This is a genomic window from Flavobacterium suncheonense GH29-5 = DSM 17707 (assembly GCF_000430025.1).
GTDB classification, from domain to species: Bacteria; Bacteroidota; Bacteroidia; order Flavobacteriales; family Flavobacteriaceae; genus Flavobacterium; species Flavobacterium suncheonense.
Genome location: NZ_AUCZ01000004.1, coordinates 113,870 through 332,779, shown reverse-complemented (window position 1 = coordinate 332,779; position 218,910 = coordinate 113,870). Strand labels below are relative to the sequence as shown.

Here is a 218,910-nt window from a genome sequence, read left to right as displayed (position 1 = left end):
ACTCATCTTGGGAAAGAGGAACCAACGAGAACACAAACGGTTTAATTAGGCGATTTTTCCCAAAAGGAACCGATTTTAATAACATAACAATACAGCAAATAAAAGAAGCTGAATACAGCCTGAATAATCGCCCAAGAAAGGTATTGGGCTACAAAACTCCTGCCGAAAAACTCAATGAAGAAATACCATTTTCGGAAATAACTTTTGGCTCATTAAAAAGCCTAAAAAGTTATTCTGAAAAAAGAGTCAATATCTAAGAAAAATACTAAATTTGAAAAACTGAAAACTAAATGACCTTGTTGCATTAAGGTCTTGAATCCACCTACACTAAACCGTCTGCATTAATTTTAGACTTTCTTAAACAGAATTGTACTTTGATTTGTGTGTTCATAATGGTAACCTTTAAATTGATTAATAATTTAATTCGATAACCAATTCTTTGCAAGATGTTCATTTTCTGAACAGCTTATTCTACAAGGCTTGAACAAAAATTTAGTGCACTTTTAAGGCTAAAAATCCAGTGCACTAAATAGTGCACTAATTATTTGAAAATAATTGACTGTTTTGTGTTTTGACTGAAAACACAAAACCCTGTAAACTCAATGTTTACAGGGTTTTAGTTCGTTTTGTTTTTCAACTGGCGGAGAAAGAGGGATTCGAACCCCCGGACCTGTTACAGTCAACAGTTTTCAAGACTGCCGCAATCGACCACTCTGCCATTTCTCCAGTAAATATCGCCTTACTTCCGTATTGCGAGTGCAAATATAGAAAGCTTTTTTTTATCTGCAAACCTTTTTTTTACAAAAAACAGAAATAAATTCTATTATATTTTTAACTATTTCATTTCGTACGGATTAGCATACGAAATATTTTCTAAAAATTTACGTACTCTACAATTTCTAAGCCATACCCAATCATTCCTACGCGTTTGGTTTGATCGGTGTTAGTTACTAAACGGATTTTTGAAATGTCTAAATCGTGTAAAATTTGTGCCCCAATTCCAAAATCCTTACTGTCAATAACTATTTTTGGCGCTTTCATGATGCCTTCTGCCTGCAACGCTTTTAACTCCGATATTCTGTTAAGCAAATTAACCGACTGCATATCCTGATTGATAAAAATAACCGCTCCTCTGCCCTGTTCGTTAATAACTTTAAACATATCGTCCAGCTGTTTATCGGCATTATTGGTAAGGGTTCCCAATAAATCATTATTTACCTGGGAGGAATTAATTCTTGTTAAAACCGGTTCGCCCAGATTCCAGGTTCCTTTTGTTAAGGCTATGTGAACCTGCTTGTTTGTAGTCTGTTCGTATGCCCGAAGTCTGAAAGTTCCGAAACGCGTTTCGATGTCGAAGTCTTCTTTTTTCACGATTAAACTGTCGTGCTGCATTCTGTATGCCACCAAATCTTCAATGGAAACCAGCTTCAGGTCGAATTTTTTGGCTACTTCCACCAATTGAGGCAAACGGGCCATTGAACCGTCATCATTCATGATTTCACAAATTACGCCTGCCGGTTTAAACCCTGCCAGACGGGCAAAATCAATCGCAGCTTCTGTGTGACCGGTTCTTCTGAGCACTCCGCCTTGTTTGGCTATCAAAGGGAAAATATGTCCCGGTCTTGCCAGATCAAACGGCTTGGTGTTAGGATCTATTAATGCCTGAACGGTTTTGGCTCTGTCGGATGCAGAAATACCGGTTGTAACCCCATGCCCTTTCAAATCTACCGAAACGGTAAAAGCGGTTTCCATATGGTCTGTATTGTTTACAACCATTGCTTTAAGTTCGAGTTCTTTGCATCGGCTTTCTGTTAAGGGCGTGCAAATCAAACCTTTCCCGTGTGTTGCCATGAAATTGATCATTTCCGGCGTTACTTTTTCGGCTGCGGCTAAAAAATCTCCTTCATTTTCACGGTCTTCATCATCTACCACGATGATTACTTTACCTTGACGGATGTCTTCAATCGCTTCCTCAATCGTATTCAGTTGTATTTTGTTGTCTGTAGTCAGCATTATTAATGGGTATTATCGTTGTTTTCTTCGTCGGTGCTGTTGTTGTCAAAAAAACGCTTGTATAGTTTTTGGAATGGCGCTGTAATCCAGTCAAAATTCACCATTACCCCAATATCATTGGTCGCTCTGTACGTTAATACGAGCGCTAAAGGCGTCAGAATTATGGAAGATAACCACGTTCCCAAAAAAGCCGGCATACCATCTTCCTGAGCTACTTTTTTACCAAAGGTATTGGCAAAGTGGAACGTAATGAAAATTAAAACCGCAAATACAATCGGCAATCCTAAACCACCTTTTCTGATAATTGCTCCCAACGGTGCTCCGATAAAAAACATCAGCAAACAGGAAAATGCAATTACAAATTTTTCGTGTAAGGCAATCCAGTGCTTGTTTATGTTTTTCTTTTTGTTAAACAAATCGTCTTTATTAGTCTGTATCGAGAAATCTGTACTGGACAGGGAATTTTTGGCAAATTCCAAAATTCTGGCCTGCTCATTAATCGGAAAAATATTCAGGATTTCATCCGTACTTTTAAACTCTTTCGGATTGGCAATCTCCTTAGGTTTTAATGTAAACTCTATTCCCTGTGAAATATTATCCGAAAAAAACACAACATCTTTTTTATACGAATTTTGAAGAGAATCGATGGTGTAACTCAGTTCACTGATACTCAACATTGAATTTGTGTTCACAATTTCACCGTTATCTTCAGATTTGTTCAGATTGGTTAAATCGATATTGATGGTGTATTTCTGAAAGAACGCTTTTGCAAACGGCACTCTGTTCTGTTCTTCATACTTCTTTGGCGTAATATCTTCGTAATAATACCCATCCAACAAATCCAGCTTTAGAATATTTGAGTTTTCATCACTTTTCAATACACCTCTTTTGGATTTAATAACCGTTTTATTACCCGTTCCAAGATTAGATTTAACGTGCATGGTAACCCCTTCCAACAATTCCCCGTTATCTCCGGATTTCTTATCGACCTTAATATTAGAGTTTCCGATGGTATTGAACTGCCCTTCCGCGATGGCCATAGCAGGTTTCGTCTGAAGAATTTCCTTTCGGAGGTTTACAAACTTATATTCGGCTTTGGGAATTACATTGTTCGCAAAGAAAAAAGAGACGATACTTAATCCGAAAATAAAAATCATTAGGCTCTGCATAGCACGCTGTAACGAAATTCCGGATGATTTCATGGCTGCAAACTCATAATTTTCTGCAAAACTTCCGAACGTCATGATAGAAGCCAATAATATCGAAAGCGGCAATACCAGTGGAATCAGTCTCGGCATGGAGAAAATCAGGAATTTTACAATTGTTATAAAGTCGAGATTTTTCCCGGCCAGTTCTGAAATAAAAAGCCAGACGGTCTGTAATATGAAGATAAAAAAAAGGATTACGAATACCGAAGTAAACGTAATCAGAAAAGATTTTAAAATATAACGGTCAAGTATTTTCACCCGAAAACTTAGTCTAAATTATTGATGTAGTAATTTGGATATTTACTCTGGGTAAAGGTAAAATGATTTTTTGAAATAGGCTGATTCGTTTTAAAAGAATTAACAGTGATGGTTGTTTTCGAACCGTTCTTATTCATTTCCATCATGGTATAGATGTGTTTGGTCTGCGCATCGATACCGATTAAGACTTCCTTGCGGTAATCTTTGGCATTGGTCGGAACCAGTTTCACATATTGAATCTTTCTGCCTTTCACATTTTGCACAATGTCCCACGAGTATTTGAAACCGGAAGTAAAAAAGGTAAGCATTTTAGCCGGACTCATGCCGTCAACCGCGTTGTCATCCTGATTGGAAATGGTGATTTCTTCATCTTCGGGTACAATCGTGTAGTTCTTCTTTCCGTCGAAAATCTTGGTAATTCCCATAAAATTAAGAAGATACTGATTACCTTGCAGCGTAAGATTGCCTTTGCTTTCCTGATTAATATTCTGCTTGAGGTTCTGCATCGAATACGTGAAGCCAATCTGAATGTTGTCATAACTCTTCACTTTTGCCGAAACCTGGTCCAGCAATTCCTTCGCCTTTTGCGAATTTTGGGCTGTAACGGTGATACCTGCAAAAAACAAGATTACCGCCAATCCTAATGTTTTATAACTTTTATGAAATAGTTTCATTTTACAAATTGTTTTGTTCGTTAGCGAAAAATTGTTCCAGCGATGCCAAATCAGGAATATTCACGCTTCTCGCTTTACTGCCTTCAAACGGTCCAACAATTCCCGCGGCTTCCAGTTGGTCTATCAGACGACCGGCGCGGTTGTAGCCCAGTTTTAATTTACGCTGCAGTAAAGAAGCCGAACCTTGTTGCGCTGTTACGATAATTTCGGCAGCTTCCCTGAACATGGAATCTCTTTCCGAGATATCTATATCAAGACTTATGCCACTTTCTTCACCAACATACTCCGGCAACATATACGCATTAGGATACGCCTTTTGCGAACCAATATATTCGGTAATTTTTTCTACTTCCGGTGTGTCTACAAAAGCACACTGCACACGAACCAGATCATTTCCTTGTGTGTACAATAAATCTCCGCGACCAATCAGCTGATCGGCGCCACCGGTATCTAAAATTGTGCGGGAATCAATTTTTGAGGTTACACGAAACGCGATTCGGGCAGGGAAATTCGCCTTAATCATCCCGGTGATTACGTTTACCGAAGGACGCTGCGTCGCAATAATCAAATGGATTCCGATGGCACGTGCTAATTGTGCCAAACGGGCAATCGGTGTTTCCACTTCTTTACCGGCGGTCATGATTAAATCGGCAAACTCATCTACCACTAAAACGATATACGGTAAAAAGCGGTGTCCGTTTTCCGGATTCAGCCTGCGTTGTCTGAACTTCTCGTTGTATTCTTTGATGTTGCGGACCATAGCGTCTTTCAGTAACGAATAACGATTGTCCATTTCAATACAAAGCGAATTCAATGTATTGATTACCTTAGTATTATCAGTAATGATCGCATCGCCTCCATCGGGAAGTTTTGCTAAATAATGTCTTTCAATTTTGTTGAAAAGGGTTAATTCCACTTTCTTCGGATCGACTAATACGAATTTCACCTCAGCCGGGTGTTTTTTGTACAACAACGAAGTCAGCACAGCGTTCAGTCCTACCGATTTACCCTGTCCGGTTGCTCCTGCCATCAGTAAGTGCGGCATTTTGGCCAAATCAACCACGAATGTTTCATTGGAAATGGTTTTTCCTAAAGCAATAGGAAGTTCCATTTCGGCCGTCTGGAATTTCGGAGAACTGATAACGCTCTTCATCGAAACCATCGTCGGATTGTTGTTCGGCACTTCGATACCGATGGTTCCTTTCCCCGGAATTGGCGCGATGATACGGATTCCCAAAGCCGACAACGACAAGGCAATATCGTCTTCTAAGTTTTTGATTTTTGAAATACGGATTCCCGCTTCCGGAACGATTTCGTATAAAGTTACCGTCGGACCAACTGTCGCTTTAATCTGGGAAATTCCGATGTTGTAGTTTTTCAGGGTGTCTACAATACGGTTTTTGTTTTCCTCCAACTCCGTTTGATTGATGGTAATCCCGCCGGATGAATATTCTTTAAGCAATTCGATGGACGGAAACTGATAGTTCGACAACTCAAGCGTCGGGTCAAATTCCCCGAAATCCTGTACTAATCTTGCAGCTAAATTTTCTTCCACCGCAGCTTCTTCTTCAATTTTTTCGATGGTGAAGCTGTCGTCATCCGTGTGAATGATTTCCGATTTCGGCGTTTCAGGCACAGGCGGCACATCAACCGGAATGGCAACCGGTGGCGTCACAACCGGAGGAACCGTTTTCAGCGCTATTTCAGAAGGATTGCTGATGGTCGGTTTTAAAGCTTCCTTGTTTATCTCGAAAGTTGACGGATTAGTCTTCAGCTCGATATTGGAAAGGATTTCTTCATCTTCGGCATCGTTAAAATCCAGAGAAGGATTGGAATTGATGATTTCTTCCGCTTCCACTTCCATATCATTCACAACTGAAACAGGTGTAATTACATCATTACCAGCAATTTCATTACCTTCATTTAATTCTTCGGTAAAAGCTCTGTTTCTGCTTTCAAAGAAGTTTTTGATGCCTTCAGTTGATACTTTAATTTTAAGAATCAGGTAAACAATCAGACCGAAAAGCAATACTAAAAACGTTCCCACTTTACCGATATAATCCTGAACGAAAAGGTTCATTTCATAGCCAATCACACCTCCCAATTGCGGAATGTAATCCCAGAAAAAGCCCATCAGAACGGAAAGCAGTACCATAGCGAACAAATCCCAGAAAATGGTGTTTTTCAGTTTTCCCAAAGAAACATCCACAAGCAGATAAGCACCTGCCAAAAAGAACAATCGGACAAATAAAAAGGACGCGGCGCCAAAACCTTTGTACAAAAAGAAATCCGACAGCAAGGCCCCTACTTTTCCCAACCAGTTATAAGTTTTCTCACTCCGGTCTGCAAAGGACGTAAGCGAGCTTTGGTCGTAATCACCGTAAATGTAATAGGAAATAAACGACAGCAGTAAGGCTACCGAAAATAAAACAAGTAAAGCCCCGAAAAGGACTTTATGACGGCGCGTAAAAAACGGCTGTTTCTCGCCCGGTTTCTTGTTTTCCTTGGTTTCCGAAGTTTCTTTTTTGGTTGTTTTTGCCATTAAGTAATTTGTTCTTTATACAAAAATAACAATCTGAATGAAATTAGATAATCCTCGGCAGATAAATTACAGCCCCAATTGCAATGGCAGACAAAGCCGCAAAGAAAACCGCTCCTGCCGCAATATCCTTAATAAAACCGATGCGCTCGTGATAATCCGGATGAATGAAATCGGCGATTTTTTCTACAGCAGTGTTTAAACCTTCAATACTCAGCACCAAACCGAATATCAAAATCTGGAACATCCACTCAGTTGCGGTAATATTGAAATAAAAACCGGCAATCGTCATCAAAACTGCGATGGAAGACTGTACCATCACGCTGTGTTCGGTGGTTACCAATTTAATAGCGCCTTTAACGGCAAATCCGATGCTTTTCAGCCTTCCGGTGAAAAAGGTGTTATCTTTATTTACTTCTTTTTTTACTTCCATTAAAGTGCTGCTAATGCGTTGTCGTAATTAGGTTCGTCTACAATATCGGCCACTAATTCCGTATGCTGGATTACTCCGTTTTCATCTAAAACAATAACGGCTCTGGAATGTAAGCCTTTTAACGGGCCATCTGTAATGGTCAATCCGTATTCATTTCCGAAAGAAGCATCTCTGAAATCGGAAAGATTAACAACATTATCCAAACCTTCGGCACCGCAAAAACGATTCATGGCAAAAGGTAAATCGCGGGAAATGCACAATACTTTGGTGTTCTCCAAGGCACTGGCTTTTTCGTTGAATTTTCGAACCGAAGTCGCACAAGTACTGGTATCAATACTCGGAAAAATATTTAAAACCAGTTTGCTTCCGGCGAAATCTGCCAGTGAAACGGTGGATAAATCTGTTTTTACCAATGAAAAATCTTTGGCTTTTGAACCTATTTGAGGCAACTCGCCTACTGTGTTTACAGGATTTCCTTTTAATGCAATCTTTGCCATTTTTCTGTTGTTTTTAGAGTTCCAAAAGTAAGGAATTTAATTGAGATTTAATTTTTAAGAGAAAATCCTTTTTTATTTAATTGTTATATCGTAATATTGCAATATAATAATAAAAAATTATGGGAGCTTCAAAAGCAGATTTTTTTTCAGAAGAACAAAACGAAATCGCTTCATTATTTAAAGCCATTTCACATCCGGCACGCGTGGCCATTATTGAATATTTACTGAAAGTGGATTCCTGTATCTGCGGCGACATCGTTAACGAATTGCCACTTGCCCAGCCTACCGTTTCCCAGCATTTAAAGGAACTGAAAAACGCAAATATCATTAAGGGAAACATCGAAGGAACCGCTATTTGCTACTGTCTGAATCCGGATACTATGCAAAAATTGGAAAACTATTTCTCAGGGATTTCCAAAGAATTAAAAACTAAATGTTGCTAACACTTAAAAACATACACTTATGAAATTATCAGAAATTAAAGAAGTATTAAAAACCGTGGAAACCGTTAGCTTCCAGTTGCCGGACGAAACTTTTGTTCCCGAACATTTTCACGTAACCGAAATAGGCGAAATCAGCAAAAACTTCATCGATTGCGGCGGAACGGTAAGAAAAGAAACGGTTGTAAACTTTCAGTTGTGGGACGCCAACGATTACGAACATCGCCTGAAACCACAGAAACTGAACAATATTATCGAATTATCCGAAAAAATCTTAAACATTAAGGATAACGAAATTGAAGTGGAATACCAGTCCGACACCATCGGAAAATATGATCTGGATTTTGACGGGAAGAATTTCAAACTCGTTTCCAAAAAGACGGCTTGTTTAGCGAAAGACAACTGTGGAGTTCCAAAAGAAAAGAAAAACTTGAATGAATTACAAACTACCGGCGGTTGCTGCACACCTAATTCCGGTTGTTGTTAAGGATGAAAGATTTTATTATTAAGTACAAAAAACCAATAATCATTACAGTATCCGTTATTACTTTACAGGTTATTTTCGGCTTTGATCCTAAATTTTGCATCATTAACATGATTTGATTACTTGTTTAAAACATGGAAAAAAACATATTGGTTCTTTGTACCGGAAACAGCTGCAGAAGCCAAATTGCAGAAGGATATTTACGTCATTTCGTTAAAGAGAAAGCCAATGTATATAGTGCAGGTATAGAAACACATGGTGTGAATCCGAGAGCTATTGCAATAATGAAAGAAGACAACATTGATATTTCCAATCACACCTCTAACAATGTGGATGAATATTATGATATCCCTTTTGATTTTGTGATAACCGTTTGTGATAACGCTAAAGAAAGATGCCCGTTTTTCTCAACTAAAGCGACAAAATTCCACTATAATTTTCCGGATCCTGCAAAAACGACCGGAACTGAAGATGAAATCATGACCGCATTCCAAAACGTTAGGAACGAAATAAAAGCATACTGCAAAAAGTTTGTTGCGGACAATCTGTAAAAAAAGCTCCCAATAATGAGAGCTTTTTATTTGGGGCATGAAAACGGTTTATTCTTTAATCACTTTGACAGTTTGTTCCCTGTTACCGTTTTGAAGTTTAATCAGGTAAATTCCGTTGGCATATCCGGACATATCTATTGTATTGGAAGTTGTTGTGGCAGTAAATTCCATCTCATCAATTAACTGTCCTACTATTGAGTAAACGGAGGCTTTTGTAATCGTCAGATTATCCAAATGCAAAATGTCTTTTACCGGGTTCGGATAGAATCTGAAATCCGCGATCAGATTATCCGCAGCTGATAATGTGCTGGTTATACTAAACTGATACGGCGTCTGGTAATTCGTATTGGTTGGATTGGTACTTGTTATTTTCAGAAAGTAGTTTCCGGGCTCCAGTGTTCTGGTAAAACTAAGAGTTGAACCGGTATTGTTCTGTGCGCTACCTATTGCAGTTCCCGAGCTGTTTAAGATTGAAGCATTCATGGAACTGGTAACAATACTACTCATTAACACGGTTGCATTTACATTATCGGCTACGTTAAATTTAAAATAATCGTTATCCGGATTGGAAGAATTTGCCTGAACGGTGGTGAATCCGATATAATTTTTATTGGTACTGATTTCATAAGCCAATTCTTTGAAATTCGGCTCGTCCAGCCCTTGCATGATCTGATAGTAATAGCCCGGTAATTCTGTATGATTTTCGATTAAGTCGTAACCGGAATTGAAGTAAAAAATTTTAGCCGGATAGGTAAGTGTCGGAAAATACGTATTCATATTAGAAGACGGCTCTTCCACTACGCCATCGGTGGTTACATTAGTTCCGATAAAGTTGGTAATTCTTCCGATAACGTTGGAGAAATCAATTAAATTGTCAATCGGTTTCTGATTTAAACCCTGAATGGCATCTCCGGCAACTCCGTTACAATTCACATCCAAATTGTAGAAATCCGGTGAATAGGAATTGTCATTCATACTTGATGAATTCAGGACTTCAGTTCCGCCAAACAAAAATTTTCCGGCATCTCCACTGTAATAATAGGTTGTCTTTAAATCTCTTACCGCTTCCGACTGACGGTCTACACTGGTGAAAACGGCAATCGGATTGTCACTGGCATTACTTCCGCCGTGCGGTGTTCCAACTGTTAAGAGTTTTGCAACATGATGATAATTATCGGCCTGCCAGTTAAAACTGTTCTGAATGTACTCTCTGGAGCACAATCCGCCCATACTGTGTCCTACTAAAACCACTTTATCTTTTCCGGTTAACTGAAGAACCCGTTCCACTGCTTTTTTCAGAGCCGCTCCCTGTTTGGCGATGGCAGACTGATTGCTCAATACATTGGTTTCCCAGGAACCATCCACTTTTACATTAAAATTCACATAATAATAATCTCCGTTGGTTACGGAAGATTCAAAAGCTGCAATGTCTGCTCCCGGTGTCGGGTAAAAGTTTTTGTTGGCCGTAGTGTTGTTTCCGTCTGCATTTAAACAGAAGTCGAAACGGCCGCCGTATGTGAAAGCATATTGGGAATCAAAATAATTGGTTGTGGCATTCCAGGTTTCCGAACTTGAATTTAAACCATGTATAAAAATAATCGGATAAGGCAATTTGCTTTCAAAAGTCAGCGCAGCATTATTTGGAATTTGTTTGAGTTGTATAAGGGAATCGTTTTGGTATCCGTAAAGCTCAAACTCTTGAGGTCTCGGCTTAAATTTGAAGGTACTGTCAGCCTGAGCCGCCACAGCATTACAAAACAAAAACGATAAAAATAAAGCATTAATAGTAGTTTTATACATAAGCGTAATTTTAAAATTGGGTTATGCTAATATATAAAGAAATTGTTAAAATACTATGCAATCATACTAAATTATGATGTAAAATTTAAAAAACAGCAATAAAAAAGCCTTTCTTATCACAAAAGAAAGGCTCTCCCATTATTTAATTTTCTTCAGTTTATTTGTCAATCGACCCCAGAACACGTTTCATAAAAGCATTCAAGGCTTCTTTCTTATCGGTTCCCTGTTGTACCATTTTCTGTACTTCCAAAGCGCCGTACATGTTGGAGATTAATTCGCCGATAACGTCAAGTTCTTCATCTTTTAAGGAAGGAACTTCTGTTAAGGCTTCCAATACTTCGATGGCTTCAACGATATAATCCTGATCGTTTTCTTCGATAAACTGGGTCAGGTGTTTTATTACGGGTAACTTCATGTTTACGTTGTTGGTTGCTGGATTGTTAGATTTTTGAATTGCTGGGTTTTTAGATTATCTGTATAAAAAACAACTAACGCTTTTCTAACAATCTAAACGTCTAATTATTAAATCGTCTAATCATCTAATTATCAATTTCATTCACCAAATCCGTTAATACTTCGGCTTTGTTGGTTTGGGTTTCGTTTACCAGTTTTCCGTTTACGAAAGTGGCGAAAGTTGGTAAGTTGGATACGTTAGCCAGTTTTCTGGATTCCGGAGCATTTTCCGCATCTACGATAACGAACGTAAGGTTTTCTTTTTCAGAAGCTAACTTTTTGAATTTCGGCTTCATAATGCGGCAGTTTCCACACCAGGATGCGGAAAACTGCACCACAACTTTATCGTTAGCTGCTACGATGTTCTGAAGCGTATCTTCGGTTAATTCTATCAACATAACTTAACTGTTTTAAAGGTTAAAAAAAATCCAAACTTCAGGCACGTAAAGAACGAATCCTGTCATTTGGAATTTTATAGCTGTTTATCAATTAGTTTTTGCTTAAGTAAGCTGCTGTGCTTAAACGGTCTGCATGCATAGCTTCTTTACCGCTTTCCCAGTTGGCAGGACAAACTTCACCTTTAGTCTGAACGTGAGTGTATGCATCGATTAAACGCAAATATTCGTTTACGTTTCTTCCTAACGGCATATCGTTTACACTTTCGTGGAAAATTTTACCGGTTTCGTCAATTAGGTAAGTAGCTCTGTACGTTACGTTAGAACCTTCTACCAAATAATCTCCGGTTTCTTCGTTGAATACTTCTTCTGCATCTAAAATTCCAAGAGCAGTAGACAAGTTTCTTGTGGTATCAGCCAATAACGGATATGTTACTCCTTCGATACCACCGTTGTTTTTTGGCGTATTTAACCAAGCGAAGTGTACTTCGTTAGTGTCACAAGACGCACCGATTACGATAGTGTTTCTGTTGTTGAATTCCGGTAAAGCTGCCTGGAAAGCATGTAATTCTGTAGGACAAACAAATGTGAAATCTTTTGGATACCAGAACAATAACACTTTTTTGTTGTTTTTTACGGCTTCTTCCAAAATGTTGATTCTTAAGTTATCACCCATTTCAGAAATAGCATCTACGGTAATGTTCGGGAATTTTTTTCCAACTAATGACATAATGTATAAGATTTAAAGATTATTAATTTTTAACGAGGCAAAAATAATGAGAACTCATCAACCTTTCTCATTATGTCTGATTATAATTTTTTATCCAACCATAAATTTCTATTATAGCACACAATAACTGTATTGAATATCAGCAAATTTCACAGCGCTGTTTTGTAAATAAAATAATATATTTTGTAATTTTAAGTCGCTGAAAATAAAGTATATGAGCAAAAATACAATCCGGGAAGACAAAACCTGTTTAAACTGCGGTACTTTTGTGGAAGACCGCTTCTGCCCGCAATGTGGTCAGGAAAATACCGAAACCCGAAAATCGTTTCACTATCTTTTCACCCATTTTGTGGAGGATTTGGTACATTACGACAGCGGGTTCTGGAAAACCATGAAATACCTGCTCTTCTACCCTGCCAAACTTACCAGAGAATACCTGTCCGGAAGGAGAAAAGCCTTTATGGTTCCGGTAAAACTCTACATCTTCATAAGTTTCATTACTTTTTTTCTGGCCGGATTCTTTTTTGATCCTCACACCATTGGAAAAGAGGATTCATCCTTTACAGTAAGTCAAGCCAAAAACAAAGACAACATTAAAACCTGGATCAATAATGACACGATAGAAAAAAAGAAAATCACGGTAGAAGAAAAATACGGCTGGTACGGCAATTACAAAAACGTTCGTCAATTGGATTCCATAGAAAATTCGCTTCCGGCTGCTAAAAAAATGAGCAAAACCCAATACTGGATTACCCGGAGAATGGTTTCCATAGCCGAAAACAATACCCCAAAAGAAGCCTTTGTAAAAGCCCTGCAGTCGTTCAAGCAGAATTTATCAAAAGTATTGTTTCTCTACATGCCGGTTTTCACTTTCTGGTTATGGCTTTTTCACGAAAAAAAACGTTGGTATTACTTCGATCACGGGATTTTCACGCTGCATTACTTTTCCTTTTTGCTTTTAACCAGCAGTTTGTTCATCATCCTGGAATGGCTGTTAAGCTTTTCAGATTTCATTCTGTTTGTCATCTTAAAAATTGCATTGGGCATTACCTTTTTCGTTTGGCCGATAATCTATTTTTTTAAAGCGCACAAGAGAATGTATGGTGAAACGGCTTTTGTTTCCTTTTTAAAATGTTCGCTGATGTTCTGGATCAATTTTATGCTGGTTATCCTGTTTTTGAGTTTATACAGTGTTTATAGTTTTATCAGCGTAAAATAAATCGGAGCCGGACTGAAACAAAATCGTTATTTTTACTACTAATACGTAAATCAAAAACTGTTCCTTATGAAAAGAATACTGTTGAGTTGCGCAACACTACTGCTTTTTGTCAGTTGCACATCGCAAAAAAGTACTGCCGTTGCCGATAAACCCACTGCAAGTATTGATAATTATATTACTGCTGTTGAGGAAAATAATCTTAAAACCAACCTTTATGTAATCGCTTCCGATGAAATGCAGGGCCGAAACACCGGAGAACCGGGACAGAAAAAAGCAGGCGAGTACATCATCAGCCAATACAAAAAATTAGGTATTCCTTTTCCGAAAGGCGCTGACAGTTACTACCAGAAAGTGCCGTCTGATTTCATGAAAAGAGGTTTCAGTCCTAAATTAAACGATTCTGAAAACATCTGGGCTTATATCGAAGGTTCTGAAAAACCGGACGAAGTTTTGGTTATTTCCGCGCATTATGATCATGTGGGAATGAAAAACGGGGAAATTTACAATGGTGCCGATGACGACGGCTCCGGAACGGTTGCGGTTATGGAAATCGCTAAAGCCTTTATGAAAGCCAAAAAAGAAGGTAACGGACCAAAGCGTTCCATTCTGTTTCTTCATGTTACGGGCGAAGAACACGGTTTGCATGGTTCGAGATATTATTCTGAAAATCCTTTATTTCCGATTAAGAACACCATTGCAGATATTAACATCGATATGATTGGCCGTCGTGACAACCTGAATCCTAACGACAACAATTATATTTATGTAATTGGTTCCGACCGATTAAGTTCGGAATTGCACACAATTAACGAAACGGTGAACAACAAATACACTAAACTCCGTTTAGATTATAAATACAACGACCGAAATGATCCTGAACAGATTTATTATCGTTCCGACCATTATAACTTTGCTAAAAAAGGAATTCCGGCCATTTTCTTCTTTAATGGTATCCATGACGATTACCACAAACCTACCGACGAAGTGGAAAAAATCGAGTTTGATTTGTTAACCAAAAGAGCACGTCTTGCTTTCGCACTGGCATGGGAATTAGCTAACCGGGACAAGCGAATTGTAGTTGACCGCGACGGAAAATAAACCTGTAAAAAAAAGCTCTCATTTCTGAGAGCTTTTTCATTTGTCTTTCGATACTTCCTATAAATTTTCTTTTACATCAGCATCCGGAGCATTTTTCTTAACCGATTCGATTCCGTTTTCACGGGCGGCAACCGATTCGTACATTTCGCTGTTTCCGATGATTTGTCCGTTGGTTGCTTTTAAATTGAAATAGGGTTTTCCGTTTTTCGATTCCAAGCGGTCAAAACGGGCATCGTCCTGTGAATTTTTTCTAACCGATTCGATTCCGTTTTCGCAGGCTGCTTTGGTCGTATAGCCTTCACTCGCTAAAATTACCTGTCCGTTTCCTGCTTTTAAAACAAACTGAAATTCACCATTTGCTCTTTTTGTAATTAAGAATGATCCCATGAATTTAATTTTTATTGATTAATACTGTTTCAAAATGATTTTTACTAAAATAGTAAGATTATTCTATTAATCCAATAAAAAATAAAAAGAGTTTGGTTTATGAAAGCCGAAGAAATGAAAAGAAGTCTATACTTAAAAATCTGATAAACATTTCAGATAAAAAAAGCGAGAATCTGATACGCATTTTTATTTTGATTCTCGCCCTGATAACTTAAGTGTAGCTTTGTCATAATTTGAAACAACTTGTTTTAACTGACTTACGGCTTCTTCCGTAAGCCTGCCTTTTGCTCCTTCTGCCACCCAACGCGCTGACGAAATTAAAGTTGCCAGTTCGTAGCCGCTAAGTGTAATGTGAAAAACCAGATTATTTTTTTTCTCAATGTGCATGTTGCGCCATATTTTCTTTTACATAATTGCCTATCTGTTTTAGTTCGCCTGCAAACTCGTCATAATCCGCTTGCATTCCGTTAAGATAGGCACTCCAGCCAAGCGACATTTTTGCATAATGCACTGCTTCCTGTATTTCTGCATCTGTTGCTCCAAAAAGTTTTGCGGTTTCTTTATGGAACAAAGTGCAATATCTACACTTGGTTTCCGAATGTAATGCAATACCCATTAACTCTTTATATTTATTGGGTATGAGAGTTTCTCCCAATTGAAGACTTTTGAATAATTCCCATTCAAAATCTAAGTACTCCTCAGGTATGCCCTTCATAAACCCCGGGATGATGCCTAAATGTTCTATAATTTCGGCTTCTACTTCTTTACGATTTCTTGCTATTGCCATTTTTCGTTTATTTTAAAAGGTTATCTAATAATCTGGCTTCTGCTAAATATTCATACCCCAAAATTACAAAAAAACGAACGAAAAACAGATTTTAATTAACTGATTTACAGATAATTACAATTAAAAAACAATAAATAAAAACGCAATTAGTACAAAACGAAGCAAAACAAAAAAAGCTCCGAGTTTCCTCGAAGCTTTCAGGGTGAATGAGGGGTCTCGAACCCCCGACCTTCGGAACCACAATCCGACGCTCTAACCAACTGAGCTACAATCACCATTTTATCTTTAAAACCGGGCCGTGACCCAGTTTGCGAGTGCAAATATAGCGCATTTCTTAGCTTTCACAAATATTTTTTTAAAAAAATTACATCAAATCTCCTAAACTATTGACAGCCACATATCTTTCTACCGTAAATCCTTCGCCAAAATCGGTTCCTATTAAACGGCCCAAGTCCTGTGAGCGGTAATGCAGGCTGTCTAAAAAGTTTTTGGTGGCAATCGGCGTTATGGGTTCGGAGGAATTCGGCTCATAAAATTGTGACGAATATGCCATAATGGCTTCGACTTTTTTATCTACAAATCCGGTTACATCCACCACAAAATCCGGTTCGATGTTTTTCCATTGGATGTAATGGTACACCAATTTCGGACGCCAGGCTTCCTGTTTCACGCTGTCCAATTCGGTTTCAATACGGCGCAATCCGGAAAGAAAACAGGCATCGGAAACCAATTTGCTTCCTTTTCCGTGGTCGATATGACGATCGTCTATGGCATTACACAACACGATTTCAGGGCGATATTTTCGGATCATTTTTATGATTTCCAGCTGATGTTTTTCGTCATTCACAAAAAAACCGTCGCGGAATCTGAGGTTTTCGCGAACTGACACACCTAAAATTTCAGCAGCCGCAGCCGCTTCTTTATCCCTGATTTCTGCCGAACCACGCGTTCCTAATTCCCCACGGGTCAAATCTACAATTCCGATTTTCTTTCCCAGCGAAATTTCTTTAGCTATGGTGGCGCCGCAGCCTAATTCCACATCATCCGGATGCGCTCCGAAAGCAAGTATATCTAATTTCATATTAATTCAGTATTTTTTTCATAGTCATGGATTTGTTGACAGTTTCCAGAAATTCTTTTTCCGGCACACTGTCTTCGGTAATGCCGCAACCGATAAATAAGTTCGCTTTTCGGTTTTCTATTTTCATACAGCGCAAATTCACGTAAATATCGGAATAATCGCTTTTGCCGGTTACAAAATTAATGTTGAATTCGCCTAAAAAACCCGCATAAAATTCCCGGTCGTATCCTTCATTCTTAAGAATAAAATCTTTGGCTGCCGCTTTTGGATAACCACAAACAGCCGGTGTCGGATGCAAAATTTTCAGTACGGATTTCAAATCGGCTTTGTCGTTGAGTTTTGCGGAAATATCCGTTTTGATGTGCAGCAAACTACCCGCCTGAACGGTGTAAGGACTCGACACCACTTCTTCCGAAACATAATTTTTCAGATTCTCCAATATGAAATCGGTAACAAATTGCTGCTCTTTCAGCTCCTTGCTTTTCCAGACTACGTTCTCTTTTCCTTTATCGACCTTGGTACCGGCTAACGCCACGGTTTGCATCTCAAAATCTCTTACTTTCAGCAATTGTTCCGGGGTTGCGCCCATCCACATCCCCACTTTAGGATGAAAAAAACAATATTTGAAGGCAGACGGATACGAATTAAGCATTCGGGTGAAAATTGTTTCCATATCAAAATGCTCTAAATCAACCGTTTCTTTTCTCGAAAGCACCACTTTCTGAAAATGCCCGGTTTTAATATCGTCTATCCCCTCTTGAACCAATTGTTCGAAATCTGATTTTACTTGGGCTTCAACTTCATAAAAAAAATTCGGTTTAGGTATTTCTTTTTCGAGTTGAAACATTTCGATAATAATCTGCTGGTGTTCTTCGGGAAAAAGAATGTAGTCATCTCCGTCAAACGGGGCAAAAACAAAGCCTTTTTCGCGGAAATTTTCCACAAAATACAAATGGTCATTTTGCTGAAACAATCCGGTTACATAGCGCTTTCCGGGTTTGGAAAACAGCACAAACGGAAGATTTTGCTCCAGATGGGTTTTCAGTTTTAGGAATAAATCGGTCATGTTTATCTCTTTCTCGATAATACCATATTGGTGAGTTTACAAAGCGAAATCAGTCTGTCTTCTTCATCCGTAATCCGGATTTCCCAAAGATGGATGCTTGCTCCTTTATGAATGATTTTAGCGGTGCCGTAAACGATGCCTTCTCTTTTACTTTTCAGGTGATTGGCGGAAATTTCAATACCCCTAACCTCTTGTTTTTCAGGATTTACAAACATTAATGACGCGGCACTGCCAACACTTTCGGCTAAAGCTACCGTTGCGCCGCCGTGCAGTAAACCCATCGGCTGGTGAACTCTCGGATTCACAGGCATTCTGGCCTTTAACATGCCTTCTTCGGCATCGATATATTCTATTTCAAGGGTTCCCATCAGGGTATTTTTAGACCAGTTGTTACACAGTGCTAATACTTTTTCTTTATCAAAAGACATACAAATTATTTTATTAGGTAAAATTAAGAAATGTATTGTCAGAAATTATGCTGTTAAACAAACTAATTTATTTAAAAAAACGTTAATTTAGTGCGCTGGGAAGACGAAACCCAAACATATTTTCACAAAAGCAAACCAAACTTATGCGTCATTATATTTCCTTTCTCCTGATTGTACTTACCACAACGTTGATTTCTTGTCGTCAGGATTTTGAATTCGAAGACAGTACCGGAAATTTGGAATTTTCCAAAGAAACTGTTTATCTCGATACTGTTTTTACCAATATCGGTTCGAGTACTTACACCCTGAAAGTTTACAACAGAAGTAATAAAGACATCAAAATCCCTAAAATCCAATTGGGACAAGGCAACAATTCCAAATACCGCATTACGGTGGACGGAATGATGGGCCAAGACAATGACGGAAACGGTTTAGGCGACGGAAAAATTTTCGACAACGTAGAATTACTGGCCAAAGACAGCATGTACATTTTCATCGAAACCACGATTGATTATGCCGAATTTGCCAATCCAGAAGCGCAATATTTGTATACCGACGAAATTCAGTTTTTCAACATAAGCGGTGCGCCGCAAACGGTTGATTTGATTACTTTGGTTAAAGACGCTTACTTCTTATTTCCTAAACGTGACAGTAATGGATCTTATGAAAACATTCCGATTGGCGACGATGAAATTTACGGTTTCTATTTAGACCATGCCGATCCAAACAACGGAGACGAGTACCATTGGACCAACGACAAACCTTATGTAATTTATGGTTATGCAGCAGTTCCGACAGGAGAGACTTTGACAATCGACCCCGGGGCTAAAATTCATTTTCATGCTAATTCCGGATTGATTGTCGGAAACGGAGCCACTATAAGTGCTATTGGTGCGCTTTCCACTTATGACACGGACGGTACCATTTTAGTCGATAACGAAATTACTTTTGAAAGCGACCGTCTTGAGCCTGATTTCTCCGATATCGCCGGTCAATGGGGCACCATTTGGATGAGTGAAGGAAGCACAGGAAATTTCGACCATAACACTATAAAAAATGCTACGGTTGGCTTGTTGATTGAACACAATGCAGGAACTATCAATATCGATAATACGCAAATTTATAATTGTACCAACTACGGTATTTTAGCTAAAACAGGAACCATTAACGGTCAGAATATTGTAATTAACAACTGTGGTCAGGCTGGTTTAGCTTGCTCATTAGGAGGAGATTACAATTTCACACATTGTACGTTTGCGAATTATTGGCCGAGACCCAACCAGACGCCGGTATATATCGACAACGGTACTACTGATTTTCCGGTAAATCTTACCGCAGCAAATTTTACCAATTGCATCATTTACGGCAGCAGCAGTTACGGAATCTCCTTAAAAAAACTCAATAACTCTGGTATTACCTTTAATTATAATTTCAGAAATTGTCTGATCAAATTTTTCGATTTCGGACAGTTCCAGAACAATCCATTATATCCGATAGCCAATACCGCTGATTATCCGGGTTGCATCATTGCTAAAACTTCCATGACAAACAAACCGGACTTTTTAAATCCGCAAAACAATAAATTACAGATTGGCGAAGATTCTGCCGCAAAAGGAACCGCAGACCCGGCAACAGCAGCAGGAACTAAAGATATTTTAGGCAATGACAGAACTGCAACTTCCTGGGACATGGGCGCTTATAATTTTATTATCTTTGAATAAACCAAAAATCAATAAATTATGAACAAAACAATTCTTACTCTGGCAATTGCTTCGTTAAGTTTAGTTGCCTGTAAAAAAGACGGAGAAAAGGCAGATTCTCAGTCTGCTGTTGATTCAACCGCTGTAAAAACAGAAGACACTGCGGCTGCAGTTATGCCGGATTCAGCAACCATCAACAAAGCCTGGATGGATTATGCAACGCCGGGAGAAGCCCACAAAATGATGATGGCAGAAAACGGAATCTGGAACGGTGAAATGACCATGTGGATGCATGCTGGTGCCGAACCAATGAAACAAACTGTATCTGCCGAATACAAAACCGTAATGGGAGGCCGTTATCAGGAAGGAATTCACAAAGGAAATTTTATGGGAGCGCCTTTTGAAGGAAAAAGTACCTTGGCGTACGACAATGCAACACAGGAATACACTTCCACCTGGATTGATAACATGGGAACCGGAATCATGATTATGAAAGGAAAATACGATCCGGCAACGAAACAATTCCGCATGGAAGGAGATTGTGTTGACCCGGTTACCAAAAAGACAAAAAAAATGAGAGAAGTGGTTACCGTTGTTGACGACAACACCCGCAAAATGGAAATGTTCGATACCGGATACGACGGAAAAGAATTCAAAAACATGGAAATTATCTCAACCAGAAAGAAATAATTTTCTGAACAAATCCTACAAAAAGCACAGGTTAAATCTTGTGCTTTTTTTATGATTATACACTTTGTTAACTGACTTTTTTAGAATAAATTTGCACTTTCAAAACAACAACACACACCCGAGGCACGCCGAATTGTTTGGAGCGCAGCGGAATAAAAACAACCACAACAATGATTCATTTCTTCGGAAACCAAACGAACACTGTTTTTGCAGTTCAATCGCAAAACGAATTATCGACTGAAGACATCAACAAATTAAACTGGCTTTTTGGCAACGCCCATAAAATAGAGAAATCCGCACTGTCGGATTTTTTTGTTGGTCCCCGTGCCGCCATGGTTACCCCTTGGAGTACCAATGCCGTTGAAATTACTCAGAATATGGGAATTTCCGGAATCATCCGAATTGAGGAATTTGAAAAATCCACTGCCGATTTCACGGCTTTCGACCCGATGATTTCCCAGAAATACGCCGAATTAAATCAGGACATTTTCACCATTAACATCAAACCGGAACCCATTCTGGAAATTGAAAATATCGCTGCCTATAACAAACAGGAAGGTTTAGCTTTAAGTGACGAAGAAGTAGATTATTTAAATAATCTGGCTGTTAAAATCGGAAGAAAATTAACCGATTCTGAAGTTTTTGCTTTCTCACAAGCGAATTCGGAACACTGCCGTCACAAAATTTTCAACGGAACTTTTGTTGTGGATGGTGAAGAAAAACCGACTTCGTTATTCAAATTAATCAAGAAAACATCCGAGACAAATCCTAACGATATTGTTTCGGCTTATAAAGACAACGTTGCTTTCATCAAAGGACCAAAAGTGACGCAATTTGCACCAAAAAGTGCGGACAAACCGGATTTTTACGAAGAAAAAGAATTCGATTCAGTTCTTTCGTTAAAAGCAGAAACACACAACTTCCCTACTACGGTGGAACCTTTTAGTGGTGCTGCAACCGGTTCAGGAGGAGAAATTCGTGACCGTTTAGCCGGTGGACAAGGTTCATTACCATTAGCTGGAACTGCAGTTTACATGACTTCTTACTCAAGATTAGAAGAAAACAGAACTTGGGAAGAAGCCATGAACGAAAGACCGTGGTTGTACCAAACGCCAATGGACATTTTAATCAAAGCGTCCAACGGAGCTTCGGATTTCGGTAACAAATTCGGTCAACCGCTTATTACAGGTTCAATTCTAACTTTCGAGCATGAAGAGAACAACCGCAAAATCGGTTACGACAAAGTAATCATGCAAGCGGGTGGAATCGGATACGGAAAATTAGATCAGGCCATTAAAAAGAAACCACAGGAAGGCGATAAAATCGTAATCTTAGGTGGTGAAAATTACAGAATCGGAATGGGTGGTGCTGCGGTTTCTTCTGCAGACACAGGAGCTTTCGGTTCAGGAATCGAATTGAATGCCATTCAGCGTTCGAATCCGGAAATGCAAAAACGTGCTGCCAATGCCATTCGCGGTTTGGTGGAAAGCGATAACAACCCGATCGTTTCGATTCACGATCACGGGGCTGGTGGTCACTTGAACTGTCTTTCGGAATTAGTGGAAGATACAGGAGGTCTAATCGATTTGGATAAATTACCGGTGGGCGACCCTACACTTTCCGCTAAAGAAATCATCGGAAACGAATCTCAGGAACGAATGGGATTGGTAATCGGTGAAAAAGACATCGATATTTTACAGAAAATTGCAGACCGTGAGCGTTCGCCAATGTACCAAGTTGGTGATGTAACTGCGGATCACCGTTTTACGTTTGAATCGAAAACAACTGGTGCAAAACCAATGGATTACGCTTTGGAAGATTTCTTCGGAAGTTCGCCAAAAACCATCATGACCGACAAAACGGTTGCGGTAAATTATGCAGATTTAAACTATTCAACAGAAAATATTCCAACCTATTTAAACCAAGTACTTCAATTAGAAGCGGTTGCGTGTAAAGACTGGTTAACCAACAAAGTAGACCGTTGTGTGGGCGGACGCGTAGCCAAACAACAATGTGCCGGCCCCTTACAATTACCCTTGAACAACGTTGGGGTTATGGCGCTGGATTTCAAAGGAAAAGAAGGAATTGCCACAACTATCGGCCACTCGCCTGTTTCGGCTTTGGTGGATCCGGTGGCAGGTTCCAGAAATTCAATCGGAGAAGCATTATCCAACATCGTTTGGGCACCGTTAAAAGACGGTTTGAAATCGGTTTCTTTATCCGCTAACTGGATGTGGGCCTGTAAAAATGAAGGCGAAGACGCAAGATTATACGAAGCCGTAAAAGGCTGTTCGGATTTTGCTATCGAATTGGGCATCAATATCCCAACCGGAAAGGATTCGCTTTCCATGAAACAGAAATATCCGAATGACGAAGTAATCGCACCGGGAACGGTTATTATTTCAGCAGCCGGAAACTGTTCCAACATTACTAAGGTGGTGGAACCTGTTTTGAAACGAAACGGCGGAAACATCTACTATATCAATTTATCGCAGGATAACTTCAAATTGGGCGGTTCTTCCTTTGCTCAGATTTTAAACAAAATCGGTTCGGAAGTGCCAACGATAAAAAATGCGGAGTATTTCAAAAAAGCGTTCAACATTTTACAGGATTTGATTAAAGAACGTAAAATTAAAGCCGGGCACGACATCGGAAGTGGTGGTTTGATTACTACTTTATTAGAAATGTGTTTTGCAGATGTGAATTTAGGCGCTTCGTTTGATTTGACTTCCTTAGGCGAAAAAGACACCGTAAAAGCTTTATTCAACGAAAACATTGGAGTAGTTTTCCAGGCGGATGCTGAAGTGAAAGCGGTTTTTGCCCAAAACAATATCGAAATTTTCAACATCGGCTCTGTAGTGGAAGGCGATGTGGTAACGTTCATCAATAATGACGATGCGTTCACGTTAAGTGTTTCTAAATTAAGAGATACCTGGTTCAAAACATCTTTCCTTTTAGATTCCAAACAATCGAAAAACGGAACGGCAAAAGAACGTTACGACAACTATAAAAACCAACCTTTAACCTATACTTTCCCTTCCCATTTTGACGGAAAAGCACCGGTTATCGACAATTCCAAACCAAGACCGAAAGCGGCCATCATCCGTGAAAAAGGAAGTAATTCCGAGCGCGAAATGGCAAATGCTATGTACTTAGCAGGATTTGATGTAAAAGACGTTCACATGACGGATTTGATTTCCGGTCGTGAAACATTGGAAGATATTCAGTTCATCGGCGCAGTTGGCGGTTTCTCGAATTCAGACGTTTTAGGTTCGGCTAAAGGTTGGGCCGGAGCGTTCTTGTACAACGAAAAGGCAAAAACTGCCTTGGAGAATTTCTTCAAACGTGAAGATACGTTATCGGTAGGAATCTGTAACGGTTGCCAGTTGTTTATGGAATTGGAACTGATCAATCCAGAGCATGAAGTTCACGGAAAAATGCTGCACAACAATTCGCATAAACACGAAAGCGGTTTTACATCGGTTACCATTCAGAAAAACAACTCGGTGATGCTTTCTTCTTTGGAAGGGGCAACTCTAGGAGTTTGGATTTCGCATGGGGAAGGTAAATTCAACTTACCGTATGCCGAAGACCAATACAATATTGTTGGGAAATACGGCTACGAAAGTTATCCGGCCAATCCGAACGGCTCTGCCTTCAATACAGCTATGATGTGTGACAAAACCGGTCGTCACTTAGTTACGATGCCGCATATCGAACGTTCAACTTTCCCTTGGAATTGGGCGCATTACCCGGATAACGGTCACAAAGACGAAGTAACGCCTTGGCACGAAGCATTTGTGAATGCCCGCAAATGGATTGAAGCGAGGAATAAATAATGACTTAACACCATAAAAAAAGCACTCTAAACGGAGTGCTTTTTTATTTGATTTATTTAATAGAATCTTTTCTCGGTTTATAATTATGAAGATAATCGCCTTTTGGTTTTCCTAAATCAAACGAACTCCATTTGGTTAGGAAACGGGTACTGGTTCGGGCTTCATCTCTGTCCATGTTTTCATACTCAATCCGGTATAATGCTGAATACATTTCCGCTCTCCCAACGCCGTGATAACAGTGAATCAAAACCGGATAATTGTCGGGATTGTCCATGATTTTAAAGAACGAATCAAGATTTTCCTGTTTTGGTACCTGATCGGAACCGTTATTAAAATAATTAACCCCCGGAATTTTGGCAATGGCTTCTTTTTCGGCGGTTAACTCGGCAGGAATTTCAGGATTGTTCACTAAATCTCCTGTTCCGGGGAAACGCAAATCGACTATACTTTTAATATTGTATTTCTTTACGTATTCTTCGATTTCATCCGGCGGAATGACTCCACTTTTATATACTTTCCCTTCAGTAATGGTTTCAAAATTGTGATTGATGTGCATATCATACACATATTTGGCTCCAAATGCAGCACCCACAACTAAAGCCAATAGTAAAATTTTCTTTTTCATATTATTTTGAATAATACAGTTTCTGATCTATAATCCGTTCGAAATAATCCTGAATAAAAGCTTTACAAGCCTCACCCGTTTCAATCATTTCCTTGTTTTTCTTTCCGATTAGGTTATGCTCCAGCCCTTTATCATTACTATCATAAAATCCGGTAATGTTTTTTCCGTCGAAAGTACAAATATAGCTGCCTCGCTGAAACTGATACTGATTTGCGTTAAAATTTACCACATAAGGCAGTGTTTTTTTATCTCCTACCAAACTTCTTCCCCAGCTTCGGAAAGGCTTATTGTAACCAATCATATCCAAAACAGTCGGATAGATGTCGATTTGCTGGGCTAAATCTTTAACTTCTCCTTTCAAACTGCCATCGGGTTTGTAAAACAGAATCGGTACCGCCTGACGATTGATGATTTTATTGTATTCATCATAAGCCGTTAAGTTACTGTGATCGGCCGTAATAATGAAAATGGTATTTTTAAACCACGGCTCTTTTTTGGCGGCTTCGAAAAATTTCCTAAACGCGTAATCCGTGTAGCCTACACATTGATGCATGGCATTGGTTCCCTTTGGAAACTTCCCTTCGTATTGTTTCGGAACCACATAAGGTTCGTGAGAAGAAACCGTGAAAATTGTCCCGAAAAAAGGCTTTTGCTTTTTATCCAGCGTTTGTTTCATGAACTGCATAAACGGCTCGTCCCAGATTCCCCAGGAACCGTCGTGGTCTGCGTCGTTATTGTATTCGGTTTTGCCGTAATAATGGTCAAATCCTAAAATATTTGAAAATCCCAAGAATCCCATTGAACCGTTTGGTGCGCCATGAAAAAAGGACGTATCATATCCCATTTCTTTAAGCGTCGAAACCAAAGACTGTATTTTTTGTTTCGGATACGGCGAAGACGTAAAAGCGTCTTTAAACGACGGAATTCCCGCCAAAACAGACGACATTCCGTGAATTGACTTACTTCCGTTGGCAAAAGCGTTTGAATAAATCAGACTTTCATTGGCCAAAGAATCCAAAAACGGAGTATAACTTACGAAATCTTTAATTGCTGTCCCTTTGTTGAACGCACCCCAATATTCACGACCGTAACTTTCCGTAATAAAAAGCACAATGTTTGGCTTGGTCTGCGGATTGTTATTGTATTGTTTAATCGGATGAAAATTAGCTTCCACAACACTTTTATCAACCAGATTCACTTTCTTAAAACTGGTTTTCCCGATGGTTCGGATGATGGAAAACGGTGTATTCAGTACGATGTCTGCATGCTGTGCTTTTTTTACATGGCGATTGGCGTCAATCATGTTTAACGGGCGGGTACTTTTCTTAAAATCACCGCGAATTCCGCCAACTGCCATAGTCGCAATGACAATTACGCCTAATAAGGAAGTTGAAAAATAGGCTAAATGCTTTTCAGGTTGTTTGTATTCCACCCTTACTTTCTTGTAGAGATAAATCCACAGAGCGGACAAGGCAAAGAAAAGCAGGTACACATGCCAGTAACTTATCATAAAACGGAAAAACATGTTTCCTTTATTGGTCTCGTGCTCCAAAACATCAAATACGGCTATCGTTGTTCTCGAATAGATATACTTATAATAAATGAAGTCTATGAAATTCGTTGCATACGCTAATAAGTTGCAAATGAAGTACACGTAAAACAAAAAACGCTGGTAACCCCGCTTGGAATTATGCCAGAAAGGCAGTATGGAAAGTAAAATAAAAAGTCCGTTCGCATACAAAATTGCAGTGGTATCAAAAGCCATCCCGTGGTATTGCAACCATAAAAAATCGGTTACGGAATCAACTTTTAAGAGCTTATAGTTATAGGCGAAAAACAGCAATCTTGCCAGAAAGTAGAAAAAATAAACTAAAAAGAGTCTATAAAGCAGCGCTTTATATTCTTCCGTACGAAAAAATTTATTCATGTTAATTTAATGGAAATCAGTAAAATTACGTAGCCAAAAATACAAAATAACTCTGCCTTTTTTCACGCATTATTAAAACTTTAAGCAAAATTTATTATTTTTTTTATAATTTGCATCAGCTAAAAACCTCATAATTATGATTAACGTTACCCGCCTTTTTGATTTTCCATACTATCAGCTGGAAAAATACAATCTTTCCGATGCATTAGTTACCAAATACGACGGAAAATGGGTTAAAACATCAACTAAAGAATACATAGATAAAGCCAACGCTGTTTCCAGAGGCTTACTTCGTTTGGGAGTTCAGAAACATGATAAAATAGCCATTATTTCATCGAACAACCGAACCGAATGGAACATTACAGACATAGGTGCCTTACAAACCGGAGCGCAAACCGTTCCGATCTATCCGACCATTTCAGCTGAAGATTACGAATATATCTTAAACCATTCCGAATCCAAATATTGCTTTATTTCCGATCAGGATGTTTTCGACAAAATAAGTTCGGTAAAAAACAGAGTGGCTTCTCTCATTGAAATCTATTCCTTTAACGATATTCCGGGTTGTAAAAGCTGGAAAGAAATTCTGGAATTGGGAGAAGACGAAAGCAACCAGAGCGAAGTTGAAGCACGAAAAGACAGCATCGTTACCACAGATTTAGCAACAATAATCTACACCTCAGGAACAACCGGAAGACCAAAAGGCGTAATGCTTACCCATCAGAACATTGTTTCCAACGTTTTGATGAGTGCGCCCCGCGTTCCGTTACGAGCAGGCGACACCAGAGGCTTGAGCTTCTTACCGGTTTGCCACATCTTCGAACGAATGATTTTGTATTTGTACCAATATTATGGCATCTCCATCTATTTTGCGGAAAGCATCGAAAAAATGAGCGACAACTTAAAAGAAGTGAAACCTCATGTAATGACTGCCGTTCCGCGTTTATTGGAAAAAGTTTATGATAAAATCTACGCCAAAGGAACCGATTTAACCGGAATAAAGAAAAAATTATTCTTCTGGGCCATCGAACTTGGCTTAAAATACGAACCATACGGAGCTAACGGCTGGTGGTACGAATTCCAGCTGAAAATCGCCCGCAAACTGATTTTCTCCAAATGGCAGGAAGGGTTGGGCGGCCAATTAGAACTGATGGTTTCCGGAAGTGCCGCTTTACAGCCAAGATTAACCAGAGTGTTTGCCGCAGCCGGAATACCTATTATGGAAGGTTATGGTTTAACGGAAACATCTCCGGTAATTGCCGTAAACGATCAGCGCAACCGCGGATTCAAAATCGGAACTGTAGGTAAAGTACTGGAAGGTGTTGAAGTAAAAATAGCCGAAGACGGTGAAATCTTGTGCAAAGGACCAAACGTGATGATTGGTTATTACAAAGATCAGGAAAAAACAGACGAAGCTTTGCAAAACGGTTATTTCCACACTGGCGACATCGGAGAAATTGACAGCGAAGGCTTCCTGAAAATCACAGACCGCAAAAAAGAAATGTTCAAAACATCCGGCGGAAAATATGTTGCACCACAGATTCTGGAAAACACATTTAAACAATCCCGTTTCATCGAACAGATTATGGTAATTGGCGACGGTGAAAAAATGCCGGCTGCTTTTGTACAACCCAATTTTGATTTCGTGAAAGAATGGGCCAAAATTAAAGGCATCAACATCGGAACGACAGAAGCCGAAATTTCAGCACATCCGGAAGTAAAACAACGAATTGAAGAAGAAATAGAAGAATTGAACAAAAGATTCGGAAAATGGGAACAGGTTAAAAAGATAGAACTTACTCCGGATATCTGGTCTATCGATGCCGGTCACCTGACTCCGACTATGAAACTGAAACGAAAAATCATAAAAGAAAAATATCAGTATCTTTACGATAAAATTTATAATAATGCCTAAAAATCAAGCAACTCCTCTTAATTGAGGAGTTTTTTTTTAATTAACATAAAAATAATTTAAATTTATTATGCATGCATAGTATTTTTTTGTATATTTGAAATCACGAAAAGTTTATGAAAGATAAAACCATAGATTACGTTTTAAGAGCCACTTGGCAGGCCGTAGCCAGAATGTACAACGAAGAAGCTACGAAATATGGCGCAACAATGGCCACAGGATTTGCTTTGCTGAGCATCGACCGGGAGAAAGGAACACCTTCCACCGCTATCAGTCAGCGAATGGGAATGGAAGCCACAAGCTTAACCCGAACCCTAAAATCGATGGAAGAAAAAGGTCTGATTATCCGGAAGAAAAATCCGGTTGACGGTCGGGGCGTTTTAATACATCTAACCAAATTGGGGAAAGAAAAACGGGAATTGTCTAAATCGACGGTATTGAAATTCAACGAAACAGTTAGGCAGCATGTTTCGGAAGAACAGTTAAATCATTTCATGGAGGTTGCGGAAATCATCAATGAACTGATTGTAGACAAAAGCATTTTCGGAGACGAGAATCCGGACAAATAAAACGAACAAATTAAAAATAGAAGTATACAATTAAAATGAACGAGGCAACGAGTTCCATTTTGACCATTAAAAACACTATTAACAACAAATGAAACGACTAATTAAAAAAGTAGCAGTAATCGGTTCGGGAATTATGGGTTCAGGGATTGCCTGCCATTTCGCGAATATCGGTGTGGAAGTTTTGCTTCTGGACATCGTACCGCGCGAGTTAACCGAAGCTGAACAGAAAAAAGGTCTTACACTAGACAGTAAGGCTGTGCGTAACAGATTGGTAAACGATCATTTAGCAAATGCTTTAAAATCAAAACCCTCTCCTATTTACGATCAGAAATTCTCCAGCCGGATTACCACGGGAAACACCACCGACGATTTAGAAAAAATCAAAGACTGCGACTGGATTATCGAAGTAGTTGTTGAACGTTTAGACATCAAAAAAGCGGTTTTCGAACAGATTGAAAAATACAGAAAACCGGGCACTTTAATCACTTCCAACACATCCGGTATTCCGATTCATTTTATGAGCGAAGGAAGAAGCGAAGATTTCCAGAAACACTTCTGCGGAACGCACTTCTTTAACCCGGCGCGTTACTTAAAATTATTCGAAATCATTCCTGGACCGCAAACATCGAAAGAAGTATTGGATTTCCTAAATGAATACGGGGAGAAATTCTTAGGAAAAACTTCGGTAGTTGCCAAAGATACGCCTGCTTTCATCGGAAACCGAATCGGAATCTTCGGCATCATGAGTTTGTTCCACTTGGTAAAAGACATGGGCTTAACCATTGAAGAAGTCGATAAATTAACCGGACCGGTAATCGGAAGACCAAAATCTGCTACGTTCAGAACAGTTGACGTAGTTGGATTAGATACTTTAGTTCACGTTGCCAACGGCTTATACGAAAACTGTCCGAACGACGAAGCGCACGACCTGTTCAAACTTCCGGATTTCATCAATACGATGATGACCAACAATTGGTTAGGAAGCAAAACCGGACAAGGTTTCTACAAAAAAGTAGACAAAGACATCTTATCGTTAGATTTAGATACTTTAGAATACAGAGCTTCCAAAAAAGCCTCATTTGCTACTTTGGAAATGACCAAAACGATCGACAAACCGATCGACCGTTTCAAAGTATTGGTAAAAGGAACCGACAAAGCAGGTGAATTCTACAGAAAAAATTTCTCGGCGATGTTCGCTTACGTTTCCAACCGCGTTCCTGAAATCACCGACGATTTTTACAAAATTGACGACGCCATGAAAGCCGGTTTCGGATGGGAAAACGGTCCGTTCGAAATCTGGGATGCCATCGGCGTGGAAAAAGGAATCGAATTAATGAAAGCGGAAGGCCTTGCTCCCGCTGCCTGGGTTACTGAAATGATTGCTTCAGGTAACACTTCTTTCTACACTGTAATAGAAGGCACTACACATTATTACAATATTGCTTCAAAAGCTCAGGTTAAAATTCCGGGACAAGATGCGTTCATTATCTTAAACAACATCCGCGAAACCAAAAAAGTATGGAGCAACAGTGAAGCTATCGTTCAGGATTTGGGCGACGGAATCTTAAACCTGGAATTCCAATCGAAAATGAATTCTATTGGTGGTGGCGTAATTCAGGGAATCAACAAAGCTATTGATTTAGCCGAAAAAGACTTCCGCGGATTAGTAATCGGAAACCAAGCACCGAATTTCTCTGTTGGAGCTAACCTGGCCATGATTTTCATGATGGCCGTAGAACAGGAATACGATGAATTGAACTTAGCTATTAAAATGTTCCAGGACACGATGATGAAAGTTCGTTATTCCGGAATCCCTGTAATTGCAGCGCCTCACGGCATGACATTAGGTGGCGGTTGTGAATTGACTATGCACGCAGACAGAGCCGTAGCCGCTGCTGAAACCTATATTGGTTTAGTAGAATTCGGTGTGGGTGTAATTCCTGGCGGTGGTGGTTCTAAAGAAATGGCGTTAAGAGCTTCCGATACGTTCCGTAAAAACGATGTGGAACTGAACGTTTTACAAGAATATTTCCTAACTGTTGGTATGGCTAAAGTGGCAACTTCTGCTTACGAAGGTTTTGACATTGGCGTACTACAAAAAGGAAAAGACATCGTTGTGGTAAACAAAGACCGTCAAATTGCCGAAGCCAAAAAACACGCCATTTTAATGGCGGAAGCAGGTTATACACAACCGGTTAAACGCAAGGACATCAAAGTTTTAGGAAAACAGGCTTTAGGAATGTTCTTGGTAGGAACCGATCAGATGGTGGCCGGACAGTACATTTCGGAACACGATCAGAAAATTGCCAACAAATTAGCCTATGTAATGGCCGGTGGTGATTTATCCGAACCAACTTTAGTAAGCGAACAATACTTATTGGATTTGGAAAGAGAAGCCTTCTTATCCCTTTGTACCGAAAGAAAAACTTTGGAAAGAATCCAGTTCATGTTAACCAAAGGAAAACCTTTAAGAAACTAAAACAATGAAAACAGCATATATAGTTAAAGCATACCGAACCGCAGTGGGTAAAGCCCCAAAAGGCGTGTTCCGTTTTAAAAGACCGGACGAATTAGCAGCCGAAACCATCGAATACCTGATGAACGAACTGCCAAATTTCGACAAAACCCGAATCGACGACGTAATGGTTGGAAACGCCATGCCGGAAGCCGAACAAGGCTTAAACGTAGGTCGTTTGATTTCTTTAATGGGACTGAAAATTGACGATGTTCCGGGCGTTACCGTAAACCGTTACTGTGCCTCAGGACTGGAAACAATCGGAATGGCGACAGCTAAAATCCAGGCCGGAATGGCACATTGCATCATCGCCGGTGGAGCGGAAAGCATGAGTTATATCCCGATGGGCGGTTACAAACCAACTCCGGATTATAAAGCGGCCGCAGCAGGTCACGAGGATTATTACTGGGGAATGGGCTTAACAGCCGAAGCGGTTGCCAAACAATTCAACGTTTCCCGTGAAGATCAGGATGAGTTTGCCTACAATTCCCACGTGAAAGCTTTGAAAGCTCAGGCGGAAGGTAAATTCGACAAACAAATCGTTCCGATTACCGTTGAGCACACATTCATCAACGAAAACGGCAAAAAAGAAACCAAATCCTATACCGTAACCAAAGACGAAGGCCCAAGAGCAGATACCAACGTTGCAGCTTTAAATAAACTTCGCCCGGTATTCGCAGCGGATGGTTCCGTAACTGCCGGTAACTCCTCTCAAATGAGTGACGGTGCGGCATTCGTAATGGTAATGTCGGAAGAAATGGTAAAAGAATTAAATCTGGAGCCCATTGCCCGTCTGGTAAACTTCGCTTCGGCCGGAGTGGAACCGAGAATTATGGGAATCGGACCGGTTAAAGCAATTCCGAAAGCCGTAAAACAAGCCGGTTTACAACTGAAAGACATCGAATTAATCGAATTGAATGAGGCTTTTGCATCGCAATCGTTAGCTGTAATTCGTGAATTGGGATTGAACCCTGATATCATAAACGTAAACGGAGGTGCTATTGCATTGGGTCACCCGCTGGGCTGTACCGGAGCAAAACTTTCCGTGCAGTTATTCGACGAAATGAAACGTCGCGGCAGCAAATACGGAATGGTTACCATGTGTGTGGGAACCGGACAGGGAACCGCAGGAATCTATGAATTACTATAATTAAGTCAGTCAAAGAACAAAATATTTTAAGTTATGGAAGATATTACAAGAGGTGGACAGTTTTTGGTTAAGGAAACAAAATGCGAAAACGTTTTCACACCTGAAGATTTCAACGAAGAGCAAATCATGATGCGCGATTCTGTTAAAGAATTCGTAGACAAAGAATTATGGGCTCACAAAGATAAATTTGAGAAAAAAGATTACGCTTACACCGAAGAGTGTATGAAAAAAGCCGGAGAACTTGGTTTCTTAGGCGTAGCCGTTCCGGAAGAATACGGCGGTTTGGGCATGGGCTTCGTAAACACGATGTTAACCTGCGACTACATTTCCGGCGCAACAGGTTCGTTTTCAACAGCTTTCGGTGCGCATACCGGAATTGGAACCATGCCAATCACTTTGTACGGTACGGAAGAACAAAAGAAAAAATACGTTCCGAAATTGGCTTCGGGAGAATGGTTCGGTTCGTACTGTTTAACGGAACCTGGCGCTGGTTCTGATGCTAATTCAGGAAAAACCAAAGCGGAACTTTCTGCAGACGGTAAAACCTACAAAATCAACGGACAGAAAATGTGGATTTCCAACGCAGGTTTCTGTCACTTAATGATTGTTTTCGCCAGAATTGAAGACGATAAAAACATCACCGGTTTCATCGTGGAATACGATCCGGCCAATCCAAACGGAATCACGCTTGGTGAGGAAGAACACAAATTGGGAATCCGCTCCTCTTCTACCCGTCAGGTTTTCTTCAACGACACCATTGTTCCGGTAGAAAACATGTTAGCGGGTCGCGGTGAAGGTTTCAAAATCGCTATGAACGCTTTGAATGTGGGCCGTATCAAATTAGCGGCTGCTTGTCTGGACGCTCAGAGAAGAACCATTTCCGGAGCCGTGAAATATGCTAACGAGAGAATGCAGTTCAACACGCCTATTGCCAATTTCGGTGCCATCCGTGCTAAATTAGCTGAAATGGCAGCTTCAGCATATGCAGGTGAAAGTGCTTCGTACCGTGCCGGAGGAAGTATTGAGGAAAGAATCAACGCCCGTGTTGCGGAAGGAAATTCGCATCAGGAAGCGGAATTAAAAGGAGTTGAAGAATTCGCCATCGAATGTTCTATCTTAAAAGTAGCGGTTTCTGAAGACATCCAAAACTGTTCCGACGAAGGTATCCAAATCTTCGGTGGTATGGGATTCTCGGAAGATACCCCGATGGAATCCGCCTGGAGAGATGCCCGTATTGCCCGTATTTACGAAGGCACGAATGAAATTAACCGTATGCTTTCCGTAGGAATGTTAATCAAAAAAGCCATGAAAGGCCATGTGGATTTATTAGGTCCTGCGATGAAAGTTGCAGAAGAATTAATGGGAATTCCGTCTTTCGACACTCCGGATTATTCCGAATTATTTGCAGAAGAAAAAGAATTAATCGGAAAACTGAAAAAAGCCTTCTTAATGGTTGCCGGTTCGGCTGTACAGAAATACGGTCCGGATTTAGAAGCACATCAACAGTTGTTAATGGCAGCTGCCGATATGTTAATCGAAATCTACATGGCGGAATCTGCAATTTTAAGAACTGAAAAATTAGCTAAATCCAAAGGAGAAGCTAATGTAAAAGAACAAATCGCAATGGCGCAATTGTACTTATACCACGCCGTTGACATCATCGCACAGAAAGGAAAAGAAGGAATCGTTTCTTTTGCCGAAGGCGACGAACAACGCATGATGTTAATGGGATTGCGCCGTTTTACAAAATACACAAATATGCCTAATGTAGTAGCGTTACGTGAAACCATCGCTGCCAAATTAGTAGCAGAGAACGCTTATTGCTTTTAACAGATGCAATAAAATTTTGGTTTAGTTTGTTTAAAAGCCGCTCTTGCAGTAAAATGTGGGGGCGGTTTTTTATGTTTTTTTAACAGACAAATTGTGTAAAATTTCTGTAAATTTGAAAGAAAAAGGAATCATGAAAAAAACCATCTTATTTGCATGCGGAATAATCGCCTTAACAACGGTTGGTTGTAAAACAAAAACCGAAAACAAACCAAATGAATTAAAAATAGCCTTAGAACCAAAAAGCGGAACCACAACTTCCGGAACGGTTGTGTTTTCAGAAAAAGGCGGCAAAGTGACTTTTACAGCTAACATTTCAGGGTTAACTCCGGGAGTTCACGCCATCCACATCCATGAAAAATCAGATTGTTCTGCAGCAGATGCGACTTCAGCAGGCGGGCATTGGAATCCCACATTCAAAAAACACGGCAAATGGGGTTCTGATGAATATCATAAAGGCGATATCGGAAACTTCACGGCAGATGCCAACGGAAACGGAAAAATCACTTTAACCACAGACGAATGGTGCATTGGCTGTGGGGATGAAACCAAAGACGTTTTAGGAAAAGCCATTATTGTCCATCAAGGGCAAGACGATTTTACAACGCAACCTACCGGAAATGCGGGTGGTCGTGTAGCCTGTACGGCGATTATCAAATAAATATTGTAACTGTGCAATGGTAACCAAAGAAGAACTTGAAAAACGATATGCTGAATTATCCAACAAGGAACTGTTAGACATAATAGAAAACAAATTCAGCTATACCGAATTGGCAATTGCTGTCGCTTTAGAAGAAATTTCAAAAAGAAAACTTGATGAAGATGACATTAAAGCCTATAAAAACACGAAAATAAAAGAATTCAATACTTTTATTCAGAAGAATATAGTTAATGACCTGTCTTTCTTTCAGAAATTAATCTTTTTCTTTATATGGTTACCGTTCCTGAATTTTCCGTTACGACGAAATTTTTATGAGGATGGCTATGTTTTAAAACTAAAACAAGCTTGTTATTATTCCTGGACGGGCTTTATCTTTTGTATACTTGCTTCAATTATCGACTCTAATTTCTTTGACAAAGAAAAAATTATATTGTTGATTATATGGATGTTAAGTTTTATTATCGCCTACTTTTTTGATGAGCGTTTTAACAGACAAAATCAGATTGCTAAACTGCAACGATATTATTCAAATCCGGAAAGCGATGAAGAAATTATGGATGATGAGGAAAATCAAACACTTCCATGAAAATAAAGTATTTTGAAAGAAAAAGAACTTCATTATTTCAAAAATGCTGAAGAATGGCGCAACTGGTTACATGAAAACCACAACACTTCAAAAGGAATCGAACTGATTTTTTATAAAGTCGGAAGTGAATCCGAAAGCATGCGGTGGGAAGAAGCTGTTCAGGTAGCACTTTGCTACGGCTGGATTGATTCTACCGTCCGAAAAATTGATGAAGAACGCCGTAAACAAGTTTTCGGTCCCAGAAAAGACAAAAGTGTCTGGAGCAAAGTCAACAAAAACTACATCGAAAAACTGATTGCCGAAAATCTGATGCACGAAAGCGGTTTGAAAAAAATTGAAATAGCCAAACAAAACGGCTCCTGGAATTCCCTGGATCATGTGGAAGATTTGGTTATTCCGGAAGATTTGCAGAAAGCGTTCAATAAGAATAAAAAAGCCTTTGAGAACTTTTTAAACTTCAGTTTTTCCTATCGCAAAAGCTATTTGTATTGGCTGAATCATGCCAAACGCGAAGAAACCCGTAAAACGCGCATAGCCGAAATCGTAAAACTTTGTGCGGCCAACCTGAAATCCCGCCAATAATTACCGAAAACTTACCGCTAAACTTGTATCTGAAACGGAAAATAATTTAGCTTTGCAGTATAATTGAGCGAGATGATTAACCCTTCAACAAACGGATGGATTGACAAATTCTTTTTGCAGCAACAACCTCTGCCGTTGCCTGTTGTTATCTATTCGAAGGAGTTTTATCTGAACGTTCGCCACACCGGTTTTATTTACGGACACACGGTCGAATTCGACACAGACAAACCCATCAATACCAAAGGCTGGACAACGCAGGAAATCACCAAAGTTGCTTTGCTTAATACGCTTTACGGCGTTTTTGGTCTGATTACACACGACGGCAATCCGAAAGATTTTATCGAAAAAGCCAACGGATTTTACAAACAGATGAACCCGGAAGGTTTTAACCTACTGAAGAAAATGTTGCCGGAAGCCTCAGCCAGTCATCGCCTGGAAGAAATGATTGACGAACGCGTGCAGACAAACGACAACATCATTAGCAAGAACTTTTCACATATCCTGACCAATGCCCTGCTTTTTATGGATGTTCTGGCATTTCGACAATATCTTTTGCACAAGGAAATTCCGGTCAATTATCTGAAAAAACTGGAAGAGACGATTATCAGTATTGTTTCGTTGGCGCTGAAAACCAAAACGGTAAAATCCAATTACGACGATTTGCTCATTAAATTGTTTGAATCATCAGTTCGGTATTCCAAATTCTCTAAAATTAATGTTGAGAATATTGAAATGCTTGAATTAGAGTATTTTGCCTCAAATCTGGAGAAAAATTACCTTTTGGATATGGCCGGTATGGCAATGTGGAGTGACGGTATTCTGGAACAGAAAGAAAGCGATTTCCTTTTCAAACTATCTGATTTACTGGAAATTGACAGAGGTTACGCCATCCAAAGCATTGAATCGATTGACGATTTCATCCACAAATACAAACAGGAAATCCCGTATTTCAAATATTCGAATCCGGTAAAACATTTTTACGATCAGACGACGCAGAACGTCCAGATTTTGCTTACCCGGAACAAAAACCGTCTGGTAAAAGAAATCATGGAAAGCGGTGAACTGATGAAACTTATCGCCTACTCCACCCAACGCGATTTGTCGGATAAGGAGAAAAAGAAAATGAAAAAACAGTTGCTGGACATCTGCAAAAGCATTCCGTCGTTAACCATTTTCCTGTTACCCGGAGGCGGCTTGCTGTTACCGATTCTGATAAAATTCATCCCGCAGCTTTTACCGTCTGCTTTTAATGAAAATTTAGATATTGATACAGAATAAAAAAATCCGCTGAAAAAGCGGATTTTTTTATTTAAAACTTTAGAATTTCAATTGGTACACTTCGTCAAGCTGATCATTGGAATTGATGTTTACATTCAGATCGGTTACGTAGCCGGAATTCAATCCGTAAACCCAACCGTGCAGGCTTAACTCCTGACCTAATCTCCAGGCATTCTGAACAATGGAAGTTTTGGCTAAATCGAAAACCTGTTCTTTTACGTTCAGCTCCACAAACTTGTTAAAGCGTTCTTTCTCATCCAGAATAGAATCCAGATACAATTTATGATGTCTGTAAACATCTTTAATATGACGGATCCAGTTGTCGATAATACCGATAGAATCATTCCCCATAGCGGCTTTCACACCACCACAACCGTAATGTCCGCAAACGATAATATGTTTGATTTTCAAGGCATTTACGGCATAATCCAGCACACTCAGCATATTCATGTCTGTGTGAATTACCATGTTGGCAATGTTGCGGTGCACAAAAACTTCGCCCGGTGCTGCTCCGATAATTTCGTTAGCCGGTACACGACTGTCAGAACAGCCAATCCACAAAAGCGGCGGTTCCTGACCTTTGGCCAAATCCTTAAAATAGTCCTTATCAATGGCCAGTTTTTCTTCTACCCACTTTTTATTGTTGTCTAATATTTTTTTATAAAAATCACTCATTACCATAATTTTACTTGTTGTATTGTCAGTCAATTTAACAATCCCAACAAGTGGCGAATTTACGTTAAATTGACGAATGTTACTATTTAATTTGCTGTTAGTTCCTCAATAGCTTCTTTATGTGAGGAAATCGAATTAGTTCTGTACTTAATCAGGGCATCGTGTTCCAGAAATACGTGGTTGTTTTCATAGTTCGTATTGTCCAGTTCATAAGCTTCCTTGAAACCGATTAACGTCACATCGATATGCTTCTCGACGGCATTAATCTGTTTGAATTCTTTAATTAAATCGATGACGTCGTGCGCAATGTACACAGTATCCGAAGCATTGATAATCACATTGGAATTTTCCGGAAGATTGTTCAGCGTCAATTTGATAGCGGCTTTATTTAAGAACGAAACTTCCTGAGCCAAATCGATGTGGATGATGTCGCCGTCCTCGTACTCTTCTTTGCGGAAATAGTAAGCGCGTTTCAGATTTCCTCTTAAAACGAAAATAATACTGATGATCATTCCTAACGCCACGCCTTTTAACAAATCGAGGAAAACCACTGCTAAAAGTGTTGCCGCAAAAGGAATAAACTGATATTTTCCTTTGTGCCAGAAGTGCATAATTGTTGACGGTTTGGCCAATTTGTATCCGACCAGCAACAATACTGCGGCTAAAGTTGCCAACGGTATTTTGTTCAGAATGACAGGAATAACCAATACACTAACCAAAAGTAATGCCCCATGAACAATGGCCGACATTTTTGTTTTGGCTCCGGCATTTACATTCGCTGAGGTACGCACCACAACCGAAGTCATTGGCAAACCGCCTAAAAGCGAACTTACAATGTTACCGATTCCCTGTGCACGTAATTCGTTATTGGTGTCGGTGAAGCGTTTCTGCGGATCCAAACGGTCGGCGGCTTCAATACACAACAAACTTTCAATCGAAGCTACAATCGCAATCGTTAACCCCACTATCCAAACCTTAGGATTGGTTATGGCGGTAAAATCCGGAAGTACTAAAATGTTCTGAAAATCTTCTAACGAGGTCGGAACCGGTAAAGCAACCAAATGTTCCTTTGCAATGGCTAACGGACTTCCGCTTGCAATAAATAATTCATTCAGAATTACGCCCACTGTTACAGCCACCAAAGCACCCGGAATCAGTTTTAATTTTTTCAGGAAAGGAACTTTATCCCAGGCAATTAAAATGGCTAGCGAAATAAGCGTGATGATGATTGCTCCCAACTGAACGTAATCCAAAGCACCTAATAAAGTGGAAAAAGTATTGCTGCCATCAGCTTGCGCAAAAGCTATATCTCCTTCATAATCTGCATCATAGCCAACGGCGTGGGGCAACTGTTTCAGGATGATAATGACTCCGATACCGGCTAACATTCCTTCAATTACATTGTTGGGAAAATAATTCGAAATGCTTCCCGCTTTAACAAAACCTAAAATAAGCTGAAGAATCCCGGCCAGCAATACAGCTGTCAGAAAAATATTAAAAGCGCCAAATTCTGTAATGGCGGTTAATACGATGGCTGTTAAACCCGCGGCAGGACCGGAAACACTTACGTGGGATTTACTCAGATATCCCACAACAATTCCGCCAACGACACCTGCGATAATTCCGGAAAATAAAGGCGCTCCGGAAGCCATGGCAATACCTAAACACAAAGGCAATGCCACAAGGAAGACCACCAAACCCGATGCAAAATCCGATTTGAGGTGACCAAAAATATTTGTTTTTTTTGTCATAATCCGATAAAATATAATACAATAAACCTGTTGAAACTCCAGGAATTTCAACGCAATTAAAGTCTTGATGTATTATACCAGTTCGGGAGGCGGGGAGAAAATCTCTTCAGAAACGTTGTCGTGTTTCTGTTCGTTTTCTGTATTAATAACTGTAGATTTTTGAAGAGAAGGCACCATCGGAATTTGAAGTATTTCTCCGATGTTCATGGGAATTTCTTTCACTTCTTTGTGAATTTCCTCTTCCGAATATGTGTAAACAACAGAAGTATCTACACTTTCTTCCAAAACACTGATAATCGTTGGTGTTGCCAGGAAAGTGATAAAAAGAAACAATACTATGTTTACCAGAAATTTCATGTTGCGAAAATAGACATTTAAAAAACAGCCTGAAAACTTATTATGATTATTTTAATAGCTCTCAGGCCATTTTTATCAGTTTTATATTTCTTCTTCCATCCAGGCTTTCATCATCCACATGGTTTTTTCCTGCTCGGAGATAAAGTCGCTCATCATGGAATTGGTTCCTTCGTCTTCAATATCAGCCGCTTGCTTCAAAATTACGCGTTCGATTTTTAGCAATTCTGTTAAGGAAGCGATGATAAGCTGAATGGCTTCTTCATCGTTAGAAATGTTTTTCCCGACTTTAATCTTTTTGTTTTTGATGTAATCCTCGAATGTATGCAACGGTGTTCCGCCAAGCGTCAGGATTCGTTCGGCCACTAAATCTATTTTCAGCTGACTGTCGTTGTACAATTCCTCGAATTTCAGATGCAAATCGAAGAAACGTCTTCCTCTGATATTCCAATGTAATCCTCTGAGGTTCTGATAATATACCTGAAAATTGGCTAAAAGTATATTCAATTCGGCAGCTAAAACCTGTGCTTGTTTAACCGGTAATCCTAAACTGTTTGTTTTCATCTGAGTAGCATTTAATCGTTAATGTTTTACAAAATTATTGATTTTTAAACCGCAAGAGTATAATTATAATCGATTGATTTTATATTTTTATCGAAAATTCCTATACAATGACCATTACACAATTATATTACGTTTTAGCGGTGGCTGAACATAAAAATTTCACTTTAGCAGCCGAAAAGTGTTTTGTTACCCAACCTACGTTAAGCATGCAGATTCAAAAGCTGGAGGAAGAACTTGATATTCAGATTTTTGACCGCAGCAAGAAACCGATTCAGCTAACCGAAATCGGCGAAAAAATTGTGGAACAGGCCCGGAGCATCGTTAACGAATCCGACCGGATAAAAGATATTGTGGATCAGCAGAAAGGGTATTTTGGCGGTGATTTCAAAATAGGCATCATTCCGACAGTCATGCCGACATTGCTCCCGATGTTTCTGAATAACTTCGTAAAAAAGTACCCGAAAATCAATTTGATTATTGAAGAACTTACGACGGACGAAATCATCAAACGACTAAAAAACGGCCAGTTGGATGCGGCTATTGCAGCTACGCCTTTGGAGGAAGATTCCATTAAAGAAGTGGTTTTGTATTATGAGCCGTTTGTTGGTTATTTTCCTGAAAATCATCCCAATTACCATAAAACCGAAATTGAAATTGATGATCTGGATCTGGAAAATGTGCTGTTACTGCAGGACGGACATTGCTTCAGAGACGGAATTCTGAACCTGTGCAAAAACGCCAACCAAATTCGCAGCAATCACTTTCAGATAGAAAGCGGCAGTTTTGAAACATTGGTAAAACTTGCCGATGAAGGATTGGGCTTTACCTTACTGCCCTACCTGCACACTTTAGATTTAAAAGAGAAAGACAAACTGAAACTAAGACATTTTAAAGAACCGAGGCCGGCAAGAGAAGTCAGCCTAATTTTTCCGAAAAAAGAACTCAAACTGCACATTATTGATGCATTGAGAAGTACCATATCAGGCGTTGTAAAAGGTGCCATTGCTTTTCACAACGTTCAGATTATCAGTCCGCTGCAAAAAAAATAAAGGAACCGGTTGGTTCCTTTATTTTTGGTTGGTTAGTTAGTTAATACTTACTTTGGTTAAGCTTCACTCAAGACTGATAAACAGGGCTTTAATTGTGGTTTCTCCGCTGTAAAATAGAACAACCATTTTGTTAATTGCTCTATTTCATAGGGTAATAAACTCTTAACAGCTTTTTTCAATTCTTTCATGAACAATAAGGGGTCAAAACTCACTCTTTCCAAAACGGATTTCGTGTAATCATAAATCATTCGAGGCATAGTCAATCCAAATTTTAGTTAACTCATTGTAAGAACGTTGAGTAAAATTAAATAAATGATTGTGATAATACAAACAATTTATAACTTTTTTTATCGTTTAACTACTTTTTTAATCGATTAACTGCTAAAAACACCGAAATAATAACGATTTTATTTACATAAATCAAAGTTGTTAAAATAAAAAAAGGAGCGCTTGGCTCCTAATAAATTATTGATTGATGTAAATTAAACATTGTCTTAACTCAGGTTTTTCTTTTGTAAAACTTAAAAGCCATTCCGTTAATTGTTCCAATTCATAAGGAAGAAGAATCTTAACTGCTTTTTCCAACTCTTTACAAAATAGTTTTGGGTCGAAACTTACTCTTTCTAAAATAGACTTAGTGTAAGCATACATAACTCTTGGCATAGTTGTTAACTTTATTTTGAATGATTAATCTAGTGGAGAACGTGTGATAAATTTATAAAAAAAATATCAGATTACACAATTATGTTTACAGAATTTAAGATAAAAAAATACTTGTCAAACTTTTTTAACACATTATGTTATTATTTTTTCAGCCCTGAGCATTTCGCGTTTCCCGGGAGGCCCGGCCAATTTTCTGGTTGTGAAACCTGCTTCCTGCATCGCTCTTTTAATAGGACCTCTGCAGGCATAAGTAACCAATATGCCGTTAGGTTTTAACGCTACAAACATTTTCCTGAAAATTTCCACCGACCAGAGTTCCGGCTGATACTGAAAACCGAATGCGTCAAAGTAAATCAAATCAAAGCGGTTTTCATCGCTTATTTCGTTAAAGTATTGTTGTCTTTTTGTTAAACTGAAATGGTCCGAAATAGTTGTACTCACACCCCATTCCGAAGTATGCATCAATTCAAACTGAGCAACATACTGATTTGCTTCGAGTTGCGTTACATAATTGAGTTTTTCGGCTTCTTCTTTTAAAATAGGATACGCTTCAACACCGACATAATCAATTTTAAGCTGTCGTTTTTCCGCTTCCAAAAAGGTTATGAAAGCATTTAAACCGGTTCCGAAGCCAATCTCTAAAACAGCAACGGACTGTTCTTTGAAAAGTGACAGTCCGTTTTGTATGAATACGTGTTTGGCTTCCTGAATGGCACCGTGACGGGAATGATAGGTTTCCCCCCAGTCTTCCACTATCAAAGAAGAAGAACCGTCTGCCGTTTGGATAATCTTGCGTTTCACGATTTTTTATTCAATATAAAGTTTTTTAATTCTCGGAATGGGTCCGCCGCATTTTACTTCGTGACATTTGATACAGGCATCCACGCCGTTATTAAAATGTTTCTTTGCATTTGCGGGATCTTTATAAATCAGTTCCTGAGCTTTGATAAAATTAGCCGCCTGTTCTTTGAAAAAAGCGTCGTTTTCCTGCTTGTCCGTCATCACGGCACTGTGTATTCTCATGAAATGTGACGGAAACTGCCCAATGGTATCACCGGCTTTAATGCGCTCTTTCAGACGTTGATTGTCTACATACATCTGTTCCATCAAAGCGGCCATTTCAGACATTTCATACATCTCAAACTGCTTTTCTTCTTTGACAGCAGTGGTCTCTTCTCCTTTATTTTCTTCCTTCTTACCGCAAGAAAAAGTCAGGACAGCAGTGACCAAAAAAACGAATACCTTTTTCATTACTTTTCATTATTTACTGATTAACACACCGTCAGCCATGAAAGAATACGTGATTTTCGGTTCCGTGATACTGTCAATGGTCGCCTGCGATTTACCGGCATCTTTTGCATAATGCTTTTGTTCTTCAACCGATTCAACGCTTACGAACGCTTTTCCGCTGATAACCGCATCCTGATTGGCAGCATTCATCGGTACAAAAAAAGCATAGTCTTTAAATTTCACAAAGGCTTCTTTTTCTTCTCCTAAATCCATTGTCATCCAGCAACCTTTCTTTTGACAAACCCCGTTAATTTTCGATTTGAATTTCACATTTAGCGTATCTTCTTCCTTCATTTCTTTAAACTTCGCCATCATTTCTGCGCTGGTTAACGCTTCTGTATCGGTAATACTGTCTCCGAAAACGGCGTAGTTTGTTTTTTCGGCAACAGCTTCATTTTTAACTTCTTCCTGCTTTTTGTTACAGCTAAATAAGGCAAGTGTTAAGCCCAAAAGTACAATTCTTTTCATTTTGGTATAGGTTTTACTTTTTTAAAAATGGATTTTCAAAGAAACAAATTTAATTTGAATGTAAATCCGACTTTATACTTTTTTTAATTCGCATAACAAAATCGGAACAAAACAAATTATTTATTGAGAATTCGGAAACAAATTAATAGATATGTAAGTAAATCTGTTATTTTTTCAAAGCGGCACAAATAGGTTGGATTTTTTATTAGATTTGCAATGACACAACTGGTTTTTTATTTAGGTTAAAATAGATTTTTTAAACTGATAATCAACACGTTAATGTTACAGCACATTAATTATTGAATTTAAATGGAATTAACCACATCAAGTAACATTAAAGTAGTTACTGCAAAAGAAAGTAAAATCAATTCAGTTGATTTTGAAAATCTTACGTTCGGAAATGTTTTTACAGACCATATGCTGGTTTGCGACTATCATGACGGCGCCTGGGATCAACCCGTAATCATGCCGTATGAATCTTTCACCATGGATCCTTCATCGCGCGTTTTCCATTACGGACAGGCCATTTTTGAAGGTATGAAAGCTTACAAAGATGACAACGATGATGTATGGTTGTTCCGTCCGGACCAGAATTTTGAACGCTTTAACAAATCGGCGGTTCGTTTGGCAATGCCTGAAGTTCCGGAAGAAGTTTTCTTAGGTGGTTTGCACAAACTACTGGAAGTTGAAAAAGACTGGGTTAAAAAAGGAAAAGGAAACACTTTATATATCCGTCCGTTCATGATAGCTACAGGTCAAGGCGTAATCGCTTCGCCTTCAAACGAATACCGCTTTTGCGTGATTTTATCACCTGCCAAAGCATATTATTCAGGTGAGGTGAAAGTGGTAATTGCAGACCATTACAGCCGTGCAGCCAACGGAGGTATCGGAGCGGCAAAAGCAGCAGGAAACTACTCAGGACAATTTTATCCAACCAAATTAGCCAATGAAAAAGGGTTTCAGCAGGTAATCTGGACCGATGACGCCACTCATACAAAACTGGAGGAAGCAGGAACCATGAACGTTTTCTTCCGCATCAACGATACACTTTACACCGCTCCTACCAGTGAAAGAATTCTGGATGGTGTTACCCGTAAAAGTATCGTAGAATTGGCACCAACCCTAGGCATCAACGTTGAAGTACGTCCGGTTTTGGTTTCAGAAATCGTGGAAGCCGCTAAAAACGGAACTTTAAAAGAAATTTTCGGAGCCGGAACCGCAGCTGTAGTGAACCCGATTGCAGGTTTCTCCTATCAGGACACCTATTATGAATTGCCTAAGCTTGAGAACTCATTCGCCGCAATCATCAAGGAGAAATTAACGAATATCCAACACAAACTGGACACTGATACTTTCGGCTGGACCGTAAAAGTTTAGTTTTCAGTCACAGTTTACAATACAAAAAACTCCTAAAGAAATTTAGGAGTTTTTTTATTAAATTAAAGTGTGATAACACATCCTATCACTTCTCACTTCTCACTTCTACCCCAAAATCGCCTCAAAATTCGGCTTAAAATAATTTGGCCCTTTCATGACTTTACCGTCTTCACGGTAAATCGGTTTCCCGTCTTCGCCTAATTTACTCATGTTGCTGCGCTGAATTTCGTCGAAAACTTCTTCTATTTTATGTTGCAGACCGTGTTCTAAAATAGTTCCGCACAAGATATACAGCATATCGCCCAAAGCATCGGCTATTTCAACGATATCGTCGTTTTGAACCGCTTCCAGGTATTCTTCGTTTTCCTCCTTCATCAGGTTAAAACGCAACATGTTTTTCTGTTCTCCTAAATGTCCTTTGGGTGAAAAACTCACGCCTAAACCAAAGGCTTCGTGGAATTCTTTTACCGAATTGAGTTGTTTTTGCATAGTCTGAAATTTTGTGAGGAAATTAATTAAAAAGAAAATTCAAAAAACTAATTTTGTATAAATTTTCAAACCATGTTTTCAACAGGCCAATTGTATTTTGCCCTTTTTTTCGTAATCGCTTTTGTGAGCGTTATGATTTATGTTTACCGTAAAGATTTGTCGTTACACAGGATTCACTACAAAGGAAGTTTGTGGATTTTGTTCTTCTTTTTGCTTTTTATAGGAATTTTATTCATAATTAAGGCCTATCTCAAGGAATAATATTGTATTTTTGAGAACTTATCATAATTAGTAAAATTATGCGTATCGTAAAATATATATTTCTTTTAATTCTTTTGGCTGCCGTTGCGGTTTCCGTATACATTGCAACGCAGAGCAGTGATTTTGATATTCAGCGAAGTAAAGTAATTGCCATCGACCAGCAGGTTGTATTTAACTATATTGACGAATACCGAAACTGGGAAGACTGGGGACCTTGGGCCGAAGAAGATAAAACCATTCAATACACCTATCCGGGAAAAACTAAAGGAGCCGGCGCATCTTTTTCATGGGTCGGAAAAGAAGGTACCGGAAAAATGAATACCGTTCAGACCACTCAAAACGACAGTATTTTCCAGAAAATTTATTTTGAAGACAGCGATGCCTCCGATATCATCTGGGGATTCCAGAAAGTAAACAGCGGTACCAAAGTAACCTGGCGTATGAAAGGTAAAATGGATTTCATGATGAAAGCCTTCGCCATGTTTAGCGGAGGTGTGGAAAACATGATGGCGCCAATGTTCGAAAAAGGACTGGACAACATCGATAATATTCTCGTTCAAGAACTTAAAAATTACTCCGTAACCGTTAACGGATTAGTTCGCAAATCGGGGGAAAATTACATCAAACAGTCTATCACCTGTAAAATAACTTCCCTGTCAAACAACATGGGAGTACTGATGCGAAACATTACAAAATTCGCCGACGATAATAAAATAACCGTTACAGGATCGCCTTTTGCGATTTATGACACTTATGACGAAGTCCGCGGAATCGTTTCATTCTCCGTTTGCTTACCGATTGAACAGGAAATTTACACTTCGGAAGGCAGCGACATTTCCGGCGGAAGATTTAATTCGTATTTAGCCCTGAAAACCACTCTCAAAGGCGACTACTCACACAGCAAGAAAGCCTGGGATAAAGCATACGCGGAAATTGCCAAAAATCACTGGAAAGAAAACGCATACGGCAAATACATCGAAGTTTACAAAGTCGGAACCAAACAAACGCGCAAACCTTCAGAATGGATTACGGAAATTTATATTCCTATAGTGGAAAAGGCTAAACCCGTTCAGCCGGCAGCCGTAACGTCAAGCGATTCAACAAAAGTTCAACCATAAAAAAAGTCCCGAAAACGGGACTTTTTTGTTTCTGTTATTTTTAGCAATCCATTAATCGTTTTTCAGCAATTGCTTGATTACGGTTTCTGCTGCGTGCAAGCCAAATAAAGCCGGCATCCAGCTGTTTGTTCCGAAGAACGATTTTTTGAAGTTGCTTCCGTCGGTCATTTTTAAACTGCTCTGATCAGGTTTCTCTACTGAAAATACCGCTTTTACGCCACTTGAAATGCCTTCTTTTTTCAATCGTTTACGGATTACTTTCGCCAACGGACAAACATCGGTTTTACTGATATCCCGAACCACCACTTTACTGGCCAGCATCTTCCCGCCGGCACCCATATTGCTTATAATACGCACTCTTTTACGCTTTGCGGCCAAAATCAAATTCAACTTTGGCGTGATGCTGTCAATGCAATCCAAAACGTAATCGAACTCTGGAGTTACCAGTTCGAAAGCTCTTTCCGGCGATAAAAACTCCTGAACGCGTGTTAATTGCAATTCCGGATTAATGTCCATTAAACGGTCACCCACAATTTTCACTTTCGGCTGTCCCACTGTGGAATGCAAAGCCGGCAATTGTCGGTTGATGTTGGTAATATCTACCGTGTCTCCGTCCACAATCGTCATTTTTCCAACGCCTGCACGTGCGATGAATTCCGCTGCAAACGAGCCTACACCGCCCATTCCCACAACCAGAACATTGGAATTCTTTAATTTTTCTAATCCTTCTTTTTTAAATAATAATTCGGCTCTTTCGGTCCATTCTGCCATTTTAAAACATTTTTTGCAGTGCGCTTCCGGTCGAAAAACCGGTCTGACCACTACGGGTTAAAAACTAACTTAAAATTATCTTCGATAATCTGTTCCACATCTTTTTTCTTTATGGATGCGGCTTTTATGTAAACATCTTGGATGCTTTCTTCAATTGTATCGGTTTCCAGAAAAAAACGGTTGTCCGGAACCTGTTCAAAAACCGACGCTAATTCAGGATTTCGCAACAAATACTTCCCAAACGACAGGTAAAAACCATTGTCCAGCAACGATTTGGCCACCTGCCCGTTTTTGGAAAAGCCATGAATTACCATCGGAACTTCAATTTTCAGGCGTTTTTTGATTTCGATGACTTCCTGATACGCGGAAACGCAGTGCAAAATTACAGGTTTTTGGTATTGTATCGCCAAGTGCAATTGTTTTTCGAAAACTTCCGTCTGGATGTCCAAAGGTGTTTCGATTCGTTTGTCTAATCCGCATTCACCTAAAGCCAGGCAGTTCTTCAATTGTAGCTTTTCTTCAATTGTATGCATATGTTCTTCCAAATTATCCAAATCGATGTACCAAGGATGAATTCCAATGGAAAAGAATTTTACATCCTTATCAAATTCATTAGGATACTGATTGACAATTTCCAAGACATTTTCCTGATGGGTACTTTTATGGGTGTGGAGGTTGAATTTCATTATTGATTATTTTTCACCATCTGTTCGGGAACTTATCGGTATCCACATCGTCCAGACATCTTTCATTTTTTTATAAATAGCTAAATCGGAATGCCCATAGGTTGTATTGGTATTGTACGTTCCAAACAAGACTACGGTAATTTCATTATTGCGAAGAAAAATCGGATGTGTTAGCAACAAACGGGTAATACGCTTGTGAATTAAATAGCCGTCTTTATTGGTTCCTGCCAACGGATAATGAAAATCGTTCGGTTTCCAAAATAATTTCAGTTCTCTCCGCAAAGCACTTATTATTGAATCCCGTTCCTTCTCTGTTAGTTTTATAGATGCCTTTTTTCCTTCATCATTATTAACAAATACCCTGTCTTTTGTATGAATAATTTTGGCTAAATGATAATCGATAATTTTAGCAACCGGCTTTTCTATAATTTCAATTTCTCCCCCTGCATTCGCCCGTTTGGCAATAATATGGTCCAGCACATTGCCTGATGAATTAACTCTGTTTTCCTGACCAAGTAGTACTAAGCCCCGGAAAATTACTATCAATATCAAAATATTCCTCATACTATGAGTCCATTTCTTGCCTTTACTCAACGCAAACCCTAATCATGAAACTTCTTCACTCCGGCTCTAACTTCCACCAGTAAATCATTTTCTTTTGGCGGAATCGGGCAAGAATACCCCTCATTATAAGCACAATACGGGTTATATGCCTGATTGAAATCGATTATCACGGTGTCTTTGTCGGTAGCTTCCAAATCGATGTAGCGACCGCCGCCGTAACTTTCCACGCCGCTGGTTAAATCGGTAAACGGTAAAAACAGATGGTTTTTGAATTTTTCCATTTTGGAAAGCTCGATGTTTCGGTAAACGTTCAGATTGCACTTTTTACCCTGCAACATAAACTCCAGTTCGCCGTACTTCACATATAACGGTTTTCTTGTTCCCGATGTAGGCATCACAAACGGCTTTTCTTTCGGTGTGCGTGTGAGTCTGGCTTCCACGCAAAATTCACCGTTGATGTCGTAAAAATCAAGGCCTGAGAAATGCACCAAATCTTCCTTTTTTAAAGGACTTTCCTTTTCATCGGCATATTCTTTATTTAACTGATTCTGAAACGCTTTCGAAATTTCTACGGAACATTGTGCCGAAACCGCTACCGGTAACAAAAGCATCAAAAGGATCTTTTTCATACAAACTGATTTTATGCAAAAGTAGTTAAAATTCAGGCTAAAAAAATTCACAACAATTTAACAGCTAACAACGCAAATCGTTACCTTTAAACCACGGCTTAGTTTGTACCTTTGCACTTTAATTTTCCTCCCGATGCTTGTCAATGCCTTTAACCGATACGTCAACAACTTTCGCGGTTTTTCCCGTGAGATTTGGATTCTTACCCTGATTACGTTCATTAATCGTGCCGGTACGATGGTGTTGCCTTTTCTTTCCAAATACCTGAAAGAAGACCTGCATTTTTCCTATGAACAAGTGGGTTGGGTGATGGTTTGTTTTGGCTTCGGATCGATGATTGGCTCCTGGTTAGGAGGTAAACTATCAGATAAAATAGGATTCTATAAAATAATGATATTCAGCTTGTTTACCAGCGGTCTATTGTTTTTTGTGATACAGTTCATCAAAACATTTGAAGGACTTTGTCTGGCGATGTTTTCCATTATGATTATTGCGGATATGTTCCGACCGGCGATGTTCGTTTCGTTAGGTGTCTACGCCAAACCGGAGAACAGAACCCGCGCTTTGACCTTAGTTCGTTTGGCCGTAAATTTAGGCTTTGCAGCCGGTCCGGCGATGGGCGGTCTTATTATTATGAGCATTGGCTACAAAGGATTGTTTTGGGTTGACGGCACGAGCTGCATTGTTTCCATTCTGATTTTTGCTTTGTTGGTGAAAGAAAAGAAAAAAGAAACAGTACATCTTGATGCGATTGGAGATACCAAGCGCAAATCCGTGTTTCAGGATAAACCGTTTTGGATTTTCCTGTTTATCAGTTTTACTACTGCGATGGTTTTCTTCCAGCTGTTTACCACTTTACCGCTGTATCATCACGAGCAGTTTGCCCTGACGGAATTCCAGACCGGACTACTGATGTCGTTCAACGGACTAATGATTTTCTTTTTGGAAATGCCGATTGTAAGCTACTTCGAACGTAAAAAAACCGACAAAGTAAAAATTGTAATGTATGGCGCTTTGTTTATGGCCATCAGTTATTATTTGCTGCTTATTGATTTTTGGGTCGGGATTTTAATTGTAAGCATACTGTTTGTGACTTTTGGGGAAATGTTCGCGTTCCCGTTCTCGAATTCCTTTGCGATGAGCCGCGCGCCAAAAGGCCACGAAGGAAGATACATGGCACTTTACACCATGAGTTTCAGTCTGGCGCACATCATGAGTTCCAAAACCGGTATGGGAATTATTGCTCAATTCGGGTATACCGTAAATTGGTTTTTTATGGCGACTTTGGCAGTATTTGCCGTAGGCTGCGCCGTTTGGTTACAACGCATTTTACTTAAAGAAAACATCTAATTTCAATATCCTTTCACTTTTCCCTTTTCCCTTCTCCCTTCTCACCAATTATGTTAATAAAACTATAAATTTCGTTATTCAACTAAAAAAATAGTTGTGTAACTAAAAATATAGTTGTACGTTTGTTTTGTGCTTGAATGAAAGCCGAATTTGCGTTAGGGATAGCAGCGGCATCCTTTTGTGAAACGAAGTGCAGCAAAAGATACAGCGGATAGCCCGACCCTTGTGGTAACGCCCAAAAAATAAGTAAAGAACAGATCATGCAAAAGTTAACCAACAAAGAAGAAGAAGTAATGCACATTTTATGGAAGCTGCAAAAAGCGTTCGTAAAAGAGGTTTTGGCTGAAATCACGGAAGATCAGCCGCATTACAACACGCTTTCTACGATTATCCGCAACTTGGAAGAAAAAGGCTATGTGGGGCACAATGCCTTCGGGAACACGCACCAGTACTACCCTATTGTATCGAAGGAAGATTACCGTAAAGGTTTTATGAATACTGCCATTGAAAATTATTTCAATAACTCCTATAAAAGCATGGTTTCCTTTTTTGCGAAAGAAGAAAAAATCAGCGCTAAAGAATTACGCGAAATTTTAGAAATGATTGAACAGAAAAAATAAAGCCTATGGAAGCTTTTGGAATTTATCTGCTTAAAGTAAGTGCCCTGATGGGAGTTTTCTATCTCGCTTACTTTGTATTTCTTCGAAAAGAAACGTTTTTCAATTCGAACCGTTGGTTTTTGCTGGCCGGGTTAGTCACCTCGATGGTTTTGCCGTTCATTACGTACACGAAAGTGATTTGGGTAGATCCGGCGTCGGTTTATGAGTATTCGGATATTCCGCTTACTGCTTACGTTCCGGCGGAAGAATCGGGTTTTGAGATTAACTGGCTTATGGTGGCTGCGGTGTTGTACGGCATCGGAATTGCGGTTTTCCTGCTGAAGTTCTTGGTGGACTGTTTTGCCGTTAAACAATTGCTGAAAAATCCAAAAGCCATCAAACGCAATGATTTCTATTTCGTGGATACGGATAAAGTACAATCACCGTTCTCTTTCTTTAATTACATCGTGTACAATTCTTCGGTTTTAAAAGAAGACGAACTGGAGAATATTTTACAGCACGAACAGGTTCACAGCGCCCAGAAACATTCCTGGGACATGATGATCGCCCAGATTTTCTGCATCGCATTCTGGTTCAACCCGATTGTATGGCTGTACAAAAAAGCCATTGCGCAAAACCTTGAATTCATTGCCGATGCGGAAGCTACCAAAAACATCGAAGACGTAAAAAGTTATCAGAAAACTTTATTAAAAGTAACAATGCAGTCGCAGTGCATTGCAATCACCAATCCTTTTTATCAATCATTAATCAAAAAACGAATTGTTATGTTAAACAGAAATCAATCCGACAAGAAAAACTCGTGGAAGTATTTCGCAGTATTGCCTTTACTGGCCTTATTCATGTTCCAGTTTCAGACTAAAGTGCTGGCTCAGGAAAAATCTGCTCCGAAAGTGGAAAGCAGAACGCAAAACAAAAAAGTTGTTTCCGTGGTTATCGACAAAAATTCATCGGATGCAGCCATTAAAAAAAACATCGAAATGCTTAAAAACGAATTCGGTGTTACCTTGAAAGTTTCCAAAATCAAACGAAACAGCAAAGGAGAAATTACCGCTGTTAAAGTGGATTTTAAAGACAAAGACGGCCAAAAAGGAACAACTCAGGTCTCCGGTGATGCTCCAATCCAGCCGATTCGTTTCTTCAAAGAAATGGACGAAAACGGCAAGGGAGCCATTGGTTTTGGCGCTCCGAAAGAAAGAGGACCGAGAGAAGGTTTGGCAAAAATCAAAGCCTTCAAACACTTAAACGACGACAGTGAAGAGATGAGTGTTATCATAGATGGTGACGATGATGCTTTCGTTTGGGCCGACGATTTTGACTTCGACTTTGATGTTCCCGAAGTTCCGGAAACACCCGAAACAGAAGGCGTTCCAGGTGCGCCAAAACCTCCAAAAACTCCAAGAACAATGAAAAAAAGTATCGTTGTAAAAGAGAAAGACGGTAAAAAAGAAGTTTGGATTAACGGCGAAAAAGTAAGCGAAGATATGTTGGGCGACATGGATTTTAAAGACATGGAAAAAGCTTTTACGTTCTCCTTCGACACTAAAGGACCAAAAGGCGAAAAAGGTCCAAAAGATTTCATTTTAAAAGATGAAGACGGCAACATGGTGATTTCGAGAAAAGAAATCGAAAAAATCAGAAAAGAGGCAATGGATGGAGCAAAAATCCACATGGAAAAAGCAAGAAAGCATAGGGAAGAAATGCGTCCGGAAATGGAAAGAGCTAAGATTCGAATGAGAGAAGCACAACCGGAAATGGAAAGTGCGCGAGAAGAAATGATGAAGGCAAAAGAAGAAATGATGAAAGCCAAAGCCGAAATGGAAAAAGCCAAAGCCGAACTCGAAAAAGCAAAAGCTGATTTAAAAAACAAAAAAGCCTAAATACAAAGACCGCTACTGAAAGCGGTCTTTTTTTATACCTTTGCGGCAAATAAGTGATTTATGTTCAAAATATTAGCTAAAATAAACAAACTGATTTTACCGAGTTTCACCAAACAACGTCTGGATTTAGCCAAAGCCAAAAACTGGCAGAAAGCCATAATCGCCTGGCGCTATTACATTACCACAAGAGCATTGGACTAAATTGTTATGAAGGAAAAATAACTTGTAACCCCAACTGTTTACTAAACACTGTCGACTAATAAGTCATTGCCGCAAAAATTTCTTTATTCTCAAGTTTTTCTCTTCCGTTAAGAAACGATAATTCCATCAGAAAGTTACACTGTACGATTTCGCCTCCGAGTTTTTCAACCAATTCGCAAACGGCTTTAGCGGTTCCGCCGGTTGCTAAAACATCATCGTGAATTAAAACTCTGTCGCCTTTTTGGATGGCGTCGGTATGAATTTCCAGTGTATCGGTACCGTATTCTAATGCATAAGAAGCGGAAATCGTTGAAAATGGTAATTTTTTAGGTTTCCGCACCGGTATAAAACCCGCATTCAATTCGTGTGCCAACAGTGTGGCAAAGAAAAAGCCGCGGCTCTCCACTCCTACTACTTTATCAATCTTTTTTTCGCCTAAACTACTGATTAATAATGCCAAACATTCTCTGGTGGCTTCGGGACTCAATAAAAGGGGCGTAATATCTTTAAAAACAATTCCTGTTTTCGGAAAATCCTGAATATCACGGATGTACTGCTGTAACGACATTTTTTTCTAATTTTTATTTGATTTTGATTTGCAAGTTACGCATTTCTTCCTATATTTGCACCCGATTAAACAACGGCCTCGTGGCGCAACTGAATAGCGCATCTGATTACGGCTCAGAAGGTTACAGGTTTGAATCCTGTCGAGGTCACAAAAAGCTCTGTTCTGCAGGGCTTTTTTTATTTTATTCCTCATCCTGTTTCTTAAACTGTTAATTGCTGCTTTTCTATCTTAATTTTAATTATATTTACTTCTGATTGGACTGATTTCATCCTGTAAATGAGTATTGAAAAAAAAATAACATCTCTTAGCAGTTGGTTTGTTTCTCGACCTAAAACTTCCGGGATACTTGTTTTTATCTTGGTTTTGTTTGTTTTGAATCTGACTTTGTTTTTCAGGTATCAGGTTGTCAAGAAAAACAGACAGTTTGAAATGGAAAATCTGCTTACCATTGTTCATCAGAATATCGAACAAACCCTCAAAAACAGCTATGCCACCACAACAGGAATGGCCCTCACCATAGACGACAACGGAATTCCCAAAAACTTTGAAGAAGCCGGAAAGCAACTTTTAAGCTACAATACTTCCATAGACGCCGTACAATTGGTCCCAGACGGAATCATTAAATATACCTACCCGGAAAAAGGGAATGAAGCAGCTGCCAATTTCAACATTTTAACAAGCCCTCTGCATAAAGATGCTGCCATGAAAGCCATTGAAACGCGTAAAATGTATTACGTAGGGCCGGTAGAATTAAAACAAGGCGGAATGGGAATTGTAGGACGCTTACCCGTTTTTAAAAAAGGAAAATTCTGGGGTTTTTCGGCTGTAGTCATCCGGTTTTCAACCTTTATGAGAGCTGCAGGAATCAGTTCTCTGCACGATGACCGTTTTTATTTTCAATTGTCTAAAACAGATCTGAAAACCAAAACCGAACAGTTTTTTCTTAACGAAAGTTCCGATTTCAAAGACAAAAATTTCAAAAGTGTCTCCATTCCCGAAGGCGACTGGAAATTATACATTATCGAAAAAAGCGATACGGCTTTAATTAAAGAATTCATTCCTGTACTGTTCCTTACTTTTATCTTGTCCATCATAAGCGGAATGCTTGTAAACATAGTACTTCGAAGACCGTACGAACTGGAAAATCTGGTAAAAATCCAGACCGAAAAAATCATTAAAAACGAGCTGCTTTTCAAATCGTTGTTCGAGCATGCCGGTCTTGGAATTACCCACACCAACTCGGTTAACGGAACCTTCATTGATGCCAATGACAAATTTTGCGAGCAAATCGGCTATACTCAGGAGGAAATCAAAACCATGGATTTCATGATGATTACCCATCTGGACGATCTGGAAGCCGATTTAAAACAAATGGAACGTCTCAGAAACGGCGAAATTGACGGTTTTTCTCTCGAAAAAAGGTATTTCCATAAAAATGGCAGTATCATTTGGGTTAATATTACGGTTTCACCTTTATGGACCAAAAATGAAAAACCCTCAAGTCATATGACTATTGTGGAAGACATCACAAAGCGTAAACAGGTGGAACAGGATTTATTGCTATCCAAACAAAACATTCAGTCGCTCATCAATACTGTTGACGGGATTGTGTGGGAAGGTTATCCGGATAAGCCCGGTGTTACTTTTGTTAGTGAAAAATCCAAAGATATTTTAGGTTATACTGCAGAAGAATGGATAAGCGATGATAATTTCTGGTACGATCATCTGTATCCCGAAGACCGGGAATGGGTTACAAAATTTTCAAAAGAATGTGCGGAAAAGAAACAACCGCATACCTGGGAATATCGCATGATTAACAAAGCCGGCAATGTCGTTTGGGTAAGAGACATCGTGAGCATTTTTATTGAAAATGACGAATCGTTTAAATTTAGAGGTATCTTAATCGATATTTCAAAAACAAAACAATTTGAACTGGATCTGAATCATTCGGTACAATTGCTCACAGAACAAAATAAAAGGTTGCTAGATTTCTCGCATATCGTTTCTCACAATCTCCGGTCGCATACCAGCAATATTGAATCGCTTACCAATTTAATTGAAGAAAGCCAAGATGAAAACGAAAAAAAGGAGCTGCTCGGCCTGTTGAAAAAAGTTTCAGAAGCGCTTACTGAAACCATGGACAACCTCAACGATGTGGTTTCCGTTCAGACCGATATAAACCGTTCTATCGAATTGCTGAACCTCAACGAATACATCCGTAAAACGGAAAATATTCTGAGCAATCAGATTATGAAGAAAAACGCAACGATACTCAATACTATTTCAGACGACTGCAACGTTAAATATAATGCGGCTTATCTTGAAAGCATATTGCTCAATCTGATTTCGAACAGTATTCGTTATTCGCATCCGGAAAGAAATCCGGTTATTGAACTGAAAACTTATGAGGAAAATGATTATCTTGTAATGTGTGTGAAAGACAACGGAATAGGAATTGATTTAAAGAAAAACGGCCATAAACTTTTCGGAATGTACAAAACATTTACAGACAATCCAGAATCGAAAGGTATTGGGCTTTTTATCACTAAAAATCAAATCGATACGATGCAGGGAAAAATTGAAGTGGAAAGCGAACCGGGAACCGGAACGGTTATAAAAGTGTATTTTAAACGATGAGCAAAGCAACCATTTGTATTATCGATGACGACCCAATTTATCAGTTAGTTACCAAAAAAATAATTGAGAAAAGCTTTTTTTTCCCGATTGTCAGTTCTTTTACTAATGGTTTGGAAGCAATATCCTATTTTCAGCAATCCGCAGCCTTGCCCGATGTTATTCTTTTAGATATTGAAATGCCTGTTATGGACGGTTGGGATTTCCTCGATGAAATTGTTTCCATCCGGAACCGGTTTAATGCAGACACCAGCATCTATATTGTAAGTTCCTCCATTGCCAAAGAAGACAAAGAAAAAGCATTAACGTATGGCTGCATAAAGGGTTTTATCAGCAAACCGGTAACCTTATCCAAAATTGAGAAAATTGCCAACCCGGATTAATGTATATTTGCCGGAAATAAGACAAAATGACTTCGGATTTCATCTACGACAAAGAATACAAAAACACGATTTTCGGTGCCTACGAAATTCAACGGAAAGAATTCGAGAACTGTACGTTTCTCAATTGCGATTTCACGCAGGCCAACTTTTCCGGAACGCTTTTTATCGACTGTACGTTTTACGACTGCAATTTTAAAGAGGCTAAAATCGGTCATGTCGGATTTCGCAATGCGCTTTTTAACCACTGTAATTTCACTTCCGTAAATTTTGCGATGACCGATCAGGTGATTCACGAATTTCACTTTAACACCTGTTTGCTGGATTACGCTCAGTTTTATGCGCTGAAACTGAAGAAAATTACCTTCACCAATTGCAGCATGGTAAGCGTCGATTTTATGCAAACCGATTTATCGGAAGCACTTTTCGACAATTGCAATTTACGCTTAGCCGTTTTCACCGATGCCAATTGCGAAAAAGCCGATTTTTACACGAGCTTCGATTTCACCATCGACCCTGAAAAAACCAGACTGAAACGCGCCATTTTCTCCTCAGAAGGCATCAAAGGGCTGCTGATAAAGTACAATTTAATTATAAAAGATTAGACGATAATTTTGCCGTCTTCCATGGTGATGATACGATTGGTTCGCGCGGCAAAATCCGGATCGTGGGTAACAACCAAAAGCGTCTGATTGTATTCCTGCGTAAGTTCCTTAAAAATATCAAACACCAGATCACTGTTTCTTTTGTCGAGATTGCCCGTCGGTTCATCACCCATAATAATCAAGGGGTTATTGATTAAAGCCCGGGCAATGGCAACGCGCTGTTTCTGTCCGCCGCTAAGCTGATTGGGCATTTTAAGCGCCTGATCTTCCATGCCGAGCGTTTTTAAATGCTCCATGGCGCGGTGTTCTATTTCGGCTTCGGAATACTGCTGTAATTTCAGTCCGGGCAGCATGACGTTTTTCAGGACGTTGTATTCGGAAAGCAAATAATGAAACTGGAACACAAAACCGATTTTACCGTTGCGGATGCGCGCCAAATCATTGTCGGACTGTCCGGTAACCAATTCTTCATGAATGAGAATTTCCCCTTCGTAATCGGTGTCCATCGTTGATAAAAGGTACAACAGCGTCGATTTTCCGCATCCGGATTTCCCGACGATAGACACAAATTCACCGTGATTGACACTCATGGTGATATTGTCCAACACTTTAAACTTTGTCGGTTCGTAAAAATACTTGGTTAGTCCTTTGGTTTCCAGTACGATATCACTCATGACTATTTTCCTCTAATAATTTCAACAGGATCTATTTTACTGGCTTTCAGGGCGGGCAACAGTCCTGCAATGACCGTTGTAACCAATGCGAATGTAATTCCTATTATATAATACAGCATATTGTAATTAATCGGATACGTTTTAATGGTTGGCAAGGAAGCGGTTTCAAACGGAATGGTATCGATTATACCGGAAAACAGCAAACCGAAAATCAGGCCTAAAATTCCTCCTGCGATACCGATAATCATCGAAAGCGAAAGAAAAATCCACTTGACATCATTGCCTGAAAATCCGGTGGCTTTTAAAATGGCAATGCTGTCCATTTTTTCATAAATCATCATGTTCAGAATGTTGTAAATTCCGAAACCGGCCACAATCAGCAAAACAATTCCAACCGCATAGGAAATGATGCTCCGAACCGTGCTGCCGGTTTCAAATTGGGAATTGGCCGTTTGGTAATCGATGGTATCCACTCCAAATTGAGTACTGAACTCTTTAGCCAATTGCGGAGCCAGACTGATATCGTGCAATTTCAACTGAATATCCGTAATATAATTGGTCGATTCTCCAAGGATTTTTTGCGACGTGCTTAAAGACGTGGTACTCATCACATCATCAATTTCAGCAATCCCTATTTGCGAAATTCCGACGATTTTTAACGATGCCAAATTGCCTTTCGGGGTGGTGACTTTTATAATATCACCTCTTTCGAGCATCATTTTCTTCGCCAGTCCGGAACCGATGATGATACTGTTGTTTTGCTCCAGATCAGCAATATTTCCGTCTGTTATGTAATCGCTGAATTTAAAGAGTTCTTCTTCCGCCGTCACAGAAATCCCATTGATAATACCCGAAATTTCAATCGTTCCGGAATTGAAGAAAACCGGCGTGGATACTTTGGGTGCCACATCCACGATTCGCTTGTCTTCTTTCAGGACTTTAATAATGGTTTTACTGTTGTAGATGGCTTTTCCTCTGTCTTTAGGTTTGATGGAAGTGATGAAATTCGTAGCATTTTTATACTTTTCCGACAAATTAACCGGCTGATTTTCCACAGGTTTTATTTCGTTATATAGGCGTACGTGCGGGGTTCGGTTCAGCATCAGCCCGTCCAGCAAATCGTTTAAACCGTTCATAAAACCCAAAAGCGTAATGAACATCGCAATTCCGAACGTTACGCCCGCAGCGGCCACAATTGTTTGTTTCAGTCGGGCCCGAAGTAAGTGAACGGCAATATTCAGAATCAGTCTGTAATTCATTCTTCTGCGGGATAAATCGTTTCACCGGCTTTTAAGCCTTCAAGAATTTCAACGTACTGATAATCGGAAAGGCCGGTTTTTACTTTTCGTTTTTCGTCGCCGTTTACCAAAACATATTCCTTATCAATCAGGTAGTTTTTCGGAATGGTGACGGCTTGTTTTTTGGTTTGGATGATGATGTTCGCTTCGGCCGTTAAATTCGGATATAGCTTTTTGGGAATTTCCGTGAACAGCGCTTCAATTTTAAAGGTTCGGGAGCGTTCGTCCATAATCGGATAGATTTTGTGTACTTCGGCTTCAAAAACCTGATTTTTGTAACTGTCGAGTGTTACCAGTACTTTTTGTCCGGTGGTTACCTGAACCATATCGTTTTCATCGACTTCCAACTCTAACAGAAAAGCATTTGCCTTACCAATTACGGCCAAAGGTGTTTGCGGAGAAACCAGCGTTCCTTCTTTTGCCAAAATATCGAACAACAGCCCTGAAAAAGCACTTTTTACCGTAAAATCACTTTGCGACTTTTCGCTTAAACGAAGATTCACATTGCTTCGGGATTGTTCGTTTTTGGCCTGTATTCGGAATTGGTTTAACCGGTTTTGTGCCGTTTCGTAAGCCAGTTTGGAACTTTTATAGGCTAACTCCACCCTTTCAAAATCGACTTCTGAAATGCCGCCCTGATCTTTTACTCTTACATTTCTGTTGTAAAGGGATTCGTCAAGTTTCAGTTTGTCTTTTGCGTTTTGTACGGCTAATTCGAGTTCGGTAATTTTATCCTGAATATACCGGCTGTTTTCATTGCTTAACTGATAGGCCAAACGGGCACTTTCGGTGGATAATGCTGCTTTATCGTTGTCAAGTTCAAACAACGGTTGATCTTTTACGATGGTATCGCCTACTGTTACATTGATTTTTTTCAGTACTCCGCTGGCATTCGGATAAACAATATATTGTCCGTCTGCTTTTATAACCCCGGAAGCATAAACACTCTGCGTAATGGCGCCAACCGTTGGCTGAATGCCCGAACTTTTATCTTTGCAGGCTGTTAACCACAGTAAAACGCCAACAGAAACAACTACTTTTAACCTTATCATAAGCTGATTGGATTGAAATGCAAACAATTAACCTATTCACTCCACACTACCAAATTTACTGGAATTTTATGAAGGAATTACTGATAAAGGTCATAAAAAAACTCCAAACTGAAATTTGGAGTTCTTTTGTTGTTATTCTTTGATAATCATTACGGAACCTTTAAACCCCGTCGCCAAGTCCCATTGATTTGCGGTGATTAACTGATTTTTATCGTCAAAAATGTGGAATTCTGCCGTATTTGGCCCGGAAGTTCCCTGATTCAAGGCTTCAAATTCAATTTTATTAAAGCCCGGGGTTAAACCGACTTCGATGGTTTTAAAGCCGTTCGTAAGAAATAAGCGGGCATTCACCACCATATTATTGATCATTACTTTTACGATATCGCCATCTTCCGCCATATGATCTCTGCACAAAATTTTAACCATGTTCGATTTGGTTCTGAATTCTCCAAAAGATTGGTTTCTGCGGAAAACTTTTGTGTTCTCATCACCTTGAAATTTCGGCACGGCATTTTTCGGGATTTCCCTCGGATTGGCAAACTGTTCCGGTTTCTTTTCTGCTGTTTCTCCAATCTGGAAAGGTTTGTTTCCTTCTTTTGGGAACGTTAACGGTTTGTCTTTGTCCAATACCGATTCGGCAAACTCCATAGCTTTGAAACGGGGTTCAGCAATGGTTGCTGGTGTAGTATTTGCTTTTACTTCCGGATCTTTCACACGCGGAATTACAACGGTTTTCTTTCCGTTATCGGGTTGGGCAAAAGCGGCCGCAGAAAAAAATAAGGCCAGAAGTAATGCGTATAAATAGTTCACGTTTTTGGTATTTGAATTCAAAAATAGTAAATCAAAAACTATTCCATTCTTAAATTTTTCACAGAAAGCGTTAAAAAGGGTTAAATTTATTTCCGGATGCCTAAAATGCATTTGTTCCGGAGCTGATTCAGAAATTTTTCTAATATATGTTTTAGGAAGGTTTTTGATTAGCTTTGTAGTACAACTGATCCCTTATCAAAATACAGTAGTAATGTCGTACAATATTCCAGACCATTTAAAAGGGCTTACAGACGAAGAAGTAAAAAAATCCCAAAAGGAATTTGGTTACAATCAGATTGACGGCCAACAAAAATCTTCATGGTACTATTTGCTCTTCAATATTCTCAAAGAACCGATGTTACTGCTGCTGATTGCCGTTTCAATAATCTACGTCATTGTAGGCAATTATACCGAAGCACTGTTTATGTTTGGCGCCATTGTGGCGGTTTCTGCCATTTCTTTCTATCAGGACAACCGCAGCAGAATTGCGTTGGAAGCGCTTGAAAAACTCAACGAACCTTTAAGTATCGTCATCAGAAACAGCAAAGTAGTTCAGGTTCCCACTCATGAAATTACAGTTGGCGATTTGTGCATCATAGAAGAAGGAAAAATGATTAATGCCGATGGGAAAATCGTCCACAGCAATGATTTTTCAGTGAACGAAGCCTCGCTTACAGGCGAAAGCTTTTCCGTTTTTAAAAGCAGCGACACTACCGATGCGAATGTGTACAGCGGCACCTTGGTTGTTTCGGGTTTGGCCGTGATTAAAGTAACGGCAATCGGGAAAAATACACGGCTGGGAAAAATAGGCCAATCAATTAAGGAAATCAAGGAAGAAGTTTCTCCGTTACAAAAGCAGATTACCCGTTTTGTCAAAAACATGGCTTATATCGGGATTGCAGTATTTCTGATGGTCTGGATTTATAGTTTTTACCAAACCGGAAGCATCATTGAGAGTTTACTGACCGGTCTTACGCTGGCCATGTCGGTCTTACCGGAAGAAATCCCCGTTGCCTTTACCACTTTTATGGCCTTAGGCGCATGGAAACTGATGCGGGAAGGCATTATTATCAAACAAAGCAGCGTGGTGGAAACACTCGGCAGTACTACCGTAATTTGTACCGACAAAACCGGAACAATTACCGAAAACACTATGCATTTGAAGCAGTTGTACGATTTCAAGACCGACAAAACTTATAATCACGACGAGTTTAAAGAGACAGATTTATCACAACTGATAACCTACGCCATGTGGAGCAGCGAACCGGTGCCGTTTGATCCGATGGAAAAAACAATCCACAACATCTACGAACAAACTCAGCAAACCGACAGACGAAATGAGTTCCGGATGATACACGAATATCCGCTGGACGGCAAACCACCCATGATGACGCATCTTTTCGAGAACCATTCGGGAGAGCGAATCATTGCAGCCAAAGGAGCGCCGGAAGCTATTCTTGCCGTTTCAGATTTAACCGAACAGCAGAAAGAAGTGCTTCGGAAAAAAATCCAGACTTTCGGACAAGAAGGGTATCGCGTTTTGGGTGTCGCCAAATCAACGTTTACCGGAAACCATTTCCCGGAAAAGCAACAAGATTTTTCTTTTGAATTTTTAGGCTTTACCGTATTTTACGATCCGCCGAAACAAGGCATTCAGGATGTTTTTCAAAAAATATACGACGCCGGCATCAAAGTAAAAGTAATTACAGGCGATAATGCCGATACCACCAAAGCCATTGCTTTGCAGGCGGGAATCCGTAATTCCACATCGGCGGTAAATGGTGCGGAAATCACCAACAACACACCCTCAGAACTGATAGCATTGACTAAGAAAACCACCTTGTTTACCCGTATGTTTCCGGAAGTAAAATTAGCGATGGTTAAGGCTTTAAAACAAGACGATGAAGTGGTGGCCATGCTGGGCGACGGCGTAAATGATGCTCCGGCTTTGAAAGCGGCTCACATCGGGGTTGCCATGGGAAATAAAGGTACGGAAATTGCCAAAGCAGCCGCATCCTTAGTAATCGTAGACGACAATCTGGACAAACTGATTACCGGAATTGCCGCCGGGCGCAGGATTTATGCGAACATCAAAAAAGCGGTGCAATACATCATTTCGATTCATATCCCGATCATCCTGACAGTTTCCCTTCCTTTATTTTTAGGATGGAAATACCCAACTATTTTTACGCCCGTCCATGTAATTTTTCTTGAACTGATTATGGGACCAACCTGCTCCATCGTGTACGAAAACGAACCCATGGAAAAAAACACCATGCGGCAGAAACCCAGAAAAATGACCGAAACCTTCCTGAACTGGAAAGAACTGATTATGAGCATCATTCAGGGTTTGGTAATTACAGCAGGCGTGTTATTTGCTTATCAGTATACCGTACAAAACGGAGGCAGCGAAGAAAAAACAAGAGCCATCGTTTTTACGACACTTATTTTTAGCAATATATTGTTGAGTTATACCAACCGATCTTTCTATTACAGCATTTTTGAAAGCCTCAAAAACAGAAATTTGTTATTGTTGGGCATCACACTTGCTACACTTACATTGCTTTTTTCAATTCTTTTCATTACACCGGTTTCCCGATTTTTTCAGGTCGCCACCCTTACTTTTAATGAAATTATGTTTGCGCTTACCGTAGCAGGCATTTCGGTCTTGTGGTTTGAAATTTATAAGTTGATTAAAAGAATCCGACACAAGAATTAAGACCAATTGCTTCAAAAAAAGTCCCTCAATAATTTGAAGGACTTTCTTTTTATAATATAACGCTGTTTAGAAAACAAACATCGCTCTTTCGCTCATCATGTCGTTTACCTCATCGGCAACTTGTTCCAGCACTTCTTCGTTGGTGTGGTTCATGATTACTCTGTCGATTAAATCTACAACCGTTTCCATATCGGCTTCCACTAAACCACGAGTGGTGATGGCTGGCGTTCCTACACGAATACCGGAAGTAACGAATGGCGATTTATCATCAAAAGGCACCATGTTTTTGTTTACGGTAATTTCTGCTTTTACTAACGCATTTTCTGCTTCTTTACCGGAGATTCCCTTGTTTCTTAAATCGATTAACATCATATGGTTATCTGTTCCCCCTGAGATGATGTTGTAGCCTCTTTTTACGAAAGCTTCCGCCATTGCTTTAGCATTTTTCTGTACTTGCATTGCATAGTGGAAGAACTCGTCTGTCAAAGCTTCACCAAAAGCTACAGCTTTAGCCGCGATAATGTGTTCTAACGGACCGCCTTGATTTCCAGGGAAAACCGACATATCCAATACATGCGACATCATACGGATTTCTCCTTTTGGCGTAGTTAAACCCCAAGGATTTTCAAAATCTTTCCCCATCATGATCATACCTCCACGAGGCCCACGCAATGTTTTGTGCGTAGTCGTAGTTACAATATGACAATGCGGAATCGGATCGTTCATCAACCCTTTTGCAATTAAACCTGCCGGGTGAGCAATATCCGCCATTAAAATAGCACCAACCGAATCCGCAATTTCACGGAAACGTTTGAAATCCATATCACGGGAATATGCCGAAGCTCCGGCGATGATTAATTTCGGTTGTTCTTTAGTGGCAATTTCCTGAATTTTATCGTAGTTCAGACGGCCTGTCTCCTGCTCTACACCGTAAAACACCGGATTGTATAATTTACCCGAGAAGTTTACCGGAGAACCGTGCGTTAAGTGTCCGCCATGCGATAAATCGAAACCTAAAAATTTATCACCGGGTTTTAAACAAGCTGCCAAAACCGCTGTATTGGCCTGGGAACCTGAGTGTGGCTGTACGTTTACATATTCCGCACCAAATAGGGCTTTGGCTCTGTCGATAGCAATTTGCTCGATAACATCCACTACCTCACAACCACCGTAATATCTTTTTCCCGGATAACCTTCTGCATATTTATTGGTTAAAACTGAACCCGCAGCTTCCATCACCTGGTCGCTAACGAAGTTTTCAGAGGCAATAAGTTCTAATCCGTGGATTTGTCTCTCTTGTTCTTCAAGAATTAAGTCGAAAATTTGTTCGTCGCGTTGCATTTTCAAATATTTTGTTAAATCGAGCTCAAAAATACGAAAAGTGTTTGGTAAAATCCCAATTGAAAGTATATTTGATAACTGAAAATACATTTTTTAATAAATACACAACATTATGCCTATAACAGCAAATGATCCAAATAGAACCTCTTGGTTACCAGTTCCCGAAAACAGTGATTTCCCTATCCAGAATATTCCTTTCGGGGTTTTCATAACGAAAGAAGATGTGGTAACCATTGGCACGAGAATCGGAGATTATGCCATCGATATGGGAGCCTTACAACAACTGGGCTACTTTGAAGGTATTGATCTGACCGACGATATGTTCATGCAGGATACGTTGAACGACTTCATTTCAGACGGTAAAAAAACCTGGAGGCTCGTTCGCAACCGTTTAGCAGACATTTTTGACAACAACAATTCCGAACTGAGAGACAATCAGGCACACCGCGACGCAGTGATTTTCAATATTGCCGATGTGGAAATGCAGTTACCAGTTCATATTGGTGATTACACGGATTTTTATTCCAGCAGAGAACACGCTACCAATGTGGGTAAAATGTTCCGCGATCCTGAGAATGCGTTATTGCCGAACTGGTTGCACATCCCGGTAGGTTACCACGGAAGAAGTTCTACAATTGTTCCTTCCGGGATTCCGGTACACCGTCCAATGGGACAAACCATGCCGGCTGATGCAACTGCTCCGGTATTCGGTCCTTCCCGGTTGGTGGATTTCGAATTGGAAACCGCTTTCATCACTACCGATGCCAACATCATGGGCGAAAACATCCCGGTTGGAGAAGCAGAAGATTACATCTTCGGAATGGTATTGTTAAACGACTGGTCAGCGCGTGATATCCAGAAATGGGAATACGTGCCGCTTGGGCCGTTCTTGGCCAAAAACTTTGCTTCGTCCATTTCTCCCTGGATTGTAACGATGGATGCTTTGGAACCTTTCCGTTGTTCATCGCCTAAACAGGAGCCTACGCCACTTCCTTATTTACAGCAAACCGGCGACCACGCTTTTGATATTAATTTAGAAGTGTCGATTGCGCCGGAAAACAGTGAAGAAACTGTCGTAAGCAAATCGAATTTAAAATACATGTACTGGACCATGAGCCAGCAATTGGCGCACCACACCATCAACGGCTGTCGAATCAATTCCGGTGACATGATGGGCTCCGGTACGATTTCAGGACCAACGGAAGATTCTTTTGGTTCGATGCTCGAGTTAACTTGGGGAGGTAAAAATCCAATCAAAATGAATGACGGTTCCGAGCGTAAATTCATCAACGACGGTGATACCGTTATTATGAGAGGATATTGTAAAAACAATGAGGTGCGAATCGGGTTTGGAGAAGTTTCGAGCAAGTTACTTCCTCCGCTTCCAATTAAATAATACTCAAAAATATTAAGAAAACTCTGAAAATCAACTTCAGAGTTTTTTTATGGCCTGAAATTTGTACTAAACTTTTATATTTGCTAAAATTAACCGTTTATGAAAAAAATTACTTCACTGTTTTTATTGCTGATTTTCGTTTATTCCTGCGGGGTGAAACAAACCCAAAGCATGCTGAGTGACGGCGATTACGACGGTGCCATTTATCGTGCCGCCGAAGCCTTACGCACCAACAAAACTTCCAAAGGAAAACAGGATTACATTTATTTGATGGAAGAAGCCTTTGCCAAAGCCAAAGAACGCGATTTGCGAACTGTTGAAATGTTGTCCAAAGATGCCAATCCCGCCAATCTGGAAAAGATTTACAATACATATTTACAATTGAATGCCCGTCAGGAGAAAATCCGTCCGTTGTTGCCTTTGCGATTAATCAAAGAAGGCCGTAATGCGATTTTCCCTTTTGACGATTATTCCGATGAGATTGTAAACAGCAAAAATGCACTGTCAAAATACTTGTATGATAACTCTAAACTACTGTTGAAAACCAACGACAAAATGAGTTACCGTCGTGCGTATGATGATTTCGCTTATCTGGAAAGCATCAATCCCGGTTATAAAGATGTGAAACAACTGATGGACGAGGCGCAATTCAAAGGAACGGATTTCGTAAACGTGTATACCAAAAACGAAACCAACATGGTTATTCCGGCACGTCTGCAAAGCGATTTACTTGATTTCAGTACTTTCGGATTAAATGACAAATGGACGGTTTACCACAGCAACAAACAAAAAGGCATCAACTATGATTACGGTTTGATTGTGAATTTCCGTCAGATTAACATTTCTCCGGAACAGGTTAAAGAGAAAGAATTCATCAAAGAAAAACAAATTAAAGACGGCACCAAAACCTTGTTGGATGCCAACGGAAATGTCGTGAAAGACAGTTTAGGCAATCCGATTAAAGTGGATAATTTCAAAACGATTCGCGCCAATGTTTATGAATTCCGCCAGTTTAAGGCTTGTAATGTTACGGCCAAAGTAGATTATATTGATTTCAGAACAAACCAGTTAATTGATACTTTTCCACTAACCAGCGAGTTTGTATTTGAATACATTTACGCCAATTACAACGGAGACAGAAATGCCTGTGACACGGATTATCTTCCCTATTTTGACCGCAGAGCCGTTCCGTTCCCAAGTAACGAGCAAATGGTTTACGATAGCGGGGAAGATTTAAAAGCGAAACTGAAAGCCATCATCACACGGAATAAGTTCCGACGATAATCTTTTAAACCTTATACTAATAAACACCTTAAAATCAAGGTGTTTTTTTTGTTTTAAAATTATTTTGTAGTACATTTACTACTAATTCAAAACAATTTTTTATGAAAACAAAATTTTTACTCGTTGCCACATTGTTTCTGGGGATAGCGTTGCAGGCGCAGGAATTCTCCAAACCAAAGGAAATTAAACTTAAGGATTCCTTTACCAATCCCGTTGCTTCACCAGACGGAAAATATGTTTTACTGACCAAAGAACACAATCGCGGAGTGTATCTGTTAGACATGACGACCAAAAAAGTTACGCCCGTAGCTCCGGAAGAAGGAATCGGTTATGGTTATGCCTGGAATTCCGACAGTAAAACGTTCTATTTTAAAACAAAAAGTGAAAAAGAATATTTCTCCGATGCCAAAGTAAAAGCTTATACCATCGGTCAGAAAAAATCGAAAGACCTGGATTTAAATCATAATTTCCTTCCGGCTTACAAGGGTAAAACGGAAATCGTGGTACATACGAATCCGTCCACATTAAAAATTGAAGCAACCGATTTGAAAACTTCGAAAAGCTGGACCGTAACCAATGACGAAGGCCAATTCTACAACGCAATTCTTTCCAATAACGGAACAAAAGTAGCCGTTCATAAAGGCGCGGATATTTGGGTTTATGATGTTAACGGAACCGATAAAGGAAAATACGTCGGTACCGGATTAGTGACCGGATGGTCTAAAGACGACCGCTATCTTATCGGATTTTTAGACGAAAGCCATGACGGCCATTCCGTGGACAATTCCGAACTGTTACTGTTTGATGTTGAAAATTCACGAACTGTCAAACTTACGTCTACGGAAAATCAGATTGAAATGTTCCCGTCGCTGTACGGCAACAATCAGGTATTTTTTACGGATGAAAAAACCGGAAAACTCTATGTTTCAACTTTAAAATTCTAAGCCATGAAAAAAATTATCACACTGCTTTTTGCCCTTTTAGCCATGTTTACAGTAAATGCACAAATTGTAGTACTTGATCCGGGACACGGTTACGGTGCTACCACAAGCGATAATCCCGACGGAAGAACCGCCACCGAAATAGAAACCTCGTTAGAAGTAGGCTTAAGAACCCGAGCCTTAATCCAAAATTCCTGCGCTGCCTGGACCGTCCACATGACGCGGACCACCAATTTGAACAGTTGGATTTCCGTAACACAACGGGCCACCATGGCCAACAACTGGAACGCCGACCGATTATTGAGCATTCACTGTAACGCAGGCGGCGGAACCGGAACCGAAACATTCTATTGCACTGCTGATGACACCAACACAGCGCCGGATATTGCTTTCGCACAGAAAATCCAAAACGATATGACAACCAACGGAGCCTTGAACAACCGAAGATGCGTGGAAGACAACAGTTATTTGGGTTATCATTTGGGCGTTTTAAGATATTCGACTGCAACCGGATGCCTGAACGAACTTGGTTTTGTGGATTCTGCGGATGCTGCCAAACTGACGAGTTCTGCGTGGCGCGATACGTTTGCCCTTTCCTACTTCAACTCTTTAAAATCTAATTTAGGCGTTACCTGTTCGTCTCCGCTTCCGGGAGCTTTTACGTTCACCGCAACTCCGGAATGCAGCGGAACAACCAGCCAAATCCGACTGAACTGGACGGCTTCGGCCAACGCCACAGTCTATGATATTTACCGGAACGGTTCGCTTTATGCAAGCAATATCACCGGAACCCAATTCCTGAATACTTACATTACCGTCGGGACCAGTTACACCTACTCCATCAAAGCCAAAAATGCGACCGGAACCACGAATAATTCCAACGGAACTTTATCGGCTACCGCCATAACCTGTGCTCCGGGAGCCTTCACCCTAACAGCCACAGCAACGTGCAGCGGAAGTACCAGCGCCGTTAACCTGACCTGGACGGCTTCGGCTAATGCCACAAGCTACGATATTTACCGCAACGGCAATTTATACGCTTCCGATGTAACCGGAACCAGTTTTTTAAACACCTATCTGATTACGGCCGGAACGACGTACACCTATTCCATGAAAGCTAAAAACAGCGCCGGAACCTTGAATAATTCCAACGGAACACGATCGGTTACAGCGATTGGTTGTGCGGCTAAAATTTCAGAGGAAAATACAGCATCCGAAAACTTCACATTTACGGTTTATCCTAATCCGGCCCGTGATTTTGTATCGCTGGCTTTTAAAGGAATCATAGCCGAACATTTTGATATAACAGTAATGGATATAAACGGAAAAACGATTTTCACGGAAAAAATAACGACGGACAATCAAAACAAGACGATTGACATCAGCCGGTTTGCGAAAGGCATTTACCTTTTGAAAGCAACAATTGACGGTAAGGAATATTTCAGGAGAATCGTAAAACAATAAATAAAAAAATCCGGAGTTTAGGCTTCGGATTTTTCTATTGCATTCTTTTGAAAAGCCAAAACTTTTTCGGCCTGAAGCACATGTCTTTGGTTATGATAAATCACAAACCGGAAGGTATCGCCCAATTTGATGCGAATCCATTTCGCAATACTGATGCCGGTTTTTACTTTGTTCAGGTTTGCGCTTTGTGAATTTTCCAGCAATTCCAACATCTTATGCTGCTGAAGGATAAACGTATCGATAACCTTTCTGTTTAATGTGCTGCCTGACGGATTCATCTGCTTGAAGGTTTTCATCTTGTTCAATTTCGCTTTGGGCTGCATGCTCTTGGCAAAATAATCGCCTAATAAACCCGGACGGAACTCGGAATCCGGTGCGTCTGTAGCATTCTGCATCGATTTTTCTATTTCCGGAAGATAAAAATTTCCGTATCTGTTTAAGTGCTCCAGACATTCCAAAACACTCCAGCTTTCCGCATCGGTTCTCCAATTTAACGCTGTATCGGATAAAGTTTGAAGCTGTTGTGCAAAATCAATATGCTGATGCACTGAATTTTTTAGTCCCCAAATTAGATCTTTCGTTTTCATTATCTTTATTTTAGGCAAATTTCAGCATTAATCCGCAGTAAAAAATTGATTGAAATCAAGACTTTTTCAAACGCGACAATGTTTCAGGCGTCATGCGAAGATAATTAGCTATGTACTTATGCGGAATTTCCTGAAAAAGACGAGGGCTTCGTTTCAAAACTCTGGAATAGCGCTCGTTTACCGACGAAATAAGCAAATCTTTTTCGCGCTCCATTTGCTGTAACACTAAGTTTTCAAGGATGGCGTTCCACAGCTTCAGGTTCTCTTCACTTTCGTTGATAAATTCGAAAAAAACTTTCTTAGAGATGATTTTCACAGTTGTTTTCTTAATCGCCTGAATGTAAAAATCAGAAGGTTGTTCTGTCAGGAAAGAATCTAACGAAACAATCAAATCGTTCAGATAGCCAAACCGGATGATTTGTTCTTCGCCTTCTTGCTCAATAAAAATCCGGAGGCTTCCTTCTTCTATGAAATAAATGTTAGTATCAATGGTTCCGGCTACTTTCAGAAATTCATTCCGCTTCAGGACCAAATCCTTTTCAAACAGGTTGTGTGCTGTAAGTAATGCTAAAATTCCGGAAGGTTGCACTGCCATTTTAAAGATAGTTTTTCAAATCCTCTGCATCGATAGCACTGTGGGAAGCGTCATAAACCGCCTTACCATTTTTAATTACAATGAGTTGCGGCGACTGATGCACCACGCCAAATCGTTCGGCCACTTCATTGGATAAGGAACGGTATGCCAGCAAATCAAGAAAATAAAGTTCCATCTTCTCAAATTCGATATCAAACTGCTTCGCGAATTGATTCCAGGCCATACGGCTTACCGAACATCGGGTGCTGTGTTTAAAAATAGCCACAGGTTTTTCAAAAGAAATCTTTTCAATTTCATCCAACGGCGTTTCTTCCAGATACATCCAAAAGGACTTTGGCTGTTCCTCTTTATTCCTGTTATTTTCACCGAAAAGCGTAGTAAAAAACCCCATAATTTGTCGCGTTTTCAGACATTTTGTCCTAATTTTATACGGGAAATCAACCAAAATCAGTCATTTTGTCCTGATTTCTGCACTTGGAACACAAATTGTCTATTTGAATGCAAAGCTAAACAAAAACAACCACAGACAAACAACATTTAACGATATGAATTTAAACAATTTAACTATTAAATCGCAAGAGGCTTTGCAGCAGGCACAGCAAATTGCACAAGGTAACGGCCAGCAACAGCTGGAAAACGAACACATCTTTAAAGGTATTTTAGAGGTGGACGAAAACGTTGCGCCATTCATCTTAAAAAAACTGAATGTAAACGTAAACCTGTTCAAACAGATTCTGGACAGCACCATTCAGAGTTTCCCGAAAGTTTCGGGCGGCGATTTAATGCTTTCCCGTGAAGCCGGAACCGCGTTAAACGAAGCCAACATCATTGCTAAAAAAATGAACGACGAATACGTTTCGATTGAACATTTAATCTTAGCCATTTTTAAATCCAAAAGCAAAGTTGCGCAAATTTTAAAAGACCAAGGCGTAACCGAAAAAGGTCTGGAAGCCGCGATTGCCGAAATCCGCAAAGGAGAACGCGTAACCTCAGCCTCAGCCGAAGAAACGTACAATGCACTAAACAAATACGCCAAAAATTTAAACCAGTTGGCCAATGACGGCAAACTCGATCCGGTGATTGGCCGTGATGAGGAAATCCGCCGCGTGCTACAGATTTTATCCCGAAGAACTAAAAACAACCCGATGCTGATTGGAGAACCCGGTGTGGGTAAAACCGCCATTGCAGAAGGCTTAGCCCACAGAATCGTAGCCGGTGACGTTCCGGAAAACCTGAAAGACAAAGTTGTGTACTCTTTGGATATGGGAGCCTTAATTGCCGGAGCCAAATACAAAGGGGAATTCGAAGAGCGTTTGAAATCCGTAGTGAAAGAAGTAACTTCCGCGGAAGGCGACATCGTACTTTTCATTGACGAAATCCACACGTTGGTAGGTGCCGGAGGTGGCGAAGGTGCTATGGATGCAGCCAATATCTTAAAACCTGCTTTAGCACGAGGCGAATTAAGAGCCATCGGTGCCACCACTTTAGACGAGTATCAAAAATATTTCGAGAAAGACAAAGCCTTAGAGCGTCGTTTCCAGAAAGTTAACATCGATGAACCCGATACCGAAAGTGCGATTTCGATTTTACGCGGTATCAAAGAGAAATACGAAACACACCACAAAGTGCGCATCAAAGACGATGCAATTATTGCGGCTGTGGAATTGTCACAGCGTTACATCACCAATCGTTTCTTACCGGACAAAGCTATCGACTTGATGGACGAAGCCGCTTCCAAACTGCGCATGGAAATCAACTCCAAACCGGAAGAATTAGACGTTTTGGACCGTAAAATCATGCAATTGGAAATCGAAATCGAAGCGATTAAACGTGAAAACGACGAGAACAAACTGAAAATTTTAGGTTTAGATTTGGCGAACTTAAAAGAAGAGCGCAACGAAGTTTTCACCCGCTGGAAATCCGAAAAAGATCTGGTGGACAACATCCAAAACGTAAAACAGCAAATTGAAGATTTCAAAGCCGAAGCCGAACGTGCCGAACGCGACGGTGATTACGGAAAAGTAGCCGAAATCCGTTACGGAAAAATAAAAGAAGCTCAGGAAAAACTGGACGGTTTACAAAAACAGTTACAGGAAAACCAATCGGATAAATCGTTGATTAAAGAAGAAGTAACCCACGACGACATCGCCGAAGTAGTAGCCAAATGGACTGGAATTCCGGTAACCAAAATGCTGCAGAGCGAACGCGAAAAATTACTGAAACTCGAAGACGAATTGCACCACAGAGTAGTCGGCCAGGAAGAAGCGATTCAGGCCATCAGTGACGCTGTCCGCAGAAGCCGCGCCGGATTACAGGATGCTAAAAAACCTATCGGTTCCTTCCTGTTCTTAGGAACGACCGGAGTCGGAAAAACCGAATTGGCGAAAGCTCTAGCAGAATATTTATTCGACGATGAAAACGCGATGACCCGAATCGACATGAGCGAATATCAGGAACGTCACAGCGTAAGCCGTTTAGTAGGTGCGCCTCCGGGATATGTGGGCTATGATGAAGGCGGTCAGCTTACCGAAGCCGTGCGAAGAAAACCGTATTCCGTAGTGCTTTTGGACGAAATCGAAAAAGCGCATCCGGACACCTTCAACATCCTGTTACAGGTTTTGGACGAAGGACGTTTGACCGACAACAAAGGCCGTCTGGCGGATTTCAAAAACACGATCATCATCATGACCTCCAACATGGGAAGTCACATCATACAAGAGAAATTCGAAAATTTAAAAGGCGGTATCGAAGCGGCTACCGAAGCAGCCAAAACAGAAGTGTTGGGCTTGCTAAAACAAACCGTGCGTCCGGAATTCATCAACCGTATCGATGAAATCGTGATGTTCACGCCGCTAACAGACGAAAACATCCGCGAAATCGTTGGTTTACAGTTAAAAAGCGTCATCAAAATGCTGGCACAACAACACATTACGATGGATGCCACTCCCGAAGCCATTGCGTACTTATCCGAAAAAGGATACGATCCTACTTTTGGAGCAAGACCGGTAAAACGTGTGATTCAGCGTGAAGTTTTAAACCAGCTTTCCAAAGAAATTCTTGCCGGAAAAGTAACCACAGACAGTATCATCCTGTTAGACAGTTTCGACGGACAGTTAGTCTTTAGAAATCAAACACACAAAGAAGAGTAATAGTTTTTCATATTTTTTATTTTGGTTTTTTGGTTGTACCCGACTGGTTTTTAAAAGAATCAGTCGGGTATTTTTTTGGAGCGAATGGTCAGTGCGTTTTTGGATTCCCTATTCCTGCTGTCCGCTGTATTTTTTACACCTGTCTGGTGTAAAAAGATGTCGCTCCCATCAGGGCTAAACGGTAAAGGTCATACACAAAATCAGCTTCCAAATCCTGAAAATTGTGTCACTATTTTCAAAATAATTTGTAACTTTTTTAAGAATACTCCGTAAAAACAGTAAACAACCAAATTATGACCTTCCTGGAAAATTATGATTCTTTGCTCAAAGCGTTCTGGTATATCGCTTTGCCGGTAAGTCTGTTCTTTTTAATCCAAACCGTTGCTACTTTTATGGGATTGGGTGGAGCAGACACCGAAACCGATTTTGAGACCGAAACCCACGACGGTGATATGCCGTTCGAATTGTTCACCCTCCGAAACTTAATCAACTTTTTATTAGGATTCAGCTGGGGCGGCATTTCCTTGTACAACCTGATTGAAAACAAAGCCGTTTTAATTCTGGCTGCCATTTTAATCGGATTGTTCTTTGTGGCCGTTTTCTTCTTCATCATCAAACAATTGCTGAAACTGAGCGAAGACAACTCGTTTACCTACGAAAAAACCATTAACAAAACCGGAACCGTGTATTTAACCATTCCGGAAAGAAAATCAGGAACGGGAAAAGTGCAAATCAGTGTGGGCGGCAGTATTCATGAACTAGCGGCTTTAACCGAAAATGATAAAATCGAAACCGGAAGTGTGGTAAAAGTAATCCGCATTGAAAACCATAACCTGCTAATTGTTGAAAAAATTTAATTAACCAATATGACACAAATTATTATTATCGTTGTTTTTGTACTAGTTCTTTTTGTAACTATTACCGCCTTAATTTCACGCTACAAGCGATGTCCGTCCGACAAAATTTTAGTAATCTACGGTAAAACCGGCGGAACTTCCGCAAAATGTGTTCACGGTGGAGGTGCCTTCATCTGGCCGGTCATTCAGGATTATTCCTTTTTGGATTTAAAACCGATATCCATTGAAGCCAACCTGACCAACGCCCTTTCCAGACAAAACATCCGTGTTGATGTACCTTGTCGTTTTACCATTGCCATTTCTACCGACACAGAAAGTATGAACACGGCAGCGGAACGCTTATTGGGTTTAACTCCGGAACAGATTCAGGAACTGGCCAAAGATATTCTTTTCGGACAATTGCGTCTGGTAATTGCAACGATGACCATTGAAGAAATTAATTCCGACCGCGATAAATTCTTAGACAACATTTCCAAAAACGTGGACACGGAACTGAAAAAAATCGGTTTAAAACTAATCAACGTTAACGTAACCGATATTAAAGACGAATCCGGTTATATTGAAGCGTTAGGAAAAGAAGCGGCTGCAAAAGCCATCAACGAAGCTAAAATTTCTGTAGCCGAGCAGGAAAAAATCGGGGAAACCGGTAAAGCCGTTGCAGACCGAGAAAAAGACGTTCAGATCGCCGAAACGCACCGTGACCGTGATGTTAAAATCGCCATCACCAACAAAGACCGTGAAATCAGTATTGCTTCGGCATTTAAGGATGAAAGCATCGGTAAAGCAGAAGCGGAACGGGATACGCGTGTAAAAACTTCCGAAGCAAATGCTATTGCAATTCAGGGGGAAAACGAAGCGAAAATTGCCATTGCACAATCGGAGGCTGTCAGAAGGGAAAAAGAAGCCGAAGCCTTGCGTATCGCCTTAGCTTCCGAAAAAGTACAACAGGCAAAAGCTTTGGAAGAATCCTATGTGGCGGAACAAAAAGCAGAACAAGCCAGAGCTGAAAGAGAACGTTCTACCCAAAACGCAAACATCGTGGTACCGGCTGAAATCGCCAAACAAAAAGCAATCATCGACGCACAGGCCGAAGCGGAAAGAATCCGTGAGCAGGCAAAAGGTGAAGCCGATGCGATTTATGCCAAAATGGAAGCGGAAGCGAAAGGTTTATACGAAATCTTAACCAAACAGGCTGAAGGTTACAAAGAAGTGGTTTCTGCTGCCGGCGGTGATCCGACGAAAGCCTTCCAGTTGTTATTGATTGAGAAATTACCGGACTTGGTGAAAACCCAGGTGGAAGCCGTTAAAAACATCAAAATTGATAAAATTACCGTTTGGGATTCCGGAAATGGTGACAACGGAAACGGTTCTACGGCAAATTTTGTTTCCGGTATGATGAAAACCGTACCGCCTTTAAACGATTTGTTTAACATGGCCGGATTAAACCTTCCCACCTATCTGAAAGGAGAAGATACGGCAGATACTGTTGAAACCGCAGAAAGCGAAACTCCTGCTAAAGAATAATCAACAGTATAGCCCTGCTAATACTAAAAGAGTTGTCATCATTGGCAGCTCTTTTTTTATATGAATGATGTAAAAGTTCTTCTAATTTCAGGAATTTTCTATTTTTGACCACCAAACCAAAAACAAAAATGAAAGAATTCACCCTGAACGAGAAACTGAAACACCTGTTCTCTTTTCCTGTAATTGTCGCAGCCTTAGGTTATTTCGTGGATATTTACGACTTATTGCTGTTCGGTATTGTACGCCTTCCCAGTTTAAAAGATTTGAATCTGGATGTTGATACCGCGGGTACACTTATCCTAAACTATCAGATGACGGGATTGCTGCTTGGCGGGATTCTCTGGGGCATTTGGGGCGATAAAAAAGGGCGTCTTTCCGTACTTTTTGGTTCCATTTTAGTGTATTCGCTGGCTAATATTGCCTGCGGATTTTTACCACAAATGCCGGTTGAAGACAAAACAACGGTTTATGCCGTATTGCGCTTTATTGCCGGAATCGGATTGGCGGGAGAATTAGGCGCCGGAATTACTTTAGTATCGGAATCCCTGCCCAAACAGTTGCGCGCCATTGGTACGTCTATCGTGGCCGGTTTTGGGTTGCTGGGCGCTGTGGTTGCCCAGTTAACCGTTGAACTCGCCGGCGATTGGACCATTGCCTACTTCATCGGTGGCGGATTGGGAATTCTGCTTTTGTTCTTAAGGGTAAGCGTGGCGGAATCGGGAATTTACAACGAAATCAAAGATTCTGACAACATTCAAAAAGGCAATTTCTTTTCGTTTTTTACCAATTGGGATCGGTTTGTTAAGTATATGAAATGTATTGCCATTGGCTTACCAACCTGGTTTTGTATTGGAATTTTAGCCATGATGGCCAATCAGTTTGCTCCGGTTATGGGTATTTCTTCCATAGCGCCCGGCAAAGCGATTATGTGGGCTTATGTGGGGATTTCGATTGGGGATTTTGCCAGCGGTTTTATTTCACATTGGCTGCATTCCCGAAAGAAAGCGATTTTATACATGATGCTGTTTACCATTATCGGGGTGTTGTTACTGCTGTTTTCAGGAAAAATGTCTGAGAATATGTATTATTTTTATTGTGCCTGGTTAGGCTTAGGTACGGGTTATTGGGCGATGTTTGTAACGGTAGGCGCTGAACAATTCGGCACAAACATAAGAAGCACGGCAACCACTACCATTCCCAACATGGTTCGCGGTCTGGTTCCGGTAATGCTTTTGGCATTTGATTCTTTTAAACTTAATAGCGGAGTCATCCTTTCCGCAACCATCGTAGGGTTTATCGCTTTTGGATTAGGGATTTACGCCACACTAACCATCTCGGAAACGCACAACAAAGATTTGGATTTTACGGAATAAAAAAAGCTGCCAATCGGCAGCTTTTTAGCTTTATAGTATTAACCTTTAAGCAGTTGGCCTTTCGAATTGACCACTATTCTTTTGGTTTCTTTATCCTTTTTCAGTTTCAGATTGTACTGTTTTTTAACAATATCTCCGTCTTCCTGAGCATACAAATACTTGTCATTTACAATTTGCCATCCCGGAAATTCTTTATAAACTCCATAAATAACAGACATTGGCAATTTCACATTATCATACTTTTCTACCACTCTGGTAAGTTTTCCTTTTTCGTTATAGGTAGCAACTAAGGAACCGTCTTTAATTTTCATGGTTACCAGATAATTTTCATAGCCTTCGTAGTCTTTTCCTAAATCATAAGCAATAAAGGCATCCTGCAAGTTTTTGATTTTCTGATCTTTACTTTCATACTCAGGCAAATATACAGAGAAATCATCACCGGCTTTCTTAATTACAATTTCAGGCAAATTTCTTGATTCCATTGCCTCTTCCTCTTCAAAAATGTTTTTAGGGGCATCTTGGGCCATAGCCGTATACGACATTCCCAATACTAATAATAGTCTTGCAATTGATTTCATAATGTTCGGTTTTGATTAAATGATTAATGACGACTGTTCGGGAAAAACTTTGGATAAGGCTTACTATTACTTCCCCTTTTTGTTAGTATGACATTTTTCCCTGCATTCTCAAAGCATCAGAATGGGATTACCTTATGAAATTCAATGGATTATTTTACAAGTAGAGGTAGACGGAGGAGTTTTACTGTGATAAAGGTACTCTATTTGAAAACAGCAGTTTGTTAAAATTATCTACATAAAATGTTATAATTTTTTGGGTAATTTTAGCATTTGACAAATTCATAAAAAAAAAGCTATCAAATGACAGCTTTAAATTGTTTTATAAATTCTTTTGATGGGAATTACGACTCCCTGTTTTAAGATTATCCGTTCATCGGTAAGTCCCCAAATAGTAGTGTCTACCACTTTTTTAGATTTATCGTCTTCAAAATAAATTTTTATTTTTAAATGTTCCAGATTGCCTAACGCTAAAGCGCGATTCAAATCGTTTTGTCGCTGTAAAATTGCTTCTTTATCATCATCTAAAACATCATTTTCCGGAAACGACAAAGAGCTAATAAGCTCTTTATCAATTGTTTCATACATCGATTCCATAGTATTCATAATTAGTCTGTTAGTTTTTGGTCTTATAAATTTAATAATTTTTATAAAATAAACAGTATTTCAACTATTTTTTTAATGTATTCCTTTAATTCTTCTTAAAAGACTAACTTTACAAAAAAGATTACCATATGCTGATTTTCGATTTTTCAGACTTCCCAATACTGGAAACCAACCGATTACTGTTACGTCAAATCGTAAAAGAAGATGCCAGCGAAATGTTTGCCCTGCGCTCCAATCCGGAAATCATGAGGTACATTCCGCGTGAAATGCCAAAAAACATCGACGATGCCATAAATCACATCGAATACATGCAGGGACTTTTAGACAATAATGAATGTATCAACTGGGCCATTTGTTTAAAAGAAAACCCAAAACTAATCGGCAACATTGGTTATTTCAGAATGCAGCCGGAAAACCACCGGGCAGAAATCGGCTACATGCTCGCAACCGAATTTCACGGAAAAGGAATCATGCAGGAAGCCTTAACACGAATCATCGAATATGGTTTTCAAAACATGAAACTGCATTCCATAGAAGCCGTTACCGATCCCGAAAATTATCCATCCTGGAAACTGCTGGAGAAAAACGGTTTCATCCGCGAAGGGCATTTTAAACAGGATACTTATTGGCAGGGCGTATATCTGGACAGTTTTGTGTATTCGCTCTTAAACCCAAATGAAAATTAATTTTACCGATATGAAATTGAAATTTATTGTTACTCTGATTGTTATGTTTTTCACACAACTTGACAACGCTCAAAACCAACCGACCACTTTCTACCTGATTCGTCATGCGGAAAAGGCGGACAATTCCGCAAATCCTGAGTTATCAGAAGCCGGGTTAAAAAGAGCAGAAAACTGGAGTACAATTTTGTCTGACATCAAATTTGACGAAGTATACAGTACCAATTACAAGAGAACCATTTCCACCGGTACACCAACAGCCGAAAAGAATCATAAAACCATAAAAATTTACGATCACAAAACTTTTGATGCTTCCTCGTTCATCAAAGAAAATCTGCACAAAAATGTACTTGTTGTAGGCCACAGCAACACCATTCCGACTCTTGTAAACAAACTGACCGGAAAAACGGTTTACACGGATATTGACGAAACGGATTTCGGGAATCTTTATATAGTTATGGTTAACGGTGATTCGGTTAGCTGTCAGTTGTTGAAATTACCGTAAACAGGTATTGCTCCATCTTCATTTTGTTCTTACATTTGCTCCCTATGCAAAAAACAGTCAACATACTGAATAAAAGAGCCAAATTCGATTACGAAATACTCGAAAAATATACGGCCGGAATCGTTTTAACCGGAACGGAAATCAAATCAATCCGTCTGGGAAAAGCCGGTATTGCTGAAAGTTTTTGCGAATTCCACAACGGAGAACTGTTTGTAATCAACTCCCACATAGAAGAATACCTTTACGGAACGCATTACAACCACAAAGCGAAAAGCGAACGAAAATTACTTTTGAACAAAAAAGAGCTTAAAAGTCTGGAAAAAAGTCTTCAGAACAAAGGTTTGACCATCATTCCGCTGCGTCTATTCACTAACGAAAAAGGTTTGGCAAAACTGGACATCGCCTTATGCCGCGGAAAGAAAACCTTCGACAAACGCGAAACCATCAAAGACCGCGACAACAAGCGCGATCTGGACCGTATCAAAAAATCACATTAGTTTTTATCTTCCAGAAGCGGAACAAAACGGAAATCGCCAAATTCGTGTTTTTCAAACTGGGTTTCGTTTTTACGGATAAGCAGTGTCATCACCTGAACATCTTCCCCGACAGGAATCACCAGCCTTCCTCCTATTTTTAACTGTGCCATAAGCGGCTGCGGAATATACGGCGCACCGGCAGTTACAATAATACTGTCAAACGGAGCATAGGCCGGAAGTCCTTTGTAACCATCGCCAAAAGCCAGATGTTTCGGACGAATGTGCAGTTTCGGCAATAAAAGTGACGTCGTTTTAAACAATTCGTTTTGTCTTTCGATGGAATACACTTTCGCGCCCATCGTACATAAAACAGCCGTCTGATAACCGGAACCCGTACCGATTTCCAAAACCTTATCGTCTTTTTTCACCTGAAGCAATTCGGTTTGAAACGCAACGGTGTACGGTTGAGAAATAGTCTGTCCTGCACCAATCGGGAACGGTTTGTCCTGATAGGCAAAATCTTCAAAACTCGAATTCAGAAATAAGTGGCGCGGAATCTTTCTGATGGCTTCCAATACATTTTTATCGGTAATTCCTTTCTTCTCCAAAAGGCTTACCAACTGATTTCTAAGTCCTTGATGTTTGGCTAAATCTCTCACGTTTTCGGCTTGTTTGTTGCTGTAAAATTAGCAAAGAAATCGGCAATTTAAAATCAAAAAGGCAATTTTAACCGAATAACAAATGCTTTTCTGATTCGTTTTTCTTAATGGCTTCATGCTGCTGATTTTACAGCGGTAACAAACTTACTTTTTATTCTTCGTCCGTGTTTTTTAATTTCATCAATAAGGTGTAGGCACCTTTGTTCACAATCGTTTTTCCTTTAAGAATTTCGCTGTTTTTAATGGTAACAAAACCGTTTTCCTCAGTTCCTAAAGTTACTTCCTCCATTTTGTAGGTTTGTTTTTCTGTTTCTACAAACACAAAATTTTTGGCTTCAAAATTTACAATGCTTTGTTCCGGAAGTGAATTATCCAGCGAACTCACGGTTTCTATATCGGCATTCATGTACAAGCCCGGAAGCAATTCTTTTGAATATTGAGAAAAAGAACAATGGATTTCCGTTACCCCGTTTGTGGTAATGTCCCGGTTAATCAGCATAATTTTAGCCGGATATTTTTTCTCCGGATTGGCATTAGTGTAAGCGGTTACGGACTGACCTATTTTTAAGACATTCACATCGCTTTCATACACTTTCAGGTTCAGATGAATGTTTGACGGGTTAATCAGTTCAAACAAAATATCGGAAGGCGTAACGTACTTCCCGACGTTTACATTCACCTTGCTCACAAATCCGTTAATCGGGCTTAATACGGGAATACTCTTGGAAATTTTAGTAGCCGTAAGCGTATTTGGATTAATGTTGATGAGTTTCAGCTGTTCGCCTAACGCATGCATGGCCACCTGCTGGTTGTTCATCTCGGTTTGTGCCTGTTGCATGATTTTATCACTGGCGGCCTGACTTTCGTTCAAATCTTTCTGACGATTGTAATCCAGCAGCGCATAATTGTATTTCGATTTGGCCTGAAGATAATCCTGCTGCAACTTTACATACTCAGGATTTTCCATGGTCGCCAGAACTTGTCCTTTGGTAACCGGCATCCCTGGAAGCAGTTTGGTAGTTTTAAGATAACCGCCCAAAGGAACGCTCACTGAAATCATATTTTGCGGCGGAACATCAATTTTTCCGTTTAAATGCAGCACATTGGCCATGTTTTTTTCGGATAACTTGGTGAAGGTCAAGTCGGCGTTTTTGAATTGCGCATCGGTTAAAACCACGGTGTTTTCATCGGTTTCAGCCTGAAATTGAGGTTCCGTTTTAGGTTCGGATTTACAATTTATAAAAAGGAACGACAAGCTCAGCATGATGAAAATGCTGCGGTATCGGTTCACAAACGTTGGTCTATTTTTAACAGAAGAGAAACGATTCATCTGATTTTAATTTAAGTTAAGATAATTGATTTTCACGATACTTTCATTCAAAGCCCACACCGCATCGGCATAATTGTTCTGAACGCTTATCGCCTGATTCACAAGCAGTACAAAATCCAGGTAATTGATTTCACCGTTCACAAACTGCAGTTGCGCTATTTTAAGAATCGTATCGGCATTTTTCAGTCCGGTGGTCTGATAATAGGTTACAATTTCGAGATTGCTTTGGTAAGTGGCCAATAGTTTACTGCGCTCTGTTTGCAATGCTTGTTGCGTAGCCTGAAATTCCTGTTCGGCTACTTTTTCGGCGATTTTAGACGTTTGTACTCTTGCACGTTGCCCGAAAGTAAAAACAGGTAACGAAATCCCGGCCTGAACCGAATGAAAGCGCGTGTTGGTTGTATAATCAGTACCATCCGGGCCTACGCCTTTAAAACTTGTATTGTTGTAACCCAATAACAAGGACGGTAACAGTTTCGCGCGTTCCACTTTAGTCTGTTGCTCCGCAATCTTCTTTTGATGTTGGATTTGAAGCAAGTAGGGGTTTTGGGAAATATCATCCTTTACTTCCGTTAACGGCATAATTTGTTCCGAAGCATCCGGTACCAACTGCTTTTCGGTATTCAGCAACAACTGAAACTGAAGTGACGTCAAAGCCATTTCCTGTCGAAGCTGTTTCAGACGGATCATGATTTCACTTTTCTGATTTTCAGCGGTTACTTTCTCCAAAACATTGCTTTCTCCTTTTCGCAGGCGAAGCTCGGATTTGGTGTAAAAATTACTGTACAGTGTGTCCGCCTTTTGCAAAAGCTGCTCTTTCTGCTGCAAATAAACCAAGGTGTAAAACGCTTGGGTAACGGCTTTTTTAAGTTCAAATTCCTGTAATGAAACGCTCAGAACGCTCTGTTTCCACTCTTCAGTGTTAAGCTGTTTTTGTCTGCTGTAAAGTGTAGGCAAGGCAAAACTCTGGCTGATGCCGAATTTGGTGTCGTTGTAAACACTGTTGATTTGTCCGTAGTCTGCCGTCAGATTGGCTTGTGGCAAATCGGGTGCGGTTTTAATCATGGCTTTGGCGTAATCCGAACGCAGTTTTTCACTTTTCAGTTTGTGATTGTTCTCCAAAGCGGTTGTGATGGCGTCATTCAGACTGATTTTGGTTTGCGCAGTTGCAGTTGCACCGGTTAGCATCATCAGCATAAGAATAACAGGTATTTTTTTTCTGAAACTAATCATAGGTATTCCTTTTTCAAATTGAATAAATAAAAGCGGTAACACGAAAAGCGTTAAAAAGGTGGCTACCAACAAACCGCCGATTACCACTGTGGCCAAAGGTCGTTGTACTTCGGCACCGGCACCGTTGCTTAAGGCCATCGGTAAAAAGCCAAGAGATGCAACAAAAGCGGTCATCAGTACCGGTCGCAGTCTTTTTCGCGTACCGTCTACCACTACTCGGGTTATGTTGGTCATTCCGGATTTTTTGAGGCGGTTGAATTCGGCAATCAGTACAATTCCGTTTAATACCGAAACTCCGAAAAGGGCAATAAACCCGACACCGGCACTGATACTGAACGGCATACCGCGCAACGCTAAAAAGAAAATACCACCGATAGCAGACAACGGAATCGCTGTATAAATCAGTAAACTTTCCTTAATGGAATTAAAGGCAAAAAACAACAGGATGAAAATCAGCAATAAAGAAACCGGAACGGCGATTATCAAACGATCTTTCGCCTGATTGAGGTTTTCAAAGGAACCGCCATAAGTAATCGAATACCCTACAGGCAGCTTAATCTGATTTTCAACTTTTTGCTGTAATTCCTGAACGATACTCTGTACATCGCGGTCTTTTATGTTAAAACCAACAATGATTCTTCTTTGGGCATTTTCCCTTTGAATCTGGTTCGGACCGTCTTTAATATCCACACTAGCCAATTGCGACAACGGAATTTGCATTCCGGAAGCAGTAGGAATCAGCAATTGTCGGATATCGTTAAGGTTTTTTCGATTATCAGACTTAAGGCGAACCACCATATCGAAATGTTTTTCTCCTTCATACACCAATCCGGCCGTTTGGCCTGCGAAAGCGGTATTTACCACACGATTAACATCTGCAACAGACAAACCGTATTGCGCAACCATTGGTCGGTTGTACTGAATGATAACCTGAGGCATTCCGGTAACCGGTTCAATATAAAGGTTTTGCGCTCCTTCTACGGTATTAATGATTTTCCCGATTTTGGAAGCGGTAGCGGCAAGCGTATCAAGATGTTCTCCGAATACCTTGATGACCACATCCTGGCGCGCTCCGGTCATCAGTTCGTTGAAACGCATTTGCACCGGATACTGAAATCCTACAGTGATGCCGGGCACATCCTCTAAAGCCGTGCTCATTTTATCGGAAAGCTCCGGAAAGGTTTTGGCAGAAGTCCATTCTTTTTTGTCTTTCAGCACCACAACCATGTCGCTCGCATCCATCGGCATCGGATCGGTGGGTACTTCTCCGCTTCCGATTTTGGTTACCACTTTTTCCACTTCCGGAAAGCGGGTTTTCAGAATATGTGCTGCTTTTTGGGTACTCTCAATGGTTGTATTCAGGTTACTTCCGCTTAAAACCCTTGTCTCAACTGCAAAATCGCCTTCTTCCAATGAGGGAATGAACTCACCTCCCATCCGCGAAAGCGTAAAAATGGCCGCAATAAAAAGTGTCGCAACGGATATCAGTACAAACTTAGGCTGCTTTAAAATTCTAACCTGCAATTTTTGAAAAGATGCTTCCACTTTAGCCATGATGCGCTCGGAAAAATTTTGTTTATGGCTGACTTTTCGACTCAACACATAGGCACTCATCATCGGAATGTAAGTTAACGACAGTAAAAACGCACCTAACAAGGCAAAAGCTACGGTTTGTGCCATAGGTTTGAACATTTTTCCTTCGATTCCCTGTAACGATAAAATCGGAAGATAAACAATCAGAATGATTACCTGACCGAAGACCGCACTGTTCATCATGGTACTGGCCGAACCGATAACCGTGTTATCCATTTCTTTTTTAGACAGATTGGTCATTTTTTTGTACTTCGCATTGTGCGATAAATGATGCATGACCGATTCGACAATAATCACCCCGCCATCAATAATTAAACCGAAATCGAGCGCCCCGAGACTCATTAAATTCCCGCTTACGCCGAAAAGGTTCATCATACAAATCGCAAACAACATCGATAACGGAATCACGGAAGCCACAAGTAAGCCGGCACGAAGATTTCCTAAGAACAGTACCAAAACCAGCACTACAATTAAGGCTCCTTCCAGCAAATTGGTTTCTACGGTTCCGATGGCGTTGTTTACCATTTTGGTCCGGTCTAAGAACGGTTCAATCACTACGCCTTTGGGTAAGGTTTTCTGGATTTCCGCAATTCTTTCTTTTACATTTTTAATAACGTGATTGCTGTTTGCGCCTTTCAGCATCATTACAACGGCTCCGGCCACTTCACCGTCGTCATTATAGGTTAATGCACCGTATCGTGTGGCAAATCCGGTTTTCACTTCGGCTATATCTCTGATAAACAAAGGCGTACCGCTGTCTTTAGAAGGAATGGCAATGTTTTTAATATCTTCAATGCTGCCGATTAAGCCTTCACTCCGAATGTATAAAACGGTTGGTCCTTTTTCAATATAAGCGCCGCCTGTGTTCTGGTTATTAGCCTCCAAAGCGTCAAAAACATCGTTAATTGTAATACCGTGCGCACTTAATTTATCGGAATTGACGGCTATTTCAAACTGCTTTAATTTTCCTCCGAAACTGCTTACTTCGGCAACGCCTTTAACGCCAAGCAATTGTCGTCGTACAATCCAATCCTGAATGGTCCGTAATTCGGTTAAACTGAATTGTTTCTCGTACCCTTTTTCGGGACGCACCACGTATTGGTAAATTTCACCTAATCCTGTGGAAATCGGTCCTAATTCCGGAGCACCGATTCCTTTTGGAATCTGACTCTGAACCTGTTGCAGTCGTTCTGCCACTTGCTGACGTGCCCAATAAACATCTACATCGTCTTCAAAAACAATGGTTACCAATGACAAACCGAAGCGGGAAAAACTGCGGATTTGGGAAGTTCCGGCAATATTACTAACCGATTGCTCCACTGGAAAAGTAACCAGCCGTTCAATATCGTTGGCACCAAAAGAAGGCGCAACTGTGATAACCTGAACCTGATTGTTGGTAATATCAGGAACGGCATCAATCGGTAATTTTGTGGTTTGATATACGCCCAAAACAACTAGGGCAATAACCATCAAACCAATGATAAGTTTGTTCCTTACGGAAAACGCTATGATTTTGGTAAGCATAATGCTAATCTTATTTTAACTTTTAGAACTAAACAGGAACAGACATCCTAATGATGTTTATCCCCCTGAAAATCAAATAAAATCAGCAGGTTTTGGGCGGTTGCCAGATCGAGGAAAGATAAATAGAGGTATAAATAAAACCCGTATAAACAAGACTTTGCTTTTTACCGGCAGGTATATTTTTTACAGGCAGTTCAGATTCAACATCTGCAGCAGGGAAGAATGCTAAATCGGATGTGTTATGCGACAACACTTTAAACGGAAGTTGCATGTCCCGGTCTAAATCTTTGCCGTGGTGGCTGTTTTTGGAGTAATGCAAGCAAAGAAAATCCCAAAAGTTCATTTTCGGATTGTTTTTCTTATGCTCGGTAAAATGTTCTATCAACACCGGGAATTTCAGCAGTTCTCCTAACGGGGTAGTACCCAGAAGATACAAAGAAAGCAATGCTATAACTACTGATTTTTTCATCATTCAAATTTAAAAAGAATAATCATTCATTAAGCAAACTGAAGTAGTTTTTAAGCAAATTTTAATTGTCATTCCCAGAAATCTGCTGGAATTTGAAATTTTTTGAATATTAATTTCCATATTTTTGCCAGTGGACTTTTTTTAGAATAAATTTGAATTGCTGAAAATCTTTTACAACCCACACCTCTAAAACTTTTTGTGGGCTTACCGGAATTACAGCACTATTAATTTTATATACAACTGTTTTGAAAATCAGTATTTTATCCTAACCATATGAATCAACCACTAAAAGTAGGCGTTTTAGGTGCCGGTCACCTTGGAAAAATACATTTACGATTACTGCAACAATCTGAAAAATTTGAATTAGTAGGTTTTTACGATGAAAATCAGGAATACGCCGAAAAAATAGCTACCGAATTTGGGTACAAACATTTCGACACCATTGCCAAATTAATTCACGCGGTGGATGTAGTCGATATTGTAACCCCTACACTTTCCCACTACAAATGTGCCAGAGTTGCCATTAAATCCGGAAAACACGTTTTTATTGAAAAACCAATTTCCACAACTGTTGAAGAAGCCGAAGAAATCATCGCTTTAGCCAAAGAATACAACGTTAAAGGTCAAGTGGGTCATGTGGAGCGTTTTAATCCGGCGTTTAAGGCAGTAAAACATAAAATCGAAAATCCGATGTTTATTGAAACGCACCGTTTAGCAGAATTCAACCCGCGCGGTACCGACGTTCCAGTGGTTCTGGATTTGATGATTCACGATATTGATGCCATTTTGAGCGTGGTCAATTCCAAAGTGAAAAGCGTTAATGCCAGCGGTGTTGCGGTTATCAGTGATTCTCCGGATATTTCCAACGCGAGAATCGAATTTGAAAACGGTTGTGTGGCCAACATCACTTCGAGCCGTATTTCGATGAAAAACATGCGTAAATCGCGTTTCTTTCAGAAAGATGCCTACATCTCGGTAGATTATCTGGATAAAGTCTGTGAAGTCGTGAAAATGAAAGATGCTCCTGAAGTACCGGGCGATTTCGACATGATTTTACAGAATGCGGAAGGCGTGAAAAAACAAATCTATTATGATAATCCAACGGTAGAACCCAACAACGCCATTTTAGACGAACTGGAATCTTTTGCCGATGCCATCCACAACAACACCACTCCGGTAGTAACGTTGGAACAGGCTACGGAAGCTTTGCGTGTGGCGTATCAGATAATTGATTCTATGGAAAAGAAGTAACTCATAACTTATAATTTATAACTCAAATAATGAAAAACATAGCTGTAATCGGATCAGGAACCATGGGTAACGGAATTGCCCACACCTTTGCACAATCAGGTTTCACCGTAAAATTAATTGATATTTCAGAAAAAGCCCTGGAAAAAGGAATGGCAACCATCGCCGCAAACCTTGACCGTATGGTGGCAAAAGGAACGATTTCCGAAGAAGACAAACACAAAACCATCGGCAACATCATTACTTATACCGATGTAAAAGACGGCGTTGTAGGCTGTGATTTAGTAGTGGAAGCCGCTACGGAAAACGTAACTCTAAAACTGAACATCTTCAAACAGTTAAGCGAGATTTGTGATCATAACGTAATTTTAGCGACAAACACCTCTTCAATTTCAATTACACAGATTGCAGCACAGGTGGTTCATCCGGAACGCGTTATCGGAATGCACTTCATGAATCCGGTGCCGATTATGAAATTGGTGGAAATCATTCGCGGATACAACACTTCCGACGAAGTAACCAAAATCATCATGGATTTATCGGTGAAATTAGGCAAAACACCAACCGAAGTAAACGATTACCCAGGTTTCGTAGCCAACCGAATCCTAATGCCGATGATTAACGAATCCATCGAAACTTTATATAATGGCGTTGCCGGTGTTGAAGAAATCGACACGGTTATGAAATTAGGTATGGCACACCCGATGGGGCCACTTCAGTTAGCTGATTTTATTGGTCTTGACGTATGTTTATCCATCCTAAACGTAATGTACGACGGTTTCAAAAATCCTAAATATGCACCATGTCCGCTATTAGTAAATATGGTAATGGCAGGAAAATTAGGCGTGAAATCCGGAGAAGGTTTTTACGACTACTCGGAAAGCAAAAAAGCAGAGAAAGTTTCGAAACAATTTGTATAAAAGCTAAAAGGGACAAGGGATAAGTTACAAGAAACCGTTACTTTTTCCCTTATCCCTTGTCCCTTGTCCCTTTTTTGTTTTTTCTTATCCCTTATCCCTCAAAGAAATGGCTCAAATCATTCCATTCAAAGCAGTACGACCAACGGCCGACAAAGTAAGCCTGGTAACTTCGCGTTCCTACGACGATTATGGAGCGACGGAACTGGCTGCTTATCTGGAGTTTAACCCGTTTTCGTTTTTGCATATCCTGAATCCGGCGTATGTAAACCAGCAGAAAATAGGGTTTGAAAAGCGATTTAAAGCGGTTCAGCATAAATATCAGGATTTCAAAAAAGACGGCATTCTCATTCAGGAAGACAAAGCGGTGTTTTATCTATATGAAATTCAGTCAAAAAGCCATACGTTTACGGGAATTTTAGCGGGAACTTCGGTGGAAGATTATCAGAACAATGTCATCAAAAAACACGAAGATACGTTGCAGTACCGTGTGGAATTGTTCAAAGATTACCTGCATCAGACGGGTTTTAACACCGAACCGGTTTTGATTACCTACAAGGACGATTCGGATTTAACTCACTGGATTACAGCCAAAAAGAAAGATCATCCGATTTACGAATTTTCCACTACAAACAAAGAAAAACACATTCTCTGGAAAATTGAAGGTGATGCAGAAATCGCATGGTTGCAACAAAAATTTCAGGAGATTGGCGATTTGTATATTGCGGACGGCCATCACCGTTCGGCTTCCTCGGAATTGTTGTATGAAGAAGATAAACATTCGGGCAACGAAAATCTGAATTATTTCATGAGTTTCCTGATTGCGGATTCCAATGTGAAAATTTACGAGTACAATCGCATTATCAGTGATTTAAACGGACATTCCAAAGAAGATTTCATCAGAAAAGTGGCCGAGAATTTCGTCATCAAAACCAAAAAACAGGAATTGTGGAAACCAAAGCACAAGTTTGAATTCGGGATGTATTTTGATGGGGAATTTTATGCGTTGCGCTTGAAAGAAGAAAAATTCCATTTCGATAATGTTCTGTCTAAATTAGATGCACAAATTCTGTATGACACCGTTTTAAAACCGATTTTAGGCATTGAAGATTTGCGCACCGATGACCGAATCGCTTACATTCCTGGAACAAAATCCATCACATCGATAAAAGAATTGGTGGATAATGGGGAATACGAAGTCGGCTTTATGCTCTACCCTATTGATATTAAGGAAATTAAAGCTATTGCTGATGAAAATTTAATCATGCCGCCAAAGAGTACTTATATCGAACCGAAATTTCGCAGTGGTTTGGTGGTGTATGAGTTGTGATAGATTGTTAGATTGATTACGGCTGAAAACTGTGACTGTGACTGAAAACTCCAAAAATATGTCCATAACACAAAACCTTCAATATATAAAATCCACGCTTCCTGAGCATGTAACCTTGGTAGCCGTTTCCAAAACCAAACCCGTTAGTGATTTGATGGAAGCCTACGATGCCGGTCAGCGCGTTTTTGGTGAAAATTATGTTCAGGAATTAGTGGACAAACAACCGCAATTGCCAAACGATGTGGAATGGCATTTCATCGGACACTTGCAAAGCAACAAAGTAAAATATATCGCGCCTTTTGTAAGTTTGATTCACGGGGTGGACAGTTTGAAATTGTTGCAGGAAATCAACAAACAGGCCCTGAAAAACAATCGGGTAATTGACTGTTTGCTTCAGATATATATCGCCGAGGAAGAAAGCAAATTCGGTTTAGATGAAAAAGAACTGAACGAAATTTTATCTTCCGATGAACTGAAAAACCTGAATAACATAAAAGTCGTTGGTTTAATGGGTATGTCTACTTTCACGGACAATCAGGCACAAGTGAAAAAAGAATTCCAAAACCTGAAAGCTGTTTTCGACAAATACAAAACCCTGAAAACTGAAAACTGCGACCTGAAAACCCTCTCCATGGGAATGTCCGGCGATTATGAGCTCGCAATTGACTGCGGAAGCACCATGGTTCGGATCGGAAGTAGTATCTTTGGCTCAAGATAAACCAAACCGCAAAGTACACTAAGAAATTGCGCTATGTACGCTAAGATTTTTTTGCGACCTTTGCGAAAACCTTGCGCTCATAGCGGTTAAAAAAATAAATTATTTACGCAATTCTCGACATAGAAACCACCGGAGGCCAATACAACGAAGAAGGTATTACGGAAATCGCCATCTATAAATTTGACGGCCACGAGGTTGTGGACCAGTTTATCAGTTTGGTGAATCCTGAAATTCCGATTCAGCCGTTTGTGGTGAAATTAACCGGAATTAACAATGCAATGTTGCGTTCGGCACCTAAATTTTATGAAATAGCCAAGCGTATTGTTGAGATTACAGAAGGCTGCATCATTGTAGCACACAATGCTTCTTTTGACTACAGAATCCTGCAAACCGAATTCCGACGCTTAGGTTTCGACTTCATAAAACCAACGCTTTGTACCGTGGAACTTTCCAAGAAATTGTTACCAGGACATCAGTCTTATAGTTTGGGAAAACTGGTACGCGCGTTAGGCATTCCGATGGCAGACAGACACAGAGCTTCCGGAGATGCCATGGCAACGGTTAAACTGTTCAAAATGCTGCTTTCCAAAGATTTGGAGAAGGAAATCGTGAAAAGTTATGTGAAAACCGAAATCAAAACAGGAATTTCGCCTAAACTGATGGATATTATTGACGGAATTCCGTCCAAAACCGGTATTTATTACATTCATCGGGAAGACGGAACGATTATCTACATCGGCAAAAGCAACAACATCAAAAAGCGTGTCAATCAGCATTTTACGGGTACTTCGCGTAAAGCTAAAAAAATACAAAATGAAGTTTTCGCGGTAACTTACGAAGAAACCGGCAGCGAGTTAATTGCCCTTTTAAAAGAAAGCGAGGAAATCAAAATAAACAAGCCAATTTACAACCGTTCGCAGCGGAAAACCATTTTTCCGTATGCATTGTATGCCGAGAAAGACAAAGACGGTTATCTGGCGTTAAAACTTCATAAAACCGACGGCCGTAAAAAGGAGATTACATCGTTTGCAACACTTCAGGAAGGAAAAGCTTTGCTTCATAAAATTACGGAAGAACATCAGTTTTGCCAGAAAATCAATGGTTTGTACAATACCAAAAAAGAGTGTTTTCAATACGATCTGAAGCAGTGTCTGGGTGCCTGTATCGGAAAAGAAGCTCCGGAAGACTACAACAAACGCGTTACTTATTTCCTGGAAAACAATCAGTTGCACAACCAAAGCATGGTCATTATCGACCGTGGCAGAAGCATCGACGAACGCAGCGCGGTTTTGGTGGAAAACGGCGTTTACAAAGGCTATTGTTTCTACGATTTAAATTATCAGATTAACAACATCGAAATTTTGAAAAACATCATCATTCCGATGCAGAACAACCGCGATTCCCGAAACATTATCCAGAATTACATCCGTAAGAAAAAAGTTCATAAAATCGTAAAGTTTTAAGTAAATTTGAATAATTCCGCATCAAATGAGAGCACTTAAAAGCAAATACGATATACTGCGCCAGAAAATTTACATTGTCATTTACGGTTCGAATACCTTTGCAGGCAAACTGTTCGATTTAACGTTACTGGGCGTTATTCTGTTGAGCGTACTTTTGGTGATGCTGGAATCTGTGCAACAACTCGATGCCAAGTACCATACCTTTCTTATAGTGTCGGAATGGATTATCACCGTGACGTTTACTTTGGAATACATCCTTCGGATTATCTGCAACAGGAAACCGCTCAATTATATTTTCAGTTTTTACGGCATTGTCGATTTTATTTCGATTTTACCAATGTACCTGTCGTTTTTCATACCGGGTTCCCGTATGTTGTCAGTTATCAGAGCCTTACGTTTGCTTCGTTTGTTCGGAATTCTGGATTTGGTGCATTTTACCGGACAAGAATCCCAACTGAAATTAGCGATTAAAGCCAGTCGGACCAAAATCATCGTATTCGTGTATTTTGTACTCATTGTGTCGATTTTACTGGGTGCGATAATGTATGTGGTGGAAGGAAAAGAAAGTGGTTTCACGAGCATACCGGTAAGCATTTACTGGTGTATAGTTACTTTAACTACAGTTGGCTACGGAGATATTGCGCCGGCTACCACACTGGGCCAAATTATAGCATCCTGCATCATGATTATGGGTTACGGTATTATCGCGGTTCCAACGGGAATTGTGACTGCGGAATTTGCAAACGCCAAGCGAAATCAGTCGAAAGACGATTCTTCGAGAACCTGCCCGTCCTGTACTTCTATAATTTATAACGAAGAAGCCCGCTTTTGCCATCATTGCGGTGAAAAATTAACGAATGACTAATTACCTGATTACCATCATCGGACCAACTGCCATCGGAAAAACCGCTTTGAGCATAAAACTGGCGCAACATTTTGGTTGTGAGATTCTTTCGTGCGACAGCCGTCAGTTTTTTAAGGAAATGAAAATTGGTACAGCGGTTCCTAATGCTGATGAATTGGCAGCGGCGAAACATCATTTCATTCAGCATATTTCGGTTTTTGACAATTATTCGGTGGGCGATTTTGAAACCGATGCAATAGCCAAATTAGATGAACTTTTCAAAGAAAATAACGTTCAGATTATGGTGGGCGGCTCCGGTTTGTATGTGGATGCCGTTTTGAAAGGCTTTGATGATTTTCCGGATATTGAGGCTTCGGTTCGTGAAGAAATCAATACCAAATACGATACATTAGGACTTGAGTATCTGCAAAATATACTGAAAGAGCTGGATTCGGAATATTACAACAAACTGCTTTCCGAAAACCAGCAAACCCTTCAAAACCCGCAGCGTATGAAACGTTTTGCGGAAGTTTGTCTCGGCACCGGAAAACCCTATTCGTCCTTCATCGGCAAAAGAAAAAACCAGCGCAACTTCACGCCCATTATCATCGGTTTGGAAGCCGATCGTGAAAAAATGTACGAACGCATCAACCTCCGCGTCGATATGATGCTGAAAGAAGGTTTACTGGAAGAAGCAAAATCGCTATATCCGAACAAACAGCTAAACGCCTTACAGACTGTTGGTTATCGCGAATTATTCGATTATTTTGACGGAAAAACGACTCTGGATTTTGCTGTGGAAGAAATTAAGAAAAACACGAGACGCTTTGCCAAACGTCAGATCACCTGGTTCAAACGAACGGAAAATGCAAAATGGTTTGATTATCAGACGGACGTTTCGGAAATCATTACCTTTGTGGAAACAAGAATAGAAGAGAAAAAAGGGATAAGGGATAAGGAATAAGACGCCTTTCTTTTCACTTTTCACTTTTCACTTTTCACTTTTCACTCATAACTCATTCAAAATGCCTATCTCACCTAATTTCACCTCCATATATTCACACGAATGGGAAATCAACTTTACCCAATGTGCGCCGAATGGCTATCTGAAATATGTGGATTTGTGCAATTTGCTGCAACTTACCGCAGCGGAACATTCTATTTTGGGCGGGTTGAGTTTTAATGACATGCAGGATCATCATCAGGCTTGGGTATTGAGCAGAATCCGTATAGAAATTGATGCCTTACCGAAATGGCAGGACAAAGTAATCGTAAAAACCTGGATTGAAAGCTTAGAAGGCAATAAATCCATCCGTAATATTGAAATGTATCTTGACGATAAAAAAATTGTCGGAGCCACAACTTTTTGGGCAGTTTTCAACACGCAACTGCGAAAATCGGAACCGTTGGCTTTACCGCATGAGCATTTTGAAAAATTTCCGGAGCATCATGCCACTTCCAAAGGGTTTTCGCGTATCAATCTGCTTCAGGACGCGGCTAAAATTAGCGAACGTACGGTGGTTTTATCTGATTTGGATATTGTAAATCATGTGAACAATACCAAATATCTGGAATGGTGTTTGGATAGTTTGCACCCGAAATCCGTTTTAAAAAAAGAGATTAAAGCCATGGAAATGAACTTTTTGCGGGAACTTAATTTGTTCGATGATGTTGAATTACACGCCAGTGAAAATAAAGATTTCTTCACCATCACCAAAGAAGGCAAAGTGTGTTTTGCTTTAGCGCTTGAAAAATAAAAAAGCCCTGATTACTCAGAGCTTCTTAACCAATAATTATAATCTTAACTTATTTATTCTGCAGCTTTACCTTTAACTACCAAACGGAAGCCCTCGCCATGAATATTCAGAATTTCGACGTCTTCGTCTTGTTTTAAATATTTTCGCAATTTGGCAATGTACACGTCCATACTTCTGGAAGTAAAGTAGTTGTCATCTCTCCAGATTTTGGTTAACGCCAATTCACGCGGCATCAAATCGTTTTCGTGCAACGCCAGCATTTTAAGCAATTCGTTTTCTTTTGGTGATAATTTGATTGGTTCTTCACCCGGATACGTTAGGAAACGCAATTTGGAGTTCAGATGGAATTTCCCTATTTCGAATTCGAATTTGGTTGTATCTGTTTTGGTTTCCGAAGCTTTTCGCATGATAATCGCTTTGATTTTCATCAGCAACACCTCAGAATCAAATGGTTTGTTCAGATAATCGTCTGCTCCTACTTTATATCCTTTCAGCACGTCTTCTTTCATGGATTTCGCAGTCAGGAAAATAATCGGCACTTCTTTGTTTTTATCACGGATTTCTCTTGCCAAAGTATAACCGTCTTTGTAAGGCATCATCACGTCAAGAATGCACAAATCGAAATTGTCTTTCTTGAATTTTTCGAAACCTTCCATTCCGTTTTTAGCCAGAGTAACGTCGAAATCGTTAATGGTTAAATAATCTTTCAGCACCGCCCCGAAATTCGGATCGTCTTCTACCAATAGGATTTTTTTGTTAATTGTATCCATATTCTTAATTTATTAAAGGCATTTTCACGGTGAAGGTACTGCCCTTCCCCTTTTCACTTTCTACAAAAATCTGACCGTTATGGTCTTCTACAATTCGCTTAACGTAAGCCAAACCTAAACCGTGGCCTTTCACGTTATGCAAATCGCCGGTGTGCTCGCGATAGAATTTTTCAAAAATTCTCTTTTGCGCCACTTTACTCATTCCGGCACCCTGATCTTTCACCTTTATAAGGACGAAGTCTTTTACATTTTCTGTAGACACTTCAATTACAGGGGCTTCCGGTGAATATTTCACGGCATTGTCCAATATATTTACAATTACATTTGTAAAATGAACGTCATTCAATAATATCGTGGTTCGTTTGGCGGCTAAATTCGTCCTGATGACACCACCGCGGTCTTCCACAATAAGGTTTACGTGTTCGATAGCATCTTCCACTATATCGTGAACATCGGTTGGTTCCTTACTGATTTCCAACTCTTTTCTCTCCAGTTTCGAAATGCGCAATACATTCTCTACCTGAGCGTGCATGCGTTTGTTCTCGTCCCGAATCATTTGGAGGTAACGCTGAATTTTTTCTTTATCTTCTATAATCTTCGGATTCTTTATCGCATCTAACGCTAAGTTTATCGTCGCAATAGGCGTTTTAAACTCGTGGGTCATATTGTTGATGAAATCCGTTTTGATTTCTGATATCTGTTTCTGCTTGATTAACTGATGTAAAGCACTGAAATAGGCCACAATAATCACCAGCGTAAAGAGTAACGATAAGGAAGTGATTCCCACTAAGGACGAAAATAAAAACTTTCCTTTCTGCGGAAAACTCACCAGCAACTGAAAGCGGGATTCGTTGTCGTTATCGGTAAAAACAGGAATTTCATACGTTGAATTTTTATCGTAATTGAAATTTTCCGATTTCACTTTGGTAGCCAGACCGTTACTGTAAATGGCAAATTCAAAAGGGGTTTTTACACCATATTCCCTGAGTTCGTTTTCAAGCATGGCCCGCAAACGTTCTACCGATATCCGCTCCTGAATAGACTTTAATGCAATGATGTCTTTGAAATAAATCTCAAATTGTGCTTTATCCAGAATGTCCAGCGTTCCTGATTTTTCTATGGTTACATCGGGTGCTGTGGTTTTCTGAAGGCCGGAATTGTCAATCATTTTTCCGTTGTAAATCTCAGTTTTTCGTTTGGCGACGAAATTCTTAAGTGTTACAGAATCAGCGTTTTTATCAAAGAACGAACGGTTTAAATTGTAATCTTCCTGAATGATGGTATTCGAATAAATGATTTGCTCATTGGTTCTCGGATTGCGCTCCACATAGAAGTATTCTTTCAACTCGCTTTGTTTGGGCGCTTTCCCAATACTGTCTTTCAGCTTATTGTACTTGCGATAGAATTCAAACGCTTCCTGTTGCTGCAATTTATTGGCTACGTTACCAATTACCTGCTTCACGTGATATTTGAATTGTTCTTCGTTATTCTGATAAGACGTATTAATCCAATACAACTGAACCAGAATAATTCCCAAAAGGGACAAACTCATCAAAACAACAAGTATTCGGAATCGCGTTTTATTCATCAAATCAAAATTAACATTTTAACATTTATGCCTTAAAAACATTAACCAAAGATTAACATCTGCTTAAGTTTTTACATTTTATTCAATTCTTTAAGTATTTCTTCAGTTTTTTTTATAGCCGTTTCTAAATCAATATTTTGGATTACATAATCGCTTAACGGAATTTTCTTTTCGTCACTCCATTGATTTTTCATCCGCTCCAAAACCTGTCCCTTACTTACCTTGTCACGCTTCATTACCCGGTCTATTTTTACGTCTTCGGGTGCCGTTACCAATATAATTTTATCACAGTCTTTAAAAGTTCCGCTCTCAAACAATATAGCGGCTTCTTTGATTACGAAAGGCCTGTCTTTATATTTTTCAACCCAATCCGTAAAATGTTTTCTAACCTCCGGATGAACAATGCTGTTGAGTTTTTTAAGCTGTTCCGGCGACGAAAAAACCAATTCGGCTATCTTTTTACGGTTGAGCTGGTTGTTTTCGATGATGTTTTCATCAAAAACCGTCTGAACTTTTTTAATCACTTCAGGGGTGTTCATTAGCTTTTTCGCCTCTTCATCTGCAATATAAACCGGAATGCCACGCTTTTTAAAATATGCGGCAATTGTCGATTTTCCACTGCCTATTCCGCCTGTAAGTCCTATAATTTTGGTCATTCCTTATTTTTTAAAAAACAATTCCGGAAAAGCTGCTTCCGGTTTTTGTTTTAACATTCGTACTTTAATAAAAGACGACAGAAAACCGATTCCGTAACCTAAAAACTGAAAAAACGCTGCAAATACGCTTAAAAATCCAATCCATAAACTCATGGTTTCAGTCGAAGCAATCCAGAAAAGGATCAGAAAATAAGCCACTAACACTTTAACCGGAATGGTAAATCCAAACAGATACAACAAAGCGGAAACCACCATACCCAACAAAAACAAACTTGGTGCCCAAAATGTTATTTTACTGTATTTAGGATACCAAGAATCTAATATAGGTCTTGCTTTTCCGAACTTATTTACCTGTTTGTAAAACTTATTAAAATCGATTCTTCGCTTATGAAACACATAGCAGTCTGAGAATAATTTGGTTTTATAGCCTAATTGCCACAAACGAATCGCCAAATCGGGATCTTCTCCGGGATGGATATTCCCGAATCCTCCGGAGACTTCAAAAGCTTTTTTAGAGAGCCCCATATTAAAACTTCTGGGCTGAAATTTTCCGATTTTCTCGGTGCCGCCACGTACACCCCCAGTTGTTAAAAATGAGGTCATGGTAAAGTTTATGGCTTTCTGAACCGATGAAAAAGAGTCGTGTGCATTATCCGGCCCACCGAAACAATCCACGTAATCAGCTTTCAGGTTTTTATCCACCGAAGCCAGATAGTGTTCCGGAAGGATGCAATCAGAATCTAAAATCAAAAAATAGCTTCCCATGGCATGCTTCATCCCGAAATTCCGCGAATCTCCGGGTCCTGAATTGGGTTTACTGAAATACGAAATAAACAACTTTCCCTCATATTTTTTTACTACCTCATGACAAGGAACCGTCGAGCCGTCTTCGACAATAACGACTTCAAAATCTTCATGATAGTTTTGCTGTGAAAGGCTTTTTAAGAGCTCTTCCACTTCATCGGGTCTGTTAAAAACCGGTACTATAAACGAAAAATACATAGCAACAAAACATTTTAACAAAGATACTCTTTATAAAAATAAAAAAGCCACCAAATTGGTGGCTTTTAAAAGAATATTATGCAGAATTATTGTTTCACTACTTTGATTGATTTTGTCAATCCGTCTGCTGTAACTTTAACCATGTAGTTTCCTGAAGGTAAATTACTTATATCAACCTGTACCTGATTGGCACTCAATTTTTCAGTTAAAACTCTCTGTCCTAACATATTGAATACTTCTACGGAAGATATTTCAGAAGAATACGATAAGTTTAATACGTTTGTTACCGGGTTTGGATAGGCTTTGAATGCTGTCATATCGAAAGAACCAGCGCTTAATGACGCGTCGTAGGCTGAAATTCTGAACGTTCCTTCAGTTCCTCCACCATATTCCCATGTATTAATATAAAGTACTTCACCTGGAGTTCTGCCTGTTAAAGCAATCATTGAGAAATTTCCGTCTGCACTGTCATCGTCGTCACACTCGACCAATGTTAAACTGCCACAAGTTCCACTGTAAACTGCTAAACCTGTATCTGTAATCGGGCTTCCTGCATTGCTGTTTGTTTCTATTGTAATATTTCCGGAAGCCGGAACTGTCACAGTATACCATACATCTCCTCCTGAAAAAGAAGCACATCCAGGTGCCGGTGGATTTGAGTTCGTTGCGGCAACATTCGTTCCCACTACAGCATTTGTATTAAATACTCCACCTGGAATTAACACAACCGCACTTGCACAATCATCATTAGCCGGTGGCAAAGCATTTGTGGTAAAAGTGAATGGCCCCGTCCATAAACTTGTCCCGTTTCCGGCGCAATCAGCCTGAACATAGAATTCGTAAGTTGTGGAAGGCAATAAAGTCCCGGTAATATTTAATGGATTCGTTACACCTGGGTTAGATCCTGTACCAACAGGAGCTCCACCTCCAGCAGTGGTTAAATGTACATTCCATAAGTTTTCGGCACAACCAATATTCCATGTTAAAGATGCTGAATCTGTTGTAATAGCATTTGCCGCTAACATTGATGGCTGAGGACAAGCTACTGCAGCAGAAATTGTAACGTTATAATCTTCGGTTTCACCATATCCGTAAGAGTCACATGGATCAATATTAATACCTGTGGTATTCCAAACATCTCTAACGCGCATTCTGTGTGTTCCTAAAGCCGGATTACAGGCAACAACAATTTGGAATGTTGCAGTACCATTAGCAGCAATTGATCCCGTTGTATATCCAACTCTTTCAGAGGTATCGAAAGTACCGTCATCATTATAATCAATCCAAACGGCTACATTTTGACCGCCATAAGAACCTACGGTAACAGAAACAGTATACGTATTACCCGCCTGTAAAGTAGCTGTATAATTTGGCATTCCTGTAAAATACGTAAAAGCTGGGTTAACAGGATCTGCACCAGTGTTGTTAGACAAAGTAGTTCCTATGATTTCAATGTTTGAAATTAAATCACCATCCGTTTTCCCTGTTGTATAAATCGGATCACAGTAACAAACCACACAAGTTGTAAAACTTGATGCGTTACAACCAACAGCATCACCAATTACGTTATAAGGGATAACTGTAACGTAGTAGGTACCGCCAGGTGTTAATGCTCCTAAATCATAAGTTAAAACATTACCAACATCTGTCATATTTAGTATGTCTGTCCCTCCAGGAGTAGTTCCTACATTTAATTTGTATCCGGATGCCCCTGCCGCAGATGACCAGAAAATAACACCAGAATTAACTCCGGTAGCACCATTTCCGGGATTAGACAATATCGTACATGGAGGTACTGTTGTTGGCGTATAGGTCACTTCCACATCAATGGTCATTGTGATAAAATCCGGCCAATCATCATCATCATGTGATGTAATGGTCAGGGAGGTAAAACCTGTAATGTTTGTGTTTTCAAAGTCTGCGGCACATCCTGTATAAACTGTTCCTCCATCAATAGACAAATCAAATCCATACCAGCTGGAACCGTTAGCAGAGCAAAAGAAAGAATCTAAATCATCAGCTCCGTTAATCAATCTTAAATTCGTAATGGCAAAACCACCATTACAGGTGATGTCGGAAGCATTTATTGTAAGCACGGTTGAATCTTCGTCATACCCACTCACAGTGAAAGTCTGTGTACATATAGACTGTGCATATGAAGTTAATCCCACAAAAAAAATAAATGCCAGAAAAGTAATTTTTCTCATAAGTTTTTTAGTGATTTGTTAATATTACAAAGCAATATACATTTTTTTTAGCATTCTTTTAAAATTTAAAAGCGAGAATTAACAAAAACAAGTATTTATATAAAAAAAAAGCGGCTAAATAGCCGCTTTTCATTTTTTTTTCACAAAAAATTATTGTTTAATAACTTTTATTGTTTTTGTCTGACCGTCTGCAGTAACTTTAACTAGGTAGTTTCCTGCATTTAAGTTAGACATATCTATTTGTCCCTGAGCAACATTCAACTCTTTAACCAGTACTTTTTGTCCTAACATATTGAATACTTCTACTGAAGAAATTTCAGATGAGTACGATAAGTTCAATACGTTTGTTACCGGGTTAGGGAATGCTTTGAATGATGAAGCATCGAAAGCTGATGTACCTAAATTAACATCAACCACAATATTATCAACGAATAAATAGAATTGATCTGCAGCAGAATAAGCCTGGAATCCAAAATAGTAAACTCCATCAGCTGCCGGTGTAAAAACAATTAAATCACTTTGAATTGTAGCCTGATTAATATTAGGATAGTCCGCTAATGTATTAACCATTGCTGCCGGACTGTTAGATGTTCCGTAAGCTACTTTAAGCTTTTCAGGGAAAGTTGTCCCTGCATTACCATAATTATACGAAATTTTATACTCCTGACCAGCTGTAAGATTTACTCCTTGTGTAAAGAACCAAACATTTGCAGGACTTGTTGTATTCCATCTGTAACGCAAAGTTTTTGTTGTAAATCCGTATCCTGGATTGTTTTCCACCGTCCATGAATTTCCTGAACCTAGATTCACTTGTGAAGTACAAGAAGGTAAATTAGGCACAGTTGCACTTTCAAAATTCTGAGTATAAGGAATACTTGCCGGAGCACATGTAGTTGTAAAACTATATGGCCCTGCCCAAGTGCTTGTTCCGTTGGCTGTACAATCTGCCTGAACATAATATTGATATGTTGTACTTGCTGCTAACCCAGATAATAGATAAGGATTTGCAACTCCATTTACAACTGTTCCGGTACCCTGAGTAAATCCTGTTGGCCCCCATTCAATATTCCAAGCACTCTCAGTTCCACCAGCTGTCCAATATAAACTTGCAGAATTATTGGTAAAGTTGCCTGCTCCTAAAGCAGTTGGTGCTGAACAAGCAGGCATAAGTTCTACTTGAAAATCATCTATATGAAAATCTATATCCGGTGAAGTTGAAGTTGTAGTCGCTAAGAAACCTATCTTAACAACTCCTGAATATCCTATTAAATTAACAGTTTCTTCCTGTCCCACAGTATAAGTTCCTGCCCCAGTATATGTTTTAATCACATTTGCATTTGACCATGTTGCTCCATTATCAGTAGAAACAACTACTCTAACAACATGTGTTCCTAAAGTAGTTTGTACGGTTGATCCTAAATAAGTAGTCGCCCCTATTTTATATTTGATTCTGTATAAACTTGGTGTTGGTCCTAAATCAATGCTATTAGAAATTATCCAATCATTATCAGGAGTTGCTACAGATCCTCCGTACAAATTAATTCTCACAGCAGCATTAGAGCCAGCATTTCCAAAACCTGCCTCAGCCATCCATTCCGATGTCGTTCCTGTTAATGTTGAACTAGCCGTTAAAGCACCTTTTTTTACTGACCAACAAGTCGGCAAATAGGTCGCAAAAGTTTCAGTTGCTGTTGGTGCTGTTTCCACACCACAAGGAGTTAAAGAAGCTACTGATGAATATGCATTCTCTGATGAAGCAGTACAAGTAATGTTTAATCTGTATAAAATAGGAGTCCCCGAAAAAGCAGGAGGAGTATAAGAAAGTGTCGTAGCACCGGTTCCTCCTATTGCATTAACCCAATTAGACCCTCCGTCTGTTGACTGTTCCCATTGATAAGTTAAACCCGAAACCCCTGTAGACTGCCCAGACACTGTTAAAACCGCTGGCGTATATCCTGTTACGAGCGTTTGGTTTGCAGGAGTTGCAGTTCCTGCAACTGGAGTTCCTGTACAAACTGGTGGAGGCGTAAATTTAAAGATTTGACCAGTTGCTGGTTTTGTATTAATATTCGTTGTAGACGCTGTACTACTAACCGCAGGAGCAGTAACGCTCGTTAAATTTAAATAGCTCCCAGATCCTGAACCTGTTGCCGAACCAATACCAATTGAAGCAGAGCCACTTGCTACTGCGGTCGCTTCTTGTCTGTAAACAAATTCAATTTCGTTAGTCGTTTCGTAAAGCTTTACCTGAAAACTGATAACAGCTGATGTACTACTATAATTCCATTCCCAGTTTTTCCATTCAACTGTCAAAACTCTATTTGGAGCTGAGCCAGTCACTTCATAACTAGCTAATGAAGTTGCCGGACCTGATCCATCCAAATCGTCCCAAAGTGGAGCTAGGATAGGTCTTGATGTAGCATTCGCCGTTGAAAAATCGTTAGTTGTTAACGATGATGTGCCAACAGTATTAAGGCTAATAAAGCCATTTGAACTCATTTTAAACTGAGTATAAGGGACCCCTTCGTAAACAAAGGTAAAACCTATATTTTGAGCAGCACTAATAAAAGTATCAGCTCTTACTCCCGCAAGAGTTGTTGCCGCACCACTGTTATCAGTATAGGTGCCCATACTACTTGTAAACACATATGTTGAAGCCGATTGAGCATAAACCCCAAAAAGACCTAACATAAAAGTTACAATTAATAAAGTAATTTTTTTCATGTTTTTTAATAATTTGAATTGAATAACAAAATTACCTTTTTTTTTTAGTTTCCTCAATAATTTCGGCCTAAAACACAAAACTCACGACGAATCGTGAGTTTTTTAACTTTTTAACAAAAATAAGTAAGATTATTCTTTTATACTGGGCACGTTTACCATCTCGTTTGTATCGGCCAAATAATCAACCCCTTGAAAACCAAAACCGAAAAGATTTAAAAAGTCTTGTTTGTACCCGGCTAAATCGCCAATTTCAACTAATGATTCTGTAGTGGATTCACTCCATAATTTGGCAATTTTATCCTGAACATCGGCTCGCATTTCCCAATCGTCGATACGGATTCTTCCTTTGTCATCAGTTGGAACTTCTCCTCCTGCATATAAACGCTGCTGGAACAAACGCTGAATCTGTTCAATACAGCCTTCGTGAATTCCTTCGGCTTTCATAATTTTGTACAGTAGGGAAATATACAGCGGAATTACCGGAATAGCCGAACTCGCCTGAGTAACCAAAGCTTTATTTACCGAAACATAGGCTTTTCCGTTAAGATCTTTCAGTTTATCGGTAATTTCAAAAGCAGTAGCCTCCAAATGGTCTTTTGCTCTTCCGATGGTTCCTTTTCTGTAAACGGCTTCGGTAACTTCCGGCCCGATATAGGAATACGCAACTGTTGTGGCGCCTTCTGCTAAAACACCGGCACCTTTTAAAGCATCCATCCACATGGTCCAGTCTTCGCCTCCCATTACCACAACGGTATTGGCGATATCTTCTTCCGTAGCCGGTTCGATGGAAACCTGAGAAACATTTCCGGTATGGAAATCAACGGTTTTATTAGTAAAAGTTGAACCAATTGGTTTTAATACCGAACGGTGTAACACGCCTGTAGTAGGATGCAAACGCACCGGAGAAGCCAAACTGTAAATCACCAAATCAACCTGACCTAAATCAGCTTTGATCATATCGATGGTTTGCTGTTTTACTTCGTTTGAAAAAGCATCACCGTTGATACTCTTCGCGTATAATCCGGCTTTATGCGCTTCCACTTCAAATGCTGCGGAATTGTACCAACCCGGAGAAGCTGTTTTCCCTTCTGCTGCCGGTTTTTCAAAAAACACTCCGATAGTTGCTGCATCACAACCAAAAGCACTGGTTATTCTTGAGGCTAGACCAAATCCGGTTGAAGCACCAATTACCAATACCCGTTTAGGTCCGTCTATTTTCCCTTTAGATTTTACGTATTCGATTTGATTCTTAACATTTTGCTCACAGCCTTTTGGATGAGCTGTCAAACAAATAAATCCTCGCATTCTTGGTTCAATAATCATGTCGTACTTTTATTTTGATATAGTTCGTTAGTTTTTAAAGAGTAACAAAAATAGTTCAAAAAATCAATTCAGCAACGCTTTGGCATGATTTAAAGCCGAATCCGATATTTCTTTGCCGGATAGCATTTCCGCAATTTCCGTTATTCTCTCTTCTTTGGTAAGTAATTTCAGTTCAGAAACAGTGGTATCCCCTATTACCGATTTGTAAACTTTATAGTGTTGTTCTCCTTTCGCGGCAATCTGTGGCAAATGCGTGATGGCAAAAACCTGCAGTTCTTCACTCATCGCTTTCATTATATCGCCCATTTTGTGTGCAATCTCTCCCGAAACTCCGGTATCAATCTCATCAAAAATGATGGTTGGCAATTTAGTATAATTCGCCATGATAGACTTTACAGCCAACATGATTCGGGACATTTCACCGCCGGAAGCCACTTTTTTCAGCAATCCGAAATCGGTTCCTTTATTGGCAGAGAACAAAAGCTGAATTTCGTCTTTTCCGTTATGTCCACACGAAGCTGACGGACTTATTTCGAACTGAAAACGGGCATTCGGCATGCCTAATTGCGAAAGAATTTCGGCTATTTTATCGGTTAAAACCGGCGCTGAAGCAATTCTTTTCTTTGTAATTTCAGCTGCTAAAGCATCCAACTCCTTCTGTTGCCCTGCAATTTCCGATTCTAACTTTACAATGGTATTTTCCAGATCGTCCGCCAGAATCACTTTCCCGTCCAAATCGTTTTGAATTTCAAGAAGCTCTTCTATCGTACCCACATTATGCTTTTTAAATAAAGCGTAAAGGGTTTGCAGCTTCTGATTTACCAAATCCAATTTTTCGGGATCGTTCACCAATTTTTCAGATTCGCTTACTAATTCTGAAGCAACGTCGTCTGTTTCAATCAAAATACTGGCAATCCTTTCATGTAAAGTCTGGTAATCTGGTGAAAGTCCCGAAATTTTCTGAAGCGCTATTTTCACTTCTTTCAGGTTCTGAATCACTCCGATTTGCTCTTCGTTGAGTATCGCCAGTGATTTGTCAATGGATTCGCCAATAAATTCGACATTGCTCAGTTTTTCCTGAATACTTTCCAATTCTTCCAGTTCACCCGATTTTAAATTAGCTGTAAGCAATTCGTTGAGTAAAAAGGAATTGTAATCGTATTCTTTGGTTAGCGCATCTTTGTCGGAAATCAGCTTTTTTAAATCACTTTTAAGGGTTTTGTATTTGGAAAGATGTTGTCTGTAATCCGTTAAAAGACTTTGATTGGCAGCGAAAGCATCTAGAATTTCCGTCTGATATTCTTTATTGGTAAGTTCGCGCGTCTGATGTTGGGAATGAATATCAATCAGGAAATCTCCCAACTCTACCAATTCATTAAGATTGACCGGACTGTCGTTGATAAAAGCCCGCGACTTTCCGGATGGCAAAATTTCTCTTCGGATAATCGTTACGTCTTCGTAATCCAAGTCGTTTGCCGTAAAAAAGTCCTGCAACTGGTATTTGTCAATCTGAAAATGGGCTTCCACCACACATTTCTGCTCTTTGTCTTTTAGAGAAGTTAAATCGGCACGTTTTCCCAATACCAGTCCCAATGCGCCCAATAAAATGGATTTTCCTGCTCCGGTTTCTCCGGTTATAATGGATAAACGGTCGGAAAAATTCATTTCCAACTGTTCGATTAATGCAAAATTTTTAATGGTAAGTGATGTCAGCATGCCTCTTTTTCAGGTTAATTGTGACACGAATTAAAACTTAATGTTATTCCATTTTACAGCATTAAGAGGTGAAACTCGGTTTAAAGTATCAACCAAACTGGCAATTTCGACACTTGGTCCGCCAGAAAAAATGGATACAATTTCATCAGACTTAGCATCAAAAAATATTCTGGAAATAAAGGAATTAGGTCGCACACTGTGTATTTTGGAAACCGTTTCCACCGCTTTTAAAACATTGGTTTTTCCTGTTTTCACATCATCAGCCATTTTGTCCAGGCCGGAAAAATGATATTCATACATTCCTTCCCGATATGGCGCGTAAGTATTGGACAGCAAATCATTTATCAGATAATAACGGTTCTGCGTTTTATCGGTTTGTGTCCAGCCTTTTGTACCGCTGCTTTGGGCTAAATTAGCAATATTGGAAGCTGCTTCCAGATATTTGGTTCCGCCCTGACGGGAGAACGTATCGGCATCCAAACCTATAATAATATTGGCATAAAAGGCAATAACCGAAATCAGGTTGGAATCGTAACTGTTGGGATTGTATAACAAATTCTGAAATTCAATATACTGAAATTCAAAGTCTTTATCATTATGATTGAAAACAGGCGACGAATATGTAGAATTAAAAACCTGACGGGAAGACTGTACCTGAATGGTCGTTTTAAAGTTGTTGGACTCGTAAGAGTTCACGGTAATGAACATACTGCAATCTATTCGTTCGTTGCTGGCGACATTTTTTTCGGTCCATTTGGTATTGTTAACAAAATCCGTCAGTGAACGTTCCAGCGTTTTAAACACCTGCACATTGGCATTGGTTATCTGATCATAACTCACCCTGACCGAACAGTTTAATTCCTGTGCGTTTCCAACAAATGAAAGAAATAAAAGTACTGTTATGACCCAATTACGCATAGTGTTCCAATATTTTGTTGATGATATCCGCGGCCACATCTTCTTTCGATTTCAGGTCCATCGGGGTGATTACAAAATTCTTATCGATAAAAGTAACTTTATTCGTCGGCTGACCAAATCCGGCACCTTTATCGTTTAAGGAATTTAAAACAATCAAATCTAAGTTTTTTTTCTGAATTTTCTGCTTTGCGTGTTCAATTTCATTTTCCGTTTCCAGAGCAAAACCAATCAGAAACTGCTGCTCCTTAATTTCGCCTAACGAAGCAAGAATGTCTTTTGTCTTTTCCAGTTCAATAACAAACGATACATCGCTTTTCTTTATTTTCTGAGCGGCTACATTTTTTGGTTTGTAATCTGCAACGGCGGCGGCGGCTATAGCAACATCCACCTCCTTGAAATAACGATGACAGGTGTCATACATTTCCTGAGCCGAAGTAACGCTTTCAAGTGTAACGTTACTGTTCTTTAATTGCAGATGTGTCGGTCCGGAAACCAGAATAACTTCTGCGCCTAAATTTGCAGCAGCTTTGGCAATATCAAACCCCATTTTTCCGGTGGAATGATTCCCGATAAAACGTACCGGATCTATGGCTTCATAAGTTGGTCCGGCAGTAACCAGAATTTTTTTTCCTTTAAGCGGTAATTTGCTTTCCAGGTCTTTTTCTAAAAAAGCGACGATGTTTTCGGGTTCCGCCATTCTGCCTTCTCCGGATAATCCGCTGGCTAATTCCCCTTTTTCGGCAGGAATTATGATGTTGCCGAAATCCCGTAACGACCGGAAACCTGCTAAAGTGGATGGATGTTTGTACATATCCAAATCCATCGCCGGCGCAAAATAAACCGGACATTTGGCAGAAAGATACGTTGCAATGAGAAGGTTGTCGCAATTGCCGTTCACCATTTTGGAAAGGGTGTTGGCAGTAGCAGGTGCGATGAGCATCAGATCGGCCCAAAGTGCAAAATCCACGTGATTGTTCCATTCGGCATTCTCATCTTCTTCATTAAAAAAGGAAGAATATACCGGATTCTTGGAAAGCGTGGAAAGTGTTAACGGAGTAACAAAGTCTTTAGCAGCAGGTGTCATGATTACTTTAACCTGAGCACCTGCTTTTATAAGTAGTCTTACTAATATGGCTGATTTATAAGCGGCAATGCCTCCGGATACGCCGAGTAGTATTTTTTTACCGCTTAAAACAGACATAATATTATTTGTTTGAGTCTCTGTAGTAGATTTTACCTTCTAACCACTCTTGTACTGCCAAAGCGTGCGGTTTAGGTAATTTTTCATAGAATTTAGACACTTCAATCTGCTCTTTGTTTTCAAAAATTTCCTCCAAGCTGTCGTTGTAAGTAGCAAATTCGTCTAATTTATCAATCAACTCTTTTTTAATTTCAGAATTGATCTGATTAGCTCTTCTTGCCATAATGGTAATTGCCTCGTAGATATTACCGGTTGGCTCTTCAATCTTACTTTTGTTATAAGTAATCGTGTTTACAGGAGCTGTTGTTTTCTTTAAATCCATGACTTCTTATTTAGAAAATTTTTGTAATTCTTTATCAATGTTTGCCGACATTTCATCAGCTTCTTTTTTATATTTTGTATCTGCTTTGAAGCGGATTAAACTTGCATACGCATTTTTGGCAATGTTAAGACGCTCTTCCATTTTAGACGGAATACTCTTTATCGCATAGTTATAAGAGAATTCCAGTTTATAAAACAAAGCATCTTCTTTGTATTTGGTTCCCGGATAATCGGAAATGAAATTATCCAACGCTTTAATACCGGCTTTATAATCGTTAATCGGATTCTGAACCATTCCGTATGCTTTCGCAATTTCAAAATATTTTTTCTCCAACTTATCTCTTAAGTCCCCAATAATTTTGTTCGCTTCCTCAAAATTTGGCGAATCGGGATAAGTGTTGATATAATTTTGCAGTTTATCAATGGCTTTATCGGTTTCTGTTTGATCTAACGAATAAACCGGTGACAACATCGAATAACTTTTAGCTCCCAAAAATGCAGCTTCTTCTCTTCGTTCACTCTTCGGATAACCCGCTACAAAAGCATCAAATTGGTGTGCTGCCAAATAATACTGCTTAGTTTTATAATACGATTGGGCAAACATGTAAAACAACTTTTCTGCATTGGGTTTTCCTCTGTTTGGAGCGGCAATTTGTTCAAACAATCGGATTGCCTTATTGTATTTCCCTTCGTCGTATTTCTTAGCAGCAATTTCATATTTGTATGCCAAATCTTCCGATTTTAATGCCTTTTGATAAGGACTACACGAAAAAAGAAGTACCGAAAAAAGAGCAATATATAGAACTTTATTCATTTTTATCACTTAGAATTATTGTGCTTCCCCATTTTTTAAACATTCCTAGAAAAGCAACTGCAAAATTAATTATTAATTAGACAATACAAAATCTTTTTTTCTCGAGCAAAAAATCAAAAAGATGTCCTTAAATTAAGAACATCTCCGATAACTCTTTTATTTCGTTTTTATTGCATGGCCGTTGGCTGTCCTCCGGAGAAATTTTTCATATCGTTATCAAACAGATACAAACCTCCTTTGTCGTCGCCAATCAGATTGATTTTATCCAGAATAGTTCTCGCCGTTGCTTCTTCTTCTATCTGCTCGGATACATACCACTGCAGAAAATTGTGTGTGGCATAATCTTTCTCGCTTAAAGAAATATGAACCAACTCGTTAATACTTGCCGACACTTTTACTTCGTGCTCATACAATTGTGTAAACAATGCTTTAAAGGACGAACAGTCCAAAACCGGCTCGATTACGTTTGGGATTTTGGCTTCACCACCGCGTTGGTTGGCATATTTCACCAATTTAAGCATGTGCATGCGCTCTTCGTCGGATTGCTTGTACATGAAAGCAGAAATTCCTTCGAACCCCTGAACTTCAGCCCAGGAAGCCATCGCTAAATAGATTTGTGAAGAATCCGCCTCAATTTTAATCTGGTTGTTAATGGCAGACTGAATAGTTTTCGACAACATGACTTTTACTTTTTTTAAGCTTTTTGCTAATTTACAACTTTCTTTACAAAAGCGCTCAACCGTTTTGCTAAATCTTCGTTAACGTTTACCAGCGGAAGGCGAACGGTATTTTCCGACAAGCCCAAAGCTTTAAACACTTCTTTGATTCCTCCCGGATTACCCTGCTCAAAAATCATATCGATACTTTCTGCCAATAAATAGTGCAATTTATAAGCCTCATCTACTTTACGTTGCAAACCTAAACGTACCATTTCGGAGAATTCTTTCGGAAAACCTTCTCCGATAACCGAAATTACTCCTGCCCCACCGGCCAAAACCATCGGAAGCGTAATCATGTCATCTCCGGAAATCACAATAAAATCTTTTGGTTTGTTTTCGATAATTTTCATCGCCTGAACAATATCTCCGGCCGCTTCTTTAATTCCGATGATGTTTTTGAAATCGTTAGCTAACCGCAAAACCGTGGAAGGTAACATATTGCTCGCGGTTCTTCCCGGTACATTGTAAACGATAACCGGAATCGGTGAATTCTCGGCTATCATTTTAAAATGCTGATAAATTCCCTCCTGTGTTGGTTTGTTGTAGTAAGGCGAAACCGAAAGTATCGCGGTAAAACCAGAAAAATCTCTGGTTTTCAGCTCTTCAACCACTTTCATGGTATTGTTTCCGCCAACACCTAATACTAACGGCAATCTTCCGTTATTGGCCTCTTTTACTGTTGCAATTACCAGTTCTTTTTCATCAGCCGTTAATGTTGCAGATTCTGCAGTTGTACCCAGAACAACCAAGTATTCTACACCTCCGTCGATTACATAATTTACAATGCGTTTTAATGCTTCTGTATCTACAGAAAAATCTTTTTTAAATGGGGTTACCAATGCAACTCCGGTTCCGATAAGTGACTGCATTTTATATTTTGTTTAAAATTTTCAGATATCTAAATAATTCAGTTACAAACTCCTGATGTTTTTCGGCTACTGTTGTAATCGTAAAATTGTTCAGACGTTTGTCTGTTGATGAAAAACCAACCTTAAACCGGGCTTTCGACTGCAAAGTTACAATTAATAACTGAGGTTTTTCGATGTCATAATAACTGATTAGCATGTCGAACGTTTCGCGCGTAAACTGCTTAATTTCTTCTTTCTGAAACTCGCCAGTAAAGGAAATGTCTTTACGGCTGAAACTCGGATGTTCAAAAAGGTCTTTCTTCTTAATTCGGTCTTTGTAAATCAGGACTTTGATGTTGCCGGCTGAAATCCCGTTAGCGGTAATTTCCTCAATCAGTTCTTTTTCTTTGGAAAAATAGGTTTCATCGATTAAAAGTCCTACGGTTTCAATCTTTTTACCGGTACTTTCAAGGGAATACGCAAGCAGTGATTTCTTGACTGTTTTTTTTATGAAAAAATCCTTTATAAATCTTAAAAACATAGTAATTTTACTCGTTAGGGACAATTAAGCTGTCTGGCATATTATAACATGGTAAAGTTAAGAAAATACAACGGTTTTTTTACGCATTTTTTTTCAGTGTTTTTGTTTTTTTTGTTGCTTTCCTGCGGCAATAATCTGTACCAGAATACCAAAATTGAAGGTAAGGAAATTGGTGTTACAGACGAATACGGTGAAAACAAATCTGTTGATGCATTTGTAGCGCCTTATCGCGATCACATCAACAAAGATATGGACGTCGTTTTAGCTTATGCACCGGAAACAATGGACAAAAGCAAAGGCGAATGGCAAACCACCATCGGTAATCTGATGGCTGAAATGACAATGGAAATGGGCAACCCGGTTTTCACAAAAAGAATCGGCCGTAACATTGATATCTGTCTGTTAAATCACGGCGGCATCCGCGCGGTTTTGCCGAAAGGGAACGTTACCACGAGAAATGCTTTCGAAATCATGCCTTTTGAAAACAGCCTGATTGTGGTCGAGCTAAAAGGTGCCCAGATTCGGGAAATGGCCGAGTACATCCTGAAAGAGAAAAAGCCGCATCCACTAACCGGCCTGAAAATTATTGCAGACAAGAATACTTCCAAGATTAAAGCACTGTTAGTAAATGGTAAACCTGTGGAGGAAAACAAAATATATTTTGTAGGCACATCCGATTACCTGTCGAATGGCGGTGACAGAATGAATTTCTTCAAAAAAGGAATTCAGTCCTACGATATGGAATACAAATTGCGCAATCTGATGATTGATTATTTCAAAAAAACGGACACGATTCCGGTCATTACAACAGAACGAATTGTATTCGAATAAAACTGAAATTATGAAAAGAAGAGATTTTATAAAAAATACCGTGGCCAGTTCCGCTTTCCTGAGTTTAGGCGGATTATCGCTAAGCAGTTTCGGCCAACCGGAAGTAAAAAAGATTACCATTCTACATACGAACGATGTACACAGTCATATCGATCCTTTTCCGGCCAATGATCCGAAAAACCCGAATATGGGAGGCGTAGCCCGAAGAGCAGCTTTGGTGGAGAAAATCCGCAGAGAAGAAAAGAATGTCTTATTGTTGGATGCAGGTGATATTTTCCAAGGCACGCCTTACTTTAATTATTACGGCGGTGAGTTGGAATTCAAGCTGATGAGTATGCTAAAATACGACTTGGCAACTATGGGCAACCACGATTTCGACAACGGCATTGACGGCTTTTATGCCCAATTACCTCATGCTAAATTTGATTTTGTCTCGGCCAATTACGATTTTAAAAACACCATTCTGAACGACATCGTGAAACCTTATAAAATTTTACATCGCGACGGAATAAAAATCGGAATTTTCGGTTTAGGCGTTGAATTGCAGGGACTTGTAGATAAAAAATTATATAAAGAAACCGTTTACAACAACCCTGTTGAAATCGCTACGGATATGGCACGCATTTTAAAGCAAAACGAAAAATGTGATTTGGTTATCTGTCTTTCCCATTTAGGCTTTAAATATCAGAATGATCCGGAGAAGATTTGCGATGTTACTTTAGCAAAACAAACAAAGGATATCGATTTGATTATTGGCGGTCATACCCATACTTTTTTAGACAAACCGGTTGTCGAAACAAACGCCGAAGGAAAAGAAGTACTGATTAACCAGGTAGGTTGTTACGGTATTAATTTAGGCCGTATCGATTTCTATTTCGACAAAAAGAATAATGCCACCGCTAATTCCGGAAGGAGTATTATTGTTTAATCTTTATTTTTGAACATCAAACAACAGCATCAAACGAAGCAGAATCATTTGGGCCGTTGCGAAGATAACAAAAGCCAATGGTCTGTAAAGACTAAACGAAACGTAATACAGATCGATAGAAATGATAAACTGAATGAATGTAAACATGATTATCGCTATCAGTAAGTAAGTATTCGCTTTGTTAGACTCTAAAAAATAAGCCGATAACGAATAACCGCCTAAGAAAACCATAAAAACAGCATTGGAAAAATACAGATAGACACTTCCGTATAGGTTTACATAAATCAGCTGAAGGATATAGCTGAAAACAAACATGAAAGGAATAATCGCAATGATAAATAGTTTTATATCGGAAAATTTTGTGTTTACCAAGATGAGATAAGTCATCATCACCCAAAACAAAAGATAACAGATTCCGCCATTAACGAGCGCTTCATCGGTTTGCTTTATAAAGAAAATATTGGCCAGCCAACCAAAAAACAGTGCCAGCAAATAAAGGTAATTTCTCTTTTTAGTACTAAAAATATAAACAGCCCCGAGTACGGGAAGCAAAAAAGGTCTGCTGTAAACCAGCAAATCATAGTCCTTCTGAAATTCACCAAATACAACCACCAAAGTAACCAGCACGTAAAGCACTTCCAAAACGAGTATCAGTTTATTTTTTTCCTTTCTCTCCATCAACGTTTCATTGGGGCCGGTTTCAGAATATAATATTTGGTTAAATAATAATAGGACAGTACCTGCGGCAGGTTATTAAAGAGGCTAAACACTTCAACTTCTTCAAAATGAGCTCTTAATATATAAAAAACATCCGAAATCACAAAACACAAGGTGGCAATCAACATAAAAAACGTAAACCGCGTTTGTTTTAGTATATAATTAAAGGAGGACACTCCACCTATTAAAACCAAAACAATCCCGTAAAATAAGAGCAATAACAGATTTTCAGCCTGCGATTCCACGAGCAGATCGAGTATGGTAATCAGAAGATAAATCAGAAAAAAAAAGCATATCAGCAATACCAAAAAATTCTTTTTGTAGGTGATTTTTAACTGATTCAGCAATAAATCGTCTGTTATACTCTTAAGATAAAAGCAGTAGGCGATCAGGAAAACCGAAATGATGACTAAATGGGCGCCTTCAATATCCAAAAGGGTCAGCATATCGCCGATAAAACACAAAAAAATAATGACAATATAATTCCAGTTAATTCTCTGTTTGGTTTCCTGAATATAGTAAAACAACATTGATGGAATGATTACCGGCTTGGAAAGGAGCATCATTTCGCCGTTACCTACACAAACCGAGACCATATAGAACAAACAGGCTACAAAATAGAGCAACAAAGGCGGCTTGATTTTCACGTTGATTCAGGTAAATTTTGTTCTTCCCTTGCTAAAAAATATTTCACAATAAAATAAAAAGAAACGGATTGGGAAAAAACATTAATATTAATAAAAACGTCTAAAGGCGCATAATGATTGTACAATACGTAAAACAAATCACACAACACCAGGCACAACATTGTTATCGACAAATAAAAGGAAGCAGAATCACTTCTGAGAACATAATAAATAACCGTTCCGATTCCTAAAAGCACAAGAGTGACACCATAAATAGTTAAAAGACCGTAATTGGAATCTGAAGTATCGAATACCAGTTTCAGGGCGGCATACAATAAGGACAGCAGAAAACCGATTACGATACAAACAATAAGAACGGTATGTAAAGAAACTTCAGGGTTTTTAATGGCAAGCAAATCCTTAACCAGATAATAACCGATTAAAAAATAAGCTATCAGATTCAGCAACATCAACGGAACGAGCAGATTTTCATACTCAATTAAAATAAGCATGTCGCCAATATAAAAAAACAGTAAAACAAGTACGGGAATGATTTTGATTTTTCCTCTACATTCCTGCCAGTAATAAAAAAGAATGGCCGGCATCATCATGGGTTTGAACAGAAACGTAATCGATTCTTCCCAATGTAAAATCACCGACAGGACATAAATCAGTGACGAAACTAAATACAATACTAATGCCGGTGTGCTTTTACTCATGAATCATAACTATAAAATCGTCTTCGCTAATAATCGGAATCCCTAACTGGTTGGCTTTTTCAAGTTTGGCCGGCCCCATATTCTCCCCTGCCACCACAAAATGCGTTTTGGCCGAAATGGAACTTCCTACTTTTCCACCGTTATCTTCAATGGCTTTTTTCAGATCATCTCTGGAAAATTTGGCAAACACTCCGGAAACCACAAAAGTCTTTCCAAGAAGTTTGTCGGAAACTGTCGTGTCCTGCTCCGCAGAAATTTCAAGCTGGATTCCGTATTGTTTTAACCGTTCAATTATAGCTTTATTTTCCTTATCATCAAAAAACTCAATGACGCTTTGGGCGATTTTTTCCCCTATTTCGTCGACTAAAATTAATTCCGATAATGAAGCCGCCGCCAAATTATCAATCGATTTGTAGTGCTTGGCCAGTTTCTTCGCCACCGTTTCCCCGACATAGCGAATTCCCAAAGCGTACAAAACCCTTTCAAAAGGAACAGTTTTCGATTTTTCGATACCGTTAATCAGGTTTTCTGCCGATTTTTCCGCCATCCGTTCCAACGGAATGATTTGTTCTTTCTTTAGTTCGTACAAATCCGCATAATTGGCAACCAGACCGTTATTGAACAACAATGCCACCGTTTCACCACCCAAACCTTCAATATCCATGGCTTTTCGGGTAATGTAATGCTGAATTCTGCCGATAATCTGTGGCGGACAACCGTAATAATTCGGACAGTAATGCTGTGCTTCGCCTTCTTTGCGAACCAGTTCGGTCTGACATTCGGGGCAATGGGTAATGTACTTTGTAACTTCGGAATCTGCCTTGCGTTTCGACAAATCCACACCTACAATTTTCGGAATGATTTCGCCTCCTTTTTCCACAAAAACTTCGTCGTTGATGCGGATGTCTAATTTTTCAATCTGATCGGCATTGTGAAGCGAGGCTCTTTTTACAACCGTTCCGGCTAATTGTACGGGCTCCAGGTTGGCCACCGGCGTAATGGCTCCGGTTCTGCCCACCTGATAGGAAATGGAATTCAATCGGGTGGAAACCTGTTCGGCTTTAAATTTATAGGCGATGGCCCAACGGGGCGATTTTGCGGTATACCCTAATTCTTCCTGTTGATGCAAATCGTTGATTTTCACTACAACACCGTCGGTTTCATAAGGCATTTCATGGCGGTGCTTGTCCCAATAGCTGATAAATTCCAGCACTTCGTCCATACTTTTCACCAAACGCGACTGTACAGGTACTTTAAACCCCCATTGACGAGCCTTTTCCAGACCTTCAAAATGCGTTTTAATTGGCAGATTATTCCCGATTAACGAATAAAGCAAACAATCCAGAGGGCGTTTTGCTACTTCAGTGCTGTCCTGCAATTTCAGACTTCCGGAGGCGGTATTTCGAGGGTTGGCATAAGGTGTCTCGCCGATTTCAATCAGCTCCTGATTCATCTTTTCAAATCCGGCAAAGGGCAAAATAATTTCACCTCGAATGTCAAACTTCTCCGGGAAATCACCTTTCAGTTTAATCGGAACCGCTTTTATGGTTTTGATGTTATTGGTTACATCATCACCCTGAAAACCGTCGCCACGGGTAACGGCTCTTTTCAGAATACCGTTTTCGTAAGTAATGCTGATGGAAGCGCCGTCGTATTTTAACTCACAGGTATATTCCATCGGAACATTACCGAGTATTTTCTGCGCACGGGCTTCCCAATCCAGCAAATCTTCTTTGGAATAGGAATTATCCAGAGAGTACATGCGGTGTTCGTGCTGTACGGTCTGGAAGTTTTTGGTGATTGCCCCACCCACTCTTTGCGTAGGCGAGTTTTCATCGAAATATTCGGGATGTTTTGCCTCAAGTTCCTGAAGCTCTTTGAGTTTTATATCAAATTCGTAATCCGAAATCGTCGGATTGTCAAGTACGTAATAGTTGTAATTATGCTGATTCAGCTCCTCTCGTAAGGCTTGTATTTTGGAGAAAATGTCCATAAAAAAATTGGAAAAATTAATTTGATGCAACTAATTTAACCAATTTTTCAAAATAATCTTTTAAATAAAAGCTATTGTTCTAAAATACTGTTCATTTGTTCATAAAGTTCGCCGTCGGTAAAAATGGCTCCTTGGGCTACCAATTCGAATATCTCCTTGTTGCGGTCGTCTGCAAAAACTTTCTGACCGCGCTGTACTTCTACATTATCGGTAAAAAGATTGTCACTTAACCACTGAAGACCTTCTTTCTGAAGCAAATCCACATCCGGCACCAACGCACGGATAATAATCGTCATCATGTGTACTTCGGTACAGTGAAACAGAAAGATATAGTTTTTGGAATAATGCTCCAGATATTTTGCATTGCCTAAAACGCCTTCCCAGATTAAATCGGAAAACACGTCAATTTCCTGCTCGGCCACCTGTGGGTTATTCGCTTTAATGGAATCCCATTCCGCTTTATCAATAGACTGGGATGCCAGAAAATTAATGAATTCCGGATGCAGTTCTTCAAGCTGTTCTTTTGTAAGTCGTGTATATTTCATAATATTTTAAGGAACAAAACTCATTCCATTTTTTAAAGATACAAAAAAGCCTTCCCGATTGAGAAGGCTTTTTATTTATTTTATGCTGAAATTACGCTTGTTCTGCGATAATTTCGTATGGTAACTCAACGATTACATCACGGTGTAAACGAACGGAAGCCGTATATTTACCAGTACGTTTCACGATACCGGAAGTGATGAATTTTTTGTCGATTGCATGACCATTTTTCTCTAAAACTTCAGCGATGTCTGCATTGGTAACAGATCCGAATAATTTCTCACCACCTGCTTTAGCTGTAATTTTGATATCCAAAGCTTTCAAAGCCTCAGCGATTGCTTTTGCATCCGCAACGATTTTAGCCTCTTTGTGTGCTTTTTGTTTCAGATTTTCAGCTAAAACTTTTTTAGCAGAAGGAGTAGCCAAAACAGCCATTCCCTGAGGAATTAAAAAGTTACGTCCGTAACCTGGTTTTACTGTTACTACGTCATCTTTAAATCCTAAATTCTGAACGTCTTGTTTTAAAATAAGTTCCATGTTGTTGTCCTTATATTTTAGAAGTTAGCCCGCCACTGGCGAGGCAACAACTTAATTAATAATATTACTTTAATAAATCGGCTACGTAAGGCATTAACGCTAAGTGACGTGCTCTTTTAACCGCTACAGATACTTTTCTTTGGTATTTCAAAGAAGTTCCTGTTAAACGACGAGGTAAGATTTTACCTTGCTCGTTAACGAATTTCAACAAGAAATCAGGATCTTTGTAATCTACATATTTAATTCCTGATTTTTTGAAACGACAATACTTTTTAGTTTTGTTGGTTTCTATGTTTAAAGGCGTTAGATATCTGATATCTCCGTCTTTTTTTCCTTTTGCAGATTGCTCAATATTTGACATGATAATTAAGCTTTTTTAGATTTTAATTTTTCTCTTCTTCTTTCAGCCCAAGCTACCGCATGCTTGTCTAAACTTACCGTTAAGAAACGCATAACTCTCTCATCACGACGGAATTCCGTTTCAAAACCGATTAAGATATCAGCCGGTGCTTCAAATTGGAACAAATGGTAAAAACCAGATTTCTTGTGTTGGATTTCATAAGCCATTTTTTTCAAGCCCCAATCCTCTTTCGCTACCATCTTTGCTCCTTTAGAAGTAAGAAAATCTTCAAATTTGCTTACTGTTTCCTTTACCTGCTGCTCAGATAAAACGGGATTCAAGATGAAAACAGTTTCATAATGATTCATAATAATACTATTTATTTGTTATAAAATTGGGTGCAAAAATAACAATTTTTATTTAACCGACAATAGCAATTGCCATATTTTAGATGAAATACAACATTTTTGCAGAATTACTTTTGTTATTAAAAGTATTTTAATATTTTTATTTCAATTATTAATCCTCACCAGAAGCTTATGAAAATAAATTGTATTGTTGTAGATGATAGCAGCATCCAAAGATTGACAATTACCAAGCTGGTAAATGACAACCCAAATCTGGAGCTTGTAGGCGAATTTTCTAATGCAGTGGAGGCAAAAAATTGCATCACGAACAAAAAAGTGGACCTGGTGTTTCTTGACATTGAAATGCCGGTAATTAACGGTTTTGACCTTTTGGACGGTCTGAAATCCAAGCCTCAGGTGATTTTCATTACCTCGAAGGCGGAATATGCCGTAAAAGCATTTGATTATGCCGCGACGGATTATCTTCACAAACCGATTACCCGAGAAAGGTTTAATCAGGCGGTGAAGAAAGCAATCAGCATGATTTCTTTAAGCAAAGAGAACGGTGGCGAAGAAGAAAGCCCACACATCTTTATTAAAAGTAACCTTAAAAAGCTTAAAATTTACATCTCCAGAATCAAGTGGATTGAAGCGTACGGCGATTATGTAAAAGTAATCACGGAAGAAGACAACCATTTGGTTTTATCAACCATGAAATCGTTTGAGAATGAATTGCCAAAAGAAAAATTCATTCGCGTACACAAATCGTTTATCGTAAACATTGATAAAATTGAAAAGTTCAACAGCAAGTTTGCAGAAATCGGCCCAAATAAAATTCCGTTGAGCCGCAACAAAAAAGAAGACTTGGTAAAAGCCATCGAAAGCGCTTAATAATTATCGACGTTTATCGTAACTTTTATCGCTCTGTACTGAGCAATCGCCTCAAAACTATTCAGCACTTTCTGAATAGTTTTTTTTGTATTCCCCAAATGCTGTTGTGTAGGAATTTTTATTAGTATGGTTCGGATGTATTCGTTACGGATTCTGCTGATGGCCGGTTCTTCCGGGCCTAATACCGGAATCTGAAGCTGCTGCACCAACACATTGTACAGCCACAGCGAACCTTCTTTCAGTTTGTCGAAATCGCGGTGCTTCTGCGTTAATTTGATTAAACGGTAATACGGCGGATATTTAAAATTATGCCGGTCGTACAGCTGCTCCTTAAACATACCGGCATAATCATTGCTAACCACCTGTTGTATAATATTATGGTACGGATTATACGTCTGAATCATCACCTTGCCGCGCTTTTCACTGCGTCCTGCCCTTCCCGCCACCTGCATCATCATCTGGTACGCGCGCTCGTGGGAACGGAAATCCGGCTGGTTCAGCATATTATCAGCATTCATTACACCTACTAAGGTTACGTTGTCGAAATGCAGTCCTTTGGCTAACATCTGAGTACCCACCAGAATATCAATTTCCTGATTTTTAAAGGCGTCGATGATTTTCTCATAACCGTATTTACCGCGTGTCGTGTCCTGATCCATTCGGCCGATGACTTTGTTCGGAAAAAGTGTTTTCAGTTCCAGTTCAATCTGCTCGGTACCAAATCCTTTCGTTGATAAATCTACGGATTGACAGGCATGACAATGCGTTGGATTCGCTATGGAATGTCCGCAGTAATGACAACGCAACTGGTTTTTGAATTTGTAATATGTTAAACTCACATCACAACTCGGACATTGCGGCACGTGCCCACAGGTCATGCATTCCACAAAGGGCGAATAGCCGCGGCGGTTCTGAAACAAAATCACCTGCTCGCCTTTACCTAACGATTCGCTCATCACTTCCAGCAACTCATCGGAGAAATGGCCGGTCATGCGTTTGCGTTTGTATTTGTCTTTTAAATCGACTAAATAAATTTCGGGTAAAACCACATTTCCGTAACGTTCGAAAAGTTCTACCAAACCGTATTTACCGGCTTTTACGTTGAAATAGGTTTCCAAACTTGGCGTGGCCGAACCTAACAATACTCTTGCTTTATGTTGCGCAGCCAGAACAATTGCCGCATCCCGGGCATGATAACGCGGCGCCGGATCAAATTGTTTAAAGGTTTGCTCGTGTTCTTCGTCAATCACAATCAACCCTAAATCGTTGAAAGGCAGAAACAAAGCGGAACGGGCTCCGATGACTATTTTCGCCTTTTCAGAATTGTGCAACACCTGATTCCAGACCTCAACGCGCTCGTTATTGGAATATTTGGAATGAAAAACCGCAACCTGATTGCCAAAATAAGCAGTCAGCCGGGTAACCAGTTGCGTGGTTAAGGCGATTTCCGGCAACAGATACAAAACCTGTTTACCGCTTTCAATATAGTCTTCGATTAATTTAATGTAGATTTCCGTCTTGCCGGATGCTGTTACACCGTGTAATAAAGTAACGGCATTTTCCTCAAAAGAAGCATTGATTTCATCGAAGGCTTTTTGCTGCGCGGAACTTAAATTAAAGCTAAGGTCGTCGTCTTTTTCAAACGCCACACGGTCTTCGGCTATATAATATTCTTCGAAAATTTCTTTATCGACCAGCGATTTTACTACTGCTGATGTGCTTCCGGAAGTTTCAAGCAGTTTTTTAACTGAAACCGGTTTGCGCTCTTTGGCCTGCAACTGAAAATAATGCAATACCAGTTCCCGTTGTTTTTGGGCGCGGGACAGGATTTCCATCAGTTCGGACAGTTGTTCCTGCTGCAGAAATTCTTCCTGCAAACGAATGTACCGGGTTAACTTCGGCTTGTATTTTTCGGAAACTTCTTCCTGAAGCACCAAGGCTTTTTTAGCCAGCATCGCATTCAGAATCGGAAAAACGTTTTTCTTCCCTAAAACCGCGATAATATCGTCCACTTTTAAAGACGATTGTTGCTGTAACGCCTGATAAATAAGAAATTCGCTGTCAGACAGTTCTTTTGCATCGATTTCGGTTTCTTTGGCGGCGGAAATAATCGTTTCACTTTCCAGCAGAAAACCGGTCGGCAATGCGCTCTTGAATACTTCGCCAACGGAACACATGTAGTAGTCTGCAATCCATTTCCAATGGGCTATCTGAAGTTCATTAACTACCGGAATTTCATCTAAAATCTGGTGAATTTCTTTTGCCTGATATAAAACCGGAGGATTCTGATGCAGGTCGATTACCAAGCCGGTGTAAATTTTACTCTTCCCGAACGGAACCGCCACTCGCATTCCTTTCTGAATGTACTGGTATTCCGCTTCCGATACCTGATAGGTAAAGGTTTTCGAGAGGGCTAACGGTAAAACAACTTCTATAAAATACGGCATCGGTTTCTTTTGAACTACAAATATAAGTTTCCGGGATTTATTTTGGATAAAAAATAAAATCTAAATGCTTGCCTCGAATTCTCAAATTGGAAGCATTTAATTCGTGAATTCGTGGCGGATTGCTATAAAAAAAACTGCCCGAATTGAGCAGTTTTCAGAGTATCTTTTAAATAAGGATTACTTCCCTCCTAACATCGCTGCTTTCAGCTTTTTGTCTGCCGGTTTGTTGGACAACCAGATGCCAAACATCGCTTTTTTGAAATCGGTTCCTTCAATTACGCCTTTTTCTTTCCCGTTTTTAGACACAACTACTCCTTTTCCGGGAACGTAAACCATATCGAACACATCGCCTTTTTTAATTTCTTCTTTAAAACACGCTTTAAACTGAGCTATTTTTGCTTTGATTGGTGCTGTATTGCCGTTGGTGGCATTTTCAAACCCTTCGTTTACGGCGTTAATCATTTTATCGCTGGTAATCATACCGGATACGATGGTTAACTTAATGGCCGCAGCGTCGTCTCCGGACATAATCTCCGCGGCATTGGCACTCTTTTTAGGTAAATATAAGGCTCCAACATACATATCCATGAAAAACTTTTCACGAACTCCTGCTCCGTTCAGTACTAAATTCTGCCCCTCTTCTGTGACTTTCTGGGCCAGTTTAACACCGGCAATTTCTGTTTGCGCAGTCATGGAAAACAAACCTGCGAACGCAACAAATAATAATGCTAAGAACTGTTTTTTCATAATGGTAGTTTTTGTTTTGTTAAATATATAAATTTTTTCTTTTGTGCTTGCTGATAATTGCATTTAACTCGAAACCTAAAAGCAAAATCATACAGTTTATCCAGATGTAAAACATCAATACAAGAAGTGTACCAATTGATCCGTACAGTTCGTTATAGCGTGCAAATTTTGTTACGTAAATACCGAATACATACGAGGTTACGATTACCAAAACCACCGTTAACATGGCGCCGGCATTGATAAAAGGAATCTGTTTTGTTTCTCTGGTTCCGTATTTGAAAAGAAATGAGGTGGCAACAAAAAGCATCGTCAGAATAAAGGCATAGCGTGCCCATTCGATAATCAGTACCGAATCCAGGTCGAATTGGTTGGATAATTTCTGAATGAAAACTTCGGAAATAATAATCGAAGAAATCGTAACAATCAGCAAAAAGGAAAAGATAAGCGACAGGCCGATAGCTACCGCGTACTGTCGAAAATAACCGCGTTTAATTGTTACATGATAGGACGACTCAAAACCGCCTAAAATAGCATTCAATCCGTTGGCCATCAAAAAAATTGACATCAGAAAACCGAAGGAAAGCAAACTCTTGTACGAGTTGTTCATAATATCGCTGAGTATCGTTTCTATCGCCTCGAAAGTATTGGGCGGAACACTGTCGGATACGAATTGCAGGAAATCCTCCTGAAAGCCTTCCAGCGGAATGTACGGGATAAGGTTCAGAATAAACAGTGCAAACGGAAACAACGCCATAAAGAAACTGAACGCAATCGCCCCGGCACGATAAGAAAACGCTCCTTTGGCAATACCAATTCCGTAAAGCTCCAGTATTTCATACAGCGAAACACCTTCCAAACCGGGCACTTTTATCGTCTTGCAAAAGGCCATCAGCTTGTTCAGCACCGGTATTTTCTCTATTTGATCTTCTATTTCTTTCGACATTTTTTCAGGTGTTAGGGATAAGTTGCAAGGGATAAGTTTGTTTAGCTGTTAACATGCAACCTTTTCACTTTTCACTTAAATCGCTTTCAAACTCAAGTCCATATTGTAAATGGAATGGGTTAAGGCACCGGAAGACACAAAATCCACGCCACATTCTGCGTATTGACGGACGGTTTTTTCGTTGATGCCGCCGGAGGATTCCGTAAGACATTTGCCACCAATCATTTCCACGGCTTTTTTGGTATCTTCAAAATTGAAATTATCCAGCAAGATACGGTAAACACCTTCGTTACGAAGTATTTCTGCCACTTCATCTAAATTTCGGGCTTCCACGATAATTTTTAAATCGAGGTTGTGCGCTTTTAAATAGGCATTCGTTTTTTCAATCGCCTGAGATATTCCGCCGGCAAAGTCGTTGTGGTTGTCTTTCAGCATGATCATGTCGTACAGCGCAAAGCGATGGTTTTCACCACCGGCAATTTTTACCGCCCATTTTTCAATAGCTCTGATGCCCGGAGTAGTTTTGCGGGTATCAAGTATTTTGGTTTTCGTACCGCCCAACAAATCCACAAAGACTTTGGTTTTGGTGGCAATGGCACTCATACGCTGCATAGCGTTCAGTACCAGTCGTTCTGCTTTTAAAATGGACTGCGAACTTCCGGATACGTGAAAAACCACATCGCCGTATTTTACATTGCTGCCGTCCTGGATAAAAACCTCTACTTCCAGATTCGGGTCGACATGCTGAAAAACCATTTTGGCAAATTCAACCCCGGCAATAATGCCTTCGTCTTTCACTAAAAGTTTGGCTTTCCCCGTTGCCGAAGCCGGAATACAGGCTAAGGAACTGTGGTCGCCATCGCCCACATCTTCACGAATGGCATTGGTAATAATTATTTCGAGTTCTTTCTGAAACTGTTCTACTGAAATCATAATCGTACAATTTAAAGGCTAAAATAAGATATATTTTAATAAGGTTGCTAATCTGTCACAGGTTTTCGACATCTGCTTTACTAAAGATTTGATGACTCTGCCTTACTTTCCTGTGCTCCTTTGTGCCGGATTTTCATCCGTTGGCATCCATCATAAATGATATAAATACAACATATACACGACATATATACGACATATATACGACATATATACGCTATAAATACGCTTTTGACCGCTCTCAATCCTTGCTTTTGGCTGTGGTGTTCAGGTTTTACATGTGAGCGGCTGTTTTGAAAACCACGAAACCGGCATTGCAGTCTTGACTGTAAAAAGCTATCTTTGCCTAAAATTTCCCGCATGAACATCAAACTTCTCGCCATCGGTAAAACAGACAACAAAGCACTGCAATCGCTGATTGATGATTATACCAAACGCTTGTCTTTTTACATCAAGTTTGATTTGGAGATTATCCCGGATATTAAAAACGTAAAGAATTTATCCGAAAACCAACAAAAGGAAAAAGAAGGCGAACTGATTTTATCAAAACTCACTCCTACCGACCAGTTGATCCTTCTGGATGAAAACGGTAAATCGTTCTCCAGCGTAGGCTTTTCCGAAGAACTGCAGAAGAAGATGAATTCCGGCGTAAAAACCCTTGTTTTCGTCATTGGCGGCCCTTACGGTTTCAGTGACCAAGTGTACAAAAAAGCACAGGGCAAAATTTCGCTTTCCGCCATGACGTTTTCCCATCAAATGGTGCGTTTGTTTTTTATTGAGCAGCTGTACAGAGGCTTTACGATTCTGCGCAACGAACCGTATCATCATCAGTAATTCTTAGTGTTAAGATTGCTATAATTGTAGTGCTTATCGCATTAAAAAAAACTAACTTTACAGTGATGGTAATTTGTTTTTTTTAAACAAAAGGTGTTTATTTTCTATTTTCTAAAACCACAGATTTTTCAACTTTTTCTTTATGTCATGAAAACGGTTTTAAAATTGGTCTTTGTTGCTTTTTTGACGGCGGGAATTAGCTCCTGCTCCAGCAATGATGACTCCAGTTCCACTCCAACACAACCTACTACAACAAATTTTAATGCAACTTTAAATGGTACTTCCGAAGTACCGGCTAACGGATCTGCTGCCACGGGTGGTGCGGTACTATCCTTTAACAACACAAACAAGACGTTTACTGTAACCGTAACCTACACCGGAATCACCCCTACTGCCGGCCATGTTCACAAAGGAGCGGTTGGCGTAAGCGGTCCTCCTGTTTTTGCTTTTTCCAGTTTAACTTCCCCTATAAATTATACCAGTGTTCCTTTAACAGCGGAACAGGAAGCCGATTTAAAAGCAAACCTTTATTACATCAATTTACACACCTCAGCTTACCCTGATGGAGAAATCCGGGGACAATTGATTAAACAAACATCCACAGGAGGTGGAGGAAACGGAGGTGGTGGCAATGGCGGCGGCGGTTATTAAATCCTCATCGTGAGTCTATAACACAAATCGGGCCCCACTTTTATAGTAGGGCTTTTTCATTTTTTCGTAAAGTGCAATACATTCCTCCGCTTCTTTCACATCGTGCACGCGAAGGATTTTAGCGCCTTTCATCAGGGAAACCGTATTTAAAAAAGTAGTTCCGTTCAAGGCTTCCATCGGACTGGTATCCAATAACTTATATATCATGGATTTTCTGGAAACCGCCGATAATAACGGAACGTCCAGCATCTGAAACAACTCCAGTTTTTGAAGTACTTCATAGTTCTGTTCCAGTGTTTTAGCAAATCCAAAGCCGGGGTCAATGATGATGTCGTTAATTCCCAAACTTCTGGCTGCTGCAATTCGTTCTGAAAAGTAGAAAATCATTTCTTTTACAATATCGTCATATTCCGTCAGGGTTGCCATAGTTTGTGGCGTTCCGCGCATGTGCATCATGATGTAAGGCACTTTGGTTTCGGCAATCACGTTCAGCATCCGGTCGTCTAACAAACCGGCAGAAATATCGTTGATGATAGCTGCTCCGTGTTCAATAGCCACTTTGGCCACTTCCGCACGAAACGTATCGATGGACAGGATGATTTCAGGAAACTGTTTTGTCAACAGGGCTACTATCGGTGTCAAACGTTTGATTTCTTCTTCTTCCGAAACAAAAGCCGCATTTGGCCTTGAAGAATACGCCCCAACATCGATAATCGCGGCACCTTCCGTCAGCATTTTTTCGGTATGATTCAGGAAATCCAAATCGGATTTATACTTCCCGCCATCGAAAAAAGAATCGGGCGTGATGTTTAAAATCCCCATTACTTTCGGAACAGACAAATCAAGTAAGTGACCTTTGCAGTTGACAGTCATTGCTTTATGAGTTATAATTATGAATTATTAAGTTATGAATTCTAAACTGTGACATGCTTACTCCTTTTCCCTTTTCCCTTTTCCCTTTTCCCTTCTCCCTTCTCCCAATTCACGGTTCGCGCTTTATAAACTTTGAACTTCATTTGAATTTCTTTACATTTGAAAATTCAAGAACAAAGATAACCAGAAAATGAGTAACACCTCACAGGAATATGATAAAGTAATCGCCCATTGCCGCGATTTGTACAGCAAAAAAATGAAAGATTACGGAAGTGCCTGGCGTATTTTGCGACTGCCTTCCCTAACCGACCAGATATTCATCAAAGCTCAACGCATCCGAAGTTTACAGGAAAACGAAGTCCGAAAAATTGACGAAGACGAAACCGGAGAATTCATCGGCATCATCAACTATTGCATCATGGCGCTGATTCAGCTCGACCTGGGCGTGGCAGACCAACCGGATTTGGATTGGGAAACCGCCGTTCGCTTATACGACGAAAAAGTATTGCTTACCAAAACCCTGATGGAAGCCAAAAACCACGATTACGGCGAGGCGTGGCGCGATATGCGCGTAAGTTCGTTAACCGATTTGATTCTTCAGAAACTGCTGCGTGTAAAACAGATAGAAGACAACAAAGGAAAAACGCTGGTTTCCGAAGGCATTGACGCAAATTACCAGGACATGATTAATTATTCGGTATTTGCACTTATTTTAATGGGATTTTCAAAATAATTTAAAATGAAATATTTAGTACACATATCAAGGTTTATAGTTGGTGTTTTATTCATCATTTCGGGACTGATTAAACTTAACGACCCAACCGGATTTTCCTTTAAACTGGAGGAATATTTCTCAGAAGGCGTACTAAACATGCCGGCTTTGGTATCTTACGCCTTAGCCATCGCTTTGTTTGTGGTTATTTTTGAAGTGGTTTTGGGTGTGGCTCTATTAATCGGCTTCAAACCGAAATGGACGATTTGGAGTTTGTTGTTGATGATTGTATTCTTCACTTTCCTCACCTTCTATTCCGCTTATTTTAACAAAGTTACCGATTGCGGATGTTTCGGAGATGCCTTAAAACTTACGCCTTGGCAATCGTTCTACAAAGATTTGGCTTTATTGGTGTTCATTCTGATTTTATTCTTCGGACAGAAATACATTCAACCGCTTTTCAAGCCGATGGTTGGAGCTTTGACGGTTTTCGTTTCGTATTCTTTATGCCTTTTCATGGGCTATTGGGTACTGAACCACTTGCCGCTGAAAGACTTCAGAGCCTATAAAATCGGAACCAACATCCAGAAAGGCATGGAATTTCCGGAAGGTGCGCCGCGTTCGGTTTACGAGATGAATTTCGTGTACAAAGTAAACGGCAAAGAGCAGAATTTCGGCGAAAAAGATTTGATGAGCTTACCCGAAGGTGCGGAATTTGTACGCCGTGAGGACAAACTGATTTCACAGGGTTATGTGCCGCCTATCCACGATTTCACCATTGAACTGGACGGTCAGGATTTTACCGAAGAAATGTTGAACGAACCAAAAGTAATTCTGCTGATTTCGTATGACCTGAAAAAGGCAAAAGCAGACGGCTTGGCAAAATTGGAAGATTTCTCTAAAAAAGCACAGGCCAAGGGTTACAAAGTTTTGGGAATGACCGCTTCTCCGATTGAAGATATTGCCAAATTCCGCAAAGAAAACGGCATTACCTTCGATTATTATTTCTGTGACGCCACAACGCTGAAAACCATTGAAAGAGCCAATCCGAGCATTGTTGTCCTTCACAAAGGCACTATTGTGGATAAGAAACACTGGAACGATATTGAGGATGTAAAACTCTAAAAAAACAACGCCCTATGAAAAAATTGTTTTTATTTATTGTGTCTGCCGTGGCAGCATTTGCAATATATTCGTATACTGATAAAAAAGACGAAACGAGCTTCAAAAAAGAAGCCCTTGAAAATTTAATGGTTACTACCGAAGGTAACTCGATTGCTTTTAAAGATATTCTTAAAAAATATGAGGGCAAAACCATTGTAATCGACGTTTGGGCTTCGTGGTGTTCCGATTGTATTAAAGGAATGCCGAAAGTAAAAGCACTTCAGAAAAATTACCCGAATGCCACTTACCTGTTCCTTTCAATGGACAAAACCAAAGAAGCGTGGTTAAAAGGCATTGAAAAATACGAGGTAAACGGCGAACACTATATGGCAACGGACGGCATGAAAGGCATCTTCGGAAAAGCCATCAGTCTGGACTGGATACCTCGCTACATGATTGTGGATAAAACCGGAAAAATCGCCCTGTACAAAGCCATCGAAGCAGATGACGAAAAATTAATCGAGACTTTAAAAACACTACAATAATGAGACACAATATCGTTGCCGGAAACTGGAAAATGAACAAAAATGCAGGGGAAACTGCGCAATTGTTATCGGATATTCTCAACCAGTTGCCTTCCGGAAAAGAAGTGGAAATTCTGGTTGCGCCTTCTTTTGTGAATTTATCGCAGGCCGTTCACATTTTGGAACACACCAATATCGGGGTGGCGGCGCAAAACATGCATCAGGCGGAAGGCGGCGCTTTTACCGGCGAAATTTCTGCGGATATGCTTACTTCTGTGGGGGTTCACAACGTAATCTTAGGTCATTCCGAAAGACGTCATTATTTTAAAGAAACCGATGCGCTTTTGGCCAACAAAGTAGATACGGCTCTAAAACACGAAATGCGCATTATTTTCTGTATTGGCGAAGAACTGAAAGACCGTCAGAACAAACAGCATTTTAATGTGGTAGACAATCAGTTACGCGACGGGCTGTTCCACCTGGGAGCGAACGCCTGGGTAAACATCGTTCTGGCGTACGAACCCGTTTGGGCTATCGGAACAGGAGAAACCGCAACCCCGGAGCAGGCACAGGAAATGCACCATTATATCCGCGAAACGATTCGTCATCAATACGGAGAAGCGGTTTCCGAAAATGTATCCATTCTTTACGGCGGAAGCGTTAAACCGGACAACGCCAAAGAGATTTTCTCCCAACCGGATGTAGACGGCGGTTTAATTGGCGGTGCCGCTTTAAAAGCAGAAGATTTTGTAGCTATTGTAGATGCGTTTTAATTTATGATTACCCTCAACATCATCGGTTCGGGCAACGTGGCTCAGCATCTGATTTCGGTTTTTCAACAAACGGAAAACGTAGTGCTGCAGCAAATCTTTGCCCGCAAAAGGGAAGCTGTTTCTCATTTGGTTGCCGATGCTGAGATTGTAACGAATTTCAACGATTTAAAACCGGCCAACGTCACCATTATTTCCGTTACCGACGGAGCCATCGCGGAAGTTTCAAACGCTTTGCCCTATGAAAACCAACTGGTGGTACACACCTCCGGAAGCATGGGTTTTGAAACGTTAAGCAATAAGAACCGTAAAGGCGTTTTCTATCCGTTGCAGACCTTTTCGAAAGCTAAGGCGGTTAATTTTAAAGAAATTCCGATTTGTCTGGAAACGGAAAAAGAGGAAGATTTTGCCTTGCTGGAACGTTTGGCCCAATCCATATCGGATAAAGTATTCAAAATCGGTGCGGCGCAACGACAAAGTTTGCACGTTGCGGCAGTCTTTTCGTGTAATTTCGTGAATCATCTGTATCAATTAGGTCATGAAATCTGTGAAGAACACAACGTCCCGTTCGACATTTTATTCCCGCTGATTGACGAAACGGCCGATAAAATCAAGACACTTTCCCCAAAAGAAGCGCAAACCGGTCCGGCCATCCGCCACGACCAGAAAACCATTGAAAAACATCTTGCTTTCCTCGACGACGAGAACAAAAAGGCAATTTACAGGCTACTAACCCAATCCATACAAAAGAATAATGGCTAAGAGTTATAAAGAAATCATGAACGACATCACTACTTTCGTTTTCGACGTAGACGGTGTCCTTACCGACGGAACGGTACACATCACACCGACCGGAGAAATGTTGCGCGAAATGCACATCCGCGACGGTTATGCAATGAAAGCCGCAGTAGAAAACGGCTATACGGTTTGTATTATTTCCGGCGGCAGCAATGAAGGCGTTCGGATCCGTTTACGCAATTTAGGGATTACCGACATCCATTTGGGCGTTCACGATAAAGTGGAAACGTTCAAAGAATTCACCGATATCTATAACATCAAACCCGAACAGGTATTGTACATGGGCGACGATATTCCGGATTATCACGTGATGCAGTTGGTGGGTTTACCGACCTGTCCGCAGGATGCTTCACCGGAAATAAAAGGCATCAGCACCTATGTTTCACACAAAAACGGCGGAAAAGGCGCGGTTCGCGATGTGATTGAACAAGTGATGAAAGTTCAGGGCAAATGGATGGAACATTTCGACGCGAAGTACGATTAATTTTCAGTCGCAATTTACTTTTTCAGAAATCAAAAAACTAAAATTCAGTCTTCAGTATAAACCATGAAATTCTTAAAACTGATTCGTTTTCAAAATTTAATCATGCTGGCTTTAATGCAGCTGGTTTTCCATTTTGTCTTTTTCAAAAACCAATCGGACTTGCTTTTGGCGCTGTCGGATTGGCAATTTGTACTGTTAGTGGTGGCAACGGTTTGCATCGCCGCCGCCGGATACGTTATCAACAACATTATGGATCAGGAAACCGACTCGGTGGCAAAGCCAAACGAGGTCGTTGTGGGGAAACACCTTTCGGAAAGCCTGGCGTATAACCTTTACATCGGGTTAAACATTGTTGGCGTTGGGATTGGTTTCTACCTGTCAAATCTGATTGGCAAACCAATGTTTTCCTCGGTCTTCATTATTGTGGCCGCCACCTTATACCTGTACGCCACCAGTTTTAAACAAACCCTGTTGATTGGGAATATCATTGTGGCTTTGTTATTGGGTTTAAGCGTTATCATTGTAGGGGTATTCGATTTATTTCCGGTAACATTCGACGAAAACCGCATCCAAATGGCGGTTTATTTCAGTATTCTGACGGATTATGCTCTTTTCGCGTTTGTCCTCAATTTTATCCGCGAAATTGTAAAAGACATTGAAGATATGGACGGTGATTACAACGCTGGCATGAACACACTTCCCATCGTTTTGGGCAAAGAGCGAACCGCTAAAATTGTTTTTTTCCTGACACTGGTTCCCATTGCTTTGTTGTTGCTTTACATCAACAAGAATCTTTTGACTCTGGAATGGGTGATGTATTACCTGCTTTTGTTTGTGACCGCGCCGCTTTTGTACTTTCTTATCAAAATCTGGTCGGCAAAAACAAAAAAGGATTTCAACCATTTAAGCCTGATTTTAAAACTGGTTCTGCTTTTCGGAATCCTTTCCATAGTGGTCATCACCGTAAACATGAAACTGAATGCTTAAGGAAAAATTAAAAGGCTATCGCATTATTTTAGCCTCGGGTTCACCGCGTCGTCAGCAGTATCTTAAAGAACTGGATCTGGTTTTTGAAATCCGGTTAAAAGAGGTAGAAGAAATCTACGACGAAAACCTGAAAGCCGAAGCCATTACCAATTATTTAGCTGAACTCAAAGCCAACGCTTTTTTAGGGGAATTAACCCAAAAAGACATACTGATTACCAGCGACACCATTGTCTGGCACGAAGAAAAGGCGCTGGGAAAACCGAAAGATTACAGCGATGCGTTTCAGATGCTGCAATCGTTATCCGGAAAAGCGCACGAAGTGATTACGTCGGTTTGTATTTGTACCAAAACCAAAAAAGATACTTTTTTTGAAGTGACCAAAGTAACGTTCAACAGTCTTTCGGAAGAAGAAATCCGTTATTATCTTGACAACTATCAGCCTTTCGATAAAGCGGGTTCTTACGGCATTCAGGAATGGATCGGATTGGTTGCCATCGCGGGAATTCAGGGTTCTTATGCCAATGTAGTCGGACTTCCGGTTGATAAAGTTTACCAACATTTGCTTACATTTGTATAGTAAACTTCTGTAAAATGTTTGACAATCATTTTTTTTTCGAAATTGTTGCCACTACCATTACCATAATTTTCTTTATTCTGGCGCGCTTTTTTACGGCTAAAATCATCAGACGGTTTGCAGAAGTTTCCGAAACCATAGACCATCGTCGTACCAACCTCGTTATCAAATACATTCACATACTCATCGGAATGCTTACGGTGATTATATTGTTTACGATTTGGGGTATTAAAGCCGAACATGTAGTTCTTTTTGCTTCTTCCATTTCTGCGTTTATTGGCGTGGCCTTGTTTGCACAATGGTCGATTCTGAGCAATATTACAGCCGGGATTATCCTGTTTTTCAACTTTCCGTTTAAAATTGGCGATGTCATCCTGATTCACGACAAAGATTTCCCGGTAGAAGGTGAAATTATCGATATTACAGCCTTTCATGCTTTACTCAAAACCAAAAACGGAGAGCGCGTTACCTATCCGAACAACCTTTTAATTCAAAAAGGAATCACCATCATACAGCAAAACAGCGACGAAAGGGAATTCACAGATTAATTTCAAAGCTTCTAAAACTCCTTGTTTTACAACCCATTACAACGTTTTCATATATTATTTTTTTACTTGAACCACACTTTGGCACGGTAGTTGGATTTATTCTGCTACCAAACGACCATAGGTTTAATTAAAAATAAAAATTATGAAAGCTATCAGATTATTATTCGCAGGATTGTTTTTAATAACACTAAGCTCACAGGCACAAGTTTCCGTTAACGTAAATATTGGAACACCGCCAGCTTGGGGCCCGGTTGGCTATACAGAAGTACGTTATTATTATATTCCGGATATTGAAGTGTATTACGATGTACCTTCGGCAATGTTCATATATTTCCACAACGGTGGCTGGGTTAGAACAACTTACCTGCCTTACCGATACAGACATTATGATTTATACGGTGCCTACAAAGTTTGTTTAGATGATTACGGTCCAAACCCTTACATCCATTACAAAATACACAAAGTAAAATACCACCACGGCTACAGAGGACCTGCACAAAGAACCATTGGCCCAAGACCTCATGTGGTATACAACGGCCCAAGTGGCGGATATTACAGAGAGCAGCACAGGGATCATGATAACGACAGAAATTATTACAGACAGGAAAACAGAAGAAGCGACAGAGACAACAATAATTACCGAAATGAGTTTCGTGGCGGGCGGGAAAAAGGAAATGGCAAAGGTCATGAGCCTGGACGCGGTCACGGAAACGGAAATGGAAGAGGAAACGGAAAACGAGGATAATTCCCCTCTCCCAACCTTAAAAGGCAAAGGCTTGAACGTCTTTGCCTTTTTTAATTTACTGTTAATTATTCAGCCGAAACAGACAATTTCCTTATATTTGAAAATCAGGAATAATACCACATTTATGAAGAAGCTTGGCTTACTCTTTTCTATTTTTACACTACTGTTTATTACCAACCTTACATTTGCACAACAGCCTCAGAAATGGAGTGCTTCCGATATTTACCATCAGATTGAAAAACTGAATTTTTTAGGTTCCGTTTTATATGTTGCCGCGCATCCGGATGATGAGAATACGAAACTCATCTCCTATTTTGCCAATGAAACCAAGGCGAGAACCGCTTACTTATCGCTAACCAGAGGGGACGGCGGTCAGAACCTCATCGGAACGGAAAGAAAAGAAATGTTAGGTGTATTGCGTACCCAGGAATTGTTGGCCGCCCGAAGAATTGACGGCGGTGAACAGCTGTTTTCCAGAGCTTACGATTTCGGTTATTCCAAAGAGCCTAACGAAACCTTTGCCATTTGGGGAAAAGAACAGGTTTTACACGACGTTGTTTTGGCCATCCGAAAATTCAAACCGGACGTCATCATTAACCGATTTAACCACCGGACTCCCGGAACCACACACGGTCATCACACCGCATCGGCCATGTTAAGCATGGAAGCTTTCGATTTAAGTGCCGATAAAAACAGCTATCCCAATCAACTGAAGGAATTCGGGCTATGGCAACCCAAACGCATTTTCTTCAATACCTCGTGGTGGTTTTACGGAAGCGAAGAAAATTTTAAAAAAGCCGACAAAACCAATTTATTTTCAATAAACACAGGTGTTTTCTTTCCGCTGAAAGGAAAAAGCAACGGTGAAATTGCCGCGCTGAGCAGAAGTCAGCATCAGTGTCAGGGCTTCGGGACTACCGGAACCCGCGGCGATGAAATTGAATATCTTGAATTTTTAAAAGGCGATATGCCGAAAGAGAAAGCCAATCTTTTTGAAGGCATCAATACTACCTGGACACGGGTTAAAGGCGGTGAAGCCATCGGTAAAATCCTGACGGACATCCAAAACCATTTCAACTTTAACAATCCGTCGGTACATTTACCCAAACTTGCAGAAGCCTACCATCTGATTTCTGAATTGGAAGACTCGCATTGGCGCGACATTAAAAAGAAAGAACTGGAACAAATCATTATGGCCAGCTGCGGTTTGTATCTTGAAGCGGTTGCTGCCCAGCAGAATACGACTCCGGGCAGTGAAATCGGCATTAAACTGGAAGCGGTAAACCGAAGCATACAGGACGTTGAAATCCTTTCCGTTGAATATTTAGGCCAACCGCTAATCAACCCGATGGCGCTGGAAAACAACAAGGTTTATAAAAACGAAGCGACTATCAGAATACCTTCAGACACGCCTTATACCACGCCTTATTGGTTAAATGAAAGAGAAAATCCCGGCTTGTTTTCCGTGAACGATTTACGCCAGATCGGGAAACCGGAATCGGATAAAGTTCAATTGCACTGGAAACTGAAAATCTGTGAAGTTACCTTCGACTTTACAAAAGACATCGTTTACAAATTCAATGATAATGCAAAAGGCGAAACCTATCAGCCGTTTGATATTCTGCCGGAAGTGACCACCGAAATTGTAAACAACGTGCGGCTTTTCACCGGAAAACAAAAGCAGCAGGTGGCGGTTAAAGTGCGTTCCGGAAAAGATAACGCAAAAGGACACCTACTTTTAGATTTACCGGCCGACTGGAAAGTAACTCCGACGGCCATCCCGTTTGAATTAGACAAAAAAGGAACCGAAAAAACCGTAACGTTTGAGGTAACGCCGCCTTCCTACGAAACGGAAGCCATCGTAAAAAGCTTTGCCGTAATCGACGGTAAAAAGTTAGACAAAAAACTAATCACGATCGACTACAGTCATATTCCGCTGCAGAAAATCCTGATGCCATCCGAAGCGCGGTTTAACAAAGTTGTCATCCAAACCCGCGGAAAAAACATCGGCTATATCATGGGTGCCGGCGATGAAGTACCGGAAAATTTACGGCAGATGGATTATAATGTAACCCTGCTTTCCCCTGAAAAAATAACACCGGAAAACTTAAAACAATTTGATGCGCTTATCCTCGGTATACGAGCTTTTAATGTGGTGGAGGAATTGAAATTTAAACAAAACACCTTATTCGATTATGTGCAGAACGGCGGTACCATGATTGTGCAATACAACACCAGCAGTAATCTGGTCACCAAAAACGTGGCACCTTTCGACCTGCAGCTTTCCAACGACCGTGTAACACAGGAAGATGCTGCCATAACCTTTTTAAATCCAAAGCATAAAGTACTAAGTTTTCCGAATAAAATCACCGAGCAGGATTTTGATTGCTGGACGCAGGAACAGGGTTTGTACTATCCTAAAAGCTGGGCAAAGGAATTCACCCCGATTATTGCTTCGAGTGATAAAGGTGAAGAACCTAAAAACGGCGCATTGCTAATCGCAAAATACGGAAAAGGGCATTATATTTATACCGGTCTGAGTTTCTTCAGACAATTACCGGAAGGTGTACCGGGAGCGTATCGCATTATGGCGAATCTGATTGCTGCCGGAAAGTAAAGAGAATAGAAGCAAGAGTCAGGAAACAAGAAACGATTTAAAAACGTATATGACTTACATGTTTAAAAAATTAAACCGTAACCTATGAAAGAACAGGAATTTAAGTGGAAAAAAAGTTATACGGTGGTGTTACTGCTCAATGCTTTCTATATTTTACTGTTCTATTTTTTAATGCAAATGTACGCTTAAGCCATGCAGTATATCGATTGGATTGTACTTTCCGTAACCCTTTTATTCATCGTTATTTACGGTTCTTTAAAAACCAAAGGCAGTAAAAACGTTGAAGAATATATACTGGGCAACAACGAAACACCTTGGTGGACTGTCGGGCTTTCCGTTATGGCTACACAGGCCAGCGCCATTACATTTCTATCTACACCGGGACAGGCCTACCACGACGGAATGGGTTTTGTACAATTCTATTTCGGATTGCCGATTGCCATGGTAGTCATCTGTATCACTTTTATCCCGATTTACCACAAATTAAAAGTCTTTACGGCCTACGAATATCTCGAGCAGCGTTTCGACGTAAAAACCCGTTCGTTAGCCTCCGTCTTATTTTTAGTGCAGCGTGGTTTGGGAACCGGTCTGACAATTTATGCACCCTCCATTATACTGTCAGCCTTATTGGGATGGAATTTAACCCTGTTGAATATAGTAATCGGAATACTGGTTATCATCTACACTTTTTCAGGCGGAACCAAAGCGGTGAATGTTACCCAGAAACAGCAGATGTTTGTAATCATGACGGGAATGTTTATCACCTTCTTTCTGATTTTAAGCTATTTGCCGGAAGAATTGAGTTTCAGCAACGCCTTGGGAATTGCCGGCGCTAACGACAAAATGAACATCGTCGATTTTTCTTTTAATCCCGAAACCCGGTACACGTTCTGGAGCGGAATTACCGGAGGTTTCTTCCTGGCACTCTCCTATTTCGGAACCGATCAGTCGCAGGTTGGTCGTTATCTTACCGGGAAATCAGTTCGGGAAAGCCAAATGGGATTGATTATGAACGGAATTCTGAAAGTGCCGATGCAGTTTTTCATCTTACTTACCGGTGTGATGGTTTTTGTTTTCTTTCAGTTTCATTCTTCACCCTTGCATTTCAATCCTACGAACAACAAACTGGTAAAAAATTCCGTCTATAAAGCAGATTTCGAAGAACTGGAAAGACAACTGGAAGCGGTTCAGGCAGAAAAAAAAGAAATCAGTATGCTGTATGTCGGACAATTGAATCAGGATTATGATAACCCGATTTTACAGCAAAAAATGGTTTCCCTTGCCGGAAAGGAAAAAGACTTACGCGAACAGGCCAAAGACATCATTTACAAAGTCGACAAAAAAACCGAAACCAACGACAAAGACTATGTCTTCCTGCATTTCATTTTAAATTACCTGCCAACCGGATTGATTGGTTTGCTGCTTGCCGTTATCTTTTCGGCGGCCATGTCGTCTTCGGCTTCCGGTTTGAGTGCCTTGGCAACCACCACATCCATCGATATTTACAAGAGAAATCTAAAAGCGGATAAATCGGAAAAACACTTTGTAAACGCCACGAAATTCTTCACGTTGGTTTGGGGAATTATTGCAATATTGTTTGCCTGTATCGGAACGCTGTTTGAAAATCTCATTCAGTTGGTAAATATTATCGGCTCCATTTTTTACGGAACGGTTTTAGGGATTTTCCTGGTAGCTTTTTATATCAAATATGTAAAAGCAAAAGCCGTTTTCTGGAGTGCCGTAATCAGCCAGCTGACAATTTTTGTTATCTATTACTATGCGATTCACCTTCCGGAAAGCGGTGATGAAAAGTTAAGTTATTTGTGGCTGAATTTCATTGGCGCCTTACTTACTACCGTATTAGCGGTGGGCTTCCAGATGATTTTCAAAACCAAAGAATAAAAAAGGCTGTCAGTTTTGACAGCCTTTTTTAGGTAATTCCTTATTTCTTAGACCATTCTGCAATGGAATCTTTGTTCATCTTAACATAATCCTGATTGTTTGCTTTTTCAGCACTTGCCAAAGATAGTTTTGCTGTTTCAATAGCTCCGGCTTTATCGCCGTTTTTAGCTTGTACCAACGATTTCAAACGCAGAAACCAAAATGGTGTTTCGGTACCTTTCATATCACAGGCTTTGTTTACCCATACCTGAGCTTTTTTCATATCGCCGTTAGACTGATATAGATATTGTGCAGCAGAAAAATAATCGTTTGCACTTGGTCCTGCCAAAGTAGCCTCGATACTCTTCATGGCCACTTTCTGCGTAGGTACTTCAAACCTAACCGGAATTAATGTTTTTTCCCATGAAATTTCAAGGTTCGCATAATCGTTATCAACATTGTTGATTCCGATTGTAAACGTTTCCACCTTTCTTCCTAAAGTTTCCGGCTTAACCACCGTACGCAACGCAACAGCCGCTTCATCCCACTTTTCCGGAAGTCCCCAGTTATCAGTATTGTTATAGAAGATTACTTCCCAACTGTCTGCTTTTGGCAAAGTGTATAAGGCGTATTTACCTTTTTTCAGCAATTTCCCGTCGATAGTAACATCTTCACTGAAAGCAATGGTTGTATTGGCATTAGCCCCCGTTCTCCATAATTTGCCGTAAGGAACCAATTCGCCGAAAACAGTTCTGCCTTTTGCTCCGGGACGAGAATATTCTATTTCAACATTGGTTAAACCAACGGTTTGTTCCACTTTAGAACTAGGACTCGCCTGTGGCGTCTTTACCTGAGCTTGTACTGTTGTTAAAGCAAACAATAAAGCTGCAGAAAGAATTACTTTTTTCATACTGTTTAAAATCTTGATTTATGTTTTTACGAATTTAAAAAAAAATGCCGCCAAAAATGTTAACGTTATTGTAAAAACATACTACTTTTGTTGTGTCTTCCGTCCTCAATTTCCACATTTTATAAATTCAGCTGAGTATTATTTTACTTAATTTTAAACCACCAATATCCGAAAGTGCTGACAACAGAAATTAACAGAACTCTTGGTAAATAAAAACAGTAATTTATGGTAGTATTCTGGTTTCGGAGGGATTTGCGTCTGGAAGACAACACAGCTCTTTTCCACGCTTTAAACAGCAACGAAGTCGTACTTCCTGTTTTTATATTTGACGAAAACATCCTGTCTCAACTGGAAAAAAACGATGCCCGTGTTACTTTCATTCACAGGCAATTGGAAAAAATTCAGTCGATACTGAAACCGTCGGGAAAATCTTTAGCTGTTTTTTACGGTTCTCCTGTTGCTGTTTTCAAAAAGATAATCTCAGAAAACACGATTTCCGCCGTGTATACCAATCACGATTACGAACCGGCAGCCAGAAAACGGGATACGGCAGTAAATCAGCTTTTGAAGGCACATCAGATCGAATTTAAAACCTGCAAAGACCAAGTTATTTTTGAGAAAAAAGAGGTGGTTAAAGACGACGGAACGCCTTATGTGGTTTTTACCCCTTATGCTAAAAAATGGAAAGAACGATTCAGCACAACCACACTGATTACTTATCCTTCAGAAGCTTTGCTTTCGAATATTGCCGTTCACACCTATCCTTTCTTAAACCTAAAAGACATAGGTTTTGAAAAATCGGACATCGAACCAAAACTGTTTGATGTTTCCGAAAAACTTATTTCGAATTACGAAGAAACCCGAAATTTTCCGGCTGTTGAAGGCACTTCGATGTTAAGCGTTTATCTACGGTTCGGAACGGTTTCCATCCGAAAACTGATTTTGGAAGTTCAAAAGATTTCAAACGAAACCTTTCTTAACGAACTTATCTGGCGGGAGTTTTTCATGCAGATTTTATGGCATTTTCCGCATACGGTGAACCGAAGTTTCAAAGAAAAATACGATGCCATACCATGGAGCAATGATGAAGCGTTGTTTCAGAAATGGTGCGAAGGCAAAACCGGCTATCCGCTTGTCGATGCCGGCATGCGCGAACTCAACGCAACCGGTTACCTGCACAACCGCGTACGCATGATAACCGCAAGTTTTTTATGCAAACATTTGCTGATTGACTGGCGCTGGGGCGAAACGTACTTTGCCCAAAAACTGCTGGATTACGAACAATCAAGCAATGTGGGCAACTGGCAATGGGCGGCCGGAAGCGGTGTGGATGCAGCACCTTATTTCCGGATTTTTAACCCGACAGAACAAATCAAAAAGTTTGACAAAGAACTGAACTACATCAAAAAATGGGTGCCGGAACTGGAAACTCCGCACTATCCGAAACCTATAGTTGAGCATAATGAAGCCCGTAAAAAATGTTTACTGGTTTATAAGAGTGCTGTTGGGTAAAGATTCTACTCCTTTGGAGGGGAAAGCTTAAACCAGACGTTTTATTTTCTCAAAATCAATCTCCTCAAAATCGTGGATCAGATAATCTGCGAGTGATAAATCCTGATGTTTGGAATTGTCGCTGTGATACCCTATACAGTAAATATCAGCAGCTTTGGCGGCTTTTACACCGTTGGTACTGTCTTCGATTACGATACAGTGTTCTTTTGGTGCTACAGACAGCGAAGCCGCGTGCAGAAAAATAGCCGGATCGGGTTTGGATTTCGGGAAATCTTCGCCGCTTACCGTATGGGTAAAATATTGGTACAAATCGAAACGGGTAAACACGCGGTTAATGGTACTTTTGGATGCAGAAGATGCCAAAATAAGCTGCATGCCGTTTTCGTGCAGGTTTTTGATGAGTTTATGAACACCTTCAATTAATTCCAGATCGGGTTTGGTGTCGAAAGCTTCGTTGAATAAATGGCGTTTTCTTAAAATAAGTTCCTCGACATCGTGATTCAGGTTGAAGGTATCTTTTATTCTCTGGAAAACATTTCGGGTGGAATTTCCGGTGAAGGAAGCGTAAAGCTGTTCGGAAACTTCGATGCCTAATTCGTTGAAATGCTGATAATAGGCGTATTTGTGAACGGGTTCGGTATCGACAATTACACCGTCCATGTCGAAAATTACGGTTTTAATCATTGTAATGTGTGTTGTTGCGCGCAAAGGTACAAAGTTGGAACGTTTTTTATGTTAACAAATACAAAAATGGTTTCCTCTTTAGCCCTGATGGGAGCGGCACCGCGTAAAGCGGACAGCAGGATTTACGTTTCCTGACACAAAATGACCCTTCGCTCCTAACCTTACCATACATAACTTCTCACTTTTCACTTCCCGCAATTAAACCATTTCCCTTATCTTTAGTCCAACAATCAAATTGATTTCACTTGCAGGACGAAAAAGCTTTTATCGCCGAGTTACTCCACCCAAAAACGCAACAGGAAGCGTTTCGGAAACTGGTGCGCGACTATCAGCGGCCGTTGTACAACCATATCCGGAATATAGTACTGAACCATGACGACACGGACGATGTGCTGCAGAATACATTTGTGAAAGTGTTTCAGAACCTGAAAAATTTTAAAGGCGAAAGCAAGTTGTTTTCCTGGATATACCGGATTGCTACCAACGAAGCGATAACGTTTATCAACCAACGGGCCAAAAAACAAGGGATTTCCAGCGAAGAAGTTCAGGAGAAAATGATTAACAGTTTGCAGGCCGATGTGGATTATGACGGTGATGAAATTCAGCTGAAATTGCAAAAAGCGGTGGCCATGTTACCTGAAAAACAGCAATTAGTGTTCAAGATGAAGTATTTTGAGGAAATGAAATACGAAGATATGTCTGAAATTCTGGAAACTTCGGTGGGCGCATTGAAAGCCTCTTATTTTCACGCGGTGAAGAAGATTGAAGATTTTTTACAAACGAATTAAACCTTTTGACTTTACTTTTGTCTTATGAGTATGAACAAGTTTGATTTACATAACGATCCGAAAATCGAAACCGGATTTAAAATTCCCGAGAACTATTTCGAGCGTTTTGAAAACCGGCTGATGCAACAGCTTCCGGAAAAAGAAGTGCGTGTGGTGTCGTTATGGAAAAAGAGAACCCGTTGGATTTCAGCAGTTGCAGCGGTTTTTGTACTTGGTTTCGGATTGTGGTTGTTCAATACCAATCGAAATGCTGAAACAGAAACCGGAGCAGAACTTTATCTGGCGTATCAAAATGATATTACCACCGAAGATATTGCCGCGCTTTTAACCGATGAGGATATCGCCAGTCTTGAAAACGATTTAGCGCTTTACAGCAGCGAATCGGAAACTTATGTTAATGAATATTTAGAACAATGATGAAAAAAATAGTAACCCTGCTTTTATTGGCACTTTCGGTTAGCCTTTTTGCGCAGGACCGAAAACAAGAACGTATTGAACGCATCAAAGCGCTGAAAGTAGCCTATATCTCCGACCGATTGGATTTAAAACCCGAGGAAGCGGAAAAATTCTGGCCGGTGTACAATCAGTTTGAGGAGCGTCAGTACGAACTGCACAAACAGAAACGACAGCTGATGTTTAAACTGAAACCGGAAAACACCAAAGATTTATCCGATAAGGAAACCGCCACTTTAATGGAACAGGACAATCAGTTGGAAACGGAAATCCAGAACAACAAGAAAAAACTGGTGAAGGATTTACAGGGCATCATTCCAAACCAAAAAATACTGATGCTGAAACAGTTGGAAATCGAATTCAAACACAAGCTGTTGGAACAGATGAAAAACCATAAAAGACGACGTTAAAAAAGGAGCATTTTGCTCCTTTTTTGTTAAATAAAACTTTCACATCATTGCTGCCGTGCCATTTTGGTCAAATAGCTCAAAAACCTTTACAAACAGGGGCTTTTATTAAAAAAACAAAGTAACTACAACCTGATTTTTATCATAAAATCGCACAAAAAAATCCCGGTACTTTGCTCTTGATAACGAATTAAAAAATTATTTTAAAAATGGAAGTATTTGAAAGACCTGTACCTATCGACAAAGAAGTTTCCTGGGACAAAACCAAAACCATTATGAGTAAAACAGACCGTTTTGGTACCATCGAATATGCTAACGAAGTTTTTATTGACGTGTCGGGCTATGAAGATTACGAATTAATGTCGCAACCGCACAACATCATCCGTCACCCGGATATGCCGAAAGTAATTTTTAAAGTACTTTGGGACAATCTGAAAAAAGGAAACAATTTTCACGCGATTGTAAAGAATCTGGCGAAATCCGGCCGTTATTATTGGGTAATTACAGATTTTGATATCTCTAAAGACGAAAAAGGCAACATTGTCAATTACTTCGCGCGCCGTAAAGCGGTTCCGCAGGAAGTGATTACCAAACATATTGAACCGTTATACAAACGATTGCTCCAGATTGAAAACGCCAGCGGAATGGAAGCCAGCGAAAAATACCTGATCGGTTATCTGGAAGAACAAAATAAAAACTATGTGGAATTCATCATGGAAATCATGAGTGAACATGAAAAATCCGTAGAACTTCAAAATGCGGCCGCAGCAGCCACAGCAGAAGTAAAAACAGAAGACAAAAAAGGATTTTTTTCTAAGTTTTTTGGTTAGTTAAGTGTTAAGTTAAGAAGGGCTGGTTTTTACCGGCCTTTTTTATTTGAACTTTAATCGGAGTATCTTTTTATTACCAGCTGCAATGGCAGTTTTCGCATCCACAAAACGGATCGTAAACAAATCTTTGTAGTCCGCAATTTTGCGCCAGGTTTTACCCTGATCGTAGGAATAGTAAACTCCCGAAGCGCCAACAGTTAGTAACTCATTTCCGTTGCTTCCCGGAACAAATTGCACGCAGGAACCATAACCGTACCCTTCATTTTCACCAACTTTATTCCAGGTTTTACCGCCGTCATGCGTGATGATTTTATTCCCGAAATTTTGCTGTGGTTTTTCATAATCGCCGCCGGTGGCAAAACCGAGGGTTTCATCGTAAAAATCGGCAGAGAACATTCCGGTCATGGCGCTTCCCTGAACAATCGGGGTTTCAATTGCCTGCCATGATTTTCCTTTGTCTTCCGAATAAAACACTCTTGATTTTTTCCCTCCGGAAACTACCCAGGTCTTTTCGCCTTTGATAATGATGTTGGTGTTACTGGCAGCGAAGAAAGCTTCGCCTTCCGCTAATTTGGGTAAATTGTCACAAGAAATTTTCGTCCAGGTTTCGCCGCCGTCTCTTGTGATTAGTAACGAAAAACAATCATCCGTCGGATCGCCAACGGCCATGCCTTCTTTATCGTTCCAGAAACTGATGGCATCGTAAAATACTTTTTCGCCTTTTTCTTCATACACCAGTTGCGTTTCTTTTCCGTCTTTTGAAATGCGGTATAAAAGTCCCGGATTGGCAATGCTCAGCACAAAAATATTGTCTTTGGTTTGGGCCATGCTCCGGAATTCCAATTTCAATGTATCTCTTTGAATATTCCCTACGAAACGTTTGTTGTCTTTTAAAGAAATACAACCGTAATTCCCGTTGTTCGCGGCATACCAAACCTTATCATTATCAATTGTTAAGGCCCGGATACTTAGTTTTTCGGACAGTAACGTATCGATTACAACTTCTGTAAAGCTTGGGGCTAAAAGAGGCGTTGGCTGAACATCCGATGCAACAGAAGTATCTGATTTTCCCATAAACGATTTCAGGTTACAGGAAAAACATAAAAAAGCACAAAGTAAAACAACAACGCTTCTCATTTTGAATGCATTTAGAGAAGCTAAAGTACGAATTTGCTTTATATGTTTTTGTCTTTTCCGTCAAGCATGTAGATCCAGAGCATACGCGAAAAACGGAAATTGAAGGTACTCATCACAATGGACAGTATCCCGATTAACACCACAATGGTCAGATAACTGTCGATGAATAGGTTGGCAATCAGAAAGAAAACAATCATTTCGGCCACTGCCACGACATAACTTACGAACATCGAACCGAAGAAATAACCCGGCTCTTTTTCAAATTTATGGTGACAATGCGAACAGTTGGCATTCATTTTCGGCAATCGCAGAAGAAAGATATTTCCTTTTTCCGCAAACACTTTTCCCTTCTCACATTTCGGACATTTTTCCCCCAGAATATTGAATAACACTGACATAGTATATTTTTTCAACAAATTTCGGTAGTTTTTGGCATTACATTGCTTAACTATTTACGCAAATATTTGTACTTTTAGGACATTTATTTACCTTCTGTCCTATGAAAAGTTTTACGGTTTTAGATATTCAGCAGTTTGAATCGGTTAAGAAAAAGAAAGAGTTCTACGCAAATACGGTAGAAAACCATATCGTTACAGCCCATAAAAATATTCACAAACCACATAAGCACAATTTTTTCCTAACTGTACTTTTCACACACGGAAGCGGTATTCACGAAATTGACTTCATCAAATACGACATTCAGCCCGGAACACTTTTCTTCCTGAACCCGGGACAAATGCACCATTGGGAATTGTCCGAGGATATTCGCGGGTTTATCTTTTTTCACACCCAATCCTTTTATGATTTGCATTATGCCAAAAAAAGAGTGCATACGTTCCCGTTTTTTTACAGCGTGCAGAATGCACCGGTTTTGTATTTAAAAGAAAATCAGGCGGATTATTTTCAGAACTTGTTCCGTCAAATCTATGCGGAAAACCAATCGGAAGCCCTTTTTAAAACGCCGAAAATCATTTCGTTAATGGATTTGATTTACATTGAAAGTACGCGCTTGTATATTGAAAAAAACGATTCGGAAGTTATTACACAAAACACGTATTCCACAACTTTTCAAAAACTGGAAGAACTGATTGAAGCACAATATAAAACCGAAAAATCACCCTCCAAATACGCCGACTGGCTGAACATTTCCGCCAAACACCTCAACCGGATTACACAAAACATGGTGGGCAAAACCACAACCGACATGATACTGGAACGTGTTTTTTTAGAAGCCAAACGGGAACTCATCAGCCGGCAGTTTACGTTCAGTGAGATTGCAACCGATCTGGGTTACGACGATTACGCTTATTTTTCAAGGCTTTTCAAGAAAAAATGTGGTGAAACACCTTCTGAATTTATAAAACGCTACAAATAAGCTATTGCCAAATAATTTACTATCTTTGCGGGCTTATTTTTTTACACAATGAGATTACACCGTAATTTAGTTTTTACCGTTATCGATTCGCTTATGGCGATTTTCAACGAAGGACAGTATGCCGATAAAGTTGTGGCGATAGCGCTGAAGAAAGACAAACGCTGGGGAAGTCACGACCGGAAATTCGTGGCCGAAACCATCTACGAAATCGTTCGCTGGAAACGATTATACGCCGAAATTGCCGAAGTAAAAGAACCATTCGACCGGGACAACATCTGGAGAATGTTCGCTGTTTGGGCCGTTTTACGCGGTTATACCTTACCCGACTGGAAATACTTCGAAAACACACCGGCAAGAAAAATCAAAGGCCGTTTTGATGAATTGTCAAAAATCAGAAAGTTCCGTGAATCGATTCCGGACTGGATGGACGAGTTGGGTGTAAAAGAATTAGGCGAAGAACTGTGGAACAAAGAAATTGCGGCACAGAACGAGCAGGCAAAAGTTATTTTACGCGTGAACCGTCTTAAAACCACAAAAGAAAAATTGCGTGCGATTTTGATGGATTTAAACATCGAAACCGAATTCGATTCAAAATATGAAGACGCTTTAATTCTTAAAGAAAGAGCCAACGTATTTTTAACGCAGGCTTTCAAAGACGGCTTGTTTGAAGTGCAGGACGCTTCTTCACAATTGGTTGCTCCATTCCTTGAAGTAAAACCGGGAATGCGCGTGGTCGATACTTGTGCCGGAGCCGGCGGAAAAACTTTGCACATGGCTTCCTTAATGGAAAACAAAGGCCAGTTAATCGCCATGGATTTGTACGAAAGTAAACTGAATCAGTTGAAACTGAGAGCCCGAAGAAACGGCGTTCACAACATTGAACCGCGTGTTATCGAAGGTACCAAAACCATAAAAAAACTACACGAAAAAGCCGACCGCGTTTTAATTGATGCACCTTGCAGCGGTTTAGGTGTTTTAAAACGAAACCCGGACAGCAAATGGAAACTGCAGCCGGAATTTATCGAAAACATTAAAAAAGTTCAGGCGGAAGTTTTAGAGAATTATTCCAAAATTGTAAAACCGGGCGGTAAAATGGTTTATGCCACTTGCTCTGTCTTACCATCTGAAAATCAGGAACAAATTAAGAAATTCTTAAATACTGAAAGCGGAAAAAACTTTACCTTTGTTAAGGATGTTAAGGTTTTAGCCTCGGAGTCAGGATTTGACGGATTTTACATGGCCCTACTCGAAAGAAAAATGTAACCCAAATAACTAGATTATGAAAAAAATTTACACAATATTTTCAATATTGAGCGTTGTTGTCGGCTTTGCTCAGATTCCTGCCGGATATTATAATACAGCAACCGGAACCGGTTATACGCTTAAAACGCAGCTAAAAAAAATCATTGATGATGTTAATGACGGTATTCCTTCAGAACATTTAGCAATTGACCGCACTTACGCCGGTTTATACGTTACCTACACAACTTCCGATATTGATTTATACTATGAAAACAACGGCACTATGTTGGATATGTATACCGAAAACCCAACCGGGCCGGACAACTGCGAATATACCTATGGCGTAAATCAGGATGACGGAACCGGCGGTACTTCGGAGTGTCAGAAATACAATCGCGAGCACATTATTCCGCAATCGGTTTTCAGCGCTGCCACGCCAATGTACTCGGATGCACATTTCGTTGTTCCTTCGGATAAATATGTAAATGCACAACGAGGAGATTTTCCTTTCGGAAGAACAGCTGCACCTACCAATACATATTCCAACGGATCCAGAAGAGGCCCCAATTTAAATTCCGGTTATTCTGCCGGTTACAGCGGTACTATCTTTGAACCAATCAACGAGTTTAAAGGCGATATTGCCCGAATGATTTTATATTTCGCTACCCGTTATGAAGACAATGTGGCAAGTTGGTCCTACCCCATGTTTAACGGAACCAGTACTCAGGTTTTCACCAATACCCATCTTGAGATTTTAAAGCAATGGCACCTCCTGGATCCGGTAAGTCAAAGAGAAATCGACCGAAACAATGCTATTTTTGCCCGTCAGAACAACCGAAACCCGTTTATTGATCATCCGGAATGGGTTGAAGTAATTTGGGGACCGACATTAGGCACCGATTCTTTTGAAGCAACAGCCAACATTTCCATCTACCCTAACCCAACGTCAAACAACCTAATCAACATTAGTTCCGACGTGGAATTAAACGAAATTGAACTGATTAGTATTAACGGGCAAATCGTTCAGAAAATCAGCAGGCCAAACAGTATTCAGAATGTTTATAGGCTGGAAAACTTACCACAAGGGTTCTACTTTGTGAAATTATCTTCTGCAGACAATCAAACAGTTACTAAAAAGATATTGGTAAATTAAAATTCCAAAACCTCATAAAAAAATCCGCCAAATTGGCGGATTTTTTTATTTCTTTACGTTATGAAACGTTTGGCCAACACCGGCATTTTACTTTCCTCCCTTTTCGGTTATATGGAATGGGGAAACAATCAGCATTCCTTTCTCTTCGAAATTGAGTGCGATTTGCTTTTCGGCGACAAAAGTCTGCTTCAGACCATTACCCATCCGATTGTGTTAGCGAGTGTAAGCGGCCAACTCCTGATTTTGTATTGCGCCTTTAAATCCAACAGTTCCAAAAAGCTTAATCTTTTGGGATTACTTTTGTTAGGCATTCTGATGCTTTTGATTTTACTCGCCGGACTTTTATCCGCAAACATAAAAATGATTGTTTCTGTCCTTCCGTTTCTGGTTTTTGGCATTCTTCTGATGGCAGCCATAAAAAAAGAGAGGCGAAAAACCTCTCTTTAAATATCTTATTCTTTCTCTTAATCGTTCATCGAAATCAGGAACTCTTCGTTGTTTCGGGTTTTCTTGAATCGGTCGTTGATGAATTCCATCGCTTCTACCGGGTTCATATCTGCCAGGTATTTACGCATGATCCACATACGCTGAATCGTGTTTTCATCCAGTAACAAATCGTCGCGACGCGTGCTGGAAGATGTCAAATCGATAGCCGGGAAAATACGGCGGTTGGCAATTTTTCTGTCCAACTGCAATTCCATGTTACCCGTTCCTTTGAATTCCTCGAAGATAACCTCATCCATTTTAGAACCGGTTTCCGTCAAGGCTGTTGCGATGATACTTAACGAACCTCCGTTTTCAATATTACGGGCCGCTCCGAAGAAACGTTTTGGTTTTTGTAAGGCATTCGCATCCACACCACCACTCAATACTTTTCCGGATGCCGGCTGAACCGTGTTATACGCTCGCGCCAAACGCGTAATGGAATCTAACAAAATCACCACGTCGTGACCGCATTCCACCAGGCGTTTTGCTTTCTCTAAAACGATATTGGCCACTTTTACGTGACGTTCTGCCGGTTCGTCGAAAGTGGAAGCGATTACTTCTCCTCTAACGCTGCGTTGCATATCGGTTACCTCTTCCGGACGTTCGTCAATCAATAAAACGATTAAGTAGACTTCCGGATGATTGGCGGCAATGGTGTTGGCGATATCTTTCAGTAACATCGTTTTACCGGTTTTCGGCTGGGCTACAATCATACCGCGCTGTCCTTTCCCGATTGGGGAAAACAAGTCGATAATTCGTGTGGAAATCGTGCTCTGACGTTCTGCCAGTCTGAATTTTTCTTCCGGGAATAACGGTGTTAAATGTTCAAACGAGATTCTGTCGCGAACTACTTGCGGATCGTGCCCGTTGATTTTCAATACTTTTACCAGCGGGAAATATTTTTCACCTTCTTTTGGCGGACGCACCACGCCTTTTACGGTATCACCGGTTTTCAGTCCGAACAGACGGATTTGCGATTGCGATAAATAAATATCATCCGGCGAAGCTAAATAGTTGTAATCGGAAGAACGCAAAAATCCGTAACCGTCGGGCATCATTTCCAAAACGCCTTCGCTTTCAATAATTCCGTCGAACTCATAATCGGGTTCTCTGAAATTCTGCTTTTTGTTTTTCTGGTTTGGATTTTGGTTAGGATTCTGGTTCTGTTGGTTTTGAACCGGAGCTGGTATTTCAGCTTTTTCAGTTGCAGGTTCTTCTGCAATTTCTGTATTCTGGAGACGAGGCTGAAAATTCGGATTGTTTTCTTTGCTGAAACGCTGTTGCTTTTGCTGAAATTCTTTCTTCTTAGTGAACGACTCGCGTTTCTGCTCTTTTCCTGCTTCTTTTTCGGCAGTTGGTTCGGCTGTTGAAACTTCTTTTGTTGCTGGAGCCTGAACTGTTTTTTCGGCTTCTGCCTTTGGAGCAATGCGTGCCCGTTTTGATTTTTCCTGTTTTACTTCCGGAGCTGTTGCTGGAGCCGGTTTTGCAGGTTCGATAACATCCGGATTGGCGGCCTGAAGGTCTAAAATCTGATAAATAAGTTCTTCTTTTTTAAGATAGCGGTATTTGTTGATTTTAGCCACCTTGGCAATCTCCTGAAGCTCCGGCAGCTTCATTTCTTTTAACACATCAATATCAAACATGTATGTTCTGTGAGTTTAATTAGTCGTAATGGTAGAAAAAACTTGTAGTGATTTTTTTTTGATTTGAAACAATCGTAGAATGAAGTACTTACGATTTTGTACTGCAATAATACGAATTTATTTTAACAAACAATAGCATTTTTCCGAAAAAGAACACTATTTTTGCGGGACAATAATACCGGAAATGATTCAACGAATTCAGACAGTTTATCTTTTTCTTGCTTTTATTTGCATGGGAGTTCTGCCGTTTGTTTTTCCGTTATGGAAAGATGCGGCCGGAAAGGATTTTTATTTTATGATGAATACGGCATACGCTACCTTGTTTGGATTAAGCATGACGTTGTCGCTGGTTAGCATTTTCGGATACAAAAAAAGACAAAATCAGTTTGTGATGAACAGACTGAACATGATATTAAACGTTATATTACTAGGATTATTTGTGTATCGTTCGCTAAATCTATCCGGAGAAACCCAGGTTTCAGAGAAGGGTATTGGGATGTTTCTTCCTATTGTTTCTATCGTTTTGCTGGTATTAGCCAATAAAGCCATCAAGAAGGACGAAGATCTCGTAAAATCTGTGGACCGATTACGATAAACCTATCATCTTAGTTTATTAGTGCGCGAAGAAAATCCGAATCGTAACTGGTTCGGATTTTTTTATTTTCAAAATCACTAAATTTAGGGATATAAAATCACTAAAAACAGTGAAGAAATCTAGAATTATTTGTTATATATTTGAAACAAACAGATTTCCTGAATGACTGAAAAAATACGCATCTATTTAGCAGACGACCATCAGGTACTTATTGACGGTCTGATTGCAGTACTTACAACCAATAAATCTTTTGAAGTGGTGGGCTTCTCGCTTACCGGAGAAAATCTGTACGACAAAGTTACCGCAAAAAATGCCGATATTCTTATTATGGACATTAACATGCCGGAGAAAGACGGCATCGAAGTACTGAAAGAATTTAACGAAAAAGGCTATACGTGCCAAGTGATTGTTTTTTCCAGTTATGATGATATCAAATTCATTAAGGAAGTACTTCAGCTCGGTGCGAAAGGCTATCTTACCAAACAATCTGCAGGGGAACATCTTGTGGAAGCCATCACAACGGTTTACAATGGAGAGGAATTTTACTCGAAAACGGTTCGGGAGAAAATCTTCAAGTCGTTTGCCGGACGTGAAAAAGAAAACGACGGCATTGATGTAGAAGAAGTACTGCAATCGATAACCGAACGCGAAATGGAAATTCTGGAGCTTATTTCCCTGGAATACAGCGGAAAAGAAATAAGCGACGCCCTTTTCATCAGCACCAACACCGTGGAAACCCACCGCAAAAACCTGATGAAGAAATTAAACGTAAAAACCACTATAGGCTTAATAAAATTTGCCTATAAATATAACCTTCTTAAAAACTAAATTCAAACCTAAAAAACAAAAACTTATGGCATTACTTAGAAACTACGGCTTTACGACTACGTTAGACTCCGGCGAATTCGAATTCAGCTTTGAAATTCCGGACAATTGCAATTTTTCCACAACGTATGACGCAACCAAAAATTTGTACACTGTTTCGATACAGTTAAATTCCGGACAATCGCAACCTTCGAGTACTTTTGTAACCGAAAGCTGCAATTTTAACGATTCGAACGGTGTTTTAAACCTGCGTTTTCAGCAAACTTTAAATGGGGTTACCTCCACGAGACCAAAAGTTATAGTTGATTCAAACTAAAAAAATTAATCAGCTTTTGAGATTACAATATCTGATACTATTCTTTTTTTCTTTCACGGTGTTTTCACAACAACGCACCGTGAAAGATTCCTTTGATATCTACAAAGAAAACCGCCAATATGTAAAAGCCCTTGATTATTCTAACAAAAGAATTGAGTTTTACTTAAAGAAAAAGGATTACACAAATTATATCAATCAGGTAAACAGAAAATACAAATTATTAGCCAACGATGTTAAAGATCTGAAACGTGCTTATAAGCTTATACTCGACGCACTTAACAAAACTAACCATAAAGCATCAGACTACGAACGGGTCAAACTGTTATTCAATTTAAGCAATATTAATTTTAAACTGAAAAAATATCCTCAGGTAACTGAAAACACAAAAAAAACATTAAGTGATGCAGTCAGGGCAAAAAACGATACTATTATTGCAAGATCAAAAGAATTACTTCTTGTAAGTTATCTGGAAACAAAACAGACAGACAGTGCCTTCAAATATCTGGAACCAGCCCTTGAAAGTGCTCATAAAATAAAACTCAACCAGTTATTAGCTAAAGTTTACAACAATCATTTCTATTTTTACACGACAATCAAAGAACATGAAATAGCTAAAAAATATTTAGATTCCTCTTTAATATATGCTTTAAAATCTAAAGAGAAAATCTCTATAGAAACAGCAAAAGGAAATCTCGCAACCTACTACATCAATAACAGTCAGTATAAAAATGCAGAAAAATCTTTATTAGAAATTTTGAACGATAAAAATGCGGACACCTTATCTGCCCCTTATGGTATTGCTTACTTAAACTTATCCTATACTTATGAAAAAATGGGCGATATTAGTAAAGCCTACCGTTACCTGAGCAAATATGTTGATTATCTTAATTACCAGTTGGAATTTAAAAACGACAGCGAACTCGAACAGTTAAAAACCCAATATGAGTTAGACAAAGCCGAGAACAAATTCAGGGAAAAAGAACTCCTCTTAAAACAAAAGCAGCTTAAAAACGAAAAAATGCTGTATTTGTTATTGGCGATTTTATGTTTTCTCTCCGTTTTATTCTACTTCTTCTATCAGAATTTAAAGTTGCGTCAAAAGAGTAAACTCAAGGATCTTCAACAAACTACACAGCAAAACATTATCAATGCCACTATAGACGGCCAGGAAGAAGAGCGCAAACGACTTTCAGCTGTGTTACACGACAATATCAGTGCTTTGCTTTCTTCGGCCGGTTTACACATTTCTGCCTTTGAAGCGAATCATCCGGAGTTGAAAGACGAGCTTAAAAAAACCAAAGCCATTTTAAAAGAAGCACATGACAAAGTCCGCGATTTGTCGCACGATTTAATTCCTCCGGTTTTGGACAAATTGGGGCTTGCAAAGGCGTTTCAGGATTTGTGTGAGAAGAATTCCAACTCACTTATTCAGTTCCGTTTCAACAGCTTTATGAATGCGGAAGAACGTTTCCAAAGCGAATTTGAAACGAAACTGTATTTCATCGTGGCCGAACTTTTTAACAACATCATCAAACACAGCAAGGCTTCTCAAGCCACTTTAACGTTAGACAAACTGAACAATCAATTAACCATCAACATCGAAGATAACGGAAAAGGGTTTGATACTAAAAAAAGCAACCCCAAGAAAGGTTTAGGCTTATCACAGATCGAAACCCGTATTAAAAGTATGAACGGTTCCATCACTATTAATTCCGGAGAACAATCCGGTACGATTGTGCATATTACAGTGGAAATTCCGCAGACAAAATCAGACGCGGTTTCCTAACTCGATAACATTCAGATTCTGAATTTTATCCCCGTCGATTTCAAACTGCAACATGGTTCTGACCTGATGAAAACCGTGCTTTCCGGCCGCTCCGGGATTCATGTGCAGTACATTCAGTTCTTTATCGAATTGCACTTTCAGAATATGTGAATGTCCGCAAATAAACAATTTCGGCGGATTCTGACGGATTTCAGCACGAATCTCCTGATTGTATTTTCCCGGATAACCGCCGATATGTGTAATCCAGACGTCTACCTCTTCACACGTAAACCGATTGTGCAACGGAAATTCCAGACGCGCTTTTCCGTCGTCGATATTACCGTAAACGGCGCGTAAAGGCTTCAGTTTTTTGATAGTATCGGTTACAATTAAATCGCCAATATCGCCCGCATGCCACACTTCGTCTGCGAGTTTTACATATTTCAGGATGGTGTCGTCGATATGACTGTGGGTGTCGGAAAGCAATAGAATTTTTTTCATCACTAATTTAAATCGTTCGGCTAATTTACAGACTTGATTTCTAAAAATTCTCCTAAATCTTACGAAATCAAAATTCAACCAGTCAAAATCTTCGTAACTTTGCTCCTCTGAACTTTTGAGCCCAAACACCTTGAGATATTTCATCGAATTCGCATACAACGGAAAAAATTACCACGGTTGGCAATACCAGCCCCAATCAACCTCCGTACAGGAAACCCTGAACAAAGCCTTGTCCGTTTTGCTGAAAAAAGATATTGATGTGGTAGGCGCCGGACGCACCGATACCGGAGTACACGCCAAACAGATGTTCGCGCATTTCGATTACGAAACGGAACTAGATTCGGAATTTTGGACTAAAAAACTGAATTCATTTTTGCCGAAAGACATCGTGGTTTATCGTTTAATTCCGCTGCACGAAGACGCTCATGCCCGATTTGACGCCACCAGCCGAACCTACGAATACCATATTCACACTTTTAAAGATGCCTTTGAACACGAAGGAAGCTGGTATCATTTTCATCCGCTTGACGTGGCAAAAATGAACGAAGCCACCAAAATCCTTTTCGAATACAACGATTTTGAATGTTTTTCCAAAGTCCATACCGATGTAAAAACCTTCAACTGTGACATCAAAGAAGCTTTCTGGCAACAAAACGGCACACGACTCGTTTTTACCATTTCCGCAGACCGTTTTTTACGGAATATGGTCCGTGCGATTGTGGGAACGCTAATCGGTGTCGGTTTAGGCAAAATCTCACTGGAGGATTTCCGGAAAATTATCGAAAGTAAAAACCGAAACAATGCAGGATTTTCAGTTCCGGCGCACGGTTTGTATCTAACCAAAGTAAATTATCCGTATCTTCACCAGCAATCATGAAAGTCCTCCAATCCATATCGTTAAAAAAAGTGATGCAGTATGCGAAGCCTTACCAGTCAAGGCTTTACATGGTGGTAGTATTTGCGGTTACCTTGTCTGTTTTTGCGGCACTTCGCCCCTATTTACTGAAACAAACCATCGATGCTTACCTTAAAGTTCATGACAAAGAAGGTTTACTGTATTACATCGGACTGATGGCGGCTGTTTTGACACTTGAGGTCGCTTCCCAATTTTATTTTACCTATTGGGCCAGTTGGTTAGGACAGGACATTGTAAAAGATATTCGCGAGAAATTGTTCCGTCATATCACCAAATTCCGAATGAAATACTTCGATCTTGAACCCGTGGGAAAATTGGTAACGCGTTCCGTAACGGATATTGAGTCGATTGCCAGTATTTTCAGCCAGGGTTTGTTTATGATTGTGAGTGATTTGATGAAAATGGTAGTCGTACTCGGCATCATGTTCTACATGAACTGGAAACTAAGCTGCATTGTGGTTTTAGGCATGCCGATTTTGGTATACGCCACAAGAGTCTTCCAGCAAAAAATGAAGGTTGCTTTTGAAGAAGTGCGTAATCAGGTTGCAGCTTTAAACACTTTTGTACAGGAACGCGTTACGGGCATGAAAATCGTGCAGTTGTTCAACCGGGAAGAAATCGAACTGGAAAAATTCAAGGAAATCAACAGTTTGCACAACAAAGCGTGGCTTAAAAACATTTTGTATAACTCCATCTTCTTCCCTATTGCCGATATATTGTCCTCTTTAACCTTAGGTTTGGTGGTTTGGTACGGCGGCTGGAACATCATGAACGGCGATACAATGACCTCTTTCGGAGATTTATTCGCCTATACGATGTTAATCAGTATGTTGTTCAACCCGTTGCGTCAGATTGCGGATAAATTCAACGTGATGCAGATGGGAATCATTGCTGCGGAACGTGTTTTTGAAGTACTCGACAAAGACGAACTGATACAGGATTCCGGAGCAATTGTAGCTGGGCATTTTAAAGGCGATATCGAATTTAAAGACGTTCGTTTCAGCTATATCAAAGGCGAAGAAGTGCTGAAAGGCATCAACCTGAAAGTGAAAGCCGGTGAAACCATCGCCATTGTCGGAGCAACCGGAGCCGGAAAATCTACTATTATCAACTTACTGAACCGTTTTTACGAAATCGACAGCGGTTCAATTATTGTAGACGGCAGCAACATCAACGAATTCGACTTAGACAGCCTGCGCAGACAAATCGCCATCGTTTTGCAGGACGTTTTTCTATTTGCCGATACGATTTCCAACAACATCACCCTGAACAATCCTGATATTTCAAGAGAAGATGTAATTGCTGCTGCCCAAAAAATCGGTGCACACGACTTCATTATGAGCTTACCGAACGGCTACGATTACAACGTAAAAGAACGCGGGGTCATGCTGTCTTCCGGACAACGTCAACTCATTGCTTTCCTGCGCGCGTATGTGAGCAACCCTAGTATTCTGATTTTGGACGAGGCGACTTCTTCCATCGACACCTATTCCGAAGAACTGATTCAGAAAGCTACGGAAACCATTACCAAAGGCCGAACTTCCATCGTGATTGCACACCGTCTGGCTACCGTAATCAATGCCGATAAAATTATTGTGATGGACAAAGGACAGATTGTAGAAGAAGGCAAACATTACGAATTAATCAGTAAAGCCGAAGGATATTACAAAAATTTATATGAATCGCAATTTGCGGTGGAGAATAATTGATAATTCTCGAATTAATCCCTATTTTCGTACGCTGAAATTAAACCAAATAAATCTTTGAAAGGACGTGTGAGCACCACACGGCTTTTCATAAAACAAATAAAAGACTAAAAAATGAAATACGACGTTATTGTTTTAGGAAGTGGTCCAGGAGGTTATGTAACAGCCATCAGAGCATCACAATTAGGCTTTAAAGTAGCCGTTATCGAAAAAGAAAACCTTGGAGGAATCTGTTTGAATTGGGGATGTATCCCAACCAAAGCCTTATTAAAATCCGCTCAGGTTTTCGATTACCTAAAACATGCTTCCGACTACGGTTTGAAAGTAGAAAATGCCGATAAAGATTTTGCTGCCGTTATCGCACGTTCCCGCGGTGTGGCAGAAGGAATGAGCAAAGGTGTTCAGTTCTTAATGAAGAAAAACAAAATCGACGTCATCGACGGTTTCGGAAAAGTGAAACCAGGTAAAAAAGTAGACGTTACAGCTGCAGACGGAAAAGTAACCGAATATTCCGCAGACCATATCATCATTGCAACCGGAGCGCGTTCCAGAGAATTGCCTAATTTGCCACAAGACGGTAAAAAAGTAATCGGATACCGTCAGGCGATGGTATTACCGGAGCAACCTAAGAAAATGATTGTAGTAGGTTCCGGAGCCATCGGAGTGGAATTCGCGCACTTCTACAACACTATGGGAACCGAGGTTACTATCGTGGAGTTCATGCCAAACATCGTTCCGGTAGAAGACGAAGACATCTCAAAACAATTCGAGCGTTCCCTGAAAAAAGCGGGCATCAACATCATGACCAACGCTTCTGTGGAAAAAGTTGACACTTCCGGAAAAGGCGTAAAAGCTACGGTGAAAACAGCTAAAGGCGAAGAAATTCTTGAGGCAGATATCGTACTTTCAGCCGTAGGAATCAAAACCAACATCGAAAACATCGGATTGGAAGAAGTAGGTATCGCTACAGACCGTGATAAAATCCTTGTAAATGCCTACTACCAAACCAACGTTCCGGGTTACTACGCCATTGGAGACGTAACGCCAGGACAAGCTTTGGCACACGTTGCTTCTGCTGAAGGAATTTTGTGTGTGGAAAAAATCGCAGGTTTACACGTTGAACCGTTAGATTACGGAAACATCCCGGGTTGTACGTATGCTACACCTGAAATTGCTTCGGTAGGTTTAACTGAAAAAGCGGCAAAAGAAAAAGGATACGAAATCAAAGTTGGTAAATTCCCGTTCTCAGCTTCAGGAAAAGCAAAAGCAGCGGGAACACCAGACGGTTTCGTAAAAGTAATTTTTGATGCCAAATACGGCGAATGGTTAGGCTGCCACATGATTGGTGCCGGCGTAACCGATATGATTGCAGAAGCTGTTGTAGCCCGTAAACTGGAAACTACAGGGCACGAAATCCTGAAAGCCGTTCACCCGCACCCTACCATGAGTGAAGCGGTGATGGAAGCGGTTGCCGATGCGTACGGTGAAGTAATCCACTTGTAATTAGAAGTTAGAATTCAGAAATATTGACAATCCGTTTTGTGAAAGCAGAACGGATTTTTTTATTTAAACCCATTCAAATTTGCTATTTTAGTAAGATAAAACCACTCAATTATGTTTATCAGAAATATAACCCTTTTTCTACTGACTGCGGCAACTTTTACAAGTCAGGCTCAGGAAAAAAACCTCAAAAACATCCGTAAACTCACTTTTGGCGGCGACAATGCCGAAGCGTATTTCAGCCCGGACGGAAAATCCTTAACCCTTCAGGTTACCAATCCCGATTTGGGTGTGGAATGCGATCAGATTTATTCATTGGATTTGACCCAACCCAATATTGATTCCAAAAGCCTCAAACTGGTTTCCACCGGAAAAGGAAGAACCACCTGCTCCTATTTCATGCCGGACGGAAAACACATTCTGTACGCCTCAACGCACGCGGCTAACCACGCCTGCCCCGCTCCGCCAAAACCTAAAGACGGTAAATACCTTTGGGCAATTTATCCGGAGTTTGAGATTTACATGGCCGACAAACAGGGAAACATCGTAAAACAATTAACCAATTCTCCGGGATATGATGCTGAAGCGGTTGTTTCCCCCGACGGAAAGAAAATCGCGTTTACCAGCATCCGCAGCGGCGATCTGGAAATCTGGACCATGGATATTGACGGAAGCAACCTGAAACAAATCACAAACGGATTGGGTTATGACGGTGGCTGTTTCTTTTCACACGACAGCAAAAAACTGGTATTCCGTTCGTCCAGACCTAAAACGGAAGTCGAAATAAAGGAATACAAAGATTTGTTGGCCGAAAACCTGGTAATGCCGACCAATATGGAAATCTACACCTGCAACATCGACGGTTCGGATTTAAAACAGGTAACAAATTTAGGCAAAGCCAACTGGGCGCCTTACTTCCATCCTTCTGATAAAAAAATCATTTTCTCTTCGAATCATCATGCCACCAGAGGTTATGATTTTCAGTTGTATATGATTAACACTGACGGAACCGGATTAAGACAAATCACCTGGGAGAGTGAATTCAATGCCTTTCCGATGTTTTCGCCCGATGGCAAAAAACTGGTTTTCTCCAGCAACCGTCAACAGGGAAAAGCCCGTGAAACCAATGTTTTCATAGCCGATTGGGTCGACACCGACGAAGCCGAAACTGTTAATCCGGCAAACCTGAAAAAACACATTTCCTATTTAGCTTCCGATGACTTAAAAGGAAGATTGACCGGTTCCCAAGGCGAAAAACTGGCGGCTCAGTACATCGAAAAGGAATTCAGAAAACTGGGGCTGAAACCCTATCAGAAATCATTTCAGCAACCGTTTACCTATGCCGTTCGCCTGAATCCGCACGACACGATTTCCAAAGGAAAACCGAATAACGGCAGCAATGTCATCGCCTATTTAGACAACAAAGCCAAACGTACTATTGTTATCGGCGCACATTACGATCATTTGGGACTGAACGAACATCATCATTCCACCAAAATGAATTCCGAAGGCGAAATCCACAACGGAGCTGATGACAATGCTTCCGGAGTTGCCGGGGTTTTAGAACTCGCCCGAATGTATTCGCAAAACAAAACCAAGGAAAACGTCAACATCATTTTTGCCTTGTTTTCCGGGGAAGAAGACGGTTTAATCGGCTCCAAACACATGGCCTCGACCTTAAAAAAACTGTATCCGAATGTGGAAGCCATGATTAACATGGACATGATCGGCCGCTTAGACGATAAAAAATCCTTAGTAATCGGCGGAACCGGAACCTGCCCTTCCTTCCCGGATATCATCGAAAAGAACAAACCGGCCGGATTCAACATCACTCAGGAAACCGGCGGTATCGGGCCTTCTGATCACACTTCGTTTTACCTGAAAGATATTCCGGTACTGTTTTTCTTTACAGGCACGCATCAGGATTATCACAAACCGAGCGACGATGAAGCAAAAATCAATTACAATGGCGTAACTTCAATTGTGGAATACGTTTTCAGAACGGTAAATGCTATCGGTAATCTGGATAAAATCGAGTTCACCAAAACGAAAATCAACGCCGAGAAAATAGTTCCGAAATACAAAGTCACTTTAGGCATCATGCCGGATTATACCGATCACGGCGATGGTTTGCACGTGGATGGTGTAACCGAAAACCGCCCGGCCCAACAAGCCGGAATTCAGGCTGGTGATGTAATTACCAAAATCGGTGACTGCACCGTAAAAGAAGTGTACAGCTATATGGAATGCCTTTCCAAACTGAATGCCGGTGATGAAAGAGAAGTAACTTTTATCCGAAACGGAAAAACGATGACCGCTAAGGTTACTTTCTAAACAAATAAAGCATTGTAAAAGAAATCCGTTTTGTTCCGGCAAAGCGGATTTTTTCATATTCTTTAAAGCCAAAGTCTTACAGAAAAATAGTATATTTGGGTAGTAGTTGAGCATAACTGTTCCTCTTTATGTCTGCATTCTCCAAAATAAGTCGGAATTTTGAAGCCTTTTTAATCGAAATCGGAGAGCTTTCCTATTTTGCGGGCAACTTTTTTAAAGAACTTTTCAAGACTCCGTTTGAAGGAAAAGAGTTGCTAAGGCAATGCTACAATATGGGCAATCGTTCGTTGTTACTTGTTGGCGTTACGGGTTTTATCATCGGGTTGGTTTTTGATTTGCAATCCCGACCGACCTTACAGGAATTTGGCGCCGTTTCCTGGATGCCTTCGATGATTAGCATTTCCATTATCCGCGAAATTGGCCCGATTATCACTTCACTGATTTGTGCCGGAAGAATCGGATCGGGAATTGGTGCGGAATTGGGTTCCATGCGCGTAACCGAACAAATCGACGCTATGGATGTTTCCGGAACGAATCCTTTCAAATATTTGGTCGTTACCCGGATTTTGGCCACAACCCTAATGCTTCCTTTATTGGTTCTTTTTGGGGATGCCATCGCACTTTACGGATCTTTTCTGGTCGAAAATCTCAAAGGAAATGTGTCGTTTCAACTCTATTTCAATCAGGTGTTTGAAGCGCTGAAATTTAGCGATCTGGTTCCGGCTACCATCAAATCGTTTTTCTTTGGTTTTGCCATCGGACTCGTAGGCTGTTATAAAGGCTATTATTGTAAAAAAGGAACAGCTGGCGTCGGATTGGCGGCTAATTCAGCGGTGGTGTACACGTCGATGCTGCTTTTTATTATTGATTTTGTTGCTGTATTTGTAACCGATATTTTTTATCACGAATGATGACCACAACCAGCAATACGCCTATCATTGAAATCCGAAACCTGAAAAAAAGTTACGGATCCAACTGTGTTTTGGACGGTTTTAACCTGACTTTAAAAGAAGGGGAAAATCTGGTGGTAATGGGCAAATCCGGCTCCGGAAAATCAGTAATGATTAAATGCCTCATCGGTTTGGAACAGGCGGACAGCGGCAGCATTACCGTTATGGGGAAAGACGTAATGGCACTGGAAAAAGACGAACTGGACGATTTGCGCACCGAAATAGGCTTCCTGTTTCAGGGCAGCGCTTTGTACGATTCGATGTCGGTACGGGAAAATCTCGAATTCCCGTTGCGAAGACACACCAAAAAATTCGGGATTATTGAAGACACCACGCCGTTGGTTATGGAAGCGCTAAAAAACGTAGGCCTGGAAAGCGCCGTCGATTTAATGCCCAGCGAATTATCCGGCGGAATGAAACGAAGAGTGGCGTTAGCCAGAACCTTAATCCTGAAACCCAAAATTATTTTATACGACGAACCCACAACCGGGCTCGACCCTATCACCTCCAAAGAAATCATTTTACTGATGCAGTCGATTCAGAAAGAGTACAAAACCTCGTCGATTATCATTACGCACGATGTGGATTGTGCGCGGGTAATCGCCAATAAGATGATTTTGCTGGTGGACGGTATTAATTATGCGGAAGGCACTTTCAAAGAACTGTCGGAATCGAAAGATCCTAAAGTAGCGGCTTTCTTTAAATAAACAAGTATGGAAAAAACAAACGCTCAGAAAATACAATTAGGCTTTTTTGTGCTCCTCGGTACACTGCTGTTTGTGACGGCGGTTTATTTCGTGGGAAAAAAACAGAACATGTTTGGCAAACAAACGCAGATAAGCGCCATCTTTAACAATGTTAACGGCTTACAATTGGGCAATAACGTGCGGTATTCCGGGATTAATGCCGGAACGGTGAAAAATATCGAAATGATTAACGACACGACGATACAGGTCGATATGCTCATCAACAGCAAAATCCTGCCGCATATCCGGAAAAATGCGATTGCCACGATAAGCTCTGACGGATTGGTGGGCAACATGATTATCAACATCATGCCGGGAGAAGGTAATGCCGAACCGGTAAAATCGGGCGATGTGATTCAGTCGTTCAGTCGGGTGCGAACTGATGATATTCTGAAAACCCTGAATGTAACCAACGAAAATGCCGCTATTCTAACTGCCGATTTAATCAAAATCACTAAAGAAATCACAGACGGAAAAGGTACCATCGGTTTACTGCTGAACGACAAGGAAATGGCCAACGACCTGAAAGAAACGCTCAACTATTTAAAAATAACCAGTAAAGGAACGTCCGAATCGGTGGCGAATTTAAAACAACTGATTGGTTCTTTGAACAACAAAAACAATGTGGTCGGCGTCGTTAACGATACAATGGTTGCCCAAAAAATCAAGCACATTGTCTTCAATCTTGAAAAAACCAGCACCGGAATTGACAGCGTGGTGGACAACCTGAATACCACCATTTTAAACGCAAAACAAGGCAAAGGTGCCATCAATTATTTATCCAACGATCCGAAACTGGTGCAGAAAATCGATTCGACCATGACCAACATTAACAAAGCCAGCATCCAGCTCAATCAGAATCTGGAAGCACTGAAACACAATATCTTTTTCCGGGGCTATTTCAAAAAGCAGGAAAAGCTTAAACAAAAGCAAATAAAACCATAGAAATACTTCGTAATTAAGTAGAATTTCATCGCAACTAACTGAGCAAATCTTTATCTTTGTTACGCCTAAAAAACAGACATCATGCAACATATAATCGACCGTTTCATCAGTTATGTTACTGTAGATACGGAATCTGACCCGAATTCAGCCACAACGCCGAGTACTGCTAAACAATGGGATTTGGCCAATAAATTAGTCGAAGAACTGAAAGCGATTGGTTTACAAGACGTTACCATCGACGACAAATCATACATTCAGGCCACTTTGCCAAGTAATCTGGATTATGAGGTACCAACAATTGGTTTCGTGTCACATTTCGACACTACGCCGGATTTCACGGGAGCAAATGTAAAACCGCAAATCGTTCCGAATTACGACGGAAAAGATATCATTTTAAACAAAGAACAGAACATTGTTTTATCACCTTCATACTTTGAAGATTTATTGTTGTATAAAGGGCAAACTTTAATTACAACCGACGGAACCACCTTATTGGGCGCCGACGACAAAGCCGGTGTAACGGAGATTGTTACCGCCATAGAATACCTGATTAAAAACCCGCAGATTAAGCACGGAACGCTGAAAGTAGGTTTTACGCCGGATGAGGAAATCGGTCGCGGTGCGGACTTTTTCGATGTGGAGAAATTCGGCTGCGATTGGGCTTATACCATGGACGGCAGCCAGATTGGCGAACTGGAATACGAGAACTTCAACGCGGCGGGTGTGAAACTGAAATTCAAAGGGAAAAGTGTGCATCCGGGCTATGCGAAAGGCAAAATGATTAACTCGATGCTTTTGGCGACCAAATACATTTCGAAATTACCGAAAGACGAAGTGCCGGAAAGAACCAAGGGTTATGAAGGTTTCTTCCACGTGGTACATTTGGACGGAAGCATCGAAGAAACAAACGTTCAGTTGATTATCCGCGACCACGACCGCAAAAAGTTTGAAAAACGCAAAAAGAAAGTGGTTAAAATTGCCGAGAAATTCAACAAAAAATATGCGAAACAATTCGGCGCAGACATTGTGGAAATTGAGGTAAAAGACCAATACTACAACATGCGTGAAAAAGTGGAGCCGATGATGCACATAGTGGATTTAGCCGAACAGGCCATGAAAGATTTAGACATCAAACCGATTATCAAACCGATTCGCGGCGGTACGGACGGTTCCCGTTTATCGTTTATGGGCTTGCCATGTCCGAACATTTTCGCCGGCGGGCACAACTTCCACGGAAAATACGAATACGTTCCGGTGGAAAGTATGCAGAAAGCTATTGATGTAATTGTACGAATTGCCGAATTAACGGCTGAAAAGTATAAGAAGTAGTTAGTAGTCGCAGTGCGTAAATTTCAGTGTACCGTAAACTTTTGAACTTTAAACGACCCAAATGAAAGAAGATAAAAATCCGTGGAACAAAACCAACCAATGGGAAGAAGAATTGGGCATTCTGAAATCCATTATTGACAAAACCGAACTGGAAGAAATGACCAAATGGGGCGGCCCGGTGTACACCATCAACAAAAAAAATGTGGTGGGAGTTGGCGGTTTTAAATCATACGTTGGTATTTGGTTCTTTAATGGTGTGTTTCTGAAAGATGACAAAAAAGTACTGGTTAATGCCAACGAAGGTGTTACCAAAGCCTTGCGTCAGTGGCGGTTTGAATCGAAAGAAGAAATTCTGAAAAACGAAAAAGCCATACTGCAGTACATCAACGAAGCTATTGCCAATGAGAAAGCCGGTCTGGCCATCAAACCCGAAAAGAAAGAAGAAATTGTTTCCGAATTATGGAACGCCGAATTAAAAGCCGATAAAGCCCTAAAATCAGCATTTGAAGCCTTTACACCTTACAAACAGCGCGAATTTCTGGAACATATCGAATCGGCTAAACAGGAAAAAACAAAACTGAGCCGCATCGAAAAAATAAAGCCGATGGTTTTAGAAGGCAAAGGACTTAATGACAAATACCGTTCATAAAAAAAGCCTCCGGAAAAAGGAGGCTTTTTATTTTTATACCTAAAAAGTATTAGCTTGCTTTGTTCACTTTCTGGCTCAATTCCATGGAAATTGCAGAACGCTCCATTTTAATTTTACCGGCCATGGTTTCCACCACTACTGAATCTTCGTATAATTCGGCAATTTTTCCGTGAATTCCTGATTTTGTGATGATTTTATCTCCTACTTTCAAAGCAGCTTCAAACTCTTTTTCCTTTTTAGCTCTTTGTTGTTGCGGACGGATCATTAAAAAATAAACCACCACAAACATTAACAACAAAGGTAACATTGAACCTAATTGTCCCATATCTGTATTTTTTTAGTGTACAGCCGGAGTAGTTCCGTCTGCTTTTGGTGTAACATTTGCTTTAATCGTTACTTTTTCTGTACCTTCTGCCGTGTTGGTAGTTAGAGTAACGGTTTTTTGTTGTTGTCCTGTTTTCCCTGATGAATTGAACGTAACTTTCATATCCGCAGAAGCACCCGGTTTAATTGGCTCTTTTGGCCATTCCGGAACAGTACAACCACAACTTCCCTGTGCGTTAATGATGATTAAATCGGCTTTACCTTCATTGGTAATGCTGAAAGTCGTTTCAACTTTATCGCCTTCGTTGATGGTTCCGAAATCGTGTTCGGTTTCATTGAATTTAATTACCGGAAGTTCTCCGGCAGCAGCTTTTTCCTGTTCTGCTTTGGCAACATTCTCCGGATTGATTTTGTCCGAAGCATTTTCGTTTTTACAAGATGTTGACAATACTAACGCAGCAACCGCCAACATTCCGAAAGTTTTTCTAATCATACTTTTTTATTTAATTACATTAAACCTCGTCCGGTTTTAACCATTTTATTATCCTTTTGGAATTCCTTAACCAGATTGTCTAAAATTCCGTTGATAAAAATACTACTTTTTGGGGTAGAATATTCTTTGGCTAATTCTAAATATTCGTTAATGGTAACTTTTACCGGAATGGACGGGAATTTCAAAAATTCACAGATGGCCATTTTTAAAATTATCGTGTCCAATTCGGCAATTCTGTCCGCATCCCAGTTGGGTGTTTTATCGATGAATTCCTTCCCTAATTCCGAATCGTTTAAAACAGTTTTCCGGAACAGATTGCACACGAATTCCTTATCATCGGCATCTTTAAACAGTTTCGGCACGAAGAAAGAGCGTTCCTCCGGCGACTTAATTTGCTTCAGCTGCTTGGCAATCATGGTATTCACCAACGGAATATCGTCTACCCAGGTTAATTTATAATCTTCCAGATAATCATACAGTTTTTCGTTTGGCGCGATAATTTCGGTAAACATATCCACCACAAACTGTTTGTCTTCTTCAAAAGTATTCACCGTATTGCTCATGTACTGCTCATACTGTTTGCTGTTTTTGATTTCCTCCAGCAGCAATAAGATGTAATCGTCATTGTTTTTCCAGTTGGTGATTTTGCGCTCTTCCAAAGCCATGCTTAACGAGTTGTTTTCGTCTAAAAGCAATAAAACCTGGTTGTTGATAAATTTTCTGTTGGGATTGCGTTCTTCTTTGGTGGCAAGATGTTTTTTACTGGATTTATCGATGAAATCATCTTCGGCTTTACGAATTTCCACAAGAGCGGAAATCATAATCAGATATAAATCCTGAATGTTTTCGATACTCTGAAACAGGAATTTTTCTTCCTTGTCAAGATTATCGGAGTTGTTCTGATGCATGGCATAAATGGATTGCATCACTTTCAAACGGATATGTCTTCTGTTTAACATCTTGGTAAGAACTTTAAAAATTAACGGAGCGAAAGATTCTCTTCCGCTCCGCAAAATTATAAAATATTATTGACTGTGAAAATTACTTTCCGGTGATTTCTTTTTTTCTTGCATCGATACGCTCCTGTGCCATTCTTAAAGCCGCCTGGTGTGTAGTGATGTTGTTTTCTTTGGCATAGTTGAAAATATCCAGCGTCGTGTTGTAGATATTTTGGGTTCTGCGCATGGCTTCTTCTTTACCGTAACCGGCAATTTCACCGTAAACGTTGATGATACCACCCGCGTTGATTAAGAAATCCGGTGCATACAAAATACCTCTTTCCTGTAATCTTGCGCCGTGGATTTGCTCTACGGCTAATTGATTGTTTGCAGCTCCGGCAATAACTTTCGCTTTGATTTTTTCGATCGTATCGTCGTTGATGGTTGCTCCTAACGCACATGGCGCGTAGATGTCTACATCAGCACTGTATAAATCTGTTCCTGAGAAAACTTTGGCACCGTATTTTGCGCCAACTTCCTGTAAACGGGCTTCGTTGATGTCGGCAATCTGCACCAAAGCATCTTCTTTAGTGATTAGTTCCACCAAAGTTTCCCCAACGTGACCGATACCCTGAACCAATACTTTTTTACCTTCTAAATTATCCGAACCAAACTGATATTTCGCAGCGGCTTTCATTCCCATGTAAACCCCGTAAGCAGTTACCGGAGAAGGATTTCCTGAACCTCCGATAGCTTCGGAAATACCGGTTACGTGATTGGTATATTTCTTGATTAAGTCCATGTCGGCTGTTGTGGTTCCGACGTCTTCAGCAGTGATATATTTTCCGCTTAATGAATCTACAAACTGACCGAATTTGGCAATCATTTCCGGTGTTTTGTCTACTTTGGAATCTCCAATGATAACCGCTTTACCACCTCCAAGGTTCAACCCTGAAATCGCCGATTTAAAAGTCATCCCTCTTGAAAGACGCAAAACATCGTTTAACGCTTCCCATTCGTTTGTATATTTCCACATTCTCGTACCGCCCAAAGCAGGTCCTAAAACTGTGTTATGAACTCCAATAATTGCTTTTAATCCAGTATCTTTGTCGTGACAAAATACGATTTGCTCATGATTATCAAAGGAAACCTGACCGAAAACAGGGTCGATTTTGTGAAGCTCATTAGCGTTTGTAACTTCTGTTATCATGTTGTAAAATGTTTTTATAGGTTGAATTATATTCAAAAACAGAATGCAAAATTACAATTTTATTCAGAATATTTCAGCATAATCGCGAAAAATTAATTTATTTTCAATATTTATTTTCAGAATAAAAACGACTTTTTACTAAATAAAAATCATCTTTTTAACACATAATTAGTGATTTTATTAAAATATTCTAAAACCAATGAAAGAACTTCAATATTTAAACAAATATTTCATCAAATACAAATACCGTTTTCTGCTTGGTATTTTGATTACAATTGTAGCGCAATTCTTTACATTGTATACCCCAAAATTAGTTGGAAATTCCATTAAAGTTTTAGAGCACAACAATTTATCAGTCGAAGTGGTTAAAAAAGCCTTGGTCGAAAATATTTTACTCATTTTAGCCACCACTTTAATTGCCGGTTTTTTAACCTTTTTAATGCGACAAACCCTCATCGTAATGTCGCGTCATATCGAATTCGACTTAAAAAATGAGGTTTTCCAGCAATACGAACGCCTGACGCAGAATTTTTACAAGCAAAACCGCACCGGAGACCTAATGAACCGCATCAGTGAAGATGTTGGGAAAGTGCGTCAGTATGTAGGGCCGGCGGTGATGTATTCGATAAATACTTTCATTCGTTTTGCGGTGGTTACGGTTCAGATGTATCTGGTTTCGCCTAAACTCACTTTGTATTCTTTACTTCCGCTACCGATTTTGGCGTACAGTATTTTTAAAATCAGTACGGAAATCAACAAGCGGAGTACGGCTTATCAGCAGAATCTTTCCAAACTTTCAACCTTCACACAGGAAATGTTTTCGGGCATCCGCGTAATCAAAGCCTATGCGTTGGAAGGTCAGAAACAGAACGATTTTACCGCTTTGTCTAACGAAAGTAAATCAAAAAACCTTGATTTGGCCCGGGTTCAGTCATTGTTTGGGCCGTTCATGATTTTACTGATTGGTTTGAGCAATCTGGTCGTGATTTACGTGGGCGGCATGATGTACATCAACGGTTCGATTCCGGACATTGGTGTAATTGCGGAATTTATTCTGTACATCAACATGTTAACCTGGCCGGTTGCGTCACTGGGGTGGGTTTCCTCCATGGTTCAGGAAGCAGAAGCTTCTCAGAAACGCATCAACGAATTCCTGAAAGTGGTTCCGGAAATTCAGAATACCGTGGAAACCAAAACCGATATCAACGGAAAAATTGTCTTCGAAAATGTTTCGTTTACTTATGAAGACACCCATATTGAAGCCCTGAAAAACATTTCGTTTACAATCAATAAAGGGGAAACTCTGGCGATTTTGGGCAAAACCGGTTCGGGAAAATCGACGATACTTTCCTTAATCAGCCGTTTGTATGATGTGGAAAACGGTGCGGTAAAAATTGACGATACCAACATCAAAGACCTCAACTTGTATGATGTGCGCGATCATATCGGATTTGTGCCTCAGGACGCATTTTTATTCTCGGATTCCATCAAAAACAACATCAAATTCGGCAAAGAAGACGCTACAGACGAAGAAGTAATGGAGGCCGCTAAAAAAGCTGTGGTTCACAAGAATATTGTCAAATTTAAAAATCAGTACGATACCGTTTTGGGTGAACGCGGGATTACGCTTTCCGGCGGACAGAAGCAACGGGTTTCCATTGCCCGCGCGATGATTAAAAACGCTCCTATCCTATTGTTAGACGACTGTTTATCAGCCGTTGACACAGAAACCGAAGAAGCTATCCTGAACAATTTAACAGATTTCTGCAAAGACAAAACGACCATCATTGTAAGCCATCGGGTTTCGTCTGCCAAAAACGCCGATCAGATTATAATTCTTGACGACGGAAAAATCATCCAGCAGGGTTCTCACTATCAGCTTGTAAATCAGGAAGGTTATTACAAAGAATTGTATTATAAGCAACTTTCCGAAAAAGAATTACAATAAATTATTGGTTTTTACAGTTTTTTTTTAGATTTTTGGTTTCACCTAACACAATTAATTTTTGAAAGAAGGACTATGAGAGAAAATGAAATGTTAGAAAAAGAGGAAATCTTTTCTAAAGTTTTAAGAGCAGGACGAAGAACATATTTCTTCGATGTGAGAGCTACAAAAGCCGACGATTACTACATTACCATTACTGAAAGCAAAAAATTTACGGAAGAAGACGGATCATTCCACTTCAAAAAACATAAAATCTATTTATACAAAGAAGATTTTGCCGCTTTCCAGGAAATTTTAACCGAAATGACCGAATACGTTCTTAACCAAAAAGGAGAAGAAGTAATTTCGGAAAGACACCAAAAAGATTTCAAAAAAGAGTTCTTCGCGGAAAAACTGGAAGAAGTTAAAGCCGGCGGAAGCTACACCGATATTGATTTTGACGATATTTAATAAACCGTCAGAATAAACATAAAAAAAGTCCAAAACCTGTTTTGGACTTTTTTTATGGCTTACCGTGATATTTTCTTCTGCTGTACTCAACCAATCCGCAAACCGTTCTCCACTTTAAAATCCGGAGCCAGCAAAACGATGTCGTTATCTGCGCCAACCGAGCCCAACACCAGACATTCACTCATAAACTTACCGATTTGTTTCTTCGGAAAATTCACTACCGCAATTATCTGTCGGTTTACCAATTCCTCTTTTTGATAACGTTTCGTTATTTGTGCCGACGATTTCCGGATACCGATTGCTGCACCAAAATCTATGGTTAACTGATAGGCCGGCTTTCTTGCTTCGGGGAAATCATGCACTTCGATAATGGTTCCCACGCGCATTTCTACTTTTTCAAATTCTTCCCAAGTGAGCATACATAAGGTTTTCGGCTAAATTACAAATTCGGTCAGAAAATTCATTTTTTTTAGTAATTTTAACCATAATTTGCAATCATCATGGCTCGAACACCTTCCAACATGTTACCGTTAGGCACTATTGCGCCGGAATTTTATCTGAAAGACACCAATTCTGCCTACTCCTATTCCTTTGCGGATTTAAAAGGCAAAAAGGGTACTTTAGTGATGTTTATCTGCAACCATTGTCCGTTTGTACACCATGTCATTGAAGAAGTGGTTCGCATTGCCAACGATTATCGCGTTCAGGGATTGGGTATTGTCGCCATTTCAAGTAACGATGTTACCGCTTATCCTCAGGACGCGCCGGAACTCATGCAGGATTTCGCCTTAGGGCATCATTTTGAATTTCCGTATCTGTACGATGAAACGCAGGAAGTGGCCAAAGCCTACGACGCCGCCTGTACACCGGATTTTTACCTTTTTGACAATCTTGACAAACTGGTTTACAGAGGACAACTGGACGACAGCCGTCCCGGAAACGGAATCCCGGTAAGCGGCAGTGATTTGCGCAGCGCCATTGACGGTGTAATTTACAACCGAAGCATCAATGCGGAACAAAAACCGAGTATCGGCTGTAATATTAAATGGAAGTTAAATTCTTGACCGTTCGCTTTTCTTTTTCTAAATTTGAAACACCAAATCGTACAAAACTTGAATCATACCGGCACATACTTTTCCTCTGTAGCTTGCAGCAAATGCAGGCTTATTGTGCTGTTTTCACACAACAAGGCCTTCATCAATCAGGCCTCCGTCTAACTTTATATTTTTTTCTCGGACGGAGGATTTTTTCACGAAAATTCAAAATCTATTTTTCTAACCAAGCAGCTTCTTTTTGAGGTACGCTCCCTAACATTTTATAATTATGGCATCAAAAGCTGTTTTGACAAACTTTTGGTACCTCAAAACAGCTGATTTGTTCGAAATCTATCAACTTTAATTAATAGCGTATGAAACCAATTCCGATTTTTTTAAAAACCGAACATCATTTACTGAAAGAAATGGTAAAAAACAGCGTCAATGCCGTTAATTCCAAAGACATCATGCTTTTAAATGCCGAACTCGAACGGGGTATTGTGGTAAAAGACCAAGCGGACGATGAAAATTTTATCCGACTGAACTCGAAAGTTACGGTTGAAGATCTTTCCGCGAAACGAAAAGTAACGTTTCAAATTGTACTGCCTTCGATGGCCAACGTAAGGGAAAACAAAATTTCCGTTTTAGCACCGCTAAGCATTGCTATCATCGGATTTAAGGAAAACGACCAGATTGACTGGGAATTACCGGCCGGAACCAAAACTTTTAAGGTAATTTCCGTTAAAAATGAATCTGAAAATTAATGCAAAGTGAAACACCTCATCTGTAATGACGGTGTTTTTTTATTTGTTTTTTTCCAGCACGATGTCGATCGGACGGTTTTGTTTTTTGCCAAACTGAACGGCTTTTTCACTCTGACTCGCACACAAAACATACATATTAAAGGCATAAAGTTGTACGAATTGTGTTTTGAATTTCTTATTCGGATCTTCGATTTTTAAGCGAAAATCGTCGGCGGGAAACGTATTGGCTACCGAAAGCAGGTAATTATCCTTGGCATACGGAAAAAACCATCGCGCTTTGAGATTTTCAGCCGTTATTTTATCGCCTTTTTCGTCTATCTGATAGTTTAAGGAAAACTGCAGCGGTTGGTTACTGTTGTTCCAGCTGTAGACATTGTTGATATTGATAACATCATTCCCGGTACTATCCACCACGGTGATTTTTAACCCTTTGACATTCTCTTTCTTTCCGTCTTCGTGTACATCCAAAACCAGATACGACGTAAAGTCATAACCGCAGTGCATGGTGGTGATTTGAGATTTCACGGACAATGAAAACAAAAGTGACAGAAAAACTAAAAACCTCATCCTTTCAAAATTGAATCCTCAAAAATAATCTATTTCAATAAAAAAACTCCCAAATGAGAGCTTTTCCGCAATTTATATTTTTTTTGACTACATTCCTGCAGTAAGGTAGCCGTAAATACTTGCAGTATCTTCATCAGAAATTTTAGCTTTCTTCTGCATTCTGCCCAAAGTAACTTTCCACTCTTCGGCATTGTGTTTGGAAGGTTCGAACAATTTATGGCATTTTGCACAGTTTTGTTCGTATAATCCTTTTCCGTGTTGCTGTATTGCAGTTAATTCAATTGTTTTAGCTGCTTCAGTTGTGTTTTGTGCCACCTTTTTGGAAGCACAGGAATACATTAAAAGGGAGGCAATAGCTAACCCAAACAGTTTTACTTTCATAATTCAATTGGTTTTAGACAGTAAATCTAATAAAAAAAGCTCTCCGAAAAAGAGAGCTTTCCATTTTTAAGAATATTTCGGATTACTTCACGTCCATCAGTTCCACATCGAAAATTAAGGTTGCATCCGGCGGAATCACACCACCCGCACCGCGAGATCCGTATCCTAAATAAGAAGGAATCACGAAACGCGCTTTATCACCAACTTGCAACAACGCGATACCTTCGTCCCAGCCTTCAATTACGTGGCCTTTTCCTAACGGGAATTCAATCGGTTGTTTTCTTTTGTAAGAGGAATCGAAAACCATTCCGTTGTCTAAAGCACCTTGGTAGTGTACGGAAACCGTTTTACCTTTTTCTGCCTGTTTACCGTTTCCTTTCTGGATGATTTGGTAACGCAGACCGCTTTCTGTTTTCTTGAAACCGGCTGCTAATTTTTCTAAAGCTTCTTCCGCTAATCTTTTCTGTTCTGCCATACGCTTTTCTCTTGAACCTTCGAAAGTTCTGAAAGCTTCAACAGCGTTCCATTTTTGAGCTTCCTCACCTACTCTTACGATTTCAACAGATTCAATCGTATCGCCCTGAGCAATGGCATCCACCACATCCTGTCCTTCCACAACATGACCAAAAACCGTGTGTTTGTTGTCCAACCAGGCCGTTTCAACGTGTGTGATGAAAAATTGAGAACCGTTCGTACCAGGTCCTGCATTCGCCATAGACAATACTCCCGGCCCGTTGTGTCTTAATTCCGGGTGAAACTCATCGTCAAACTGATATCCCGGGCCGCCAACGCCGCTTCCCAAAGGACATCCGCCCTGAATCATGAAATCCGGAATTACACGGTGAAATTTCAGTCCGTCGTAGTACGGTTTCCCTTGCGGTTTTACATCGTTTTCCAGTTTCCCTTCGGCCAGACCAACAAAGTTTCCGACTGTTCCCGGGGTTTTATCATGAGTTAATTTCACCAAAATCACTCCTTTTGAAGTATTGAATTTTGCGTAAATTCCGTCTTGCATGTTTTATTTCTTTTAAATTTCTGAAAGGCAAAATTACGAATATTAAATCTAAAATCTTTCATAAAATATGAAACCGTTAGCAGAAGCGAAACTGAAAACTCATTAACTTTGTCAGACTATTGATGCAATCAGGATGGAACCTAAAATCATCACTTACAAACCTGAATTCAAACAACGTTTTATCGATTTAAACACAGCCTGGCTGGAAGAATATTTCTTTGTGGAACAACACGACAAAGATGTTTGTAACAATGTCGAAGAAGTTATTCTGAAACCCGGTGGCGAAATTTTCTTCTGTTTGCTAGACGACGAAGTTGTCGGAACAGTTGCCATGCAGAAAGTAAACGATGAAGTCGTCGAAATGGCTAAATTAGCGGTAGACAAAAAACATCAGGGTAAAAAATTAGGCAATTTACTGGTGGAAACCTGCATCGATTTTGCCAAAACCCACCACTACAAAACGCTGATGCTAGTTTCCAGTACCAAATTAGATGTAGCGCTGAACCTGTATCGGAAATACGGTTTTAAAGAAACGCCTTTGGACGAAACCGACTACCATCGTGCTGATATTCAAATGGAATTGTATCTTTAAAGAAAAATTTGGGTTATGGAAATTCCGAAAGATTATCTCGACATCAACAAAGCCAGCTGGAACAAAAAAACCGAGGTGCATTACGCTTCGGAGTTCTACGACATGGAAAGTTTTCTGGACGGCCGGTCTTCGTTAAACGACATCGAACTGTCTTTATTGGGCGATGTTTCAGGCAAAAAAATACTGCACCTGCAATGCCATTTCGGACAGGACACCATTTCGCTGGCCAAATTGGGCGCACAGTCCACCGGTATCGACTTATCAGACCGCGCCATTGAAAAAGCAGAAGAACTGTCCAAACAAATGAACGCCGATGCAAAGTTCATCTGTTGCGATTTGTACGACTTACCCAATCATCTGGACGAACAGTTTGACATCGTATTTACGAGTTACGGCACTATTGGCTGGCTGCCGGATTTAAACAAATGGGCGGCTGTAATTTCCAGGTTCTTAAAACCAAACGGTCAGTTTGTTTTTGTGGAATTTCATCCCGTGGTGTGGATGTTTGACGACAACTTTAAAGAAGTCGGTTACAGCTATTTCAACATCGAAACCATTTTGGAAAACGGAGAAGGTACGTATGCCGATAAAAATGCGCCGATTGAAAACAAAACCGTGAGCTGGAATCATCCGCTTTCGGAAGTTTTTACTGCTTTGCTTAACAATAATTTAGAAATCACTTCGTTTGAAGAATACGATTATTCTCCTTATAATTGTTTCAACAACACCGAAGAATTTGAACCCAATAAATTCAGAATACAACATCTGGACAACAAAATCCCTATGGTGTATTCGTTAACCGCGATTAAAAAATAAAATCATACATTATGGAAAGCTTGTTCACAACCGAAGGCAATCAGAACATTATCGATCGTATTAACAAATTACACCCCACTACTCTTTCGCAATGGGGAAAAATGACCGTAGATCAAATGATGTCCCATTGTATCGGCCCTTTAGATGTGGTTTTAGGGAATCTGCACTTAAAAATGAATCCGATTATGGCCTTTTTCGGAAGAACTATTGTCCGAAAAAAAGTTATGGGAGCGGCACAATTTAAAAAAGACAGCCCAACCGCACCGGCGTTTATCCGTACCGGTTCCTACGACTTTGAAGCCACAAGAGTCGAATTGATCGAGAAAGTAAAAAAATTCCGCGAAGGCCCGCAGGTAATCAAAACCGATATACACCCGTTCTTCGGACCCATGACGCATGAAGAATGGGACAACCTGCAATGGAAACATTTGGATCATCATTTGCGTCAATTTGGGGTTTAATATTTTAGTAATAAGCAAAAGGGAGAAGGGAGAAGTAACACTAACCCTTTTCCCTTTTCCCTTTTCCCTTTTCCCTTTTCCCTTTTCCCTTTTCCGACAAAACCCCTACCTTTGCCACTTTGTAACTCAGAACCTCAGAACCTTTTTTTAAAACATGCGCATCGACATCATTACCGTTTTACCGGATTTAATCCGAAGCCCGTTTGAAGCTTCCATCCTGAAAAGAGCCATTGCCAAAGGTTTGGTGGAAGTTCATCTGCACAACCTTCGCGATTACAGCACCAACAAGCACAAAAACGTAGACGACTATCAGTTTGGCGGCGGTGCGGGTATGGTAATGAGCATCGAACCTATTGACGCCTGCATTTCCAAATTAAAAAGCGAACGCGATTACGACGAGGTAATTTACATGACGCCTGATGGGGAAACTTTAAATCAAAAAATGGCCAATTCGATGTCGCTTTTGAAAAACATCATCATTCTTTGCGGTCATTATAAAGGTGTAGATCAGCGGGTTCGGGATCATTTTATTACGAAAGAAATTTCCATTGGCGATTATGTATTGTCGGGAGGCGAACTGGGTGCGGCGGTATTGTGCGATGCCATTATCCGATTGATTCCGGGCGTTTTAAGTAACGAAACCTCGGCACTGACGGACAGTTTTCAGGACAATCTGCTTTCCCCTCCAATTTATACAAGACCAGCAGAATACAAAGGCTGGAAAGTTCCCGATATTTTACTGAGCGGCAACACACCCGAAATTGAAAAATGGCGGGAAAACATGGCTTTTGAACACACGAAAAACAGAAGACCGGATTTGTTAGAGGAATAAAAAGCGCTGTTTACAGTCTCAGTTCACGGTATCTATTCGCGTAAATTCAACACTGAAAACCGCGACTGTGACTGAAAACTTCTCAAATAAATTTGTGATTTAAAATAAAAATCGTAATTTCGCAGCCACATTCGGCCCAACCTCTGACGATAACCGTGTATGTTGCTCTGATTCAAACATTTAATTTAAAACGATCATGTCAAATTTATTAAAATTTGTTCAAGACGAATTCGTAGCGAAAAAAGATTTTCCTGAATTCAACGCCGGTGATACTATCACTGTTTATTACGAAATTAAAGAGGGTGAAAAAACCCGTACACAGTTCTTCAAAGGAGTTGTTATCCAAAGAAGAGGTGCTGGTGTAACTGAAACATTCACTATCCGTAAAATGTCTGGTGCTGTAGGTGTAGAGCGTATCTTCCCTGTAAACATGCCGGCTTTACAGAAAATTGAAGTGAACCAAAGAGGTAAAGTTCGCAGAGCTCGTATCTTCTACTTCAGAGAACTTACTGGTAAAAAAGCAAAAATCAAAGAAAGAAGAAGATAATTCCCTTTCTGAAGTTTATAAAATCAGCCTCGAGAATTTCGAGGCTTTTTTTATGCAAAAAAATTACGTCAAAATTATCATTTTGACAAATTACAACTCCCAAAATAACAATCTGATAATTCGTTCATTTTCCGACAATTTCCCGTCAATTTCCCAACCGCTTTTCGGACTGATTTTATTATATTTGCTACGCTTTTTTAAGCATCTTTCAAAAAACACTTTAAAAAACACAGCTATAGCATTTAAAATTCAATCCAATGGCACAAAAATCAAAAATCCATTACACTTTGACTGATGAGGCTCCTATGTTGGCCACACATTCCTTTTTACCCATTGTACAAGCTTTTACAGCGCCTGCAGACATTGATATCGAATTAAGAGACATCTCTTTGGCTGGTCGTATTTTGGCCAACTTTCCTGAATTTTTAAAAGAAGAACAACGCATTGGTGATGCTTTAACGGAACTTGGTCAATTGGCTACGACTCCGGAAGCAAACATCATCAAATTACCCAATATCTCTGCTTCGGTTATTCAATTAAAAGAAGCGATTGCAGAATTACAATCTCATGGTTTTGCGGTTCCCAACTATCCGGAAGAACCTCAAAGCGACGAAGAGAAAAACATCAAAGCCAAATACGGTAAAGTTTTAGGTTCGGCCGTGAATCCGGTTTTACGTGAAGGAAACTCCGACCGTCGCGCTCCGAAAGCCGTTAAAAATTACGCCAAAGAAAACCCACACCGAATGGGAACCTGGGCTGCAGACAGCAAAACAGAAGTAGCACACATGAATTCCGGTGATTTCTACGGAACAGAAAATTCTACTACGGTTGAGAATGACGGAAAATTCAGAATCGTTTTCAATTCAGATAATGGCACAACTACTGTTTTAAAAGATTTCGCTAACCTAAAAGCAGGCGAAGTTATTGACAGTTCGGTAATGAACCTGAAGGCTTTAAAACAATACGCAGCCGCTACAATTGCCGATGCTAAAGCGAAAAACGTAATGTTATCAGCACACTTAAAAGCAACGATGATGAAAGTTTCGGATCCGATTATCTTTGGAGCCATTGTGGAAACGTTCTTTGCCGATGTGTACACGAAATATGCTGATTTATTCAAATCCTTAGACATCAATCCAAACAACGGATTACAGGATTTATACAACAAAATTGCCGGAATTCCGCAGGAAACTGAAATCAAGCAAGCGATTACGGATGCTTTAGCTAACGGTCCGCGTGTGGCTATGGTGAATTCAGACAAAGGAATTACCAATTTCCACGTTTCGTCAGACGTAATTGTAGATGCTTCAATGGCTGCTTTAGCACGCAGTGGCGGTAAAATGTGGAATGCAGAAGGAAAAGAGGAAGATACTATCGCCATGATTCCAGACCGTTCTTATGCCGTTTTCTATTCTGCCTGTATTGATGAAATGAAACAAAACGGTGCTTTAGATCCAAAAACAATCGGTTCGGTTCCAAACGTGGGATTAATGGCTCAAAAAGCAGAAGAATACGGTTCTCACGATAAAACATTCCAGGTAGCAGAAAACGGAACGGTTACCGTGGAAGACGAAAACGGAACGGTTTTATTATCTCAAAAAGTAGAAGCCGGTGACATTTTCAGAATGTGTCAAACCAAAGACGCTCCTATTCAGGATTGGGTAAAATTAGCCGTAAACAGAGCGAGATTGTCGGATACTCCGGCTATCTTCTGGTTAGACAAAAACAGAGCGCACGACAGAGAAATCATCAAAAAAGTTGAGAAATACTTAAAAGATCACGATACAACAGGTTTAGACATTCGCATTATGGATGTGCAGGATGCGATGAAAGAAACTTTGCGCATCATCCGTCAGGGAAAAGATGTGATTTCAGTTTCCGGAAATGTATTGCGTGACTATTTAACCGATTTGTTCCCGATTTTAGAATTAGGAACTTCGGCTAAAATGTTATCCATCGTTCCGTTGATGAACGGTGGCGGATTGTTTGAAACCGGTGCGGGTGGTTCTGCTCCAAAACACATCGAACAATTTATCGAGGAAGGTTATTTACGTTGGGATTCATTAGGTGAATTCTTAGCCTTACAGGCTTCTTTAGAGCATTTGGCACAAACACAGAACAATGCAAAAGCGCAGGTTTTAGCAGACACTTTAGACGAAGCCAATGCCAAATTCTTAGCAGAAGACAAATCTCCGGCAAGAAAAATAGGCGGAATTGACAACAGAGGTTCGCACTTCTATCTGGCTTTATATTGGGTTCAGGCTTTGGCGAACCAAACCAAAGACGCGGAATTACAGGCCAAATTCGCTCCAATCGCGGCAGAATTAACGGCAAACGAAGCAAAAATCGATGCGGAATTAATCGGGGCACAAGGAAAACCACAAAACATTGGTGGTTATTACCAGCCTTCTGAAAGTGCTACAACTGAAGCTATGCGTCCAAGCACAACTTTCAACACGATTTTGGCAAAATTATCATAACCCAATAATCAATGATACTGAAAAGACGATTCGAAAGAGTCGTCTTTTTTATTTGTCTTAACCTCAACACATTAACCTAATCTTAACAATTATTCTCTTTCAAAATTGCGAAATTTGCAGGACAACCGTCAACACCAATTTCCTATGCCTTTGCTGCTGAAAAAATACTTGCCGCTTTACTTTTTATTTCTGTTTGCGGATGTACTTTCGCAGGAGAAATACACCTTGAGCGGCACCATTTCCGATTCCAAAACCGGCGAAACCTTAATCGGTGTCAACATTCAGGTGAAGAACTCGAAAGCCTATACCTACACCAACGAATATGGTTTTTACTCCTTAACCTTACCGAAAGGGCAACACATTCTAATTATTTCATTTGTAGGTTATCAGACATTGGAAAAAACGGTGAATCTTACCGAAAACAGAACGCAAAAGTTCTATCTGGAGGAAATCAGCAAACAACTGGACGAAATCATCATCACCAACAAACAAAAGGCCAACATCCGTAAACCGGAAATGAGCGTTAACAAGCTCACTATTGCCACCATCAAGCAAATGCCTGTGGTTTTGGGCGAAGTCGACATCATCAAATCGCTCTTATTTTTGCCCGGTGTAACCAATGCCGGCGAAGGACAGTCGGGATTTAACGTTCGCGGTGGCGGTGCCGATCAGAATCTGATTTTATTAGACGAAGCCACGATTTACAATTCCTCGCACGTTTTTGGGATGTTTTCGGTATTCAATCCGGATGCAATTAAAGACTTAAAACTGTATAAAGGCGGCATTCCCTCTCGTTATGGTGGAAGGGTTTCTTCGGTTTTAGACATTTATCAGAAAGACGGGAACAGCAATAAATTCAGTATGAACGGCGGTATCGGTTTGATTTCCAGCCGGATTCTCGCCGAAGGACCGATTGTAAAAGAAAAAGGCTCCTTTCTTTTCGGCGGACGGGCTTCCTACGCACATCTTTTCTTAAAACTGACAGACAATGAGAACTCGGCCTATTTTTACGATTTAAACACTAAACTCAATTATAAGTTGAACAAAAACAACAACTTATACCTTTCGGGGTATTTCGGAAGGGACGTGTTTTCCCTGAATGAACTGTTTACCAACACTTACGGGAATGCAACCGTCAACATGCGCTGGAATCATTTGTTTACCGACAAGCTTTTCTCCAATCTGTCGTTCATCTACAGCGATTATTATTACGGACTGGTATTGGATTTCATCGGCTTCAACTGGAAATCGGGCATACAGAGTTACAATCTGAAATACGATTTTAAGTACTATTGGACTGAAAAACTTAAACTCAATTTCGGTGTCAATACCAACCATTACAGTTTTAACCCGGGCACCATTGAACCTTTGGATGATGAATCGTCCATCAACTACAGACAGCTGGACAAAAAATATGCGCTGGAACATGCTTTCTACCTCGATGCTGAACAGGAAATAAGCGACAAATTAACCCTATCCTACGGATTGCGCCACAGCTTGTTTTACCGGTTAGGGCCGTCCACTATCAATTATTATGAAAACAATCAGCCGGTAACCTATGATGAAGCGCTTCAGATTTATGAGAAAGGCGAACCGGTGAGCACACAGTTTTTCAGCCGAAGCAAAGTCATCAAAGATTATCAGAATCTGGAACCGCGTTTGGCTGTCGCTTACGAAATCAACGAACATTCTTCTGTGAAAGCCAGTTATCACAGAATGACGCAATACCTGCAGCTGATTTCCAACACGGCTTCCCCTACACCACTTGATGTCTGGACACCCAGCGACAATTACATCAAACCACAGCTTTCAGACCAGTTTGCCGTAGGTTATTTTCGGAATTTCAAAGACGATAATTACACGCTCGAAGCCGAAGCCTATTACAAAACCGTCAAAAACCGCATGGATTACATCGACGGCGCCGATCTGATTGCCAACGAAGCCATTGAACAGGTTATCCTGAACGGTAGGATGCGTTCCTACGGACTGGAAATTTTATTCCGGAAAAACACCGGTAACTTAAACGGCTGGATTGCTTATACGCTTTCCAAATCGCAACAGCAAACACCGGGCAGAACCCCAAACGAAGTAGGCATCAACAACGGCGAATGGTACAATTCTGCTTATGATAAAACCCATAACCTGGCGGTAACCGGAAATTATAAATGGAACAAAAAATGGACATTTGGCGCGAATTTCACCTTTCAGAGCGGACAACCCGTAACCTATCCTAACGGAAAATACGTGTATCAGGGCATCACAGTTCCGAGTTACAATTCCAGAAATGCAGACCGTTTACCATTTTACCATCATTTGGATGTATCGGCCACTTTAACGCCTAAAAAATCGGAAAACAAACGTTGGAAAGGCGAATGGGTTTTCGGTATCTACAATGTGTACAGCCGTAAAAATGCGGCTTCCATCAGTTTCCGTCAGAATTATGAAACGGGTGCTAACGAAGCGATACGGCTTTCTATTTTCGGCATAGTGCCCTCGGTAACCTACAACTTTAAATTTTAAGAACATGAAAACCTTCTTTCATTACTTAGCTGTTTTGGTATTGACAATCGTCACTGTTGGCTGTGAAGATGTAGTCGATGTCGATTTAAACGATGAGAACCCAAGACTAGTAATCGACGCCGCAATCAAATGGCAAAAAGGAACAGCCGGTGAAACCCAAAGCATCCGACTGAGCATGACCAACAATTACTACACCAATGACGTGGTTCCGGCTTCCGGTGCGGTTGTACAGATTACGAACAGCACCAATACCGTTTTCGCTTTCGCGGAAATAGGCACAACCGGAGAATACGTCTGCACAGATTTTGTTCCTGTTATCAACGAAAGTTATACGCTGAACGTACTATACAATGGGCAAACGTATGCCGCAACCAATACCCTTTACGCCACACCAGAGATTTTATATGTGGAACAGGAAACCGTAACCGATGTGGATGGCAGCGATAAAATCCAGTTAAAATGGTATTTTCAGGACAATGGCGCCGAAGATAATTTCTACCTGTTAACCGTAAAAAACCCCAACAAAGTCATTCCGGAATACGGTACGTTGAGCGATGAATTCTTTCAGGGCAATCCGATGTTTGGCTTTTATTCCAGCGGAGAAACCGAATCGGGCACTACTATTTTATTACAGGTTCAGGGAATTTCCGAACAATACTATAATTATATGAACAAACTGATTGCCATTGCCACCACCAATGCCGGCAATCCGTTTGCCACACCACCGGTTACGCTCCGCAGCAATATTATCAATCAGACCAATCCTGCCAATTATCCACTGGGATATTTCAGTTTGGGTGAAACCGATTTGCGGAATTATCTGGTACAATAGTTATCTTTGACAAAATTTCACGATAATGTCATCACACCACATCGTACGCGACGATCAGGAACCCGCTTTAATTATTGCTAACGGAGCCGAATGCAGCAAAGAACTGCTCGGCCAGCTGCTGGAATGGTCGCCTTTGGTCATTGTGCTCGATTCTGCCATCGAACGGGTTTTGGAATTAGGGATAAAAGTCGATGTGCTTTTAGGCGATTTCGACCGCGGTTTTGATGCCGAATACTATCGTGAAAAACAATATCCGATTGAAATCGTACACACGCCCGACCAGGAGAAAACCGATCTGGAAAAAGCTTTTGACTACCTCGTAACCAAAGGACACAAAGCCGCAAACGTACTCTGGGCCACCGGAAAACGCGCCGATCACACCATTACCAACATTACCAACATCGTCCGGTTTCGCGATCAGCTGAAAATTGTAATTCTGGACGATCATTCGAAGATATTTTTACTGCCGAAGCACTTTCAGAAATGGTATCCGAAAGACAGCATCATTTCACTCATTCCGATTGGAAAAGTAAGCGGGATTCATTCGGAAAACCTGTTTTATCCGCTGAAAGATGACATTCTTACCATCGGTTACCGCACCGGAAGCAGCAATCATGTGGCGGAAGACGGCATTGTTTCCATTACTCATGAGGAGGGCGACTTAATCTTAATCGAATCTTTAGATTAGGAACTTCTTTTTTCAAAATTTCCATCCTACATTTACTGTAGAATAAATAATTGATTTATGAACTGTTGTTTCTCAACAATTTAGCAAATCCTATATTCCATAATCTACTGAAATGATGACTATGAAAATGAAAATTGCAGGACTTCTGATGTTGTTGTCTTTTACCCTTACAGCTCAGGAAACGAACAGAGTAACCTTCGAACAATCGCTAGAAAAAGCAAAAACTGAAAATAAAAAAGTGTTGCTGTTTTTTTCCGGTTCCGATTGGTGTGCTCCGTGCGTAAAATTTAAAAAGTATTTCGTTACCACAGAGCCTTTCCTACAATTCAGCAATGAAAATTTAGTGGTTTTTAATGCCGATTTTCCGAGACTGAAAAAAAACCAGCTTCCAGCAGAAATCATGCAGGAGAATGAAAAATTAGCCGAAAAATATAACAACAACGGCCTTTTCCCGCTGATACTGTTACTAAACAACAAAGGAGAAATCTTAAAAAAATGGGAACATTACCCAACGGAAACGCTTGATGAATTCATCGCCAAACTGAAAGGATAATGCAGCAAAAAAGGGTTGAAAAATTAATGGGCAACCGCTTCGAGTTCACTGTTTTGGGACCCGACGAAAAGTGGTGTACCGAAAAAATTGACCTTGCCATCGAAGAAATCCGGCGCATTGAAAAACTGCTTACGACTTTTTCAACCGACAGCGTAACGTATGAAATCAACGAAAATGCGGGAGTCCGGCCGGTTAAAGTAACTGAAGAAGTATTCAGCCTTATCCAACGCTGTCAGATGATTTCCAAAATAACGCAAGGCGCTTTCGACATCAGTTACGGCGGCATCGACAAAAAATTCTGGAATTTCGATTTGAACATGACCTCGTTACCCGATGCCGAAACGGCAAAAAAATCGGTGGCACTCATTAATTATGAGAACATAATCCTCGATGTATCCGAAAAAACCGTCTTTCTGAAACAAAAAGGCATGCGCATCGGATTTGGCGGAATCGGAAAAGGTTATGCCGCAGAAATGGCCAAACGAAAACTCATTGCAAACGGTGTGGAAAGCGGCATTGTAAACGCTTCCGGCGATTTATCGGCGTGGGGTTATCAGGAAAACGGGGAAGCTTGGACGATTGGTATTGCGAATCCGAATCTGAGAAATGGTATTTTTTCTACCTTCAAAATTACCAATACTGCCGTTGCCACTTCCGGAAACTATGAAAAATTCGTGATGATTGACGGAAAACGCTATTCGCACACCATCGATCCGAAAACAGGATTTCCGGTAAGCGGCATCAAAAGCGTTACCATCATAGCCGAAAATGCAGAAATTGCAGACGCCTTAGCCACACCGGTAACCGTAATGGGAATCGAAGTCGGTCTGGATTTTATCAATCAGTTAAAACATATCGGATGCATTATTATTGATGATAACGATACTAAATATTTCTCCCATAACATAAAACTCACTTAACCTCAAAACTTAACAGTATGAAGAAAATTGTTTTACTATCCGCCTTTGTGCTAAGTGTCGGATGCAAACCGGTTAAGGAATATCAGAAATCGAAAATCAACGATGCTGAAATGGAACTGGCGGCCAAAAAAACGGAAAAGTTCGAAAACACCTTCCAACTCTATCGCGAAGGAAGTTCCGGTGCAAACGGCGGAAAAACCGGCGGTGGCTGTGGCTGTAATTAATACCCGATAAGAAAGATTATGAAAAGAAGAATTTATACCGCTTCCATACTGGCATTCCTGTTGGGTAACCACATGAAAGCACAAGATACCACCTCTTCCGACAGTTCAGCTTACAAAAAGCAAAAACTGAAAATCGAAGAAGTCAATTTTATTTCCAGCTACTACAGTCAGGACGGAGACAATTCGGCCGTAACCGGCGGAAAAGGAACCGAAAAACTAACGGACATCGCGACCACATTCGAAATCAGAGTTTCCAGAAGAGACCGCTACAACCACAAACACAACTTAGGTTTTGAATTGGGTATTGATTCCTACACCTCAGCTTCATCGGACAAAATTGACCCAAATACGGTAACTTCGGCTTCCTATCAGGATGTACGGGTGTACCCGTCATTGAACTACAGTTATGAGAACGAAGAAAAAAATTATATCCTAAGCGCAGGGCTTTCCTTTTCAGGAGAATTTGATTATACATCCATCGGCGGAAGTTTAGGTTTTTCCAAAATATCGAAAGACAAAAACCGGGAATTCACCGCAAAAGGAATGGCGTTTTTCGATACCTGGAAAGTAATTTTACCAATTGAACTGAGGAATGCCCCATCCGACAATGATGCCAAACAAGGCGACAAGAAACCGAGGACGTCCTACAATTTAGGCTTGACGCTATCCCAGGTTTTCAACCGGAATTTCCAGATGGCTTTCTTAACGGATATCGGCTATCAGCAGGGATTGTTGGCCACCAAATTCAACCGTGTGTATTTTAATGACGCACTTGTCACCGTTAAATCGGAAAAATTGCCGGATACGCGTTTTAAACTTCCGGTGGGTGTCCGGGCGAATTATTTCTTAGGCGATAATATTGTGTTGCGCACTTTTTACCGCTATTATTGGGACAACTGGAACATCAATTCACATACCATCAGTTTTGAACCGAGTTATAAGCTGACGGCATTTTCATCGATTTCCGTTCCGTATCGTTTTTATACCCAAACGGCTGCGAAATATTTCCAACCAATTTATCTGCACGGACTGGAAGAAGAATTCTATACCAGTGATTACGATTTGTCGAAATTCAGCAGTCATATGATTGGATTGGGCTATAAAATTACCGATGCCGACAAAGGTATTTTCCACGTAAAAAGAATCAACAGCCTGGAATTGCGTTACGGTTTTTACACCCGGAGCAACGGCCTGGATTCACACATCATAACATTGGCCATGAAGTTTAAATAAAAATCCATTTTCTGAATATTCCTGCCGCAGCTTCTTTGATTCAATACGTTTAAAATCAGAGAAACTGCGGTTTTTATTTTAGAAACCGGTGCTGTATCAACTTTAAAAGACACCTTAAATTCCTTATCTTTGCTGCTCAGAACCTTAGCATCTTAGTTCCTCAAAATGAAATTCCAAGTCGTATCCGATTACAAACCGATGGGGGATCAGCCTCAGGCCATTGAAAAATTAGCCAAAGGCATCCTCAACAATGAAAAGTACCAGACCCTTTTGGGGGTAACCGGTTCCGGAAAGACGTTTACGGTAGCGAATGTCATTCAGGAAGTACAACGACCGACCTTGGTTTTGGCACATAACAAAACGCTTGCCGCCCAGCTGTATTCCGAATTCAAGCAGTTTTTTCCGAACAATTCCGTACAGTATTTCGTTTCCTATTACGACTATTACCAGCCGGAAGCCTTTATTCCGGTAACGGGAACGTATATCGAGAAGGATTTGTCCATTAACGACGAACTGGAAAAATTGCGTTTGAGCACCACTTCTGCTCTGCTTTCGGGACGTCGTGATGTTTTGGTGGTGGCGTCCGTTTCGTGTTTGTACGGTATCGGAAATCCGGTGGAATTTCAGAAAAACGTGATTTCCATTGAACGCGACCAGACCATTTCCCGCACCAAATTACTACACCGCTTGGTGCAGAGTTTATACTCTAGAACGGAAGGCGAATTCACTCCCGGAACCTTCCGCATTAAAGGTGATACCGTGGAAATCTTCCCGAGTTATGCCGATGAACCGTTCCGCGTGCATTTCTTCGGCGATGATATTGAGGAAATTGAAGCTTTCGATGCCAAAACTGCTCAAGTCATCGAGAAATACGAAAAACTGAACATTTATCCGGCCAATATGTTTGTGACGTCGCCCGATGTGTTGCAGAATGCCATTTGGGAAATTCAGCAGGATTTGGTAAAACAGGTCGATTATTTTAAAGAAATCGGCAAACATTTAGAAGCCAAACGACTGGAAGAACGCACCAATTTCGATTTGGAAATGATTCGGGAATTAGGCTATTGCTCGGGAATTGAAAACTATTCGAGATATTTGGACGGAAGACAACCGGGAACGCGTCCTTTCTGCCTTTTAGATTACTTTCCTGACGATTATTTAATGGTAGTCGATGAAAGTCACGTGACGATTTCTCAGGTGCACGCGATGTACGGCGGCGACCGTTCCCGCAAAGAAAATTTGGTGGAATATGGCTTTCGATTACCTGCCGCGATGGACAACCGTCCGTTGAAATTTGAGGAATTTGAAAGCCTTCAGAATCAGGTGATTTACGTTTCGGCGACTCCGGCGGATTATGAATTGCAGAAATCGGAAGGCGTTTATGTAGAGCAGGTAATTCGCCCGACCGGGTTGTTGGATCCGATTATCGAAATCCGCCCCAGCGAAAATCAGATTGACGATTTAATTGAAGAAATACAATTGCGCTGCGAAGCCGACGAACGCGTTTTGGTGACCACTTTAACCAAACGCATGGCCGAAGAACTGACGAAATATTTAACCAAAGTTTCCATCCGTTGCCGTTATATCCATTCCGATGTCGATACATTGGAACGCGTGGAAATCATGCAGGATTTAAGAAAAGGAATTTTCGATGTGTTAATCGGCGTTAACCTTTTACGGGAAGGTCTGGATTTACCGGAAGTTTCCCTGGTTGCTATTCTTGATGCAGATAAAGAAGGTTTCTTAAGAAGTCATCGTTCGCTTACCCAAACGGTTGGACGGGCTGCCCGTAACGTAAACGGAAAAGCCATCATGTATGCCGATAAAATTACGGCTTCGATGCAAAAAACCATCGATGAAACGGCGTACCGTCGGGAAAAACAGATGAATTACAACAAGACTAACAACCTGGTTCCGAAAGCATTGAACAAAAGCTTAGGGAATGTGCTGGCTGGTAATTCCGTATCTACCCAATATTTTGAAGACAAAGCGCAGAAAGCCTCAGAACCCGAAAGTCTGTACTTATCCAAACCTGAAATCGAGAAGAAAATCCGGGAATTGCGAAAAGCCATGGAAAAAGCAGCCAAAGATCTGGACTTTATGCAGGCGGCAAAACTTCGGGATGAAATTAAACTTTTTCAGGATAAATTGTGACATTTTTCTTTAGCCCGAATTATCAATCCTTCTGATTCAAAGGTTTTTCTATATTCGCACAAACGAAAAATTATATCGAAATGATTAGAAAATTTTTATCCTTTTTAAGCTTAGCACTTTCTGTTGTGCTTTTTTCCTGTTCAAGTGACAGTAGTGATGCTGTTGATACTGTGCTATCTGCTTCAATCACAGCTACCGTTAATGGGCAATCTTGGGCTTCAATGCCTGGTGGGGCAACATCAATTATAAGTGGTTTTGACGCGTTTGGAGAAAATCAGACCATTTTCAACATCAGTGGGTTTAAAATGGATATGACTGTCATAAATATTACAATTCCTGCTAATAATGTTTATGAAGGAACTTTCAACTATGATGAAAATTCTTCTGCGCATCTGTCGTATAGCAATGAAGTAAATTCATATTCAAGTACTGAAACAGGCGGAAATTTTACTTTAACAATTACAGACTACAACCTTGAAGCCGGTACAATCTCCGGAACCTTTTCCGGGACAATTTTTGATTTGGCAGGAAACAGTATAAGTATTACAAACGGGCAAATTAACAATGTTCGTGTTATGTCAACCAATTACTATTCCAATGGCACTATGAGTTTATCCAGAAATGGCGGAGCATCTTTTTCTATGGATAACAATTTAGATGATAAAAAGTTTGTTACGATTATCGAAAACAGTGAAACCAATCAGATTTTGGTAAATGGAAATAACGCTACTCTAACCTCAGATTTTGGTTTATATTCTATTGGCTTCCCTAATAATGTTATTCCCGGAACTTATGATCTTACCTCTGATTCCGGTTTTACAGCAGGTATCGGAAATTCAGATAGTGAACCCGAATACAACTTAACCAGCGGAACCATTACAATTACTTCGCATAACGGAAATACCGTTTCGGGTACTTTTAACTACACTGTTAATAATGGCGTTCAGACTGTAACTATTTCAAATGGCAGTTTTTCAATTACCCATAATTAAAAGAGAAAAGAGATAGAAAAAAGGACGGTGTTAATACCGTCCTTTTTTTATTAATTATGCTGTTCCATAAAAGCGCAAAGTAAAAACTCCGGCTCAATCATTTTATTTGAAGATTGGGCCATTGCTTTTAAGGTCTTTTTGATTCCCATCGGATTCAGTCCCATATTGATGCCGATTTCGTTGATGGCTTTGATTTCCCGTTCGTGTAACACGCCGTCGCAATGCATTAACAATGCCAAACGATAAAACTGCATGATGCGGTGATGCTCGTCTTTAATGACTTTTATCGAGTCGCGCTTGCCGAATAATTCGAGAAAAACATCTTTCTGAATGCCCAGTTCCTGAGCTACTATCCAAAGAAAATCATATTCCCGGTCATGCAATTCACCGTCTACCACGGCAAAGGCAATCATCTCTGAAATTAAACTGATTTTTTCTTCGTAAGTATCCATAATTGTATTTTTTGCTAAAATAACACAAATTTCTGTTTGGTTTACTCCTATCTTTGCATCAGATACACAAAATTATGAACAATAACGATATATTCAAGAAGTTACGCGTGGCCTTACAATTACGGGACGACCAGATTGTGGAAATTTTAGAATTGGTGGATTTCCGGATTTCCAAAGGCGAAATTGGTAACTTCTTCCGTAATGAAGACCATCCAAAATATGTGGATTGCGGCGATCAGGTATTGCGCAATTTCCTGAATGGTTTGGTAATTCACCTTCGCGGAACCAAAGAAAACCCTAAAAATCCGATGGAGGTTTTAAAAGGACACAAGGCGGAAGCACAAAAGAACGACGCGGCAAAACCAAAAACAGCAATTCAAAAACCCAAAGCTGATTTCAAGAAAATTGCTCCGAAAGGTAAAGCCAAACCGGCACCTAAAAAAGAACCCGTCGTTCAGAATGTTAAATTTAAAAACGGCAAAAAGAAGGATAGCAAATAGTAATAGTAATTCTCTAAAAAATAAAAAACCCGAGCTTACAACTCGGGTTCTTTTTATACTCTAAATTGATTTTCTGATTAAGACAAAGCCGCTTTCACTTGGTCAGCCGCTTCCTGGAACTGAACTGCGGATAAAATCGGCATTCCGGAATTATCGATTAATTCTTTAGCGATTTCAGCATTGGTTCCCTGTAAACGCACGATGATTGGCACTTTGATTGCGTCGCCCATGTTTTTGTAAGCATCTACAACTCCCTGAGCCACACGGTCACAACGAACGATACCACCAAAGATGTTGATTAAGATTGCTTTTACGTTAGGATCTTTTAAAATAATACGGAAAGCAGTTTCCACACGTTTTGCATCGGCTGTACCTCCTACGTCTAAGAAGTTTGCCGGCTCATAACCTGCATATTTGATTAAGTCCATAGTTGCCATGGCAAGACCCGCACCATTTACCATACATCCTACGGTTCCGTCTAAGTCTACGTAGTTTAATCCTGCTTCTTTAGCTTCTACTTCGATTGGACGTTCTTCCGTGATGTCTCTCATCTCGGCTAAATCTGCATGGCGGTATAAAGCGTTGTCATCTAAAGTTACTTTAGCGTCAACAGCCATAATTTTGTTATCGGAAGTTTTCAATACCGGGTTGATTTCAAACATGGAAGAATCTGAACCGATATACGCTTTGTATAAAGCATCTACGAATTTTACCATATCTTTGAATGCCTCACCGGATAACCCTAAGTTAAAAGCAATTCTTCTGGCCTGGAACCCTTGTAATCCAACAGACGGATCGATTTCTTCGGTAAAGATTTTATCCGGAGTGTGCTCTGCCACTTCTTCGATATCCATACCACCTTCTGTAGAATACATGATCATGTTACGGCCTTTACCGCGGTTTAATAAAACCGACATGTAAAACTCTTTGGTTTCACTTTCTCCCGGGTAATAAACATCTTCAGCTACTAATACTTTGTGTACTCTTTTTCCGGTTGGAGGCGTTTGCGGCGTAATCAGATCCATACCGATAATTTGCTCGGCCAATTCCTTAACCTGGTCTAAGTTTTTAGCCAACTTAACACCACCACCTTTTCCGCGGCCACCTGCGTGAATCTGCGCTTTGATTACGTGCCAGCCTGTACCGGTTTCTGCAGTAAGTTGTTTGGCTTTAGCAACTGCTTCTTCTGCATTATTTGCTACATAACCACGTTGTACACGCACGCCGTAGCTTGCTAATATTTGTTTTCCCTGATATTCGTGTAAATTCATAATAGATGTGTTTTGCTTTAAATAAAGTGCCACAAAAATAACAAAGTATATTGAATGTGCCTAATGTTTTTTACGGAAATAACACAACATTTTTTAAGAAAAAGAGTTGGATAAAACACTCGGCAAGCTTGCCTAATGCAATAGTTTTGCAAAAACGTTTTAACGAAGTGCAGCCTCCGAAATCAAAGCGTAATCATCTCTTTAAATTGCTGAACCGGCAGCGGCTTGCTGAAAAGTTTCTTTACATAGTTGCTTTCGTTTGCCCGTTCAATATCGGTGGAGTCTAAAGTTGAGGAAAGCATAAAAATTTCCGTTCCGTTTTTGATTTCTTCTGATAACGTATCATAATTTGTCAGGAATTCGAAGCCGTCCATTACGGGCATTTTAATATCGAGAAGAATAATGAGCGAATGGAAATCTTTTTCATGTGCATGGAGCCATTCTATTCCTTCCCGACCATTACTCACAATGTTAATATCCAAATTTCCCAAGGTTTTTTTGAGGAGTTTTGTGGTAACCAACTGATCTATTTTATTGTCTTCGATTAGCAGAATGGAGCAATCAGGTTTCATGGTATTTGGGTATAATTACGGTAAATGTACTTCCTTGTTTTACTTCTGAGGCGACGGTAATCGTGCCCTTTAAATTTTCAACCGCCTGTTTTGTGATGTAAAGCCCTAAACCGGACCCCAGATTATGATCGGTACCGAAAAACATTTCGAAAATTTTGGCCTGAATGTCTTTTTTTATTCCGATTCCGTTGTCTTTTACTTCAATTTTGAAAAAACTGTCCTCGTGATGGGCCGCAATCTCTATAAACTTGTCATTTTTATCTTTATCACTGTACTTGATGGCGTTGGAGACTAAATTATTCAAAATAATCTTTAATCTCAAACCATCGGTGTGCATTTCGTCGATTTCTACATTTTTTTTTATTTGGATGGCTTTCGCCTCGCTCAAATAATTGTGCTGAAGCAGAATATCATTGACAATTTTATCAAAATTCACAATTTCCAGAACCCTTTCTTTTCGCTTGTTTCTGGAATAATCGATGATGTCGTTAATAAACTGATCCTGCATCGTAAGACTTTGATTCATCAGCCCGAAATAATGCCGTACCTGATTCGGGTCTTTTTCTTCTTTCGCGATTTCGATTAACCCTTTTAATGATGTAATTGGCGAACGCAAATCGTGGGAAGCACTGTAAACAAAACTGTCGAGCTCTCTGTTGGCCAGTACTAAATTTTTGTTCTTAAGCTCAATCTCTTTTGCCGATTCCAGTAATTTTTTCAGCATGACGGAAAAATAGAGACTTACGGCACTTATTATGACCAGTATAAAAAATATATTGGCAAAAACTAAATACTGTTTAATTTTTCCAGACCCTTCTGTTAATGCATTTGAAAAATTCCTGCCATTCTCTGTCAGTGTTTCACTGATGTCTCCGATTTGGAGAAGATAGGCCTGCTTTTCTTCAGCGTCTAAATCCGAAACCGCAAGTTTTTGATGGATTTCGTTTCCGATTTGAATTAGTTCATCAATCGAACTATCACCTGCCTCCCATTCTTTCATGGCTTTGGTAAAAAAGGAAACTTTATTAAAATTTTTGTACAGCCAGATAATATCGTCCAGATCTTCCTCTTTGTTCCTGCCGGCTCTTAATCCCTGCTTCACCAAATCATCACTCTGATTCTTAATTAAAGCCATACGCGCCAAGCCATCTCCTTTTGGCACACTTATTTCTTCAAGAAAAGAGATCCATTGCTCTTCATCTTTTGTATAGAGATAGGTTGTCAGGTGACGGACTGCATCTTTTTGCCCTTTGGAATAGTGCGACTCACCATTAACATACGCGCGGTTGGCCGATAAAATTCTTATCGTCCCGTAATTAACGAGGATTAACGACGCACAGGAAAAGAAGACTACAAAAAAAAGAAAGTAGACTTTCGGAAGTTTTAAATTTTCTGTGATGCCTCGCTTAGCCATGTTAACCTACAGATTGGGTCTATAAATTTATTATTTTTCTTATACAAATAAGTATTATTTTATAAAAATAATCCACAGCTGTCTTCTTTGTTGTGAAGAATCAAACATATCGTTATAAATTTTAAATTATCTAACAAAATTTAAAATAATTACAAATTTAACAAAAACACCATACAGATCTTTGCTATTTTTACGAAAATTTTAATCATTTATGGAATCTAATCAATTACTCTCAGTAGCAGAAGAGTTCGGGTGTCCTTTGTATGTGTATGACGCCGCGAAAATCGAATCGCAGTACAACCGTTTAACCAATGCCTTTTCCAAGGTAGAAAAGCTACGCATCAATTATGCAGTCAAGGCATTGTCAAACCTATCTGTTCTTAAGCTACTGAAGAAGATGGGTTCCGGACTTGATACGGTTTCCATTCAGGAAGTACAATTGGGCTTACACGCCGGTTTTTCCCCGGATCACATCATTTACACACCCAACGGAGTTTCTATGGATGAAATTGAAGAAGTAGCCGCTTTAGGGGTACAAATCAACATCGATAATTTATCTATTTTAGAACAATTCGGTGCCAAACATCCTAATATTCCGGTTTGCATCCGCATCAATCCGCATGTGATGGCCGGCGGAAATTCGAATATTTCGGTGGGTCATATCGACAGTAAATTCGGGATTTCGATTCATCAGTTGCCGCATTTGCTGCGCATTGTGGAAAACACGAATATGCACATCAACGGAATTCACATGCACACAGGTTCTGATATTTTGGACATTGAAGTGTTTTTGTATGCCGCTGAAATTCTGTTCGACACCGCGAAACATTTTAAAGAACTGGATTTTATCGATTTCGGTAGCGGATTCAAAGTACCGTACAAAAAAGGCGATATCGAAACCAATGTGGAAGAATTAGGCAAAAAACTAACCAAACGCTTTCTGGCTTTTGAAAAAGAATACGGCCGTGAACTGACTTTAGCCTTTGAACCCGGAAAATTTTTAGTAAGCGAATCAGGATATTTCTTAGCCAAAGTAAATGTGGTAAAACAAACTACTTCCACCGTTTTTGCGGGAATTGATACCGGATTCAATCATTTAATCCGTCCGATGTTTTACGGCTCGCAACATCATATTGAAAACATTTCCCATCCAAAAGGAAAAGAGCGTTTCTATTCCGTTGTGGGCTATATCTGTGAAACCGATACTTTTGCCACCAACCGAAGAATTACGGAAATTAAGGAAGGTGACATTTTGAGTTTCCGCAATGCCGGAGCGTACTGTTTTACCATGTCGTCTAATTACAACTCCCGTTTTAAACCGGCGGAAGTGTTATGGCATGAAGGCAAAGCGCATTTAATCCGCAAGCGCGAAACGTTTGAGGACATTTTGAGAAATCAGATTGAAATTGAACTGTAACACTAAAAAAGCCCGTTTTTACAAACGGGCTTTTTTTTAATCATTCAAAACTTCTTCCAAAACCTGGGCTTCGGTACCGTTCGGAAACGGGATTTTTAGTTTTTGGGCCAAAGTCGGGGCAATTTGCGTAATCACTTTTTTATTGTGCGACTCCCCTTTTTTGATGCCCCAGCCGTAGAAAAGCATCGGCACATGCGTATCGTAACTGTACGGACTTCCGTGGGTGGTCCCGGTTGCGGAATATTCTACATAACCAGGTTTGAAATTAACCACCAGTTCGCCGTTCTGAACCGGATCATATCCTTTGGCGACAAATCCGGCGTAATAATCACCGGACGAAGCCGATAAAATTTCTTCTTCGGTATACACTTTTTTCACATAAGGCTGCGCATACAGATAATCTTTAAAAGCCTGCTTCACTTTGGAAAGTTCCAATCCTTTTGTTTTGATGGTTTCCTTGTTGAGAAAAACATTGTAATTCGAGTAATTCAACAATAAATCCACCCCGAATGTTTTAACCGAAAACTCCGCCAACGCTCGTTCGATGTTCTTCCACGGAATATTATCGACATCGTATTTGTTGTCTTTCAGATAGGTTACGTTTTCTGCTCCGGCATGATCGGCGGTCAGGAAAACCAGGTAATTGTCTTTGCCGACAGTTTTGTCCAAAAACGCAAGGAATTCCCCGATAGATTCATCCAGACGCAGATAAGTATCCTGTAACTCTATGGAACGCGGCCCTAAGGTGTGCCCGATATAATCCGTGGCTGAAAAACTAACCGTAAGAAAATCGGTGATATTGTCTTTTCCGAGGGCTTCGGCTTCGATGGCTTTTTCTGCAAAATCAATAATCAGATTGTTTCCGAAAGGTGTCGAACGCAACACTCCGGCATTGTTATCTGCATACATTTCCTTTAAACTGTACGGAAAAAAAGGTGTTTTTTTATACAATTTTCCTTCGTACGGATTGTTGTCTGTTAAACTTTCGTTGTAGGTTTCCTTAGGTTTCAGCAGATTCCAGCCTTTGTCAATATACTTCAAAAAATGTTTCTGATTGTTGAATTCCGTAACCCAATCCGGCAACTGCTGTCCGTAATAAGTGCTGGATATAAAAGCACCAGTCTGGCTGTACCAGAAGGCCCAGTTGGCAAAATGCCCGGCCGGTAAAATCGCTCCGCGGTCTTTTAAACTGATTCCGATTACTTTTCCTTTGAAATTGGTGGCCAGTTTCAGTTCATCGGTGATGGTGGTGGCCTGAAGATTTTTCGGTGACATTTCCCCTTCACTTTTGGTACCGTCTCCGATGGTTGCTACGGAAGCGTCATCGGTACAATACATCTCTTTTCCGGTAGCTTTATTGAACCACTCGTTTCCAACAATACCGTGTACACTCGGCGTCGTTCCGGTATAAACCGAAGCATGGCCGGGCGCCGTATAGGTTGGCATGTAGTTGTAATGCATGTTGTGGAAGGTATAACCGTTTTTCATCAAGCGTTTGAAACCGTTCGCCGAAAAATCATCCGAAAAACGATACAGGTATTCCATTTTCATCTGATCGACCACGATACCTACCACCAGTTTCGGGCGTTGTTGTGCCATTGTAGCGGAGGCGATTCCTAAAATCACCAGTTGCAACACTCTTCTCATTCTTATTTATTTTATATAAAAAATCCCGAAAACCGGGACTTTACTTATTTTACATATTTCATGTTGTACACCAAAACGCGGCTGTCTTCTTTAATGTACAGCTGTTTTTGTTTGCTGTCTTTATCAGTTCGGATCACCAGAACGCATTTTTCACCATCGTTGTTTACGCATTGAAAACTGTCAATACTGCCCTGCTCGTTGGTTTTCGGATCGTCATACCCCAAAATGGTATACAGCTGAATCACTTCGGAATACACCACGATTCGGTCTTTATTCGTATCCAGCGTAATGACAATTTTAGCGTCTTTGAAAGGCGTATAAGCACTCCAAACTCCTTTTGCACTTTTAACACTCATACTCACTCCCGTAGTTTCAAATCGATACACCTGAGCTGAAGCGTTAAGCCCAATAAACAAAAGGAACAATAAACTGATATTCTTTAAAAATTTCATATTTCGTTTTCTTTGAACATTTACAATAATGATGCCACTTGAATTTGGGCTGCTTTAAACTCTGTCATGACCTCTTCCACAATCTGACTGACCGGTTTGATATCGTGAATCAGTCCTGCAATCTGACCGATTTCCAGTTCACCTTCGTCCAGATCACCTTCAAACATCCCGCGCTTGGCTCTGGCCCTTCCCAACAGCGTTTTTAATTCATCCACAGTCGGGCATTTGGCGTACAATTCCTGAACGTCGTTATAGAATTTATTTTTCACCAGTCGAACCGGCGCTAATTCTTTCAAAGTCAGATGTGTATCACCTTCTTTTACTTCTAAAATGGTTTGCTTGAAGTTATCGTGTGAAGAACTTTCAAACGAGGCGGCAAAACGGCTTCCCATCTGAACACCGTCGGCACCTAAAACCATGGCAGCCAACATGCCTCGTCCGGTCGCGATTCCTCCCGCAGCAATTAACGGAATGGTAATGTTTTCGCGAACCATCGGGATTAAAGTCATGGTAGTGGTTTCTTCTCTTCCGTTGTGTCCTCCGGCTTCAAATCCTTCGGCTACGACTGCATCTACACCGGCTTCCTGTGCTTTTAATGCAAATTTGGAACTGCTTACCACGTGCACCACGGTAATCCCTCTTTCCTTCAGAAAAGAAGTCCAGTTTTTTGGGTTTCCGGCAGATGTAAAAACGATTTTCACACCTTCTTCCACGATAATGTTCATGATTTCTTCAATGTTCGGATACAGCATCGGAACGTTTACCCCGAAAGGTTTATCGGTAGCTTTTTTGCATTTCTGAATGTGTTCCCGAAGGACTTCCGGATACATCGAACCGGCACCTAACAAACCTAAACCACCGGCATTACTTACTGCACTGGCCAATTTGTAGCCGCTGTTCCAGATCATTCCGCCCTGAACAATCGGGTATTTGATATTAAAAAGTTGTGTTATTCTATTCATGAGTTTAATGTAATTACCTCTTAATCAGCTTACCGGTTTTGAATGTGCTACCCGAAGTAATTTTGTAAATATAAAGGCCTGCGTTTAAATTATCAAGCGTTATGACGGCATTGTTTTCAACATTCTTTGCTAACACCGACTGCCCTAAATTATTGTAAATCGTGATTTGAGCATTGGAAATGTTTTCCGGAAAATTCACGGCAATCTGATTGCTTGCCGGATTCGGATAGACGGAAAAAGTGGTTTTACCGAATTCTGCATTTGCTAACAAGGCATTAGTATAGGCCAATTGAAAATCCGGAATACCATACCCGTAATTGTTATCCGGATTGGAATACTTATCGGCCGAAGCCTTTACCATCTGTACAATTTCCGCATTGGTTTTATCCGGAAAAGCACTCCAGAAAGAGGTTACTGCTCCGGCCAAAATAGGACTTGAAAAAGAAGTTCCGCTGTTTGTTGAGATGGCTCCTGTTTGCGTGGCAACGGTTGCACCAACGCCCATCGCCATTAAATCCGGTTTGATTCGGTTATCGGCTGTAGGACCGATGGAACTGAAACCTGCCTTAACTTCCGAACTGCTAACTGCTCCAATGGTTAGCGCAGTAGCGGCATCGGCCGGAACACTTACATATGGGTCGGAAGAAGCTCCCGAATTACCGGCTGAAATAACCAAAATCATTCCTTTGCTGAAGGCAATATCGGCTGCGCGGGACGAAAAAGCCACCTGACCGTTCAAATCGGCATATTCGTAACTGTAATTCGGATTGTCGTAGGTGAAATAGCCTAATGATGTATTTACAACGTCTACACCCAAACTGTCAGCCATTTCCAAGGCTTCCACCCAATTGCTTTCTTCAACCGGGTTTTCACTGGAAATATCTTCGGTGATGAACAGATAATATTGCGCATCCGGAGCTGTTCCGACAAGCTGGTTGTCTGCAAAACCTCCCATATTGGAAAGGACCTGAGTACCGTGTTGATAGCCAACGTAAGGATTGTTCGTTTTGTTTACAAAATCATAACCGCCCAAAATCAGATTGTTATCCCGCAAATGCTGAAATGGCGCCTGCGTATCTACACCCGGAAAACCGGCATCCATAATAGCTACTATTTTACCCGAACCAGTATGATTCTGTTGGTGTAAAAAGTGCGCGTTCAGCATTTGAATCTGATTGGAAGAACCACCATAATTGAAATTTTCCTGTACATCCTGAAATTTATTGGTATAAGCCGCTTTTTGGCTTTTGGAAACTCTTCCGGCTGGATTGAGGGCCGGATTGGCAAAAACAATATGATCCACAAAAGGAAGGCTTTCGAGATTTTCAATATTGGCCTGCGTTCCTCTTATATGAAGCGCATTCATCCATTTGGATTTTGCCTTTACCGTAATTCCTGAAGCCGTTGTAATCTGATCGATATACAACTGATGAATCGGAGCGTCCTGAGCGGTAATGGCCACGCCGTGTGCAGCTCGTCTGTCTAATGCTCTTTGGGAAAGCATCGTCAGCGGGTTGTCAATATAGGCCTGAGCGTTGGGTTTATCTGTAAAATAGACCCACGCATCTTCTTGCGAAAAAGCCGCAAAACTAATTATAAAAACTAAAAACAGGTACGCTTTTTTCATGGCTTTCTGATTTGGAAAGCGCTAATTTATGAAATTACTCCGGAACCAACTAATTCATCTTCAAGATGCCACGAAACAAATTGTCCTTCGGTAATGGCAGACTGCGGTTCTTCGAAAGCTACGTACAACCCATTCTCAAATTGATGCAGTCTGGCTTTCTGCAACGGCTGACGGTAACGGATTCTAGCCATAATATCCAGAGTTTCACCCGGTTTTAACGCCAAATCTTCGCGAATCCAGTGCACTTCGGTGTTTTTTACAAAGAGTGCTTTTTTGAACAATCCTGGATGGTTGTGGCCCTGTCCGGTGTATATCGCGTTGGATTTTACATCGGTTGCAATAATGAACAACGGCTCTTTGGTTCCTCCTACGTTCAGGCCTTTGCGCTGTCCGATGGTGTAATAATGTGCGCCCTGGTGTTTACCGACCACTTTACCCGTTTCCGGGGAATAAGCTATGTTTTTAGCTTCGTAAGCCAGTTGTTCTTCCAAGGAGGAAAATTGCGGCTTTTCTTCGGTATAAACGGGATTATCCGCAGCAATTTCATAGATTAAACCTTCTTTCGGCTGTAGTTGTTGCTGTAAAAATTCCGGTAAGCGTACTTTTCCGATGAAACACAAGCCCTGGGAATCTTTTTTCTCGGCCGTAACCAGTTCCATTTGGGCGGCAATTTCACGTACTTGCGGTTTGGTCAATTCGCCAATCGGAAAAAGTGCTTTTGAAAGTTGTTCCTGCGACAACTGACACAAAAAATACGATTGGTCTTTGTTACCGTCTACGCCGGCCAGCAACTGATAAATTTCTTTTCCGTCTTTTTCGAGGGTTCCTTTTCGGCAATAATGTCCTGTTGCCACATAATCGGCACCAAGGCTTAAGGCGATTTTCATGAAAACGTCGAACTTGATTTCACGGTTGCACAAAACATCCGGATTGGGCGTTCGTCCGTTTTCGTATTCGTTGAACATATAATCGACAATACGTTCTTTATATTGTTCGCTTAAATCGACGGTTTGAAAGGGAATGCCTAATTTTTCGGCTACTAACAAGGCATCGTTACTGTCTTCCAGCCACGGACATTCGTTAGAAATCGTTACGGTATCATCGTGCCAGTTTTTCATAAAAAGGCCAATCACTTCATAGCCCTGTTCTTTTAAAAGATAGGCTGCAACACTAGAATCCACACCGCCGGAAAGGCCGACCACTACACGTTTCATTCGCTTATTTCGTATTAATTCCCGTTGTATTTTTCTACGGGTTTTGTTCGTTTTTCAAATTTTTTCCCTTGAAAATTCATGTTTACGTTTTTCAGTTTTCCGTCTTCAAGAATTTTCCAGATGCCTACTTTTTTGCCATTTTTAAATACGCCTTGTCCGGTAATCTTTTTTTCAGCGGTTTGGAACGTCGCTTTACCGTCGTATTCTCCGTCTTTGAAATTGGAATCTTCCATTACGACTCCGTTTTCCGCATATTTTTTATAAGGACCTTGTTTTACACCGTTAACATAATTGGCTTCTTCCGCAATTTTTTCGGTATTGTAGAATACTTTTTTAACGCCATGCAGTTTTCCTTTTGAATAATTTTCCAAAGCCATTATTTTAGGGGAATCCAAATGGTAATAGGTCCAAAGTCCTTCATAAGTGTCCTTTCCGACTACTTTCCCTTCACTCACTTTAAATCCTTTCTGATTGTAAAAAGTAGTGTAATGTGACCCGTCATTCGCCGAAAAATCGCGTGTGGCAATTACCACCAGCTTAGCCGTATTGTCGTAATATTTAAAAACGCCAACTTCTTTTCCGTGTTCGAAAGTTCCTTCGTAACGCGGACGTTTGGAATCTTCATAAACGCCTTTCCAAAGGCCGTGACGTTTTCCGTTTTCATCAAATTTGTTGATTTCCTGTGCCGACATAACAGCGGTAACTACTAAAAAAACTAAGGCAAAAAGTTTGTTCATGGTGAAAAATTTGTTTGTCAAAATTAGTTTTTATTCTTCAATTATTGTTCCAAAATTATGAACCTAATTCTAAAGCTCGTTCATTGGCGGCCATAACGGCTTTACCAATTACCGCTTCCGTTGCGTTTGCACTGAAAATTTCCAATGCTTTTTCGGTGGTTCCGCCTTTGGATGCCACTTTGGCAATCCATTCCTGATTGGATAAAGAACTGCCGTTTTGCAGATTTATTGCCCCGATAAAGGTCTGGTTGACCAACAATTCCGCTTCCGATTGGGAAAACCCTAATTGTTGTGCGGCTTCGATCATCGAATTCATAAAATAAAAAACGTAAGCCGGTCCGCTTCCGGAAACTGCTGTGGCGGCGTCAATCAGCTTTTCCTCTTCCACATAAACCGATTTTCCGGTGGTGTTGATTAAGTTCTGAACGATAAACAATTCTTTTCGGTCAATGGCCGATGAAGCTGAAAAAACCGTCATCCCCATACCAATCTGAGTCGCAATATTAGGCATGGAACGGACAATTTTGAAACATTGCAGTTGCTTTTCAATCGTCTCGATTTTAACGCCTGCCATGACGGAAAGCAACACTTGCTTATCGGAAATAAAATTCTTCAAATTAGCCGATACCGAACTGAAATCCTGAGGTTTAACCGAAAGAATTACAATATCGACTTCTGAAATTCCGACATTAATTTCAGTAAAAAAATTGCCTGCGGGGATTCCAAAGGTTTCCTTTTCAGCCGGAATACTTCTGTTGAACACAAAAATATCGTCTGCTTTGATAAACCGCGAGTGGATAAAACTCCCTGCGTAGGTTTTACCCATGTTTCCGTATCCTACTATTGCAATTTTCATATGGTTTTCCAACAAAAAACCCTGCCTTAAACTTTCATTCAACTGCAGGGTTCTTTTATTTTTTTAGAAATTATTTCTTCTGATTTGCTTTTTTCTGCGCTTCAGCCTGTTCCATCATTTCCTGCATTTTTCTCTGGAACTTGCTCTGTGGCTTGTCTTTGGTTTTGTTCTCCTGAATCTGCGCGTGAATTTTCTTCTCGTCGATGATGTAATTCTTAATCACCAGCATGATACCGATGGTAATTGTGTTCGAAATAAAATAGTACAAACTCAATCCTGAGGCGTAATTGTTGAAGAAGAACAACATCATGATTGGCGAAATGTAAATCATAATCTTCATGATTTTCCCCATGTCCGGCATTCCTTCCTGCGGTGGTGTGCTCATCGCCTGGTCTCCGGTAGTCATTTTCATGTAGAAGAAAATCGCAATCGAAGCCAAAATCGGGAACAGACTCACGTGGTCGCCGTAAAACGGAATATGGAACGGCAATTTCAGTACCGAGTCATAAGAAGACAAATCATCCGCCCATAAGAAACTCTTCTGACGCAAATCGAACATCGACGGAAAGAACTGGAATAAGGCGTAGAATATCGGAATCTGTGCAAAAGCCGGCAAACATCCTGCCATTGGGTTTACGCCTGCTTTGGAATACAATTTCATGGTTTCCTGTTGCTTCTTCATCGGGTCTTTTGAAAACTTCTCGTTGATTTCGGCAATTTCAGGGCGTAATACTTTCATTTTTGCCTGTGACAAATACGATTTATACGTTACCGGCGACATCACCAAACGCACCAAAATGGTGAAAAGGATAATCGCAATCCCGTGAGGGATAAATCCGCTCAGGAACGTATACGAAGGAATGAACACATAACGGTTGATCCATCCGAAAATTCCCCAGCCTAACGGCATTACCTCGTCCAGGTTTTTGTCGTATTTGTTAAGAATTTTATAATCGGCCGGACCGTAGTACCAATTCATGTTGTAGCTCAGTTCGCCTCCTTTGAATTCCAACGGCAATTTTGCGGAGAAGTTTTTGGTAAACACGGTATCCACCTTATCATCATGAACTAAGTTTTCCGATTTCAGCTGTGCCGTTTTAATCGGTGTATCGGTCAATAAGATCGAAGTAAAGAAATCCTGTTTGAAAGCCACATAAGTCAGGTCTTCAACCGTTTTTTCATCCAGTTTGCTCGCGGCACTTAAAGAGTTGTCTTTACCGCCTTCGTATTCGTAACGCAAATCAGTGTAACGATTTTCATAGCTAACGCTTTTTTCGTTTCGGTACGCTTTCAGGTTCCAGTCTAAATCAACAGGTTTTGAAGTATTTAAAACACTGGTTAACCCTTGTGTACGGATGGAAAAATCCATCATATATTCGTTCGGTTTCAATACGTAACGGTATTCCAGAAACTGGTTTTCACCGGTTTTCAGACGCATGGAAAGTACCTGATTCTCGCCTTCTTTCGCAAGGGTCGGCTCGAAATACAAATCTTTGGTGTTTAAAACACGGTTGTCCTGCGTTTGCAGTTGCAGATTAAAATTCGCATTGTTGTTTTTAATCAGTTCAATCGGCTTTTGAGAACCTTTGTGAAGACTTTCGAAATTGTTCACTACTGCTTCGGCAATATAACCTCCTTTGTTGGCAATTTTTAAGGTTAACAATTCATTTTTTAGTTCGGTAACCTCGTCTTTAGCGGATGGCAATGAGGCAGAATAGGCAAAGGAACCCAAAACACTTTGCAGGGCTTTCGCTTTTGTGGAATCGGAAGCAGCCGTAACTGCTGTTTCAATTGCCTGTTGTTTGGCCTGTTCTACTTTTTCTGTTTTGGCTTTTTTAGCATCTTCCGCTATGGATTTTTTCTCTTCAGATATGTTGTTGTACATCATCCAAAGCATTAATCCTGTGATTAATACAAACCCTAAAATGGTTTTACCGTCTAATTTTTTTTCTTCCATATTATTGTGCTTTGAGCATTAGGCTCTCGGCAGTAAACTACTTTTTAAAAGTTGCTCTTGTTTAGCAACAAATCTTATTTTTTACCGCGGCTGCCACGAAATTCACGAACAACGGATGCGGATTGGCTACCGTACTCTTATATTCCGGATGGTACTGCACCCCGATAAAGAACGGATGGTTTTCCAATTCCACCACTTCCACCAAACCGGTATCCGGGTTAATTCCCGTGGCTTTCAATCCGGCATTCTCCAACGCTTCCAGATAATCGCCGTTGAACTCATAACGATGACGGTGACGCTCTAAAATATCCGATTTTCCGTAAATTTTATAAGCCAGTGTGTTGTCTTTTAAATGACATTTCCAGGCACCCAAACGCATGGTTCCGCCTTTATCGGTAATGTTTTTCTGCTCTTCCATTAAACAGATTACCGGATGTGGCGTGTTTTCGTTCATTTCGGTGGAATTCGCATCGGCTAATCCCAAAACATTTCGCGAATATTCGATGACCGCCATCTGCATACCCAAACAGATTCCGAAGAACGGAATGTTGTTTTCTCTCGCATAACGAACGGTTTCTATTTTCCCTTCAATTCCGCGACCGCCAAATCCCGGAGCAACTAATATGCCATCCAATCCTTTCAGCTGGTTTTCTGCCGTTTTGGCATCCAAATACTCCGAATGGATACTGATTACGTTCACTTTTGTCTCATTGGCAGCTCCCGCGTGGATAAACGCTTCCAAAATGGATTTGTACGAATCCTGCAATTCCACATATTTCCCTACCAATCCGATGTTTACTTCGTGTTTCGGGTTTTTCAGTTTGTGCAGGAACTCGTTCCAGTTGGCTAAATCCGGGCTGTTTTTTTCCGGTAAATCCAAACGTTTCAGCGCTACTTTATCCAGACCTTCTTCCAACATTAAATTCGGAACATCATAAATAGTAGAAGCGTCAATCGACTGAATTACTGCCTCTTTCTTCACATTACAGAACAACGCCAGTTTCTGACGCAAGTCCTGAGACAATTCGTGCTCGGTTCTGCAAACCAGAATATCGGCTTTGATTCCGCTTTCCATTAAGGTTTTTACGGAATGCTGTGTCGGTTTCGTTTTCAACTCTCCTGCAGCAGCCAAATACGGCACCAAAGTTAAGTGGATTACGATTCCGTTGTTATCTCCCAATTCCCACAACAACTGACGAACAGACTCGATATACGGTAACGATTCAATGTCTCCCACCGTTCCGCCAATCTCTGTAATCACAATGTCATAATCACCCGATTTCCCAAGCAACTGCATGCGTTCCTTGATTTCGTTGGTGATGTGCGGTACCACCTGAACCGTTTTACCTAAAAATTCCCCGCGTCGCTCTTTTTCAATCACCGAAAGATACACTCTTCCCGTGGTTACGTTATTCGCCTGAGAGGTTGGCACATTCAGGAATCGTTCGTAATGTCCTAAATCCAGATCGGTTTCTGCGCCGTCATCGGTTACGTAACATTCTCCGTGTTCGTAAGGATTCAAAGTTCCCGGATCTACGTTGATGTACGGATCGAATTTCTGGATTGTGGTTCTGTACCCTCTTGCCTGCAATAATTTTGCTAAAGAAGCTGCGATAATTCCTTTTCCCAAAGAAGAGGTCACACCTCCGGTAACAAAAATATACTTCGTCTGATTCATTGTGTTGTTTTATTTCGTTGTGTTGTTGTTTAAAAAAACCTGGCAAAAATACAATTATAATTCGATTATTGGACGGTTGGATTTTTAGAATTTTAGAAAATAACGAATAATTAACTATTGTTGAAGAATTGGATTATTAGATGATTCGATTGTTGAATGGTTAGATAATTGGATTCACAAATTTTCGGATTGTTGGTGCGGCGGATTACAAAATCTTTTGCGATTTTGATTTTTGGGACATTCTGAAAAGCATAAGAAGTCGAATAAAGCTTCCGGTCAAACAAGTCAAAAATTCTTTAACGTCTAATCATCCAACAATCTAAAAATCAAAAAAATCATCTCGGCTTCGGAAAGTTTTTACGAATGTTTCGTACGAGTTCTTCAAGCCCGTTGAGTTTTAACTCATAAACCAATTGAAGCTGCTCGCCTAATTGGCCTTTAGGAAAACCTTTGTTGTGATACCAGACAATATAATGTTCGGGCAGGTCAATAAGAAAATACCCCTCGTATTTTCCGAAGGGCATTTTGGTATGGGCTAACTTTATTAAAAGTTCTTGTTGTGATTTCAAATTACTTCCAGTTAAACGTAATTTCTTTTTTAATATCCGGATGCAGACTGAAATAAACCGGACAGGTTAAAGCGGTGCGCTCCAAAATGGTTCTGTTTTTTTCATCCGTCTTCAAATTCATCTCGAAGTTGACATGGATTTCCACTATTCTTCTCGGATTGGTTCCCATGATTTTGGTTACTTCTGCTGTGGAACCCGTGAAATCCACTTCTAAATCTCTGGCTTTGATGCCCATTACGGTTAACATACAAGTCGCCAGCGCATTGGCTACAGAATCTGTCGGAGAAAACGCTTCGCCTTTGCCGTGGTTGTCGGTTGGTGCGTCGGTGATAATTGTGTTGCCGGATTGTAAGTGTACCGACGAGGTGCGCAAATCGCCTAAATAGGTTACTTTTGAAGTCGCCATTATTTTGCTTCTTTTAATGTTAAATCTTCGTCGTAGTACAATAAGTAAACCCCTTTATTGTAGTAACCGCCGTCGATGTTGGCGTAGTTGAATTTGCTCTCAATCTGCTCGGAGGCTTTCTCGTTTACCGATTCTTTGTAACCGCCGTCCTGGAACAATCGCAGGATAACGTCAAAGGTTACGTCAAATCCGCGGGTGGCAAAACGGTTTGGGAAAATATTGTTTTTCTTTTTGAAGACTCTCGCAAAAATTTCTGCTTCCGGCGCTTCGTTATCTCTGGAAACGGACGGATACAACAATTTAAGACGGGTCAATTTACTCAACGGAATTTCTTCAAAATCAAGCGTTTCGTTTTTCTCCAGGGTTACCAACTGTACCTGATATTCCGAGGAAGCCGTCACCAGGATGTTGCAGGTACTCAACACCATTCCGGTTTTTTCGGACTCCAGAATTACGTAATTCAGTTTCGATTTGTCCATCAGACTTTTTACGTTTTCCAGGGTTGGCACGCCTTTATCGCTGATTTCTGCAATTTTTACGGAAGGATAATTTTCCGTGATGAACTGTTTCGAACTTCCTTTTTTAGGATCGATAATTGCAATGATATTCCCGTTTTTAGCCATCATGAAATCGAACATTTTTCGTTTCACATCGATGGCGTTCGGCATTGCCTGAAACAAATTGGAATACGGTTTTCCTCTTTCGTTCGATAAAGGTGAAATTACCGGAGTGTTGTATTTTTCCAAAAGTGCTGCTGCCGTTTCTACGTGATTCTGGAAGAATGGTCCAATCACCGCATCGGTTTTTGAAAAATCGTTTCTGGAAATTAAAGAGGCTACCGCCGAAGAGTTTTTCGATTCTTCGGAATCCAGAATCTTAACCGTTAAAGGTAATCCTAAAGTTTTAGCCGAATCGATTGCGATTAATGCTCCCGCATAAAAATCCAGTGTCATATTCAGGAATTTGTCTTTTTTCAGGCGCTCCTGAACCGTATTGGTGGAATCCGATTCGATTTTATCCATGTGAAATGGCAACATCAGTACCAGTTCTTTACCTTCTTGTTTGTTGATAGACTTCACAATATCAACCTGTTCTTTGTTCGGATTGATCTGATTGAATTTTGAAGTGGTCGGCATTTTTATCGTCATCCCGATTTTCACGCCTTCATTCAATTGCGGATTCAACGCCAACAACTGCTCCTGTGTTAAACCGGACGATTTGGTTAAACTGTACAGGGTTTCTTTCGGCTGTATCTGATAATCCATGTACTGAAGCGCAGCCGAGTTTACGGATGGCGCAGACGGCGTTTTCACTGCAGCCGCGGCTACCGGTGTATTCTTGTTTAAGCGAAGATTTTGCCCAATTTCAAGATTTTCTTTGATTTCAGGATTTAGCGCTTCAAGCTCTTCAACGGTTAAACCGTATTTTTTAGCAATCCCGTATTTGGTTTCTTTAGGTTCCACCAAATGGTATTTTGCGGAAGGTGTCCCGTTTGTTTTTGCCGGAGTTGCAGCTGTTGCAGGCTTGTCAAGCTTTTTGGAAGTAAAAACGATAACGGTATTCCCGATTTTCAATCCGTCCTTTTCAATGTCGGGATTGTTCTTGTTGATGGATTCTACGGTTACCTCATACTTTTTCGCAATGCTGTATACCGTTTCTTTCGGTTCTACCACATGATACACTTTTACCTCTTTTCCTGTAGGTTTCGGAGTTTCTTTTACCGTAACCGGCGCATTGGTTTTGGTAACCTGTCCCGCTTTCGACGGAATTAAAAGAACCGCATTTTCATTGACACCGTTTTTGGCCTCAGGGTTTAAACGATAAATGTCTTCGGGTGAGATACCGTATTTCTTCGCAATCGAATACGCGGTTTCTCCTTTGGCTACTTTATGTTCTTTGTAATTTTTAGTCTGCGAAAACGCTGTTCCCGAAACTAATACAGTCGTACATAATCCAATAAAAAAATGCTTCATATGGTATTTTTTAAGCGAACAAGTCGTTACAAATTTAACCATTGCAACGACTTATCCACTATATTCTTATAAAAATTTTACTCCCATTCAATGGTTGCAGGCGGTTTCGAGCTGATGTCATACACTACTCTGTTTACCCCTTTTACCTTATTGATAATCTCGTTGGAGATCTTCATCATGAAATCATAAGGCAGATGCACCCAATCGGCAGTCATACCGTCTGTGGATTCTACCGCACGCAGCGCCACTACTTTTTCGTAAGTACGCTCATCGCCCATTACCCCAACGCTGTTTACCGGCAATAAAATAGCCCCTGCCTGCCATACTTTGTCGTACAAACCGTGCTCTTTCAGTCCGTTGATGAAAATATGATCTACTTCCTGAAGGATTCTTACTTTCTCCGGCGTGATATCTCCCAAAATACGGATAGACAATCCTGGTCCCGGGAACGGGTGACGCCCTAACAATTCATCGTCGATGCCTAAGGTTTTCCCAACTCTGCGAACCTCATCTTTGAACAGCATTCTAAGCGGTTCTACGATTTGCAGTTTCATAAAATCCGGCAATCCGCCCACATTGTGATGCGATTTGATAGTTGCGGAAGGTCCTTTTACCGAAACCGATTCGATTACGTCCGGATAAATGGTTCCCTGAGCTAAGAATTTCACATCCTCTATATGATGGGCTTCGTCGTCAAAAACTTCAATGAACACGCGGCCGATGATTTTTCTTTTGGTTTCCGGATCGTCCACTCCTGCCAATTCAGACAAAAAGCGTGCCGAAGCATCCACTCCTTTTACGTTAAGCCCCATGTGTTTATACTGGTTCAGAACGTTTTCGAATTCGTTTTTACGAAGTAATCCGTTGTTTACGAAGATACAATATAAGTTTTTGCCGATAGCTTTGTTCAATAAAACGGCCGCCACCGTTGAATCTACACCACCAGAAAGTCCTAAAACCACTTTTTCGTCCTGGATTTTCTCTTTCATCTCGGCTACAATTTCTTCCACGAAAGATTTTGGAGTGAAGTTTTGCGGCACTTCTGCAATTTTCACCAGGAAGTTCTCCAGCATTTGTTTTCCGTCTTCGGAATGATATACTTCCGGATGGAACTGAATCGCATAAGTAGTTTCTCCTTCAATGCGATACGCGGCATTTTCCACGTCTTTAGTCGATGCCAAACGAACACCTCCTGTCGGTAATTGCTTTATGGTGTCACTGTGGCTCATCCAAACCTGACTGTTGATGTTTACGTCGTCAAAAAACAACTCTTCTTCTTTAATATAGGACAGATTAGCTCTTCCGTATTCGCGGATGTTCGACGGGGCCACTTCGCCTCCGCTAAAATGCGCCAGATATTGAGCACCGTAGCAGACAGCCAACAAAGGCATTTTACCGCGAATTTGCGACAAATCCGGATGTGGAGCATCTTCGCCACGAACCGAGAACGGACTTCCGGAAAGGATAACCGCCTTGTAACTCGACAAATCAGAAGGAATGTTGTTGTAAGGAAAAATTTCGCAGAATATGTTTAATTCGCGAACGCGGCGCGCAATCAACTGAGTGTATTGCGATCCGAAATCTAAAATAAGTACGTTGTGTTGCATGTGCAAAAATAGACATTTCTGTAAAAAGGAAAAATTAAAAATTTGAAAGATTTATTTAACGGAATTTTTACGCAAAAAACGTATTTTCGCAACATGATGACATCCAATGAAATTGATGCGCTGAAACAACTTTTGGCGTCACCTAAAAAAATTACAATTGTTCCGCACCGTAACCCTGACGGCGATGCCATGGGCTCTACGTTAGGCCTTTATCATTTTTTAAAACTGCAACAGCATGACGTTGTGGTTATATCCCCGAATGAGTTTCCGGACTTTCTGGCCTGGTTACCCGATTCGGAAAAAGTGATGATTTTCGAAAAAGACGTTCAGCATTGTACCGAACGAATCAACGGGTCTGAAATTATTTTCACGCTGGATTTTAATGCGTTACACCGCGTGGGTGAACAAATGCAGAAGGCTTTGGAAACCGTTTCGACCACTTTTGTGATGATCGACCACCATCAGTTACCGGATTCGTACGCGAAATTCACGTATTCAGATACCAAAATGGGATCGACCTGTGAAATGGTGTACCACTTCATCCATCAGCTTGGCGGCGAAAATTTAATCGACAAAACCATTGCCACTTGTATTTATACCGGAATTGTAACGGATTCCGGCTCATTCCGATTCCCGTTAACCACCAGCACCACACATAGAGTTGTAGCGGATTTGCTAGATAAAGGTGTCGACAATCCGAAAATCCACAATTTGCTTTTCGACACGAGTTCGTATAACCGTTTGCAATTGTTGGGAAGAGCACTTCAAAACATGAAACTGCTTCCGGAATACAAAACGTCGTACATTACCTTAACACAGGAAGAACTGGATCATTTTGGTTATGTAAAAGGCGATACAGAAGGCATTGTAAACTACGGTTTATCCCTGAAAGGTTTTGATTTTACCGCTATTTTCATCGAGAACAAGGAAGAAGGTATCATCAAAATATCGTTCCGTTCGCAAGGCGCTTTTGATGTAAACCAGTTTGCGAGAAAGCATTTTAACGGCGGCGGACACATTAATGCGGCCGGCGGAAAATCTTTTGGAACACTAGACGAAACCATTAACCAATTTATCGCTATTTTAGCCGAGGAAAAGAACAACTGATTATGCAAGAAACATGTATCCGCTACAAGCAACTTGAAAGGTTGCATAACATTTAAAACAGACCTATGAAAAACATCTATATATATGGTGTCATGCTTTCGGGACTTTTATTAGCCTGTTGCACACAACAGGAAGCCCGAAAACCGGTTTCGCACAGTTCGGGTACTTTTATTAAAGAGTCTATCGAGCGAAACAAAAAGCTTATCACCAATGAAGAAACGCTGATTGACGATATCATCAAAAAAGATACAACGGAGAATTATATCGCTTCCCCGAGAGGATATTGGTACCATTACGAAACCAAAAGCGACAAGGAATCCTATACTCCGGTTAAAGGTGATGTAGCCTTGTTTGATTATTCCGTAACCGACCTAAACGGAGACGTTATTTACACCGAGGAAGAACTGCGAACCCAAACCTATGCCGTAGATAAGCAAAACATCATGATGGGACTTCGCGACGGTATCAAACTGATGAAGAAAGGGGAAAAAATCAAGTTTCTT

At 40.3% G+C, this 218,910-nt stretch carries 216 protein-coding genes and 3 tRNA genes (1 of these 219 running past the window's edge); 111 read left to right on the top strand and 108 right to left on the bottom strand.

What is annotated here, in order from left to right; translation table 11 throughout:
* Positions 1 to 257, top strand: a 257-nt coding sequence (locus tag G498_RS15830; RefSeq protein WP_161625331.1) for an IS30 family transposase, incomplete at its 5' end; no start/stop codon positions are given.
* A 381-nt stretch (positions 258 to 638) separates the two neighbouring features.
* On the opposite strand, the gene G498_RS0103945 is transcribed toward G498_RS15830, so the two are convergent.
* The 7 genes from G498_RS0103945 to tpx form a co-directional block, all read right to left on the bottom strand.
* A tRNA-Ser gene (locus G498_RS0103945) sits at positions 639 to 726 on the bottom strand.
* A 147-nt stretch (positions 727 to 873) separates the two neighbouring features.
* Positions 874 to 2,013, bottom strand: coding sequence for a 3,4-dihydroxy-2-butanone-4-phosphate synthase (gene ribB, locus G498_RS0103940; protein ID WP_026979964.1), 1,140 nt, complete (start codon positions 2,011 to 2,013; stop codon positions 874 to 876).
* A 2-nt stretch (positions 2,014 to 2,015) separates the two neighbouring features.
* Complete coding sequence (locus tag G498_RS0103935; RefSeq protein WP_026979963.1) at positions 2,016 to 3,479, bottom strand: LptF/LptG family permease; 1,464 nt, start codon at positions 3,477 to 3,479, stop codon at positions 2,016 to 2,018.
* Positions 3,480 to 3,487: 8 nt separating this feature from the next.
* The gene (locus G498_RS0103930) at positions 3,488 to 4,153 is read right to left on the bottom strand and encodes a LolA family protein (RefSeq protein ID WP_026979962.1); all 666 of its coding nucleotides are present in this window, start codon (positions 4,151 to 4,153) and stop codon (positions 3,488 to 3,490) included.
* Between the two features lies 1 nt (position 4,154).
* Positions 4,155 to 6,695: a DNA translocase FtsK gene (locus tag G498_RS0103925; protein WP_026979961.1), complete on the bottom strand. Its 2,541-nt coding sequence runs from the start codon at positions 6,693 to 6,695 to the stop codon at positions 4,155 to 4,157.
* 43 nt (positions 6,696 to 6,738) lie between these two features.
* Positions 6,739 to 7,125 carry a diacylglycerol kinase gene (locus G498_RS0103920; RefSeq protein WP_026979960.1) on the bottom strand — a complete coding sequence of 129 codons (387 nt, stop codon included), beginning with the start codon at positions 7,123 to 7,125 and terminating at the stop codon, positions 6,739 to 6,741.
* Positions 7,125 to 7,622, bottom strand: coding sequence for a thiol peroxidase (tpx, locus tag G498_RS0103915; RefSeq protein ID WP_026979959.1), 498 nt, complete (start codon positions 7,620 to 7,622; stop codon positions 7,125 to 7,127). Before tpx ends, G498_RS0103920 begins: the two co-directional genes overlap by 1 nt.
* 119 nt (positions 7,623 to 7,741) lie before the next feature.
* Between tpx and G498_RS0103910 the strand changes: the two genes are divergently transcribed.
* From G498_RS0103910 to G498_RS0103895, 3 genes are all read left to right on the top strand, one after another.
* Positions 7,742 to 8,065 (top strand): ArsR/SmtB family transcription factor, encoded by a 324-nt coding sequence (locus G498_RS0103910; RefSeq protein WP_026979958.1) that lies wholly within the window; start codon positions 7,742 to 7,744, stop codon positions 8,063 to 8,065.
* A gap of 19 nt (positions 8,066 to 8,084) precedes the next feature.
* Positions 8,085 to 8,549 (top strand): DUF6428 family protein, encoded by a 465-nt coding sequence (locus G498_RS0103905; RefSeq protein ID WP_026979957.1) that lies wholly within the window; start codon positions 8,085 to 8,087, stop codon positions 8,547 to 8,549.
* A 131-nt stretch (positions 8,550 to 8,680) separates the two neighbouring features.
* Positions 8,681 to 9,097 (top strand): arsenate reductase ArsC, encoded by a 417-nt coding sequence (locus G498_RS0103895; RefSeq protein WP_026979956.1) that lies wholly within the window; start codon positions 8,681 to 8,683, stop codon positions 9,095 to 9,097.
* Positions 9,098 to 9,145: 48 nt separating this feature from the next.
* Here the strand turns inward: G498_RS0103895 and G498_RS0103890 are convergent, their stop codons facing one another.
* The 4 genes from G498_RS0103890 to G498_RS0103875 form a co-directional block, all read right to left on the bottom strand.
* Positions 9,146 to 10,897, bottom strand: coding sequence for a T9SS type A sorting domain-containing protein (locus tag G498_RS0103890; RefSeq protein ID WP_026979955.1), 1,752 nt, complete (start codon positions 10,895 to 10,897; stop codon positions 9,146 to 9,148).
* Between the two features lie 157 nt (positions 10,898 to 11,054).
* Positions 11,055 to 11,312 carry a DUF6952 family protein gene (locus G498_RS0103885; protein WP_026979954.1) on the bottom strand — a complete coding sequence of 86 codons (258 nt, stop codon included), beginning with the start codon at positions 11,310 to 11,312 and terminating at the stop codon, positions 11,055 to 11,057.
* A gap of 124 nt (positions 11,313 to 11,436) precedes the next feature.
* Positions 11,437 to 11,748, bottom strand: a complete 312-nt coding sequence (locus tag G498_RS0103880) for a thioredoxin family protein (protein ID WP_026979953.1) — start codon at positions 11,746 to 11,748, stop codon at positions 11,437 to 11,439.
* Positions 11,749 to 11,839: 91 nt separating this feature from the next.
* The gene (locus G498_RS0103875; RefSeq protein WP_026979952.1) at positions 11,840 to 12,475 is read right to left on the bottom strand and encodes a peroxiredoxin; all 636 of its coding nucleotides are present in this window, start codon (positions 12,473 to 12,475) and stop codon (positions 11,840 to 11,842) included.
* 214 nt (positions 12,476 to 12,689) lie between these two features.
* On the opposite strand from G498_RS0103875, the gene G498_RS0103870 reads away from it, so the two are divergent.
* Positions 12,690 to 13,694, top strand: a complete 1,005-nt coding sequence (locus G498_RS0103870; RefSeq protein ID WP_026979951.1) for a DUF3667 domain-containing protein — start codon at positions 12,690 to 12,692, stop codon at positions 13,692 to 13,694.
* Positions 13,695 to 13,760: 66 nt separating this feature from the next.
* The gene (locus G498_RS0103865; RefSeq protein WP_026979950.1) at positions 13,761 to 14,792 is read left to right on the top strand and encodes a M28 family metallopeptidase; all 1,032 of its coding nucleotides are present in this window, start codon (positions 13,761 to 13,763) and stop codon (positions 14,790 to 14,792) included.
* Between the two features lie 57 nt (positions 14,793 to 14,849).
* On the opposite strand, the gene G498_RS0103860 is transcribed toward G498_RS0103865, so the two are convergent.
* The 7 genes from G498_RS0103860 to G498_RS0103830 form a co-directional block, all read right to left on the bottom strand.
* Positions 14,850 to 15,179: a YegP family protein gene (locus G498_RS0103860; RefSeq protein ID WP_026979949.1), complete on the bottom strand. Its 330-nt coding sequence runs from the start codon at positions 15,177 to 15,179 to the stop codon at positions 14,850 to 14,852.
* Positions 15,180 to 15,365: 186 nt separating this feature from the next.
* On the bottom strand, positions 15,366 to 15,566 hold the full coding sequence (locus G498_RS0103855) for a hypothetical protein (protein WP_026979948.1): 201 nt from the start codon (positions 15,564 to 15,566) through the stop codon (positions 15,366 to 15,368).
* Entirely contained in the window at positions 15,556 to 15,966 is a 411-nt protein-coding gene (locus G498_RS0103850) for a carboxymuconolactone decarboxylase family protein (protein WP_026979947.1), read from the bottom strand. The genes G498_RS0103855 and G498_RS0103850 overlap by 11 nt, the downstream gene beginning before the upstream one ends.
* 200 nt (positions 15,967 to 16,166) lie before the next feature.
* Positions 16,167 to 16,242: transfer RNA gene (locus tag G498_RS0103845), tRNA-His, on the bottom strand.
* A gap of 88 nt (positions 16,243 to 16,330) precedes the next feature.
* On the bottom strand, positions 16,331 to 17,047 hold the full coding sequence (gene bshB1, locus G498_RS0103840; RefSeq protein ID WP_026979946.1) for a bacillithiol biosynthesis deacetylase BshB1: 717 nt from the start codon (positions 17,045 to 17,047) through the stop codon (positions 16,331 to 16,333).
* Position 17,048: 1 nt separating this feature from the next.
* A complete protein-coding gene (locus G498_RS0103835; RefSeq protein ID WP_026979945.1) occupies positions 17,049 to 18,113 on the bottom strand; it encodes an isochorismate synthase in 1,065 nt (354 codons plus the stop codon).
* A gap of 2 nt (positions 18,114 to 18,115) precedes the next feature.
* Positions 18,116 to 18,541, bottom strand: coding sequence for a PaaI family thioesterase (locus G498_RS0103830; protein WP_026979944.1), 426 nt, complete (start codon positions 18,539 to 18,541; stop codon positions 18,116 to 18,118).
* 143 nt (positions 18,542 to 18,684) lie between these two features.
* On the opposite strand from G498_RS0103830, the gene G498_RS0103825 reads away from it, so the two are divergent.
* From G498_RS0103825 to purL, 3 genes are all read left to right on the top strand, one after another.
* Positions 18,685 to 20,262, top strand: coding sequence for a hypothetical protein (locus G498_RS0103825; RefSeq protein ID WP_026979943.1), 1,578 nt, complete (start codon positions 18,685 to 18,687; stop codon positions 20,260 to 20,262).
* 18 nt (positions 20,263 to 20,280) lie between these two features.
* Complete coding sequence (locus tag G498_RS0103820; protein ID WP_026979942.1) at positions 20,281 to 20,931, top strand: DUF1579 domain-containing protein; 651 nt, start codon at positions 20,281 to 20,283, stop codon at positions 20,929 to 20,931.
* 170 nt (positions 20,932 to 21,101) lie between these two features.
* Complete coding sequence (gene purL / locus G498_RS0103815) at positions 21,102 to 24,770, top strand: phosphoribosylformylglycinamidine synthase (protein ID WP_026979941.1); 3,669 nt, start codon at positions 21,102 to 21,104, stop codon at positions 24,768 to 24,770.
* A 52-nt stretch (positions 24,771 to 24,822) separates the two neighbouring features.
* On the opposite strand, the gene G498_RS0103810 is transcribed toward purL, so the two are convergent.
* Both G498_RS0103810 and G498_RS0103805 read right to left on the bottom strand, forming a co-directional pair.
* Positions 24,823 to 25,395, bottom strand: coding sequence for a dual specificity protein phosphatase family protein (locus G498_RS0103810; RefSeq protein ID WP_026979940.1), 573 nt, complete (start codon positions 25,393 to 25,395; stop codon positions 24,823 to 24,825).
* Position 25,396: 1 nt separating this feature from the next.
* Positions 25,397 to 27,322 (bottom strand): LTA synthase family protein, encoded by a 1,926-nt coding sequence (locus tag G498_RS0103805; protein ID WP_026979939.1) that lies wholly within the window; start codon positions 27,320 to 27,322, stop codon positions 25,397 to 25,399.
* A gap of 136 nt (positions 27,323 to 27,458) precedes the next feature.
* On the opposite strand from G498_RS0103805, the gene G498_RS0103800 reads away from it, so the two are divergent.
* The 9 genes from G498_RS0103800 to G498_RS0103760 all read left to right on the top strand — a co-directional run bounded on the left by G498_RS0103800 (position 27,459) and on the right by G498_RS0103760 (position 38,402).
* Positions 27,459 to 29,237 carry an AMP-dependent synthetase/ligase gene (locus G498_RS0103800; protein WP_026979938.1) on the top strand — a complete coding sequence of 593 codons (1,779 nt, stop codon included), beginning with the start codon at positions 27,459 to 27,461 and terminating at the stop codon, positions 29,235 to 29,237.
* A gap of 113 nt (positions 29,238 to 29,350) precedes the next feature.
* The gene (locus tag G498_RS0103795; protein WP_026979937.1) at positions 29,351 to 29,803 is read left to right on the top strand and encodes a MarR family winged helix-turn-helix transcriptional regulator; all 453 of its coding nucleotides are present in this window, start codon (positions 29,351 to 29,353) and stop codon (positions 29,801 to 29,803) included.
* A gap of 88 nt (positions 29,804 to 29,891) precedes the next feature.
* Positions 29,892 to 32,282: a 3-hydroxyacyl-CoA dehydrogenase/enoyl-CoA hydratase family protein gene (locus tag G498_RS0103790; protein ID WP_026979936.1), complete on the top strand. Its 2,391-nt coding sequence runs from the start codon at positions 29,892 to 29,894 to the stop codon at positions 32,280 to 32,282.
* Between the two features lie 4 nt (positions 32,283 to 32,286).
* Positions 32,287 to 33,468 carry an acetyl-CoA C-acyltransferase gene (locus tag G498_RS0103785; RefSeq protein WP_026979935.1) on the top strand — a complete coding sequence of 394 codons (1,182 nt, stop codon included), beginning with the start codon at positions 32,287 to 32,289 and terminating at the stop codon, positions 33,466 to 33,468.
* 33 nt (positions 33,469 to 33,501) lie between these two features.
* Positions 33,502 to 35,298, top strand: a complete 1,797-nt coding sequence (locus tag G498_RS0103780) for an acyl-CoA dehydrogenase family protein (RefSeq protein WP_026979934.1) — start codon at positions 33,502 to 33,504, stop codon at positions 35,296 to 35,298.
* A gap of 130 nt (positions 35,299 to 35,428) precedes the next feature.
* Entirely contained in the window at positions 35,429 to 35,956 is a 528-nt protein-coding gene (locus tag G498_RS0103775) for a superoxide dismutase family protein (RefSeq protein ID WP_026979933.1), read from the top strand.
* Between the two features lie 16 nt (positions 35,957 to 35,972).
* Positions 35,973 to 36,542 carry a hypothetical protein gene (locus G498_RS0103770; RefSeq protein ID WP_026979932.1) on the top strand — a complete coding sequence of 190 codons (570 nt, stop codon included), beginning with the start codon at positions 35,973 to 35,975 and terminating at the stop codon, positions 36,540 to 36,542.
* 12 nt (positions 36,543 to 36,554) lie between these two features.
* Positions 36,555 to 37,124: a YdeI/OmpD-associated family protein gene (locus G498_RS0103765; protein WP_026979931.1), complete on the top strand. Its 570-nt coding sequence runs from the start codon at positions 36,555 to 36,557 to the stop codon at positions 37,122 to 37,124.
* Positions 37,125 to 37,196: 72 nt separating this feature from the next.
* Positions 37,197 to 38,402 (top strand): LETM1-related biofilm-associated protein, encoded by a 1,206-nt coding sequence (locus G498_RS0103760; protein ID WP_026979930.1) that lies wholly within the window; start codon positions 37,197 to 37,199, stop codon positions 38,400 to 38,402.
* Between the two features lie 39 nt (positions 38,403 to 38,441).
* On the opposite strand, the gene can is transcribed toward G498_RS0103760, so the two are convergent.
* From can to G498_RS0103740, 4 genes are all read right to left on the bottom strand, one after another.
* Positions 38,442 to 39,077, bottom strand: coding sequence for a carbonate dehydratase (can, locus tag G498_RS0103755; protein ID WP_026979929.1), 636 nt, complete (start codon positions 39,075 to 39,077; stop codon positions 38,442 to 38,444).
* Positions 39,078 to 39,163: 86 nt separating this feature from the next.
* Complete coding sequence (locus G498_RS0103750; RefSeq protein ID WP_026979928.1) at positions 39,164 to 40,828, bottom strand: SulP family inorganic anion transporter; 1,665 nt, start codon at positions 40,826 to 40,828, stop codon at positions 39,164 to 39,166.
* 72 nt (positions 40,829 to 40,900) lie between these two features.
* On the bottom strand, positions 40,901 to 41,185 hold the full coding sequence (locus G498_RS0103745; protein WP_026979927.1) for a hypothetical protein: 285 nt from the start codon (positions 41,183 to 41,185) through the stop codon (positions 40,901 to 40,903).
* 81 nt (positions 41,186 to 41,266) lie between these two features.
* Positions 41,267 to 41,746 carry a Dps family protein gene (locus tag G498_RS0103740; RefSeq protein ID WP_026979926.1) on the bottom strand — a complete coding sequence of 160 codons (480 nt, stop codon included), beginning with the start codon at positions 41,744 to 41,746 and terminating at the stop codon, positions 41,267 to 41,269.
* 107 nt (positions 41,747 to 41,853) lie between these two features.
* On the opposite strand from G498_RS0103740, the gene G498_RS0103735 reads away from it, so the two are divergent.
* Entirely contained in the window at positions 41,854 to 42,795 is a 942-nt protein-coding gene (locus G498_RS0103735) for a LysR substrate-binding domain-containing protein (RefSeq protein ID WP_026979925.1), read from the top strand.
* Between the two features lie 56 nt (positions 42,796 to 42,851).
* Here the strand turns inward: G498_RS0103735 and G498_RS15945 are convergent, their stop codons facing one another.
* The 5 genes from G498_RS15945 to G498_RS0103710 form a co-directional block, all read right to left on the bottom strand.
* Positions 42,852 to 43,052, bottom strand: coding sequence for a hypothetical protein (locus tag G498_RS15945; protein ID WP_026979924.1), 201 nt, complete (start codon positions 43,050 to 43,052; stop codon positions 42,852 to 42,854).
* Between the two features lie 208 nt (positions 43,053 to 43,260).
* Positions 43,261 to 43,458 carry a hypothetical protein gene (locus G498_RS0103725; protein WP_026979923.1) on the bottom strand — a complete coding sequence of 66 codons (198 nt, stop codon included), beginning with the start codon at positions 43,456 to 43,458 and terminating at the stop codon, positions 43,261 to 43,263.
* Between the two features lie 132 nt (positions 43,459 to 43,590).
* A complete protein-coding gene (gene mnmD, locus G498_RS0103720; protein WP_026979922.1) occupies positions 43,591 to 44,259 on the bottom strand; it encodes a tRNA (5-methylaminomethyl-2-thiouridine)(34)-methyltransferase MnmD in 669 nt (222 codons plus the stop codon).
* Positions 44,260 to 44,265: 6 nt separating this feature from the next.
* A complete protein-coding gene (locus tag G498_RS0103715) occupies positions 44,266 to 44,709 on the bottom strand; it encodes a hypothetical protein (protein ID WP_026979921.1) in 444 nt (147 codons plus the stop codon).
* Between the two features lie 9 nt (positions 44,710 to 44,718).
* A complete protein-coding gene (locus tag G498_RS0103710; protein WP_026979920.1) occupies positions 44,719 to 45,216 on the bottom strand; it encodes a DUF4920 domain-containing protein in 498 nt (165 codons plus the stop codon).
* Positions 45,217 to 45,525: 309 nt separating this feature from the next.
* On the opposite strand from G498_RS0103710, the gene G498_RS0103705 reads away from it, so the two are divergent.
* Positions 45,526 to 46,593, top strand: coding sequence for a branched-chain amino acid aminotransferase (locus G498_RS0103705; protein ID WP_026979919.1), 1,068 nt, complete (start codon positions 45,526 to 45,528; stop codon positions 46,591 to 46,593).
* Positions 46,594 to 46,698: 105 nt separating this feature from the next.
* Here the strand turns inward: G498_RS0103705 and G498_RS0103700 are convergent, their stop codons facing one another.
* On the bottom strand, positions 46,699 to 47,082 hold the full coding sequence (locus tag G498_RS0103700; protein WP_026979918.1) for a pyrophosphohydrolase domain-containing protein: 384 nt from the start codon (positions 47,080 to 47,082) through the stop codon (positions 46,699 to 46,701).
* A gap of 299 nt (positions 47,083 to 47,381) precedes the next feature.
* On the opposite strand from G498_RS0103700, the gene G498_RS14625 reads away from it, so the two are divergent.
* Positions 47,382 to 48,461 (top strand): SRPBCC family protein, encoded by a 1,080-nt coding sequence (locus tag G498_RS14625; protein ID WP_051269691.1) that lies wholly within the window; start codon positions 47,382 to 47,384, stop codon positions 48,459 to 48,461.
* Positions 48,462 to 48,512: 51 nt separating this feature from the next.
* Here G498_RS14625 and G498_RS0103685 read toward each other — a convergent pair whose 3' ends face one another.
* Genes G498_RS0103685 through G498_RS0103670 form a run of 4 tightly spaced genes read right to left on the bottom strand, consistent with a single transcriptional unit; the run spans position 48,513 to position 51,111 of the window.
* Entirely contained in the window at positions 48,513 to 49,232 is a 720-nt protein-coding gene (locus G498_RS0103685) for a tRNA threonylcarbamoyladenosine dehydratase (RefSeq protein WP_026979916.1), read from the bottom strand.
* Positions 49,233 to 49,282: 50 nt separating this feature from the next.
* Positions 49,283 to 49,918: a TatD family hydrolase gene (locus G498_RS0103680; RefSeq protein WP_026979915.1), complete on the bottom strand. Its 636-nt coding sequence runs from the start codon at positions 49,916 to 49,918 to the stop codon at positions 49,283 to 49,285.
* A 6-nt stretch (positions 49,919 to 49,924) separates the two neighbouring features.
* Entirely contained in the window at positions 49,925 to 50,482 is a 558-nt protein-coding gene (locus G498_RS0103675; RefSeq protein WP_026979914.1) for a hypothetical protein, read from the bottom strand.
* A 38-nt stretch (positions 50,483 to 50,520) separates the two neighbouring features.
* The gene (locus G498_RS0103670) at positions 50,521 to 51,111 is read right to left on the bottom strand and encodes a DUF1684 domain-containing protein (protein ID WP_026979913.1); all 591 of its coding nucleotides are present in this window, start codon (positions 51,109 to 51,111) and stop codon (positions 50,521 to 50,523) included.
* 133 nt (positions 51,112 to 51,244) lie between these two features.
* On the opposite strand from G498_RS0103670, the gene G498_RS0103665 reads away from it, so the two are divergent.
* From G498_RS0103665 to G498_RS0103645, 4 genes are all read left to right on the top strand, one after another.
* Positions 51,245 to 52,459 (top strand): MDR family MFS transporter, encoded by a 1,215-nt coding sequence (locus G498_RS0103665; protein ID WP_026979912.1) that lies wholly within the window; start codon positions 51,245 to 51,247, stop codon positions 52,457 to 52,459.
* A 260-nt stretch (positions 52,460 to 52,719) separates the two neighbouring features.
* A complete protein-coding gene (locus G498_RS0103655) occupies positions 52,720 to 53,079 on the top strand; it encodes a BlaI/MecI/CopY family transcriptional regulator (protein ID WP_026979910.1) in 360 nt (119 codons plus the stop codon).
* A 5-nt stretch (positions 53,080 to 53,084) separates the two neighbouring features.
* On the top strand, positions 53,085 to 54,956 hold the full coding sequence (locus tag G498_RS15340) for a M56 family metallopeptidase (RefSeq protein WP_051269688.1): 1,872 nt from the start codon (positions 53,085 to 53,087) through the stop codon (positions 54,954 to 54,956).
* A gap of 60 nt (positions 54,957 to 55,016) precedes the next feature.
* Positions 55,017 to 55,157 (top strand): hypothetical protein, encoded by a 141-nt coding sequence (locus G498_RS0103645; protein ID WP_026979909.1) that lies wholly within the window; start codon positions 55,017 to 55,019, stop codon positions 55,155 to 55,157.
* Positions 55,158 to 55,212: 55 nt separating this feature from the next.
* Here G498_RS0103645 and G498_RS0103640 read toward each other — a convergent pair whose 3' ends face one another.
* Positions 55,213 to 55,725, bottom strand: coding sequence for an adenine phosphoribosyltransferase (locus G498_RS0103640; RefSeq protein ID WP_026979908.1), 513 nt, complete (start codon positions 55,723 to 55,725; stop codon positions 55,213 to 55,215).
* A gap of 74 nt (positions 55,726 to 55,799) precedes the next feature.
* Between G498_RS0103640 and G498_RS0103635 the strand changes: the two genes are divergently transcribed.
* The 4 genes from G498_RS0103635 to G498_RS0103620 all read left to right on the top strand — a co-directional run bounded on the left by G498_RS0103635 (position 55,800) and on the right by G498_RS0103620 (position 59,344).
* A tRNA-Arg gene (locus tag G498_RS0103635) sits at positions 55,800 to 55,873 on the top strand.
* A gap of 281 nt (positions 55,874 to 56,154) precedes the next feature.
* Positions 56,155 to 58,362 (top strand): PAS domain S-box protein, encoded by a 2,208-nt coding sequence (locus G498_RS0103630; RefSeq protein ID WP_051269682.1) that lies wholly within the window; start codon positions 56,155 to 56,157, stop codon positions 58,360 to 58,362.
* The gene (locus G498_RS0103625) at positions 58,359 to 58,742 is read left to right on the top strand and encodes a response regulator (RefSeq protein ID WP_026979906.1); all 384 of its coding nucleotides are present in this window, start codon (positions 58,359 to 58,361) and stop codon (positions 58,740 to 58,742) included. Before G498_RS0103630 ends, G498_RS0103625 begins: the two co-directional genes overlap by 4 nt.
* 26 nt (positions 58,743 to 58,768) lie before the next feature.
* Positions 58,769 to 59,344, top strand: a complete 576-nt coding sequence (locus G498_RS0103620) for a pentapeptide repeat-containing protein (RefSeq protein WP_026979905.1) — start codon at positions 58,769 to 58,771, stop codon at positions 59,342 to 59,344.
* Here G498_RS0103620 and G498_RS0103615 read toward each other — a convergent pair.
* From G498_RS0103615 to G498_RS15330, 4 genes are all read right to left on the bottom strand, one after another.
* Positions 59,341 to 60,018, bottom strand: coding sequence for an ABC transporter ATP-binding protein (locus G498_RS0103615; RefSeq protein ID WP_026979904.1), 678 nt, complete (start codon positions 60,016 to 60,018; stop codon positions 59,341 to 59,343). The genes G498_RS0103620 and G498_RS0103615 overlap by 4 nt on opposite strands.
* 2 nt (positions 60,019 to 60,020) lie before the next feature.
* Positions 60,021 to 61,277: an ABC transporter permease gene (locus G498_RS0103610; protein WP_026979903.1), complete on the bottom strand. Its 1,257-nt coding sequence runs from the start codon at positions 61,275 to 61,277 to the stop codon at positions 60,021 to 60,023.
* Positions 61,274 to 62,368 (bottom strand): efflux RND transporter periplasmic adaptor subunit, encoded by a 1,095-nt coding sequence (locus G498_RS0103605; RefSeq protein WP_026979902.1) that lies wholly within the window; start codon positions 62,366 to 62,368, stop codon positions 61,274 to 61,276. Before G498_RS0103605 ends, G498_RS0103610 begins: the two co-directional genes overlap by 4 nt.
* 132 nt (positions 62,369 to 62,500) lie before the next feature.
* Positions 62,501 to 63,178, bottom strand: a complete 678-nt coding sequence (locus G498_RS15330; protein ID WP_131387658.1) for a hypothetical protein — start codon at positions 63,176 to 63,178, stop codon at positions 62,501 to 62,503.
* A gap of 211 nt (positions 63,179 to 63,389) precedes the next feature.
* Between G498_RS15330 and G498_RS0103590 the strand changes: the two genes are divergently transcribed.
* Positions 63,390 to 65,897, top strand: a complete 2,508-nt coding sequence (locus tag G498_RS0103590; RefSeq protein ID WP_026979901.1) for a cation-translocating P-type ATPase — start codon at positions 63,390 to 63,392, stop codon at positions 65,895 to 65,897.
* 66 nt (positions 65,898 to 65,963) lie between these two features.
* On the opposite strand, the gene glyA is transcribed toward G498_RS0103590, so the two are convergent.
* Positions 65,964 to 67,238, bottom strand: coding sequence for a serine hydroxymethyltransferase (gene glyA, locus G498_RS0103585; RefSeq protein ID WP_026979900.1), 1,275 nt, complete (start codon positions 67,236 to 67,238; stop codon positions 65,964 to 65,966).
* A gap of 112 nt (positions 67,239 to 67,350) precedes the next feature.
* Between glyA and fahA the strand changes: the two genes are divergently transcribed.
* The 4 genes from fahA to G498_RS0103565 all read left to right on the top strand — a co-directional run bounded on the left by fahA (position 67,351) and on the right by G498_RS0103565 (position 72,323).
* Entirely contained in the window at positions 67,351 to 68,634 is a 1,284-nt protein-coding gene (fahA, locus tag G498_RS0103580) for a fumarylacetoacetase (RefSeq protein WP_026979899.1), read from the top strand.
* 99 nt (positions 68,635 to 68,733) lie between these two features.
* Positions 68,734 to 69,918, top strand: coding sequence for a hypothetical protein (locus G498_RS0103575; RefSeq protein WP_026979898.1), 1,185 nt, complete (start codon positions 68,734 to 68,736; stop codon positions 69,916 to 69,918).
* Between the two features lie 101 nt (positions 69,919 to 70,019).
* Positions 70,020 to 70,862, top strand: a complete 843-nt coding sequence (locus G498_RS0103570) for a TolB family protein (protein WP_026979897.1) — start codon at positions 70,020 to 70,022, stop codon at positions 70,860 to 70,862.
* Between the two features lie 3 nt (positions 70,863 to 70,865).
* Positions 70,866 to 72,323 (top strand): N-acetylmuramoyl-L-alanine amidase, encoded by a 1,458-nt coding sequence (locus G498_RS0103565; RefSeq protein WP_026979896.1) that lies wholly within the window; start codon positions 70,866 to 70,868, stop codon positions 72,321 to 72,323.
* 17 nt (positions 72,324 to 72,340) lie between these two features.
* Here G498_RS0103565 and G498_RS0103560 read toward each other — a convergent pair whose 3' ends face one another.
* The 3 genes from G498_RS0103560 to ytxJ are packed head-to-tail and all read right to left on the bottom strand — an operon-like array spanning position 72,341 to position 73,896.
* A complete protein-coding gene (locus G498_RS0103560; RefSeq protein WP_035743876.1) occupies positions 72,341 to 72,910 on the bottom strand; it encodes a DinB family protein in 570 nt (189 codons plus the stop codon).
* Positions 72,911 to 72,965: 55 nt separating this feature from the next.
* On the bottom strand, positions 72,966 to 73,505 hold the full coding sequence (locus tag G498_RS0103555; protein WP_051269678.1) for a Crp/Fnr family transcriptional regulator: 540 nt from the start codon (positions 73,503 to 73,505) through the stop codon (positions 72,966 to 72,968).
* Between the two features lies 1 nt (position 73,506).
* Positions 73,507 to 73,896 (bottom strand): bacillithiol system redox-active protein YtxJ, encoded by a 390-nt coding sequence (ytxJ, locus tag G498_RS0103550; protein ID WP_026979893.1) that lies wholly within the window; start codon positions 73,894 to 73,896, stop codon positions 73,507 to 73,509.
* A 154-nt stretch (positions 73,897 to 74,050) separates the two neighbouring features.
* Between ytxJ and clpB the strand changes: the two genes are divergently transcribed.
* The 4 genes from clpB (at position 74,051) to G498_RS0103530 (ending at position 80,408) form a co-directional block, all read left to right on the top strand.
* A complete protein-coding gene (clpB, locus tag G498_RS0103545) occupies positions 74,051 to 76,654 on the top strand; it encodes an ATP-dependent chaperone ClpB (RefSeq protein ID WP_026979892.1) in 2,604 nt (867 codons plus the stop codon).
* Positions 76,655 to 76,947: 293 nt separating this feature from the next.
* Positions 76,948 to 77,511, top strand: coding sequence for an NfeD family protein (locus G498_RS0103540; protein WP_026979891.1), 564 nt, complete (start codon positions 76,948 to 76,950; stop codon positions 77,509 to 77,511).
* A 9-nt stretch (positions 77,512 to 77,520) separates the two neighbouring features.
* A complete protein-coding gene (locus G498_RS0103535) occupies positions 77,521 to 79,035 on the top strand; it encodes a flotillin family protein (protein WP_026979890.1) in 1,515 nt (504 codons plus the stop codon).
* A 128-nt stretch (positions 79,036 to 79,163) separates the two neighbouring features.
* Complete coding sequence (locus tag G498_RS0103530; protein ID WP_026979889.1) at positions 79,164 to 80,408, top strand: MFS transporter; 1,245 nt, start codon at positions 79,164 to 79,166, stop codon at positions 80,406 to 80,408.
* A gap of 38 nt (positions 80,409 to 80,446) precedes the next feature.
* Here G498_RS0103530 and G498_RS0103525 read toward each other — a convergent pair whose 3' ends face one another.
* A complete protein-coding gene (locus G498_RS0103525) occupies positions 80,447 to 80,986 on the bottom strand; it encodes a hypothetical protein (protein ID WP_026979888.1) in 540 nt (179 codons plus the stop codon).
* A gap of 309 nt (positions 80,987 to 81,295) precedes the next feature.
* A complete protein-coding gene (locus G498_RS0103520) occupies positions 81,296 to 81,589 on the bottom strand; it encodes a hypothetical protein (protein ID WP_240470435.1) in 294 nt (97 codons plus the stop codon).
* Between the two features lie 128 nt (positions 81,590 to 81,717).
* Here G498_RS0103520 and G498_RS0103515 point away from each other — a divergent pair, with 128 nt between their 5' ends.
* The 3 genes from G498_RS0103515 to smpB are packed head-to-tail and all read left to right on the top strand — an operon-like array spanning position 81,718 to position 83,274.
* Positions 81,718 to 82,275, top strand: a complete 558-nt coding sequence (locus tag G498_RS0103515; RefSeq protein WP_026979886.1) for a GNAT family N-acetyltransferase — start codon at positions 81,718 to 81,720, stop codon at positions 82,273 to 82,275.
* Positions 82,276 to 82,285: 10 nt separating this feature from the next.
* A complete protein-coding gene (locus G498_RS0103510; protein WP_035743912.1) occupies positions 82,286 to 82,777 on the top strand; it encodes a SixA phosphatase family protein in 492 nt (163 codons plus the stop codon).
* A gap of 44 nt (positions 82,778 to 82,821) precedes the next feature.
* On the top strand, positions 82,822 to 83,274 hold the full coding sequence (gene smpB, locus G498_RS0103505) for an SsrA-binding protein SmpB (protein ID WP_026979884.1): 453 nt from the start codon (positions 82,822 to 82,824) through the stop codon (positions 83,272 to 83,274).
* Here the strand turns inward: smpB and G498_RS0103500 are convergent.
* The 4 genes from G498_RS0103500 to G498_RS15325 all read right to left on the bottom strand — a co-directional run bounded on the left by G498_RS0103500 (position 83,271) and on the right by G498_RS15325 (position 90,064).
* On the bottom strand, positions 83,271 to 83,912 hold the full coding sequence (locus tag G498_RS0103500; RefSeq protein WP_026979883.1) for a protein-L-isoaspartate(D-aspartate) O-methyltransferase: 642 nt from the start codon (positions 83,910 to 83,912) through the stop codon (positions 83,271 to 83,273). The two genes, smpB and G498_RS0103500, sit on opposite strands and share 4 nt — an antisense overlap.
* Positions 83,913 to 84,063: 151 nt before the next feature.
* On the bottom strand, positions 84,064 to 85,242 hold the full coding sequence (locus G498_RS0103495; RefSeq protein WP_051269673.1) for an efflux RND transporter periplasmic adaptor subunit: 1,179 nt from the start codon (positions 85,240 to 85,242) through the stop codon (positions 84,064 to 84,066).
* Between the two features lie 6 nt (positions 85,243 to 85,248).
* On the bottom strand, positions 85,249 to 89,592 hold the full coding sequence (locus G498_RS0103490) for a CusA/CzcA family heavy metal efflux RND transporter (protein ID WP_026979881.1): 4,344 nt from the start codon (positions 89,590 to 89,592) through the stop codon (positions 85,249 to 85,251).
* A gap of 82 nt (positions 89,593 to 89,674) precedes the next feature.
* Entirely contained in the window at positions 89,675 to 90,064 is a 390-nt protein-coding gene (locus G498_RS15325; protein ID WP_051269668.1) for a hypothetical protein, read from the bottom strand.
* 270 nt (positions 90,065 to 90,334) lie between these two features.
* Between G498_RS15325 and G498_RS0103480 the strand changes: the two genes are divergently transcribed.
* The 8 genes from G498_RS0103480 (at position 90,335) to G498_RS0103445 (ending at position 98,338) form a co-directional block, all read left to right on the top strand.
* A complete protein-coding gene (locus G498_RS0103480) occupies positions 90,335 to 91,312 on the top strand; it encodes a Gfo/Idh/MocA family protein (protein ID WP_026979880.1) in 978 nt (325 codons plus the stop codon).
* 29 nt (positions 91,313 to 91,341) lie between these two features.
* Positions 91,342 to 92,229, top strand: coding sequence for a 3-hydroxyacyl-CoA dehydrogenase family protein (locus G498_RS0103475; RefSeq protein ID WP_026979879.1), 888 nt, complete (start codon positions 91,342 to 91,344; stop codon positions 92,227 to 92,229).
* Positions 92,230 to 92,335: 106 nt separating this feature from the next.
* Positions 92,336 to 93,556, top strand: a complete 1,221-nt coding sequence (locus tag G498_RS0103470) for a DUF1015 domain-containing protein (RefSeq protein WP_026979878.1) — start codon at positions 92,336 to 92,338, stop codon at positions 93,554 to 93,556.
* Positions 93,557 to 93,614: 58 nt separating this feature from the next.
* Positions 93,615 to 94,274, top strand: a complete 660-nt coding sequence (locus G498_RS0103465) for a YggS family pyridoxal phosphate-dependent enzyme (RefSeq protein WP_026979877.1) — start codon at positions 93,615 to 93,617, stop codon at positions 94,272 to 94,274.
* Between the two features lie 101 nt (positions 94,275 to 94,375).
* Positions 94,376 to 95,737 (top strand): exonuclease domain-containing protein, encoded by a 1,362-nt coding sequence (locus tag G498_RS0103460; RefSeq protein ID WP_026979876.1) that lies wholly within the window; start codon positions 94,376 to 94,378, stop codon positions 95,735 to 95,737.
* Between the two features lie 25 nt (positions 95,738 to 95,762).
* On the top strand, positions 95,763 to 96,602 hold the full coding sequence (locus G498_RS0103455) for an ion transporter (RefSeq protein WP_026979875.1): 840 nt from the start codon (positions 95,763 to 95,765) through the stop codon (positions 96,600 to 96,602).
* Positions 96,595 to 97,545 (top strand): tRNA (adenosine(37)-N6)-dimethylallyltransferase MiaA, encoded by a 951-nt coding sequence (gene miaA, locus G498_RS0103450; protein ID WP_026979874.1) that lies wholly within the window; start codon positions 96,595 to 96,597, stop codon positions 97,543 to 97,545. Before G498_RS0103455 ends, miaA begins: the two co-directional genes overlap by 8 nt.
* A gap of 61 nt (positions 97,546 to 97,606) precedes the next feature.
* Positions 97,607 to 98,338: an acyl-[acyl-carrier-protein] thioesterase gene (locus G498_RS0103445; RefSeq protein ID WP_026979873.1), complete on the top strand. Its 732-nt coding sequence runs from the start codon at positions 97,607 to 97,609 to the stop codon at positions 98,336 to 98,338.
* A 53-nt stretch (positions 98,339 to 98,391) separates the two neighbouring features.
* Here G498_RS0103445 and G498_RS0103440 read toward each other — a convergent pair whose 3' ends face one another.
* From G498_RS0103440 to G498_RS0103370, 15 genes are all read right to left on the bottom strand, one after another.
* Positions 98,392 to 99,108: a response regulator transcription factor gene (locus tag G498_RS0103440; protein WP_026979872.1), complete on the bottom strand. Its 717-nt coding sequence runs from the start codon at positions 99,106 to 99,108 to the stop codon at positions 98,392 to 98,394.
* A gap of 4 nt (positions 99,109 to 99,112) precedes the next feature.
* Positions 99,113 to 100,696, bottom strand: a complete 1,584-nt coding sequence (locus G498_RS0103435) for a sensor histidine kinase (RefSeq protein ID WP_026979871.1) — start codon at positions 100,694 to 100,696, stop codon at positions 99,113 to 99,115.
* Positions 100,697 to 100,767: 71 nt separating this feature from the next.
* Complete coding sequence (gene coaE / locus G498_RS0103430) at positions 100,768 to 101,352, bottom strand: dephospho-CoA kinase (protein WP_026979870.1); 585 nt, start codon at positions 101,350 to 101,352, stop codon at positions 100,768 to 100,770.
* Between the two features lie 3 nt (positions 101,353 to 101,355).
* Positions 101,356 to 102,354, bottom strand: coding sequence for a glycosyltransferase (locus tag G498_RS0103425; RefSeq protein WP_026979869.1), 999 nt, complete (start codon positions 102,352 to 102,354; stop codon positions 101,356 to 101,358).
* Between the two features lie 86 nt (positions 102,355 to 102,440).
* On the bottom strand, positions 102,441 to 104,561 hold the full coding sequence (locus G498_RS0103420) for a GEVED domain-containing protein (protein ID WP_026979868.1): 2,121 nt from the start codon (positions 104,559 to 104,561) through the stop codon (positions 102,441 to 102,443).
* Positions 104,562 to 104,711: 150 nt separating this feature from the next.
* Positions 104,712 to 107,342 (bottom strand): T9SS type A sorting domain-containing protein, encoded by a 2,631-nt coding sequence (locus G498_RS0103415; RefSeq protein WP_026979867.1) that lies wholly within the window; start codon positions 107,340 to 107,342, stop codon positions 104,712 to 104,714.
* A gap of 72 nt (positions 107,343 to 107,414) precedes the next feature.
* The gene (gene fabV, locus G498_RS0103410) at positions 107,415 to 108,608 is read right to left on the bottom strand and encodes an enoyl-ACP reductase FabV (RefSeq protein ID WP_026979866.1); all 1,194 of its coding nucleotides are present in this window, start codon (positions 108,606 to 108,608) and stop codon (positions 107,415 to 107,417) included.
* A 63-nt stretch (positions 108,609 to 108,671) separates the two neighbouring features.
* Positions 108,672 to 110,324 (bottom strand): DNA repair protein RecN, encoded by a 1,653-nt coding sequence (gene recN / locus G498_RS0103405; RefSeq protein ID WP_026979865.1) that lies wholly within the window; start codon positions 110,322 to 110,324, stop codon positions 108,672 to 108,674.
* Between the two features lie 30 nt (positions 110,325 to 110,354).
* Positions 110,355 to 111,242 (bottom strand): type IX secretion system protein PorD, encoded by an 888-nt coding sequence (gene porD / locus G498_RS0103400; protein WP_026979864.1) that lies wholly within the window; start codon positions 111,240 to 111,242, stop codon positions 110,355 to 110,357.
* The gene (gene coaBC, locus G498_RS0103395; RefSeq protein WP_026979863.1) at positions 111,235 to 112,443 is read right to left on the bottom strand and encodes a bifunctional phosphopantothenoylcysteine decarboxylase/phosphopantothenate--cysteine ligase CoaBC; all 1,209 of its coding nucleotides are present in this window, start codon (positions 112,441 to 112,443) and stop codon (positions 111,235 to 111,237) included. The genes porD and coaBC overlap by 8 nt, the downstream gene beginning before the upstream one ends.
* A 4-nt stretch (positions 112,444 to 112,447) precedes the next feature.
* A complete protein-coding gene (locus tag G498_RS0103390) occupies positions 112,448 to 112,765 on the bottom strand; it encodes a DNA-directed RNA polymerase subunit omega (protein ID WP_026979862.1) in 318 nt (105 codons plus the stop codon).
* Positions 112,766 to 112,771: 6 nt separating this feature from the next.
* A complete protein-coding gene (locus G498_RS0103385; RefSeq protein ID WP_026979861.1) occupies positions 112,772 to 113,578 on the bottom strand; it encodes an outer membrane protein assembly factor BamD in 807 nt (268 codons plus the stop codon).
* A 167-nt stretch (positions 113,579 to 113,745) separates the two neighbouring features.
* A complete protein-coding gene (locus G498_RS0103380) occupies positions 113,746 to 114,258 on the bottom strand; it encodes a ferritin (protein ID WP_026979860.1) in 513 nt (170 codons plus the stop codon).
* A 26-nt stretch (positions 114,259 to 114,284) separates the two neighbouring features.
* Entirely contained in the window at positions 114,285 to 115,166 is an 882-nt protein-coding gene (gene dapA, locus G498_RS0103375) for a 4-hydroxy-tetrahydrodipicolinate synthase (RefSeq protein ID WP_026979859.1), read from the bottom strand.
* 1 nt (position 115,167) lies between these two features.
* On the bottom strand, positions 115,168 to 115,686 hold the full coding sequence (locus G498_RS0103370) for a DUF6913 domain-containing protein (RefSeq protein ID WP_026979858.1): 519 nt from the start codon (positions 115,684 to 115,686) through the stop codon (positions 115,168 to 115,170).
* Positions 115,687 to 115,734: 48 nt separating this feature from the next.
* Between G498_RS0103370 and G498_RS0103365 the strand changes: the two genes are divergently transcribed.
* Positions 115,735 to 116,517 carry a 5'-nucleotidase C-terminal domain-containing protein gene (locus G498_RS0103365; RefSeq protein WP_026979857.1) on the top strand — a complete coding sequence of 261 codons (783 nt, stop codon included), beginning with the start codon at positions 115,735 to 115,737 and terminating at the stop codon, positions 116,515 to 116,517.
* 10 nt (positions 116,518 to 116,527) lie between these two features.
* Positions 116,528 to 117,445: a bifunctional metallophosphatase/5'-nucleotidase gene (locus tag G498_RS0103360; RefSeq protein ID WP_026979856.1), complete on the top strand. Its 918-nt coding sequence runs from the start codon at positions 116,528 to 116,530 to the stop codon at positions 117,443 to 117,445.
* Between the two features lie 3 nt (positions 117,446 to 117,448).
* Here G498_RS0103360 and G498_RS0103355 read toward each other — a convergent pair whose 3' ends face one another.
* From G498_RS0103355 to rpsF, 8 genes are all read right to left on the bottom strand, one after another.
* Complete coding sequence (locus G498_RS0103355; RefSeq protein WP_026979855.1) at positions 117,449 to 118,123, bottom strand: hypothetical protein; 675 nt, start codon at positions 118,121 to 118,123, stop codon at positions 117,449 to 117,451.
* Positions 118,123 to 118,809 (bottom strand): lysoplasmalogenase family protein, encoded by a 687-nt coding sequence (locus G498_RS0103350; protein WP_026979854.1) that lies wholly within the window; start codon positions 118,807 to 118,809, stop codon positions 118,123 to 118,125. The genes G498_RS0103355 and G498_RS0103350 overlap by 1 nt, the downstream gene beginning before the upstream one ends.
* Positions 118,806 to 119,507, bottom strand: a complete 702-nt coding sequence (locus G498_RS0103345) for a hypothetical protein (RefSeq protein ID WP_026979853.1) — start codon at positions 119,505 to 119,507, stop codon at positions 118,806 to 118,808. Before G498_RS0103345 ends, G498_RS0103350 begins: the two co-directional genes overlap by 4 nt.
* Positions 119,500 to 121,500 (bottom strand): NAD-dependent DNA ligase LigA, encoded by a 2,001-nt coding sequence (ligA, locus tag G498_RS0103340; RefSeq protein ID WP_026979852.1) that lies wholly within the window; start codon positions 121,498 to 121,500, stop codon positions 119,500 to 119,502. The genes G498_RS0103345 and ligA overlap by 8 nt, the downstream gene beginning before the upstream one ends.
* Before the next feature lie 71 nt (positions 121,501 to 121,571).
* Complete coding sequence (locus G498_RS0103335) at positions 121,572 to 122,045, bottom strand: DUF6495 family protein (RefSeq protein WP_026979851.1); 474 nt, start codon at positions 122,043 to 122,045, stop codon at positions 121,572 to 121,574.
* A 91-nt stretch (positions 122,046 to 122,136) separates the two neighbouring features.
* Complete coding sequence (rplI, locus tag G498_RS0103330; protein ID WP_026979850.1) at positions 122,137 to 122,580, bottom strand: 50S ribosomal protein L9; 444 nt, start codon at positions 122,578 to 122,580, stop codon at positions 122,137 to 122,139.
* Between the two features lie 64 nt (positions 122,581 to 122,644).
* Positions 122,645 to 122,941, bottom strand: a complete 297-nt coding sequence (gene rpsR / locus G498_RS0103325; protein ID WP_026979849.1) for a 30S ribosomal protein S18 — start codon at positions 122,939 to 122,941, stop codon at positions 122,645 to 122,647.
* A gap of 5 nt (positions 122,942 to 122,946) precedes the next feature.
* A complete protein-coding gene (gene rpsF / locus G498_RS0103320; protein ID WP_026979848.1) occupies positions 122,947 to 123,288 on the bottom strand; it encodes a 30S ribosomal protein S6 in 342 nt (113 codons plus the stop codon).
* Positions 123,289 to 123,459: 171 nt separating this feature from the next.
* Here rpsF and G498_RS0103315 point away from each other — a divergent pair, with 171 nt between their 5' ends.
* On the top strand, positions 123,460 to 124,158 hold the full coding sequence (locus G498_RS0103315; protein ID WP_026979847.1) for a LytR/AlgR family response regulator transcription factor: 699 nt from the start codon (positions 123,460 to 123,462) through the stop codon (positions 124,156 to 124,158).
* Here G498_RS0103315 and priA read toward each other — a convergent pair.
* The 4 genes from priA to nadC form a co-directional block, all read right to left on the bottom strand.
* Positions 124,155 to 126,605 (bottom strand): replication restart helicase PriA, encoded by a 2,451-nt coding sequence (priA, locus tag G498_RS0103310; RefSeq protein ID WP_026979846.1) that lies wholly within the window; start codon positions 126,603 to 126,605, stop codon positions 124,155 to 124,157. The genes G498_RS0103315 and priA overlap by 4 nt on opposite strands.
* Before the next feature lie 177 nt (positions 126,606 to 126,782).
* A complete protein-coding gene (locus tag G498_RS0103305) occupies positions 126,783 to 127,352 on the bottom strand; it encodes a chalcone isomerase family protein (protein ID WP_026979845.1) in 570 nt (189 codons plus the stop codon).
* A gap of 19 nt (positions 127,353 to 127,371) precedes the next feature.
* A complete protein-coding gene (locus G498_RS0103300) occupies positions 127,372 to 128,295 on the bottom strand; it encodes a YihY/virulence factor BrkB family protein (protein ID WP_026979844.1) in 924 nt (307 codons plus the stop codon).
* A 75-nt stretch (positions 128,296 to 128,370) separates the two neighbouring features.
* Positions 128,371 to 129,228 (bottom strand): carboxylating nicotinate-nucleotide diphosphorylase, encoded by an 858-nt coding sequence (gene nadC / locus G498_RS0103295; RefSeq protein ID WP_026979843.1) that lies wholly within the window; start codon positions 129,226 to 129,228, stop codon positions 128,371 to 128,373.
* A 357-nt stretch (positions 129,229 to 129,585) separates the two neighbouring features.
* On the opposite strand from nadC, the gene rlmH reads away from it, so the two are divergent.
* A complete protein-coding gene (rlmH, locus tag G498_RS0103290; protein WP_026979842.1) occupies positions 129,586 to 130,059 on the top strand; it encodes a 23S rRNA (pseudouridine(1915)-N(3))-methyltransferase RlmH in 474 nt (157 codons plus the stop codon).
* Positions 130,060 to 130,206: 147 nt separating this feature from the next.
* Positions 130,207 to 130,710, top strand: a complete 504-nt coding sequence (locus G498_RS14605; RefSeq protein WP_051269667.1) for a CHRD domain-containing protein — start codon at positions 130,207 to 130,209, stop codon at positions 130,708 to 130,710.
* Between the two features lie 15 nt (positions 130,711 to 130,725).
* Here G498_RS14605 and folP read toward each other — a convergent pair whose 3' ends face one another.
* A complete protein-coding gene (gene folP / locus G498_RS14600; protein WP_051269666.1) occupies positions 130,726 to 131,583 on the bottom strand; it encodes a dihydropteroate synthase in 858 nt (285 codons plus the stop codon).
* A gap of 190 nt (positions 131,584 to 131,773) precedes the next feature.
* On the opposite strand from folP, the gene G498_RS0103270 reads away from it, so the two are divergent.
* From G498_RS0103270 to G498_RS0103210, 12 genes are all read left to right on the top strand, one after another.
* Positions 131,774 to 132,316 carry a DUF1599 domain-containing protein gene (locus G498_RS0103270; RefSeq protein WP_026979841.1) on the top strand — a complete coding sequence of 181 codons (543 nt, stop codon included), beginning with the start codon at positions 131,774 to 131,776 and terminating at the stop codon, positions 132,314 to 132,316.
* Between the two features lie 6 nt (positions 132,317 to 132,322).
* Positions 132,323 to 133,420 carry a BT_3928 family protein gene (locus G498_RS0103265; protein WP_026979840.1) on the top strand — a complete coding sequence of 366 codons (1,098 nt, stop codon included), beginning with the start codon at positions 132,323 to 132,325 and terminating at the stop codon, positions 133,418 to 133,420.
* Between the two features lie 14 nt (positions 133,421 to 133,434).
* The gene (locus tag G498_RS0103260; protein WP_026979839.1) at positions 133,435 to 133,944 is read left to right on the top strand and encodes a TlpA disulfide reductase family protein; all 510 of its coding nucleotides are present in this window, start codon (positions 133,435 to 133,437) and stop codon (positions 133,942 to 133,944) included.
* On the top strand, positions 133,944 to 134,696 hold the full coding sequence (gene tpiA / locus G498_RS0103255; RefSeq protein ID WP_026979838.1) for a triose-phosphate isomerase: 753 nt from the start codon (positions 133,944 to 133,946) through the stop codon (positions 134,694 to 134,696). Before G498_RS0103260 ends, tpiA begins: the two co-directional genes overlap by 1 nt.
* Positions 134,697 to 134,699: 3 nt before the next feature.
* A complete protein-coding gene (locus tag G498_RS0103250; protein WP_026979837.1) occupies positions 134,700 to 135,455 on the top strand; it encodes a Rossmann-like and DUF2520 domain-containing protein in 756 nt (251 codons plus the stop codon).
* A complete protein-coding gene (locus G498_RS0103245) occupies positions 135,448 to 135,975 on the top strand; it encodes a KdsC family phosphatase (protein WP_026979836.1) in 528 nt (175 codons plus the stop codon). The genes G498_RS0103250 and G498_RS0103245 overlap by 8 nt, the downstream gene beginning before the upstream one ends.
* A 63-nt stretch (positions 135,976 to 136,038) precedes the next feature.
* Positions 136,039 to 136,962, top strand: coding sequence for a geranylgeranylglycerol-phosphate geranylgeranyltransferase (locus G498_RS0103240; protein WP_081694200.1), 924 nt, complete (start codon positions 136,039 to 136,041; stop codon positions 136,960 to 136,962).
* Positions 136,955 to 137,539 carry a Maf-like protein gene (locus G498_RS0103235; RefSeq protein ID WP_026979834.1) on the top strand — a complete coding sequence of 195 codons (585 nt, stop codon included), beginning with the start codon at positions 136,955 to 136,957 and terminating at the stop codon, positions 137,537 to 137,539. Before G498_RS0103240 ends, G498_RS0103235 begins: the two co-directional genes overlap by 8 nt.
* A gap of 14 nt (positions 137,540 to 137,553) precedes the next feature.
* On the top strand, positions 137,554 to 138,084 hold the full coding sequence (locus G498_RS0103230) for a mechanosensitive ion channel domain-containing protein (protein ID WP_026979833.1): 531 nt from the start codon (positions 137,554 to 137,556) through the stop codon (positions 138,082 to 138,084).
* Between the two features lie 142 nt (positions 138,085 to 138,226).
* Positions 138,227 to 138,829 (top strand): hypothetical protein, encoded by a 603-nt coding sequence (locus tag G498_RS0103225; RefSeq protein WP_026979832.1) that lies wholly within the window; start codon positions 138,227 to 138,229, stop codon positions 138,827 to 138,829.
* Positions 138,729 to 141,446, top strand: coding sequence for a PIG-L family deacetylase (locus tag G498_RS0103220; RefSeq protein WP_316928681.1), 2,718 nt, complete (start codon positions 138,729 to 138,731; stop codon positions 141,444 to 141,446). Before G498_RS0103225 ends, G498_RS0103220 begins: the two co-directional genes overlap by 101 nt.
* A gap of 192 nt (positions 141,447 to 141,638) precedes the next feature.
* Entirely contained in the window at positions 141,639 to 143,348 is a 1,710-nt protein-coding gene (locus tag G498_RS0103210) for a sodium:solute symporter (protein WP_026979830.1), read from the top strand.
* Positions 143,349 to 143,388: 40 nt separating this feature from the next.
* Here the strand turns inward: G498_RS0103210 and G498_RS0103205 are convergent, their stop codons facing one another.
* The gene (locus G498_RS0103205) at positions 143,389 to 144,237 is read right to left on the bottom strand and encodes a DUF2911 domain-containing protein (protein WP_026979829.1); all 849 of its coding nucleotides are present in this window, start codon (positions 144,235 to 144,237) and stop codon (positions 143,389 to 143,391) included.
* Positions 144,238 to 144,462: 225 nt separating this feature from the next.
* Here G498_RS0103205 and G498_RS0103200 point away from each other — a divergent pair, with 225 nt between their 5' ends.
* Positions 144,463 to 145,749: a cryptochrome/photolyase family protein gene (locus G498_RS0103200; RefSeq protein WP_026979828.1), complete on the top strand. Its 1,287-nt coding sequence runs from the start codon at positions 144,463 to 144,465 to the stop codon at positions 145,747 to 145,749.
* Between the two features lie 27 nt (positions 145,750 to 145,776).
* Here the strand turns inward: G498_RS0103200 and G498_RS0103195 are convergent, their stop codons facing one another.
* Positions 145,777 to 146,433 (bottom strand): HAD family hydrolase, encoded by a 657-nt coding sequence (locus G498_RS0103195; RefSeq protein ID WP_026979827.1) that lies wholly within the window; start codon positions 146,431 to 146,433, stop codon positions 145,777 to 145,779.
* 245 nt (positions 146,434 to 146,678) lie between these two features.
* Here G498_RS0103195 and G498_RS0103190 point away from each other — a divergent pair, with 245 nt between their 5' ends.
* The 4 genes from G498_RS0103190 to G498_RS0103175 all read left to right on the top strand — a co-directional run bounded on the left by G498_RS0103190 (position 146,679) and on the right by G498_RS0103175 (position 148,911).
* Positions 146,679 to 147,221 (top strand): RNA polymerase sigma factor, encoded by a 543-nt coding sequence (locus G498_RS0103190; RefSeq protein WP_026979826.1) that lies wholly within the window; start codon positions 146,679 to 146,681, stop codon positions 147,219 to 147,221.
* A gap of 30 nt (positions 147,222 to 147,251) precedes the next feature.
* Positions 147,252 to 147,638 (top strand): hypothetical protein, encoded by a 387-nt coding sequence (locus G498_RS15320; RefSeq protein ID WP_051269665.1) that lies wholly within the window; start codon positions 147,252 to 147,254, stop codon positions 147,636 to 147,638.
* Entirely contained in the window at positions 147,635 to 148,084 is a 450-nt protein-coding gene (locus G498_RS0103180; RefSeq protein WP_026979825.1) for a hypothetical protein, read from the top strand. Before G498_RS15320 ends, G498_RS0103180 begins: the two co-directional genes overlap by 4 nt.
* Positions 148,085 to 148,290: 206 nt before the next feature.
* A complete protein-coding gene (locus G498_RS0103175) occupies positions 148,291 to 148,911 on the top strand; it encodes a PAS domain-containing protein (protein WP_035743865.1) in 621 nt (206 codons plus the stop codon).
* A 42-nt stretch (positions 148,912 to 148,953) separates the two neighbouring features.
* Here G498_RS0103175 and G498_RS0103170 read toward each other — a convergent pair whose 3' ends face one another.
* Entirely contained in the window at positions 148,954 to 150,048 is a 1,095-nt protein-coding gene (locus G498_RS0103170; protein ID WP_026979823.1) for a WD40/YVTN/BNR-like repeat-containing protein, read from the bottom strand.
* Positions 150,049 to 150,086: 38 nt separating this feature from the next.
* A complete protein-coding gene (locus G498_RS0103165; RefSeq protein ID WP_026979822.1) occupies positions 150,087 to 150,446 on the bottom strand; it encodes a DUF983 domain-containing protein in 360 nt (119 codons plus the stop codon).
* Between the two features lie 101 nt (positions 150,447 to 150,547).
* Here G498_RS0103165 and G498_RS0103160 point away from each other — a divergent pair, with 101 nt between their 5' ends.
* From G498_RS0103160 to G498_RS14590, 4 genes are read left to right on the top strand one after another with little or no spacing between them, the layout of a single operon-like run.
* Positions 150,548 to 151,423, top strand: a complete 876-nt coding sequence (locus tag G498_RS0103160; RefSeq protein ID WP_026979821.1) for a helix-turn-helix domain-containing protein — start codon at positions 150,548 to 150,550, stop codon at positions 151,421 to 151,423.
* Between the two features lie 48 nt (positions 151,424 to 151,471).
* Positions 151,472 to 152,686, top strand: coding sequence for an RsmB/NOP family class I SAM-dependent RNA methyltransferase (locus tag G498_RS0103155; protein WP_026979820.1), 1,215 nt, complete (start codon positions 151,472 to 151,474; stop codon positions 152,684 to 152,686).
* A 16-nt stretch (positions 152,687 to 152,702) separates the two neighbouring features.
* Entirely contained in the window at positions 152,703 to 153,818 is a 1,116-nt protein-coding gene (locus tag G498_RS0103150) for an endonuclease (RefSeq protein ID WP_026979819.1), read from the top strand.
* 60 nt (positions 153,819 to 153,878) lie between these two features.
* A complete protein-coding gene (locus G498_RS14590; RefSeq protein ID WP_051269662.1) occupies positions 153,879 to 154,265 on the top strand; it encodes a hypothetical protein in 387 nt (128 codons plus the stop codon).
* Positions 154,266 to 154,282: 17 nt separating this feature from the next.
* Here the strand turns inward: G498_RS14590 and rho are convergent, their stop codons facing one another.
* Positions 154,283 to 155,947: a transcription termination factor Rho gene (gene rho, locus G498_RS0103140; RefSeq protein ID WP_026979818.1), complete on the bottom strand. Its 1,665-nt coding sequence runs from the start codon at positions 155,945 to 155,947 to the stop codon at positions 154,283 to 154,285.
* Positions 155,948 to 156,131: 184 nt separating this feature from the next.
* Between rho and G498_RS0103135 the strand changes: the two genes are divergently transcribed.
* The 4 genes from G498_RS0103135 to G498_RS15315 all read left to right on the top strand — a co-directional run bounded on the left by G498_RS0103135 (position 156,132) and on the right by G498_RS15315 (position 159,469).
* On the top strand, positions 156,132 to 156,542 hold the full coding sequence (locus G498_RS0103135) for a DUF4293 domain-containing protein (RefSeq protein WP_026979817.1): 411 nt from the start codon (positions 156,132 to 156,134) through the stop codon (positions 156,540 to 156,542).
* 162 nt (positions 156,543 to 156,704) lie between these two features.
* Positions 156,705 to 157,370 carry a response regulator gene (locus G498_RS0103130; protein ID WP_026979816.1) on the top strand — a complete coding sequence of 222 codons (666 nt, stop codon included), beginning with the start codon at positions 156,705 to 156,707 and terminating at the stop codon, positions 157,368 to 157,370.
* A 25-nt stretch (positions 157,371 to 157,395) separates the two neighbouring features.
* Entirely contained in the window at positions 157,396 to 157,683 is a 288-nt protein-coding gene (locus G498_RS0103125) for a hypothetical protein (RefSeq protein ID WP_026979815.1), read from the top strand.
* Between the two features lie 79 nt (positions 157,684 to 157,762).
* On the top strand, positions 157,763 to 159,469 hold the full coding sequence (locus G498_RS15315; protein ID WP_131387655.1) for a tetratricopeptide repeat-containing sensor histidine kinase: 1,707 nt from the start codon (positions 157,763 to 157,765) through the stop codon (positions 159,467 to 159,469).
* Here G498_RS15315 and G498_RS0103115 read toward each other — a convergent pair.
* Positions 159,452 to 159,949: a metallophosphoesterase family protein gene (locus tag G498_RS0103115; RefSeq protein WP_026979814.1), complete on the bottom strand. Its 498-nt coding sequence runs from the start codon at positions 159,947 to 159,949 to the stop codon at positions 159,452 to 159,454. The genes G498_RS15315 and G498_RS0103115 overlap by 18 nt on opposite strands.
* Positions 159,950 to 160,079: 130 nt before the next feature.
* Between G498_RS0103115 and truA the strand changes: the two genes are divergently transcribed.
* The 9 genes from truA to G498_RS0103070 all read left to right on the top strand — a co-directional run bounded on the left by truA (position 160,080) and on the right by G498_RS0103070 (position 171,024).
* Positions 160,080 to 160,826, top strand: coding sequence for a tRNA pseudouridine(38-40) synthase TruA (truA, locus tag G498_RS0103110; protein WP_026979813.1), 747 nt, complete (start codon positions 160,080 to 160,082; stop codon positions 160,824 to 160,826).
* Entirely contained in the window at positions 160,823 to 162,574 is a 1,752-nt protein-coding gene (locus G498_RS0103105) for an ABC transporter ATP-binding protein (protein ID WP_026979812.1), read from the top strand. The genes truA and G498_RS0103105 overlap by 4 nt, the downstream gene beginning before the upstream one ends.
* 111 nt (positions 162,575 to 162,685) lie before the next feature.
* Positions 162,686 to 164,074, top strand: a complete 1,389-nt coding sequence (lpdA, locus tag G498_RS0103100; RefSeq protein ID WP_026979811.1) for a dihydrolipoyl dehydrogenase — start codon at positions 162,686 to 162,688, stop codon at positions 164,072 to 164,074.
* Between the two features lie 111 nt (positions 164,075 to 164,185).
* Positions 164,186 to 166,405, top strand: a complete 2,220-nt coding sequence (locus G498_RS0103095) for a M20/M25/M40 family metallo-hydrolase (protein WP_051269656.1) — start codon at positions 164,186 to 164,188, stop codon at positions 166,403 to 166,405.
* A gap of 128 nt (positions 166,406 to 166,533) precedes the next feature.
* Positions 166,534 to 167,316, top strand: a complete 783-nt coding sequence (locus G498_RS0103090; protein ID WP_026979809.1) for an MlaE family ABC transporter permease — start codon at positions 166,534 to 166,536, stop codon at positions 167,314 to 167,316.
* Positions 167,316 to 168,062, top strand: coding sequence for an ABC transporter ATP-binding protein (locus G498_RS0103085; protein WP_026979808.1), 747 nt, complete (start codon positions 167,316 to 167,318; stop codon positions 168,060 to 168,062). The genes G498_RS0103090 and G498_RS0103085 overlap by 1 nt, the downstream gene beginning before the upstream one ends.
* A gap of 6 nt (positions 168,063 to 168,068) precedes the next feature.
* The gene (locus tag G498_RS0103080; RefSeq protein ID WP_026979807.1) at positions 168,069 to 169,046 is read left to right on the top strand and encodes an MlaD family protein; all 978 of its coding nucleotides are present in this window, start codon (positions 168,069 to 168,071) and stop codon (positions 169,044 to 169,046) included.
* Between the two features lie 81 nt (positions 169,047 to 169,127).
* The gene (gene pepT, locus G498_RS0103075) at positions 169,128 to 170,375 is read left to right on the top strand and encodes a peptidase T (RefSeq protein ID WP_026979806.1); all 1,248 of its coding nucleotides are present in this window, start codon (positions 169,128 to 169,130) and stop codon (positions 170,373 to 170,375) included.
* Between the two features lie 61 nt (positions 170,376 to 170,436).
* Positions 170,437 to 171,024, top strand: a complete 588-nt coding sequence (locus G498_RS0103070; RefSeq protein ID WP_026979805.1) for a YdeI/OmpD-associated family protein — start codon at positions 170,437 to 170,439, stop codon at positions 171,022 to 171,024.
* A 49-nt stretch (positions 171,025 to 171,073) separates the two neighbouring features.
* Here the strand turns inward: G498_RS0103070 and yajC are convergent, their stop codons facing one another.
* The 4 genes from yajC to G498_RS0103050 form a co-directional block, all read right to left on the bottom strand.
* On the bottom strand, positions 171,074 to 171,349 hold the full coding sequence (gene yajC, locus G498_RS0103065) for a preprotein translocase subunit YajC (RefSeq protein ID WP_026979804.1): 276 nt from the start codon (positions 171,347 to 171,349) through the stop codon (positions 171,074 to 171,076).
* 12 nt (positions 171,350 to 171,361) lie between these two features.
* On the bottom strand, positions 171,362 to 171,841 hold the full coding sequence (locus G498_RS0103060) for a DUF1573 domain-containing protein (protein WP_081694199.1): 480 nt from the start codon (positions 171,839 to 171,841) through the stop codon (positions 171,362 to 171,364).
* 14 nt (positions 171,842 to 171,855) lie between these two features.
* Positions 171,856 to 172,800: a transcription antitermination factor NusB gene (gene nusB, locus G498_RS0103055; protein WP_026979802.1), complete on the bottom strand. Its 945-nt coding sequence runs from the start codon at positions 172,798 to 172,800 to the stop codon at positions 171,856 to 171,858.
* Between the two features lie 82 nt (positions 172,801 to 172,882).
* Entirely contained in the window at positions 172,883 to 173,989 is a 1,107-nt protein-coding gene (locus tag G498_RS0103050) for a Glu/Leu/Phe/Val dehydrogenase dimerization domain-containing protein (RefSeq protein ID WP_026979801.1), read from the bottom strand.
* 199 nt (positions 173,990 to 174,188) lie between these two features.
* Between G498_RS0103050 and G498_RS0103045 the strand changes: the two genes are divergently transcribed.
* Both G498_RS0103045 and G498_RS0103040 read left to right on the top strand, forming a co-directional pair.
* Complete coding sequence (locus tag G498_RS0103045; protein ID WP_026979800.1) at positions 174,189 to 175,937, top strand: ABC transporter ATP-binding protein; 1,749 nt, start codon at positions 174,189 to 174,191, stop codon at positions 175,935 to 175,937.
* Positions 175,938 to 176,009: 72 nt separating this feature from the next.
* Positions 176,010 to 176,384: a PUR family DNA/RNA-binding protein gene (locus tag G498_RS0103040; protein WP_026979799.1), complete on the top strand. Its 375-nt coding sequence runs from the start codon at positions 176,010 to 176,012 to the stop codon at positions 176,382 to 176,384.
* 86 nt (positions 176,385 to 176,470) lie between these two features.
* Here G498_RS0103040 and G498_RS0103035 read toward each other — a convergent pair whose 3' ends face one another.
* Positions 176,471 to 176,803: a tRNA-binding protein gene (locus G498_RS0103035; RefSeq protein WP_026979798.1), complete on the bottom strand. Its 333-nt coding sequence runs from the start codon at positions 176,801 to 176,803 to the stop codon at positions 176,471 to 176,473.
* A gap of 81 nt (positions 176,804 to 176,884) precedes the next feature.
* On the opposite strand from G498_RS0103035, the gene G498_RS0103030 reads away from it, so the two are divergent.
* The gene (locus G498_RS0103030) at positions 176,885 to 177,448 is read left to right on the top strand and encodes a thioredoxin family protein (protein WP_026979797.1); all 564 of its coding nucleotides are present in this window, start codon (positions 176,885 to 176,887) and stop codon (positions 177,446 to 177,448) included.
* Between the two features lie 344 nt (positions 177,449 to 177,792).
* Positions 177,793 to 178,182, top strand: coding sequence for a GreA/GreB family elongation factor (locus tag G498_RS0103025; protein WP_026979796.1), 390 nt, complete (start codon positions 177,793 to 177,795; stop codon positions 178,180 to 178,182).
* A gap of 39 nt (positions 178,183 to 178,221) precedes the next feature.
* On the opposite strand, the gene G498_RS0103020 is transcribed toward G498_RS0103025, so the two are convergent.
* The 3 genes from G498_RS0103020 to G498_RS0103010 all read right to left on the bottom strand — a co-directional run bounded on the left by G498_RS0103020 (position 178,222) and on the right by G498_RS0103010 (position 180,145).
* The gene (locus G498_RS0103020; RefSeq protein ID WP_131387654.1) at positions 178,222 to 178,749 is read right to left on the bottom strand and encodes a hypothetical protein; all 528 of its coding nucleotides are present in this window, start codon (positions 178,747 to 178,749) and stop codon (positions 178,222 to 178,224) included.
* 87 nt (positions 178,750 to 178,836) lie between these two features.
* Positions 178,837 to 179,130 carry a c-type cytochrome gene (locus G498_RS0103015; protein WP_026979794.1) on the bottom strand — a complete coding sequence of 98 codons (294 nt, stop codon included), beginning with the start codon at positions 179,128 to 179,130 and terminating at the stop codon, positions 178,837 to 178,839.
* An 82-nt stretch (positions 179,131 to 179,212) separates the two neighbouring features.
* On the bottom strand, positions 179,213 to 180,145 hold the full coding sequence (locus G498_RS0103010) for a peptidylprolyl isomerase (RefSeq protein ID WP_026979793.1): 933 nt from the start codon (positions 180,143 to 180,145) through the stop codon (positions 179,213 to 179,215).
* A 133-nt stretch (positions 180,146 to 180,278) separates the two neighbouring features.
* Between G498_RS0103010 and G498_RS0103005 the strand changes: the two genes are divergently transcribed.
* From G498_RS0103005 to G498_RS0102930, 15 genes are all read left to right on the top strand, one after another.
* Positions 180,279 to 180,737, top strand: coding sequence for a GNAT family N-acetyltransferase (locus tag G498_RS0103005; RefSeq protein WP_026979792.1), 459 nt, complete (start codon positions 180,279 to 180,281; stop codon positions 180,735 to 180,737).
* Positions 180,738 to 180,752: 15 nt separating this feature from the next.
* On the top strand, positions 180,753 to 181,553 hold the full coding sequence (locus tag G498_RS0103000; RefSeq protein WP_026979791.1) for a class I SAM-dependent methyltransferase: 801 nt from the start codon (positions 180,753 to 180,755) through the stop codon (positions 181,551 to 181,553).
* Between the two features lie 11 nt (positions 181,554 to 181,564).
* A complete protein-coding gene (locus tag G498_RS0102995) occupies positions 181,565 to 182,014 on the top strand; it encodes a DUF1569 domain-containing protein (RefSeq protein ID WP_026979790.1) in 450 nt (149 codons plus the stop codon).
* Between the two features lie 154 nt (positions 182,015 to 182,168).
* The gene (trmD, locus tag G498_RS0102990) at positions 182,169 to 182,846 is read left to right on the top strand and encodes a tRNA (guanosine(37)-N1)-methyltransferase TrmD (protein ID WP_026979789.1); all 678 of its coding nucleotides are present in this window, start codon (positions 182,169 to 182,171) and stop codon (positions 182,844 to 182,846) included.
* 196 nt (positions 182,847 to 183,042) lie between these two features.
* Positions 183,043 to 183,393 carry a 50S ribosomal protein L19 gene (gene rplS / locus G498_RS0102985; protein ID WP_026979788.1) on the top strand — a complete coding sequence of 117 codons (351 nt, stop codon included), beginning with the start codon at positions 183,043 to 183,045 and terminating at the stop codon, positions 183,391 to 183,393.
* 257 nt (positions 183,394 to 183,650) lie between these two features.
* Positions 183,651 to 185,873: an NADP-dependent isocitrate dehydrogenase gene (locus G498_RS0102975; protein WP_026979786.1), complete on the top strand. Its 2,223-nt coding sequence runs from the start codon at positions 183,651 to 183,653 to the stop codon at positions 185,871 to 185,873.
* A 144-nt stretch (positions 185,874 to 186,017) separates the two neighbouring features.
* Complete coding sequence (locus G498_RS0102970) at positions 186,018 to 188,393, top strand: TonB-dependent receptor (RefSeq protein ID WP_035743858.1); 2,376 nt, start codon at positions 186,018 to 186,020, stop codon at positions 188,391 to 188,393.
* A gap of 4 nt (positions 188,394 to 188,397) precedes the next feature.
* Positions 188,398 to 189,225, top strand: a complete 828-nt coding sequence (locus G498_RS0102965; RefSeq protein WP_026979784.1) for a DUF4249 domain-containing protein — start codon at positions 188,398 to 188,400, stop codon at positions 189,223 to 189,225.
* A 25-nt stretch (positions 189,226 to 189,250) separates the two neighbouring features.
* Positions 189,251 to 189,913, top strand: coding sequence for a thiamine diphosphokinase (locus tag G498_RS0102960; protein ID WP_026979783.1), 663 nt, complete (start codon positions 189,251 to 189,253; stop codon positions 189,911 to 189,913).
* Positions 189,914 to 190,025: 112 nt separating this feature from the next.
* Positions 190,026 to 190,466, top strand: a complete 441-nt coding sequence (locus tag G498_RS0102955; RefSeq protein ID WP_244877124.1) for a thioredoxin family protein — start codon at positions 190,026 to 190,028, stop codon at positions 190,464 to 190,466.
* Positions 190,466 to 191,386: an FAD:protein FMN transferase gene (locus G498_RS0102950; protein WP_026979781.1), complete on the top strand. Its 921-nt coding sequence runs from the start codon at positions 190,466 to 190,468 to the stop codon at positions 191,384 to 191,386. The genes G498_RS0102955 and G498_RS0102950 overlap by 1 nt, the downstream gene beginning before the upstream one ends.
* A 17-nt stretch (positions 191,387 to 191,403) precedes the next feature.
* A complete protein-coding gene (locus G498_RS0102945) occupies positions 191,404 to 191,610 on the top strand; it encodes a DUF4266 domain-containing protein (RefSeq protein ID WP_026979780.1) in 207 nt (68 codons plus the stop codon).
* An 18-nt stretch (positions 191,611 to 191,628) separates the two neighbouring features.
* Positions 191,629 to 192,843, top strand: coding sequence for a DUF3570 domain-containing protein (locus tag G498_RS0102940; RefSeq protein WP_026979779.1), 1,215 nt, complete (start codon positions 191,629 to 191,631; stop codon positions 192,841 to 192,843).
* A gap of 165 nt (positions 192,844 to 193,008) precedes the next feature.
* Positions 193,009 to 194,997 (top strand): excinuclease ABC subunit UvrB, encoded by a 1,989-nt coding sequence (uvrB, locus tag G498_RS0102935; protein ID WP_026979778.1) that lies wholly within the window; start codon positions 193,009 to 193,011, stop codon positions 194,995 to 194,997.
* Between the two features lie 80 nt (positions 194,998 to 195,077).
* Entirely contained in the window at positions 195,078 to 195,989 is a 912-nt protein-coding gene (locus G498_RS0102930) for a hypothetical protein (RefSeq protein ID WP_131387653.1), read from the top strand.
* 50 nt (positions 195,990 to 196,039) lie between these two features.
* Here the strand turns inward: G498_RS0102930 and G498_RS0102925 are convergent, their stop codons facing one another.
* The gene (locus G498_RS0102925) at positions 196,040 to 196,441 is read right to left on the bottom strand and encodes a TerB family tellurite resistance protein (RefSeq protein WP_026979776.1); all 402 of its coding nucleotides are present in this window, start codon (positions 196,439 to 196,441) and stop codon (positions 196,040 to 196,042) included.
* Between the two features lie 74 nt (positions 196,442 to 196,515).
* Between G498_RS0102925 and G498_RS0102920 the strand changes: the two genes are divergently transcribed.
* A complete protein-coding gene (locus G498_RS0102920) occupies positions 196,516 to 196,941 on the top strand; it encodes a DUF1456 family protein (protein WP_026979775.1) in 426 nt (141 codons plus the stop codon).
* A gap of 77 nt (positions 196,942 to 197,018) precedes the next feature.
* On the opposite strand, the gene sucC is transcribed toward G498_RS0102920, so the two are convergent.
* The 3 genes from sucC to G498_RS0102905 all read right to left on the bottom strand — a co-directional run bounded on the left by sucC (position 197,019) and on the right by G498_RS0102905 (position 200,198).
* Complete coding sequence (sucC, locus tag G498_RS0102915; RefSeq protein ID WP_026979774.1) at positions 197,019 to 198,212, bottom strand: ADP-forming succinate--CoA ligase subunit beta; 1,194 nt, start codon at positions 198,210 to 198,212, stop codon at positions 197,019 to 197,021.
* A 182-nt stretch (positions 198,213 to 198,394) separates the two neighbouring features.
* Complete coding sequence (locus G498_RS0102910) at positions 198,395 to 198,784, bottom strand: response regulator (RefSeq protein WP_026979773.1); 390 nt, start codon at positions 198,782 to 198,784, stop codon at positions 198,395 to 198,397.
* On the bottom strand, positions 198,774 to 200,198 hold the full coding sequence (locus tag G498_RS0102905; RefSeq protein ID WP_026979772.1) for a sensor histidine kinase: 1,425 nt from the start codon (positions 200,196 to 200,198) through the stop codon (positions 198,774 to 198,776). The genes G498_RS0102910 and G498_RS0102905 overlap by 11 nt, the downstream gene beginning before the upstream one ends.
* Before the next feature lie 211 nt (positions 200,199 to 200,409).
* On the opposite strand from G498_RS0102905, the gene lysA reads away from it, so the two are divergent.
* Positions 200,410 to 201,615: a diaminopimelate decarboxylase gene (gene lysA, locus G498_RS0102900; RefSeq protein WP_026979771.1), complete on the top strand. Its 1,206-nt coding sequence runs from the start codon at positions 200,410 to 200,412 to the stop codon at positions 201,613 to 201,615.
* A gap of 36 nt (positions 201,616 to 201,651) precedes the next feature.
* Here lysA and pafA read toward each other — a convergent pair whose 3' ends face one another.
* The 13 genes from pafA to guaA all read right to left on the bottom strand — a co-directional run bounded on the left by pafA (position 201,652) and on the right by guaA (position 217,300).
* A complete protein-coding gene (gene pafA / locus G498_RS0102895) occupies positions 201,652 to 203,262 on the bottom strand; it encodes an alkaline phosphatase PafA (RefSeq protein WP_026979770.1) in 1,611 nt (536 codons plus the stop codon).
* 44 nt (positions 203,263 to 203,306) lie between these two features.
* A complete protein-coding gene (locus tag G498_RS0102890; protein WP_026979769.1) occupies positions 203,307 to 203,714 on the bottom strand; it encodes a hypothetical protein in 408 nt (135 codons plus the stop codon).
* Between the two features lie 20 nt (positions 203,715 to 203,734).
* A complete protein-coding gene (locus G498_RS0102885) occupies positions 203,735 to 204,676 on the bottom strand; it encodes an NAD(P)H-dependent flavin oxidoreductase (RefSeq protein ID WP_026979768.1) in 942 nt (313 codons plus the stop codon).
* Positions 204,677 to 204,689: 13 nt separating this feature from the next.
* A complete protein-coding gene (locus G498_RS0102880; protein ID WP_026979767.1) occupies positions 204,690 to 206,303 on the bottom strand; it encodes a S8 family serine peptidase in 1,614 nt (537 codons plus the stop codon).
* Positions 206,304 to 206,329: 26 nt separating this feature from the next.
* Positions 206,330 to 207,517: a tRNA 2-thiouridine(34) synthase MnmA gene (gene mnmA / locus G498_RS0102875; protein ID WP_026979766.1), complete on the bottom strand. Its 1,188-nt coding sequence runs from the start codon at positions 207,515 to 207,517 to the stop codon at positions 206,330 to 206,332.
* A gap of 14 nt (positions 207,518 to 207,531) precedes the next feature.
* Positions 207,532 to 208,254 (bottom strand): toxin-antitoxin system YwqK family antitoxin, encoded by a 723-nt coding sequence (locus G498_RS0102870; protein WP_026979765.1) that lies wholly within the window; start codon positions 208,252 to 208,254, stop codon positions 207,532 to 207,534.
* Between the two features lie 55 nt (positions 208,255 to 208,309).
* Positions 208,310 to 209,110, bottom strand: coding sequence for a pyrroline-5-carboxylate reductase (gene proC, locus G498_RS0102865; protein ID WP_026979764.1), 801 nt, complete (start codon positions 209,108 to 209,110; stop codon positions 208,310 to 208,312).
* Between the two features lie 70 nt (positions 209,111 to 209,180).
* Positions 209,181 to 211,067: a membrane protein insertase YidC gene (yidC, locus tag G498_RS0102860; RefSeq protein ID WP_026979763.1), complete on the bottom strand. Its 1,887-nt coding sequence runs from the start codon at positions 211,065 to 211,067 to the stop codon at positions 209,181 to 209,183.
* A 61-nt stretch (positions 211,068 to 211,128) separates the two neighbouring features.
* The gene (locus G498_RS0102855; RefSeq protein ID WP_026979762.1) at positions 211,129 to 212,745 is read right to left on the bottom strand and encodes a CTP synthase; all 1,617 of its coding nucleotides are present in this window, start codon (positions 212,743 to 212,745) and stop codon (positions 211,129 to 211,131) included.
* Between the two features lie 335 nt (positions 212,746 to 213,080).
* Positions 213,081 to 213,314 (bottom strand): DUF3820 family protein, encoded by a 234-nt coding sequence (locus G498_RS0102850; protein WP_026979761.1) that lies wholly within the window; start codon positions 213,312 to 213,314, stop codon positions 213,081 to 213,083.
* Position 213,315: 1 nt separating this feature from the next.
* Positions 213,316 to 213,720: an OsmC family protein gene (locus tag G498_RS0102845; protein ID WP_026979760.1), complete on the bottom strand. Its 405-nt coding sequence runs from the start codon at positions 213,718 to 213,720 to the stop codon at positions 213,316 to 213,318.
* Positions 213,720 to 215,693, bottom strand: coding sequence for a LysM peptidoglycan-binding domain-containing protein (locus G498_RS0102840; protein ID WP_026979759.1), 1,974 nt, complete (start codon positions 215,691 to 215,693; stop codon positions 213,720 to 213,722). The genes G498_RS0102845 and G498_RS0102840 overlap by 1 nt, the downstream gene beginning before the upstream one ends.
* Positions 215,694 to 215,770: 77 nt before the next feature.
* Positions 215,771 to 217,300, bottom strand: coding sequence for a glutamine-hydrolyzing GMP synthase (guaA, locus tag G498_RS0102835; RefSeq protein ID WP_026979758.1), 1,530 nt, complete (start codon positions 217,298 to 217,300; stop codon positions 215,771 to 215,773).
* A gap of 93 nt (positions 217,301 to 217,393) precedes the next feature.
* Between guaA and G498_RS0102830 the strand changes: the two genes are divergently transcribed.
* Together G498_RS0102830 and gldI are read left to right on the top strand one after the other, a co-directional pair.
* Positions 217,394 to 218,407 carry a DHH family phosphoesterase gene (locus G498_RS0102830; protein WP_026979757.1) on the top strand — a complete coding sequence of 338 codons (1,014 nt, stop codon included), beginning with the start codon at positions 217,394 to 217,396 and terminating at the stop codon, positions 218,405 to 218,407.
* A gap of 65 nt (positions 218,408 to 218,472) precedes the next feature.
* Positions 218,473 to 218,910, top strand: partial view of a gliding motility-associated peptidyl-prolyl isomerase GldI gene (gene gldI / locus G498_RS0102825; protein ID WP_026979756.1) — the 5' portion only. The gene runs 141 nt beyond the window's last position; only the first 438 of its 579 coding nucleotides appear in the window; it begins with the start codon at positions 218,473 to 218,475; its stop codon lies off the right edge, out of view.

Excerpts from the sequence above, each read along its gene's own strand:
- tpx (WP_026979959.1), bottom strand. The coding sequence starts at position 7,622 with ATGGCAAAGATTGCATTAAAAGGAAATCCTGTAAACACAGTAGGCGAG.
- G498_RS0103090 (WP_026979809.1), top strand. The coding sequence starts at position 166,534 with ATGTCTGCATTCTCCAAAATAAGTCGGAATTTTGAAGCCTTTTTAATC.
- G498_RS0103605 (WP_026979902.1), bottom strand. The coding sequence starts at position 62,368 with ATGATAAGGTTAAAAGTAGTTGTTTCTGTTGGCGTTTTACTGTGGTTA.
- nusB (WP_026979802.1), bottom strand. The coding sequence starts at position 172,800 with ATGTTAAACAGAAGACATATCCGTTTGAAAGTGATGCAATCCATTTAT.
- G498_RS15325 (WP_051269668.1), bottom strand. The coding sequence starts at position 90,064 with ATGATGAAAAAATCAGTAGTTATAGCATTGCTTTCTTTGTATCTTCTG.
- G498_RS0103610 (WP_026979903.1), bottom strand. The coding sequence starts at position 61,277 with ATGAATTACAGACTGATTCTGAATATTGCCGTTCACTTACTTCGGGCC.
- G498_RS0103615 (WP_026979904.1), bottom strand. The coding sequence starts at position 60,018 with ATGAGTGATATCGTACTGGAAACCAAAGGACTAACCAAGTATTTTTAC.
- G498_RS0103740 (WP_026979926.1), bottom strand. The coding sequence starts at position 41,746 with ATGAAAACAAACAGTTTAGGATTACCGGTTAAACAAGCACAGGTTTTA.
- G498_RS15340 (WP_051269688.1), top strand. The coding sequence starts at position 53,085 with ATGGAAGCTTTTGGAATTTATCTGCTTAAAGTAAGTGCCCTGATGGGA.
- G498_RS0103225 (WP_026979832.1), top strand. The coding sequence starts at position 138,227 with ATGAAAGCTATCAGATTATTATTCGCAGGATTGTTTTTAATAACACTA.
- G498_RS0103265 (WP_026979840.1), top strand. The coding sequence starts at position 132,323 with ATGAAATATTTAGTACACATATCAAGGTTTATAGTTGGTGTTTTATTC.
- G498_RS0103920 (WP_026979960.1), bottom strand. The coding sequence starts at position 7,125 with ATGGAAGTAAAAAAAGAAGTAAATAAAGATAACACCTTTTTCACCGGA.
- G498_RS0103630 (WP_051269682.1), top strand. The coding sequence starts at position 56,155 with ATGGAAAATCTGCTTACCATTGTTCATCAGAATATCGAACAAACCCTC.
- nadC (WP_026979843.1), bottom strand. The coding sequence starts at position 129,228 with ATGATTTCAGTAGAACAGTTTCAGAAAGAACTCGAAATAATTATTACC.
- G498_RS0103780 (WP_026979934.1), top strand. The coding sequence starts at position 33,502 with ATGGAAGATATTACAAGAGGTGGACAGTTTTTGGTTAAGGAAACAAAA.
- G498_RS0103785 (WP_026979935.1), top strand. The coding sequence starts at position 32,287 with ATGAAAACAGCATATATAGTTAAAGCATACCGAACCGCAGTGGGTAAA.
- G498_RS0103745 (WP_026979927.1), bottom strand. The coding sequence starts at position 41,185 with ATGAAATTTCTGGTAAACATAGTATTGTTTCTTTTTATCACTTTCCTG.
- G498_RS0102890 (WP_026979769.1), bottom strand. The coding sequence starts at position 203,714 with ATGAAATTTTTAAAGAATATCAGTTTATTGTTCCTTTTGTTTATTGGG.
- G498_RS0103480 (WP_026979880.1), top strand. The coding sequence starts at position 90,335 with ATGAATCAACCACTAAAAGTAGGCGTTTTAGGTGCCGGTCACCTTGGA.
- folP (WP_051269666.1), bottom strand. The coding sequence starts at position 131,583 with ATGACTGTCAACTGCAAAGGTCACTTACTTGATTTGTCTGTTCCGAAA.
- G498_RS0103475 (WP_026979879.1), top strand. The coding sequence starts at position 91,342 with ATGAAAAACATAGCTGTAATCGGATCAGGAACCATGGGTAACGGAATT.
- G498_RS0103440 (WP_026979872.1), bottom strand. The coding sequence starts at position 99,108 with ATGGATACAATTAACAAAAAAATCCTATTGGTAGAAGACGATCCGAAT.
- G498_RS0103725 (WP_026979923.1), bottom strand. The coding sequence starts at position 43,458 with ATGCCAAGAGTTATGTATGCTTACACTAAGTCTATTTTAGAAAGAGTA.
- G498_RS0103515 (WP_026979886.1), top strand. The coding sequence starts at position 81,718 with ATGCTGATTTTCGATTTTTCAGACTTCCCAATACTGGAAACCAACCGA.
- G498_RS0103230 (WP_026979833.1), top strand. The coding sequence starts at position 137,554 with ATGTTTGACAATCATTTTTTTTTCGAAATTGTTGCCACTACCATTACC.
- G498_RS0103685 (WP_026979916.1), bottom strand. The coding sequence starts at position 49,232 with ATGGCAGAATGGACCGAAAGAGCCGAATTATTATTTAAAAAAGAAGGA.
- G498_RS0103715 (WP_026979921.1), bottom strand. The coding sequence starts at position 44,709 with ATGAAAAAGGTATTCGTTTTTTTGGTCACTGCTGTCCTGACTTTTTCT.
- G498_RS0103220 (WP_316928681.1), top strand. The coding sequence starts at position 138,729 with ATGAGTTTCGTGGCGGGCGGGAAAAAGGAAATGGCAAAGGTCATGAGC.
- G498_RS14625 (WP_051269691.1), top strand. The coding sequence starts at position 47,382 with ATGCGTATCGTAAAATATATATTTCTTTTAATTCTTTTGGCTGCCGTT.
- guaA (WP_026979758.1), bottom strand. The coding sequence starts at position 217,300 with ATGCAACACAACGTACTTATTTTAGATTTCGGATCGCAATACACTCAG.
- G498_RS0103710 (WP_026979920.1), bottom strand. The coding sequence starts at position 45,216 with ATGAAAAGAATTGTACTTTTGGGCTTAACACTTGCCTTATTTAGCTGT.
- G498_RS0102945 (WP_026979780.1), top strand. The coding sequence starts at position 191,404 with ATGAAGAAAATTGTTTTACTATCCGCCTTTGTGCTAAGTGTCGGATGC.
- rplS (WP_026979788.1), top strand. The coding sequence starts at position 183,043 with ATGTCAAATTTATTAAAATTTGTTCAAGACGAATTCGTAGCGAAAAAA.
- G498_RS0102830 (WP_026979757.1), top strand. The coding sequence starts at position 217,394 with ATGATGACATCCAATGAAATTGATGCGCTGAAACAACTTTTGGCGTCA.
- G498_RS0103040 (WP_026979799.1), top strand. The coding sequence starts at position 176,010 with ATGAGAGAAAATGAAATGTTAGAAAAAGAGGAAATCTTTTCTAAAGTT.
- rlmH (WP_026979842.1), top strand. The coding sequence starts at position 129,586 with ATGAACATCAAACTTCTCGCCATCGGTAAAACAGACAACAAAGCACTG.
- can (WP_026979929.1), bottom strand. The coding sequence starts at position 39,077 with ATGAGTGATTTTTATAAAAAAATATTAGACAACAATAAAAAGTGGGTA.
- rpsR (WP_026979849.1), bottom strand. The coding sequence starts at position 122,941 with ATGTCAAATATTGAGCAATCTGCAAAAGGAAAAAAAGACGGAGATATC.
- priA (WP_026979846.1), bottom strand. The coding sequence starts at position 126,605 with ATGCCGTATTTTATAGAAGTTGTTTTACCGTTAGCCCTCTCGAAAACC.
- G498_RS0103775 (WP_026979933.1), top strand. The coding sequence starts at position 35,429 with ATGAAAAAAACCATCTTATTTGCATGCGGAATAATCGCCTTAACAACG.
- G498_RS0103625 (WP_026979906.1), top strand. The coding sequence starts at position 58,359 with ATGAGCAAAGCAACCATTTGTATTATCGATGACGACCCAATTTATCAG.
- G498_RS0103435 (WP_026979871.1), bottom strand. The coding sequence starts at position 100,696 with ATGAATAAAACGCGATTCCGAATACTTGTTGTTTTGATGAGTTTGTCC.
- G498_RS0103875 (WP_026979952.1), bottom strand. The coding sequence starts at position 12,475 with ATGTCATTAGTTGGAAAAAAATTCCCGAACATTACCGTAGATGCTATT.
- G498_RS0103645 (WP_026979909.1), top strand. The coding sequence starts at position 55,017 with ATGTTCAAAATATTAGCTAAAATAAACAAACTGATTTTACCGAGTTTC.
- bshB1 (WP_026979946.1), bottom strand. The coding sequence starts at position 17,047 with ATGAAATTAGATATACTTGCTTTCGGAGCGCATCCGGATGATGTGGAA.
- G498_RS0103640 (WP_026979908.1), bottom strand. The coding sequence starts at position 55,725 with ATGTCGTTACAGCAGTACATCCGTGATATTCAGGATTTTCCGAAAACA.
- G498_RS0103530 (WP_026979889.1), top strand. The coding sequence starts at position 79,164 with ATGAAAGAATTCACCCTGAACGAGAAACTGAAACACCTGTTCTCTTTT.
- G498_RS0103160 (WP_026979821.1), top strand. The coding sequence starts at position 150,548 with ATGAAAAGTTTTACGGTTTTAGATATTCAGCAGTTTGAATCGGTTAAG.
- G498_RS0103425 (WP_026979869.1), bottom strand. The coding sequence starts at position 102,354 with ATGTATTTTTCGTTTATAGTACCGGTTTTTAACAGACCCGATGAAGTG.
- G498_RS14590 (WP_051269662.1), top strand. The coding sequence starts at position 153,879 with ATGAAACGTTTGGCCAACACCGGCATTTTACTTTCCTCCCTTTTCGGT.
- G498_RS0103365 (WP_026979857.1), top strand. The coding sequence starts at position 115,735 with ATGGTAAAGTTAAGAAAATACAACGGTTTTTTTACGCATTTTTTTTCA.
- G498_RS0103860 (WP_026979949.1), bottom strand. The coding sequence starts at position 15,179 with ATGGGATCATTCTTAATTACAAAAAGAGCAAATGGTGAATTTCAGTTT.
- G498_RS0103495 (WP_051269673.1), bottom strand. The coding sequence starts at position 85,242 with ATGAATCGTTTCTCTTCTGTTAAAAATAGACCAACGTTTGTGAACCGA.
- G498_RS0102940 (WP_026979779.1), top strand. The coding sequence starts at position 191,629 with ATGAAAAGAAGAATTTATACCGCTTCCATACTGGCATTCCTGTTGGGT.
- G498_RS0103835 (WP_026979945.1), bottom strand. The coding sequence starts at position 18,113 with ATGACCGATTTATTCCTAAAACTGAAAACCCATCTGGAGCAAAATCTT.
- G498_RS0103380 (WP_026979860.1), bottom strand. The coding sequence starts at position 114,258 with ATGTTGTCGAAAACTATTCAGTCTGCCATTAACAACCAGATTAAAATT.
- G498_RS0102885 (WP_026979768.1), bottom strand. The coding sequence starts at position 204,676 with ATGAATAGAATAACACAACTTTTTAATATCAAATACCCGATTGTTCAG.
- G498_RS0102880 (WP_026979767.1), bottom strand. The coding sequence starts at position 206,303 with ATGAAAAAAGCGTACCTGTTTTTAGTTTTTATAATTAGTTTTGCGGCT.
- G498_RS0103175 (WP_035743865.1), top strand. The coding sequence starts at position 148,291 with ATGGAAGTATTTGAAAGACCTGTACCTATCGACAAAGAAGTTTCCTGG.
- G498_RS0103200 (WP_026979828.1), top strand. The coding sequence starts at position 144,463 with ATGGTAGTATTCTGGTTTCGGAGGGATTTGCGTCTGGAAGACAACACA.
- G498_RS0102910 (WP_026979773.1), bottom strand. The coding sequence starts at position 198,784 with ATGAAACCTGATTGCTCCATTCTGCTAATCGAAGACAATAAAATAGAT.
- G498_RS0103700 (WP_026979918.1), bottom strand. The coding sequence starts at position 47,082 with ATGCAAAAACAACTCAATTCGGTAAAAGAATTCCACGAAGCCTTTGGT.
- G498_RS0103180 (WP_026979825.1), top strand. The coding sequence starts at position 147,635 with ATGATGAAAAAAATAGTAACCCTGCTTTTATTGGCACTTTCGGTTAGC.
- G498_RS0103735 (WP_026979925.1), top strand. The coding sequence starts at position 41,854 with ATGACCATTACACAATTATATTACGTTTTAGCGGTGGCTGAACATAAA.
- G498_RS0103470 (WP_026979878.1), top strand. The coding sequence starts at position 92,336 with ATGGCTCAAATCATTCCATTCAAAGCAGTACGACCAACGGCCGACAAA.
- rplI (WP_026979850.1), bottom strand. The coding sequence starts at position 122,580 with ATGGAACTTATTTTAAAACAAGACGTTCAGAATTTAGGATTTAAAGAT.
- G498_RS0102950 (WP_026979781.1), top strand. The coding sequence starts at position 190,466 with ATGCAGCAAAAAAGGGTTGAAAAATTAATGGGCAACCGCTTCGAGTTC.
- G498_RS0103760 (WP_026979930.1), top strand. The coding sequence starts at position 37,197 with ATGATTAACCCTTCAACAAACGGATGGATTGACAAATTCTTTTTGCAG.
- ligA (WP_026979852.1), bottom strand. The coding sequence starts at position 121,500 with ATGGACATTTTCTCCAAAATACAAGCCTTACGAGAGGAGCTGAATCAG.
- G498_RS0103060 (WP_081694199.1), bottom strand. The coding sequence starts at position 171,841 with ATGATTAGAAAAACTTTCGGAATGTTGGCGGTTGCTGCGTTAGTATTG.
- yidC (WP_026979763.1), bottom strand. The coding sequence starts at position 211,067 with ATGGAAGAAAAAAAATTAGACGGTAAAACCATTTTAGGGTTTGTATTA.
- G498_RS0103620 (WP_026979905.1), top strand. The coding sequence starts at position 58,769 with ATGACTTCGGATTTCATCTACGACAAAGAATACAAAAACACGATTTTC.
- G498_RS0103820 (WP_026979942.1), top strand. The coding sequence starts at position 20,281 with ATGAACAAAACAATTCTTACTCTGGCAATTGCTTCGTTAAGTTTAGTT.
- G498_RS0103830 (WP_026979944.1), bottom strand. The coding sequence starts at position 18,541 with ATGTCTTTTGATAAAGAAAAAGTATTAGCACTGTGTAACAACTGGTCT.
- miaA (WP_026979874.1), top strand. The coding sequence starts at position 96,595 with ATGACTAATTACCTGATTACCATCATCGGACCAACTGCCATCGGAAAA.
- G498_RS0102995 (WP_026979790.1), top strand. The coding sequence starts at position 181,565 with ATGGAAAGCTTGTTCACAACCGAAGGCAATCAGAACATTATCGATCGT.
- G498_RS0103315 (WP_026979847.1), top strand. The coding sequence starts at position 123,460 with ATGAAAATAAATTGTATTGTTGTAGATGATAGCAGCATCCAAAGATTG.
- G498_RS0103085 (WP_026979808.1), top strand. The coding sequence starts at position 167,316 with ATGACCACAACCAGCAATACGCCTATCATTGAAATCCGAAACCTGAAA.
- G498_RS0103895 (WP_026979956.1), top strand. The coding sequence starts at position 8,681 with ATGGAAAAAAACATATTGGTTCTTTGTACCGGAAACAGCTGCAGAAGC.
- G498_RS0102960 (WP_026979783.1), top strand. The coding sequence starts at position 189,251 with ATGTCATCACACCACATCGTACGCGACGATCAGGAACCCGCTTTAATT.
- G498_RS0103885 (WP_026979954.1), bottom strand. The coding sequence starts at position 11,312 with ATGAAGTTACCCGTAATAAAACACCTGACCCAGTTTATCGAAGAAAAC.
- glyA (WP_026979900.1), bottom strand. The coding sequence starts at position 67,238 with ATGCAACGCGACGAACAAATTTTCGACTTAATTCTTGAAGAACAAGAG.
- G498_RS0103165 (WP_026979822.1), bottom strand. The coding sequence starts at position 150,446 with ATGTCAGTGTTATTCAATATTCTGGGGGAAAAATGTCCGAAATGTGAG.
- G498_RS0103445 (WP_026979873.1), top strand. The coding sequence starts at position 97,607 with ATGCCTATCTCACCTAATTTCACCTCCATATATTCACACGAATGGGAA.
- G498_RS0103925 (WP_026979961.1), bottom strand. The coding sequence starts at position 6,695 with ATGGCAAAAACAACCAAAAAAGAAACTTCGGAAACCAAGGAAAACAAG.
- G498_RS0102925 (WP_026979776.1), bottom strand. The coding sequence starts at position 196,441 with ATGGATACTTACGAAGAAAAAATCAGTTTAATTTCAGAGATGATTGCC.
- sucC (WP_026979774.1), bottom strand. The coding sequence starts at position 198,212 with ATGAATTTACACGAATATCAGGGAAAACAAATATTAGCAAGCTACGGC.
- G498_RS0103810 (WP_026979940.1), bottom strand. The coding sequence starts at position 25,395 with ATGAAAAAGAAAATTTTACTATTGGCTTTAGTTGTGGGTGCTGCATTT.
- G498_RS0103880 (WP_026979953.1), bottom strand. The coding sequence starts at position 11,748 with ATGTTGATAGAATTAACCGAAGATACGCTTCAGAACATCGTAGCAGCT.
- G498_RS0103070 (WP_026979805.1), top strand. The coding sequence starts at position 170,437 with ATGAAAGAAGATAAAAATCCGTGGAACAAAACCAACCAATGGGAAGAA.
- G498_RS0103670 (WP_026979913.1), bottom strand. The coding sequence starts at position 51,111 with ATGAAAAAGATCCTTTTGATGCTTTTGTTACCGGTAGCGGTTTCGGCA.
- G498_RS0103770 (WP_026979932.1), top strand. The coding sequence starts at position 35,973 with ATGGTAACCAAAGAAGAACTTGAAAAACGATATGCTGAATTATCCAAC.
- G498_RS0103360 (WP_026979856.1), top strand. The coding sequence starts at position 116,528 with ATGAAAAGAAGAGATTTTATAAAAAATACCGTGGCCAGTTCCGCTTTC.
- G498_RS0103170 (WP_026979823.1), bottom strand. The coding sequence starts at position 150,048 with ATGAGAAGCGTTGTTGTTTTACTTTGTGCTTTTTTATGTTTTTCCTGT.
- G498_RS0103905 (WP_026979957.1), top strand. The coding sequence starts at position 8,085 with ATGAAATTATCAGAAATTAAAGAAGTATTAAAAACCGTGGAAACCGTT.
- mnmA (WP_026979766.1), bottom strand. The coding sequence starts at position 207,517 with ATGAAACGTGTAGTGGTCGGCCTTTCCGGCGGTGTGGATTCTAGTGTT.
- G498_RS0102905 (WP_026979772.1), bottom strand. The coding sequence starts at position 200,198 with ATGGCTAAGCGAGGCATCACAGAAAATTTAAAACTTCCGAAAGTCTAC.
- proC (WP_026979764.1), bottom strand. The coding sequence starts at position 209,110 with ATGAAAATTGCAATAGTAGGATACGGAAACATGGGTAAAACCTACGCA.
- G498_RS0103535 (WP_026979890.1), top strand. The coding sequence starts at position 77,521 with ATGACACAAATTATTATTATCGTTGTTTTTGTACTAGTTCTTTTTGTA.
- trmD (WP_026979789.1), top strand. The coding sequence starts at position 182,169 with ATGCGCATCGACATCATTACCGTTTTACCGGATTTAATCCGAAGCCCG.
- lpdA (WP_026979811.1), top strand. The coding sequence starts at position 162,686 with ATGAAATACGACGTTATTGTTTTAGGAAGTGGTCCAGGAGGTTATGTA.
- G498_RS0103305 (WP_026979845.1), bottom strand. The coding sequence starts at position 127,352 with ATGAAAAAACAGTTCTTAGCATTATTATTTGTTGCGTTCGCAGGTTTG.
- G498_RS0103150 (WP_026979819.1), top strand. The coding sequence starts at position 152,703 with ATGAAAAAAATTTACACAATATTTTCAATATTGAGCGTTGTTGTCGGC.
- G498_RS0103260 (WP_026979839.1), top strand. The coding sequence starts at position 133,435 with ATGAAAAAATTGTTTTTATTTATTGTGTCTGCCGTGGCAGCATTTGCA.
- lysA (WP_026979771.1), top strand. The coding sequence starts at position 200,410 with ATGGAATCTAATCAATTACTCTCAGTAGCAGAAGAGTTCGGGTGTCCT.
- G498_RS0103510 (WP_035743912.1), top strand. The coding sequence starts at position 82,286 with ATGAAATTGAAATTTATTGTTACTCTGATTGTTATGTTTTTCACACAA.
- yajC (WP_026979804.1), bottom strand. The coding sequence starts at position 171,349 with ATGGGACAATTAGGTTCAATGTTACCTTTGTTGTTAATGTTTGTGGTG.
- fabV (WP_026979866.1), bottom strand. The coding sequence starts at position 108,608 with ATGATTATTGAACCAAGAATGCGAGGATTTATTTGTTTGACAGCTCAT.
- G498_RS0103335 (WP_026979851.1), bottom strand. The coding sequence starts at position 122,045 with ATGAAATATACACGACTTACAAAAGAACAGCTTGAAGAACTGCATCCG.
- G498_RS0103005 (WP_026979792.1), top strand. The coding sequence starts at position 180,279 with ATGGAACCTAAAATCATCACTTACAAACCTGAATTCAAACAACGTTTT.
- G498_RS0103035 (WP_026979798.1), bottom strand. The coding sequence starts at position 176,803 with ATGCTCACTTGGGAAGAATTTGAAAAAGTAGAAATGCGCGTGGGAACC.
- G498_RS0103825 (WP_026979943.1), top strand. The coding sequence starts at position 18,685 with ATGCGTCATTATATTTCCTTTCTCCTGATTGTACTTACCACAACGTTG.
- G498_RS0103235 (WP_026979834.1), top strand. The coding sequence starts at position 136,955 with ATGCTTAAGGAAAAATTAAAAGGCTATCGCATTATTTTAGCCTCGGGT.
- coaBC (WP_026979863.1), bottom strand. The coding sequence starts at position 112,443 with ATGTCTGTTTTAAGCGGTAAAAAAATACTACTCGGCGTATCCGGAGGC.
- G498_RS0102840 (WP_026979759.1), bottom strand. The coding sequence starts at position 215,693 with ATGAAGCATTTTTTTATTGGATTATGTACGACTGTATTAGTTTCGGGA.
- G498_RS0103130 (WP_026979816.1), top strand. The coding sequence starts at position 156,705 with ATGACTGAAAAAATACGCATCTATTTAGCAGACGACCATCAGGTACTT.
- G498_RS0103465 (WP_026979877.1), top strand. The coding sequence starts at position 93,615 with ATGTCCATAACACAAAACCTTCAATATATAAAATCCACGCTTCCTGAG.
- G498_RS0103245 (WP_026979836.1), top strand. The coding sequence starts at position 135,448 with ATGGCTAAGAGTTATAAAGAAATCATGAACGACATCACTACTTTCGTT.
- G498_RS0102930 (WP_131387653.1), top strand. The coding sequence starts at position 195,078 with ATGATTAGAAAATTTTTATCCTTTTTAAGCTTAGCACTTTCTGTTGTG.
- porD (WP_026979864.1), bottom strand. The coding sequence starts at position 111,242 with ATGCGTAATTGGGTCATAACAGTACTTTTATTTCTTTCATTTGTTGGA.
- G498_RS0102845 (WP_026979760.1), bottom strand. The coding sequence starts at position 213,720 with ATGGCGACTTCAAAAGTAACCTATTTAGGCGATTTGCGCACCTCGTCG.
- G498_RS0103665 (WP_026979912.1), top strand. The coding sequence starts at position 51,245 with ATGCTTGTCAATGCCTTTAACCGATACGTCAACAACTTTCGCGGTTTT.
- G498_RS0103300 (WP_026979844.1), bottom strand. The coding sequence starts at position 128,295 with ATGTCGAAAGAAATAGAAGATCAAATAGAGAAAATACCGGTGCTGAAC.
- G498_RS0103850 (WP_026979947.1), bottom strand. The coding sequence starts at position 15,966 with ATGGCAATAGCAAGAAATCGTAAAGAAGTAGAAGCCGAAATTATAGAA.
- G498_RS0103795 (WP_026979937.1), top strand. The coding sequence starts at position 29,351 with ATGAAAGATAAAACCATAGATTACGTTTTAAGAGCCACTTGGCAGGCC.
- G498_RS0103205 (WP_026979829.1), bottom strand. The coding sequence starts at position 144,237 with ATGAAAAAAGTAATTCTTTCTGCAGCTTTATTGTTTGCTTTAACAACA.
- G498_RS0103575 (WP_026979898.1), top strand. The coding sequence starts at position 68,734 with ATGAAAAAAATTACTTCACTGTTTTTATTGCTGATTTTCGTTTATTCC.
- G498_RS0103540 (WP_026979891.1), top strand. The coding sequence starts at position 76,948 with ATGACCTTCCTGGAAAATTATGATTCTTTGCTCAAAGCGTTCTGGTAT.
- G498_RS14605 (WP_051269667.1), top strand. The coding sequence starts at position 130,207 with ATGAAAACGGTTTTAAAATTGGTCTTTGTTGCTTTTTTGACGGCGGGA.
- G498_RS0103750 (WP_026979928.1), bottom strand. The coding sequence starts at position 40,828 with ATGACAAAAAAAACAAATATTTTTGGTCACCTCAAATCGGATTTTGCA.
- G498_RS0103590 (WP_026979901.1), top strand. The coding sequence starts at position 63,390 with ATGTCGTACAATATTCCAGACCATTTAAAAGGGCTTACAGACGAAGAA.
- G498_RS0103680 (WP_026979915.1), bottom strand. The coding sequence starts at position 49,918 with ATGAAATTCAACCTCCACACCCATAAAAGTACCCATCAGGAAAATGTC.
- G498_RS15320 (WP_051269665.1), top strand. The coding sequence starts at position 147,252 with ATGAACAAGTTTGATTTACATAACGATCCGAAAATCGAAACCGGATTT.
- G498_RS0103155 (WP_026979820.1), top strand. The coding sequence starts at position 151,472 with ATGAGATTACACCGTAATTTAGTTTTTACCGTTATCGATTCGCTTATG.
- G498_RS0102970 (WP_035743858.1), top strand. The coding sequence starts at position 186,018 with ATGCCTTTGCTGCTGAAAAAATACTTGCCGCTTTACTTTTTATTTCTG.
- G498_RS0103020 (WP_131387654.1), bottom strand. The coding sequence starts at position 178,749 with ATGAGGTTTTTAGTTTTTCTGTCACTTTTGTTTTCATTGTCCGTGAAA.
- fahA (WP_026979899.1), top strand. The coding sequence starts at position 67,351 with ATGCCTATAACAGCAAATGATCCAAATAGAACCTCTTGGTTACCAGTT.
- G498_RS0103455 (WP_026979875.1), top strand. The coding sequence starts at position 95,763 with ATGAGAGCACTTAAAAGCAAATACGATATACTGCGCCAGAAAATTTAC.
- dapA (WP_026979859.1), bottom strand. The coding sequence starts at position 115,166 with ATGCAGTCACTTATCGGAACCGGAGTTGCATTGGTAACCCCATTTAAA.
- G498_RS0103250 (WP_026979837.1), top strand. The coding sequence starts at position 134,700 with ATGATTACCCTCAACATCATCGGTTCGGGCAACGTGGCTCAGCATCTG.
- G498_RS0103855 (WP_026979948.1), bottom strand. The coding sequence starts at position 15,566 with ATGCACATTGAGAAAAAAAATAATCTGGTTTTTCACATTACACTTAGC.
- G498_RS0103705 (WP_026979919.1), top strand. The coding sequence starts at position 45,526 with ATGGAATTAACCACATCAAGTAACATTAAAGTAGTTACTGCAAAAGAA.
- G498_RS0103370 (WP_026979858.1), bottom strand. The coding sequence starts at position 115,686 with ATGTTTTTAAGATTTATAAAGGATTTTTTCATAAAAAAAACAGTCAAG.
- rho (WP_026979818.1), bottom strand. The coding sequence starts at position 155,947 with ATGTTTGATATTGATGTGTTAAAAGAAATGAAGCTGCCGGAGCTTCAG.
- G498_RS0103115 (WP_026979814.1), bottom strand. The coding sequence starts at position 159,949 with ATGAAAAAAATTCTATTGCTTTCCGACACCCACAGTCATATCGACGAC.
- G498_RS0103240 (WP_081694200.1), top strand. The coding sequence starts at position 136,039 with ATGAAATTCTTAAAACTGATTCGTTTTCAAAATTTAATCATGCTGGCT.
- G498_RS0103390 (WP_026979862.1), bottom strand. The coding sequence starts at position 112,765 with ATGGATTTAAAGAAAACAACAGCTCCTGTAAACACGATTACTTATAAC.
- G498_RS0103890 (WP_026979955.1), bottom strand. The coding sequence starts at position 10,897 with ATGTATAAAACTACTATTAATGCTTTATTTTTATCGTTTTTGTTTTGT.
- G498_RS0103000 (WP_026979791.1), top strand. The coding sequence starts at position 180,753 with ATGGAAATTCCGAAAGATTATCTCGACATCAACAAAGCCAGCTGGAAC.
- G498_RS0103105 (WP_026979812.1), top strand. The coding sequence starts at position 160,823 with ATGAAAGTCCTCCAATCCATATCGTTAAAAAAAGTGATGCAGTATGCG.
- G498_RS0103930 (WP_026979962.1), bottom strand. The coding sequence starts at position 4,153 with ATGAAACTATTTCATAAAAGTTATAAAACATTAGGATTGGCGGTAATC.
- G498_RS0103790 (WP_026979936.1), top strand. The coding sequence starts at position 29,892 with ATGAAACGACTAATTAAAAAAGTAGCAGTAATCGGTTCGGGAATTATG.
- G498_RS0102855 (WP_026979762.1), bottom strand. The coding sequence starts at position 212,745 with ATGAATCAGACGAAGTATATTTTTGTTACCGGAGGTGTGACCTCTTCT.
- G498_RS0103525 (WP_026979888.1), bottom strand. The coding sequence starts at position 80,986 with ATGAAATCAATTGCAAGACTATTATTAGTATTGGGAATGTCGTATACG.
- G498_RS0103135 (WP_026979817.1), top strand. The coding sequence starts at position 156,132 with ATGATTCAACGAATTCAGACAGTTTATCTTTTTCTTGCTTTTATTTGC.
- G498_RS0103520 (WP_240470435.1), bottom strand. The coding sequence starts at position 81,589 with ATGAATACTATGGAATCGATGTATGAAACAATTGATAAAGAGCTTATT.
- smpB (WP_026979884.1), top strand. The coding sequence starts at position 82,822 with ATGCAAAAAACAGTCAACATACTGAATAAAAGAGCCAAATTCGATTAC.
- G498_RS15945 (WP_026979924.1), bottom strand. The coding sequence starts at position 43,052 with ATGCCTCGAATGATTTATGATTACACGAAATCCGTTTTGGAAAGAGTG.
- G498_RS0103210 (WP_026979830.1), top strand. The coding sequence starts at position 141,639 with ATGCAGTATATCGATTGGATTGTACTTTCCGTAACCCTTTTATTCATC.
- G498_RS0103655 (WP_026979910.1), top strand. The coding sequence starts at position 52,720 with ATGCAAAAGTTAACCAACAAAGAAGAAGAAGTAATGCACATTTTATGG.
- G498_RS0103675 (WP_026979914.1), bottom strand. The coding sequence starts at position 50,482 with ATGAGGAATATTTTGATATTGATAGTAATTTTCCGGGGCTTAGTACTA.
- pafA (WP_026979770.1), bottom strand. The coding sequence starts at position 203,262 with ATGAGAAGAGTGTTGCAACTGGTGATTTTAGGAATCGCCTCCGCTACA.
- G498_RS0103805 (WP_026979939.1), bottom strand. The coding sequence starts at position 27,322 with ATGAATAAATTTTTTCGTACGGAAGAATATAAAGCGCTGCTTTATAGA.
- G498_RS0103560 (WP_035743876.1), bottom strand. The coding sequence starts at position 72,910 with ATGAAAACGAAAGATCTAATTTGGGGACTAAAAAATTCAGTGCATCAG.
- G498_RS0103030 (WP_026979797.1), top strand. The coding sequence starts at position 176,885 with ATGGCTCGAACACCTTCCAACATGTTACCGTTAGGCACTATTGCGCCG.
- G498_RS0103080 (WP_026979807.1), top strand. The coding sequence starts at position 168,069 with ATGGAAAAAACAAACGCTCAGAAAATACAATTAGGCTTTTTTGTGCTC.
- G498_RS0103045 (WP_026979800.1), top strand. The coding sequence starts at position 174,189 with ATGAAAGAACTTCAATATTTAAACAAATATTTCATCAAATACAAATAC.
- G498_RS0103095 (WP_051269656.1), top strand. The coding sequence starts at position 164,186 with ATGTTTATCAGAAATATAACCCTTTTTCTACTGACTGCGGCAACTTTT.
- G498_RS0103865 (WP_026979950.1), top strand. The coding sequence starts at position 13,761 with ATGAAAAGAATACTGTTGAGTTGCGCAACACTACTGCTTTTTGTCAGT.
- G498_RS0103125 (WP_026979815.1), top strand. The coding sequence starts at position 157,396 with ATGGCATTACTTAGAAACTACGGCTTTACGACTACGTTAGACTCCGGC.
- G498_RS0103050 (WP_026979801.1), bottom strand. The coding sequence starts at position 173,989 with ATGATAACAGAAGTTACAAACGCTAATGAGCTTCACAAAATCGACCCT.
- purL (WP_026979941.1), top strand. The coding sequence starts at position 21,102 with ATGATTCATTTCTTCGGAAACCAAACGAACACTGTTTTTGCAGTTCAA.
- ytxJ (WP_026979893.1), bottom strand. The coding sequence starts at position 73,896 with ATGGGGTTTTTTACTACGCTTTTCGGTGAAAATAACAGGAATAAAGAG.
- G498_RS0102965 (WP_026979784.1), top strand. The coding sequence starts at position 188,398 with ATGAAAACCTTCTTTCATTACTTAGCTGTTTTGGTATTGACAATCGTC.
- G498_RS0102955 (WP_244877124.1), top strand. The coding sequence starts at position 190,026 with ATGATGACTATGAAAATGAAAATTGCAGGACTTCTGATGTTGTTGTCT.
- G498_RS0103270 (WP_026979841.1), top strand. The coding sequence starts at position 131,774 with ATGAGTAACACCTCACAGGAATATGATAAAGTAATCGCCCATTGCCGC.
- coaE (WP_026979870.1), bottom strand. The coding sequence starts at position 101,352 with ATGACCAAAATTATAGGACTTACAGGCGGAATAGGCAGTGGAAAATCG.
- recN (WP_026979865.1), bottom strand. The coding sequence starts at position 110,324 with ATGCTGACATCACTTACCATTAAAAATTTTGCATTAATCGAACAGTTG.
- G498_RS0103570 (WP_026979897.1), top strand. The coding sequence starts at position 70,020 with ATGAAAACAAAATTTTTACTCGTTGCCACATTGTTTCTGGGGATAGCG.
- G498_RS0103565 (WP_026979896.1), top strand. The coding sequence starts at position 70,866 with ATGAAAAAAATTATCACACTGCTTTTTGCCCTTTTAGCCATGTTTACA.
- G498_RS0103910 (WP_026979958.1), top strand. The coding sequence starts at position 7,742 with ATGGGAGCTTCAAAAGCAGATTTTTTTTCAGAAGAACAAAACGAAATC.
- G498_RS0103420 (WP_026979868.1), bottom strand. The coding sequence starts at position 104,561 with ATGAGAAAAATTACTTTTCTGGCATTTATTTTTTTTGTGGGATTAACT.
- G498_RS0103195 (WP_026979827.1), bottom strand. The coding sequence starts at position 146,433 with ATGATTAAAACCGTAATTTTCGACATGGACGGTGTAATTGTCGATACC.
- G498_RS0103355 (WP_026979855.1), bottom strand. The coding sequence starts at position 118,123 with ATGGAGAGAAAGGAAAAAAATAAACTGATACTCGTTTTGGAAGTGCTT.
- G498_RS0102920 (WP_026979775.1), top strand. The coding sequence starts at position 196,516 with ATGAACAATAACGATATATTCAAGAAGTTACGCGTGGCCTTACAATTA.
- G498_RS0103385 (WP_026979861.1), bottom strand. The coding sequence starts at position 113,578 with ATGAATAAAGTTCTATATATTGCTCTTTTTTCGGTACTTCTTTTTTCG.
- G498_RS0102975 (WP_026979786.1), top strand. The coding sequence starts at position 183,651 with ATGGCACAAAAATCAAAAATCCATTACACTTTGACTGATGAGGCTCCT.
- tpiA (WP_026979838.1), top strand. The coding sequence starts at position 133,944 with ATGAGACACAATATCGTTGCCGGAAACTGGAAAATGAACAAAAATGCA.
- G498_RS0103870 (WP_026979951.1), top strand. The coding sequence starts at position 12,690 with ATGAGCAAAAATACAATCCGGGAAGACAAAACCTGTTTAAACTGCGGT.
- rpsF (WP_026979848.1), bottom strand. The coding sequence starts at position 123,288 with ATGAATCATTATGAAACTGTTTTCATCTTGAATCCCGTTTTATCTGAG.
- G498_RS0103010 (WP_026979793.1), bottom strand. The coding sequence starts at position 180,145 with ATGCAAGACGGAATTTACGCAAAATTCAATACTTCAAAAGGAGTGATT.
- G498_RS0103555 (WP_051269678.1), bottom strand. The coding sequence starts at position 73,505 with ATGGCAGTGCAACCTTCCGGAATTTTAGCATTACTTACAGCACACAAC.
- clpB (WP_026979892.1), top strand. The coding sequence starts at position 74,051 with ATGAATTTAAACAATTTAACTATTAAATCGCAAGAGGCTTTGCAGCAG.
- G498_RS0102870 (WP_026979765.1), bottom strand. The coding sequence starts at position 208,254 with ATGAACAAACTTTTTGCCTTAGTTTTTTTAGTAGTTACCGCTGTTATG.
- uvrB (WP_026979778.1), top strand. The coding sequence starts at position 193,009 with ATGAAATTCCAAGTCGTATCCGATTACAAACCGATGGGGGATCAGCCT.
- ribB (WP_026979964.1), bottom strand. The coding sequence starts at position 2,013 with ATGCTGACTACAGACAACAAAATACAACTGAATACGATTGAGGAAGCG.
- G498_RS0103490 (WP_026979881.1), bottom strand. The coding sequence starts at position 89,592 with ATGCTTACCAAAATCATAGCGTTTTCCGTAAGGAACAAACTTATCATT.
- pepT (WP_026979806.1), top strand. The coding sequence starts at position 169,128 with ATGCAACATATAATCGACCGTTTCATCAGTTATGTTACTGTAGATACG.
- G498_RS0103800 (WP_026979938.1), top strand. The coding sequence starts at position 27,459 with ATGATTAACGTTACCCGCCTTTTTGATTTTCCATACTATCAGCTGGAA.
- G498_RS0103025 (WP_026979796.1), top strand. The coding sequence starts at position 177,793 with ATGAAACCAATTCCGATTTTTTTAAAAACCGAACATCATTTACTGAAA.
- G498_RS0103015 (WP_026979794.1), bottom strand. The coding sequence starts at position 179,130 with ATGAAAGTAAAACTGTTTGGGTTAGCTATTGCCTCCCTTTTAATGTAT.
- G498_RS0103345 (WP_026979853.1), bottom strand. The coding sequence starts at position 119,507 with ATGAGTAAAAGCACACCGGCATTAGTATTGTATTTAGTTTCGTCACTG.